This window comes from Psychrobacter sp. Arc29, from assembly GCF_041431175.1.
Classification (GTDB): Bacteria; Pseudomonadota; Gammaproteobacteria; order Pseudomonadales; family Moraxellaceae; genus Psychrobacter.
Genome location: NZ_JASMRR010000004.1, coordinates 78072 through 308757 on the forward strand (window position 1 = coordinate 78072; position 230686 = coordinate 308757).

Here is a 230686-nt window from a genome sequence, read left to right on the forward strand (position 1 = left end):
GCCTGAGCCAATTGCTGAGCCTGAGCCAATTGCTGAGCCTGAGCCAATTGCTGAGCCTGAGCCAATTGCTGAGCCTGAGCCAATTGCTGAGCCTGGTGAAAATGATTCTCAATCAATATCATCATTTGATGAAGACCCACGCACCTTACTGCGTTGTATGCCTCAAGAGCTGACGGGTGAGTGGAATTCAGAAAAATGGGATTACTGGTTACAAACTGCTCGTGAAGACAACGTACTGGCACAGGACGAGCTGGCTTTAGCACGGCAAGGTACAATGATAGGTCAATGCAATGGCAAAGCTACGTTTTTGACCAGTGTTGATAGTAAGCATTTGCAAGTCACTTTTCAGCAGTTAGCTGCTAAGCTACAGCAACAGTTCACAAGTGCAGAAATTGATTTGAAAATTGACAACAGTATTATGCAAAGTGATGATAAAACACCGGAGCGTCGCCAGCAAAAACGTTTGGAGCAAGCAAAAACGGTTGCTGAGACGAAGTTGCTACACACCCCAGTAATGCAATACTTGACTGAACGTGGTGAAGGAAAAATGGGTAAAGTACAATTATATTAAGTTTTAAAAAAAGCTGTTGTTAAAATTATTTAAAAATATAGATAGGTTTTAAACGTAGTTTTATATAAAATATCAAGGCGATATCACACTATCGCCTTGATATTTTTGTTTTTATTGCGGGTCAAATGGGCTTTCTCAAGCAAGAGAAAAATATTAAGTAACGATAATATAAATTAAAATTCGTTATAATGGGATAAGTTATATTAAAAACTGAAATGAAGTTTAGGTGAGAATATGTTGGATAATTTACGCGGTATGGCTGTGTTCGCCAGTGTGGTCGGACATGGTTCTTTTAGTGGCTCAGCTCGTGAGCTTGGTATTACAACGAGTGCAGTCAGTCAGCAAATTCGTTCACTAGAGAATGAGCTTGGCGTTGTGCTATTGCATCGTTCAACTCGTAAGCTAAGCTTGACAGAAGCTGGTGAGAGCTTTTATGAGTCTGCAAAAGATGTGGTCAGCGCGGCTGAGCAAGGTCGAATCAAAGTTAATCAATTGCGTGATGAGCTAGCAGGTAGTCTACGGGTGTCGACGACGCCTGAGCTTGGCGTAAACCATATATTGCCAGCGCTCTCTACGTGGATGGCTGCACATGATGATCTGAGTGTCACTTATCTCGCTGACAATCATTATATCGATATGATTGACGAGCGTATCGACATCGCGATTCGCATGAGTCCATCGATTAATGACGCAAGCTTGAGCAGCCATCCGCTCACAGATGTGCGCCAGTTACTTGTTGCCTCACCTCAGTACTTGCGTCAGCATCCTAAGCTGAAAACGCCTAAAGAATTGGCTGACCATCAGTTAATCTGTATTGAAATCATGAAAGATGCCAATCAGATTGACATGATTCAGACAGAGACAAATAAAAAAACGCGTGTAAAAATGAACTCACGTATCTATACCAACAATGTCTTTATGGCGACAACCTTAGCTAAAGAGGGTCATGGTCTGGTTAGAATGATGGAAATGGACATCAAAAAAGAGCTTGAGAGCGGAGAATTGGTAGAGGTATTGACTGGTTATCAGTTGCCGAGCTTTGTACTATATGCCGTTACTTTAAACCGTGACCAACAACCAGCTAAAATCACTCGTTGCCTAGAAGTACTGAAGAAATATTTTCATGCAAACTAAGTATTATTTAGACTAAATATTGGTTGTTTCAATAATCGGTCAGCAAAAAGCCTATGGATATCGTTATCCATAGGCTTTTTTATTACATGCTACATATTAAAGCAAACTTTAGAATGTTGGCTTTAATAAGTTGATCAAGCGTTCAGCGACTTGTGTGCTTTCATCGCGGCTCATATTGAGTGGCGGTAGCAAACGCACCACATGGCCACCTGTCACATTAATGATGAGTTTTTGCTCATCACGGGCACGATCTACCAATTGGCTACAATCCATGTCTTCTGGCAGTGCAATACCAATCATCATACCGGCACCGCGGCTACTTACACCATGTTGTCCTAGTGCATTGACGAGACTTTCTCGGATAAATAATCCTTCCGTCACCGCATTCTCCATGATGTCGCTATTTGCGAGTACATCGTACACGCTATGTACCACACGACTGGCTAACGGTGTACCACCGTAAGTAGAGCCATGGCTCCCTGCACCAAATAAACCAGTAGCACGGCCTCGTACCATACAAGCACCGACTGGAAAGCCATTACCTAAGCCTTTGGCGGTCGTCAATACATCAGGGCGCGCATTGCTATGCTGATAAGCAAAATATTTACCAGTACGACCATTACCTGTTTGCACCTCATCAAGCATAAATAGCCAGTTATGAGCATCACACTCTGCTTGTAGCTCTTCGAGATAAGTAAAGCCATTGGCCGCAGTATTAAGGCCACCTTCACCTTGGATCGGCTCTACAAAAATGGCGCAGATGTCCTCATGATCTAACGCCGCTTGCTTTACCGCCGCAATGTCGCCAAATGACACACGGATAAAGTCGTCATCTAGCGTATAAAACCCTTCTCGGGCTTTTGGGTTAGCAGTGGCCGATAGTGATAGCAATGTACGGCCGTGGAATGACTGCTCCATCACGATGACTTTTGGGCGTGCAAAGCCTTGTTGCGACGCATACAGGCGTGCAAGTTTTAATGCGGCTTCATTTGCTTCAGCGCCACTATTGGCAAAAAACACACTATCCATCTGGGCTGCCGTACATAGTATCTCTCCTGCACGCTCTTGCCAGTCAATACCGAATAGATTGCTGGTATGAACCAAGGTCGCTGCCTGCTGTTGAATAGCGTCGGTCACTTGTGGATGGCAATGTCCTAGTCCACATACCGCGATACCAGTTAAGGCATCTAAGTATGGCGTATCGTCTTTTGTATAGAGCCAACTGCCTGCACCGCGGGTAAAGCTGATAGGTTGACGATTATAAGTGGGCATTAGGTAAGTAGCAGACATGTAAAACATCCTTGGTATAATAAATTGAGTAAAGGGGTAGGTTATAGCTCGTCAGAGAAAGGTGTGGTTTCTGCGGGTAACGTGTAGTCTTCATTTGCCCAAGCACCTAAGTCAATCAGTTTACAGCGACTACCACAAAACGGCTTATATTTGTTGTCTTGCCAAGCGGTTTGAGTGCCACAACGTGGGCAAGGGTAGGTTTTGGGTGCAGTGTTGGTATTAGAGTTAGTCATAATAAAGGTGGATGTATCCTTGATGTTATTAGTATCATTTGCGCACGATAGTTATTTATTATCATATAAATTGTGATGAATTGAGGAGTACTAGTTATCGTTATATTACTATTCAATTAGATTGGCTATATAATAGCATGGGGCAGAATAATGACAAAAGACAAATGCTTTAAGGATAGTAGATGACAGACAATATCGAGTTCACGCATCAGCAAGCGCGTGCCTTTCAACCACAAAGACTCTCCGCACCGCGCGACTTTATTATTCCAAAAATCATCAGTGATAATAAAGACGAAAAGCCGTTAATCTTGGAGATTGGAGCAGGGAAGGGCAAGCACGCACTTAGCTTTGCCGTGCAAAATCCTGATAAGCATTTGATCGCCATTGAGCGCACACGCAATAAGTTTGATGCTTTCTCAAAGCTGGCTACACTGCAAGACTTACCGAACCTAGATGCGATCCACGCAGACGCGATTGCTTGGACTGTGCATGCGCTAAAACCCAATAGTGTGGCTAAAATATTTATTCTTTATCCAAACCCTGAACAGCATAATCCCAATCAGCAATGGCTAAATATGCCCTTTTTTGAGTTTCTATTATCTCGCTTGCAAGTAGGGGGAGAGATAATACTGGTCACCAATATCGAATCCTATATGGATAACGCAGAGCATCAAGCAGCTAAGCTCTGGTGCCTACCAAATACTCGCTACCGAGTGCCTGTCGACAGCCAGCGTACGCATTTTGAAGTGAAGTATCTAGCGCGGCAAGAGGTATGCTGGGAGTTAAGCATCCGTAAGCCGAAATGGTATAAAACAAGGTTTGATAATTGGCAAGCTTAATAATAGTCGAAAAAATAGCCTAAGCAGGAAATCTGAGTCAAGAAAAGCCGTCACTAAAGGACGGCCAAAATTTCGCATGGTTAAAAACTATAAATAAGGTTTTACCAAAGTGTTAGGGCTAGTATGTGCATCAAGCACTGTTAAAAAGGTATATGCGCCAATAAATTTGCGGCTAATAAACATGAACTCTTTTGGGGGAAGGTTAAATTCAAAAGATTGCATCGCACGAGTAGCTTTAGTGGATAAGCGTGAATGCAGTTTACTATTCGCCCAAATATAGCGATTTTGCTCATCCAAACAATCTGTAGGGATGTCATCGTTTTTCTCAGGATCACTGAACGGCTCGGTAGCCAATAGGAACAATGAGGCAATATCAGAGCGTACTTTATCACTCATACTATCGAAGAAATCATAACCCGTCATGGCTAGAGTCATCGCCTGATGGTTGTGGTGATATCCTGCCCTCAATAGTCCACGGGCAATCGTAAGCAAATTACTGTCAAATTGGCGAATAGCACCAAAATCTAGCAAAACAAGTTTATCAATATCGTCTGTGCTTTCACTAACTCGAACTAAATAGTTACCAAAATTAGGGTCTGTCTGCATTTCACCCCAGACAAAAATCTCTTGCATCATAATTTCGATGGCAGCTTGACCAATCGCACTGAGGCGCTCCTGAGGCAACAGCTGTAGTGCTTCAGACACGACAGTGATACCTGGCTCATATGACATACATAGCAGACGTTTTTTTGAGTAATTACGGTTAATTTTAGGTACGATGTAACGTGGATCATTGCTTAAACGATCGTAAAAACGCTCTGTCGTTGCTGCTTCCGCTTCATAATCGACTTCATGATGGAGGAGGTCACGTATTTCCTCAAACCAAGCATCGAGCGCGCGCGTTTGAGGGACGATGTTACTTACCTTTAGTAATCGCTTAAATAGGGCGAGATCAGAGTTGATGGCATCTGCCACTCCTGGATACTGAATCTTCAATACGACTTGTTCACCAGTTGCTAATACTGTCGCCCGATGGACTTGGGCAAGAGAAGCCGTTCCAATAGGAACAGGGTCAATATCAAGCTCATTCAGTTTTTCACCCAATAGCTGGCGCAATGTTTGCTCAATTGTCGGCCAGGTAAGCGTCGCCGTATCATCATTGAGCGTTTGCAAGGCACGCGTAATCTCTGGTGGCAATATATGTTCACCGTAGATGGCTAGCATTTGACCAATCTTGACAACTGAACCTTTCAATTTACCAAGCTCTGATGCCAGATAACTCGCTTGAGCTTCCATAAATGCTTGGTTACGTGCTGTCCGTGCTTCTTTATTTAAAAACATGCCAGACACACTATTACCCGCCCAACGACGACCAATATTTAAGGAGGTTTTGGCAATCGACATGCGGCGATCAAACCCTGAGGTTTTTAGACTATCGATTGATTGCTTATTGCTAGAAGGTTTAGACGTATCATTTGCCATAAATATAATCATTCATCCAGTTGGTATTGATTTGCGGGTTCGAGACCTACAATACAAGGGAGATGTGATGCACGGGTATAAAATTGTATCATATAAAGTGCATGGGTTTTATGAGCGCACACAGGCTGTTGATAGTTACTTTGTAAGTCAAAATAATTGCGTGATATTTTGCCGATTTAATGTTGAGAGTTGTGCTCATGTCTGGTCTGTCGTTAAGCCGACATCTCATCTTTTATGAGTATTTCATCAAAAATAGACACAAAAATGAATATCAAAAAATAAGACCTAGCATGCATGATGCTAGGTCAAATAATGTATAGCGTATCAGTCATATTTGCTTAATCAGACATATGGAGTGAAATATTCACATTATCTGACAAGCTTTAATTCATTAAGCATTTTCACGAGCAATGGCATGATGTCCGATATCACGACGATACTGCGCACCATCAAAGCTAATCGCAGCAGTGACTGCTAATGCTGCTTGCTGAGCTTCAGAAATATTATTTGCTAAAGCAGTCACGCACAATACACGACCACCATTAGTCACAACTTCGTTCTCATTGTCATTCGAGAATGCCGTACCAGCATGAAAGACTTTAACCGCATTATCGTCCGTAGTATTCAGCTCTGGCAAGCCAGCAATCACATCGCCTTTCGATGATGTTTCAGGATAGCCTTTCGATGCAACTACGATGCCTAGGGCAGGGCGGTTGTCCCATTTGGCTTCGCTAGGCAGTTGACCGTCTAATCCTTGTGCGACCAAGTCTACCATTGATGACTGTAAGCGCATTAAAATAGGCTGCGTCTCTGGATCACCAAAGCGGCAGTTGAATTCGATAACATAAGGGTCGCCTGCTTTATCAATCATAAGACCAGCATATAAAAATCCAGTATAAGGATGTCCTGCCTCTTTCATTGCATCAACCACTGGCTGGATGACTTGCTCTATGACTTTGTCATGAACGTCTTTGGTCACGACTGGCGCAGGTGAATAAGCACCCATACCGCCAGTGTTGGGCCCCGTATCTCCTTCAAAAGCACGTTTGTGATCTTGGCTGGTCGCCATTGGCAAGATATTGTCACCATCAATCATGCAAATGAAACTGGCTTCTTCACCTTGCAAGAACTGCTCGATAACCACACGACTACCAGCATCACCGAATTTGTTGTCTGCTAGCATATCGTCAATCGCTTCATGCGCTTGCTCGATAGTCTCAGCAACGATAACGCCTTTACCAGCAGCAAGCCCGTCAGCTTTGATAACAATAGGCGCGCCTTGCTCATCAACGTAAGCTTTGGCAGCAGCAGCGTCTGTAAATCCTTGATAAGCCGCCGTTGGAATATTGTTTTGTTCCATGAACTCTTTGGCAAAGGTTTTCGAACCTTCTAATTGAGCACAGTAGGATGTTGGACCCCATGCTTTGATACCAGTATCACGGCACGCATCAACGATACCAGTGACCAAAGGTGCTTCTGGCCCGACGATGACCATGTCGATGTCATTGCTTTGGCAAAATTCGATAACAGCGCTGTGCTCGCCGGCATCAGTAGACGTTAGGACGACGTTTTGGCATTTAGGTTCAAGGGCCGTGCCAGCATTACCAGGAGCGATATAGACATTTTTGACATTGTCATCTTTTGCACACTGCCATGCCAGCGCGTGTTCACGACCACCTGAACCAATCACCAAAATATTCATCATACCTCTTGCCCTTAGCATTAAAGTTAATAATGAGCTATTCGTACGCTCGTAGATATATCGGCATATTCTAACAAAAAAACAGTATTAATTACTATGAGTATCCGCTCGCCAGCACTTAATCTTGAATATTATGGCATTAAACATCATTGTCTCATTAGCAAAGGTTATCGACATGTCGCTGATTCATGAAATGATGTTGTACGCTTTAGCTCGCGTCGCAGGTGCGTTAAACTTCACTATATTGATGGTATTAAATCCTGATGGCTACATATTCATAAAAATAAGAGTAAAAAAAGGAGAAAATCTTTAGACGTCATAATAAAAGAATAAGTCGCGTGACTGGATATATTGCCATTGCATCACAAGTTATAAGCCCCATATGCAATGACGGTAATTAATACAAATTGATAAACATAAATAGATAAACCAAACCTATAAAAAGGACGAAGGACAATGCCAAACTCCCTCAGTATCGCAAAAGAGCGCATTAGCCAGATAAGCGATATTGCTACCAGTTATGTACAAAAAGACAAATCGCTATTTGATCATTTTATCCATAGCTACTATGAGCCGCTGCATCAAGAAACTGCAGAGGCGATTAGTAATGCTGACTTGGCGGGCATGGCGCTACATCACTTTACATTGCTCAAAGCCTACGATTGCAGCAAACCACAACTGGCAGTATTGAATCCCTTAGCAGAAGAGCAGCACTTTCATAGCTCACACACGGTCATTCAGATCGTGGCATATGATAGACCATTTTTAGTTGATACAATCTTGATGAGCCTTGAAGCTGAAGGTATTGATGTGCATCGTACTTACAATATCATCGTGAGTGTTAAACGCGATGAAGATGGCCAGATTACTTATGTTGAAGGCGCACATGAAAGTGCCACTTCTCATATGTCGTTGATTCATTGTGAAATTGCTTATCAAGATAATGAAAACTTGGAAGCATTGAAGCAAATGCTCATGTCTAAAATTGACACGCTTGATACCGTCGTTGGTGACTGGAAACAAATGCGTGCGCAGTTAAATGACATTAAGGCTGAGCTGTCTAACAAACCACTGCCAGAAGTGTTCTACTCACAACAAGAAATCCAAGCATTTTTAGATTGGATATTAGACGATCACTTTATCTTCTTAGGTTATCGCGAGTACCGTTTAGAAGGCGGTCACGAAATCGAAGTCACCGAACCTACTAATTTGGATTTATTTGCTATTGGTAATAGCGGTCTTGGTCTATTGCGCGGTTCAGAAGAAGACAAGCTGTCAGAAAGCTTCAATCAACTGCCTAAAGGGCTAAAACAATTATTGACTGAGCCACGCGTGTTGATGCTGTCTAAATCAAGCCGCGTCTCTCCGATACATCGCTCGGTATATATGGATTTTTTGGGCATCCATAAGTTCGATGATAATGGTAAATTGATTGGTGAATATCGTTTTATCGGCTTGCTGACATCCCAAGCATATCAGCTTACCGTACAGCAAATACCGCTATTACGCGAAAAGGCCAACAAGATTATGGCCATGGCAGAATTGCCACGTGATGGTCATGCTCATCATAAATTGATGCATGTGATTAATACATTGCCACGTGACGATCTGTTCCAAGCCAGCGTCGAAGAGCTATACCCAATTGTCTCAGGTATTAGCCAATTACAAGACAAAAAGAGCTTACGCTTATTTAGCCGTATCGACCATTACCAACGTTTTGTGTCGTGCTTAGTTTATATCCCACGTGATAAGTTCAACACTGAGCTACGCATCAAAGTACAAAACGTTCTAAAAGATGCTTACAACGGTATGTCTTCAGGTTTTACCACTGAATTCAACGAATCTGCGCACGCCCGCGTCCATGTCCATGTGCGCACAGTGCCAGGTCAGGTGAATGATGTTAATATCGCAACACTTGAAGCCAAGTTGTCGGCACTTATGCAGTCATGGGATGACAATTATCAAAAAATGCTGCTTGATAATGTGGGTGAGCAACAAGCCAACGCCTTAAACCGTCGCTTTTTAGACTATATTCCTGCTGCGTATCAAGAGCGTTTTGATGCTCGTACTGCAGTCGAAGATACGAAGCGCCTAGCTGGATTGACCGCAGAAAACCCAATGCTTTGGCATTTATACCAGTCGACAGGCGATGCACGTAACCAACTTCACCTAAAGCTATACGGTCGCGAGCAGCCTGTTATCCTATCAAAAGTACTACCAATACTTGAAAACTTTGGTGTATCGGTTATCTCAGCACAAACTTACGAGTTTGATTTGCCAGAGCAGCCTATCTGGATGCAAGAGTACGAATTAACGCTAGAGCATGTCGATACGGTCAATATGCAAGTCGTACGTGGTCAGTTTGAAGACAGCCTCAAGCAAATCTGGGCGGGCCGTGTTGAGAGCGATTCGTTCAATGAATTGGTACTAACGACCAAGCTCGACACTTACGATGTCGTCGTATTGCGTGCATTGTCTCGCTATATGCTACAAGCTCGTGCGCCATTCTCTAGTGCTTATATTCAGCAAACAGTCGTTAAAAACAGTGATATCAGTGTGGCATTGGGCAGCTTGTTTGATGCGCGCATGAATCCTGAATATAGTGATGAGACGCGCCAAGAAAAAACAACGAAAATTCAAGAGCAAATTACTGCTGCGTTAGCAGATGTCGATAGCCTAGACGAAGATCGTATCTTGCGCTGGTACTTGGATTTGATCAATGCAATGGTACGTACCAACTTCTATCAAGTGGATAGCGATGGTCAACGTAAAGATCGTTTGTCGTTTAAGTTCTTGGCAGCAGACATTCCAAACTTGCCTAAACCAAAGCCAATGTTTGAGATATTTGTGTATTCACCGCGCGTCGAAGCCGTACATTTACGTGGTGGCAAAGTCGCTCGTGGTGGTCTTCGCTGGTCAGACCGTATGGAAGATTTCCGTACCGAAGTACTCGGCCTTGTCAAAGCACAGATGGTCAAAAACGCAGTAATCGTTCCTGTTGGCTCTAAAGGTGGCTTTATTGTCAAAACCAAAAGCATGGCTGATGGTCGTGAAGCGTTCCAAGCAGAAGGCATTGCCTGCTATCAAACGTTCTTACGCGGTATGCTTGATGTCACAGACAACATTGTAGATGGCAACATCGTCCCGCCAGCCAACACGGTACGCCATGATGAAGATGATCCGTACTTGGTTGTCGCAGCGGACAAAGGCACAGCGACTTTCTCTGATATCGCCAACGCGCTAGCAGCAGAGTACAACTTCTGGCTGGATGATGCCTTTGCATCAGGTGGCTCAGTAGGGTATGACCATAAAGCAATGGGTATCACAGCGCGCGGTGGTTGGGAGTCGGTCAAACGTCACTTCCGTATGCGCGGTATGGATATCCAAAACCGTGACGACTTTACTGTGGTCGGTATTGGTGACATGAGTGGTGATGTATTTGGTAATGGTATGCTGCTCTCAACGCATACTAAGCTAGTTGCTGCCTTTAACCATTTGCATATCTTTATTGATCCTAATCCAGATACAGCGGCCTCGTACGCTGAGCGCGCACGCTTGTTTGAACTGCCACGCTCATCATGGGCAGATTATGAAGCGTCATTGATCAGTCAAGGTGGTGGTATATTCTCACGCCAAGACAAGACCATCGCTATCAGTCCTGAGATGAAATCGCTCTTTGATATCAGTGCAGACAGTCTTGCACCGAATGATTTGATTAGCGCATTGCTACGTGCACCTGTCGATCTCATCTGGAATGGTGGTATCGGTACTTATGTCAAAAGTGCGAACGAGACGCATGCCGATGTTGGCGATCGTGCAAATGATTCGCTACGTATCGATGGTAATGAGCTACGTGCAGCCGTCGTTGGTGAAGGTGGTAACTTAGGTCTAACCCAGCAAGGTCGTATCGAGTACGCTCAAACGGGCGGACGCATATATACAGATGCCATCGATAACTCAGGCGGTGTGAACTGCTCGGATCATGAAGTCAATATCAAAATCCTACTTGGCAAAGTGGTCGAGCAAGGCGATATGACGCTGAAGCAACGTAATGAATTGCTTGAGAGTATGACTGATACCGTAGCAGAATTGGTACTACGTCAGAACTACTTGCAACCACAAGCCATTGAGCTGAGCCATATTCGCGCCGCAGCCAATCTAAGCGATCATCAGCGCTTCATCCAAATGTTAGAGAGTGAAGGGCGTCTGGATCGTGCGATTGAGTATCTACCATCAGACGAAGAGATTACGAAGCGTCAAAAAGCAGATACCGGTCTGACCAATCCTGAGCTCGCAGTCGTCTTGGCTTATGGCAAAATGTGGGTTTATGACAATCTGTTATCATCTGATTTACCAGATGATCCGTACTTCATTAACGAGCTACGTAAATACTTCCCAGATGAGCTTGCGTCACGCTTCTTTGACGAGATGACTGAGCACCGCTTGCATCGTGAGATCATTAGCACTTACTTGACCAACAGTGTGGTCAACCGCTTAGGTATTGAAGCGCTATTCCGTCTCTTTGAGGAAACCGATCAATCACTAGCGACTATCGTGCGTGGTTATGCGATTAGCCGTGATGTATTCAACGTATCGCGCGCTTGGCAAGCATTGGAAGCATTGGATAATCAGGTCGAAGCAACACTACTGCTGAATCTTGAGCTACGTTTACGTGATGCGCTTGAGCGCGGTGTGGTCTGGTTTATCAATGCCTTTGGTCAAAACTTGCAAGTTGCTGATATGATTAGCCGCTTTAGTGAAAGTGTTGAAAAACTAACTAAGCCAAGTGGCTTTATTGAGCAGCAGTTTGCTCAATATTTGCAAGAAGATACCGAACGTTTGATGCAAAAAGATCTGTCTGACAACGATGCTACTTTATTTGCGATGCTACCGTACCATGTCGATGCGCTTGATGCTGCATTGCTGGCTGAGCAATATGAGCGTCCTGTTGATGAGATTGCAACCCTGTACTTTGAAGCCTATCAAGTGTTGCAATTAGATTGGATGATGGATAATATTGCCAATTTACCGCAGCAAGACTACTGGGATCGCCGTGCACGCCATGCGTTAGTGAACGAGCTGTCACGCAGCTTGCGCCTACTAATGGATGCGGTACTGTCTAAACCAGATGCCAAGCAAGCATTTAGTGAATGGAGAGCAAGACACGTCGATCAGCTGGCAGCAGTCACGACAGAGATGAATAAGTTAGATGAGCTGCATAGCAACGATGAAGAAGGTCAAATTGGTCTGTCAACGTTGTCAGTATTGATGAGTGAGCTGAGTGGTTTAGTCACTAAATAATAAGTTACTCAGTAAGAAATAAATATCTGTATGTTCAAAAAAACCACCGTTCTTAATGTTCGGTGGTTTTTATTGTCTAAACGAAATCGTTTAATCGAAAGTAGAGTAGAAAATAGCAAACTGACTAGCTTAAATTATGATGCTTTTTCACTGACAACTTTGTGACATCCTTGACCACTAATTCGGCTAAAACCGCCCGAGAGCTTTTCGACCTTAATTTGGGTTAAGATACGATCTTTTAGCGCCTGTACATGGGATATCACTCCGATTAATTTGCCTTCTTGCTGCAAATTGGTCAACGTATCAAGCGCAATATCTAAAGATTCTTCATCCAAGGTACCAAAGCCTTCATCTAAAAATAGCGAGTCCACGCGAATATTTTGGCTGGCCATCTGCGACAGTCCCAATGCCAAAGCCAGACTGATAATAAACCCTTCACCGCCTGAGAGATTTTTGGTACTACGAATCTCACCGCCCTGATAATTGTCAATGACATTGAGCTCAAGCGGGCTATTGTCATCACGAGCCAGCAGGTAGCGATCACTCATTTTTTGCAGCTGAGTATTTGCATGATTAACCATGAGATCAAAAGTGAGGCCTTGAGCAAAGGTACGATACTTTTTGCCATCAGACGAGCCAATCAGTTTATGTAGCTGTTGCCACACTTGTAACTTATCCTTTTGGGCAGTGATGGCATTAATCTGTGCCTGTTGCGTGCTTTTCTTATCCTCATTGTCTTTTAGACGCTGACTGATTGCACCAATAGATTCAATGCAGCTATTAAACTTCTCTTGGATTTGTGCTTGCTGCTGGATAAGCGTTTCTTTATCGTCTGTTGTCAACGGGTTGGCTTGCTTATCTTCTAATGCTTTCTCGGTTTCTTTCAATAAGGATTGCGCTTGCTTGAGTGCATAATCAATACGTTCTTGCTGCTGCTTGAGTGTATTGCGCTCATCCATAGGCAAGCGCGCCGCCAAAAATTCTGCTTCCGTATCAAAGCTGGAGGCGGCAAGTGCGTTATTAAATGCGGTATGTTGCGTCTCTAAGGTTTGCGTAGCTGCTTCGATACGATTGGCTAAGTTTTCTTGCTGCTTTATGAGCTGTTGCAAATTATACGTTTCTGTATCCAGTTGTCGTTGGGCAACACTGTGCGCCTCTTGCGCTTGATCTAGCGTGTCTCTAAGCGTACGTTCAGCTGCTTCTAGGTCGGTCGCCTCAAAAACCTCTGCGCGTTCGTCTTGAAACTGGGTTAGTGCAGCTGTCTGTTTATTCTTCACTTGTATTAGACTGTTAAGCGAATCGGTATCTTTTTTGAGCTGTGCTTCTTTATTCTCAATATATACTTTTATGCGTTCAAGGTCGGTCTGTATTGTCTGCTGTTTGTTCTTATCTTCAGCGAAAGCGTCTTTTAGCTGTACGAGGGCGCGGCGCTGCTGACGTAGTTCTTCAAGATAACTATCATACTCTGCATTGCTCAGAATTTTTTGTTGTGTAATGCTAGCCGATAACGGCTGTAAATTATCGGGTGCACTTTGCAAGGTGCTCAGCGCCTCTGTTGGATAGCTACTGGCAGCATAAGGGTTAATGCGCTGCAAAATGGTAGTAATGAGCGTTTGTAGTTCAGCAAAGTTCTCTGTAATCTTATTATCGATACCTGTTATATTATTTTCGGTAATGGTGATTTTGTATCTCTGCTCAATGATATCATTTGCTAGTACTTGCTGGTCTTGTGATGCCGTCTCTAGTGTCTCACGCATACGGGTTATGTCTTCACTGTAGCTTTCGTAGCGTTCTAAAGTATCTGCGATTTCTTTTTTATACTGATTTAACTTGTTTTTACTATCAGCAAGTGTTTGCGCGATGTCGTTATCACTGCCCATCGCAAGTAATGGTTGTAGTAACGTGGTAATAGTACTGTCAGCGTTGTCTTTATCATTCGTGTGCTGACTAATGACATGTAAAAGTTCCATTATGTCGGTATTGTGCTGCTGTATTTGCGCATTGAGTTCGGCTTGCTGATTTTTTTTACTCGCAAGCGTACTTTGTTTACTTGCCTGCTCAATCTGCTGGGCAGTGATGCTTTTATTCAGCTCGGTAATTTGTTCATCTAAAACACTAATATACTGCGCTAATTGGGAGTTTTCGTCATCGGGTAAAAGGTGCGGGTGATTTTGGGCGTAAGGGTGCTCAAGCGCGCCGCACAAAGGACAAGGTTTACCGTCTTGCAGATTGGCAATATAGTTTTCTAGCGCCGTGACCTTTTGTTGTAGTTGTAGCTGATTCGATTTGTCTTGGCGCTTTTCTTGCGTATTTTTGAGGCTTACTTTTTTTGTTGTAATCAACTCTTCATAGCCACTGATTTCACTCTCTAGCTGCTCGATGTGACTGATGATTTTTGTCACTTGTGCGTCAAGGTCACGGCGCTGCTGGTTATGAAAGCGCAGTTGATCGAGCTGCTGGCTAGTGCTGTCTATCTGCGTTTGCTTCGCGCGTATCTTTGTGACTGATTTTACTTGAACTAGCTCGCTTTGCTCTTCTTGTAGGGTAGCTAAATGGTCTTGGATGGTTTTATTTTTTTTGCTGTGATCTTCTTGTCGCTTCTGCCATGTTTCCAAGGCCGTTTTTTGTTCTTCTAATTCACGTGTTTGGCGTATCTTGTCTTGCGAAAGTACTGAATTTTGATGTATTACCGCTTTTAGGCGACTGCACTTTTCATCAAAAATGGCAATATCGCCGTCTAAATAGCTTAAATTATCCGTACCGGTAATTTTTTCGGTCAATTGCGCGTTTTGGTTTTCTTTTTCTATGGCAATGCTTTTTTGCGCAGCAATATTTTCAAGCAGTTGCTCGTTATCTGCTTTAAGTGTGTCATGTCTGACACTTGTATCGTTTAAAGCGCGACGCTGCTGGGCAATCTCGTTGTCGAGGTCACGTGCTTTCTGAATCTTCGGTCGTGCGATTTGCATTGCGTTTTCTGCATCTTGGCGCTGTGTTATTTGCTTCTCTAGCTGTGTGCGAGCGCTTTGTGTAAGTGCTTGCTGCTTAGGTAAGTCATACTCGAGCTGCGCTTTTTCTCGATTTAATTCGCCAACATGCTTGCGAGTAGATGATAACTCACCAAACTGACTATCAATCTCCAACGCCTTATTGGCAGCGGTTAAGCGCTTGGCATTAGGGATAAAATCTTGCTGCGATTGCTGCGCCTGTACCAAGTCGTTTTCATAAGCATTCAGCTTTTCTTTTGCTTCTATGACACTATCTAGCCACTTTATTTTTTCGGCCAAATCTTGAATGGTCTGCTGTTGCTCACTTTGGGTGCTTTGATGTGACTGCAAATCTGCTCTTAATTGACCTTCTTCTTCGGTATCTAAAAGTGCCAAGCCATCTAAACTGTATTGCAGTTTACTCAATATCTCTTCTTCAGTGCGCTTCTTATCATGAACCTGTGTGGAGATAGTTGCGTAAATATCAGTGCCTGTAATTTTCTCTAAAATATCGGCACGTTCATCAGCCTTTGCCTTTAGAAATGCTGAAAAGCTACCCTGAGCCAGCAATATAGAGCGAGTGAACTGCTGAAAATCCATCCGAGTTAGTTCAATGATTTTATTTTTGGTGTGTTTTAAAGTGCTTTCTAGTAGTTCATCTTCTTTCGATGGATCATCAACGTGTATTCTAACAATCTCATGAGTGGCATCTTGCAAATTTCCGTCCGCTTTATTATAAGCGCGGCGCTGTCCCCAACGGCAGCGGTACTGCTCACCATTCAGATCAATCACAACTTCAGCGAAGCATTCCGCTGTTTGCCGCGTCATTACCTCATTGCTGCTTTTGCTGATACTGTTGATCCTTGGTGTTTCACCATATAATGCCAAACATATGGCATCCAATATGGTGGTCTTGCCAGCGCCAGTCTGTCCTGTGATCGCAAAGATACCTTCATTGGTAAAGGCGGTGTCAGCAAAATCAATATGCCATTCACCTTTGAGAGAATTGAGGTTTTTGAGTCTGAGTTCGATTAGGCGCATGAATATATCTTATTATTAGTGATAGCAACAACTGCGAAAATTTAGAAAGATAGAAAATAGAAGTGCGATAATGATTTACCACTTATATTATTCTGCCTGTTTGTCCTCATGATGTAAGTGATAAAGTATCTGACCATAGGCATCACGCAACGAGTCTTTTTGAGAATCAGCCACATCATTTATCGTCAAGCAGCGCTCAAACACTTCCATCTCATTTAAGTCCTGCAAGTTCTCAGAGGTTTGCTGCTGATTGAGGACTTTGTTATAAGTACGAGTGTTTTTTATCTTAAGCACTTCATATGGCACCCCTTCCACCATTGCTTGCACTTGCTCACGCAAATCACTGACAATCTCATCCCCTGTATAGACAACCTCTAGCCAAATAGAGTCCGATTGCGTAAGCGCTCTAATGGTTTGCTCAATCGTAATTAGGTCACCAGATATTTGCGCCAGTTGTTGAAACTTTGGAATGGGCAGGGACATTACTTGCATTTGATTAGCGTCATCGCGATGCAGTATTTTATTGCTAGTCACGGCGTCAGTAGAAGTTTCTCGAATGCTTTTATATTGCTCAGGCTGAATAGGAGTATTTTCTATGACAGTGGATTTTTTAACTTCCTCATCTTCTAATGGCTCATCAAAGCCGAACAAGTCGTCCATGAAAGGCAGTGCCTGACTCACCACTGTTTTAGCAGTTTTTTCTGCTAATTTATCTACTGATTTTTTAACTTGGGCGACTTCAATAGTAGCGGCTATATTGATGGCATGAGGAATAATACTATCAGGTACGACATTCAGCTCTGAGATGTCATTATTAAAATGTTCTGCGGCACCAAACTGTACCAGCAATACTTGCTTTTGCTGTTTGGCCTCTCCAAAACCCATAGCGATGGGTGAGCCTGAGTAGCGAATACTCTCACGACCGCCAACACGCTGCGGCACGTGCAAATGCCCAAGGGCAACATAATCAAAACTCTCATCGAACATATCAGCGGAGATTTTTCCAAGTGAGCCGACATAGAGATCGCGCACGCCATCATCGTCGGTTGTTTTGCCGCCTGCTGCGAATAGATGACCTGTGGCAATGATAGGGATATGCCGTTGATGTACCTCGATTAATTTGGCCTGCTGTTCTCTCGCAATGCTTGCTACCTCATCATAGTGAGCGCGAATACCTTTGATAACATTGGCGTCTTTGCTATCCTCAGACTCGCCAGCGCTACTGCTACGCACATCACGGTCGCGCAGGTAGGGTACAGCGGCGATGATGCAATGAGGATTATTATCATCATCACCTAAGACCAATACTTCATCTTCTAAATCATCACAAGCAGTCCCAATCACATGGACGTTCAGAAATTTGAGCACATTGCTTGGCGCATCCAAAAAGGTGGGTGAGTCATGATTGCCTGCGACAATGACCACATGCTGACAGCAGGAACGTGAGACCTTACCCAAAAACTCATAATATAGCGCTTGGGCTTTATTGCTTGGGGTCATAGTATCAAAGACGTCACCTGCGACAATCAATATATCCACTTGCTGTGCGCTAATGGCGTCTTCTAACCACTGCAAAAACGCCTCAAACTCTTCATAACGAAGACGACCATAAAGCCTGCGCCCCAAGTGCCAATCGGACGTGTGCAATATTTTTAAAGGTTTAGTAGAGCGGTATTTAGGAGCAACAGATAGGGGCATAGTTTGGCTTATTATTAAACGTCAGAACATTAATTAGGTGGCTTTCATTCTAGCAAGAATCGTTGAAATTTTCTCTGTTGCCAAAAGAAAACCCTGCCAATCATCTATTGGCAGGGTCGCTTTGCGGTACAAGGAATAATAAAACACAGAGGATTAATCGACGATGAGCTGCTCTAGATCGTCCCCTGAATTTGTCGCAAGATTTGCAATCATCGATAGTGCGTGCGCTTGCTGGTCTATGGGTTGTTTTACTGCTTCACCTCTCGAGCCTTCACGTAACCAATTTTTAGCTATATCATCACTGTTTTGACTGTGCTGCTGATTTTGTAAATTATACCAAGCCAAGTCATTATGTAGACTGACCACATCTCCCATAATAAGTAGGGCAGGCGTCGGCAACTCGGCGTCCTCTTGTTTGGCAACAATCGTTGCAAGCGTACCTGTCAGTACTTGCTGATTGGGCATACTGGCATTAGAGACAATGGCAATTGGCGTATCAGCGCTACGACCAGCGTCAACCAAGCCTTCAGTCAAGCGCGCTAGCGAATGCAGACCCATATAAAATACCACCGTCTCATCGGTGTTCAAGAAATTTTTGAAGTTACTGTTAGGTGCGCCTGCTTTCAAAAATCCTGTCACAAAACGTACGGACTGTGAGTGGTCACGATGAGTAAGTGGAATCCCCGCATAGCTGGCAGCGGCATTGGCAGCGGTGATGCCCGGCACGACCTGATACGGCACATTATTTGCTCGTAAGCTTTCGATCTCCTCGCCACCGCGACCAAAGATAAATGGATCGCCACCTTTTAAGCGAACGACACGCCGACCTTCTTTGGCGCTATTGACCAATAATTCATTGATGCCAAGCTGCGCGACCGTATGGTTGCTGCGTTTTTTACCGACAAACACTTTGTCTGCATCACGGCGGCAAAGATCCAGCACTTGTGGCGATACCAAGGCATCATAGTAGACAATATCTGCTTGCTGCATTAAACGCAGCGCTTTGAAGGTCAAAAGCTCTGGATCACCAGGGCCTGCGCCAACGATATAGACTTCGCCTACGGGGGGTAATTTTGTTTCTGACTCGTCTGACAGAGTAGGCGTTGTATTTTCCGCAGCATCAGGATGGGCTGTCTTATGAATAGCAGCGGCAGTGTTATCTAAATCCGCTTGTAGCTTGGCAGCTGCTTCTGTTTCATTACCGGCAAACATCAGCTGGCTGACTTGACCTTCAAACGCACGCTCCCAAAACTGCCGCCGTCCAGTCAGCGTTGGTATTTTGGCTTTTACCTCAGTACGGAAATCCCCTGCCAACTTGGCTAGTTTACCATAGCCTTGCGGGATCAAGGTCTCAAGGCGTGCCCGTAATAGCCGTGCCAACACTGGGGCTTTACCATTTGATGAAATGCCGATGACAATGGGATTACGATCGATAATCGCTGGAAAGATAAAATCACACAATGGCGGCGTATCGACCACATTGACTGGGATGTTTAACTCAGTCGCATCTGCGTGAATCTCATTGTTAAGCGTTTCATCGTCAGTCGCGGCAATGATCACACGTGCACCTGACATATAGCGCTTATTATAATTCTCGTAGATAAACTGGTGTTTATCATCCGTTAGCAAGGCTTGTATCTCATGGCTGATGTCAGGCGCAAGAATCGTAATGCACGCGCCAGCACGGCTGAGCAAGTCAGCTTTACGCAGTGCCACTTCGCCGCCGCCCACGATGAGCACTTTACGGCCTTCTAATTTAAAAAATAGCGGGAAGGTGTTCATAGTGTCACCATATATTGAGTTATTTATTATAAAGGGTAGAAAAGGTATGAGAGATGCCGCCATTATGAGGTATCACAGACACACTCTCACCTAATGAATTGGCATTAACATATTCGTTTTTGAAATATTAATTGATATTTTCCTTGCCAATAGGAATAGATTAAATGACTTTCTTAAATCAATAAATTATCTAACACACGCTAACATATCCCAAAATTAGGCTGTGCTAGCATGTCTTAAGATAATTAATCGTGTATCAATAATTCACAATATTTAAAAAGAGTAAGCATACTATGAAATTACAAGACAGAGTGGCGATTATATTTGGTGGCACTTCAGGGTTGGGCGAGGCGACGGCTAAGGCATTTGCTAATGAAGGCGCTAAAGTCGTCGTCACAGGACGAGATGAGGAAGATGGCAATCGAATCGTTAAAGATATTACAGATAACAATCAAGATGCCATCTTTGTAAAAGCTGATGTAACTAAAAAGAGTGATATTCAAGCAGTGGTTGATAGCGCGTTAACGACTTATGATAAAATCGATATTTTGTACAACGGTGCTGGTATCCATGATGCTTATGACAATGCTGTTGAGCTAGAAGAAGATTTTTACGATAAATTGATGGCGATTAATGTCAAAGCGCCTTATCTGGCTTCAAAAATGGTGATTCCGCATTTTATCAAGCAAGGTGGCGGCACTGTTATTAATGTCGGCTCGCAAGCGACACAAATGGCAGGACCGGGCGGCTCAGCATATGTAACCTCCAAACATGCCATTTTGGGTTTCTCAAAACAACTGGCTTTTGATTTTGGTAGTCAAGGCATCAAAGTGAATACATTGTCGCCAGGTTTTATAGAAACACCAATGACTGAAGGTATTGACGATGAACGCCTGACGCGTATTCCGGCCGAGCGTGCTGGTAAGCCTGAAGAGATTGCTGCACTTGCTGTGTTCTTGGCATCTGATGACTCTAATTATATGCAAGGCGCTAACGTTTTGATGGATGGCGGTTGGGTGCTAGGTCGCAAATAGCTTTAGTAGTTGCCAACATGGTCGTCAACAGTAAAAAAGCCCTCTCTTAAATTAAAGAAAGGGCTTTTTTCATTCAGAAAACACTAAGATTACAGCTGAGTATGCAGACCACACTCACGGCTTTCTTCTACTTTAGTTGGATCAAAGTAGTCATGCTCGTTTGGCAAGTTGTGCTCATCTAAGTACACGTCTAGATCCGCATCTGTTTTTTCAAACAATGGCGCCACTTTCAATACACCGTCTTTTGATAAGCTCAGTACATCAAGACCTTGGCGGAATTCTGTTTGGTCTTTACGAATGGCATTGAACCATACATCAGGCTTTAGCTCGTCTAGTGCACGGCGGAATGGCTCAAGTTTCACTTGTTCAGTGAACTCGTCATGCTGAGGGTTATCGATACCAGGGATACCATTCATGGTTGCATCACGGTGTGCAGCCGTTTGTTTTGGGATATAAGTCACAACATTTAGATCAAGATCACGAATCAATTTGTTAGCAAACTGATAGGTCGCATCGGTGTTGTAACCTGAGTCTACCCACAATACAGTGATGTCAGGGCGCTGCTTGGCAACCAAATGCAAGATCGCTGATTCATAAGGACGGAAGTTGGTGGTGATGATTGGGTTTTTTGCTTGCGTCAGTGCCCACTCAACGATTTGCTCAGGTGATTTACCTTGCAAATCTTGGTTCGCTTGGTCGATATCTAGGTTTGGGTGTAATTGGCTCATAATACATTCCTTAATAATTGTTAATATAAAAATAGCGATTTGATAGTGAACAATAAAATTAGTTTTTTGAGAACATCGGTAATGCTGAAGCGTCTCGACCATCATAGCTGCTGGCTAGGGCAGTGAAGGCTTGGCTGATATTAGAGTTGACATCATGCTCATTGAGTACAAAGCTAGTAGCACCAGCGCGCAGCAAATAAGCGATTTGGTCACGACCAAACGCGCCTGCCATGCGAATATCACCTTCATAACCAAGCTGACGCAGGGTCTGTGCAAAACTAAAACCGCGACCGTCCACAAAACTTGGGACATGAATGACGATCAGATCTTGCGTCAATAAAAAGTCTTTTACATCGGGCAGGTCATCAGCATCAGTGTTGGACGTGATCCACACACCCAATCGGCTGCTGTGCTGCTTGAGGATATCCAATACTTGCTCTAGCAAACCGTTTGCCAGTTTGCCATCAGCATTTAACAAATCTGCTAATGGGATAAGCACATCGACTTTTTCTTGTTTGTGTAACAGCTCAAGTAAGGTCAGGTTTGATAATGCGATACCGTCAGGCAGCTGCGCTGTCGCTAGCGCTTGCCAAGTATCTTCGCCACTGATGTCTGCGCCATGGCTATCGAGCACATGATGATTAGCCATAGACCTTCTCCTTAAAGGGGGCGATACCAACGCGGTCAATCACGTCACCAAAACCCTCAACATCTTGTTCGTTAGTACCGCGTATATCGAGATACACATCTAAAATGGTTTGCAAGGTGCTGGCCACATCATCCGCTGGCACCGCTTTTCCTAAGATTTTTCCCAATTTGGCGTCATTACTAGAGTTACCGCCAAGGCTAATCTGATACCAATGCTCGCCTTTTTTGTCCACACCCAAGATACCGATATCACCTGTGTGATGATGGGCGCAGGCGTTCATACAGCCTGACATATTTAGGCGAATATCACCAAGATCATACAAGTAATCTAAATCATCAAACTGCTTTTCGATTTGCTCAGCGATATTGTGCGTAGTCGCATTGGCCAGTGAGCAATAATCCCAACCTGGGCAGACAATCATGTCGGTTAAGGTGTTGATATTGGCGCGTGCTAAATGCAAGTCTGACAACTGCTGCCACAATTCATAAAGCTCATTGGTTTGCACATCAGCGAATACCAGATTTTGCTGATACGTACCGCGCAACTCACCAAAGCTATAACGATCAGACAAATCGGCAAGCGCATCCATTTGCGCATCACTCAAGTCACCTGATGGCACATAACGACCTTCTACCAGTCCGGCTTTTAAAGAGATCACTACCGCACGGTAACCATCTACCTTATGTGCGACGGTATTCTGGTTATACCAATTGGCAAAGTCTTTATCAGCGTTTAGTTGTTGTTGTAACTCAGACTGTACTGCGAGCGCATCAAATGACTGATAATCAGGCATGCTGAAATAGCTGGCAGCGGTGTCAAAATTATCTTCAGTCAAGGTAAGCGGGCCATCTTTAGTATGTGCTTCCCACTCAGCCTCCACCAATTTGGCAAACTGATTGCCGCCTAAGCTATCGACCAAAATCTTAATACGGGCTTTGTACTTGTTATCACGGCGACCATGCAAGTTATAAACGCGCAAAATGGCATCGAGATAGCTGAGTAAATGCTCACGCGGTAAGAATTTGCGAATGGTTTTGCCAATAACGGGGGTGCGTCCTAAGCCACCACCAACGATAACTTCAAAGCCAAGCTCGCCTGCGTCATTGGTAATGACGTGCAGACCCACATCATGTACTTGCGTCGCAGCGCGATCCGCTTCGGTACCGATTACCGCAATTTTAAATTTACGCGGTAAAAAAGCAAACTCAGGGTGGAAGGTTGACCACTGACGAATGATTTCGCAATAAGGACGTGGATCAGCGATTTCTTCTTTATGGATACCAGCGTAAGGGTCCGTTGTGGTATTACGGATACAGTTGCCTGAGGTTTGGATGGCATGCATCTGTACCGTTGCCAATTCTGCCAAAATGTCTGGCACTTCTTCTAGTTTTGGCCAGTTCAGCTGAATATTGGTACGGGTAGTCATGTGCCCATAACCTTTATCGTACTTGCGGGTAATCTCTGCCAATTTGCGCAACTGATAGCTGGCAAGTAGTCCGTAAGGGATGGCGATACGGAGCATCGGCGCATAACGCTGAATATACAGACCGTTTTGCAATCGCAGTGGCAAATACTGCTCTTCTGGCAGCTCACCCGCTAGAAATCGCTCGGTTTGGTCGCGAAATTGGGCAACTCGTTCCTCTACCAACGTCTGGTCAGCGTAATTATATTGATACATGACGTAATCTCAGTTTTGTTTTTAGTCTTAAAAGCAGCGATGGAAGCAATCTAATATCTGTGCTCGTAGGTGATAGACTTTACCACAAATCGCAATTTAAACAATTCAGGGTCACATCATATAAGCTTCTATCTATAAACATAAATTCCTTTCAGACATATCCATATCCAAACACAGCATAAATTTTCATAACGAAAGTTAGGTAGCCTATGCTTATCAAATTTAACGCCTGATCGTTCTCGCTTTATTCTCATTATCAGCTATTCGTGGCTGGCTTATCAGCTGCTTACTTTGTTGATTGTTTTTATCGACCATTCTTTCTAATAAGAGGTTTTAATAACGATATGTCCCAGACCCAAAGCCAAACCCAATCAAAGCTGGTTCCGCCACATGGCAGTGCCGAGCTAAAGCCACTGTTATTAGAGGGCGAAGCACGCGAGCAAGCACTAGAGCTTGCCAGCACCTTGCCAACCATTACCTTAAGCTCACGCGAGCGTGGTGATCTGATCATGTTCGGTATTGGCGGCTTTACGCCATTGAACGGTTTTATGAATCAAGCCAACTGGCAAGGTGTGGTTGATAACATGCGCTTGCAAGGTGGGGATAACGAAGGTTTGTTTTGGCCAATTCCGATCACCTTGTCTGCGCCAAAGGCGACAGCGGATAGTCTGAGTCAAGGCGACAAAGTAGCCCTAGTTGCACAAGATAGCGAAGTCATGGGTATCTTGACGGTAGAAGAGACCTATACCATCGATAAAGAACATGAGTGTCAGCAAGTATTTACCACGACAGACCCAGAGCATCCAGGCGTTCAGCAAGTATTGGATCAAGATGATGTCAATATTGCAGGCAGTGTAGAAGTGCTGAGCGAGGGCGAGTTCCCAACGCGTTATCCTGGTATCTATAAAACGCCCGCGCAAACGCGTCAAATCTTTGAAGAGAAAAACTGGAAGACCGTGGCGGCGTTCCAAACGCGTAATCCGATGCACCGCTCACATGAGTATTTGGCCAAAATCGCCATTGAGATCTGCGATGGCGTTATGATTCATTCATTGCTAGGCGCACTAAAACCAGGTGACATTCCAGCAGAAGTACGTCAAGAAGCCATCAAAACCTTGATTGATAATTACTTCAAACAAGACACGGTCATTCAAGCAGGCTATCCACTAGATATGCGCTATGCTGGTCCACGTGAAGCATTATTGCATGCGTTATTCCGCCAAAACTATGGCTGTAGCCATCTGATCGTTGGTCGCGATCATGCTGGTGTAGGCGATTATTATGGTGCATTTGATGCCCAAACTATTTTTGAACAGGTTGGCAAAGACGATCTCATCACCCAGCCGCTAAAAATTGGTTGGACGTTCTGGTGTAATGCTTGTAACGCCATGGCATCTGACAAGACTTGCCCGCATGACGCGTCTGAACACGTTAAAGTATCAGGTACCAAGCTGCGTAAAGCGCTATCAGAAGACATGGAAGTACCAGAGAACTTTAGCCGTCCAGAAGTGCTTGAGATACTACGTAACTACTACGGCAGCATCGCTCGTGAAGAACGTGCTGAGATCAAACTCACTGGCGCATCTGCGGTATAAACTCGAGCGTGTCAGCATAAAAAAGTGCCAGCATAAAAAATCAGTGCTGCATCAAACCTAAAAAAGGTGTCGGACAATGAGTCTGGCACCTTTTTTTTATCATTTTTAGCATCTCTCACCTCAGTTAGCGTGAGCTATCAAATCGCTAAATCTTCTGTCAGTTTTTGATATTCTCCCGCAAGTGAGGCACCGCCTGAGCAAAAATAATTCAGCGCATACGTATCTGGGCTATCAATCGTCAGCATATTGTCTTTAAATTGAAAAAAGACGGTGCTGTCATTTGTCTGCGCCTGAAAAATCGTACCGTGTGCCGCGTCTTGCCCCATTAATGTCGCCTTACCATCAAACTGACAAGTCTGTTTTTTGATATCGCTGCGTGAGCGAATTTTTATATCGATTTGTTGGTCACTTTCTGCACGTACCATGACGCCAATCCAGTCATAGCCTTGTGCGCGTTTGTCATAATCTGCAGAAGCATAATCACCAGAAATATAGTCTTTCATAACATCCACTGGAATTGAATGAACCGCTACAGCACTGTGCGAAGAATTCTTCACCGCGGGCATCACGTTATGACAACCCGTTACGGCAGCTAGGGCAGAGGCCATCAATGTTAATGCTGCAACAGAATGAAAGCGATGGGACGAAAGAGTCATAAAAAGGCCTTTGGTCAAATAAGACGGTAAAATGGATATAGCATTGGCGCTTGGGGCACACTATATAAAATGATGGTGCAGCCTAGCTGAATTATAGTCTATTTAATAAGCCTGCCTGCAATGATTTACCTCTCGTTCTTCATAATTTCCTAAGAGCACATCCTAAGTGCTTATGCCAACATCAGGACTTGATAAGCGGATTCGTCACTAAGCGTTTGCTATTTATGCTGCTAGCATAGCTTTCATCATCCGAAAACCGAAATCAACAGAGTAAAAACCAAAAGAACCAAGCTCAAATGATCATAAGCCTTGTGATGATGGTCAAAATTTTGACAACACGCTTCTACCAACTTTATCGAGAGCATCATGCAAAAAAAACTCCAAAAATTCCGCATTGCTAGCATCCAGCCAACCAATAATAAACATATAAGAGCGCGGGCACTTACCACTAGCGGCATGCTCGCAGCAGCGATCATAATGACAGGCTGTAGTCCAACCGAAGGGGCGCAAAACGATGGAGGGAACAACGCTAATGGTGAGATGCAGGATGTCAATCTACTCAACGTTTCCTACGATGTATCTCGTGACTTTTATAAAGACTATAACGCGTTATTTAGTGCTGACTATCAAAAAGCCCATCCAAACAGCAAAGTAAATATCAATCAATCGCATGGCGGTTCAAGCAAGCAGGCATTATCTGTTGCCAATGGACTACAAGCAGATGTGGTCACCTTTAACCAAGAGAGCGATATGAACCTGTTGGTGGAGAAAGGTCTGGTGTCTGCCAACTGGCAGCAAGCACTACCAAATAATGCCGTGCCATACACCAGCACTATGGTACTACTGGTTCGTACTGGCAATCCAAAAAACATCAAAGACTGGTCGGATTTAGCCCGTAACGATATCGATGTGGTCACGCCCAATCCCAAGACCAGTGGTACAGCACGTTATGCTTTCTTAGGCGCCTACGGCTATGGCTTGCATCAATTTAAAGAAAACAGCAGTGACAACCCGGTTCAAACCAATGACTTTATCAAAAAGCTGTTGGCAAACGTGGTCACTTATGACAATGGCGCACGTGCTGCGACGACCAGTTTTACCCAGCGCGGCCTAGGCGATGTACTTATCACCACCGAAAACGAAGCGAATTTGGCCGCTCAGCAATTCGCTAAAGGTCAGGTCGATATTGTCTATCCAAGTTACTCGGTTGAGATTGCCAACCCAGTAGCAGTCGTCACGGCAGTGACTGATAAGGCGGGCAAGACCGAAGCGGCAAGTGCTTATCTAAAAGGCTTATGGGATAAACCTGCCCAAGAGCTCATGGCAAAAATGTATATGCGTCCGAGTGATGAGCAAATACTTGCCGCTCATAAAGATACTCTGCCTGATATTGAAACGTTTGAGCCTGTCGCCGTCTTTGGCCCATGGGCAGAGATTATGGATACTTTCTTTGTAGACGGTGGCCGTTTCGATCAGCTGGCAAGTGCTAAGTAGTCGTTAATTTCTGGCTTGTAGAATTATCTGTCTTGGCCGTTATCAGTGAAACACGGACAAGATAGATAAGACGTATCCAATGTTAAAATCAGAAAAAAGTTGGTTATGCGTATATAATTTTTTCATAAATTATTGATATGATTGGCTTTGCCTGCTTGTTATTCCCTTTTGGCAATAACATACGCATATTCATCATTAAACATAATAAGATGGCGCTGTTAGCATACTTGCATTACACAACAGACATCTTTGAGGTATTTATGACAGACGTAGCTCGTTATCAACAAAAGAGTAAAACCCTTAGTGCCTTAAGTATTGCTGGCGTTGCTTTGACATTGGGTTTGGCTGGCTGTAGCAACAGTGAGACTACTGAGGCAGCAGCTGATGGTTCAGCGACGACAGAAGGGCAAAATATCGAGCTACTCAACGTCTCATACGATGTGGCACGTGACTTCTATAAAGACTACAACCCTTTGTTTGTTGAGCATTATAAAGCGGAACACCCAGACAGCAAGATTCTAATCAAGCAGTCACATGGTGGCTCAAGCAAACAGGCATTGTCTGTGGCTAATGGTCTACAAGCGGATGTTGCCACTATGAACCAAGGCTCTGATATTGAGCTACTTGAGAAAAAAGGCTTGGTTGAGTCAGATTGGGAAAGCAAATTCCCTGACAACGCCGTTCCTTTTACCAGCACGATCGTATTTTTGGTACGTAAAGACAATCCAAAGAATATCAAAGATTGGGAAGATTTGACCAAAGATGGTGTTGAGATTGTGATGGCTAACCCAAAAGTGACGGGTAACGGCCGTTATGCATTCTTAGGCGCCTACGGTTATGGTCTACATGCTTTTAATCAAGATGAAACAAAAGCTAAAGGCTACGTCAAAGACATGCTAAAAAATGTCAAAGTTTATGAAAATGGCGGACGTGCAGCAACGACGACTTTCGTTCAGCGTGGTATCGGTGATGTTTTGGTGACGTTTGAAAACGAAGCCAACCTTGCAGCGACTGATTTTGGCGCAGGTCAAGTAGATATCGTTTATCCAAAATACTCAATCAAATCAGAAAGCCCTGTGGCAGTTGTGAAGGCAGTAACAGACAAGAAAGGTACTACCGACGCGGCCAAAGCGTATCTTGATTATTTATGGAGTGAGCCTGCTCAGCAACTAGCCGCCGATTTATACTTACGTCCTAGCGTTAAGAGCGTTCTTGACAAAAACAGTGACAAATTGCCACCTGTTGAGACTTTCCGCCCGAACGATGCCTTTGGCACATGGGATGAGATCATGAGCACCTACTTCAGTGATGGCGGTGTGTTTGATCAGTTGGCTGTTAATGCGCCGCAGTAATCGCCTGCTACGTATATAAGAGCTGCTAGTGCGCTAACCACTGAAACTGGTTGAAGCAGTTAATCGTACAGTCAGTCATGAAGCACCCCATAAAGGACATGGTCGTACGCACTATGTCCTTTATATTGTAAGCCGACCAATAATAATTTTAATAACAGTTGTGATAATAATGGTCTTACGGTGAGCACCCTCGCTAAGTACCATCAGTTAGGCAATAGGACATCACTATGAGTGCAACATCTTCTTCTGCCAGTAAACCCACCAACAAAAAAGGGTGGTTGACACGCTTGCGTCAGCGCAATGTGCTACCCGGGTTTGGTCTGAGCATGGGCATCACTGTCTTTAGCTTGTCATTATTGGTCGTACTACCGTTTGCCATGATGGCCTATACCACAACTCAGATGGGTTGGACGGGTTTTTGGGAAACCATTACCCAGCCGCAAGTCACTGCTGCAATTAAGCTCAGCTTATGGATGTCGTTTTTAGCGATGCTGACCAATATGGTCTTTGGTACACTGGTTGCGTGGGTGCTAGTGCGTTATGAGTTTTGGGGTAAGTCGTTAATTAATGCCTTGGTTGATTTGCCATTTGCACTACCAACAGCAGTGACGGGTATCTCGCTTGCGACACTGTACGCGCCTAATGGCTTGATTGGTCAATGGTTCGCTAAATTTGATATTCAGGTCGCCTTTACGCCGATAGGTATTTGGCTGGCATTGGTTGTGGTGAGCTTTCCCTTTATCGTCCGTGCAGTACAGCCTGTACTCGCTGAGCTATCGGTTGAGTTTGAAGAAGCCGCAGCCGTATTGGGCGCTAATCGCTTAACCACCTTTCGCAAAGTAATTTTACCAGAGCTGTTGCCTGCTTTACTGATGGGCGCAGGTATGATGTTTGCCCGTGCTACTGGCGAGTATGGCTCCGTTATTTTTATCGCGGGTAATATTCCGATGCAGTCTGAGATTTTACCACTCATCATCATCAGTAAACTTGAGCAGTTCGATGTTCAAGGTGCTTCTGCGGTTGCACTGTTTATGCTACTCATATCGTTTGTGATTTTATTGACCATCAATATCATGCAGTGGAAACTGTCGCGCCGCGTAGGAGCTCGCTAATATGCAAATATCTAATAGCTACGACTACCAAAGCAACGCTGCGACCAAAGACACGCCATGGATACGCCGCACCTTTATTGTGATCGCTGTGCTGTTTATGGTCTTAATGCTGGTGGTGCCTTTATTGGCTGTGTTTTATGAGGCTTTCAAAAACGGCTGGCAGTTATATCTTGCGTCATTGGTTGACCCTGAGGCATTACAAGCCATCAAACTGACATTGATCACAGCGGCGATTGTCTTGCCGATCAACATGGTCATGGGTATTGCGATTGCGTGGTTGGTCACACGCTATCAGTTCAAAGGTAAGCAGCTGGTGACGACGTTACTTGATTTGCCATTTTCTGTATCACCTGTCGTTGCCGGTTTGATGTTTGTGCTGCTATTCGGACTCAACTCTACGATCGGTGGCTGGCTTGAGAGCATGGGTTTTCAGGTAATATATGCAGTACCTGGTATTATTCTGGCGACGCTATTTGTGACCTTTCCATTTGTTGCACGTGAGCTCATTCCATTGATGCAGACACAAGGCGACTCTGAGGAACAAGCCGCATTAACCTTGGGCGCGACTGGCTGGCAAACCTTTTGGCATGTGACACTGCCTAATATTAAATGGGCACTGCTATATGGTTTGATTTTGACCAATGCACGTGCGATGGGCGAGTTCGGTGCGGTCAGTGTCGTATCTGGTCACATTCGCGGCGAGACCAATACCATGCCGCTATTGGTTGAGATTGCCTATAATGATTATAACTTTACCGCTGCATTTGCCTTATCGAGCTTACTTGCCGCACTTGCCTTAGTGACGCTACTGATTCAGCAAGTCATGACCAAAATGCAAGAGCGCAAATTTGCTAAGTCTGAACGTTTAGCGGCTGCCCCTGAGCTACCAGTGAGTGCCAATGCGACGACGTCAACGGCTGAGAGTGCTAGTAAGCTATAAGTTGTTTGGGTAAGTATTCAGGGTTGTTCAATCATATTGACACGGTCGTTAAGACATCAGTCTCAATACGACAAAAGATATTATAAGAGATACCATTATGAGCATTGAGATTCGCAACGTTAATAAAAAATTTGGTGACTTTACGGCTTTAGACAATATCAATATTACCGTTCCAACCGGCAAGCTGACGACGTTGCTAGGTCCATCAGGTTGTGGTAAGACCACATTGCTACGTATCATTGCGGGTCTGGAATATGCCGACTCTGGACAGGTACTGTTTGATGAGCTGGATGTCACCAATACGCCAGTACAGAAGCGTCATATTGGCTTTATGTTTCAGCACTATGCGTTGTTCCGTCATAAAAACATCGCAGACAATGTGGCGTTTGGATTGACACTACTGCCAAAAAATGAACGTCCCAGCAAAGCAGATATCAATAAGCGCGTGGCAGAGCTGTTAGATCTGGTACAGCTCCCACAAGTTGCCAACGCGTATCCGCACCAACTATCAGGTGGTCAGCGTCAGCGTATTGCGCTAGCACGGGCACTTGCGGTAAAGCCAAAGCTGTTATTGCTGGATGAGCCCTTTGGTGCGTTAGATGCCAAAGTACGTAAAGAGCTGCGCACTTGGCTAAAGAATATCCACCACGAGCTTGGTATCACAAGTATCATGGTGACCCATGATCAAGAAGAAGCCCGCGCCGTATCGGACGAGATCGTCGTCATGAACCAAGGTCGAGTAGAGCAGGTGGGGACGTCAGAGGAGCTGATACATCAGCCAGCCAATGCCTTTATCAGCGACTTCTTAGATTTGGCTTAGCGGCTTAGTGACTTAGCTTTTATCTCATTGTCATTCATAGCTGATGAGCCAAAAAAAATCCTACTTAGGTAGGATTTTTCTTTGGCTCATTGAATCGTACAGAGTGCAATGAACTACACTTGTCTAGTTATAATATTTAAGCAAGTCTCGATTCATCTTTATCTGAATCACTTGGAGAGAGTTGATCATAAGTGATATTCAAGATGTCTTGACACCATTCTGGTAAGTCATCAGCGACTTCATACCACATCCATGTACCGTCACGTACACAGCTTAAGATACCCAGTTTTTTTAAATGGTTCAAATGACGCGATATTGTTGGTTGCGGTTGAACAAGCATGTCTACCAAATCACCCACACAGCGTGCTTCTTTTTTAAAAAGAATTTGAAATATTTTTAGGCGTGTTGGATCAGATAAGACTTTAAACAAATCAATAGGTCGTATCGTAAAATTATTATCAGACATAGGAAAATTCCAATGGACTTCGTTTATAAGGGTTCAATATAACAGCAGTTATCTCGAAAATCGATTAAAAAATAAGCAAAATTACAGTTCATCGTTAATTTACTACCTTCTACAATATTCGGTTACATGGACGCTTATATCCACTTACATAAATGAATGGTGCGAAATATAACAGTACCATCACGACCAAAAAATGTTCCGAATGTTATTGAAAATGATAACAATTATCGTTATTATACTGCATGTAATCAGCGTGATGCTGAGCAAGTAGTCGCTATCAAATAGTGGTAATCAGAGGAGCCAATCCATGTACGTATGTATCTGTAATAACGTCAAAGAAAAGCAAATCAAAGCAGCCATTGCTTCTGGTGTAGATACCCTCGATGGTCTAAAAGACACCCTCGACGTTGCAACTTGCTGTGGATGCTGTGAGCCTATGGTTAATGACTACTTGGACGAGCATCATGCAGCACTCGATGTCTTAGCGTATGCAGTATAACTACTTTCAGCTTAGTCGATCTTATCTCTAATCTAACCAAATATATTCAATATCTTGCATCTATTCTTTCATTATACATAAGGAGTAGGTTGCAGGCGTCCATATAACCTCATTGATACGCCAACATCGCTGCTATCAATTTGTGTCAAGTATCGTGACTGACAACTGTAGCTAATTACAATTCTCAATTAGCATCTTATTCTTAGTTCACAACATTACATGCCACATGGCGACTGTATGCTACTATATCTGTCTAAGATTGTAAGACGTTTTATTGATTTGACCCTTTACTGATCAGTTTACCGATTCCGCTGTCTTTATATGTAAAAATGTGGATATATAACGGTCTGTAAAAAATAAATAGAGGAGTGTACATTATGATAGGCAGTCAAAAAGTCATTGATTATTTGAATTTCTTGTTAGGCGGCGAGCTGGCTGCACGTGACCAGTATTTTATCCACTCAGAGATGTATGCTGAATGGCATTATGGCAAATTGTACGATCGTATCCATCATGAAATGGAAGACGAAACACTACACGCACAAGCAATTATCCGTCGTATCTTGATGCTAAGTGGTACGCCAAAAATGACGGTTGATACGATCAATATCGGCAGCACTGTCCCTGAGATGTTGCAAATTGACCTTGATTTAGAATATAAAGTACAGAAACATCTAAAAGAAGGCATTGCGCTTTGTGAAGCAGAGCACGACTATGTCACACGTGAGATGCTCGTTGAGCAGCTAAAGGATACTGAAGAAGACCATGCGCATTGGCTTGAGCAACAGTTACGCCTAATTGACATGATTGGTCTGCCTAATTATTTACAAACCCAAATGGCTGAAGTCACTCCTAATCTTGTTTGATATCATCACAGATACGAATAAAAAATAGAGCGTTTAGTATAAATAGGAAAGGGAGAGAGATCATGAAAGGGGATAAAGAGGTCATCCGTGCATTAAACAAGGTGCTTGGCCAATCATTAATTGCGATTAACCAGTATTTCTTGCACGCACGTATTGCCCGTCATTGGGGCTTAGAAGCGCTTAACGACTCACTTTATAAGCAGTCTATCGCTGAGATGAAATGGTCAGATGATTTGATTGCGCGTATCTTGCTGTTAGGTGGTTTACCTAACTTACAGGAATTAGGTAAGGTACTGGTCGGTGAAGATGTGCCCGAAGTAATTGAGTGCAACTTGCGTTTAGAGAAACAAAAATTCAACATCATTACGGATGCAATCACCCTATGCGAGACAAAGTCTGACTATGTGTCTCGCCACCTACTAGTTACGCTAAAAGATGGCAATGAAGAATATCAAGATTGGCTAGAGACTCAAGAAGATTTGCTCGAAAGTATGGGGGTAGAGCGCTATATACAATCACAAATCAGTGATGATGACGCGCCATAAATCATTTGTCTTAATTAGTATTCGTCTCAGTTAGCAATGAAGCAAACTTGCCAGCGTGTGATTGGTTTTTCACCAAAACACACGCTGGCTTTTTTACGTTTAGAAACCACTAAAGACTTATACGAGGCAATCAACTTTTAAGTATTTACCGAGGTAGTTAATACAAACCACGCCCATCTTCTGGTTTTAACCGTAAAAAGCCCAATCCTGAGAGAATAGTAAAGCCGCCCAGTATCCAATAAGTGACCTGAAAAGCAAGTAGGGTATCAATTTGAAACCGCTCACGTAACAAGTTAAGCAGTGCGGCACCAAAGGCAATACCCAATCCGATTGCCATCTGCTGATTGACGGCCATCAAGCTGTTGCCACTACTAGTCTGTGCCCCTTGTAGATCGCCGATAGTGATGGTATTCATGGCACTGAACTGGATTGAGTTACAAACACCAATCACAATCAGCACCGGGATCATCCACGGCCACTGCGCCGCATCTGAGAACAGTCCTAATACAATGATCAGTAAACCCAAAATAAGGGTGTTGTATACCAATACCACGCGGTAGCTGTAACGCTGGATAAGCTTGCTGACAAAAGGTTTTATCCCAAGTGCACCAACTGCAATGGGTGCTAATAACCAGCCTGCCTGCGAGGGTGTGTATTCAAATACGACTTGTAATAGTAATGGTAATAAAAAAGGCACGGCACTGATACCAATTCTTGTCGAAAGATTACCAATAATACCGATTCGAAAGGTAGGCACATTAAAGAGTGTCAAAGAAAATAGCGGCGCAATGTGGCGTTTGGCATGCCATACATACGCCAGTAAAAAACCAATCGATGCGGCAGCTAGCAATAGCGCATTGTAACCGTGACCGACTTTTGAACCCATCTCAACCGCTAATGTCAACGCGCATGCACCCAATGCAAACAGCCCAAAACCCATCCAGTCTAGCGATTGTTTGTCGCCAAATAGTGCTGGTATTAGTTTTTTGCCAATCAAAAAACCCACCACCCCCATCGGAATATTGATCAAAAATATCCAATGCCAGCTGGCATATTGCACTAAATAACCGCCAAGCAAAGGCCCAACCAGTGGCGCGACCAAAGCAGGAATTACCGCAAAATTCATCACCGTCAGCAACTGGTTACGTGGGTAGGACTTGACCAAGATCAAGCGTCCAACCGGAGTCATCATGGCACCGCCAATGCCTTGTATCACTCGTGATACGACCAAAAAATTTAACGTAGAGGCCATAGCGCACAGTAGTGAGCCCACGCAAAATATCACAATGGCTGATAGGAAAACACGACGTGTACCATACTTATCTGCCAAAAACCCACTAATTGGGATAAAAATAGCTAAGGTCAGTGCATAACTAATGACAGCCCATTGCATTTTTAACGGTGATTCATCTAACGCTAATGCCATTTGTGGCAACGCGGTGTTCAAAATAGTGGCATCTAAAATCTGCATAAATAACGCTACCGCTAGGACATAGGGTAGGTATTTATTTTGGGTTGGGGTGAGCGTCAGCATGTCAATCCCATTGGATATCTTATTATAAAATCGAGAGGTTCGCGTCTTTACGGACAGATTGCGCGATATAAGTTGAGTAGTATAAGAAAGCTTAGAGGGTAATTAAAGTGCCTCAAGGTAACGAAGCATTATGGCCGGCTTGGGTCATTGAGTGGTATGTCATTCATCACAGCAAAATCGTAACATTGATTACAAGAGAAGACTTTAATATCAGCAGAGGTTATCGTTATAGTAAAGCCTAGCTAACAAATAGCATGGTAATTAATAGAGAAATTAGCATGGCTATCAACAAAAACAGTACTAAGATAAGTAAAAGCTAATATAACCAAAAATAATGGCAATAATAACTAAGGATATTTTATGAGTAATGCATCAACCAGTGACACACAAAACGATAAATATGTACCGCCTAAAGTTTGGACACAAGACAAAGACAACGGCGGTAAATTCGCAAGCATCAACCGCCCAACTTCTGGCGCTCGTTATGATAAAGAGCTACCAGTAGGCGATGCTCCACTACAGCTATACTCACTGAACACACCCAATGGCGTCAAGGTAAATATCTTATTAGAAGAGCTAGCAGAGCTTGGTATTAGCGGTGCTGAGTACGATGCTTATAAAATTGATATCTCGCAAGGTGAGCAGTTTGGCTCAGGGTTTGTAGCGATCAATCCCAACTCAAAAATCCCAGCGTTGGTCGATCATTCTGCTGATACCGCTGGCGAGCCGATTGCTCTTTTTGAGTCGGGCGCTATCTTGATGTATCTGGCAGAAAAGTTTGACAGATTCCTACCTTTGTCGCCAGGAAAAGCGCGAGCGGATTGTCTGTCGTGGATTATGTGGCAAATGGGTAGTGCGCCTTTCTTAGGTGGCGGCTTCGGACATTTTTATGCCTATGCACCAGAGCCGTTAGAGTATCCAATTAATCGTTATACGATGGAGACCAAACGTCAGCTTGATGTACTAGATACCCATCTAAAAGACAGTGAGTACCTATGCGGTAATGAGGAGACTGATTATAATATTGCCGATATGATCATTTGGGCATGGTATGGACAGTTGGTACTCGGTAAGCTATATGATGCGGCAGAATTTTTACAAGTACAAGACTATAAGCACATACAACGCTGGGCGAAAAAAATTGCTGAGAGACCTGCCGTCAAGCGTGCTATAGACCTAGAACTAAAACCAATCGATTAATTACTAGCGTGAGCATCATTTCATTATTTTCAATTATTACAGTTAGGCCGGTAAGTTACTCACTTATCGGCCTATTTTTATTATATTTGAAATAATGAATATATAATCGATGACCACTTCCTTTTGTATTTACATAATGGTACATTAGTACAACAGATAGAAACATTGGTGCGTTAAGATAACCGCTTATCACCGTGACAGACAGGTGTTTATACTTATTTGATTGATGAGTAATGGATTATGGAAAACAATAATAAAATGCGCTTACCTATGCTTGCAGCAGTTAGCATGGCTTTGTTCAGTACAGCAAGTATGGCGCACACCGAAACTGAGTTCACCAGCCAAGATTGGCAGGTGGTCTGTGATAATACCCGTACGTGTCGGCTGGCAGGATATCAAGCAGACAATAACAGTGAGTTCCCAGTATCTATCTTACTGACTCGCCGTGCAGGTGCAGATGCTGCCGTGGATGGTAAAGTAAAGCTTGGTGGCGCTAAAGACAGCTCTTCTAAAGCCTTAATGCAGTTGGGTAACCGTCACCGAATATCACTATTTATCAACGATCGAAATTATGGCGAAACCAAGCCGTATTCTACAGCCGCAGGCAGTGCTGAGCTAACCCAAGCACAGGTTACAGCACTCCTAAGCGCGCTTCAAAGATCAAGTAAGATTACGCTAGCACTGCGCAACTCACGCTGGCAGCTTTCAGATAAAGGCGCTAGTGCAGTGATGCTAAAAGCTGATGATGTCCAAGGGCGAGTAGGCACACCAAGCGCCTTTATAAATAGCAACGAGGCCATAAAATCTAACAGCAGTGTATTGCCACCCAAAGCTGTACCAGTACTGCGTTTTGTAGAGCCTAGTGGCAAGTCTGATACTAGTAATGATAAAAAGTTTGTCATGAGATCCTCTCAATTGGCCTCATTGATGAAAGGAACGATGAAAGATGCCGATGCTGACTGCCCAAACCTATCAGACAAGTCACCTTGGCGTGTCAGTCGCCTAAATGATTCACAGCTGCTCGCACAGCATGATTGTTGGACAGCTGCTTACAATGCAGGTAGTGGCGCGTGGGTGATCAATGATAGTAAGCCTTACAAGCCGACATTGGTCACAACTAGTGCCACCAATTACGATAAAGGTAAGCTTAGCTCAGTACAAAAAGGCCGCGGTATTGGCGATTGTATGAGTAAAGTCGATTGGGTGTGGACGGGCCGCGCATTTGAGAAAAGTCATGAAAGCACCACTGGACTGTGCCGTCTTATCGAAGCGGGCGGGGCGTGGCAGCTGCCGACTTATGTGACGGATGTTAAAGTAGTCAAATAATCACCGATTTTTTATTGAATGAGACGTTTAGTATGCTCAATAGAGGACTTAGTCGGGCTATTTACTCAGTAATTGAATAAATGGCTACACATAATTTTTTATTGTGCTATACTGCGTCGCCACGTTAGCTTAGGCTTTCGTGAATTATGAGATTGATAACATCGCCTGCGATTTTGGGTCTAGGATGACCATAAGTAATTGTTGCCGATGATTTTGTGTACTTAAATAACACCTTAAACATATCAGTTATTTTTGACTCATATCTTATCTACTGACCTATATATGGTCTAGATTGGTTGCTGTTTGCGATTATCTGCTTTGGACAAAGCATTGATGATGCGCGTATATCAAGCATGGATAAGACACTCGGCACTACCACCAAAATACGTCAGACAGCACGAACGCATTTATTATAAAGACGCTAAGCTCTATTGGCTTGGTTTCTGATTATCGACACTTTTATGTTGCTCGGTAACCTTTAATAAAAGCAGCGTGATGAACGGTTATCAGTGGTATGCATCAAGTTTGCTGAATTTACAGCAGCTTATACTTACCAAGGATTACTATGACTGACATCTTATCTGCAATCGCTGCTGAAAACGGCATCATCGAAAGCAACGACACTACTGCAAATACTGACACCAATACTCAAGCGGCTACTACTGACGCTGCTGAAGAAAACAAAGTCACCTTTACTGATCTTGGCATTGCTAAGCCAATTCTTACTGCGCTTGATCGCAGTGGCTATACCAATCCAACCCCTATTCAAGAACAAGCCATTCCTTTTGCTCTAGCCGGCCGTGACCTTTTATTGTCAGCGCAAACGGGTAGTGGTAAAACAGCGGCTTTCGTGATCCCAGTACTTGATCGTTTGAGCCGTGCGACTAGCTTTGACAAACTAACCAAAGCACTTATCCTAACGCCAACGCGTGAACTTGCTCAGCAAGTGCATGACAGCGTCCGTACGTATTCTAAAGACATGCGCGGTCTATTTTGTGTCCCACTCGTTGGCGGCGCACCATATAACGGTCAGATCACTGCTTTGAAAAAAGGCGTTCAAGTAATCGTTGCAACTCCTGGTCGTCTACTTGACCATATCAATGCGGGCCGTGTTGATCTATCAAACCTAGAAGTATTGGTACTTGACGAAGCTGACCGTATGCTAGACATGGGTTTTGCTGATGATATCAGTGATATCCTTCGTGCAGCACCAATCGATCGTCAAACGATCATGTGTTCAGCAACTTGGGATGGCCCAGTCGGTAAAATCGCTGCCAGCTTCACTAAGAACCCTGAGCGCGTATCAATCAAAGTAGAATCTGCACACATCGAAGAAAAAGTGTACTACTGTGATGATTTTGATCATAAAAACCGTTTACTTGACAAAATCGTTTGCCAGCAAGATATGGAACAGATCATTATCTTTGCTGCTACCAAACGTAGCACTGAAAAACTGGCTAAACAGCTACAAGAAGCAGGCCATAAAGCAAGCTTCCTACATGGTGATTTGCCACAGAGCAAGCGTAACCGTATCGTTCAAGACTTGCGTAATGGTAAGGTAAAAATCCTAGTAGCGACTGATGTTGCTGCTCGTGGTCTAGATATCCCAGCTATCTCGCACGTCATTAACTATGACTTGCCGCGTCAGACTGAAGATTACGTCCATCGTATCGGTCGTTGTGGCCGTGCTGGTCGTACTGGTGTTGCTATCAGTCTATGCAGCATGGATGATCGTCCACAGCTGAATGCTATCAACCGTTATTTAGATCGCAAAATGGAAGTATGTGTTATCGAAGGTATGGAGCCTAAGAAAACCTACGTACCGAGCGAAAACAAAGGTAATGGTCGTGGCCGTGGTCGCGGTCGTTCTAACGGCGGCGGTCAAGGTCGTGGTCGTTCAAGCGGTGGCTATGCTGGTAAATCTAGCGGAGGTCAAGGTCGTGGTCGTTCAAGCGATAGCGCACCAACTGGTCAACGCGCAAGCAACGACAGCGGTTATCAAGGTAAGCCACGTGACACGTCAGGCAAACCAAATGAGCGTTCAGGTGGCAAGCCGTATCAAGGCAAGCGCACTGGTGGCCCAAGCCGCGGTGATAGCAATGGCGTTCCACGTGGTGAGCGTGCTGCAACTGGTCGCGGTCGTCCAAGTGGCAGCCAAGGTCGCCCAGCAAGTCGTTCTGACAGCCGTGGTCAAGGTCGTCCAAACGGCGGCAACCGTGGTAAAAACTCATAATATCGCTATAACGAACGATTAAAGCTACTAATTCATTAATCGTCTAAAGATAGCAGCAAAAAGCCAGATACTTGTTATCTGGCTTTTTTATGTTTGATCTAGCCATCATGAACCTGAAAATAGATATCTCAAATGAATGACTACTGTTTATTGAAGTGATAAACCCATTGGTCATCAAACCAAGCATAATGTCTGCTTGCGCGAGTTTTTTAGCTTGTCTATACTGATTCACTTTTGCCAGCTGTCAGCCTTGGAGCGACTTGATGCCTACCAGTTCATCTTTAGCAATCGATAGCCTGCCATTAGCGTTTGGCATTATCATGGCCATCATCGGCTTGGTCTTTTATACCCAAGGCTTACCGGGTAAGTTTTGGCGACGATTTTATGCGGTATTGCCCGGTATTGTACTGTGCTGTTTTATACCCGCCACCCTAAACAGCTTAGGGGTGTTTGCTGACGGCGTTGGCGCGCAGATTTATGGTTTTACCGCCACGTATTTGCTGCCAGCAAGTTTGCTATTGATGACCTTATCCATGGATGTTCCCAAAATCCTTGGCTTGGGCTGGAAAGCTATTGCGATGTTCTTTGCTGCCAGTATCGCCATTATTATCAGTGGGCCTATTAGCTTAGGAATTGCCAAATGGGTGTCACCTGAGATGTTTGTCGACGATACGTTGTGGCGCGGTTTTTCTGCCGTTGCGGGCAGCTGGATCGGCGGTGCGGCGAACCAAGCAGCGATGAAGGAGCTGTTTGGGGTCAGTGATGATCTATTTGGCATGATGATCTTGGTGGATGCCACTAATGCCTCATTATGGTTATTGGCAATATTAGTAATGGCAAAACACAGCGCAAAGATCGATCGATTCTTGCGAGCGGATACCAGTAGCATTGATAAAGTTATCAAAGCCGTTGAGAGCTATGAGCGCGATCATGCCCGCCCAGCCACCATCAATGATTTGATGGTAATGTTTGGTTTGTGCTTTGCCATGGTTGGAGTGGCGCACTTTGTTGGTGGACAAATTGCTGACTTTTTTGCCCCATATAAATGGGCGGTGCAATATAGTTTTGCCAGTTCATTCTTTTGGATGGTGGTCATTATTACGCTGCTAGGTGTCATTTTTTCTTTTACTAAGATTCGTCGCCTTGACCATGTGGGCGCGTCCAAAATGGGTACCGTATTTATCTTCGTGCTGATTGCCGCGATTGGTATGCAGATTAATTTGGCGGGTATTGTCTCGCAGTGGCGGCTATTGCTTATCGGGTTTTTATGGATGAGTACACACGTGGTGATTATCTTTGCTGTTGCCAGACTTATCCGTGCGCCGTTTTTCTTTTTGGCGGTGGGCTCGAATGCCAATACAGGCGGCGCATCGTCGGCACCGATCGTCGCGACGGCTTTTCATCCATCGCTTGCGCCTGTTGGGGTATTTTTGGGTATTATGGGCTATGCGGTGGGTACGTTTGGCGGGTATATCAGTACCCAATTGATGCGCTTGGTAGTGGGTTAGTATTTAGGTTATCCATATTCTGATAGCATTTTTTCCTCAAAAAACCCGCAATGACTGTGGGTTTTTTTATTATAAGGTGACCAATGACTTAAGTTGTCGTTTTGTCTATCTATGCTATTGATACGTAAGCCTTGCCATAACCCTGCATGAGTACGTGTTAACCTTCTTGCTACTCAGATGAATAATAATAAATACATTAGCAATAAACAGCGACCCAATAGGAAAAATAGCGCCATGGCCGATCCAAAAAAATTAGAAGAAACAGCAAATAAGACAAGTGTCGTCAAGAGCGCTCTATACAACCCCAATCAAGAAAACATTCAGGTCAGAGGTGCGCGTGTACATAACTTAAAGAACGTTGATGTTGATTTACCTCGCAATGCATTAGTGGTCTTTACCGGTATCTCAGGCTCAGGGAAGTCCTCATTGGCATTTGGTACGTTGTTTGCCGAGTCACAACGCCGCTATCTTGATTCGGTGTCGCCTTATGCAAGAAGGCTCATCGATCAGGTTGATGAACCCGATGTCGATACTATAGAAGGATTGCCGCCAGCGGTTGCTCTACAGCAAAAGCGAGGTACGCCGTCAGTGCGCTCGTCTGTGGGTAGTGTGACGACTATTTCTAATGGTCTTCGTATGCTGTACTCACGAGCCGGAGAGTATCCCGCTGGCCAAGAGATACTGTATGCCGATGCATTCTCGCCTAATACGCCAGATGGTGCCTGTCCGACGTGTTCGGGTATTGGTCGTGTGTTTGAAGTGACCGAAGAGCTACTGGTACCAGACAATACCAAGAGTATTCGCGAGCGGGCGATTGCCGCGTGGCCACCAGCATGGCAAGGTCAAAACCTGAGCCGTATATTAACAACGCTGGGTTATGATATCGATAAGCCTTGGCACACCCTGCCAAAGAAGACCCGCGACTGGATTTTGTTTACCGATGAAACGCCAACGGTCCCTGTTTATCCTGAGTACGATATAGAGCAAACACGCGAGGCGATTGAGAAAGGGGAGAAGCCAAACTATATGGGCACGTTTACCAGTGCCAAGAACTTTATTTTGCACTCTTTTGCCACGACCCAAAGCCCGCGTACCAAGAAACGCGTCTCGCAATTTATGCAGATATCTGAGTGTCCAGAATGTCACGGCAAAAAACTCAAAAAAGAATCACTGTCGGTTAAATTTGCAGGACTCGATATCGGTGAGCTGTCGCAGCTCACACTGACGGATATGGCAATCAAACTTGAGAAAACAGCACACACCAAAGTAGCAGATGACACACCAAACCGCGAAAAAGCCATCGTTGCCCAGCGTATTGCTAGTGATATTCTCTCTCGTATTGAGGCACTAACAAGGCTTGGTCTGGGCTATCTGTCGCTTGAGCGTACCACACCAACGCTATCGCCTGGTGAGCTACAACGACTGCGATTAGCGACCCAGATTCGCTCGCAACTGTTTGGCGTGGTTTATGTCCTTGATGAGCCATCAGCAGGTCTGCATCCTGCTGACACGCAGGCGCTACTTGGTGCGCTAGATGAGTTGATCGCGTCTGGCAACTCGGTGTTTGTCGTTGAACACGATGTGAGTGTGATTAGACATGCTGATTGGGTGGTGGATGTCGGGCCAAAGGCTGGCACGCATGGCGGTGAGATTGTCTATAGTGGGCCTGTAGAAGGGCTACGTGAGGTTGCGCAGTCGCATACGGGTCAATATCTCTTTGCCAACGACACGGCGAATCTTCAGTCAAAATCTAACACGAGGCAACCGACAGCATGGCTCAAACTTGCAAATATCGAGCGTAACAATATAACAGGCTTAGACGTTGAGTTTCCACTTGGAGTGATGACCAGTGTCACGGGTGTCTCAGGGTCAGGTAAGTCGAGTCTTGTCAGCCAAGCATTGGTAGAGCTTATCAGTGAAGTATTGGGGCAAAAGACGGTTACTGAAGCGCCTGTAGGTGAGGCAGATTTGCTTGAGCAAGAGCTTGAGACAGTCACTGGTGGTGAAATTGTCGCTGGCATGGAGCAAGTCCGTCGTCTTATTAATATCAATCAAAAAGCGATTGGGCGGACACCGCGTTCCAACTTGGCAACCTATACAGGATTGTTCGATGATGTGCGTAAGCTATTTGCCGCAACTAAGCAAGCAAAAGCACATGGCTATGACGCTGGACGTTTCTCGTTTAACACCAAAAAAGGCCGCTGTCCAAATTGTGAAGGTTTGGGTTTTGTCAGTGTTGAGCTGCTGTTCTTACCAAGTGTTTATGCGCCTTGTCAGGTCTGTCATGGGCAACGCTATGACGAAGAAACGTTAGACATCACGTATCGAGACAAAAACATTGCTGAGGTATTAAATTTAACGGTTGAAGCGGCTCATGAGTTTTTTGCTGATGAAGCGCCTATCTTGCGCGCGTTAGATGCATTGCTGCAAGTGGGTCTTGGCTACTTACGTTTGGGGCAGCCAGCTACTGAGCTGTCAGGGGGTGAAGCACAGCGCATCAAGCTTGCCACTGAACTACAACGCACGCAACGAGGCGATACACTGTATATCTTAGATGAGCCAACCACAGGTCTACATCCTGCTGATGTATCCATGCTGATGGCGCAATTAAATGGTCTGGTCGATGCGGGGAACACGGTCATTATGGTTGAGCATGACATGCAAGTGGCCAGCAATAGCGACTGGGTGATTGATATTGGGCCAGGGGCAGGTGATGAGGGCGGGTTAATTGTCGCTCAAGGCACGCCAGAAGACGTGGCCCAATCAGAAGACAGTCGCACCGCACCATTTTTATTGGTGTGATTTTATTGATGTGACGACCAGTCTTCAAATTGGGTCTAAGGGTGAAAGGTCTATCCCCAATAGTTATCAGGGCATTTGGGCAATTCAACTAACGTGCGACGTAACGCATCTGACCATTTATGACGGATGGTATTAAAATATTCATCACGCTCATCAATACGGCGACCTTTGGGTAAGATTAAACTGTCATTTTCATAAAGTACAAAATCTATCGGCATACCGACTGATAGATTTGAGTGAATCGTGGAATCAAATGATAGCATCAAGGCACGTGCCGCGTGTCTTACATCCGTGTTATAGCTGACAGAACGATCCAAAATAGGTTTGCCGTATTTGCTTTCACCCAACTGAAAGAAAGGCGTATCTTCAGTGGCTTTGATGCAATTGCCTTCAGGATAAATTAGGTATAACTCAGGCGGATGTCCTTTAATCTGACCACCAAGCATAAATGAGCTAGTAAATGCCCCATCGCGACTAGAGTTAGCGACTGCTTTTGCATGATTCATAATATCACGCATACATTCGCCAACCATTTGCGCCGCATCAAATAATGTCGTCACTGTATTGAGGTTGCTCTCAAGACGCTGATCAATATCGTTTTGCAGTTTATTAAATACCGCTTGCGATGTCGCTAAGCTGCCAGCGGTTTGCAGCACCATAAAGCGCTCGCCTTCAATGCCATATTGATACAACTTTCTGAATGTCGATATGTGATCAACACCGGCATTGGTGCGCGTGTCACTGGCAAAGACCATACCGTCTTTTAGACGAATGGCAGCACAATAGGTCATAAGATACCCTTGATGAAAAAAGTAATAAAAAATAGCAAACGCTATGATAGCTTTTTGACTAATACCAAACTGTAAAGATTTTCGTAACCGCCGCCCATACGCACGCCGCGAACAGGTGCCGTATCTAGATAATCTCGCCCAATCGCCACATACACATGTGAGTTTGGGGTAAATGCCTGATTTGAGATATCAAAAGTATACCAGTAACCATCTAACCAAACCTCAGCCCATGCGTGACTGGCCATGTGATTTTCGGTATCGTCATACAGATAACCGGACACATAACGCGCTGGAATCTGTTGATCGCGCAAGATACTTAAAAATACATGTGTATGGTCTTGGCACACACCGGCACTTGTCGCAAACGCCTCAGCAGCGGTCGTGCCCACATGTGTGACGTCTTTAACAAAAGGCATTTTCATAATAAGGGCATTTGCCATCGCCTTTAGGCTGTCATGAGTGGGCGTTTTTAGATATGGCGCTGCAAATTCTCGCATCTCTTGTGAGCATTTGGTCAACGGGGTTTGTACGGTAAATAGCAGGTAGGGGACATGATCCATATCCTCTAGTCGTTCGGTTTCGGTATTGATCTCAACGACACCCGATGCCTGCATTTGTAAGTTGTTATGTGCCTCGTTACGACTGAGCGTGAGCCATGCATTACCAAAGCCGTCCTTTTGGTTGGTCGCCACTTTAGGGAGCATGACATCCCATTTATGAATGGTTTGGTGCGGCATTTGCATGGGGGTCATGCGTATGTACTGTACACTGCGCTGCGCCAGCTCATCGTAATAATAGTTGGTTTGGTGACTGATTTGAAGTTTCATAATATCTTCTCCTTTTTCTGTTTATTCCATATGTCTCATGAGCCATTATTATTGATTTTTGGCTAGACACCTTCTATACACCTTGACGCAATATGAGATTAAACTCTTTGCTAATCAGCGCAAAATCACTAAATTTCTTTGATCTGATCATCTGGTTGGTCAAGCGGATAAGCTCACGCCAGCGCGTATTTTCTGGCAACTCATTAATCCAGTGTCTGAATTCAAAACTGACCTCTGTTGAATCCTCTCCCAACAAGACGGCACGCTCAAGCTGCTCGAAGTGACGCCCTAATTGCCAAAAACAAGTCACTGTCGGATTTTCTTGTTTCATCGCAGCGTTACACGCATGTAGCTGCAAGGTGGCCGCTCGATACGTGCCAGCACTCGATAACCGCTTGATTAGGTTATACAGCTCAGCGGTATCTTTACCAATGACACCTTTGGCCTCTTGGACATTGTCCTCAATCGATTGCACGATATTGGGTATGATGTTTTGTTCCAAATCAGACATCATTTGCGCTTTCATGGTGGTAAGCGACGCTTCACCATCAACGGCAAACCCTAAATGACTGATTAAATGTTTGATCTGTGATTTTTTGAGATCGCCTTTGATAAGCTGTTTCATGACATCGTCATAGTAATACAGGCGCTCACTATATCGGCCTAGCCATATTAAGTGACTGGCGGTAGAGAGTAGCAGTATCATGGGCGCATCATCTAAACTCTCGTAACCGGTTTCTAAGGGCTGGACGCGATTATAGTAGTTCGCATGCCCTGAAGCGTTGCCTGCAGAATTGACCCCTACTGATGATGAAGGCGAGCACTTGTCGGCTTGCTGGCTGTCTAAATCACTGTCATCAATAACCCAAGTGTCTTTGATACCGCCACCTTGCGATGAATTGACGACCAACGAGCCTTCAACCATGGCCACTCGTGTCAGACCACCGGGTACGATATCTACCGTGCCATCACCATGACTGAGAATAAAGGGACGCAAGTCAATATGACGCGGTGCGATACCATCGCTCACGGCAGTGGGGTTGGTAGATAGTGAGATGGTTGGCTGAGCAATATAGCCGGCTGGATTTTCAAGCAGACGTACGCGATATTCTTCGATTTCTTCTTTGGTTGATGTCGGACCAATAAGCATCCCATAGCCGCCTGAGCCTTGCGTTTCTTTTACCACCAGCTTGTCCAGATTATCAAGCACATATTTGAGATCGTCGGGCTTACGGCACTGGTATGTCTCAATATTAGGTAGGATAGGCTCTTCATTTAAGTAGAACTTAATCATATCTGGTACAAAAGGATATAAACTCTTATCATCGGCCACGCCCGTACCTGGTGCGTTAACAATCACCACGTTGCCAGCGCGATACGCACTCATAAGACCCGATACGCCCAAGATAGAATCTGAGCGGAATGCTAAAGGATCAATATAAGGGTCATCAATGCGGCGGTAGATGACATCAACTTGTACTTTACCGCGAATACCTTGCATGTAGACTTTGCTGTCCTCAACGACCAAATCATAACCATGAACGAGTGGCACATTCATCTCATGTGCTAAAAAGGCATGCTCATAATAGGCACTATTAAAGCGACCTGGCGTTAAAATGACGACTTGCGGATCATATTTGGATGTTGAGCTGGCAAGACAGGCTTTGAGACGGTTGGGATAATCACTAATACCCATAATAGGCGTGTCAGCAAAGATATCAGCTAAGAGCGTTTCTGATATATTGCGGCTCTCAAGCATATATGAGACGCCTGACGGGGTACGCAAGTTATCCTCTAACACACAAAACTTGCCAGACTCATCACGGATTAGATCGATACCACTAATGTGAGAGTATATTGGTTTGTCGAGCTCAATGCCCATCATCCACGGCTCATAGCAACCACTGGCATACACATAGCTGGCAGGGACAATATCGGCCTTCATAATGGCTTGATCATGGTAGATATCATGCAAAAAAGCATTGAGAGCAGTGATACGCTGTTTACAGCCTGCTTCTATTTGTTGCCATTCGCTCGCTGCAATAATGCGTGGAATAATATCAAACGGAATCATACGCTCGATGTTTTTGGCATCGCTATAGACCGTAAAAGTAACCCCTTTGCGGTAAAAGATGTTTTCTGCTTGTTCGTTGAGATAATTGAGGGCATCCATGTTGATGTTATCAAGCCAATGACCAACGGCTTTTGCAACGGGACGATACTGACCTTTGCCTGTTTGGAGTTCATCAAAGCTTGGTGCGCGTGATGGGGGAGTATCTGTTGAGTTACTGTCTGCTGACTTATTTTGTGATTGACTCTGCGACTGGCTTTGCGATTGCCCTGAAGTGTTGTCCTTGTCTTTTACACTGGTTTCAGGGGTAGCCGTATCCTCATTTGTATTTTTATTCTGACTTTGGTCTTTGATTTGACCTATTGACTGCTCTTCTTGAGGTTGATTTTGGCTCTGACCCTGACTCTGGGATTGAGATGATTTTTTATTCATAAGTACCTCACGTATCCTTGGTAAAGTTACACTTTATGATGACTACACCCTCTATGCTAAGCAAGGGATCACTTGTATTTCGCCAAACAGGTAGTCTATCTCCTGTATGAACTATACAACGGTTACCGAGTAACATACAACAAGGGTTAAGTAATAGGTTTTTAGTAATATCAGCCTAATTCTGATAAATTTAACTCAATCTGTGTGAAAAAAGGAAAAGAATGGACATGAAGATACGAGGTAAGTTTTTGGTGCTGGCAAGTATGGGGTTGGTAGCGACTCTGAATATAACCGGCTGTGGTAGTGAGCCACAGCAAGATACCTTGCCAGCTGGTAGCACAGTGATTGCACTTGGTGACTCGCTGACTTACGGCTATGGCGCGAGTCTAGATGCAGCTTATCCTAAGGTACTTGCCGATTTGAGTCATTGGACCGTTATTAATGCAGGCGTCAATGGCGATACCTCCGCAGATGTGCTGGCTCGTGTCGATGATATCACTAAGCAAAACCCTGACTTGGTACTGCTTGGCGTGGGTGGTAATGATGTGTTGCAACGCGTTCAACCTGAGACTACACGTGCCAATATCACTGCTACTATCGACACCTTGAAATCTGCAAATATCGATGTGGTCCTTATTGCTGAACCTCACTTTAGTGCCAGCGCTCTGTTTGGACAGGTGAGTGACAACCCATTATACGAAGATATTGCTGATGCTAAAGAGGTGCCTTTATATTCAGGTGGTTGGTCTGAGATACTGTCGGATGACACGTTAAAGTCTGATCGCATCCACGCCAATGCTGCGGGTTATCGGCAGTTTGCAGAAGGGCTGCATGATTATTTACAAGAGGAAGGATTGGCACGATGAAAAATAGCTACTTACTGATGGCAATAAGCGCAGTGGTTTTTTTGTTTGTAGATTTTTTACACCGTAACGGACGCTTACTCAATGATAAAGGTGAGATGGTGATTAATAACACAGGTCTTGCTGCTTTGACCTTATTGGTCGCTGAGTCTGACCCGAATCAAAAAGAAACTTTGATCAAATTGATTATGAATATGTTGTCGATGGAGATTTTATTTTAAAAAATGCGTTGTTTCTTTTTCTTGTAAACCACATTTAATTGAGTTATTTTTCAGTATCGTTTACAGTTCTTTAACCAAGGAGAAACAGTTTGCATAATAGATTATCACCGCTCACGATTTCAGTTGTCGCTGCGCTGACACTACTTACAGGCTCACAAACATTTGCAGAGGCCCAATACGGTGATTATGGTAAAGAAACGGCGTTAACGCTCGCTCGCGACTATGCTGGTCGCTATACCGGATCTGACAAGGAAATTGAGGCTGCTAATTATATGCAGCAACGTATGACTATCGATGGCAGTAATAATCAAGTCGATCGTCAAACGTTTGATTTTGTCGCACCTCGCGGTTTATTTAGAGGTCAAACACTAACGAGTAATAATATTATCGTGACCCAAAAAGGTATTGCTGATACCAACAGAACGCTATTTGTTGGCGCACATTATGATTCTGCTGTCGCTTATCCAAATTATCAAAATCTAGAGGCATTGGACGATAATGCTTCTGGGTCTGGTGTTTTGACTGAGTTGACAAGAAACCTGAGTGGCATTGATACAGAACATGATATTCAGTTTGTGGCGTTTGGTGCAGAGGAGGGTGGCCTCAATGGTTCAAAGGCGTTTGTTGATCAGCTCACTGACGCAGAAAAATCGACAGCACTGGGTATGATTAACTTAGATAGCTTGATTACAGGCGATAAGATGTATGCCAATGCAGGACGAAATGCTTATGACGATGACGACAATGAAGTAGCTGCCAATGTAGGACTGCGTGAAAATGCGCTGCGTATTGCAAAAGAGCTTGGTATGACACTCGAAGTCAATCCAGCCATCATTGCACCTGGCGCGACAGAACCCTACGAGCCTTATGGTGTTGGCTGTTGTAGCGATCAAGAGTCTTTTGACAACGTAATGCCTGTAGTAGGATTTGAGGCGACCAACTGGGCTCTTGGACCTGATTATGATGGTTATACGCAAACGGAAAATCCGAATATCCCAGGTGGCTATACGTGGCACAATCCCAAATTAGACAATGAGGAAGTGCTTACTTCTGCATTCGGTGAAGAACGCATCGCACAAAGAATGCGTGACTATTCGCGTCTTATTAGTAGATTGATCGTTGAGCAAACCAATGCTGATATCATTGCCGCAAACAAAAGCGCGCTTAATCTTCAAAATAGAATGGGAACAGTATTAAAGCATAGTGCCACTGATGCGCACTCAGCGGTTCTTGAGCGTGCCAATGCTTTGGCTTTACCTGCTATTGATAAAAATAACACCTTTGATGCTTTGCGTACTCAGGTTTGGGTAGACGGCTCTCAAAGCTATGTCGATTCTGATAACGTCCAAGAAGGCACTCGCGCCAATATTGGCATCTATGGTGAATACGTTGTGCAACCTAGCTGGCGTGTTGGTGCAGGTCTCAAAGCCGCCAATCAAAACAATAAAACTGTAGAGAACGGTATCAAAAAAGACACCAGCTATGGCATTCAAGCTTACTCGCTATTGGGCGGTAAAGACACGGCTTGGTGGAATACGACCTCTGTAAGCTTATCTAAACATGATTTAGATGTTAATAGCACCGTTAAACTAGATGGCAATAATGGCATCAACATTATTAACAATAGCGAACGCGGTAATGCTGATGCCGATGTGTTTAGTGCTTATAATGAGCTTGGCTACAATTTTCTTATCAAGAAAAATATCGCTCATGGCGCTTTTTTAGGTTTGAACTACAGTGATACAGACATAGACGGCTACACAAGTGGCAATGCCAACTCTCGCACAGCCCTAAAAATTGAAAGCACGTCCAGCGAGGCATGGGATTCAGAGCTTGGTTACCAGTTGCAGTATGGGTTTGATTTAATGGGTACACCCGCCAAGCTTCAAAGCAAACTGGCTTACGTACATGTTATCGAAGATGGTTTAGTAGACCGTTTATCAACAACGTCTTTCGCTGATGGGCAAAACAGAGACATTAGTATCACCCAAACGAACAAAGATGATGACTACGGACGTTTTGAGCTGAGTGTTAGCAACAAGGTTTATAACAATGTCTATGCGTATCTGAATGGCGATACTACCTTTGCACGTGATGATAAAGACAGCTCAGTACAGTTAGGCTTACAGTATCAATTTTAAAACATAATGTATGGATGACAGTCTGCGCCGCTTAGTAATTTATTTATGAGCGGCGTTTTTTATACATTTTAATATAGTAATTATCATGGCGTGCTACTGGTTATCTCTATAGTATACGTAGAATGGCTGGCCTATATACTAAGAAGAATAGGGATAAAGTGTATGTTTGACATCATCAAAGACTGGCGCGAGCAGCGCATATTGGATAACAGCGAGTTCACGCATGAAGACTGGGCGCGGGCGGCTGAGCGTATCGTTATCCTTGATAGATTAAACGAGGAGGAGAGAGGTCGTTTATTTGACTTAGCGACTTTATTTTTGGATGATAAGTCTTTTACAGGCGCGCAAGGGTTTGAAATTACCGATGCGGTCAGACAATCCATTGCGCTACAGGCTTGCTTGCCCATTTTAAACCTCAGCCTTGAGTGGTATAGCGGCTGGTCGTCTATTATTATTTATCAAGGTTCGTACAAAAGTGAGAGTACAACGGTAGATGAGTTCGGCATCGTCCACGAAGGCAGTCAGCACCGTAGTGGGGAAGCATGGCAGCGGGGCCCTGTGATACTTTCATGGAAGGATGCCAAGCACTCAGGCGAGCGTGATGGTCATAATGTGGTGATTCATGAATTTGTGCATAAGCTCGATATGATGAATGGCCGCGCTAATGGCTTTCCGCCCATGCAGCCTGATATGGATCCTGCGCGATGGACTGATATTATGACTCGCGACTTTGAAGATTTTCAAACGCACCGCAAATCAGGCTTGGACCGTTATGGCGCCACCAATCCCGCCGAGTTTTTTGCGGTATTGAGTGAAGTATTTTTTGAGACGCCGCAAAAGCTGGTTGACGCATATCCAGATATTTATGAGATTATGGTGAAGTTCTTTAAGCAAAGTCCACTTCAGTCAAAACCATAAAGTCAATTATATATCAAAAATTGAATATAATTCAATATGATAAAGAGACAAAAAGGGCAGTGCTTCATATATGACGCATTGCCCTTTTTTAATACACTATATCTGACCATTTAGATGCTTACGTTTTTATTTAAACTGTCCATTGGTCGTTAATGATCGCCACGAGATAACGCTTGCCCTGATACTCATCAAACACTAGTCGCAGTACACGCCAGTCCATACCAGCGTATTCTTCAGTGCCTTTATAATAAAACTCTACAACGTCTGAGTTTTGGTATATGTCTTTGAAGTTATTGATTGAATTTCCATTATTGGTCAGTTTATTGACGCTGATATCCACATCATTGAATTTCTTGCCATCCACCCAAGTCTCCAAATACGTCGGCAGCGGTGTGATTAATAAATCACCAGTACCGTCTTTCTCGCCCCATGTGAAGCGAATATTGGACTGTTGCAAATATTGTGCATATTGCGCGCGGCTAAAGACTTTATCAGACTCAGGGCGTACGTAGGCATACATCGAAAAACGAACGCCACGTGTGGGATGAATATCATCAGTAATTCTAGCAAAATCTTTATTGGCGAGCGCCCGCTGTATACGCAACGCTTGCTGCTTTAGGGTTTGTTGACTGATATCAGTACTTATAGGCGTTGCTGAGGTGCTGGTAGGTTGAGAAACAATGGCTTCACTGGACTCAGAAGCGGACTGGCAACCAGTCGCGGTCAAAGTAAGCAATAAAAGGCCACTAGAAGCCAATGTTGCAGATTTTTCCTTAAAAAAGGTAGGTAGTATTATCATAAAAGCATCCTTACCACAGTTATTAGCAAAATAAACGTTACGATAAGCCACTAAAATTTGTCATCACAACAGATAAAAAAGAGCATAAAAGCGCTATGTAATCGGAATTTTGATGAGTGAACCTGAATGATACGATAATACAGCAGAGTCGTTATATGGCTATGATGTAATAGACCGTAACACTTATAAGATAAGATCTCGTAGAGAACGACATGCCAACATATAAATCGCTGATATTGCTATCAACCATAGCACTGACAACTGTCGGTACTGCCACAGCAAATGTGACAAAAGCATCTCAGAAACAAGCTGCTGTGGCTGATATGAAAATCACGACTATCACAAAAATGTACCAACAAGATATCGATGACCAAGGTATGAGTAATCCTGTGGTGCTACAGCAATATGCCAATGTTGACTTGCTAGCAGCCATGCAGCTAGAACAAGATTATTTTGATAAAACTCAAATGTCCTGCAACGTTGATTATGATGTGCTGTGGAATTCTCAAGATCCTGATTATACGCAAGACAAGAAGTTTTCGATGACTGATAAAGGATTGGTTCAAGTTAGCTTGGCGCAAGGTAGCAATATCTATTATGATTTGAGGTGCAATGATAAAGATTGCCAAATCGCAGATGTTAGCTTAAATGAAGACGGTGGAACTTTGAGTAAGCATTTGCTTGAAACTTGTCGTTAGTAGAAAACTGAATTGATATTTAAAATATCAGCGTTAAGCTATTTTAAATTTAAAAATACTCATTTAAATATAGAAATGATGTGACGCAGATTGATATTTACTCTTCTGCTGAAACCGCTGGTATGTTTTCGCATAATGTATATTATGTTAAATAAGGTCTATGTGGTAATAACTTCATGACACAGACTGCAGGTTTGTTCTACGTGTCATTCTTAATCGCCATAACAGCTGCCTAGCAAACCAAGCAAGCAGTCATCATGTGTTTCTTATGAGAATACTGTGAACTAACCTAGCGGACGTCAGTGTTGTTCACGACTAAATTTAATTTGCACATTGCCTTGCCCCAGTACATCAGCTAACTTATCAGGCTGGCTTACTCTACCAATACGCGTATAAGAATAGGATGAAGAGAAACTCTTATAAAACACCACTAACGTTGATGAGCCATACAACATGATGTCACCATTATGAATGGTATTTGCACGACTGGCATTCGTTGGCAGTGGATTTGGTAGCTGAGCGTGCTTCTCATTACTGTGCAAATCCTCCATATTTAACGTTAAGGGCAATTGTGCCGCAAAAGCATGCGCAGTCGCGCTGTCTTCAGCCATCACTTCAAAACGATTTCCATTAATTGTCATCCACATATTCACTTGCTCCTTTTCTGATATCGGTTGCTCTGTATTATTAGAGCTTGTTTTTTGCGTCAAACTTTCATGCACAATGGACGAGTTTGATGTGCCATTTTGATCGTCAGCACAAGCACTCAACGTTAGCAAGATACCAACAGCCATCATAATAATCATGTGATTATTCATAGTCATCTCTCAAACTCCCTTATAGTAGTTACTGCGCGGTCAAACGCGATGTTAAGAACGCGGAAATCACTAAAATAATAGCGCTAAAGACAAACGTTGCCTGATAACCGCTATGATCAAACAAAATACCACCCACTGTCGAACCTAATGCAATAGCCAGTTGCACCACAGCGACCATCAAGCTTCCCCCTACTTCAGCCTGTTCTGGCAATGTGCGAGCAAGCCAGCTCCACCAACCAACAGGGGCTGCTGTTGCTAAAAACCCCCAAAGACCAAGTAACACTGCCACAACCATGGTCGATGTACCAAAAAATATCAACGTCGCTGCAATTGCTGCCATAAGAATAGGAATTACAATCAAAGTTGTATAAAAACGCCGCTCTAAGAAAATGGTAATCACACACGTGCCAATAAAACCCATCACGCCAATGCCAAGCAAAACAAGTGACAAAGTAGAGATATTAACTTGAGTGATGGTTTCTAAAAATGGTCTTACATAAGTAAAAAGTGAGAACTGTCCCATAAAAAACAAGCTAACGGCCAACATACCAATCATGACGATAGGATTACGCAGCAATCCTAAGATAGAGGTAGCTTTGTTAGTTTTATCTGTAGTGACTTGCATAACAGGTAAACTGATCCACTGCCAAATAAGAGCCAATAGAGCCACAGGAACTAGACAAAAAAAGGCACCGCGCCAACCAATGATTGACCCAAGATAACTTCCTAAAGGTGCTGCAATGACCATTGCCAAGGCATTGCCACTGTTAAAAATCGCCATGGCCCGCGGCACATCTGAGGGTGGTACTAATCGCATCGCCATTGCTGCTGACATGGACCAAAATCCACCGATAACCACTCCAATCAGTGCCCTTCCAATCATATAAATCATATAATTTTGCGCCAGTGCCACAATGGTGCCTGATACCGCCATCAGGGCAGTCAAAAGCAACAATAGCGTTTTACGATTCATATTGCCTACCACACGAGAGATCGTCAAACTTGTGATAACCGCAAATGCACCTGAAATGGCAATACCTTGACCTACCATCCCTTCACTGATGCTGAGATCTACTGCTATCGGCGTGAGTAGACTCACAGGCATAAACTCTGAGGCAATTAATGCAAAAACGCACAATGTCATGGCAAAAACCCCACTCCAATAGGCGGGCTGTTCTACATTTTTTTCTTTTTCTTTGGTGTTCAACATACACACTCTCGATATTGTATTGAGAATCTATTAAAAAATGGGTTTTAAACTAAACGAAAAACCGGCCATCACGTAGCCGGTTGTTTTTATAACTCACTACTCTCTTTTTTTATTTCAAGTTTTTATTAAAAAAGTCTGTCAATTTGTCAAAAGGGATTTTATCCATGCGGTCGTATAAATCGACATGGTTCGTATTTGGTAAAATGAGCAGTTCTTTTGGTTGTTTGGCTTTTTGATAAGCATCTTTACTAAAATAAAGCGAGTGGGCATCCTCGCCAGCAATGATTAAGATAGGACGTGGAGATATCTCGTCAATATAGCTCAGCAGTGGCATATTCATGAATGATAAAGGCGTCGTCGCCGTCCATGCGCCGCTTGAGTTCACCGCATTTTTATGAAAACCCCGATCTGTGCGGTAGTAATCGAAAAACTCTTTTTGCACAGGGTTTGGATTACTATCTAACGTTTCGGGCAAAATACGATCTGTCGTGGTCACTTTGCCGTTATCGTCTACATAGAGATCATGATTGGCCGTCGCAGGCTGCCCTTTCTCTGCGTCTACCCAGCGTTGTTGATTGAGATGTTTTAATACTGCTTGACGATCGCCCGCATCATAGCGATCACCACCGTCACCTACCCCATGCCCCATCGCACGACTCATATCGTACATGCTGGTCGTGGCGACCGCTTTGATTCGCGTATCCATCGCAGCGGCATTCAAACCCATGCCGCCCCAACCACAGATACCAATAGCGCCAATACGATTTCTATCGACCTCAGGACGTAACCCTAAGTAATCTATCGCTGCACTAAAGTCTTCCGTATTGATATCTGGGGACGCGACATTTCTAGGCGTACCGCTGCTTTCACCCGTATAAGAAGGATCAAAAGCTATAGCGACAAAGCCCTTTTCTGCCATTTTTTGCGCATATAAGCCTGACGATTGTTCTTTTACAGCGCCAAAAGGCCCGCCAACAGCTAATGCTGCTAGCTTTTTGCCGTTATAGGATTTTGGTATATAAAGATCTGCAGCAAGCGTGATGCCATAACGGTTTTTGAATGTTACTTTTTGATGTGTGACGCTGTCACTTTTAGCAAACGTTTTATCCCATTTTTGTACGAGTGGGACGGTAGATGTGGCGGCTTGTGCCATATGATTCGCTCCAAGGATGGTTGAGCTGAGCAGTATTCCCAGGCTAAGCTTTTTGATCATTGATGGTAAGGTCATTGGTCGTCCTTTTTGATAGTAAATCATCACTTATCTGATGATTATTCATAATGTGTGAGTAGAAATAGCCGTGTTATAAACAAGACAAAATTGTTTATAATATATTCTCTAAAGTCATGAGATTATCTTATACTTCTACGATTATAGTGATAATACCCATTTTTTAACTTTTATTTATTCACTCAGGTTCTGAATATGCGACAACAAGAGAATTATAATGAGCTGCATGCTTTCTTATTGGTTGCTCAAGAGAGTAGTTTTACTAAGGCCGCTGTCAAACTTGGGATATCACAATCCGCACTGAGCCGCTCTATTAAGTTATTAGAGCAGCGCTTAGGTCTACAGTTATTCACGAGAACCACACGTAGCTTGTCTTTGACACATGCAGGCGAAGCGTTGTTTGTGACCGCTGAGCAGAGCTTTAGTTTATTAGATGAGAAGTTAGATGGACTCAAGCATTTGCGCGAAACGCCTGCGGGGTTGGTACGCATTAGTGCTGGTCAGTATGCTATTGATAAAGTGCTGTTACCAAAGCTGGCCAAATTCAAACAGCTATATCCTGATATTGAACTCGAGTTGATCAGCGATACTGCTTTGTCAGATATTATCAGCACACAATTTGATGCAGGGGTTCGCTTTGGTAGTTTGGTCACCGAAGGTATGATATCGGTACGTATCGACTATGATGAGGAGATTGCTGTGGTTGGCTCACCAGATTATTTCCTTGAGTTTGGCTTTCCCAAAACACCTGTAGAGTTGAACGATCACAACTGCTTGGGCTATCGATTCATGGGTGGCGGTATGTATCACTGGGACTTTATGATTGATGGGCAGCCTTACAAATTAAAGACGCAAGGACAATGGGTATTCTCGACTGATTACTCAGTGATTGATGCCGCAAAACGAGGACTGGGTATAGGTTATGTGCCCATCGATATGATTAAAGATGAGCTAAAAAACGGCAAGCTTATTCATATATTGAGAGAGTTCAGTCATACCTTTAGCGGCTTTCATTTATATTATCCGCATCACAATGTGTCACCTGCGCTACGAGCCGTCATTGATGCTTTGAAGCTCAAATAGTATTTACTTGGGTAGCAAAGCACCAAGAAAATTCTAAGAAAAAATGAGCCATTCAAGCTCATTAAGACGACCCCTAAAGTTATGACCATTTAAGGTATAATCATCTATAAATCAGAAACTAACGTTGATATTTATGGCTAAAGTGTCTTTAGATCGCCCCAGCCTTATTGCTTGCCCTATCGCTCACAACCTTTCGGTGTTTGGCGATCCTTGGTGCTTGCTGATTTTACGCGATGCTCATATGGGACTGACACGATTTGATGAATTTCATAATAGTCTAGGCATTGCACCGTCGGTGTTGACTAAACGTCTAACCACTCTAGTCGAAGAAGGTGTATTGACAAAACACCGCTACTCGACACAGCCGCCGCGCGAAGAGTATCTATTAACGGAGGCAGGTCAAGATATACTACCGATACTATTCATGTTAAGGGAATGGGGTCTTACTCACAGTCCTTGTTCAGACTATGATAAAAGGGTTGTTTTTGTAGATTCTGAGACAAGTGAGGAAATCCAACCTGTCGTCATTGACAAAGTGACTGGCGTTGAGATTGGTAAACGTGCCATTCAGAAAAAGTTTAAATAAGCGTTTTATATAGATTTTAAGCGTTATCACTTCTTGATGATTTTTCAATCCTTCTTTTGCACAATCAACTCTTTTACATAAGAAACTGCTTGTCCTCGTGTTATTAGCAAAAACAATCGTGCTCAACTCGCCTTTAAATCACCCATATGTTCTGTTGTATTAAAGAATTCTTTTAGCGATACGTACTTACCACCAGCTGCTATCATCATGCATATTGGCATAAATGGCCTCAAATTTTATGCTACTTGCCAGCACTTCTATTAGAAATAATGAAAGTACGATAATAAATATACATAGTAACTGTATTTTCAAGAGTTATTTTTGATAGTAACTATCTTTTTAGTAGTAACTATATTATCTTATATTACTCCTCTGCAAAGAAATCTGCGCGGCGTCTACAAGTTTCGCCAACCAAATAGAATGTATAAACAACCCATACACAAGGACTGTAAAATGGATGTTACGAAAACAGATATTAATAATACGCTAGCTAAATGGGAAGCTGATGATGTGCGTATACGCGCTACATTAGGCTCTATAGGAATAACCTCGCCTGCTCAACTGGCCAGCATGAGTGGCCAATCATTTTTTGATGCTATGTTTGCGGGAGAGTTGCCCTCACCACCGATTGGAGAAACGCTTGATTTTATTCCTATCCACATACAAGGCGGTAAATCCATCTTTCAAGGTCGACCCAGTCAGCAACATTACAATCCATTAGGTAGCGTACATGGCGGTTGGTTTTGTACCATCCTTGACTCTGCTGTCGGCTGCGCTATTCATTCTACCTTGCCCACCGGCAAAGGCTATACCACGCTCGAGATTAAAGTAAATATGATTCGAGCGTTGACTAAAGCCATTCCACTCGTACGTGCTGAGGCTAATATCATCCATGTCGGGAGACAAACCGCAACGGCTGAAGGTCGTATCGTTGGGCCTGATGGCAAACTATACGCCCATGCCACCACGACTTGCTTGATTTTTGATATGCAGTAGTGAAAATAATGACAACCTTTTTACTTAACATGGTTCTGATGATTAACGAAAAATAAGGCCAATACTATGCAAGCATTTGAACATACAATGACTCTAGATGGCAAAAAAGCGCGCTATTATGATCTATCACCTTTGGCTGGTAGTGATACAAATATACAGCTTTCGCCTGCACATTTTTATGGCGGCAATGGTTTTACAGCTGGTGTCTATCTACCACTACTGACCAAGCTCAGTGAGCAATTTACTATCACCAGTCTCGCCATGCGCGGCTATTGGTACGATCTACCATCCGTCAAAAAGCTGACTCGCGAGCAAGATGCTGATATATTGATTAACTTTTTAGAGAGGACACAGGATAAGCCTATTGTAGGTATTGGACATTCTCAAGGCGCGACTGCCACCGCCATTGCCGCGGCAAAACGTCCAGAGCTATTTTCACAACTGTATTTAATAGAGCCCGTTACTTTTACCAAATCGCAGATGCTTATGATGAACTCAGCACCTGACGATTTAAAGATAACTCAAGAGCCTTTTAAAAGCACACAAGCCAAGCAAGCACAGTGGGAAAGCATTGAGTCCTACTATGACTATCTACGGGCGCATCGTGCTTTTAAGCGTATTGATGATGACAATCTTTATGTCTTTGCAAAAAATAGTCTTGTCGAAAATAAGCAAGGACAACATAGTCTGCTTTTCGCTCCTGAGCAAGAATTGGCAAGCTACTTCGATACCCCTTTTGTCAATGACGCCTTAAAAGACCTTAATACTATTGGTTTGCCTTACACTATTATCGTTGGCAAACCTTCTATGTTTATCAGCGATGATGTGCGTAAAGTTTGGCAGCACCTTGTCCCTAGCGAGCGAATCATTGAGCTGTCGGACAATGGGCATCTGCTGCCAATGGAAGCGCCTGAACAATGTGCAAACATCATTATAAAAGCGTTTAATGATTGAAAGACATAGTATGAAAAACTCCGAAGATGAAAAACCGATGATTGATGATTGAGAATCGCCCTATCTTTGTGAGCTAAGCTTGCACCTAAAGAAAGTTAACTTTTATAGCTACTATTAGTATTATCTAAAAATAACGAAAGCCCTAATATCACGGAGTTATCCAATGCGACAGATCAAAAGACTACCTGCTATAGATGGTCAGCTTGGTTGGTTTGAGTCTGTACCTTTTATACGTCCTATGCCCGTGCAGCAAGCTGAAAAAAACGAGCACTTTGACGTTATTGTCATTGGTGCAGGATTCTCAGGTCTCGCGACCGCTGGCCGATTGGCTGAACTCCGTCCAGAGGCGCGCATTGCCCTTGTTGATGCGCTAGAAGTTGGTCAAGGAGCGTCTGGTCGTAATGCAGGATTTATTATTGATATACCTCACAACCTAGATCCTACAGAGCCTGATGCACAGGCAAACACAAAGGCTCGCGACTTGAACACCTTTGCTATTCAGCGATTACAGCGTATTCAGGAGCAGCAAGGATTAGAGGTTTGTTGGCATCAGGCTGGTAAGTATTTGGCCGCTCATGAGGAAAAGCACTTCTCTGGTTTGAGTGACTTTGTAAAAACGTTAGAGGCCATCGGAGAACCGTACGAGATATTAAATGGTGATGCCTTAGCAAAGAAATTGGGTACGCATTACTATAAGCGTGCAGTCTATACACCGGGTAACATATTGGTTAACCCAGCAGCTTTAGCGATCTCCGTCGCCAGTGGGCTACCACCTAATGTAACTTTGTTAGAGAATACGCCAGTCCAAGAAATAGACTTAGCCAATAAAGTCATCCAAACCCCAAAAGCGCGACTCAGTGCCAACACCATCGTCTTAGCCACAAATGCATTTACAGAAAAATTTGGTGTGGCTTCTAATCAAATAACGCCGATATTCACCTATGCCAGTTTGACTCGCCCGCTGAATGATAATGAAATGCAGTGTTTTAAAGACAAGGCTACTGAGAATAAGGCTACTGAAAATATAGCACCTTGGGGACTTACTTCTGCGCATCCAGCTGGCACGACGGTGAGATTTACATCAGATCGGCGAATATTTATCCGCAATACCTTAAATTATCAGCCTACCCTATCTAGCACTGGAACATCACTCGACAAGGTAAAAGTTAAGCATCGTCAGTCTTATTTAGCGCGTTTTCCGCAACTGCCAGACGTACCATTTGAGTACACATGGGGCGGTATGATCTGTGTCACGATGAATCATCAACCTGTCTTTACGGAGCATACGCCTAACGTATACGTCATTGCTGGCATGAATGGTGTTGGGGTAGCAAAAGGCACTTATTTAGGTCATTATATGGCGGAGTACATCTGCGGCAAACAAAGTCCAGAGCTGGATTTTATCCTTAATCATTCAGTGCCGAGCTGGATACCGCCTGATCCATTTCGTAGTGTCGGCGCGCATATTCGCCTCTCTTTTGAAGAGTATATGGCAAAAGGTGAAGTGTAATTGATATAGGAAAGCCGTAGGAGATTTGATACCGTCACTACTGGTCAATGCCTATGACGAGCTATTTCATTAAGCTCATACAAAGCTCATTATTCAACTTTAATGACTTCTGACCCGTTTGCGCGGTAACGATAACACCTTCACCAAATACAAATAGAGTATCAGACTGCTGCTGATCATGGTTAGCCCCTACCACCTTAAACTGTTCAAGTAACCATTTTCTCACTTCAATTTTGTGTTGCTTCGCGATTTGATGCGGTATAGATTCGGCAGCTGAATACTCTGCGCAAGCGTTAATAAACATACACCCATAAAAACCCTCTGATTAGGTCCAGTCTGTTAAGAAAGTTAGATAGCACGTTGCAACATCTGCTGCTGCTTTGATCTCAAATCTATAGTTAATTTCTAACTTTTACCTAATAATTTAGGCAGTTCAAAAAACTCATTATGCGCTAACTATTGCGATAGTTTCTAATAAAAATATTACTGATTGAAAGACAAAAAAGGTAAACTATAAACGTCAAATTTTTACCAACGAATGTTTTTAAAAATGATGAAAGACGACTATTAATTGAACGAATTTTACTGAGGATAAGTGATGAAGTGGACTGTATTGGTGTGTGCGTTACCGCTGTTGACCGCTTGTATAAGCATGAAAAATGTCAAAGAGTTACCAAGCGAGCTGATCTATCAGCCACCTGTGTCAGGGGAGAGCGCAACGATTATGGGTAAAATGGAGCCGCGACATACCAAGCTCGTTGGCGACCGTATCGCTTATATCATGGAGATTGATGGTAAGCGCGTACCTAAAGATAAAAAAGAGGCTTACAGCGACACTTGGGATAATGTCTACCCGATTACAACGGGTGAGCATACCTTGACAGTCACTTACCGTATGGCTGGACACTATACTCTGCCGACCAAGATTATGTTTGATGCCAAAGCAAACACTAACTACCAGTTAGACTTCGCTACTGATATTGGTACCGCATGGTTTAGTAAAGACAGCTATGTTGACTTTTGGATAAAAGATAAAGTAACAGAAAAGCCCGTGACTGAGGTAGTGCGAAGTGCGCCACCACCTGAGCCACGGGTTATCTCCTATCCGATCATCATTAATAATTGATTGAGATGTGTCTAGAAATAACTTTAATATAAATTCAAAATTATTTAGAAATTATTAAACATAAAATTATTATTTTAATTATTGAAAATTAATTAGATAAATAGACATCGAAAAACAATAGTTTTTCGATGCTTCTTTTTTACAAGAACTAAAATATTTCAGTCATAATTTCTAATAATACATTAATTCATTCTACAAGTTCTTTTAAAAATTACTTAAGCTATCCAAACTTTTTTTAATTCCAATATCGTTTGGATCTAAGGCTAATGCATCTGTATAGCATTTTTTTGCAGATGCAAACTCTCCTACTTCTATCATTAAAGCTCCTAGGTCAATATAAGCATCTACAAAATCTGGTTCTATATCGATTGCTTCTTGATAATTTTGAAAAGCTTGAACTAAATTTCCTTCAGCTAGAAACTCTGAGGCCCATAAATAAAAATCTCTAGATATTCTAAGGTTGCTATCTATTTCTATCGCTTGACCATAAAAATCAAAGGCATTACTGTGATTTCTTTTGTAGAATTCAGCATTGCCTTTGCATACTAAGATATTGGCGTCTGATAAATCTGAATTATTGAGCAAATTATAACCTGTATCAAAATCCATATTTTTAAAGACTTCAGTGATTTCTTTCATAATATTTTGACTTTTTCTAGTATTACTCATATATTTTCACTACATTAGGTTTAACAGATCTATCGATTGGAATTTTTTGTCGCGTCAGCCTCTGCCACTATTGCTAGCCTAGGTCCTAGTTTCATTCTAAGTATTACGAACTCCGTACAGCCTAGGGCATCTTAAATCTCTCTCTAGCAAAGAATTCGCTCGTTAATACGAAACTGCCATAAAATATTTTTAAAATATAATCACTAGTCATCACTTCCTAGGCCAATTACATGACCCCTATATACACTGCACTGGCTGTACTGGTTACCTTTATCTGGGGTGTAAACTTCACCTTTATTGCATGGGGATTAGAGAGCTTCCCGCCACTAATGCTCACGGCTCTACGTTTTTTCTTTACCGCCGTGCCCTTGGTTTTGTTTCTTAAGCCACCTACATTTAACCGTACCTTACTCATCTATGCTATCGGTACCTTCGTGATGCAATATGCCTTTGTATTTACAGCCCTGCATCTAGGTGCGTCACCGGGTTTGACGGCATTGTTGCTACAAATGCAAATTTTTATCACTGTATTGTTGGCGTACTTTATCTTGGGCGAAGCAGTCAGTCGCATGCAAATCATCGGTATGTTGGTCGGAGTATTAGGCCTTAGCGTGATTGCGCTAAACCTTGGCGGAGATATGCCTGTGGCTGGATTTGTCTGCATCTTGATTGCCGCAGTCGGTTGGAGCTTTGGTAACATTGCATCCAAGCAAGCCTCAGCACAAGCGACCTTAAAAGCAGCACAACGAAAAACAGACGTGGCTGCTATCGCACCTACCACTGGAAAAAACAAGACATCTGCTTTGTCTGCTCTCGCACTGGTAGCATGGGGCGGTCTCATTGCCTGCGTGATCTTAACTGTATCTTCTCTTATGTTTGAGACTGATGCATGGCAGCTGGCGACATTTACGGACGCATCGCTCAAATCTTGGCTATCACTTGGGTTTATCGTGTATATCTCAACCCTAGTGGGCTTCGGACTCTGGGCACATCTACTCAGTCAAAATACTACCTCCAAGGTTATGCCATTTGCTCTATTAGTGCCGGTATTCGGTATGACAACGTCCGTAGTGCTTACGGGCGAAGTTGTAACGTGGTGGAAACTGTTGGCAATGATATTGATATTGTCGGGGTTATTATTAGCAAATGTGAAATTTGGGATAAGGAAAAAACCTGCTCATAAGTACGGAGTCTAATAGTTCACTCTTAGATAAATGGATAAACGATGGTTAAAGACTCATTGCCTATACAATGAGTCTGGCTATTAATTAATATGACGTGAAGGCAAATAAAATAAGAGAGACGATCAATAGCCTATGGTTTCTCATGTTTATCGTTACGCATTTATCAAATCCAACCTTCTTCCAAAAGATGCTCAGTATTACTGATTTTAAACTCACTACATAAATCATAAAAGGTCATTGGATCTTCAACATTATCGAGCATCTCACGTTTATTGAGCGCCACAAATAACGCCAGTGCATAAGCTGCACTATGAATAGATTTTTTGGGATTAAAGGTAATATCGGTAAAGGCTTGATATTGCATCACTTCCTCATGTAGCTGAGGGTTTTGTTTTAGGGCATTCACATATAGCCAATCATAAAATACAGTCAACGGCTCCGTGCCCCACTCCATACCAAAATAATTGTAGCCGATGAGTTCACCCGAGGTCATTAATCGCTCGTCCTTTCTGGCTTGTCTTGGCGGTGCTGTCAGCAAATCAATGTAAGGGCCACCATCTTCAAAAACCATACTGGATTGAAAAGCATTTTCGACACTGTATTGATTGCCATCATGCTCATCAGTGATCTTTAAGCTGAACGGACTCAGCGGAAAACTCAGCTTATTGCCAGATTTACTGGATAATTCCAAAACATGGTTAAAGCCATACTTTTTGCGAATGACTTGATGCATATCATTGATAGATTTTTTCTTTTGTCTGGTCGCAAATCCCACATGCCGTTCAAATCTGACCATGTCTGTTTTTACTAGATTGTCACTGTTGACTCTAGGCATAAAGACAGGCCTGTGCTCTACAGCGTCTTGGCTTTTTTCCATAGAGTTGCTTCTTTGTTCCATAACGATGTGCCTTATATCAATAGTCTTTTATAAATTTTCTTTCACAGTTGATCTGGTCGCCAAATGGTAGCTGCTCACGCATTTTGACAGATACTGAACGCCATCAGCGCTTGCGAGGCAGTTTATCTTATTATGCATCATTTATCTGCCCTATTTTAAATTTGCCAATAGACTTGCTGAGTTTTGTTTTTATGAATACTTAGAAAATTAGCTTTTAGTCGTTTTACGTGCCTGCACTGATATTAGACCTTAAAACAGCACCTTCCAGATTTGCATAGAACAGTACTATGACCCTGATCTTTATATTCTGTGCGCGTACGCGACCGTGGTTTTTACGATAAATCCGCGCTATCGCTTACCAAATGGACGATTCGCTTTATCAATTTCTCTAATTATGTACCGAAATGATGAGTGAAAAACGATGCTTAACCCAATAAGCGCGTGTTCTACTCCTTATTTCCCCAATATGCTACAATTATCCCCAAGTGAGCCTTGGGAATAATTAGTCTATAAATCCTTTTATTTAAAAGGTATGTAATATTCTTATAATAAATATCGGTGTCCATACTAGTGTCCAAATACTCTTTGGCTTTTTACAGAAGGGTATTTTCATAAGTTATCAATCTTTCATAAACCCGCATTTGCCTCATAAACATTACGGATAAGAACATGGCTGTCGACAATATAAATGATATCAACAAACTTGAATGTCGAGATAAGGACTACTCGGTCAGCGTCTCAGGTATCACGGGTTTGAGTCTACGTGTCTATCCAAACGGTAAAAAAGAATACTACCTGCGCTACTCTCATCCACATTTCGATGGTAAGCGACCTAGAATGATGCTGGGCAAGGTCGAGGACATCAGTCTATATGAGGTCAAGTACAAAGCAGAGGTCATACTTAATACGGTCGCAAACGGCTCTGACCCCAAAGCCATACAGCAAAAAGAGCAAGTGAATAAGTATGCTCACTTAAAGAACGCCACGTTCGCTGACATTGCGCAAGCATGGCGAGATCACAAAACATCCAGTCGTCAGCAAAGCAAATCGAAAAAGCCTGCGTTTAGTGAGTCGACACTCAAATTTTGGGATTTGTGCTTAGGATACATGTGCCAAAACATTGGCGACTTAAGGATGAATGATATCACCAGTGAGATGATACTGAGTGTGTGCGAGTCGATTCAAAATAATGAAAATCAAGCGACCTTCGTTGGTGCCAGCACTCGGCTTTATACGGAAAAAGTATTTTCATTCGCCGTCGCACGAGGATTATGCGATAAAAATGTAGCGATTGACACCCGTGGCGAGCTGGCACCAGCTGGCTCAGGCAATCACTTGCCAGCCATTACCAAACCGGATCAGTTTGCGACGCTTTTACAGGATATGGCCGATTTCAAAGGGGCAAGCAAGCTCACATTAGAAGCCATGAATTTACTGCCTTATGTGTTTGTCCGTAGTATTGATTTACGCTCTATGCGTTGGCAGGATATTGACTGGGATAATAATACATGGGCGTTCTCCCCGACCAAAGGCGAAGGTCGCGACGATATGGTCTCGCACTTAGTCGTGCCATTAGCCACACAGGTGATTGCGCGATTACGAAACATTCAATCCATCACAGGCCATAAGGAGTACGTCTTTGCCTCAATGCGTGGTTCAAACAATGCTTATATTAGTAAAGCCACACTGGTACAGATATTTCATCGGCTTGGATACAAAGATGTGCAATGTGCGCATGGATTTCGAGCATCGGCTAAAACCTTGCTCATGGAACAGCCTGAGCTACGCTATTCTGACATCGTCACAGAGTTACAGCTAGGTCACAGGATAAAAGACACACATGGCGGGGCTTACAACAGACTCGATGAAATCGATACTAGAATCCAGATGATGCAAGATTGGGCAGATTATATAGATAAGCTGCGAGATTACGCTAAGACGTCAGCTAAATAATCTAGTACTAAGCATAAAGCATAGTTTGAAAATTTGAAAAATAGACGAGGCGTTAAATACACTATAGTATGACAAACATCGGTTGATAGAAAATTTCTTCGAGCGTCAAACATAATTACCCATTTATGTTAAATTGCAAAAAACGGTAGGGATATCTGTAGAGGCATAACGTCTAAGACAGCCCTACTACTATACTCGTTAATACTGTACTCACTCATTTGATAGGAAGGTTGAAGATGACACTAGATAACAACGTACTACGTAAACGCACCAGCTTGTTGGGTTCATTATTAGGTGATGCTATTTCTCGCCAATCTGGTGAGCAGACGCTAGATACGATTGAGACGCTGCGCAAAGGCTTTATTCAACAGCGCCGTGAGCCGAATGAGGCACATAAACAGCAGCTTATCGATTTTATTGCTTCTTTGGACAATCAAACCTTAAAAAATGTCATACGCGGCTTTTCTATCTATTTTTTCCTAGCCAATCTAAGCGAAGAGAATTACTTGCGTGAGCAGCGTCATGCACAGCGTATGCAGTCCGAGCAAAGCTGGGAAGGATCATTTCGTCGTACCTTACTTGAGTGTCGTGAACGCAATATCGAGCCTGCTCAAATGCAAGAGCTGATTGATCAGCTAAAGTTTACACCTGTATTTACGGCACATCCTACCGAAGCGCGTCGCCGTACTACGATGAATATCTTACAAAGTCTATTCACACATAGCGATGCTTTAAACAACGTGTCTGAAAACAGCTTTGCCTATGAACAAGCCAAAGAGCAAACGGCGCAAACGATTGATCTATTATGGTCGTCTGATGAAGTGCGCACCCGTAAGCCATTGGTATATGATGAAATTAACAATGGCCTACACTACTTTAATGCCAGTTTATTCAATGCCATTCCTAAAGTATATCGTAATATCAAAAAAGCCATTGTCGATATCTATCCGGAGCTTACAGACTATCCACTACCTGCATTTATGAGCTTTGGTTCATGGATTGGTGGTGATAGAGATGGCAATCCTTTTGTGACTTTTGAGACCACAGAACTTGCTGTATTGATGCATGCTGATACCGTGCTGCGTCACTATCAAGTGCTACTCAAAAAACTGCGCCGACAGCTGATTCATAGTGACACCATTGTTACCGTTTCACCTGACGTCTATTCCAAGATCAAAAGTTACGATGAGCTTGCCCAGCGTGTGTTTGATTATAACCTTGACGATTATGGCAACGAACCTTATCGTCGACTGCTTTCTTTAATTTTGACCAAAGTCAACGCTACCAATCGCCGTATTCAAAGCAAAGGCACTGATACTGAGGCTGAAAAAGACGCTTATGCCAGTCCTGAAGGGTTGTTAGAGGATTTGCGTCTCATACGCCAAAGTGTCACCACACATGATAAAGCGCATGCAGATGGGGCGCTGCTTGATATGATTCGCTTGGTCAAAACCTGCGGCTTTCACTTGGCAGCGCTCGATATCCGCCAAGAGTCGTCCTATCACGGCGAGGTTATCGCTGATATTTTTGATAGTGCCTCAAACCTACCCGATTATCAAACGCTTAACGAGATTGAACGCCAAGAATGGTTAACGCGCCTACTGCAAAAGCCAGGCACACCGCTCATCTATACCGATAACTTAAGCGACAAAACACGCGAGCAGTTGGCACTGATGAATTCCGTGGCGACTTTACGCAAACTCGTTGGCGCTGACACGTTTGGCAGTTATGTGATCTCAATGACCAATAACGCAAGCCAGCTACTAGAAGTACTGCTACTCATGCGCTTTGCTGGTCTATGTAGGGTTAACGATGCAGGCCAGCTATCGGCTGATTTGCCCGTGGCACCTTTGTTTGAGACCATCGAAGATCTCAAAAATATCGACAAGATACTACCTGCCGTCTTAGATAATCCACTGTATCGCGGCCTACTAGCGCACAGCGATAATACGCAAGAAATCATGCTCGGCTATTCAGATTCTTCAAAAGATGGCGGTATTATCACCTCTGCATGGCAGCTCTATAGCGCGCAGCAAACCATCAATAACATTGCTGAGCAATATGGCATAAAAACACGCTTGTTCCATGGTCGCGGCGGTTCTGTGAGCCGTGGTGGTGGATCAACGCACAAAGCCATTGCTGCACAGCCAGCTGGCACATTACATGGTCAGATTAAAGTAACTGAGCAAGGCGAAGTGCTCTATGCCAAGTACGCCAATACGGATACTGCCGTGTTTGAGCTAACTATGGCAATCACAGGCACACTCAAAGCCTGCTCTACAAGGTTTGTAGTACAACCGACTGAGTTGCCAGAGTATGAAGCGCTGTTTACACGCTTAGCAGATGCGGGTGAACAACGTTATCGAGAGCTGACCGATCATACCGAAGGGTTTTATAAGTTCTACTCCGAGGTCACTCCAGTACAAGAAATCTCTTTATTAAACATTGGCTCACGTCCAGCCCATCGTAAAAAAGGCCTACCAAGTAAGACCACCTTGCGAGCCATTCCTTGGGTGTTTGGCTGGTCATTGGCACGCTTTACCCTACCTGCTTGGTATGGCGTCGGTAGTGCGCTAGATAGCGTCAAAAAAGACGAAGCATTGATGAAAGAGATGAATAAGCACTGGCCATTTTTTAGCGTGTTTATCAGTAATATCGAAATGGCCTTTACCAAAGCCAATATGAATATTGCCGAGGCCTATAGCCAACTATGTGATGATGAGCCGTTACGCGAAAAAATCATGAGTGAGGTGCTCGATGAGCATGAGCTAACTTCTTCCGGTCTAAATTCTTTGCTAGATCAAGACACGCTTTTATCTGGTCAGCAAAATCTAGCTGCCTCTCTGCAGTGGCGCGATGCTTATTTGGACCCCATTAACTATATACAGATTGAGCTGTTGAAGCGTGCTAGACAACAAGATGACAATACGACAGATAACCATAAAGATGACAATCTCAATGTAGAAGACCCACTAATCCGTAGTATCAATGCACTGGCAGCGGGTTTGCGTAATACGGGGTAAAAGTAGATAAAATTGACAAGAAAACTATGATAGCTAGATGAATGTGCATTATTTAATGCACATTCATTGCATAGCCTACGAATAGTAATTTATAACTCAGCCTACATATCTTATCATTTCTGACATTAATCTATTGTCAGGATAATCTATTCAATCATATCTAACCTGACCCATTTTAAGAACTAAAATAATTTATCTCTACTTCCTTTATTTTTTACGATTGCTAACAACCAATTTTTCACTAATAAAAGCATAGACATGCATACATTTGTCGTGCGCTTGGAAAAAAGTTGTGCAATAATTAATTAGAAACTTTTGTTTGATTGTTTTTATAGATACTCTAAATAAATTACTTGGCTATTGACAGGTGATTGTAAGTTGATAGAGCATTATCCTACTTTGTATTGGAATGTGCTCAAAATATACTTTTGGAGAAATTACTATGCAATTGAAAAAACATTTAATGACCTCAGCACTTGTGGCTACTACTATCCTAGCAGGATTTTCTGCTGCTAACGCTGCGACAGCTGATGGCACCTTCGACGTCAAACTCACGATAACTTCTTTTTGCTCTGTAAACTCATCATCTGGTATTCAAGATATTAATTTTGGTAGCTATGCTGCAAATACAGGTCCCACGGGAATCGCTGAACAGTCTTCAGCCAGCAATATTTCAGTCACCTGTTCCAAAGACGCACCCTATGTTATAAATTTAACACCGTCCAACAATAGCCCATCAGGGGCGGGAGCGATGACAGGCCCAGGTAGCGATACAATTAGCTATCAGTTGTCCAAAACAACAGATGGTTCTGCTTGGGGTAATAATGGGATCTTAAGTGCGGAAGGTAATGGTGTCTCTGGTACAGGTGCTGGATTAAGCGCCGCCGCCGATACTTATACCGTATACGCCAAGGTAACTTCTACAACAGACGTTAAACCTGGTGACTATTCTGATACTGTCGCTGTTAGCGTGCTGTACTAATAGTGATGTTAAACGACTGTATAAGGCATACGGTGTATTATGGGCTTATTTCTGGACTGCTATTGTTTTCTGGTGCGGTAAGAGCAAGTGGATTGCAAGTATCCCCTATATCTCTAACGTTACAAGCCAGACAAAATGCCAGTGGGCTTACTCTTAGCAATTCTGGTAACAACGTGGTCAACGCGCAAGTGCGTGTGTATCACTGGTCACAGAATAATATGCGTGATGAACTTGAATCCTCACGTGGACTGTTAGCAAGCCCGCCTATGATTCGTTTAAATCCTGGTGAGCAGCAGCTGATTCGAATTATTAGAACTAAGACACAATCACAAGATGTGGCAGCAGTCGAGGACGCATTTCGACTGCTGATTAACGAGTTGCCTGTCAAATCTGATGATAAAAAAACTGGTCTGCAATTTGTATTAAGTTATTCATTACCCGTATTCGTTCAGCCTAAAGGCACAAAAAAAATTGGCCCCAAGTTACAGTGGAGCGCTCAGACACAACCTAATACCGATCAGATAAAGCTGAAAGTAAGTAATAGTGGGAATGGGCATGCTCAGCTAGCGGCCCTAAGTTTTGTGGACAGTAACAACAATCTCACCGAGATTAATAAAGGATTACTAGGTTACGTTTTACCAGGATCTACCATGCATTGGGTGCTAAAAATATCACCAGCTACGCTAAAAAAAGGTGGAAAATTTAAGGTGTTGATGAATGGAACTCAAACAATACCCGATATCACGCTGGAAAATTTTACTCACTAACCTAATCTTTCATATGATGACCATGTCTATAGGTCATGCTGTAAATGGGTTTAATCCTCTAGAGGTTGACCAAAAAAGATTGTCTCAACTTGAGTTGGACAACTATAGTGATAATCCAGATACCGAGCTTGATCTGTATTTGGAGGTCACATTGAATGGCAAAAACGTGGGTTTGGTTCATTTCATTTATGATGACAATCAATTGTGGGCGAGTACTGATGTATTACAACAGATGGGCTTTATATTACCATCTCATATCGTGACGCCAATCTCTCTCAACCGTATTCCTAATCTCAAAGTTGACTATAATCCTCGCCAGCAAACGGTAAGCATGATTGCATCAATTGACATGCTAAATTTAGATATGACAGTACATAGCACTCATCAACATAAACGTCTAACCACCAATACATCACCTGGCATATTATTAAACTATACGCTTTACGGTACACATGACCCAAACGATGACAGTAACCTCAGTGCTTACACAGAATTGCGAGCATTCAATAATTCTGGAGTGCTGAGCAGTACAGCATTAACAACCGCAAAAAATGATACTTGGGATAGGAGTGACTGGAGCGCTCATACCGTTCGATTGGATACCAGCTGGCGCAAATCATTCCCTGACAGCCTGATTACGATGCAGGCAGGAGACATACTTACAAGTGCATTATCATGGACACGCCCCACCCGTTTGGGCGGTCTACAAATAGGCAGTAATTTTAACTTGCAGCCTTATATGGTAACCACACCCCTACCTTCATTTTTTGGTACAGCAACCCTACCTTCAGCGGTAGATCTATATATAAATGGGCTTAAGCAATTTAGTACAGATGTCCCTGCAGGCCCGTTTGAATTTGATACCGTACCTAGTTTTAGTGGTGCTGGCAGAGCTCAATTAGTAGTGACTGATGCATTAGGTCAAAGTCAGACCCTCGACTTTTCTTTATATAATACACATCAATTATTACAATCAGGGCTTTCCGACTGGTCCTTTGAGATTGGAGCAGTACGTGAAGATTATGGTATTGAATCCTTCAATTATGCTGACGATATAGCCGCTAGTGGCACTTGGCGTTATGGCGTAAATGACCGTTTTACTGCAGAAACTCATGCGGAAGCAACCTCTGGTCTCCAGAACGCTGGGATTGGTGGTACATGGTTATTAGGGCGTACAGGTGGAGCGCTGTTTGCATCGCTGGCGGGCAGTGAGGGTCAAGGCAAAAGCGGCACACAATATAGTGCAAGCTACTCATGGAATAACCGTCGTTTTTATGTTGGACTCAATGCCATAGGCACTGATGGTAATTATCGAGACGTTGGTACGCAATATGGCTCGGCACCGGCCCATCGGAGTGAGCAGTTCTCAACAGGTTACAGTACTCGGTCTATAGGGAGCTTTGGCCTTAGCTATAACCAAGTAACTTATGACCAACAGGACGCCATACAACTTGCCAGCGCCTATTGGAGTAAAAACTTTGGTCGACGCTTGATGCTGAACGTTAACCTAACGCACGATTTTAATGACTCTGACAATAGTAGTGCAGTAATTGGGGCGTCTATGACACTGGGCCAGAACCGGTCAGCCAGTAGCAGCTTACAACAGCAAGCTAATGGCACTTTTTTTGTGGCAGATATATCGCAAGCCGAGCCTAACTCGGGCGGTGTAGGCTGGCGAGCACAAACCCGTAATAGCGCAGACCGTAACGACATGTCGGCAGAGTTGAGCTATCTTGGGCGCTATGGACAAGTAAAAGCAGGCATTACAACGAATGAAGATGACCTCTCTTTTTATGGTGGCAGTACAGGATCGTTAGTTATGATGGGTGGTGGCCTGTTTCCTTCACGAAGGCTTAATAGCAGCTTTGCGGTAGTCTCCACTAACGGTATCGCTAATGTTCCAATTCTTTTACAAAATAGTCCGATTGGCAGCACCAATAGTAAAGGGTTGCTACTAGTATCACCACTCAATGCTTATCAAGAAAATAAAATAGGTATCAACCCTATGGACTTGCCTGCCAATATGAGAATCGACAAAGTGAGCATTGATGCCACGCCAGCAGAGCAATCCGGTATGGTGGTGGCTTTAGATATCACACCAGTGAACGCGGCATCAGTTATTCTACAGGACGATAAAAATAAAATAATACCAGTCGGTAGTACAGTAGAGATGCTTTCAAAGAAAGGTGTACCAGCAGCTATGGTTGGTTTTGATGGTGAGGTATATTTAGATATGCTGGATGCACAAAATACTTTACAAGTAACCACGCCTGACAGTCAGGTTTGTCATGTTAGCTTTGAATATCACAGTGACCATAATGATATTCCCCTCATTGGTCCGCTTATCTGCGATGGGGTACAAAAATGAGGCAGCTGCAGCTATTACAATGGTGTTATGGTTCATTGCTTTTACTGGCTGGGACTTTGTTGCCCATGCAGCATGCTAATGCCATATTAACTGCTGATTGCAGCGCAAGTATGAGCCCTAGCATCATAAATATCAGCACAGCAATAACCCCTAGTAACGCTGATAGTGCCAATATCAATGCAACCCTGAACTATACTTGCAAAAATACTGACCTTCTTCTTAGCATGAAAGTATCGGTCTGTCTGTCAGCTGATGGCGGTGACTATAACCCCAGTATGGTATCTCCACGTTTTTTGAAAAACACGCTAAATAATTCCCGATTGGCCTTTAATATGACATTACCCGGAGATACAGTTTGGGGTACAACATCAGGCTCAGTTTATAAGTCTGTCGTACATACCATTGCCCCAAAGAACAGTGTCTCTGTCGATGTGCCAATAAAAATATCATTAATGCCCAATAATGATAATAAGCTTGCGACACTAGGCACCTATATCAATAATTTTAATACCAGCGGTACGGCGATCACTTATTCTGATACCCTAGCACTACTATCTACCCCCAACTGTGTGACAGATATAATAGAAGAAAAGAAGCCTCTGCTGTTTACTGTTCAAACAAAGGTCGTGCCCAGCTGTGTGATTAATGCTACCTCTGATATTAACTTAGGCAGCCATTCGGCAAATCAAACCAATATTGTGGGCAGTAATAACAATGCTATCAATGTAACCTGCACTAATGATTCTCCCTACCATATCGGGCTATCTCCCTCAAATGGCAATATAAACGGTGCAGGTTTGATGAGTGGCACTGGCAGCAATACCGATAAAGTACCGTATCAATTACGCAGTACCCCGGGCTCTGCTGGAACCATATGGGGTAATACGGCTACTTCTACGACTGTTGGGAATGGACTTGCTGATACTGGCACTGGCGTAGCTCAATCTCAAACCGTATACGTGACCGTACCAAGTGCTGATGTGACGCCTGATAATTATTCTGATACCGTGACCATTCGTGTGAATTATTGAGCGACAATTGCTTTCTGACGAAACGATATGTTTTGTGATTATCTATAAAACAAGTATCTTTGTGAGCAAGAGCTTGTAAAAAATTAATCGTTAGTCTCGCGATACAACGTGGTTTGTGACTCTTGCCTAAAGTCCTCATAGGTAATGGCAGCCTCACTCTGTGGAGCTCGAGAAGGTTCTATAGGCTCGACTTCAGCTGCGGGCACGTTTTGTTCGTTATTGTCTGCATTAATCGGTTGTGCTGACACTAACGGCTCCTCGACCGTATTGGCATCATTAGATAATTGGTTGTCATCACTATTCACTATAGGTTCGGCGCCGACCACTGGCGTGCTGGTCGTAGCTGCCGGCGCTGTCCCGTCTAAGTCGCTATCATTGCTAACAGTAGTGTCAGAAACAGAAGTCGATAAAAATCCCGTAAAAATAAGGGTAAGTACGACAATAGCAATGAGTAGTGAACCAAAAATCATACCAATAATGAGAGGTTTTTTACTACTTGCCACTTTCTTTTGTGGCGTTATGGCATCCCTATGATCTGGCTCCAATGGCATGGCTTTAGTATTTAAAGGGTCATCAATCGTTGTGTTAGATAAAGGCGTCGCTTGATCGAGATCGACAGAGGATGGCTTTTTTTCCTCATTATTCTTACTTAAGTCACTATTTAAGTCATGGTCAACACCAGCATAATTATCCATTCGCGTATCTGACACCTTGTTTTGTGTCGATGCATTTTGACCTGAAAAGTCAAAAGTAGCGTTTGTTGTGACGATATCGGCTAACTCTAATCTTGGCTCTTTATCGTTATTTTTATCTTCAAATAATTGCAGCTCTTCTACGCTTAGAGGCTCAAAAGCAGGTAACTTACTTGCCGTTTTTAATGACGTTGAATCATCATTATCGTTTTGGGTGTCATTTTCAGCGCTTTGAACTCGACTGATAAAACGTTCGTAAATATTATTTTTGGCACGCTTACGCGATTTTTTATGAACGAGTTGAGACAACTCTTCGTCAAAATCAGTACCGATGCCTTTTTTTTTGTCGTTCATAAAATAACACCAAGCCAGTTTATGCTACTGGCAGTAAATGACTGATAAAATGAAGTTGTGAATTTTATTGCTAAACTGTAACAGTATCGTTAGTCCCCAATATAGTTGCTCACACCCCTATCTTCAAGCACAATTTATTTGAGGCCGCTAACATTTGTAAGACTCATCTTAAATAATGCGATGAATTCTTATCAAAAGTAGCTCGTATAGAGACAACATATACCATAACAGGCTTAATAATATGGATTTAAAACAGCTCAATGCATTTATTGCTGTCGCGAATTTGCGCAGCTTTAGTGCAGCCGCAGCAAAAACAGGGCTGTCACAGCCAAGTTTGAGCCGCCTGCTTAAACAGCTCGAGACCGATATGGATGTCGTGCTTATCGATCGTTACCACAGGCCATTACATCTGACTGAAGCGGGCGAATTTTTTTACGATAAGATAAGCACCATACTGACAGAAATCGAGACCGTCACGAGCATGACCCAGCGCTTATCAGCGCCAAGTAGTGCGCTAAACATCGGCTTTGTGCCGTCAGTATTATATGGGTTACTTCCTGAAATCATCGCCATGCTCAAGCAGTCCAATCCTGATATAGATGTCAACCTCAAAGATATCAGCTCTTACCAACAAATGGAGGCACTCAAATCTGGTGAGATTGATATCGGTTTTGGGCGTTTTGCCCATCAAGATCCATGGATTCAACAAATATTACTGCGTCATGAGCGCTACGTGGTGGCCTTGCCAAAGTCGCATCCTCTTGCTCATGTAAAAGAGCAGCGATTAATAGACTTAGCAAATAATCGCTTGATTTTATACCATCAAACGCATTTACCGATAGCCACCACACTACCGACATCAGAGTCCATCAAAGCAAAGCAGGAAGCTAATACAAAAACCAGACGTGTTACCAATGAAAAATCTGCACTTAGTGAGCCGATTACGGAGCCGTTACTACATTTGTTTGCACAATACGGTATCTCACCCTTTATGACCACCACGGTGAGTGACTTGCAAGTAGCTCTAGGCTTAGTCGCTGCGGGCGAAGGTATCACGCTTGTACCTGCCAGCTTAACCACGGTACGTACAGAACAAATCAGCTACCAGCGTTTGGTACATGAAAACGTCACTTCTCCTATTTATCTGCATACTCTCAAAGATTTTGTGCATCCAAGTATCTCTGAGTTATTGAATGCGATCTATCAGGTCTATGAAGAACGAGGCATCACCTACCGGCGACAAAAATTTGTGTAACGTCCTTAAATGACCAGATATTGCGTGGATATTGTGTTATAAAGAAACGCCAAAAAATAATCTGCTCTAATACTTGATATTATCAGATTAATATGCTAACCAAAAAGAATGGCAATGCAAACAAATAGTAATAATAACTAGAATAATCATTCTCCTGAATCGTATTGGTGTGCTAAAGTCGATACAAGATTAATCGTTTTATAAAAAAGCATGTATAGAGCGGTTGTCTAATGATCACTGGCAAACTGACACAGGTAAGTGATGATTTGCCGTTTTAACCATTTCGAGGTATTCATGTCCACACAACCACTCAATAACCCAAGTACCACTGACGATATCGTTACTGAACAGCAAGAAGGCTTTAGTTGGCGTATCTTTGGCCCAGGTATTTTGATGGCGACCGCTGCAATCGGTGGCTCGCATCTGATTTCATCGACGCAGGCTGGTGCTATATATGGCTGGCAGTTGGCGATTATGATTGTTTTAGCCAACGTTTTTAAATATCCGTTTTTTCGCTTTGCAACCGATTATGTTTACGATACGGGCGAGAGTTTGATTGCAGGCTACGCCAAGCGCTCAAAGGTATATCTTTGGGTATATTTTATCCTCTCTATCTTATCAGCGGTCATTAGTACGGGTGCGGTCTCGCTGATTGCAGCGGTGATTTTGGGCTTTATGCTACCCGCCTCCCTTGAGCTATCGACGATGGTGCTGTCTATGATCATCGTGGCCGTCTCTTGGTTCTTTTTGATAGCTGGTCATTATAAATTGCTCGATGGTGTGACTAAGTGGATTATGATTGCCTTGACGGCAGCCACCGTTGCTGCGGTCGTGATTGCCGCTGGCAAGCCAACTGTGATGGCAGCAGATTTTATTGCTGTGTCCCCTTGGAACCTAGCGACACTCGGTTTCATCGTCGCATTGATGGGCTGGATGCCAGCACCGCTTGAGTTTGCCGCGATCACCTCTATGTGGACCTCTGCCAAAGTCAAAGCTGATCACACCACGCACAAGCAAGGCTTGCTCGACTTCAACGTCGGTTATGCCGTTTCAGCGATTCTAGCCTTGTTTTTCTTATCGCTGGGTGTGTTTGTCCAGTATGGTTCAGGGCAAGAGATTGAGCTGGTTGGCGGTGCTTATATTAATCAGCTAATCAATATGTATACGGCAACCATCGGTGAATGGTCACGATTGCTGGTCGCTTTTGTCGCTTTCATGTGTATGTTTGGCACGACAATTACCTGTGCTGATGGCTACGGCCGTGCCAATGCCGAGTGCTGGCGTTTGCTTAAAGGCGAAAGCGAAATCAATAAAAAGCAAATCGCTTTTTGGACGACATACGCTATCGGTGGCGGGCTTGTGATTATTACGTTCTTCACGGGACAATTGGGCGCGATGCTTAAGTTTGCGATGATATCGGCGTTTGTCTCTGCACCTATCTTTGGTTGGCTCAATTACTCATTGGTCAAGAAGCATAAGAAACTGTCCGCAGGTATGAATGCTCTGTCTATCGCAGGCTTGATATTCTTGGCAGGATTTGCCTTATTGTTCTTAGCCAATTTGGCAGGTTTATTTGCTTAAACTTAGTCTTTTTTAAGCTCATGATAAATGAAGCCCTAATAGCTTAGCTGTTAGGGCTTTTTGGTGGGAACAGGACAATCTATAGAGTAATACACCTATTATAATTGTAACTAAATGTAAAAATACGTCCTGTCAAAATTTGGCGATTTGAGTAATATGAATAATTATTCTAACTAAACGTTAAAAAGTAGATAATGCTATTTGTTTTATAAATATTATTAAATTAACTACAATCAATTATTATAAATAATAAACAGTTATATATAAGCTAACCTTTGCAGACGTGGATAATTGGGTATAATCAGTGACAACAACAAGATTATTTTCTCTCCATGCAAGATTATGAAAGGATACTCACATGACCTCACTCTCAGCAGGTGTACGCTTTCGCAGTGCGCTTAAACAAAAAAATGATAATAACCAGCCATTACAAATTGTAGGCGCGATTAATGCCTATACCGCGATGATGGCGACCCAAGTTGGCCATCAAGCGCTGTATCTCTCTGGTGGCGGTGTGGCAAATGCATCATTTGGTTTGCCTGATTTGGGCATGACCAGCCTTGATAACGTGCTAGAAGATGCTCGACGTATCACTGATGCCGTCGATACGCCATTATTGGTTGATATCGATACCGGCTTTGGCGGTGCGTTTAACATTGCCCAAACCATCAGAAAAATGGAAAAAGCAGGTGTGGCAGCGGTACATATCGAAGACCAAGTCGCGCAAAAGCGCTGTGGTCACCGTCCAAATAAAGAAATCGTCAGCATCTCAGAAATGGTAGATCGCCTAAAAGCAGCACTAGATGCCAAGACGGATCCTGATTTTGTGGTGATGGCTCGTACTGATGCGCTGTCCGTTGAAGGCTTAGACGCTGCTGTTGAACGTGCCGTTGCTTTTCAAGAGGCTGGCGCCGACATGATCTTTGCAGAAGCGCTCACCGATATCGAGATGTATCGTAAATTTACCGATGTACTCGACATTCCTGTCCTCGCCAACATGACCGAGTTTGGTCAGACCGATCTGTATACCACTGATCAGTTGTATGGCGTGGGCGTGGATATGGTGCTCTATCCACTATCAGCCTTCCGCGCCATGAACAAAGCGGCATTAAATGTCTATCAGCACTTGCTCGATGACGGTACACAAGAAAAAGTCGTCGATACCATGCAGACGCGCATGGAGCTTTATGATTTCTTAAACTATCACGAGTTTGAGCAAACCTTAGACAAGCTGTTTGCGGACAATAAATAATCATAATAAGCAGTATTTTCACTTAACAATATAAAAAGCTACCCACAAAAGGAATGTAGACATGGCAGCACAGAAAGAACTTTCAGGCGCAGGACTTCGCGGACAAGTTGCTGGTAAGACGGCATTATCGACCGTTGGCAAATCGGGCTCTGGTCTGACCTATCGCGGCTATGACGTATCAGAGCTGGCAGATAAGTGTATTTTTGAAGAAGTGGCGTATTTGCTGCTATATGGCAACTTACCTACTCAAAGCGAGCTTGATGCTTATCAAGCTAAGCTCAAAAGCCTTCGCGGCCTACCACAAGCATTAAAAGATGTGCTTGAGCGTATCCCAAGCGACGCGCATCCAATGGATGTGCTACGTACTGGTTGCTCAATGCTGGGCAATCTTGAGACCGAAACGGATTTCGCTGAGCAAAACGATAAAACCGATCGTATGCTGGCCGCCTTCCCATCGATCATTAACTATTGGTATCGCTTTAGCCATGACAATGTGCGTATCGAGACTGACACGGATGATGCCACCATTGGCGGTCATTTCTTGCACTTGCTCAAAGGCGAAAAGCCAAACGAGCTACACGAAAAAGTCATGAACGTATCACTTATCCTCTATGCAGAGCACGAATTTAACGCCTCGACCTTTACTGCGCGTGTGTGTGCATCCACTTTATCTGACATTCATTCTTGTATCACTGGTGCAATCGGTTCACTACGCGGCCCATTGCATGGCGGAGCGAATGAAGCGGCGATGGATATGATTGAAGGCTTTAGCTCACCTGATGAAGCTGAAGAAGAAATGATGGGTATGCTGGCTCGTAAAGACAAAATCATGGGCTTTGGTCATGCGATCTATAGCGAGTCAGATCCACGTAACGTCGTGATTAAAGGTTGGGCTGAGAAGCTAGCTGCGGACGTTGGTGATGATGTGCTATATCCAGTATCAGTACGCTGTGAAGAAGTCATGTGGCGTGAGAAAAAACTGTTCTGTAATGCTGACTTTTTCCATGCATCAGCCTATCACTTCATGGGTATCCCAACCAAACTGTTCACGCCAATATTTGTCTGTTCACGCTTAACTGGCTGGGCCGCTCATGTGTTTGAGCAACGTGCCAACAACCGTATCATTCGACCAAGTGCCGAATATACCGGTGAAGAGCTGCGTCCTGTACCAGATATGAGCGCGCGTTAAGTTGAATTTTTAAGTAGCTATTGTTACGTACTTACTATCAGCTAGTGGCAGTGCTAGCTGATACAGGTATGATGATTGAGCTTTGCTATGATCTCTGTAGGTTTAATTGTCATATGCTATCTTTTCTATACACCATACCCTTTTAGTTTTTAATATCGCTTCTTTAGCAAAGCCTATGATAACGAACGATGATTTTGCTAAAGGAATGACTTTTTACCTAATATCGATGTTTAACTACTTATTATAATTAGCCAACAGCCAAAGGTGACTTATGGACAACGCCCTAGTACAACCAATGAACGATGAATTCAAAAAGCCGCTACCAGATACTGACTTGTATTATTTTGACGCACGCGAAGCCATTGACAGCATTGAGGCTGGCGCGTATGACAAGCTACCATTCTGCTCAAAAGTATTGTGCGAAAACCTCGTGCGCCGTTGTCCACCTGAGGATTTGACCGCTGCTTTGAAACAACATATAGAAGGAAAGCAAGACCTTGATTTTCCATGGTATCCTGCCCGCGTGGTTTGTCATGATATCTTGGGTCAGACAGCCTTTGTTGATTTGGCAGGCTTGCGTGATGCTATCGCTGAGCAAGGCGGTGATCCGTCCAAAGTAAACCCTATCGTGCCAACTCAGCTCATTGTTGACCATTCATTGGCTGTTGAGCACGCAGGCTTTGAAGATGATGCCTTTGAGAAAAACCGCGCGATTGAAGAGCGCCGTAACGATGACCGTTTTCACTTTATCAACTGGTGCCAGTATGCCTTTGACAATGTCAACGTCGTACCACCAGGTAACGGAATCATGCATCAGATCAACCTAGAAAAAATGTCACCTGTCGTACAGGTCGTGCATAATAAAGAAGGTGAAGAAGTCGCGTTTGCTGACACCTTAGTTGGTACTGATAGCCATACGCCGATGGTCGATGCACTAGGTGTGATCTCAATCGGTGTGGGCGGTCTAGAAGCCGAAAGCGTCATGTTAGGTAACCCATCATATATGCGCTTGCCTGATTACGTTGGCGTAAAATTAACAGGCAAATTGCAAAAAGGCATCACTGGTACGGATCTCGTACTGGCGATGACTGAGTTCTTACGCGACGCAGGTGTGGTCTCTACCTATATCGAATTCTTCGGTGACGGCGCACGCCAGCTTACGGTTGGTGACCGTGCTTCTATCTCCAATATGACGCCTGAATATGGTGCCACTGCCGCGATGTTCTATATCGATGAGCAAACCATTGACTATCTGCGTTTGACTGGTCGTTCTGAGGAACAGATTAAATTGGTTGAGCAATACGCTAAGCAAACAGGCCTATGGGCTGATGGCATGGAAAAAGCCGAATACGCCCGTGTGCTTGAGTTTGATTTGTCGGCAGTCGGTCGTAACATGGCAGGCCCGTCGCGTCCACATGCGCGTGTATCTACCGATGATTTGGTGGCCAAAGGCATCGCCCACGCGCCCGATCAAAAGCTGCCTGAACCAAAAGATGGTCTGATGCCGGATGGCGCGGTTATTATCGCTGCTATTACCAGCTGTACCAATACATCAAACCCACGCAATATGGTGGCAGCAGGCCTCGTTGCCCGTAACGCCAATGCCAAAGGCTTATTACGTAAACCTTGGGTGAAGTCATCCTTAGCACCTGGCTCCAAAACCGTTAAAATGTACTTAGAAGAAGCAGGCCTGATGCCAGAATTGCAAGAGATCGGCTTTGATGTAGTCGGCTTCGCTTGTACGACCTGTAATGGTATGAGCGGTGCGCTAGATCCTGATATCGAGCAAGAAATTATCGATAATGATTTATTTACCACAGCAGTACTATCTGGTAATCGTAACTTTGATGGTCGTATCCATCCATATGCCAAGCAAGCATTTTTAGCATCGCCACCACTCGTTATCGCGTATGCCATTGCTGGTAACATTCGCTTTGATATCGAAAAAGACTCATTGGGTAAAGACCAAGACGGCAATGACGTCTATCTAAAAGACATCTGGTTTGATGATGAAGAAGTAGATGCCATTGTTGCGGCGGCTGTTAAGCCTGAGCAGTTCAATGCCGTATATATCCCAATGTTTGATGAAGCCAAAAAAGACACGGGCAAAGCGTTAAGCCCATTGTACGACTGGCGTGAAATGACCACGTATATTCGCCGTCCGCCGTATTGGGAAGGTCAAATGGCAGCGATGAACAAACTAAAAGGTATGCGTCCGCTTGCTGTATTAGGTGATAACATCACAACCGACCATATGTCACCATCGAATGCTATTCTTGGCTCATCAGCAGCTGGTGAGTATCTCGATACCATGGGCTTGCCTGCTGAGGACTATAATTCATATGCGACTCATCGCGGCGACCATTTAACCGCGCAACGTGCCACCTTTGCCAACCCTAAACTATTGAACGAAATGGTACGCGATGAAGATGGCGAAGTTGTCCAAGGCTCATTGGCGCGCGTTGAGCCAGAAGGTCAAGTCATGCGCATGTGGGAAGCGATTGAAACCTATATGAACCGTGAGCAACCGCTTATCATCATCGCAGGTGATGGCTATGGTCAAGGCTCAAGCCGTGACTGGGCTGCCAAAGGCGTGCGCCTCGCTGGTGTGGAAGCCGTCGTCGCTGAAGACTTTGAGCGTATTCATCGTCAAAATTTAGTGGGCATGGGCGCTCTACCTCTACAGTTTGAAGAAGGTACGACTCGTCATACGCTAAATATCGATGGCACGGAAACTTTTGATGTCACAGGTGAAGTCTCGGCTGGCGGGTTGATGACTCTAGTGATTCATCGTGCCGATGGCAGTACTGCTGAGACGCCTATTATCTGCCGCCTAGATACCGCGGATGAAGTCAAAATGTACAATGCTGGCGGTATGCTACAACGCTTTGCTAAAGAATTTATCGAAGGGACTTTAGATATTGTCTAAGAGTCTCTTGTAGGTTTTAGCATGATAAATAGAAAAGTATAGAAGTCGCCGATGTTGTATAACTTCATATGACATCGGCTTTTATTTGCTTTTGCGTTCTATACACTAAGTTTTGTGACTTACTCCTAAGTACTAGATAGCAGCTAAATATTGAGTTTACTTAATTAATAGCGTAACATGTACTATATATTGTACAATTCATAAAGCGTATTATGAAAGGAGCAAACCATGAGAGTCGTTAGTTTTTCAGAAGCCAGAAAGCACCTAAAATCCGTCCTAGATACGGTAAACGATGATGCCAATGCCACTATCGTAACCCGCCGTGACGCTGATGATGCCGTTGTGATGTCGCTTGATTATTACAATAGTCTGATGGAAACCGTCTATCTATTAAAATCTCCTGCCAATGCGGCGCACTTAGCGGACTCTATTGCCCAATATAAAGCTGGCAAGACCGTGACGCGTGAGTTAATTGATACGGCAGAAGATAATGATATCAACGCTGAGAATGTTTGAACTCAAAGGCTTCAATCAATCCAAAGGGTCTAATGATGAGTGAACAACTAGCATGGACAGATGCTGCGTGGAAAGACTATCTGTATTGGCAAACGCAAGATAAAAAAACACTCAAACGTATTAATAAACTCATCACCGAATGTAAGCGTAATCCGTTTGAAGGCATTGGCAAACCTGAACCCCTAAAAGAAAACCTATCTGGATTTTGGTCAAGACGTATCGACGACGCCAATCGGTTGGTATATGCCGTCGATGATAACTATCTTACGATTATCTCTTGTCGCTATCATTATTAATGAGCGTTCTTAGTCGTTCGTGTTTACTTGCTGATGACGCCATACCCAATCTTATAACAATATAAAAAGGATTTAATACAGTGGCCCAAACCAATACTAAATCAAAAACCCCTTTCGCCCCGCAACTATCTGTCCCCGCAACCTATATGCGCGGCGGTACCTCAAAAGGCACGTTCTTTAAACTATCTGATTTGCCTGAGCGTTGCCAAGTCGCTGGCGAGGCGCGGGATAACTTCTTATTGCGCGTCGTCGGCAGCCCAGATCCTTATGGCAAGCAAATCGATGGTCTCGGCAATGGCAGCTCCAGCACCTCAAAGACGGTTATTTTATCCGAATCAGATAGACCTGATCATGATGTGAATTATCTGTTCGGACAAGTTAATATCGCCAAGCCTATGATTGATTGGGCAGGTAACTGTGGCAACTTAACCGCGGCTGTTGGTGCTTGTGCCATAAATATGGGTCTGGTCAGTGCTGACAAGATTGCTAATAGCATCGATGACAATGCTGAAAGCGGTATTTGTGAAGTACGCATTTGGCAAGAGAATATCGGAAAAACTATCATTGCCCATGTGCCAGTCTATAAAGACGCAAATGATAAAGTACAGGTTCAAGAAACGGGCGACTTTGAATTAGACGGTGTGACCTTCCCTGCAGCCGAGGTTAAAATTGAGTTTATCGATCCTGTAGATGCTACCAGCGACATGTTCCCTACTGGCAATTTGGTTGATGACTTCGATGTGACGGGCTGTGGTCTAAATTCTGACAGCGTCAAAGCAACCTTTATTAGCGCAGGTATCCCAACTATCTTTATGAAAGCAGAAGATTTAGGCTTCACCGGTACTGAATTACAAGGTGACATCAATAGCAACAGCGAGCTACTTACCAAGCTTGAGAAAATCCGTGCCACAGGTGGCGTTGCGATGGGATTATTTAAAGACGTGAGCGAGGCGCAAACCAGCCAACACATTCCTAAAATTGCTTGGGTGGGTGCAGCAAAAAGCTATACCGCGTCGAGTGGTAAGTCAGTCGATGCAGGCGAGATTGATCTAGTCGTACGTGCCATGAGTATGGGGCAATTGCATCATGCCATGATGGGTACGGCAGCGGTCGCGATTGCTGCTGCCGCGACCACACAAGGTACACTTGTTAACGAGGCTGCCGGCGGTGGCGAGCTTAATGAGGTACGTTTTGGTCATCCATCAGGGACATTACTCGTCGGTGGTAAGACTGAACAGGTCGATGGACGCTGGCAAGCCAAAAAAGTATCGATGAGTCGCTCAGCAAGGCGTATCATGGTCGGTGAGGTTTTTGTGCCTGCGGATGCGTTTTAACTGATCGGGAAGCTTAATATGATTGAAGATATATATTTGAAGGAACAACTCAAAGAGTCATTCCTTATTATTGACTCTTGTTTAAAATCTTATTATGAAAATGAACCATATATGTATAAGCCTCTTGCAGGTCAATTACGGATTTTATTTTGTGATTCAAATAAAAGAAGGGATAACTCTCTGCTGCCAAGAGTTTTTCCAAATATAGAATTAAACGCTTTGGAGAATATAATCTGGGATGATAATGAAAGCTCTTCTGTACAAATAATTCAAAATCCTGACAATACTAGCAGAATTGCTACTATGCCTTTCGAGTTAATGCAATATAACAACGGATTGGTAATTCCAAATTTTATATTCGCTAAGCAGCAAAAAATGTTAGATATACCAACGTGGGTTGAACAGTATTTAACTCATCATCCTACGACTCTACAAGTCAGAGATGTTATTAAGAATATAGCTGATAAAGGTGGCGGTGCTCATGTAGACTCTAACCTTTCAGCCAAGCAACGATATATGAACAAGATGACACCTTTTGGTCGTCAATACGGAGAAATGTTTATCGTAGCGATGGCTAGACTAGCACAACGAATGGGGGAAGATATTTTTGATTATAGAGGCTTTAGACCTTCTGTTGAATTAAATCTTGAACCTTATATTTCATATAAGTCAGTAATAATGGCTCACAGTGATTACTCTAATGCCATTACGAATAATTTAAAAAAATAAATCAAATATAGCTTTAGTAGAGATTAATTTTTTATATTATCTAAGAATATGTAAGCCAATTATGCCAATATCTCCCCAGCTAAGCCGTGTACAACTAGACAAAAAACCTCCTGTCGAAAAGAAAGAACGGCGGGCGCTACTGTGGGATATTCTAAAAAAACTGGCGGTATTTGCCGCGCCTTACCGCCTATTGATCATTGCCACCTTAGCGCTGACTGCCCTAGGCTCCTTTACCGCGCAGGTCAATGCGTTTGTACTGCGCTATACGGTCGATACTTTAACTGAGATTGCCACGCTTGCCGAGCCTTGGGAAGCTGGCATACGTATGCTGATGATTATCAGTGCGGTGTTATTGACCAAAGAGATACTGTCGATATTTATCTCTTTTGGTCAGCGTTTTTTTGGTGAGAAGATTCGCATCAATCTGTCGCGTGATTTATCACAGCGCATCATTGAGCGTATTCTCACTTATCGGATGGCATTTTATACCAGTAGTGAAAACGACAGTGGCAAGCTGCAAACCCGTATTGATTATGGGGTTAGCAGTCTCACGAGCCTCGTACAAAACTTCTTTATCGATATGCTGCCACTATTTGCCAATGCGATTGTGGCGCTTATCATCATGTTTTCGACCAATTTTTGGGTCGGCATGGTTGGTCTTGTCATCATACCCATTTACTTTTTTATCAGCCAAAAACAAGCCAAGCGTCTGCAAGGATTTCGGCGGCAGATGCGCGGGTTTCGCGAGGCCAAAAGCGGTTTGGTGATCTCTTTGATCAATTCGATCAGCGTGGTGAAGTCCTTTGTTCGTGAATCTATCGAAGCTGAGAAGCACTTAACCATTCAAAAAGACATGACTGACAACCAGTTACGTATTCGCAGTATTGGTTTCGTTTATGATGCCATCAAAACCTTTATCGAGCAGATTGGTGTGGTGGTTATCATCTTGCTCACGGCTTATTTTGTCCTACAAGGTGAGATGACCATCGGTATGATTCTATTTCATGTCATGCTGTTTCAAAATGTCGCCGCCCCTATTCGACAGCTGCATCGTATCTATGATCAAATAAACAATGCATTGACCTATGCCGAAGGGTTTTTTGATATTTTAGAAGATGACAGTCAGGTTGAAAACATCGCTGGTATCAGTAGCGATAACCTAAAAGGTCATATTGAGCTTAAACATGTCGATTTTACCTATCCGAACGGCACGCAAGCGCTCAAAGACGTCAGCTTTACCATCAAGCCCAACCGTATCACGGCACTAGTCGGTCTCTCTGGAGCCGGTAAAAGCACGATTATAAATCTATTGGTCAAGTTCTATGCGCCAGACGCTGGTACGATCTGCCTAGATGGGCACGATTTGGCCGACTGTGATACCCACGAGCTGCGTCAGCGCATTGGGCTGGTACTACAAAGCAATCATATTTTTTCAGGTACGATCAGTGAAAATATCCGCTATGGCGATATGAATGCTAGCATTGATGACATCATTGTAGCGGCAAAAAAAGCTTCGATACATGAACAAATTGTCGCCTTGACAGACGGTTACGAGAGCACTGCTAAGTCATTATCAGGCGGTCAGCAGCAGCGTATCGCGCTGGCAAGGATGTTTTTAAAAGATCCGCCGATTGTGTTTTTGGATGAGCCGACCGCTAGCCTCGATGCTATTGCCAGTCAGCAGGTCAAAAAAAGCCTCGATCTGATCAAAAAAGACCGTACCGTCATTATGGTCTCGCACAATATTGCTCAAATCATTGATGCCGATGATCTGGTAGTGATAGAAAATGGCGAAGTGGTTGAGACAGGTACTCACGAGGCGCTTTATGCCCAGCGCGGCAAATACTTTGAGATATTCTCCGCCATGTCAGATAGCTTAAACTTAGACAAAATCAGCCAGACGCTAAACGGTTAGGAATGGTTAATGCCTGCCTAAATCGTTATAATGCCCCTATTTTACCGCCTATCGCCAGAAGCTAGACCATTATGAATTGTGAATTTTCTATCAAAACCTTTGACGAGCTGACCTCAGTTGACCTTTACCATATCCTAAAGGCGCGCTCGCAAGTGTTCGTTGTCGAACAAAACTGTGCTTATCAAGATATGGATGAGGTCGATTTTGATTGCTTGCACTTGATTGCTCATCAAAACGCAGCGTTAGTGGGCTATTGCCGCATTGTCCCGCCCGAATTCAATAAGCTAAAATCCAATCTGTCGGTCGCCGACCCTACGATCAAGACCAACCACACTGCCATGCCTGCCATCGGTAGAGTGCTTGTGCTATCAGAGCACAGAGGTGACGGCCTAGCACGCCAAATAATGACTCAGGCTATTGCTCATTGCCGCAAAAAATATGGTAAAAAGCGTCCGATTATTATCTCGGCACAGGCTTACCTGCTTAGTTTTTATGAGTCTTTGGGTTTTGTACCTGAAGGTGAGCATTATCTTGAAGACAATATCGAGCATGTGAAGATGGTGCTATACGTTGCTAAGAAAAACAAAGTAAGAAAAGAAAGTGTGGATACTGCGTCAACCACGACCAAAGTTTTAAGCTTCCTGCTTTTTATTATAGCAGCGCTGTTCATTTTAGGTCTGTTGTATTTGATGATTTAAATGGCCTACAAAGTTTTATTTCTTAACACAATTCAGTCTGGTTGTTCCATATTGAGTATGCTACTTTTGAATGATAACCGCTTTAAAAGGATGACTGCGAGCATGGGTCAAAAAAGCGAAAAGTTAGCTCACTCAAGGAAGAGGAAACAACCATGTCAAATACCAATTCAGATACAGCTCATTCAAATACGAATGAGGCAACGGTAGAGAGCAATATCCGTCCAGAATATGACGATGAAATCCAAAATATCGCCGATTATGTGCTCAATTATTCCATAGATAACGAGTCACCAAATCCCACTGATGCATGGAATACTGCGCGCCACTGTCTCATGGATACCATCGGCTGCGGACTACTGGCATTGCGCTTCCCTGAGTGTACCAAGCACTTAGGGCCTGATTGCCCTGATCAAATAACGCCGCATGGCGCTCGCGTCCCTGGCACATCCTATAGACTAGACCCCATCAAAGCCGCTTTTGACATCGGCTGTATGGTGCGCTGGCTTGACTATAATGATACGTGGCTCGCTGCTGAGTGGGGTCATCCGTCTGATAACTTGGGCGGCATCTTGGCGGTCGCCGACTATATCAGTCAAAAAAATATCAGCCAAGGGCAAGCACCTCTGACCATGAAGGCCGTGCTCGAGGCGATGATCATGGCTCATGAGATTCAAGGTGTGATGGCGCTTGAAAACTCATTTAACCGTGTGGGTCTTGATCATGTGTTTTTGGTCAAATTGGCATCAACTGCGGTGGTTGCCAAGTTGTATCAGCTACCCCGTGAGCGTATTATGGCAGCTATCTCACAAGCCATCGTTGATGGTCAGGCACTGCGCACCTATCGTCATGCACCCAATGCTGGCAGCCGCAAATCATGGGCGGCAGGTGATGCAACCAGTCGAGCGGTACGTCTAGTAGATATCACAGCACGTGGTGAAATGGGTATCCCTGGCGTATTAACTGCACCGCAGTGGGGATTCTATGATGTGCTGTTTAGCCATACCAATAAAGATCTCGCCACAAAGCCTGAAGACGATCGTCGTTTTAAATTCCAGCGAGATTTTGGTAGTTATGTGATGGAAAACATCTTATTTAAAATAAGCTTTCCCGCTGAGTTTCATGCCCAGACTGCCTGTGAAGCGGCCGTCATTTTGCACCCACATGTGAAAGGTCGAATTGATGATATTGAACAAATTGTCCTAACCACCCATGATTCAGCGATTCGCATCATCTCAAAAGAAGGCGCGCTTGCCAATCCCGCCGACCGCGATCACTGCTTACAATATATGGTGGCTGTTCCCTTATTGACAGGCGATCTGATGGCGGAGAACTATGAAGATGACTATCACGAAGAGCATTTATCAATCGATGAGCTACGCGAAAAAATGGTAGTAGAAGAAAACGCGCAGTATTCAAAAGACTACCATGACCCTAGTAAGCGCTCTATTGCCAATGCTATTCAGGTATTCTTTACAGATGGCAGTAGCACAGAAAAAGTCGCCATTGAATATCCTATCGGTCATAAACGCCGCCGCGCCGAAGGCATTCCCATACTTGAGGCAAAGTTCCGCGCCAGTCTGGCCACCCGCTTTATTGACAGTCGTTGTCAGCAGATCATTGAGCTGTGTGACGATCAAGAAAAATTGGAGCAAACGCCAGTGAACGAGTTTATGGACTTATTTATGGCTTACTAACGACTCAGTGACTAATGCTTCCTTCTGTTGACGTATTGACTACCAAGGTATCGACTCTCCTGCCCAATCGACAAAACTGCCTGATTGGGCAGCTGTCATCACTGATAGCACGTCCAATAAACACTCCGCGCTGTACGCTGGCGAGAATAGATGTCCTTCAGCGACATTACCTTGGAACGGTGCGGACAGTTGGGTATTCACGGTGCCTGGTTGCATGACGACTACGCATACCTCTTTGAGTGATCGGCCCCATTCGATACTCAGGTTTTTCATCCCCATATTGAGCGCCGCCTTGCTCATTCTATAGCTATACCAGCCGCCGAGTTGGTTGTCCGTGATACTACCGACACGAGCTGATATGGTCGCAAAAATCGCTGGATGTTCAGCGCTACGCTCAGCTTTGGCAAGCAACGGTTTGATATGCTTGGCTATCAGCAAACTTGTTAGTGCATTGATTTGCATGTTCTGTAAAAAAAACTCCGTTTCAATCTGCCTCAAGGCCTTTTCTGGTTGCGCAGTCTCTGTATGTAGTAATCCCACACAGTTGATCACCCAATCTACATGACCCACTGTCTGCTTGATGGTGTCGGCCGCTTTTTTGATGCTGTCCTCGTCACTGATATTCATGTGCAACCAGTGCAGGTTTTCTGCTTCAAAGTTCGGCTCACTACGATGATAAGTGGCGAATACTTGTGTACTATGACTTTTAGCAAATGCGCCGTCAGTTTGATCGGCAGCTGACTCTCGTACCAGTTGCTTGACCATAGCCTGACCAATACCGCCCGTTCCGCCGATGATAAGATAGGTTTTATTATTCATGTCGTTATTCATATGCCACCATCCCTTTTTTTTATAAGTGTTGGTTTGTTTATTCATTTTGGCTGATTTTACGAGCGTTTGCTATGATAAAAATAATAGACATTATTCTCATTCTATATACGCTACAATAATTTTTAGCGATTAAACCCACGTTTTTTGCTTTCCATTACTTATATTGACGTTCTTATACGGATATCAGCGCCTTATGCTATCACCCCAAGACCAACTGACCGAGCTGGTACGTGCCTTAGAGACCGATCAGCACGTCTTTGCCACTGACCCGTTATTAATCACGGAAAAGCTACAGAGTGAGGATGGCACGCCTATCCAAAAGCTGCATCGACGGGCCTCACGCATCGATAGCAATGGTGCACTTGCGCGTGTACTGGGCAAAATAGACGGTCGTATAAAAGGTATCATGATCGTCATGAGTGTGGTGTGGTGCATCTCGGGGTTTTTAGGGTTGTTTACCCTCTTACAGTCTAATGTGGTGAACTTCTTTTATGTATTGGTCTGCTTGCTTGGTTTTCATACTATTATGCTTGGCGGCTGGCTGGTTATGACACTTATCAATCGAGACCAGCAAGCGCCCAGTTGGTTTGCCAGCTTTGTCAGTCCAAGCTATCTCATACGCGGTAAAGACGATGTAACCAAGGCGGCGGTCGATCTGTATGAGCGACAATTACAGCACAGCGGTATGCGTTGGTATTTGGGCAGATTTAGCCATCAGTTATGGCTTGCGACGTTGACCGGTATGCTGCTTGCGATTATATTTTTATTGATCGTACGTCAGTATAGCTTTAGCTGGGAGTCGACCTTACTCTCTGATCAGGCATTAGTGAGCTTAACGCAAACACTCGGCTGGCTACCAAGCATGGTGGGATTTGATGTGCCGGATAGTACAGCGATTGCACAAAGCAGGCTGGTCACAGAAGCCATGCCATTGTCTGTGGCGCGGCAGTGGGCAGGATTGCTAGTCGGTAGCTTGCTGATGTACGGTATTGTCCCGCGTGCGATAGCATGGGTATTTTGTGCCTTGATGTTCCGCCGCAAAAAGATGCGGTTAGACATCAAACAACCGTATTACCAAAAGATAATAAATTTTTGGCATCGCCATGTGGTTGATACCGATGACTTTACGGAAGCGCCCGCACCTGTCGCGCCCAAAGCGGCGGTGAGTGCAGGCAAGAAACTGGTCGCCTTGCTTGAATATCCTTCAAATCGGGATAAATGGTGGCAGTCAGGGTTGAATGATGACCGTCATGATTTCTTAGAATCAAGTGAGATTGAGAATTTCGGTATTATCGATGATCGTGATGATATGGAACGACTCAAAAATTATTTAGATGCGCATCCGGTGCAAGTCTTGCTTGGCATCCATAGCAACGCACTGCCCGACCGCGGTACGCTACGCAAACTCGATCAAATCGCCGCTCATGCAAAAGATGGTCTTATTGTACAGCTGCTTAGTGATGCTGATTTAACACTTGAAGATGAACCAGTAGACAAGCAAACAGTCCGCTATCAGCAGTGGCAGACAGCGCTCTCTGCGCGAAAAATTGGCTTGGTGGATATCGATTCTTAAAGTTTTTGAATGCGATACTTAATAATAATTATTTTTATAAAAGGGACAAAATAAATCAGTAATATAGAAAAATAGTTATCTCTTGGATAATAAGGATGTTTTATAGTGGCTAGGAGCCAAATATGTCAACAGACAACACCCTCTTAACATCAGGTGAGTATGGTCCGATATTGGATGGTTACAAAGAGGCGTTAAACCAAAGTATCTTAACGGCTGCGCCAGAGTCATGGCAGCCAACGCTGGCAAGTATCTTACCTGCTCACTGGCAAGAATGGCTGTTGCCGTTAGCTGGTGGCCCATTTTTCTTGCTATTTTTAGCAGAGTGGTTTTATCAGTCTAAGCGTGGGAAAAATGAAAGCTTTAGCTGGCGCCGTGCGATGACCAATTTTAGCTTGGGCGGCTCTTATCTTGGGTTTGAATTGATTGTCCAAGCACTTATTGTGCTACCTATTTGCCTGTGGCTATATCGATACCGACTATTCACTATTGAGGTGACATGGCTGACAGCCATTCCCATATTTGTCGCGGTTGAGTTCAGCTATTACTGGTTTCACCGTGCCTCACACCGCATGAATTGGTTTTGGTCAGCGCATGTCGTGCACCATTCAGATAATAAGATGAATCTATCCACCGCCATGCGTCAAAGCCTGCTGTACTCGGTGACAGGCTGGTGGTTATTTTTCGTCCCGCTGATGATATTGGGTGTGCATCCTGTTTGGGTATTTTTCTTTTATGCCTTAGATTTGATTTATCAATTCTTTATTCATACCGAAACCGTTGGGAAATTTCCAAAGTGGGTTGAGTATATCTTTGACACCCCATCCAACCACCGCGCGCATCATGGTACCAATGGCGAATATATTGACCAAAATTATGGTGGCGTTCTTATTATTTTTGATCGCTGGTTTGGCACTTATGTTGAAGAAGACACTATCAATAATCCAGTCAAATATGGGGCTGTTGGTGAGACCAGTCACGATAATATTATTGGTCTGATATTTGGGGTGTTTTACCGAATGTGGCAGCGATTTTTTCGTGCTAAGGGTATTAAGAAAAAACTTAAGGTACTGCTGCGCCCACCTACGGCAATCTCATAGCGTATCATGAATACATAAAATACAGTTTACGATATGGACACTACGCATCCATAACCAACATGCCACCAGATTTGTTTTACAATAAATGGCTAAAGTTTGATCATCAATAACAATAAGACGCGACTATGAATAATGACAATAAAAAAGAAAATTACGAGCATCACAAGCCTGCAGGTCTTTTTGCAGATAAAGCGTTGCCTAGTGACTCAAATAATAACGCCAATACCTCGCAATCACCAGCCGCTCAGTCGGAAAAGACTCATGATAATCAATCTATATCAACTGAATCAGTACCACCAGCTGCAACCACAAAGGTGACAAAAAAAACCATTGCCAGTGGTGAGGCGCTAAAATTGGCAGTGGTAGGTCACACCAATACTGGTAAGACCTCCATATTGCGCACATTATTGCGTGATGTCTATTTTGGTGAGGTCAAAAACGAAGCGGCGACCACACGTCACGTCGAGCAAGCACAGCTGACAGACAGTCAAACAGGTGAAGTGTTAGTCGCATTATACGACACACCTGGCTTGGAAGACGCATCAGGGCTTATGGACTGGTTGGAGGACAACACCGCCAGTCGCCGTGATGGTATCGAGCGATTGCAGCAGTTTTTGGCGGCCGATGTTGCTCAAGGTGCAGATAGCGGTGTTCTAGACAGTTATGATTATAGCCAAGAAGCAAAAGTCATCCGTCAGCTACTGGCAAGCGACATGGCCATCTATGTAGTAGATGCTCGTGAGCCAGTATTGGGTAAGTATAAAGATGAGCTAGCGATTTTATCATGGGCTGCCATTCCGGTGATGCCTGTCTTTAACTTTACCGACAGTCAGAATGCCAATATTGATGACTGGCAAACCATGTTGGCAAGACGCAACCTACATATCTCCACACGCTTTGATTCTGTTGCTTTTGAATTTGAAGATGAGATGCATCTTTGGCAAAATCTAGCGACCATGCTCACTCATTCTGAGATGCTTGAGCAATTGATGCAGCGCCGGATTGAGGACTGGGCGCAGTTGTATGACGAAGCCAATATTATTATTGCTGACTTTTTATTGAATGTCGCTTCTTTTGTACGCGAGATTAATGAAGATGACGACCCGATGCCCGTATTAGAACAAATGCAAGAAGCGGTTAGACAAAGTGAGCGTGCGATGCAGCACAATTTACTCAATTTGTATAAATTCTATGATAATGCCGTCGCGGCAACCCCGCTTGAATTGCAAGCCTACCAGCAAGATCCATTCGATCCTGAACTCCTCAAGAGCTACGGTATCCGTACCACTTCTGGTGCAGCAGCGGGCGCGCTGTTAGGGTTGGGTATTGATGCAGCAGCGCTAGGTACGACATTGGGTTTGGGTGCAGCGATAGGTGGTATTGCAGGCGGGTTACTATCTAACACCAGTAGTATTGCCGATAGGATCACTGGGGTAAAACGCTTGTATATCGATCCTGCGACGTTGACATTGCTAGCAACGCGAGCGATCGACTTACTCACTGCCCTACGCCATCGAGGCCATGCTGCTACTGATGCCACCCAGCTATTATATAAAGGCGAGAAAAGCAGCCTTAATACATCGTCAAATGATGGCAGCTACCATAATAATAGCAATGACAATGCCGATGAAGATAACAATTTAATCACCGTATGGCCTGCGAATAAATTACCCAGTGAGCTAAAAAAAGCGCGTGGTAAACCGCAATGGTCATCGCTTAGCAGTGGTAAGTCTGAACAGGCGCAACTGCTGCGCGCAGATATGGCATGGTCGCTGTCGGTCAAATTACAGTCCTACAAGCGTGAGTCATGAGTTGCTATCATTTAACAACGCACTCAATGCCTCTGTGCCACGTACGTCTGTTTGCTGCAGATAAATCGGATACAGCGGATATTTAGAAAAATTCTTTTCGATATCCTGCATTAACTGCTGCTGGCGCTCAGCACGGCAGCGCCAAAACTCATCCGACTGAGAGGATGCTATCAACTGATTGATGACGATTGCTGCCGGTGTGAGCTTGCTCTCTTCTAGCTGCTCGATAGCTCTTGTGGTCTCAGCCAACGGCAACACATCAGCCGTCATAACCAACACAATCGCCGTTTGTGTACGATCATGCAGCAGCAGTCCTGCTTGGCGAAATAACTGCTTGCGCTTTTCTAGCACCGATACCGCTTGCTCCCAGCGATCAGACTTTTTTGCGGCAAACGGATTGGCGACATCGTTCTTTTGAGCGCTATCCGTTTGACTGCTTTTTTGATTATGACTGTCCAAATGTGTCGCTACTGAACGTAGCTTGGCTTGCCGTCGTTGCTGAGCAAGTAACCCATCTGTCCATGCACCCATCATCTCTGGTAATACTAGCAACCGTAGCGTATGCCCTGTCGGTGCCGTATCAAAGATAATATGCTCATAGCCCGCATCTGCCGCTTCGACCAAATGCTGACACATGGATTCGAGCATCGCCGCTTCTTGGGCGCCGGGTGCTGATTTTGAGAGTCGCAGGTGCTCACGAATTTTGGGCATCATATCTGGATTGGCATAGGATTTAATCGTACGCTCAACTTGAGCAAAATGCTCGTCAACGATCACATCAGGATTTAGCTCAATCGCATCTAAATAAGGTGAGATTGCTGTTTTTGCATTATTAAGCTGTGTATTTAACACATCACCTAAGCTATGAGCAGGATCGGTTGAGACAATCAGTGTCTTCTGCTGCTGACTTGCGTAATAGCTGGCAAGTGCAGCAGCAGTAGTGGTTTTCCCCACACCGCCCTTACCACCGATAAATATAATCGGTTGTGTTACGAGCTGTTCTACAAGTGCATGTAAAGGATGTAATGCCATATATTTATCTCATTTCTTATATTATTCTTATTTTTCCATCATAAACAAACGATTAGCAGCAGCCAACATGGTCAAATGGGCATCTATCCATACCCATGCGCGTGTGCCATTCGTGAAAATTTTCTAAAAATAATGGTTGCAACTCTAAGGTATAAAAGCTGGCAGGATTATCAATCCCTAAGCTCTCAGCAAACATAAGTAGCATAAAAAAATCTTCTTCATCACGAGCAGCACGTGCCATCGTTTGGCGATAAGGTGCATGATAAAACTCATTCAACCCAGCCACAAACCGTTGCCACCATGGTTGGGTGCTCTCTAATGGTTGAACGTTTTCTATATCAGTTGATGTACTTTTATTTTCCATAATTTACTCATCCCTCTTCCTGTTTTTCTTATCTATCATGCCTATATGATATAAAAAACGCCAGCAATTGCTGCCAGCGTTTTTGAGTTGATAAATATTTAGTATGGTTTAGCGTTTAAATGTCACCGCTTTTGCCTTTGTGTATCGACCATTCTTTGCGTAATACAGACAGACTCTCAAACGTCACCAAGATCGTTGCGATTAAGATAATGATATCCATAATGATAAGCAGCCAATTACCATCAGTGAAGAAAGTTTTGAGCTGAATAAGTAGTGCAAATACCGTCATGACCAGCAAGAATGACAATGGCGCTAAAGTGTACCAAACTGGTTTGCCTTTACGTAACAAGATAACCGTTACGATCATTAGTGTTAACGCCGCCATTAGCTGGTTAGTCGTACCAAATAGTGGCCAGATAATCATACCACCAGCACCATCAATACCGCCCGCGCCGAATGCTAATAGCAAGCAGCTGCCGACAGCAAGCAATGTTGCGACCACGCTTTTATTGAGGACTGGCAGGTTATAAAACTCACCGAACTCTTGGAAAATATAGCGTTGCAGGCGTACACCAGTATCCATGGTCGTACCTGCAAATAATGCAGCCATGACCGTAAGCATCGTCTGTGATAGTACCATGTCGATACCAACACCTGCGTTTAGTATGGTCGCACCACCGTCAATGAAGGCACCGATAGAACCGTCGCCAAATTTTTGATAGACCGCTTGCCAATCACCAAGAGTAGCAAAACCTGCGGTTGCCGCTAGAATCGCACCGAGTGCCAACATACCTTCGCCTAGCGCACCAAAATAACCAACGAAACGCGCGTCTTCTTCTTTATCAATCTGCTTAGACGTCGTCCCTGTCGCAACCAATCCGTGGAATCCTGATATCGCCCCACAAGCAATCGTCACAAACAACAGCGGCATCAGTGATGGCGTGCCAACTGGCAGTGCTGTGTTTATTGCTGGCGCGACAATATTTGGCGTGCCGATAAAGATAGCTGCGTACAATAAAATCAAACCGACAAATAACTGTAAACCATTAATATAATCGCGAGGTTGAAGCAGCATCCATACGGGCAACAACGAAGCAATCGCCGCATAGGCGAATAAAATAAGAATCCATACAGCGTTATCAGGTAAGCCCATTACGGTCTCAGGTAACACAATCGGGAACATAGGGCCAAGATAGATCAGCCCGTATAAAGCGCTTACCCCGATAATAGATACCCAAACCAAATTCATCTTGTAGCGATAAATACACTGACCGATGATAAAGGCAACCACTAAGGCGCCCCAAACAGGTAGTACAGCAGATGGCGTTTTGATCATCATATTAGCGATAGCCACACCAAATACAGCATTGACCATCAGTAGTAATAAGAAAATCACGACCATCATCAAGCTGCGGACACGTGTGCCCATGACCGTACCTGCAATAGAGCCAATTGACTGCCCCCTATTGCGCATACTTGCCCAAATGGCCGACATATCATGTACACCCGCCATAAAAATCGTACCGAGCACCACCCAAATGATGGCAGGTACCCAGCCCCAAATAACCGCAATTGCGGGACCAATAATCGGTGCAGCGCCTGCCACCGAGGTAAAATGGTGCCCCCATAGTACATATTTATTGGTAGGAACGTAATCGACCCCATCTTTCATCGTATGCGCTGGCGTGGGACGACTGTTATCCAATGCTAAAATTTTGGTAGCAATGAATTTTGAGTAAAACACGTAGCCACAGAGCATAGCAGCAACGCCGAATATCAGTACAATAGCACTATTCATCTTATCTCTCCCTAGACAAGTAGTAGGTAGTCTTATAAGTTCAAGCTTTTTAAATCAAAATATAAAAAATATGCTAAATTAGTGTGCAGCGAGTCATTCATATAACCCGACCCGTCACCGAATAAATTGTAAAAATTATGTGTGATGAATATTAGCCAACAAATTTTCGCATTACACAATGATGGTGCATCACTAAATAGCATATGGCGTGGTGAATCTTTGTTTAAAATTCTGGTTAAATGGTAACCGATTTCACGACAAATGTAACGCAAGTAAGACATGAAAAACAACAAATAAAGGAAGCATAATGGCACATTATTTTGGATTCGTACCTTCAGATAAATTAAAAGTATTAATCAGCGAGGCCGAACAAGTCGTTGCTTCAAATGAGCAAGTAGATTATTACCCTTACCGAGATGCGCTCACTCATCAGACAGCTCGTGATCTAACGGACAATTTGTTGGTTGGTTTGGTAGAGATTATTCCAAACCCTGAACGCCAAGCCGCGATGCGTAAAATCGTCACCATGATAGAGCGCTCAACCGATACCCTACTTAATATCTTACTTGGTAAAGAAAGTAACGAAGAAGTGCTTCCAAGCTTTCACTTTCTAAAAGACCAGGCAACTTTTATTGATAATGAAGGCGTAAAACGTATTGGCTTTAAATTGTCAGAAACAGATGCTAGAACTATCGTCGAAGGCTTTGCTGCTATCACACCAGAGCACGTAGATAGAGCCAAGTTTAAAACAGCGCTCGAAACCATGAATGACGCGACATTAACCCACTTCGTCAGCCGTTACGCTGAAACGTTAAAATTAGGTATGATCAAACGCAAATCAGTGCCAGTTGCCAAATCTGCGATTGATAAAGGGATGAATATGGCGCTTAACAAGCTACTACCTGATCTACCAAATGACTCGCTCAATCGTTTGGCGAATTATTACCGTCCATTTATCATTGAAAAACCAGAGTAATTGCTAAATTTTGACCAAATGGTCATATAACATTGGGAAAATTTACCAAAACTTGTTAAAATACTTGGCATTTTTCACCAAAGGTGCGCCCGATGACCCAAATCAGCAATCAAGAAATCGAAAAAACATTACGTAACTCAGAGTGCCTGATCAGCAGTATAGAAGTAGCGGCTGCTTATGAGCGTTTGGCTGCTCAGCTTAACCTACACTACGCTGGTCTGAACCCAATTGTGATGGTTGTTATGAACGGTGGATTAATTCCAGCTGGTCAACTATTGACGCATCTTACTTTCTACCATCGTATGCATTATATCCATGCGACACGCTATCGTGACAATGAAGGTACTAACGATCTTGATTGGAAATTCAAGCCTGATGTGAGTATCGAAGGTGAGCACGTCTTGTTGATTGATGATATTTTTGACGAAGGCATCACTCTAAAGGCTGTTGTCGAGGAGCTAAATAAAGAGAAACCATTATCTCTCGAATCTTGTGTGTTACTAAACAAGCAGCATGACCGCAAAGTTGCCGACTTTGATGTTGATTTCGTCGGTATTAATGTCGCAGATCGTTACGTCTATGGCTGCGGTATGGATTTCCATGGTTACTTGCGTCACCTGCCAGGTATCTATGCTATCAAAGAAGATAAGGTTTAAATCTTACCTCTAAATGACTAACAGTATTTAAGGTCAAAAAAAGCATCCAATTTGGATGCTTTTTTATGCTCAGAATGATAATCATAAGTACTCAAACTGTAGGGACAGACCGGTATGTCTTTCAGTCGGTGTTTGAACTGCCTTTTCAAAAGCGTGTTTTGTACTGTATATCGTTACCTGTTTTTTGGCGCGAGTCACTGCTGTATAAATAAGCTCCTTACTTAATAACCTTGCATGACTATCATCGAACGTAATCGCGACATGATCAAATTCAGATCCCTGCGACTTATGAATCGTCATAGCGTACGCAGTAGCGACTACCTCCTCGTTTAGTAGATTGACCGCAATCCCTTGTGTCTTATTTTCAAAAAACACTTCCAATCGACTTCTGTCATCTGATGTCTGTAAGCAAAAACCAATATCACCATTAAATAATCCTAATTCGTAGTTATTCTGCAAAATCATAATAGGGCGACCGTGGAACCATGTGTTTTGACCCAGTGGGAGCTTTAGTTCAGTGAGATGCCATTGGGTGAGATAATTATTAATGTAATGATCGCCCCACTCTCCATTATGGCCAGCAGTTAATACTCTGAATTCACTAAATATTTCCATCAATGATGCAATAGTGCTTTTTATTGACTCTGGCATAGATCTTTCTATCGGATTTCCCATCAGATTTTTTACTCTATTTATATATGGTCGGTAATTCTGCGCGATCCTTAGAGTATTCTTTTCTTTACTTAGGCTATTTTTTATTTGATTGCTTGATACAGATTCTATTTGCAACGTATCAACGTATTGGAAACTCAAGGCATCGTCATGTCTTAGTAATTGCCAAATAGTTTGAGGGTTTGTCTCTGCTCTATTGATTTGAGTAGCCAGCTTGCCAATACCTGAGTCCGCACCAAATCGACGGCTCTCAGTCAGCTCTGCATGAATGAGTTGTAGAGATGGTATACGGCATAAATCTGCCAATACTGCGCCTGCATCGACTGCTGCCAACTGATTAGCGTCTCCTAACAATATAAGTCTTGCCCCTGGTTTTACTGCACTCACCAAGTAATTAGCCAGCTCAACCCCTAGCATTGATGCTTCATCAACAATGATAATATCTTCGCCAAGTGGATTATCGGCATTGTAACGAGGTCTGCCCGTCCGCCCAATACCTAACAAACGGTGAATAGTTTTGGCTTCTTGCAGCTGCAAATCAATGCCCGCTGTATCCAAAGCAGCCTGCAAAGACTCTTGCATACGCTGTGTAGCCTTACCAGTCGGCGCTGCGAGTGCTAGACTCGCACTATCCGTACTAAATCTAATATTTTCAGAACCATCCCCTCTACTCTCTGTCGCTTGTTGCAGTGCAATAACTAATTGCGCAACGGTATATGTTTTACCTGTCCCTGGACCACCGGTAATGATACTAAACGCGTTGTTATTAGCGATATTAATCGCTTTTATTTGATTTTCGTGAAGACTTTCAGGTATGGCTATTGGTAAAGGACTTACTTTTTGATTCAAGATATTGTTAATATTTTTTGCCAAATTAAATTCGGCCTGCCATGCTCGATGTAGCCAAAAAGTAATGGAGTTTGTCGAATTTCTATTGTTAGTTACTTTGTAAATGATAGGTTGATTGTTATTACTTAGGCTATTTTCTTCATTGTTACTATTAGTGTTAGCCTTAACCTCAGCAAACAAATCATGCTTATTAACTAGGTTCATAAAAAAAGTAAAATCGGTATTTTTCAGTAGCTGAAATACCGTCGCAATCGTATAAAAACGCTTGGTTAGCATGTCCTTTTCATGATTACTTAGCGCCAACTGCATCCATAGCTGATCCCGCTTATCAAATAATGTGCTTAGCAATACAAATATCGACATTTCGGCGGTAGATTGATCCTCCTGTTGAGTATTTGATTTGGTATCTATGAGCGCAAAGATTGGCGTTGCTAGCATCTCTAATAACTGTTGCTGCCAAGCGTATAGTGTGACCGACTCATTATTGATTTCACCTTGCAATGGTACTTCATGCTTAGAGGACTCAATGGTCAATACGGTATGCCCCTCTTCCAAATGCGTCGCTAACATCATGAACAATGCGTTAAATAAATAACCGTCTTCTGTTTTATCGGCTTGTTTGCTCTCATTACTCGCCTTTAAATCCGTCGCGTCGTACGCTATACGCGTTTGCTCACGGCGTAGCAAAATATAATCACTGACATTACTAGCCCAGCTTTCTTGTAAGCCCATTACTGCACTGCTTTTATTATTATTGCTCATGATATATTTGTCTCTATTTTGACCTGTTTGATCTTTTTAGAATCTTTGATTAATAATAGTCGTTAAGTATGATCTACTAATCAGGTACACCAAACAGCCCATCTAAACCTTTGATAAAATCGATTGAAATATCCCACGTCACGAGTCCATAACGGCCGTTGTGTGGTGATTCGCTCGTTTTAATAGCCTCTTGTGATACGGTAGCAGCTGCTTGAGCGTTGGGGCTATATACCCCTCTTAGAAAGACATATTCTACCGCCCCTAAATACTTAGCCTCATTGCCTACATAATCAGCGATTCTCATTGAAAGGAATCGATGCAATGCTACTTGATAAATTGCTGCTTGTAGCCAATATCCTGCTTTGGACATGGCTTTTTTGAGTGTACCTTCATTGTAATCGCTTAGGCTATTTCCTAGAAAATTACTCTTATAATCGACCACATAGTACTTACCAGCATACTCATAAACCAAGTCGATTTCACCGCGCAAGTAACGATACAAGTGCGTTCTATTTTGCGGCACAAGATTGACATGTTTGTCTGTCTCATCCGGTAGATACTGTTGAAATAGCTTGCTGATATCTTCTGTTTTAAAGCGCTCTGACAACCCCATATTGAACTCTAATTCGGCAAATCGCTGTCCTGCATCCAGAGCATATAAGGGTTGATTGGAGGCCAATAGCGGAGTACGCAACACTTCTTCAATCCAAGCAATCAATGCCTCATGCTTTGCCGTATCTATTGAGTCAAGATGAAATAAGTCGCCCTCTCCTTCTCTCTTCCCCTGTGACCTACGGCTTTGATGCTCAGCACTACTATACACCAGCGGCAACTGATAACTACTCACTGCTCTATCGATCACCCCAGACCACTGCGATTTGTTTTTGAAGTCAATTTTTTCGAATATCTCATGCAAAAACGTACCTGCATTAGCACCTTTCACAAATGTAAAGCGAATATCCTCTTCTGACTTGAGACTTATCTCATCGACTTTTTCGAGAGACGTATCACTATCAAGGCTGCTATTAGGATAAGGCTCTAACGACACTGCAGCGTCTGCCATATCAATGTCTATCGCATCATCAATACGCTCATCAACAACCGCCATTGCTTGCGTTGATTCGTCTAGCTGGCGGGCCAAAGCGGTAAAGCTGGTCTTAGCCCAACCATAAAAATAGTTCGTTTTCATGACCTCAGCAAAAGGAACATACTCAATCGCTTCTGTCGTGGGTTCGATGGTAAGTTTGGTATCTGTTGACGTTACTGTTTTAGTATAGTGAATATCATAGAATTCGTTAATATTACGCCCTCTAAGCATGCCTATCGTGCCTTTTAGCCTATCAGGTAATTCAAATTTTGCTTCTGGAGAGTCAAACCAATAAAATGCTGGCTTCAACTCAAATCCTGTCTTATTACTAGGATCTCGCAACACCACATAAAGTTGTTCGCTAGCCCGCGTAAATGCCACATAACCAAGTCGGCGCAGCTCATCAAAGCCTTCTTTCGTTTCGATATCGGTATAATAATCCTCTACAGTAGCAGAGCCTTGCAATGGTGAGAAACGACGCTGATTACCTATCGATTGCCCTTGAGTAGATTGCTGTACTAACGCTGAAGGCGCTTGCTGAGCATTATATAGATACAGTCCATAGTCTTCTTTGTTGCCTGACTTCCTACTGGCATCTCCCATACCAAGTACATAGACGATGGGAAACTCAAGTCCTTTTGACTTATGAATAGTCATGAGCTGCACGCCAGACTCTGTGGGTAGCGGATACTGCTTGGCCCAATCGCTGTTGGGTGCGGCCTCTATGTGCTGTCTAAACCAAGCTAACAGCTCATGCTCACCCATGCCTAGGCCATACTGTGCCAATACATCCATCACATGGCGCAAATCCATGATATGTCGATCACCTTCTGGATGAGCGGCTAGTGCTTGCCAAACACCTTGTGACTGTATGGGGCTTTTATCTAGTAAGTAATGCAGTGCTGACAAAATACCAAAGTGCTGCCAACGCTGTGCGCCTTCTTTTAAATAAGTAATAAAATCCTGATAGCTCTTTTTATGTTCTATATTTTGAACATCGCTGCTATTTAGATTGATACTATTAAGTCTGTCGTCACTATCAACCACACCTGACTCATGATCCGTCATCATGGCTTTGATATCTTTGATACTCAGCCCATATAAATGACTGGTCAATACCCGATTGATCATGTCATGACGATACGGGTATAGCATGGCACTAAGTAGCGCTGCTACATCCTCTGCCATAATCGTTTCAAAGATGCTGACGTCACTGGTAGTTAGGGTTGGCATGCCCAGTTTGACTAGCTCATCTTCAACCTGTTTTAGGTCTTTTTTGGTACGGGCCAACACCCCAATGTCACTGGGCTGAATCGGCTGATCGTTTAATGTCTGACCACTACTGAGCAAAATAGCAATGTGACGAGCGGTGATTTCATACTCATCATAATCAAGCTCTGCCTCTTTACCATTAGGCAGGTGCAATACACTCACTGGCTGAGCAGAGAGAACGTCAGTCACCAAGCTACTATCTTTTGCGCCTGAATCTTTGAACCAAGACAATTTACTCTGCTCTTTTGCGGCTTTGCTGTGCTGATAATAAATACCACTGCCCAGCTGCGCCAGCTTGTTTTCAGCAGTTGTTGCTGTAGGTATACCAAACCAGCAGTTGAGTGCATTAATCAAGCTAAGGGTGGAGCGACGGTTGGTGTTGAGCGTCCAAATGGTACTTTTGTCAAACTGCGCTTTCATATAATTATAATTGGTCACATCACCGCCACGAAACCCATAGATCGCCTGCTTTGGGTCACCAACCAGTAGCAAAAACTCATGATTGGACTTTTTGGTGGTGGATTGCTTGTCATTATCCGACTGTTTGCGTTTACTCTTTGGCAAATAGATGCTTTCAATCATAATGGCTTGCTCGCCATTAATATCTTGCGACTCATCAATTAATGCAATTGGGTAATGGTGGCGTATATAACGCGCCAGCTTATCGCCTTGCCGACCCGTTAGTGCTTGGTTTAAGCGCACCATCTGTAGACTAAAGGTGGTCTCCCCTCGCTCCTCTAATATGACGGGCAGTCTGTTGCGTACGGCAAGAACGATATGACGGTTGAGATTGGCTAGAACCAATAAAATATGCTGATTTAACCCTTCGACCATATCTAAGAGCGCCATTAACTTATTGATGGTCTCTAACTCAAAAAGGGTCTGATGCTCTTTTTCTCTATCTTTATTGAAATTCTTAATTTTGCCATCTTCATTTGGATATCTGGCGTCTTGTAAAGCGGTCAGAATCTTATTGTCACGTTCATTCAAATGGCTGTTAAATGCTAGCTGATATTGCGCTATCTTTTGATGGACATCAACAAGTGCATCGAACTGTTTAAATAGATTGGAACGCCCATTAAATCCTTGAGATTTCCTATAATCGGGATTTAGATAGGGCTGAATATCTGCTAAATCTAACTGGGCAAACTCATGAATCAGCTTTTCATACGCATCAAAATCAAAACCTTGATCTAGTTTTATCTCATCAATCGGCGCAGAAATAAAATTCAGCGAGCGAGAAACGAATTTTTTATGATCACCTACTGCTGTCAGCTTACCTTGCTGATCCATAAGCGCATACAGTTTGGGCTGCTCGTGATATAAACGGCTTTGAAACTGACGCAGCTCATCATGAATAATACTATCGGTAACCTGCTCGATACTGCTGTCTTCGATAATCGCCATGCCTTGCTGATGACCGGTTTCACTACTGTATTCCTTCAGCCACTTTTGCGCCAAGCTATCGAGCGTCCCGACAAACAGTTTATCTAACGTGGTTAATACTAATGCGGTACGCCGGATCGCCTCCGCCATAGGATAGCTATACACATGATCAAGCAAATAACCGACCAAGTGCAGATTTATAGGGTCTTGCATGATGGTATCTAAGCGTGCGTGTTTGGCTTGCTCTTTTAACCATTTTTCACGCGCTTCTTTTATCTTTGCGCGCTTTTTTGTAGCTATCTGCTTATCATGCTCACGGTCTTGATTGAACTCATCAACGTCTGTCTGAGCATTTGAGTCAATACTTGAGTCATTAACTTCTGGTTTACCCTTGTTATTATTGTTATCGCCACTGTCAGGCAGTATCTGCAATAGGTTGGGATACAAGTTATCTTTATTACTGGTATCTGCACTCAGGTTATTGACCCACTGTAATAGCTGATAGAACTCTACCAGACGGTCGTGGATGCGCTGACGCATTTCGGCGGCGGCGGCTCGAGTGAAGGTGGTGGCAATGATTTGCTCTGGCGCACGCCGCGCTTCAATCAGTAGACGCAGCACAATGCCAGTCAGCGTCCAAGTCTTACCCGTACCTGCTGAGGCTTCGATAAGGTGCCGACCAGTTAAAGCAACAGCAACTGCTGGCGGCACCTCTTCTTTTGCCTTGGGCTCAGCTGTAGCATCTGAATGCTCATCAAATAAATTTGGTTGTGTAGAGATATCAACGGTGCTGGTTATGTCGGTAAAATCTGTCATATGGACGTATACTTTTAATTATTATCGATTAGATCAAAAGGATAAAAGAGACACTAAGGTCTAGCTATCCAATCCTTTTAGTGCCGCAAACATTGGCTCATACAGTGGTTGCGCCAAGGTGGTTAACGCCGCTGATAAGGCTCTAAAAGCATCTTGATCACGCAGTACATATTGCCAAATGGCATGCTGCGAGCAAGTGTCGTATACCATGTCTGAGTTATAATTAGGTCTTAGCCAGTCTGAGAAGTCTGCTCGTTTTGGCCAATAATTGCCACTTTCATTATCATCTGCTTGCGATTTTGAGCACTTAGCCAGATAATTGAGCGCATACTCAGGTAATAATGTGATGGGGGTTTGACCCGATAGGTTGCCAAAAATTGCCCATTTCATCAGTTCTATCACTGCATCTTCATAGACGATTGGGCTTAGTTTAAATGCGATGAAATTTTTGTAGGTATCTACTTTTGAGCTGGATTTATTAAAACGCCAAATACTCACGCCATCATCCAACGCCACTTGCTCAGCCGTGGTGCGTCTGGCTACTTGCCAGTATAGATGCGACAACCAAAACTTGAGTAGATGTTTTGGACTGGCAGAATTGGGCAGTATATTTAACCACTGCTTGGGTGACTGCTCAGCATAGCCACTTGTTTCTTGAGTATGGGTCTTTTCATTGTGAACATCCGATTGTGCCAATACTGGTGCTAATATTGGTACGGGGCCTTTTATCTTAATGGATTTAGGCAGGAGTTTAAGCCATGCGTCTATATCTATCTGACTGTTTGCATCGATATTTACACGATTAAGTACAGCTGACAGCTCTATCTGAACGGGGTGCTCTGCAGTGGGCGTCAGTAGATGCAAATCTGCCATACCCTCTGTTCTACCTATATTAGGTACAACACGCTCACCAAAACCATTAGCGATCAACTGCTCTTCAAATTCTAGACACTGCTGCTGTAATTGTTGTTGTTGATTGGGCAACGTGGTTTGGCGCGCCACCCCTGCTGGTATGATTTTCTGATACATCAACGTTGAGCTGTCTTGCTGAGCCGTATTATCAGTACGCTTATCGGCGGCCAACCCTTTAATTAAATGATCTTTAATCTGATAAGTTGTCAGGTGATCCAAAAACAATGGCTCTTGATGCGCCATCGCTTCCTCACCTTGTACCACATGCACTTTTTGAGACCGTAAAAACGCTTTGGCAGGGTGGCGCACTTGATACACCAACATACCTTCGACATCTATCTCCCCAATGTTAAATACGGTGTCACGCATCGCTTGGTTCATATCACTGACATCATTAGCAGTAACCAAAGTATCCAGTCCTAGCATATTGGCTAATGTAGACACGATTTGATGATCTATGTTCCCCAGTCTACCTAAGTTGTGACCCAGCATTTGAGCAATGGCTTCGTACTGTGTTTTTGTGGGCAAACCAATCAGTTGTGGATGACCGCTAGAGCTTCTTTTCTGTAGTGTCTCAAACACAGCTTGCCACAGCGGCGCCGGAGGGAATTGTTTTTTCTGAGCCAGTTTGGTTTTGCGCATGGCTTTATTTAGCAACCTATCTAGCTCATCGGCTGCAGTAGTATCAGGGTTACTATCCCTAACATCATCAGACGTATTGCTTGGATCAGCATTGACATCAGACATATCAGCTTTTCTTTCAGCAGCCCCTTCAATATCTGCTTCAAACAAGCTCTTGTGAAAAGGTAGTGCTGGATGCTCAGTGACCAGCCATTGCTTAATCAGCTTTGGTAAATAACGCTTAAGGCTTTCTGTCGTTGGATCAATACTTTCAGGCAGAGTATCAAGAGAGTTGACTTGCCACTGTACCTCACCTTGTAAGAACTGTAATAATTCACTTACTGGGTTAGCTGGCAGATGCTCGTGAGTGTCAGTCAGGCTTTGGCCATTGTAGAATATCCAACACGCACTACGCGCACATAGTAGCGCATCCAAAAATGCCCCATTATCATCATCCTCACTGACTCTATCACCGCGCCGTGAATTGGTCGCTTTCATCAAATCATATCGGTTGTCACGGTCACGCCCTGGGAATTCAGAGAGATCCATATTGAGCATAACCACCAGCTCAAAAGGGACGTTCCGTAGCGCACCAAATCGACCAAAAGTAATCACGCCCGTCGGCTCGGCACTGACTTGCTGGCTTTCAAGCTCAGCCTCGATACTATCGAGCATAAAGCTCAGCTTTAGCGGTAACTGCTCGACGCCTGCCAGCTTTTGCTCCACCTCTACTCTATTGCTATCACCACTGGAGTATTGTCTATAATGACGATTGGCACGTAAGCTCGATTTAAAACCATTCATGGCATTATAGATAGCGCGCATCGTACGCGTTTGATCGACATCGCCAAAGTATCGATGGATAACTTGGGTCTCAATCTGATCGAGCCAATCTTCCGCTTTCATTTTTTGTGTGTGGTCATCACGCCTTGCCACCAAACCCGTATAGATACGGCAAAGCGCTTCTACAATCATGGCATCATTTAGACTCACTTGCGCGAGTGGTAAGCTCATCTCAGGCACAGCCGTACTTGGCCATTCATCCTGAGCTAAAGGATATAAACAATCACTCAGACTCGCCTCTGGCATAACCAAACCTAGGGTCAATCTGTCTAACGCTTGTGCAAAGCTAAAGCGATAGTCATAGTCATTAACATCTAGGGTCTGCTTTAGATGCAGCTCGTCAAACCCGCGGATAAATCCAGCTTCCACCAACAAATCACAACCACGGCTCATTTGCTCATGGGTCAACCCAAAACTCTCAAATAAGGGCGGCAGCATCAGCCAGTCCAACACCTCAGCCGCTTCAAAACGAGCGCTATGACTGCCAAGCAGCTTATAAAACCCAATAATCGCTTCCCATAACTGGCGAATATCAGCATCGACAACACCAGTCACCTTAGCAGGCAAAGTCAGACCATCTTGTCCTCTGCCATTGACGAAAATAGAGCTAATTAGCGCATGATGACGCTCAACATCAGGTAACAACACCACAATGTCTGATATATGGCGTTTTTTCTCACCAGATTTGATGGGCTCATTGAGCCAGCGCCCAATCATAATGCGTAGTACTTCAAGCTGGCGCTGTAAATTATGACAAGAATGGACGCTTAGGCTATTGTCTTGAGAAGAGATAGCCCAAAAACGGTCTTTTTCAAAGCGCTTATTCTCTAGCACCTCATCGTCGTACCATGACGTTTCTTGCTCAAAATCCAATGCTATTTGGTTGCTGACGGCCTCTGAGACTTTTGCGGCTGTCGCTTGCTGGGTTGATTGCTCGTCAAGCATCAATACATCGTTTTGCAAACGGCGCAATAAACTTGGGCCGTTTTCTGCTGCTTGCAAACTAGCATCGTCATCACTATTACCGGTGCTGCCGTCAATGACGCTACCAGTTTCGCCGTCAAATTTATCACTAAAGTTATCTTGCCACTCCACCAGCGCCTCTTGGTATTGCTCATTACCTGATAAGTTGGCCAGCATGGCAAAAGTATCACGAGACTGTTTGCCTAAACGCGACAGTAAACTGTGCCCGTAATCACGTAAAAACACGCTTTGGGGATTAATGATCTGTTGGCGCTGTAGCCATGACTTATCGACAATATCTGCCCAAAATAACTTTGAGGGATTGTAGTGTAATAACGTGATGTTCATATATTTCGACAGGCGCTGCAAAAAGTCGAGCTCGGTCTGTGGCAACTGCTGAATGGTGAAAATACGTAATACTTTGGGCAACTGCTCACGTTCATTTGCTTTGTTATCTTTTAAGGCCGACCAAAAAGTATTCTCAATGGCCACACGGTGCTGATGTACATCCGCAAATAAATGCGACCATAAAAAGCGCTGTGCAATCTCTAACTCTACATAGTGCGCCACTAACCACTCGGGCGTACCGCGCGCATACTGATCAAAACGTAGGGACAACGCATCTTTATCTGCGATTAGCTTATCTACATCAAGTGGCTTGTTATCCGACCATAACGCCAGCCAATCCTCACGATGAGTCAAGTAACGGTTAAACACCCTTGCCAAGTCACTTGCCAGCTGCCAAATGCGCGCGTCTTGTTGCGCCTTATCTTGCTGTATCATATCTTGCCCCGCGCCTTCTTTTGGCTCATCGATCAAAGACGCCAATAACGGGTTCACAGGATGCGTGTCATCATTGACGATCAACGCTTGATAGTAGGTCAAGTATCCAAACAGTCGCCACTGCATCACCGTGGGCGACAGCACGGCAACTTCAGGCACGTTTAAGGTTGCTGCGTCAGGATTAACCTCTAATAAATAGGCATTATAGCGAGTTAGCACATCCTGCATAAGTGTCCACTGATACTGACCCCAAAATTTGGTACGCACCAATGTACTGATGCCAGCACGGCTAGCAATGGTTTTATCCAACCAATCGCCCAATACCATTGACGGTACAATAACAATAAAAGGTTCAAAAATATTCTGGCTCTTTGATTGATATTGCACCAGTAGCTGGTCAACGAGATTTTCGGTACGATGTGACTGAATGATAGTAAACATAGACAATAATCTGATTGGAATAAGCATGAGCGCTGAGGGCTACTGTGGTTACAGCTAACCTGTCAATCACTACGCTTGTAATAAAAGTGCCACAGAAAGTAGCAATGAAGCCCGAATTGATACTCATCAATACATCTTTGGCAGTCGTCACTATAATGCATTTCTGCTAGCATTATATGATGTACAATACGCTTTTATAAGCCACGTATATGCTCTGTCAGTGTGCCACTGATGTTCGATGTTTACCAGTATAGATGTCAGCATTATACTATCTTGCGACATCTAATGTCGCTTTGTAGCACTGCTCATCATTATGATAATAAAATATACATTGCCGCTCTTTTAAGTTATTTTCTATACCTTATTTCGACCTAACCTTCATTATCACGAGATGATTTAACATTATGCCTTTGCGTCCTATTGATGCCATTTTTGTTCATCCTAAACAACGTTTATACGTTGTTTACTATCGTGGTGAGCTATGGCAATTACCACGTATGAAAATCGATGATAAATCATGGCAAAACAGACGTCCTTATACTGACGACAGTGGTTCGCTTTATCTCAGCATCCACCAAGCCATTAGCGATCCTGTGTTGGCACAGAAACTACGTACATTAGATTTGCCTGTTGCAGTGCGTGGTAGTACTTTATCGCGTTTTGAAGCATGGTGGGAGGCACATGGGTTTAAATGGCTAAAAGACAAGCTTATGATCGGTCAGTCGCCATTGGCTGCACACCAAGCGACAGCCTATGCAAAAGCGATTGATAGCCAGCCTGCCTCGCTTAGTAATAACCGTACTGAGAATAAAACTCCAGCATCTACGCCTTCTTTTGTGAACACGGATATGTTTGCAGAGATGTTGACAGAGTTAACCAATGAAGTACTCGATCAAAAGCTTTGACTCAAGCCACATATCACCTATAGTGTCTTATGTAAATTTTGAACTGAATCCATTAATAAAAGAGCGGTAATATATGAAAGACTACAAGCTGCTACTGGCTGGGCTAATTTTATTGCTGCTAGCAATTTTTATCGCTCTGATTGCATGGTTGTGGACCCACAATCGTAAAAATATAGATCCGCTACCTATCATGGCAAGTGAGAATGAGTCTGCGACTGCCACAGGCGATGAGACTGTCAAAACTGTACCTGATAGTGTCCTATATGTCCGTGCAGCAGAAAGCCTGCAAGTGCCATTGGACGATATTATTGTCAGTTTTGAGTCTCGTTATCCTCATATTCAAGTGTTAGCAAGCTATGTGCCACCAAACACACTTTTGGCCTTATCAAATAATGATATCGCTGCTAACAACGACAGCGACGCCGCTTTTCATACAGACGTCATTATCGCAAATAATAGGCTATCGGCAGATCGTCTCGCGCCGTTACAAGCAGAGCTGACAGCGTCTCAACACCAAGATAACCAAAGTAAGGAAAACACCAATACAGTTATTACAGAGAATGAAACCGATAGCGGAAATACTGATAGTGAGCAGGCAACTACCGAGAACGATAATAAAGAGGCACGTACACTAACCTCCTTTAATTATGCCTTGAAAGATAAGCAGGAGCTCGAAGGCGTTGTTTTGACAGACCGTACTGTTGCCGTTAGTTTTCGCAATTTCTTACTCTCTAGTACGGGCCAAGGTATTTTAGAAAAATACGATTATTATAATATTAATGGTTATGAGAATAGCGTGAACGACTTGTTTCAACCAACATCACGGGCAAAAAAAGCATCAGGTGATAATCCAGTAGATGTCGCTGATGCTCTTAGCAATGGAGATAAATGACAAATTATCCCTATTTGTCTTTTGTTGATTGCTTTTATGGCGGCTTTTTCCTACAATGTCACTCCATAATGCGCCTATAGCTCAACAGGATAGAGCAGTTGCCTCCTAAGCGATCGATCCGAGTTCGAGTCTTGGTGGGCGCACCAACAATTATTATCATAAGTTATCATATAACCCCATAGCCTATACGCTGTGGGGTTTTTTGATGCCTTAACATATCACATCATAACCTTGCATAACGTAGCATACCTTTTCATAACACTATTTTAAAGGTATCCTAGCAGGTATCTGCAAATACCTTTAAACAGGATACCTTTAAAATGGCCAAAACCATTAAGGCCTTGACTGATACGCAAGTCAAGCAAGCGAAAACACAAGACAAGGCTTACAAGCTTGCAGATGGTGGCGGCATGTATTTGTATGTCACAAAGCTAGGTGCTAAATCTTGGCGAATGAATTATGTTAGGCCAATAACCAAGAAACATGCAACTATGACGCTGGGACTTTATCCTGATGTTACCTTGGCACAAGCGAGACAGCGACGATCAGAAGTACGCGCGCTATTGGCACAAGGCATCGATCCACAGCAGCAGAAAATCGATGATGAGCGCGAGCAAGAGCTATTATCTAACAATACATTCGCAGCGATAGCAGAAGATTACATGAGCCGTAAGCGCAACGTAAGCCCTGCTACTATCACAAATAACAATAGACAGCTTAAGCGGCTGAATAAGTACATTGGTGACATGGTTATTACCGACATCAAGCCGATTGACGTATTGAAAGCCTGTCGTAGCGCTGAAGCGCAAGGTTATTATGAGACAGCAATCAAGATGCGGACGATTGCGGGCCAAGTATTTAGGTATGGCGTTCAAACTGCTAGATGCGAGCGTGACGTAACTCAGGATTTGATAGGCGCATTACAGGCCCCAACGACAAAACATCATCCGACCATTACGGACCCAAAAGAATTGGGTGTGCTGCTAAATGCGATTGAGACCTACGAAGGTAGTTTTGAAGTATGCACAGCTATTAAGTTAATGCCTATGCTATTTGTGCGTAGCGGTGAATTGCGTTATGCACTGTGGAATGACTTCGACCTTGACGCAGGAACTTGGACCTTTACGCCACGCAAGACACAAAGGCGAACTGGCCTATCATTAATAGTGCCATTGCCAACACAAGCTATTGAGTTGATCCGCGAATTATCACTACATGCTCGCAGCAAGTACCTGTTCCCTGCCATTCATACGACTGTACAACCGATGAGCGAAAACACCATGAATCAGGCGTTAAAGCGATTAGGTTATGATGGGACCAAACAGACGATACATGGATTTAGAGCTACTGCCCGAACATTGATTGTTGAGAAATTGAAATATCCTGAAAACTTGGTTGAGATGCAGTTGGGCCACAATGTTCGTGACATGCATGGTCGTGCTTATAATCGAACCATCTTCCTTGATGAGCGACGCGAAATGATGCAAAAGTGGGCTGATTATCTTGATGAATTAAAATCAGCTGCCAATTAACTCTTGCTGAATTTTGTTATTCAGTGGAGATGGCGGGAGTTGAACCCGATTACATCACATTCTATCACACGCTATCAAAAACGTACTTAGTAATATCAATGACTTACGAAAAGCGAATGTGATTACATGTGATAGTATTTGATAGCAGGCTGTCAAAAATCATGTCACAGATTAATTATCTGATGCTGCAAAACGCAAATTGCCAGCTACTCTCCTCGCCCAACCTTTACCAAAACTAATCCATCCGCGTAAGCCAGTATAAAACTCAATACGCTCAGCATTAAATAAGAACACTACATCATTTTTATCCATCGCTGCAACTGCTGCCAGCGTCCGTGGACCAATCAAACCATCAGCACTTGCACCGACTGCTCGTTGTAGAAACTTAACAGATTGGCGATTGCCATGGTTATATGCTGCATCTGTTAACTGCCATGCAATTAACCGATCTAGCTCATCACCTTTAACCGCTTTATAGTATGACTGCTCTGTTATTTGCTTTGCAAGTGACTTTGGTAGCTTGCGCATATCTCCCCAATAGCCATGTGCGTTAGCGACACGCTTAGTCACACCATACATAGTTTCGCCGCCAGGGTCGTCTGGGTGATTGACATAACCGCCTTCATGATCCATCAATCTATCAAAAATCATATCGTAAATACTCATAGCCTGTACCTTATCTTAGACATTAAAAAAGCCTCAATATTGAGGCTGTGATTAATGTGGTTTATTATTTATCTATGTTTTCAACTACTTTTTCACCGATCTTTTCAGCAACTTGCGCTGCAAACTTCGGACTTACAATATCTAGTGCAACAAGCAAGTAACCAGAAAACGCACCTGCTGGAATTGATATTAAGCAAAGCGGTAGTAAGTAAGTCAGACCGAATTTCTTTTGCAGCACCTCAGCGATCGCGCTACCTGCTACAATCGCTGTGAAAATTAGAATTATCGATATTTTTACGTCGTAGCCCTTTTTGTTAATGCCATAAATACCGCCAACAAAGCCGCCAAACATGCCGAATATTACCTGTGGAGTGAATGAGGTGATAACTTCTGATGCCAAGCTCATTACGCCTCCTTAGTAGTGACTCGCTCTTTTAAAATCGCTCGCTTGATGATCTTGTTGCCTGTGAAAAACATCGCTGCTGCCCATATGCCAAAGATGACTGTAGCCGGTGTTATCAGGCCGTGTTGGGCGGCATAGTAAGCACCTGTGATCACACCCCACGCTAATGATGATGCTATCTGACAAAGTCCACTGGCTTTGACTGCTCTTAGTGATGGCACTAGCATTGCTATCACCTGTAGGACGCCTAAAACAAAAAATGCCACAAACCACCAAATAGATACTGAGTCAAAAACCCTATAGCTGGGCATTGCTAATCCACCCGTATCGAAAGCCTTGTTGCAGATAAAAACAAGGCTAAAGCTCAGTATAAATAGCGCATTGACAGCCTCAGCAAACGTAATGCTGATAGCCAAGTATCGTTTAAATTTAGCAAGTATTTTGCTTGTTTTTCTGGCAGATTCCGATTTACATAGCCATTTATTGAATAAAAACATCCTTAACAGTGTTTGTTTGATGTCCATAAGAACCCTCGAATTTTAGTCGTAAAAAAACCTGCTATTTAGCAGGTTCGGTCGTCCATTTGTCGTCCATCCAATACCATTGCTGGTCGTAGTCTGGCGGCGGGGTTAATACAAAGTCTTTGTCATTGCCCAAATTACTTAAAATAACGTCAATACTGCCAGTATCTTCATACAAAAATCTATTATCAAGCAAGCTGTAGATGTATAGCTTTATCATTTTTTCACTCCTGTTAACTGTAGTGTTACGCCGCTTACTTCTATGTACGCCTTCTCAGACCAAGGGTTGCTATTGCCCAAAACCCTAATCCATAGTGAGTAGACAACATCTGTGCCTATAACGCCTGCAACTGTCGGAAAGGTGACGTATTCAAGCTCGGTAACTAGATATGTATCACCGTTTATTACAGGCCGACTGGTAATTCGCCACCCCTTCCATGTTCGTAACACATCGTTATCAGCCCTTAACTCTATTCGTAGATCGCTACCTGTTTGCGCCTGAAAGCTCTTTACATAATCAAGACCAACCACCACGGCCACCATGCCCTCGGTTGTACCTAATGTAGCTTCCGCTATCTTAGTGTATTGGTCTTGAGCTGCTGGATAGTTAATACGAGGCACTGTGGGTATGTAGCGCAGAATAGGCACGGTGACAGCATTACCTGCAATCTGCAAAGTGTCCACGGCTAAATTAGCAATCTTACCGGTCGTCACTGCCAAGTTATCAATGTTGGCTGATTTAACTGCTAAATTATCAATTTTGGCGGTTGTAATTGCAGCATCGCCTATCTTAGCGGTAGTGATTGTACCGTTTGCAATATAGGCGTCTCTAATATATGTGCCAATTGGGACGATCACACCATTGATTGTCTGACTCGTAGTGTAATGCACAAAACCTAACGACTCGCTACCATCAGATGCGCCGATATAAAACTCATCTGCACGTACAGCAAACGTACCAGTTTTACCGTCGTTGTACGTACCTACGCCGACAACATGCCCGTTCACATCTAACACGGTGGTTGACTGAGCGCTCAGTCCGTCAGTTACCTGGTTGACAGTCTGTATGCTCGCTGTGTTATCACCGACCGTCGTTTGTAGCATCTCAACTGCGGACGCTGTAGCGCTGCTCTCGTCAGTGACGGCGGTTAGCTGAGTTTGTATCGTTGCGATGTTGCTCGTGGCAGTATTTGCTTTACTTAGTGCGTCATTAGCAGTCGATTGCGCAGCATTTGCTGCCGCCTGCGCATCAATAGCAGCTTTATCAGTGACGGCAACCCAAGCTGAGCCATCCCAACGCTTAGGTGTATTTTTTCCTCCTGTTGTATCAATCCATAAGTTTTGTGATAGTTGACGGGCAGCCGCTGGAGTCTGCCATTGATAAATGACCTCGCCTTTATTGCCTGCAAGTGTTGCCGCATTGGTAGCCGCCGCTTGAGCAGCATTAGCGACCGCCGTTGCTGCTGCCTCGGCGGCGTCTGCTTTGGCTTGCGCATCGACCTTAGCATCTGCCAGTGCCGCATCTGCTTTGTTTTTAGCATCAAGTGCCGCCGCTGCTTTGGCTGCACTCTCTGCCGCATTAGCCTTGTCAGTTGCATCGTTTGATGCCGCTGCTTGAGCTGCATCAGCTTTGGCTTGCGCTTGAGCATCAGCGTATGATTTAGCTGCTGCCTCTGCCGCATCTGCTTTAGCCTGTGCATCATTAATCGCTTGGTCGGCTGTACTTTGCGCTGTCGCTGTCGATGATTGCACGGTATCGATACGCTGGCTGATTGCACTGTCAGCGTTTGCGCGTGTCGTCGCCTCGGTTGTGATAGCGGCGGTATTGTTATTAGCTTTAGATTGTAACGTGCTAATATCAGACGCTAGAGCACTATCGGCATCGGTACGCGCCGTTGTCTCACTTACAATCGCAGCAGTATTATCGTTAGATTTGGACACAACAACATCAATACGATTAGATAAAGCCGTGTCAGCGCTCGTGCGTGCTGTAGACTCAGTCGTGATTGCTGCTGTGTTGCTATCAGTTTTGCTAACAAGTGTGTCGATCCGACCAGATAGAGCACTATCAGCCGTAGTGCGCGCCGTTGTCTCGCTTGTGATAGCTGCGGTGTTAGTGCCTGTAGTTGCTTGTAGTGCTGTAACTTCACTAGCAACGGCACTAATGGCTGTAGTGCGAGCATTGCGCTCAACTACTATCGCAGCGGCATTATCGCCAGTACTCACTTTTAGCGCTGTAACATCCGATGCAAGCGCCTCATCTTTAGTTGCCAGCGTTTCGAGAGTCTGTGTGATAGTCGCATTGCTATTAGCAACATCAGATTGCAGCACAGTGATGCGCTCATTGGCTGCATAGTTGTCGCGTGCGACAGTTTTCCAGTAAGTCCATTGTATTGATCGGCTTGCATCTGCATAGCGTGATGCGTCCGCATAACGGGGCTTGTAATCTGCTTTGATGACATTGATTTGCTCGACCTGAGCGCTGTCTGCATTGGTACGAGCAGTTGTTTCAGCAGTAATAGCGGCACTGTTATCATTTGTCTTAGCTGACACTGTATCAAGACGTGATGATAGGGCAGTATCTGCATTAGTGCGCGCCGTCTGCTCAGCTGTGATAGCAGCCGTATTGTCACCTGTTTTGGCGACCGCAGTATCAATGCGAGTTGATAAAGCGCTGTCTGCATTGGTACGAGCAGTTGTTTCATTAGCAATGGCTGCTGTGTTGTCTCCCGTTTTAGCGACAGCGGTATCAATGCGCGTCGATAGTGAGCTATCGGCATCTTTGAGCTGCTGCACATCAGTTGCAAAGCCCTCATCAAGCGCGGTTAGAGCGTCAATACGCGTCTTACGCTCGTTGTCTATCGCGTTGTTAGCAGCTAAAATATCATTAATGCGCTGTTGAGCCTCAGCACTGATCGCGGTTGCATTGTTGATAATAGCGGTATCAAGATTTGTAATATCGTCAATACGCTGCTGCGTCTCATTGCTGATAGCAGTCTCGTTTTGCTCGATTTTGTCAATCTTTGCGCCCAAATCTTGATATAACTGAGACTCAGTGATTTTGCCGTCCAGTAAATCCAAAACTTTATCAGCAGACGCATCAGTCGTGCCCGTCACCCAGTTCGACCAGTCAGATTTAAAACCTAGCTTATCAACCAGTCGCGCACGATATGACTGCGACAAGTTGCCTTGCAGTCCTGTCACTGTATGGCTGTTCGTTGGATAGCTGTATTGGCCTAATAGCTTGACGTTAGTGTTTGGGGCACTGCCAGTCTCGATCTCGGTGTAAGCCGCATCACTTGAGCCACTCGCAAAGCCCCATTTGATTTCCATGCCAAACAAGATGCCGGTTGCTGTCAAGCCAACGATGGTAGGTGGTAAACCAACCTTGCCTTGTATTTCTGTTAACACTGCTGTTGTTGGCTGTGATTGCACCTCAAACGCCGATACCGAGCGTACACGTGCTAGGTAGTTACCACTGTAAACGCCTTCGATTTCGACGGAGACATTGCCTGTACGCGGCACTTTCACCCAGCTGCCATCGTCTTTGCGCCATTCAACGTCATAAGCAACCGCGCCTGATACTTGCGCCCATGCAATAATGAGCGTCGCTATCGTCTGGCCCTGCACAACGCGGTGACGACTGGTGATCGTCACACTCGCTGGTGCATCGACCACATCAGGATTGACGATAGTGATATTGGTTGGCTTAACGTCGGTGCCAAAATCAATAGCAGGGAACTTTTGTGGCTCATGCTGAATCGCTGTGATTGCAAATGTCGTTTCATCATTTTTAGCAATCGACATGACGCGAAAGCGCATGAGCTTTAAATCTGCTGTCTCGATCGCCCAAACGTTCTCTTTCTCGGCGGCGGTAAATGCGGCGTTAAGCGTTATCTTGCGACCTGACACTGACTTAATAGTGCGACGCTCTGATTGACCGCCACCGCCATTGACGATGAGTACGTCACCAGCATTAGCGACCACATCTCGATCAAGGGTCACGACATACTGAGCATCGCTAACAGCAGACACACGGCCACCATTGGCACGACCGGCGAACAGCTCATCACTCACGTTAATAATGTTACCCACAGCAGGTATGAAGCCATCTAAGCCAACACCAAATGATACCTGGCGTGTCTCTAATTGCTCAGTTTTTAGCGCCCAAAGTCCAGCCCGTTGAGCCTGTGCTTGACTGGTACAACCAAACGCGGATAAATCCAGCACTTTAACGCCAAATTTCGCCATGGCTTTTTCGTCACGTACATACTCGTATTCTGTCTCAAAGCCATTAAGAGGATTGTCCCAAGCGACTTTTGCTAGTGTGTGCCGGTCACGCGCACGTGTGCCAGTATATTCAAAATTGCCGTCAATGACGTTGGCGCGTGAGAATGTATAAACGGGGTCCTGCGGTACGTCTGCATCAAGTACCACCTGCTCACCGTTCCAGTAGCTCATGGCGCGGAAAATACCGCCGATGTTTTGTAGTACCTGGTAAGCATCAACTTGCTTTTGCAAATAGACATTACACGTAAATCGTGGCTCTAACCCGCCTTTGCCGTCTGATACCATCTGATCACAGTATTGGCCAAGCGCATACAACGACCATTTATCAATCATTGTGATGTCTAAACGCTCGCCCAAGCCAAAGCGCCATTGAGTGCACAAGTAAAAATATGCCCATGCAGGGTTATTGCTATAGGCATCTTTAAACGTACCGTCCCAAATGCCAGTATAAACGCGAGTAACTGGGTCGTAATTGCTAGGCACACGCATAATTGACCCACGTACATGGGCTTCTAGTTTAGCGATACTGCTAAATGTTTCTCCGTTGTACTGTAAGCCGAGCAGTGCGGTATTTGGGTAGCGTAGCTTAACGTCAATAACTTCAGCGACTGCATCAATAAACATATCGTCTTGTATGTACTCGCTGTCACTGTTTGGTGTGATGCGTCTGACACGTATCTGCCAGCCAGTTGTTGATTTAGGTAAGTCGATACGGTGCGTGCGCTCATACCCTGCGCTAGTCTTGTCCTCAATTTTGGTATTAAGCACCTCAACGTAAGCACCGCCATTGGTCTGCAAGTCAATCGCGTATTGGATTTTATAACCTTTAACATCACCGTCATCTGAGTCAGTTTTCGACAATCGATTCCACTTGAAGCGCACTCGCACTGCGCTCAACTGCGTGTCAGTAAACGCTTTAATCCACGGAGTATCGCTGCGTAGCTCAACATTGATGGGTGTCTCATTCGATACATCAGGAAAGCCTTTGATGTACTCTTGCTCGTTTGTGCCATGTCTAAAATCCCATGTCACGCCATCAAAGTTGCTGTTACCTGCATCATCGAGTAATGGCGTACCGTCTAAGCGGATTGACTTACCGCCATCGACCAAGCCATAAATTTCACCCTCAGCTAAGCCATACAATAGTTTTGCGGTACTGGTACTTGCTACTGAGTCTTTAGCGATTGACGGCTTACGTGGCTTATCCTGTCCTGCTTTAGCGCCTTTAATTGCTGACATTATTGATTATCCTCTGTATAGATGCCTGCTGAGCAGATAAAGCCGCCTATGTAACGCTCGCCTATCAGAATAGGTACTGGATTGCCTTGCGCTACTGTAGTGACCGCACCGCCAAAACCGTAGTTTGCCCTGTTACCGTCCTCGTCTTGCTCACCAAGCTCAGGTGTTGGCATGAGTAGTGACGCTGCACCGCCAATCATCAAACCGACACCTGCGCTAATTAGAGCTGGGTTACCGCCCATAACCACACCAACACCAACCAACACATATCCAGCAACAACTTGCAGCCAGCCAAACGCATCGCCACCTGCGCCCATGATTTTTGGCACAATATGAATAACGCTGGCTGCTGTCATGTTATCGATGTCGTTTTCACCTAGATTGCCTTGTTCGTTTACTTCATCAGCAAAAACAGCAAAGCGCATACCTTCTTGATCAGCACGTAGCATAAACTTCTTAAATTCGGGTAATTGTGAGGCGATAGCGTGCGTCGCCTCGCGTGCGGACTGGATATCTAAGCGAAAAAACTCACCAAATTTGTCAGCAAGTACGCCGTGCAGGTGGATAGTTTTCATAAATTGCGCCCATAAAAAAGCCGCTAATTTAAGCGACTTGTGTTATTTGATTAGTGATTTATGTCTGATGATAATTGCAGCACGCCTTTGCCATTGCTCGCCGTATATTTCACGTATCGACTCACGGTTATAGGGGTGATGTAATACCAAGCTGTCACCGATAACCTTGTCTGTGCGCTCAGATTTGAGCTGACCGTCACCGATAAATACAAGGGCGTGGTTCACATGCTCAGTGCGCCCCAATCTGCACAGTATCAAATCGTGCTTTTGGATTGTATCAACCTCAACAAATCCTTCAGCTTTAAAGTTATTAAGGTATAAGGGCTTGCTGTCTGCTGATTCCCACCAAGCGTCTGAACGCTCGTAATCACTCAGCGTTATACCAAGCTCACGTTGATAGTAGTCTTTAACGAGTGTGTAGCAGTCCATTAAACCATGATGATATTCACGGCCCAACAAAGGCGCTTGGTAGCCGTCTGGCTTGTGTAGTTCAACGTCGATACCGTTGGTGAGTACCCAGGGCTTACCATGTAGATTCATTTGTACGCGATCAGGCATCGATGGCTGACAGCTGCCGTCTGGATGACTATGCACGTAGGCTTTGATTGCGCCTTCTTTTGATGCGCCAACCAAATCAATCGGACATATCTCAAACTGGGCATCATCAGCAGCTATATTGGTGCAGGGTATGTATTCTTTACCCACAATCACACCGCAAGCCTCACGCGGATAGTCAGCGATAGCATGAGCAATGATCGCTTTTTTAATCGATTTGGTTAACATGATTTATCCTGATATCAATGATGAGCTGGGGAAGCCGCCAAATGGTAAAGGGTTATTATCACCAAATCGCAATCGACAATCTGAGAGCCTACCGCCACATTTATCTTTTGATGGATCGTCGGTTGGTGTGCCGTCCTCTGTAAACATTGCCGTTCCCGTATAACCACACTCTTGACCGCGATAACGACCATGCACCGCCCAATGACAAAACGATGTGATATCACGGCTTGGTATACGAGCACCTTCAAAATCAACAGGGTTTGATAGCTCAAACGTGACTGCGCTGGCGTTCTCACTGGTTTTTTGCTCAACGTACCAAAGCTGCTTGCGATACTCATTAGCGGCTTGTGGATTGCCATCCGTAAAGTTTGTAGCGTCCAAATATTTAGCAAGCGTATTAATAACGGTCAACTTAGCCCCTGCAAAGTCATCAAATTGCAGACACATAGCACTAATCGCACCTTGTACACCGTCGATATTGTTAGCCAGTACAAGGCTTGGTGTTGATGCACGACCATCGCCGCGCATCTCAAGCCCGTCTGATTGGATTGGTATTGGATTGTAGACGTTACCTTGCCAGATCAAATCGCGCTTAACGATATCCTCGGTGCCGGTGTTGGTCACACGATATGAGCTATCTGTAAATTCAGACTTATTTGCAAACTTAAACAGATATTGCCAATCCTCAAAGCTCACATGACCGTGCCACCGCATGATGCCAGCGCCTAATTTAGTAGCATCTAATTCGTAGAGCGTAATAAGACCTGTGACTGACAGCTTTTGTAAGTCTGATTCGAGCATAATCAATCCTTAGTTAGATGTCACAGCATCAAGACGCTCAGTGAGAGTTGCAATAGCTTCAGCTTGCGATTTAATCATCTTGTCCTGCTTGATTGCAATCGCATGACTAAATGCCAGTAGCGCGTTAATATTGATACCTTCGGCAATTCGCTCGTCAAGCGGTTGCTCAGTGACGTTTCCTTCATCATCTGTGACAGTCTCAGTATCGCGCCACAGCGTAAACGCTGGATCAAACGCGCCCAAAGCTTCGGCACTGAATGAGTAATAATGATAATCAGGATTGTCAGCTTCAGCAGTTGATCGGTAGACAATAGGTGCAAGCTGCATAGCATTTCTGTACGCTTCGTCATCAAGCTCCAGATTGACAAGTATGTCTTTATAACGCTCTGAAGATGTAGAGCGCATGAGTTTGCCTGTACTGTCTACTACCACGTTTGCACCTGCTGCGGTAGTTGTGGCATACGTGTTGACATTAGTTGTAAATGCGTACCACGCACCCCATGATGTCGTAAATCTATTTCTTATGTAGCTGGGTGCGGCGCCGAAGCCAAACGCTATTTGAGTGCGTGCAGTATTTACGTAACTCTTGTAAGTGTGGACTTCCCATGACAAAGCAGGGTCAACGAATGGTGCGTTTTTACTATCTCCGCGCATAATTCGTCTTGAGCCAGCGGTAAGGTCATTAAAATCGAGACTTGCTGACACTGTTCTGTCATCTTCAATTGGGGTAATTTGCGAAAACGCAGCTTTGAACGCGAGCTTTGATGTCGGTATTTGCTCATCATCAGTGCCCACCAATCTACTAGCTGCATGATCCTGATTGCTAAAATTATCTTTAACTTTATTCCACAGCACAAACTCATTATCACCTGTGGTGCCGTTTCCTGTACCAGGGTTTGGAATTTGAATAGCCATAAATATCATCCATAAAAAAGCCCTCGATTAAGAGGGAGTTATAGTTAGTTAAGGTATAAATGCTTGTTTCAAGTTAAAGGATATTTGCCAGATTTTACCGCTTACATGAGATTTATTAATATTTCCCTCGGTTCGGTAGGTCTTAGTCACGCCATTGATTGTGAGATAAAAAGGCGTAACACCTTTATGCTCAATCAAAAAGTCGTAAATTGCGTCAACCTCAGCAAGATAAGCAGTCTTTGCAACTTGCCAAGCGGTACGCGCATTGTTGATGCCAAAACTTGATACTTGCTCGTAACCATCACCAAACTTAACACTGTTGGTCACGAGCTGAGTATCTTGCGTAGCGCCAGCGTCGACGCACCATGTAAATGTTTTAAATGCCATATGTTTCGCCCATAAAAAAACCACCCGTTAAGGTGGTTGGTGTTAGTATTAATCTGCCAAAATCAACTAACAGAAGGATTATACCATGACAGTAGCACCAAGATTGACACAAACTTACGTCCAATGGCCATACAGAGTAGACCTAGAAGATGGTCGCACAAACATTGGCGCAATCGATCTCACTAAAGAACCTGAGCGTATTGATGAAATCCATGAACTTAATGGTATGCCTATTCTCAAGGAGAGAATATCCTTGCTCAACTCTGAAAAAAACGGTGTTATGACTCTTGGAATGTTGTGTGGAATAAACCCAGAAAATAACTCTTGGTTTTCATACTTGGAATTCGGGTTCCGACCAGGTTACGATTATTCAGCTATCAACCTTACTGAGATTGACAGCCTGTTTTATAACTACCTTTCGTCTACTCACGGCGATGGATTTGCAAAAGCCTTGCAGCCTCACCTGATATGGGAGGGACAGAACGTAACACTCTACGGCAATAAGCCAAGTCACATGTATTCCGTGTTTCTTCAAGCCATTGAGCAAGAGCATGTTGAGCAAGCATTTTATCACCTGATTGACTGGCTTCGTGTTGAATTTGCTGTGTCATGAGCCATCTCTCCCCTTATAAAGAAGGCCGCCTTGACGGCCTTCTTTTCGTATTTGCTCAGCGACAACCTTTTTAATCGAGTCCGCCATTTCTCGGCTCGTCTCAGCACTGTTCTTCGCCTTACTCGCCTCAACACTTAAATTAAAACCAAATGCCTTTATATTTAACTTAGCCATACAATAAACCCCCTTGACGTTTTTCCTTGCGTATTGTGTCCATAACCACGGCCTTGATGCCGTTAGCCATATCACGACCCATTTTTGCATTATCACCTGATACACTAGCATTACCTTTTGCATCAACATTGACGTTAATATTTATATCACCGCCACTAACTGGCGCCTTACCACTCCGCATAGCATTAAGGTTATCAACACCGATACGCTTAGTGGCCTGAGCATCAAACACGTACTCTTGGCCGTGTACAGCACCAGCTATTTGATTCACGCCCATGTTGCCAGTGTAGCCACCAGCTTTAAAACCTTGTGGAGCCAGACCGCTAATAGCATTAGTAATGGCACTGGTTGATAGAACCACCTTTCCTGCAGCAAGTGCTTTAGTAAAGTAAGTACCAGGTGTATTGGCCCATGCATCCATGATGGCTTTTTTGCTGCTCAATACTGCACTAGATAGCGTATACATTTTTTGCATAGTATAGAGCGCACGGTAGATGCCTGATTGCTCACCCAAGAAGCCTTTAGCCATACCAGCAAGTCCGCCAAATATCGCCTCGCTTTGTGACAACATGAGTTGCTGCTTGGCATCCATATAAGACTGTTCGATAGCCAGACGTGCTTCTGTCTGAACACCGATCATGTCTGTATGCAGCTGCTCATACTTCTCAACTACCGCCATACGCGCATCATACTCAGCTTGTATCTTCCCAAGCGGTGTCTCAGCCTCAATACCTGATAACATGCCTTGCAGATTATCGCTAGATGATGCCTTGTCTTTACTGAATTGACTAAAGCGGCCTTTAATCAGATCGGTCGCATTGCTCCGCATCTTATCGCGCTCATCTTGCCATTTATCAAACCGCGCTTGCACCGCATTGGTTGCTTTTAACTGCGACTCTAGAGCTGATAGCGCTTTTTGTTGTCTAACATACTCATCAATACGAGACTGACTCGCACCTTTGAATTTGCCAATACCAATGTCATACATTAACGATGACAACTCGGTATTATCACCAAATAAAGCTATGCGTTTTTTAAGACCGTCGATACCATCCTCAACAGCCTTAATTGCCTGTCTAGCCATTAACTCGGCTTCGCTAACCACCCTTCTTGAGCCTTGCTTGATACCAATTGCCATACCATCAGCGGTATGCAAGCCTAACTTTTTAAATTCTCTTGATGGTGAGTGAATATCAAGTACGCTTTTGGCTTTTGTAATCGCACTGGATGCCATGTTGCCAATAGCAGTGGTAACCCCGCTTGCGCCTGACTTAATACCGTTGATTAAACCACTGACAATATCGCGGCCAACCTGTAGCATTTTAGCTGGCAGAGCTTTTAGTGTGGTTGATATCGCATTACCAATACTGATAAATGCTGTTCTAGTATTAACCACACCTCTATCCCATGCTGCTTGCATGGTTGCAACGGCCGTATTTACTGCACCACTGATTTTTCTATACTCAGCTAACAGGCCTTGCCTAATGTCAGCCCAGTTTTTCACGACCTGATATCCCATATAGGCTATACCAGCAATTGCCGCAACCACCAACGTAATAGGACTGGTTAATACCGCTAGCGCCGCGTTAAACGTCCAAGTTGCTGCTGCTGCCACACCTGCCGCTACTGACCATGCGGATGTTGCCACGGTCATCACACCTGCTTGCACTGCTGCAATTGCTGACAATGTTCTTAACGCTATCAGTGGTGCGTTTGCCGCAATTAATGCCACGGTTAATGCACTCACCGAAACCGCTAATGCCGTGAAAACACCCTGATTTTCGCTAACTACCTGCTTTATCTCATCCCAATTCTGATAAACAAGAACTCCAGCCGCCAGTAGCGCACCTAACGCGATAATAGTTAGTCCCATTGGGCTTGATAGTGCGGTATAAGCAAGTTTAAGTCCGTCGATAGTGCTCTTAGCTGCGGTAAATCCGTCAGCGAGCAATTTTAGACTCACGATAGAGCCTAGTACGGATGCACTTACCAGCGTTATCTGTCTGATTAGCTCGGGATTAGCTTGCGCCCACACTGTTATCTTGTCGATAACTGGTGCTAACTGCATGAGTAGGTCGTTTAACACTGGTAAGAATGCTTCACCAATAGTAGCTACTGCTGCGTCAACCCTGTTGTTAAACAGTGTGGTAGCATTGGCAGATGTTGCTGCCATTTTTTCAAACTCGGTCTGCATTGAGCCTATGTAAATCTTAGTGCTGTCCGCTGTTTCACCAACAAGGGCCATCTGAGTGTCAAGCAATCCCATGTTACCTGCAAGTGCCGCTACGTCATCACCAAACTCTCTGCCAATGATCGGCGCGATAACTCCGATTCTATCCTCTTGTGGTAGTTTATTGACTGCTTCTAAAAACTCATAGATAGCAGCCTTGCCATCTACCTTGACGCGCTGTGCAAATTCATCGATGTTAACGCCTAGCTTTTCAAACCCTATCAATTGGCTTTTACTGGCCATGTCCAATGTTGAGAATGTGATTAACATACTGTTTACAGCTGATGCTGCAATTTCCGCAGGTTTTCCCAGTGCAACAAATGTACTGGTCAATGCAGCTGTAGCATCTTCAGTAAGCCCAAACTGCTTAGCCAAACCACCAACACGACTCATTGCGTTGACAATCTCAGCAGCCTTGGCAGGACTATTGTTTGATAGCGTGTTAATCGCATCACCTAACTTGCTGATCTCACTAATTGGTATCTCAAACACGTTCGCTAACTTTGCCATGGCATCGCCAGCATCGTCTGCTGACATATCAAAAGCGATAGCCATTTTTGCAACTGTTTCAGTAAAAGACAGCAAGTCCTTTTCTGCCACACCCAACTGACCGCCTGATGCAGTGACCGCTGCCAACTCCTCAAAAGGCAAAGGGATAGTCTTAGACAGGTCTATCAATTCCATTTTTAGATTGGACAGACCGTCGCTTGATGCAAAATCAACCGTTTTATTAACCTCAGCCATTGCTGTTTCAAACTTTTGAGCCTGTTTGATACCAAGCCCAACTGCACCAGCTAAAGCAACACCTGCAAGTGCTGCGGCTTTTGCCATGTTATCTAGTGACTTACGCGCTTTATCATTAGCACGTCCTAAATCACCTGCATCATCACTAGCTCTACGTTGTCTGCGTCCTAAATCATCAGTGTTGTCACCTGTGTCATCCGATTGACGACCTAGTTCACGTAATTGCTTTTTAAGATCTTTTATGCGCTTTTCTGCATCGCCTGAGTCGATGACAATTTGTAGCCTTGATGTCTGTTCTGTCATACCGACCCCTTTATCTTAAGCATAAAAAAAGCCTCACAAATAAATGTAAGGCTTCTATCTGATTTAGACTGTTTCTTATAAATTAGTCACAAGCGCCAGCTGCCTTGGCGCCATACTCTGCTTGCTCTTTCGTGTATTTATCTCCTGCGTCAGCAGATAATTGATTTACCAAACCATCGCAAGAAAACCCTGTGATCGACAAATAGTTTGCAGCAGACTTTGCCGCTTGCTCGTTGTAATCAATATTTAAGCTATCAACCGCTACAGTAGCATCATTCACATCGTAGCCATCGCCCGCTTCAGACGACAACTGATTAATCAGACCATCTCTTGAGAAACCAGCAAACCCAATATAGTTTTTAGCTGACCTAACTGCATTTTTCTGCTGATTAGTCATACCGTTATCTTCTGCGACTACTTCGGTCTCAGTAATCATTGGATCAGCTACAGTACCATTCGATACCTCAGTTTGCGCGGTTGTATCTTTAACATCTTCACTGTTGCCGAATATGAGTCCGATAACAAACAATACCCCAACAATGATAGCTATCCACTTAAGTGCCTTTTTCATGTCTTTTGTCCAGTAAAGTAAACCGTCACTATAACCGATTGGAAACAATCAAACAATAATCAGGTAATAATTAGCTATCTTGTCTGGGTTTTAGGTGCTGGCTTAGCGCCAAATCATCAAGCGCAAAAATGATGTAGTCGAGAATACTACGAGGTATATTAATAGGATGGACTGTCACTACATCTGTTATGTCTCTAACAGTCAATGGCAATGGTTTTCCATCATGATAATTACGTGCCCTAGCAATCAATATAAAAGCCTGTACTACTTGCTGTGTTGTTACATCATAACTAGGCGGCTCAGGTAGTTTAACCCCAAGCCGCGCATAGCTAGCCAATCGCTTTGGAGTTAGCTCGCTGCTTTTTTGGTGCCACTGCCAGACCGCAATGGCTTTTTTTTAGTCTCACCTGCTTGTAGTGCAAACTCTTGCGATAACTCTTTGAAGGTGTCAAAAATATGAGTTGCAAACCCTAGACCATTATCACCCAAGGCAGCTACAAGCTTAGTAAAGTTATCACCATTAATCGGCGCTACCTCGCCATCAGGTAGCAATACATCCCATTCAGTGATTAGGTACTCACCCATTAAATACAACAGCGACTCGCCAAAAGACAACTCATTTTCGTCAAAACTAGCTTTTGACAGTTTATCTTTGGTGACTTTTTTATCACCTTGGCTTTCTTGGATTTTGACATATGCTGACTGGAATGCCTTATCGTCACCAACACGCATAGTTAGTTTGACCAGACCATCGTAGTCAATCTCACGCTCAACCGAACCAAGCTGTTTAGGTTTCAAATCTTGTAGAGTAATAGCCATTTTTTAATTATCCTATGCTGCAATACGTTTGATGATTGGCGATACATCGACCGCCATGTAAGTAACTTCTGCTGTGACAAGCTCATTGCCTGAAGGACTTGGAATGTCACCGCTGATTTGTGCTTTTGGCACTACGATTGTGTAGCCCGTGCCATCGCTAAATGTAATCGGCACCTCAATCGACATCGTACCGCCTGTGCGTTGCAGCTCTAAAATATCGTAAGCTGTCTCACTAAAGGCAATCGTCATTGAGCCATTAGCATTGGCAATCATGGCGTGGATATTACCGCCATACATATTCGAGCCTAAACACTTCTGAATCTCAGCCTGGTTGTCTAGCTCAAAAGTAAACGCTTCAACACAAACGTTAATAGGGCTACCGTCATGCAAAATATCACCAACACTCATACCGCTGGCTTTTAAGCCGTTGGTAGCTGGGATGGCGCCTAGTGCATAAGAAACCGTCTTTTGAGTCTCATAACCAAGCCCCATCAAGCCGAATGTCACCTTCACGATGCCATCTGTGGTTACTTCGATGGTCAATTTATTAACGTGTACGCCTTTAAAGGCATAAAACGCATTGATATCAGTGAAGTCTTTGGTGATTGCCATAAACTTGCGCGTATCACCAATAGTCAGCTGTGACGGATCGGTATCAGCAGCCGTCCAGTCATTCCAGAAGGCAGCTGCTAATAAGTCATCATAGGTGCCATAGAGAAGTTCTGCTGATAGGTCGCCTGAGATTTCGCCACTTGTGACCATTCCGCTAGTCTTTACGCGACTACCATTCAGCATTTCGCTGTCAGTAAGCGTAGTGGCGTTATTAAGGCCGTTAGTGATGTTAGGTAGCACCTTGAATGTCGCTGGTGCTGGCAAAGTATCTTTGTCTGTCTGCATCGCATAAGCGGTTCTTACTTTAGCGCCTGATGACATATCTTTCTCCATAAAAAAGCCCTCAAAAATGAGGGCAGATAGTGATTATTTGATTAGTTGAATCTAAAAGGGATTCGCACATTTATTTGATAGCCGTCCTCGCGCTGCGGCACATTAATAGCTGATGGCGTCATTAGCTTGAGCTTATCAACTGAATGGTATTTGAAGTGATTGCCCAAACTGTCAGCCAACCTTTTAACCGACTCAGTTCGTTTGTTGTTTGGATAAAATATTTGTATGACCACTGCGCCAAGCTCAGCAGTACATGGCTCGTTAGCCATACCCGCCATAAAGTTGATACCATGCTGCACTGTCAATCTGTACCACATACCGTCGCTGGGTGTCTCAAAGTTCACATTGTCAGTTGCATAACGCTGAGCAACAAAGCCACTCCACGCCTTCATATGAGCTTGTATCAAGCTGTCAATTAGTGCGTTATTCATCGTCAGCCTCATCAAAATATTTATCGTAAATAGCATCAGCTATGACAACCACTGCAATCAATAACCATTTCATATCAACACCTCATTAAGTGTAGGCTGCAACTGCTGCCTCATATGCGAGAGAATAAACGCCTTGTGGTGCTTGCTTTGACCAGCCATTTTCTATGCGTTCTGCGTATGGGAGATTGTTTTGTATGTAGACCATTGGCAGCTCTGTCGATGACATACTTTGTATTGCGTTAAATGCAACTGACATACCGTCTTTGTTCTCAGTATATCGATAATCAGGACTACCAAAACTTACGATGTGATTAGCTCTGTAGCGCCCCTCGTCGACCGGCGATAGTATCTGCAAATTGTTGAGCACAGTAATTGCTATGCCTCGCTGCAGCTTATGAGCATCTTCCATAATATCGTCAGCGAATAGAAACGGCGCTCTATCCCAATTAGTCATCCCAGCCCTCACGGATTTGCATTACACCGTTTTTATCAATACCACCGTTTATGATAGCGACTGGCTCACCATTAGATCGAATCACATGATAGCCGTTATTATCCCAATCACGCGATGAATCAACCTGCTCGTGGTAGGGTTTGCCATCTGCCAAAGTTTGAATACCAATAGCACCATTAACGGCTAGTACTTGTTTTATACTTAATTTCATTACCTGAACCATATCACACCTGCCTTAACTGAATCTCGTATGCTACGCCCGCTGGGTCTTTGTCCACACGTACCACGCTATAGCCGTTTATCTTGTCATCAGCGATTGGCTCAGCTGTGATCTCATTCGCCAAGCAAATCAATTTAACGTCTGTCACGTTGATAATGTCGCTCTCAAGCTCATAGGTTGAGTAGTCAGCGAATACGCCACGCCCTGAGTAGGTCAATGTACTTGCTGATGGTCCCCCTGGTGGATTCATCCAGTCGTCAACACCATCATCAGTGTCGCTCGCTACTGTTCTTGTACCTATGAACGCTGTCACAGCATCCGCAAGCTCGTCATCGAACGCCTCAGCTAGGTCGGCCTGAATGTCGTCACGTAAACCCATCAGAACCTCCCTAGCTCTACAATTAGCGGTGGCGCGGTCTTGAATGGTGCAATCAATGCCAACGCCATACTCTCACCTGCGCTTAATGCCTGACCATCCGCACCAGCGGCATAAGTCTTGCTCGATGTCACTGGTCCAGCTTTAACGCTCTTTGATACAACAATGCCGTCTTTACGGCCTTGGTACATGTTGCCAGCAATCACTTCTTTTGCGATATAGGCACCTGCATGTAATATCGAGTCAGGTACCACATCATCATATAGGGGCAAACGCTTCTCATTGAGCCAAGCGTTTGCTAATAGTACGGCTGTGTTGCCGTCACCACTGGTCGCCCAATCAGCGCCTAGCACGTCCGTGACGGTATCAATGGTGACGTAGTTCATAGCTTATTGGCCTTTAAATGCATTGTAGATTTCAGTGATTTTGGCATCACCTAAACGCCCATCAAAATCATGACCAGCTTCAGTCATTTCAGCTTTCATTTCGTCGATAGTTGGCGTGTCGTCAGATGGCTGTACTGGGTAGAGGTTATGCTCATCATACAAAGCACGTAACGTTACTTCGTCTGCATCGTCATCGTAGGCCACACCAGCATCAGTCAGCGCTTTTTTAACAGCGTCCACGGTTGCAGGTTCGGGCATTTTTGGTGCTTTGTCTTTTTTGGTGCTGGCTTTCATGCTGTGGTTTGGTAAGTGCTTATAACCATTTGGCACATCACCAGTCACCGCATCGCATGTTTCAATGAAATCATCAGGATTGTAGGCACGAGTATCACGCATGATCACACCCGCATCTTTGGCCTTGGCGATATTCTCGGGGCTAAAATCATCGGTAAAATATAATACTTTTGGCATCTTATGCTCCTAGTTCTTGGGCTAAGTCTTCAATGCGCTCATTAAGCACATCATGGTAAGCATCCATATGCTCTTTTTGTCGTTTGAGTAGCTGCCATTGTTTCTCGCTAATAAATGGCGGTTTGCTACCTGCAAGTAAGGCTTTTAAAGCTTTAAGACGCTCTAAAATCTCCATCCCTTCAATCAACATACGATCAAGTGGCGTTTCTGCTGGATGATACGACTTATCAAAAACATCTTTAGGCGACCATGAAATATAGCCTTGATGGTCTTTATGGTTAGGCTTGCCGCCGTCCGTATATTCGACTAAGTAGCCTTCGGTATTGGGGTCTTCGTCTTTAGGCAAATCCCATCCGCGATAATCGTTATACGCGCCTAACGCCATAGCAGCTGCAAGCAACTGTTTTGTACCTGTGTACTTTTTCATTTGTAACCTCGTATGAGTTGGCTATAAGCACCTACACTTATAGCCGTTTAGCTATTACTGAGTTTTAAGCAGTACGCCAGCGGTGTTTTTCAGTGACTCAGCGTGTTGCTTCCAGTTGGTACTGGTGCCAAGTGCTGCACTGGTTGGATTGTCGCCACCTGCTGCCATATCCCAGCCATAGCCTTTGACAGACGCAGCGTAGGACCATTCAGCCTGATACGTGGTCGTGATGTTTTCTTTACCCGTCTCAGTCGTAGTGGCTGCATAGAAGTCATCTTGACCATTAACCACGATACCGCCCTCGGTCAGACCAAGTGTGTTATAGCGGATGCCAGTATCGGTATATACCAAGTCGGGCGCATCAGTGACAACAAACATGCGGCCAAACTGATCACGATAGACAGCGATATTGTCGAACTCAAACAAGCGCTCATTGTTATTAAGCGCTTTTAAATACAAGTCAGTCAACGCGCCTGAGTGCATCACCCATGCGCGGATAGCCTGAGCACGGTCACCAAATTTCTGAGCAGCCCTGGTCATTGCTGCAAAATCAATCTTAGCTGCGGTGCTGTCTTGCACTGCTGCAGTATTACTACTGATAGCACCAACGGCACAGTGGATGCCTTGGTTGAGCATGTCAGCAATCTGAGCCTCACCCAACTGCTGACCAATCACGATGGCCGCTTGCTCTGGGTTCTGTTGCACCCATGCAAACTGAGCACGTTCCCAAATCAGCTCAGGTGTACCGGCTGCGATCTTAACTTGAGCATTGGTGTGCTGCTCTAGTCGTTTGCTAGCAATGGTATTTTGACCATTCTTGACGTCACGACGACGCACCATGCCATTAATGCGCTTAAATGACGCCTCAATATCAAAGTCACCTTCAAAAGGCTTAGGGGTTAACTGAATAACACCTTGCGACTTTTCATTGAACAAGTCAGTCTGCTGTGCAATGGTTTCAACCATCACTGCATGCGTCTGGCGGTTAAAAATCTCTAAATCAAACATAATTTATCCTTTATGAATTTGCTGCAAGCCATGCGCTTTTTTGCTCCATGGTCTTACAATCTGATAATCGTTTTGGTACACCGTTTCCACCAGCTCCGCTGTTTGCACCATTCGCCCCGCTACCTGATGCGCCACCTGCAGCAATCAAAGGCTTAAACGCCTCGTTTGCTCTAAACTCTTGTTTCAAGTCGTCCAATGTCATGGCTGTCTTATTGCCATTAGCATCTAACACGCGAATTTTCTGAGTACCGTCCTCGCTTTGCTCAAGCGACAGTCGATTTTGAATGTGAGGAAGCAAAGCAATAGCTGAGCCCTTAATCGATAGCTCATTGGCTAGGTTGGTCGCTGCCTGCCCTACTGTTAGATCATAAATCTGTTTCTCGAGCGCAGAGACTTTACCGCCATTATCTTCATTGAGCTTTTGAATCTGCTCTTGATATGACTTTTCTAGGCTCTCAACATCGCCTTTAGCCTTAGCATTATCATGAAGTGCCTTTTGTTGTGCATCTTCTAGCGCTTTGGCTCTATCCTCTGCTGCCTTGCGCAACTCCCGTTCTCGCTTAGTCTCGCCAAGCAGCTCATCAGCCTTGGCTTTTAGGCCGTCTGTGTCTGGAATATCCGCATCTAAGCGATAATTGCCGTCATCTTGTTTGACGTACAGGCCTTGCAGCGTGGTATCAAGGCTACCGTGTTTGTCTGCGTCTAGTGTTAATGCTAATGTCATTGGCTCTGCCTCTGATTGTGACTCTCTGAGTCGTTGTTAAATTTTGGGTATAAAAAAACCACTCGAATGAGTGGCTTAATTTTTAAGCAATCATATTAATTCTCTGCTTACTCTATGTTTAGCTTTGACTCTTTTATTTGACCTGCTATCTCAGCAATTAGAATGCTGTTAGCTGCAATCTGTTCGGGAGTTGCATCCGCATAACTTAGAGTAACTTCAACTCTTGAATTAACATCGCCTATATACACTTCTTTAATAAAAGTAATCATAACCCCGCCTTTTTAAACGCCATTGGTTCACGCTCTCGCATTTCTGCAAGTGTGAGTGGCTTAAAGTTTTTATCTAATTGAAGTTGGGCGAACTTGTCAGCGCTTAGACCGCCTGATCGTAATAGTTTGCCTCTAGTTGGTCCCAATATATCGTCTTGAAACTCAACCGGCTGTTTTTTCATCCAACCATAGTAAGTATCGTTATCTACTGGACCATCTTTGCTCGCTCGTTTGTCAACGTTGCCACGACCTGCGTATTTATCCATAAGAACAAATAAATACGTTGTCCTGCAATTGTAGTGCAGCGGAAACCTTGGGCCCTTACCTAACTCAAATATCTGTTGATCAAGTGCTCTACACCTTGGGCTTGTTTTACCGTCCAATGTAGCTAAAACCTGTTCTTTCTCGATGATATCCGAATTATCACGGGCAAACTCAGCCTTGCCCTGCATGGCTGCATGCTGCACCGTTGTGCGTACAATAGTCTTAGCCTGACGCGCTGTGACTTCCATCAGACCGTCTTTATAGCCGTTCTTTTTGGTCCCGCGTATCATCCGGACTATTTGCCCGTTAGTCTTGCCTTCATACCTGGCTAAGCGGATATGATTAATATATTTATTTGACTCATTGTTAGCGAGCTCATCAAACAAGTCAGTGATCGTCTTGCCTTCACTGCCGGCAACAGCCAGTGGCGTTTTGGTGACCAGTTTTTCGAGTACCTTGGCTTTCTCAGCTACCTTGATGCCTGATGCCAGTTTAAAGCCATCAAATGCGCTGTCTATGCTCTTAGCCTCAAAGGCATAGCTGTCTGCTGCTACATCGACTAACGTGACCTTGACCGTGTCTGTATACCCGATAAGCTCAGCTTGTACGCCCTGCTTAATCTCAGCCACTACACCGTTAAACGACTTGATAGTAAGCTCGGTCAGCTCATCATCAAGCAATTTTTCTTTGATTAGTTTGTCGATTGCTTTGATATGAGGAGCAAGCCTATCTATCTCAGATTGCTTTAGGCTCTCAAGATAGATAAGCCGTCTGATTGTTTGATTGAGATATTGCTCATTCATCACCAAAAGCCTTAGCCACTGGACTTGGCAACTCGCTATCAATTAAATCGTCAATCTCATCGTCTTTAAGCTCAGGATCAATCAGATTGTATTTGCGCTGATAGTTGTAGGCCATTAACTTAGGCGCTAAACCACCCTGCACCCATGTCGCGATGTTGGTCATAATAGCTGCATCAGGCGCTGCCATCGTAAAGTCTTGCTTGGCCTTAAACAGATACTCACCATCAGCAATAACAGCATCAATACCCATGTACTCATAGGCCATCAGTAATGCGTCTTGCATCGCTTCATTGAGATTAGCGATACACATACTTGCTGTACTGTTCTGCACACCTGACTCATGATTTGATTGAGTAGCGGTCTTCTGGACTGTTTGCGCCTCGCTCAGCTTGGCACCCAATGCTTGCATGATGAGGTATTTTTTATCCATGGCTTCACCAGCAAGGCCGTTTGGCTCCGCTTGGGCAAAACCAAACTTGCCGTTTTCCTCAAGCATGATCATAGCGCCTGAGCCAATGCGTATTTTTTGCTCTTGTAGCGATTTCATTCGATGATCAGAAACACCACTCATCCATGGCTGAACTTGCCCACAGATAAAGGCGCTTTGCTCATAGTCAGCACTGTTACGATAGTGCGCCAGGTTCATCTTAGCCAATGACTCAAGCGGTATGTTTTGCTCACACCAATCATTAGCATCTGAACCACCGATGACGAATGGTATTCTGTCCCACTTCTCACTTTTACTGCGTGTTGGATAGATGCGGTTTTGATGAAGTACAAAATCCTCTTTGTTGTCAGCTATGGTACCGTCATTCTTGCGCCACACTTCAACAAAATAGCCTGTCTTATCCAAACCAAGGTAGCGCCACTGTTCAATAGCTTCAGTAGTAAAGATATCGTCAGCATCAGTCTCATACACCGTCTCATGCAGCACGATGAGCGTAGTAACAGTCTGACCACCAACGACTGTGGTACGCCAGTTAATAATGCTCTCGGGACTGTAGTAGTTAATCGTTGGACGCAATGCTTTAGCCTCAACATCCGCCTGACTGACCTCACCATCCGTAGCAGGATAATCCACAAAAAAGCCAAAGCGCCCACGTTCTAACTGTGCCTCAAACGCTTTCTGTGCTATTTGATAGATAGACAGACCTGCACCGTTGGCATCACGCTTCATGTAATCCAGTTGCGGATCGACATTAAGCACTGGATCATCTTTGAAGGCCTGACCTGTGTACTTATCTAACGTGTCCTTTGTGACCTCAACGAATACAGACCGGTCTTTGTAGTTTTCATAACGCGCCATTGCTTCAGGCGTGCGAATGTCCTTATTAGGCATTGGTAAATAACGCTCACCAGCCTTTTTAATTGCATCCTCACCATTGCACACGTCTGTCATGCGACGCCAGCGCGGGGCAAGCTCGTCATACTGTGGATGTGTCGTGTTAATTGGCATATTAGAAACTCATTATGATATTAGAAGTCGTTGGCGATTTAACAACTGGATATTTTTGATTAATGAAATAACCAACCGCATCATTTAGATGGTCAGTACCTTTCGTCTTATCAGGCATGCCATGCTTGTCATATATCTGCTGTTCTAGCCCATCAGTCATGTCAGGACATAGGTGCGTATTAACCAAGAACCGTCTCTCACCTTTGCTGTTTAAGATCATGCCATTGACCGCGTTAAGGCGTGATTTGATAGCAGGGTTTGTGTTATCAACGTAAACATCAAAGCCTGCCTGACGCAAAATAGTATGATCTGATACGTTACTGTCTTTCGACGATGTATTAGCGCCAGACGCGTCGGGATAAATAACAATGCTATGGTTATCGGCATACTTATCGGTTAGCAGTTTTGCCATCGTTGGCGTGTCTCTGACCTCTGTGTGTTCACCCACTGCTATAGGCAAGCCATCACGAATGACAAACAAAGCTGCTGCCATTTTAAGTACGTTAAAATCCATACCCACATGCAGTATTTCACCATCTTGCAAAACAGCGTCAGTGTGGTTAAGTCGTCTATCAAACTCAGGATAGACGGCACCACTTGCCAAGTTGACAAACTGGCCGTTTAGATACGCTTCAATCAATTGTTTTGGGTATGACTCGCGTAGTGACTCGATATAATCATCAGGCAAGTTAAGCTCATTGTCATACGTTGAGGCTTGAATTAGTCCGTATAGCTTGGCCTTAGCAGCGCTTGAGTTGGCCTCTTTTACAAACTGCTCATACGTAAATTTGAAGCCCTCAGGCGTGGTTGTGACTGCAATACCGTTCTTTAATCCTTTAACCTTGTAGCGCATACGAGCGATAATCTTGCGCCATGCTTGCCGCGCTTTCTCAGTGTGCATCACGTCAATTTCATCGACTAGCGCGTGGCCAATCTTAAAACCAACGATGGACGCTGGGTTGTCCATGGATCGGCAAATGGTTGTGCCGCGGTACTGCCTACCACTGTAAAAATGGACCTCTTTATTAGATTCCTTTATCTCAACACGTAAGCCCCAATCAAAAGCGCACTCTTCAATCGTTGGGTAGAAAATATCTCTAATCTGTGGGTAAGTTGGAGCAAAGTAGCCTGTGGTTATTCGTGGGTTTTCATAATGATGCTTACATGTATCGCCACAACCCGCCCAGGTCTTACCACTTCCAAAGCCGCCAACGTAGCCCCTAAATTTATTTGGCATCTTGATAAATCTAGCTTGAGGTATCGTCAGACTCGGGTTTACGCCCATCTTTCACCTCAATAACGACACTGACTGGTGTTGGTACATCGTCATCTTCGTCTTTTTGTTCGTTAAACATACCCAAATGACGAGCGACGTTATCCAAAGCCTTCATTTTGTCGGCCATGTTAATTTTTAGCCCAAATTTTGTTTGTTCAACACCTTGATAGAGCAGCTTTGCCTGTGGGCTGAGCTGTGTAGTATCAGCAAAATAGATATCTTCCGTACCATCGCCGCCACATTCAGGGCAATCCGGATGCGGTGGGCGTTTGCGGTCATAAAACGAACCACCTAAATTGTACGGCTCAGGTTGATCGTCTTTTTGTGCATCTATGCAAGCGCGCTCATACTGTTTAGGTGTCCATTGATACTCATGGTTATCGCCCCAGCAATAGCGGCAGTTAAACCTTCTAAGCTGTGTCAATTCGTTTGGGTCAGCATTAGCAATCTGCCACCATTGGAATAGGACCGTGTCAGCGTCAATTCTAAGCCGTTTACGCCTATCCGCTATCGCTTCGTTAATTGCGTTTTGAACCATAACATTTGATAACAGGCGACTTGACTGTTCTTGGGCTGTTTTCTTGCTGTAACCTGCACGAATAGCGGCTTGCGTACCGTTCAGGTCAATAATGTATTCATCGACAAACAAACGCTGTTTTGTGGTGAGCGTTCTAGCTTTTGCCATGCTCACCTCCAATTAGCGTGCATAAAAAAAGCTCACCGAAGTGAGCCAAGCATTGTTATCAACTAGCATCCTCATCACATGCAAATAAGATGGTGATTGATAACTCATCGTATGTCGCAGTTGCCATCTGCTAGCGGTTGTCTCGTTGGCATGTGCTACCAGTGGCTAAATCTGATAGGCAGTACGTGAGTGCTTGAATTTAGGCGCATGTCAAAGCCTTTGCTTCTCTACATTTTGACCTCTGCAATTGGCGACAGTGTGTCTCACTGCCAGTCTTAATTAAAAAATGCCTCGTCCAATCAAGGGAGGCAAAAGGGTTAATTACATAACTCAATCTTATCTACAAAACCTTGAGCGCCTTCGACGCCCCTATTCGCTCTGTCTCGTAGAAACTGTAGCCAATAAGCTTTGGCGCACGACTCTGTGACCTCATGATAATAATCATAGGCTTTTTGATTGGTTAGTTCGCACATAGCATCCCTGCTAAATTTTGGACGTAAAAAAGCCCGTTGCGGGAATATCCGTAACGGGCAAAAAGGTTAGCTATCAACTCGCATTGTCATCACATGCAAATCTAATACGCTTTGATAGCTCATCATGTTTAGCAGTCGTCATCTGCAAGTGTGTCACTGTGGCATGTGCTAGTCGGTGACTAAATGGACTAGGTAGTGGGCTGCGCCTTACTAAGTTATCTACCCGCTCTGGCTTTGGATGGCTGCTTCCTAATTAAAGGCTCATCATAGATATTCGGGCACAAAAAAAGCCTTATCAGTTAGATAAGGCCTATTGCTACAACTCTATTTCTATTTTCTTGAACTCTGAATCTTTCAAGAATAAATCGATAGCTGTATTATATTTTATCGCAGCTATTACCAGTGAGCGTTTTTGCTTGTGGTAACCGTAGCTTTCGACATAGGTAGGATCTGCGGACATCTTCTCGTTGCTTTCTTCCTGCAATCGAGTGATTAATCCAAGTTGTTTCAAACAATATCGCTCAACTATGCGCCTTATCATCGAAACACCTTAAATTTGGTTGGCATTCGCCATACTACGAAATATAGCATCAACTGTTAGCAAGGGTCAAGTTATGCCGATAATTATCTACGTCTTGATTAATAAACCCTATCAGGTAGTCAATATCATGTAGCATTTTCTCTTGATATTTGGACCATATCTGACTGTATGAACTCGCTGACATATCGATACCGCTAAAGAGTAAGCGACCCTCGACTGAATATAGCGGCCAAAGGTTGTATAGCTCAAAGTGCAACGTCATGCGTGCCATCTTGTATGCCAGCTCATTAAGCGTGTACTTGCTCTTTGGTGCGCCTCTGTCGTCCTCTAGACAGTATTTAATCATGTTAGCTGCTAAGTGATTGACCACGTCATTAAACGACTCTGACCAGTCATACAGCTCATTGTCACCCCATACTAAAAGAGAGGCTAGTGCCTTGCCTGTTTTGCTCTTGATTAATCCAATAGCGGCTGCCTTATCTTCCCAGTTAACCTCAGGAGGCAAACCACCGCTACCAATATCAAACTTAACCGTCTTAGCACCCATACCCTGCTTTAACCAATCGCCATGCTGCAATTCTAAACGCGGGCTTGTGGCAAATCGCTGACTCAATATTTTATTCATGCATTACACTCCAATGTAAATTGTTCTAAAAACTCATATTTAAATAACGGCTTGATAAAACCGTCTTGCTGGTAATGCACGTAGTGATCATCAACTCGTAGCACTAAGACGCGCTGCCCTGTCTCATTGTTGATATAGATTCGGTCTTTGCTAATCATGGCTGCACCTATACTTTTCTATACGTTAGAAATCTCGAGCGTCCCAACCACCGCCGTTCCTTTTGGTCTGCTTCATGATTGCAATGAACTTAAACGGGAACTTATCAGCAGCGACTTTGATCTTCACCAAAGCGTCATCAGTCCACTGGCCTTTCACTTCATGTATCTCCAATTGACCATCTGAGCGCATCACTAAGAAATCAGGTTTGTAGAATGTGTTATCTGCTAGCCGTAGGTTGATACCGTCAAAAGAGTAATAAGAGATCTCACCTGCTCGCCGCTGCATCTCCAAATGATGGGCATAGGCTTTCTCAGTGTTGTTCATCTTCCCTGTTTTCATGCGACCTAGTGCTTGTATGTTTTTGTTCATCACTCACCATCCTTTAAATTAATATCACCATATTCATGATCAATTGCGTTGCCCTGTTCGTCCCAATTGGCGTAGTCGTCATGGAACGGATCCCCAGAAACCACTCTTAACTTCCCCGTCCATCCCTGATAAGTGCCCGTTTTTGGGTGATACGCTTTTTGCAGATAAATGACTTTGATGTCGTTTGTGGTTTTCATAAGTCCTGAAACTCCTCGAACTTACCTTTAATTAATCGATAGCCACGGGGATTACAACTATCACGCTCCAAATACCCTAAATCCACCAATTCATTTAATGCGCGCTGATGGGTACGACTATGGCCTATCATGTACTGCGACAGCTCATTACGACCCACCCAGCATGGGTAACGTCCTGCTACATGGCGTAAAACATTCAAACGTGATTCGAAAGTATTTTTGTTGCTTATGATTCCATTCATACTGTCATCAGCCATACGATTAAAGTAAATACCGGTAGCGCCAAAACATAGGTACTTGCTGCCTTGTGGTACCACTTGACCTTAAACACATACCCCTTGCGTCTGTTGTGAGCCATGCGACCTATTGGATAAGCTAAGAGCAGTGAGCTGATAAAGTAGGCAGCCATTAGCGCTATTACTAAGTGGTTAACGCTCATATCAATTCCTAATTAAACTGAACAAAGCCATCGACTGCGGCAAATTCAAAAGTTTGGATTAAGTCAGTAAGCAAGCCTTGATTCCACTCGTTCAACTCGCTGCTGTTTTTTGATATTGCGTGCAAGTCATTCAATATCTTGCGCGTGGTCTTGGTCCCAATCTCGCCTTCATTGTCTGCAAAATAAATAAGCTCTGACAAAATACCGCGCTTGCCTTTCTCCCAGTTGTCACAGACACGGGCTGCATAAATACCGCGATATTTACTACCAGCAATCAATGGCTCATAGCCTGCGATGCGTGCTAGCTCGTTGCGCAAATTGCCATAAGTAGAGTAAGAGCTGCTGTAAACACTAATCACATCGCTAAACTCGTAAACCTGACCTGCTTCCAAGTCGTCGCCCTGCTCCCACTCCGAATTACCAATGCTGATATAAACTTGATTAGCCCACACTTCTGGATGGTTGGTATCGCCCATATTTGGTTTTTCAATCAACTTGGTGCCCTTGTACGCTGTAATATCTAATCCCATTTTATTTCCCACCCTTCTTAGTTTTTCGATTATTACGCGGCTTATGCGGTATATAGTCCTGACCTTTGAAATCATTTGGATTACATATGCCATGAGTCTGCTGCTTCAGCATTGCTATAATTCTGTGGCTATCTTTTAATTTGCTCATACCGACTCCTTTAAAAAACATATCCAGTGAGTGTTTGAGCGCTTACCGCTACGATGACCGACCACTGGTTTTTGGTCTGTCAGTGCCAAGATATCTTTTACTGGAATTTGGTCTTCGTTCCATTTAAATATCAGCGTGCCATTGGGCTTTAGCACTCGAAAACATTCTGCAAAACCATCACGAATCATAGTTGGCCAAGTTTCATCCAGCTTGCCGTACTTGAGCGCCATCCACGAATCTTTACCAGCTTTACGCAGATGAGGCGGGTCAAACACGACCATGTAGAATTGCTCGTCATCAAACTGCAAATTGGTAAAATCCATTACCATGTCCGGCTCAATGATCAATTCACGTCCGTCGCATAGCGTGTGCTGCTCACTGCGTTTATCTGTAAACATTGCTCTATCATCCTTTTTATCAAACCAAAACATACGGCTGCCACAGCACGGATCAAGTATTAGCTTCATACCGCCACCTTCATAATCTCTGACAACTTCTCAGTGATCTTCTTGTCCGCTTCACTACCAGGCTTTACCACAGTGCGCTCGTACTCAACTTGGTGTGACTGAGGAATAACAAACGTGGCTCCGTTTCTGTGCTCGCTAATCACTTGCTCATAGACACTGGCAAACGTCTTCAGGAAGTAATTGTCAGCGTTTTTGAGCTTTCCCCATCCAAGACGGTTGGCGGTTTCTAAAACCACTGCATGAGCCCATTTGCGCTTAACATACCTATCTTCAATCAGTCCGCATTGGCAACAGGCGTTATCAAAAGCTGCTTGTGCTGATGGGTATTCATTTGTCTTCTGCGTACGTACCAAGGCTAGAAATTCTTTTGCATTGCTTGGCATCCAGTCTTGATCAAAAGATAATTCGCTCGCTCTACTGAATTCAGACTGTGTGATCTCTTTTTTGGTTAGGTATCGAGCCCAAACTAAAACCATGTCAAAAGACCAGTCAAAATCATCATTTTTCGTTTTCATCTTATTTTTGAACCATGCCTTCCACTGCTTAAAAAGCGCTCTCAGGGCTTCCGTAAGCTGTTTGCTCGGCGATGGCTGCTTGCTCTGCATAGTAGGCGTCTGCATCTGCGTCAAGCTGGGCTGCATAGCCTGATGTGGTGCTGGTGTCGAATTGCTGATGTTGGCTGTTAGCTGGTTGACTGTGTGCATCTGTGTTCCCCTGATTAGCTGATTGATTTTTAACCGCTGTAGCTTTGATTAATTTTTTCTCAAATTGCTCAGTAGATCTAATTGCAATCTCGATGGTGTTATGGCCTTCGTCTATGTGCCATTTGTCTGTGGCTACAAAGGTCATCACATCTGCTATCTGTTCGGCTGTAAAACCATCATCTAATCTTGCGTTGATATGACTCATTCGTTTTTCTAACGGCTTGATCTTCTGTCCTGATGCTTCTAACCAAACATCAAACAAACTTTCCACCAGTAACTCTCTTTCTGTTTTATTAGTTAATGGTTCTTGGTTATTGGTTATTGGTTCTTGGTTAGGGTTTAATTTGCTTTCCAACTGGTTGCCAGTGGAAACCGACTGGGTTTTTTTGGGTTTATTTTTAGGAGGTCTACCACCTTTTTTGCCATTCTCGCGATTCTTTTCAGCATTGGCGTGGTATTTACCTATCTCATCATCAATACGTCTGTGATAAAAACCGTCTTCACGCTCTTCAAAAAAGTCATTTAAGACGTCAAGAAGCATCTTTTCGTGGTCGTGGGTTTCCAAACTTAACCAACGCATAACCGAATGGGTTTTGAGTGGTATTGGGGTTTCATTTAAGTAATAGAGATCAATCAATGAACGATAGATGTAGTGCTCCATCGGTTTAAGATGGGCGGTGTCCTTCTTATAATCTGCGATGTTGAAACTGTAGTAATGCATCATGCCGCCCCTTATACTTCTAGTTTTAGCTGCATCTTTCTCAAAATGCCGTCTATCGTCGTTGTGTTTAAATGCTTGGTCTTTTTGCGCTCTGCCAAGCCTTTGCCGTGTAGTGAACCAATAGACTTATCGAAATTCTCTTTGGCGCACCACTTGTTAAGCTCGTTCTGCAATGACACAACTTGATGCTCCAAATCTAGCCATCGCCTAATGACCGCGTTTCTTAGCTTAGTGCTGTATCCAGTGACCAAGGTGAAGGTTAGCTCTTGATCCAAAAGGTATTCAGTTTGCTGGCGGTTTAATGCATCTAAATAGATGTGAGCAGATTTGCTCACATCTATTTGAAGGTCATCGAACATAACCCTGATGTCTCTGCTGACATCTGCATGTCTCTTGCCTGTCAGATCTGCAATCTCTCTGCTTGTCATCTGAGCCATGCTGCCAACGTTCCAATTTGTGGTTTGCGTTAGTTCTTTCATGTTGCTATACTCCAATTACAGGTTAAGTTTTTGTTGAAGACCCTAATCAGGTGCAACTGATTAGGGTTTTTTATTGCCTTGATTTTTCCGCAAGTGCGGATTGTCCCTAGCGTGCTTACGCTTGACGTGGTTCTTGAGCGATTGCAGCGACGACATAGCTTTCTGTATTTTCGGAAGCAAACTATCAAGCTCATTGCAGCTTATGCGACCATCCTCCAATGCTTTATGCATTTCAGTCATCACATCGCCTTGGCAAGCAGATGCTGACAATGCCGTCATGATCAATTCGTCTTTGGTCGCTTCCCCTATCACTTCGCAGTAAACACCACCTAATCGGCTAGCCATTGCTTGAATGATGCTATGGTCGCCAGTAAATTCCATAATGGTCAGGGCCTCATCCAAGCGCAGATGGTGGGTATCACAGTTGGCATTAACTTTGTTGTTCAAAACAGCAACCGACATTCCCATTCGCGTTGCTAGCGCTGCCGATCCGCCATGTGCAGGGTTGTGCACTGCCTTGTGTGCTGCATCTATTACGTCCATCGTATTTTTCCTATCTATTTACACGTTTTTTTGAATAGCCAAATTTTGTAATATTAATTACAGGGATTAGGGCTCTTTAGGTCATTGCTCTAATGAGGATAGATCTGCTTTGAGTTTATTTTTGGTTCTAATCTGGATGACCGCCTGTTGCTCAGGAGGAATTCCATTTGCATTCCATAAACTCAAAGTCCCTTTTGATTTACCTACAAGGCCTGTCAAAGCTTGAAGAGTCTTGACCTTGTAGTGCTTTTTTAGCTGTTCAACATTCATAGTTAAATACCTTACACTTTTAGTTTAATATATTAAACCATCAGTTTAAGACATTGTCAACAAATTGGTTTAGTCTGTTAAACAAATAGACATGAGACAAATAATGAAAAATCTAATTTCTTATGGCGAGCGTCTTGGATGGGCTATATCTAAGCGCAATACATCTCCTGCTGAAGTTAGTAAGCAGACTAAAATCAGTAAATCTTCTATAAGTCAGTACATTAATGGCTCTACTGGTGCACCAAGGAATATCAGCTCAGCTAAACTGGCGAATTTTTTGAAGGTTAATCAGTATTGGCTCGATACAGGCAAGGGAGAGTGGGATGCAGAAGATAGTACGCAAGCAAGCGATGGTCAGCAGAATATCGAAGCATCTTTATTAGCATCTAGTAGCCCTAGTGTTATTGATTTAATGAATAACTTAAGAGAAATGGAAAAAGCCAATCAACTCACTCCAGAGCTTGTCAGCTTGTTGAACGCTACAGTTGATACCTTTAAGCAAATGAATAGACCACAAGCTTCGCAAATTGATATTGATCACTTAATAGAAGTAGCTGAGGAAAGGATTGATGAGTAACGTCATTCAGTTGTTAAAACCCAATGAATACCGTAATTTCAAGGGCTGGATAACAGATGTCAACAACATCAATCCTGTATTTGTAGCGAGTTTTAAGCATCCACTGGAAAACAAGCCTATTGATATGTACGCTAAGATCTACTCTTTAAGTGGTACAGATAGATCTATTTTTAATGAAATACTGGGCTATTTGATGTCGCACGCACTAGGTTTGCCTCAACCTAAACATGCTTGTATTGCGTTGATACCTACTGGCAATCTGCGCCAAAACATATCAGGTGGAGTGCTTGATCGGGTTTTAGAGAAAGAGGTTTTCCAACGCGAGATGTTTCCAGTTTTTTGCACCTCAAAAATTGATAAGTCAGAAACTGCTTTTCAATATAGCGAGCGTACCGATGCCATGGTTTCAGAGCTGGCAAAATGGCCCGATATAGGTAAGGCGATAGCGGTAGACAATACTATTGCTAATATAGATAGGCATACACACAATTTACTTAGGACAGGCTTGAATAAGTATCATCTTATTGATAATGGTAGTTTGGTTGATGGACAAGGATGGGAGCCGTCAGACTTACTGCCTAATAAGAATTTTTGCAATGCTTTACTGGATCTGTCTGAAGAGTATATGAGTCATGCGCAATCTTCAAAAATAAGAGGTCATGCAATCATGGCATGCGATCAACATCCTAACGCATTAACTGATATAAGCACTGAATTAAGGTACTGGATAGACACTCTTTACATGCAAACGCAGAGTGACTATAACGATTTTATAGAATTCATCGACTATAGAGTTAACAATGCTCATGGTCTTCTGACATCAAGGTTACAGCTGATCACATGAATACATCTTGGTATAGTCTTGTTGGCGATACAGCGGGAAACTCTGATCACTTAGTATCGGGCGAATGGTTTACTGTGCGCTTTATTCCTGACCATATTGCAGGTGAAATATTTAATATTGGTGTTGTTTTTATAGATGAATATAGAAATGCTCATTATCGCTTGCTTGATAATGCAGATGCTTTTTCTTGTTTGTTTGGTGACAAGGGGAAGGCTAATATTAGCTTTCTATTGCAGGTGGTTGAGGATGTATTAAAAGATAATCATTACGTTGTAACTCCTTCGCCTCATATCATGTATTCACCTCGTCAAACTGCTCAAGGTGATAGTATTGAAGAGATATTAGACGACTTATTTGGTTCAATGATATCTTTAGTGTGTCGTAGAGAGCTGCAATTATCATCATTAAATTCTCTGACTGAGTATTCAACTTTTGAAATGATAGTGCCCGAAACAACAAAGAAACTTAGTACTAACAAGTTGCGTAAAGCTGTTTTTGGGAGAATGAGGTATGATAATGAGTTCTTATACGAAAAAATTTACAATAAAGAACCTTACGAGATAACCAATCCCTATAGTAAGAAAAAAATGCTAATTGATATGCCTATCCGTGGCTATTCAGGGCTGGAGGATCAAAAGCGACAAGATTATTATGGTTCAGTAGTTTCAGCGGCTTATATAAGCGAGGTACACCGTATCCATCAAATAAACTATGTTGGCGCTACTAATGTTATGAACTGTTGTGAGCAGTTAGGTAAAAGCGTAAGAACTGCTCTTATTATTTATTTGCCTCCTTCTGACAATCATACGTTCACTAAGTCTATCCGCACACAAGCAGAGAATGAATTGGATCGGTGCTTGTACGCATTACATCAAATGTCGAAAGAAGGTTATCAAATAAAAATAGAAATTAAAGACACTCCTGAAGAATGCCTAAACGAGGTGCTTGAGTTTGTGCATTAAGTAATGCTTACAACGATATACCTCGTATAAAAAACACCTATTATCAACCCTACCATACTAAGTAGGGTTTTTTATTGTCTAAAAATTACTGTTATGCCCGCTATCTAGCGGGTTTTTTTACGACTTGAGTTTAAAAATAGTTAATTTCAATTGCCAAAAGTTCAATTAGTTAAACTTATTTGTTGACAATAAAGTTTAGGATGTTAAACTTAATCATATCAGCTAGCAACTACCTAGCCGAAATTATCCAGCAGTACCAAATTTTAGGCAATAAAAAGCCCTGATATCCGACCAAAGACGCAGGGCTTTTAACTCAACAAGGAGTGAAAGGATTATGGCACAACATCTCGCCCTACTCAACCAAATAAAGTCAGGCGGTGCACATATCGCCGCGGGACTCGCATCAGGTATGGCACTCGTGATAGTCGGTAACATCACTGGCTGCAATAGCTTTCTAGCCACACAGGCCGAGCAAGACGTGGCTACATCAACGTTTGAGCCACGTATTAACTCAATCGATAGCTCTGAGCTCATAGAGTTTAGAAGGCAAAACGCTTACGCCAATCAAAAGCTCGCTGAAATGCGCTTATACGCTGCAGGAGGCAACCAATGAACTTACATGTCAAATTAAATCTTAGCTCGGTGCGTAAATTTCCTGATGGTACGTTTGGCGCTCAAGTGATCACATCAGATGCTGATGGAAACCAAGCGTTCTATGCATGCAAAGTTAAGCGCACTGCTCCATTTGAAGTAGAGCTTGATCGCAGTAATGTTCATGAGTTCATCGCTGGCCGCTGGCAGACTGCCACCGTCAATGATGCACTGGCCAAGCAGCTGACAGGCTCGATGCGCAAATTCGTATCATCATACGCTCGCTTATTCACCAAAGACGTTTCTAAAGCTAGAGACGGAAAGCAGTTTGGTATGTACACAGATGCAGTTGTTGCTATCGCCGATAGTGGCGGCAAACATAAATTGAAAGTAGACGACAAAATCTTTGAATCTAAAGACGCTATCTCTCTTTTGAGCAGCGGTCAGAACGTCATTGAGTACCGCTTGATTGGAGACTCATTACGCATTCTCAGTCTTAACTTGGCTGACAACCCTTACATACTAAAGCGTCTCCAGAAGCAGTTCGATGTCGCTAAAGAAAAGTATGAGCGTGTTAGAAACAGCAGGCCAATCGGTGGCATGTCATGGGCAGCGAATCAAAATGATCGTAAAACGTTCGGTAAGTCTCGTTACAACCATCGCGAACTGCAAAGGAGCCGAGCATGAGCAAGCCAACTCCCGTACAAAGATGCAGCCCAGTGCAAATGCGTGAAAATTTAATGATGGTCGAATTTCTTAAAGCATCTGGTATTAGCTTTATACCAATACCCGTCAAAGATGATAAGCATCGTGCTGCACTGGTGCTCAAAGCTCATGAAATCATAGGTGAGTTATTGGCTCAGGCTGAAGCAGCTGAAGCAGCTGAAGCTAGCGGGGTTAAGCCATGAGCTATCAAAATCAAGCTGGTTGGGAATGGATAGCTCAAGAACAAGAACGCTGGGAGCTTGAACAGCAAGCACTTATCGAGACACACCAAACAAGTCCAACGAAGCAGCAGCAAGTGAATGAAAGAATGCTAGCCGACTTTGACAGCATATTTATGAATGAAGGGGAATAACTGATGTCACGTTTCACTAAAGCAGAACGTAAGAAAGCAAAACTAAGACTCGCGCTTACTGGTATATCAGGTTGTGGCAAGACTTACAGCGCTTTACGTATAGCAACAGGTATGGGTGGAAGTATAGCGGTTATTGATACCGAGCATGACTCTTCTAGTCTGTACGCTACTGAGTTTGAATTCAGCTCAAGCAATCTTGATAACCATAGCCCAGAAAGCTACATCAAGGCTATTGATGATGCTGAAAAGGAAGGTTTTGACATCGTGATCATCGACAGTCTCAGCCATGTATGGACTTACTGTAAAAACGAAGTTGATGTCGTCGCTGCTAAGTCCTTCAAGGGTAACTCTTGGGCTGCATGGAGCAGAGTGACACCACGTTATGATGCGCTTATCCAGCGCATGATACAAAGCAGTATTCACGTCATTGTTACTATGCGAGCTAAGACCGAAACGGCTCAGATTGAAGAAAATGGCCGTAAGAAAGTCATCAAGCTTGGCATGAAAACAGAAATGCGTGACGGTATTGAGTATGAGTTCACAACGGTGATTGATATTGATCATAGCACCAATGGCGCTGCGGTCAGTAAAGACAGAACGCACGTATTTAAAGGTAAAGAGAATTTACCACTAGACGAGACTATTGGCCAAGAGCTCATGGATTGGCTACTGGGCGGTATTGATGAGCCACTTGTTGACGATAATCAATTAAAGGCCCTAAACAACATGCTGGCTTCCATAACTCATGAAGGCGCATCGAACAAAGTTAAAGCAACCTACCCTGATTTTGCAAAAATCAAAGCAAAAGATTATGAGTATGTCGCAGACAAACTTCATAGCCTTATCGAGTGGCAGCAGTCACAGCCAAATCAATCACAAGGCGCTAATCAAGAACAGATGAATCAAGGAGCCTGATTGTGACGACTGCCAATAACTCAAACAACTCTGAAATGATAGCTATCCCTGCGGTAGCTATTGATTTTGAGACCACTTGTGCAACCAGTGAGGCTCAAGCGACTGAGCTTGGGCTCTGCCCTATCATCTTTTCAGCAAACGGTATATTAAATCCGCGCATAGATGCTGTAGCTATCAGATGCAAGCCAGAACGTGATATTAGCTTTGGTTCAATGGCTGTAACAGGTATATGCCCTGAAGATATAGCGAACGAACCTAGTCACAGGTCGGCTTTGTTACCTTGGCTACCGAAAGGTCCTGCTTATATAGTCGGCCACAACGTCGACTATGACATCCAAGTGGCTAAAAACGCTGGCATCGATGTCAGTGAGTACAAAGCTATCTGTACTTTAGCGATAGCGCGTGAGTTGTATCCGGATGCTCAACACAGCCTTGGCGCTTTGCTTTATATGCTGGACTATGACTACGCCCGTCAGCATGCGCAAAACGCTCACAGTGCTGCACATGATGTCCGTTTCTGTATTCGTCTGCTACGTATATTCTGCCGTGAGACTGGTATTACTGATATGCAGTCATTGTACGAGTACAGCGAACAGGCGCGTATTCCCAAAGTCTTACCCATGGGCAAGCATAAGGGCAAGTTAATCAAAGATATGGCGAATCAACCTAAAGACCGTGAATATCTCGAATGGGTGATCGGGAATGTGGACAACGCTTATTTGGTTAAAGCATGCCAACAGGCGCTTAGTTAAGGAGCAGCACATGTTAAGACTAAATAACAGCTCGGTAGTAAGAGAGTCGATCAATGGCATCGATACGGTCCAAATGTCCGCTGTGTTCGATGATGTAACGAAAACTGGCCGTACCAGGCGCAAATACGCACAGCGTTTTGCTATCAAAGACAACTTACTGGTCCTAAATGGTAAAAGTCATCAACTGTGCGAACCGATTGATCTAAATGCTAAACCTGAAGAATTGATTCAATATTTTGAAGCACGGTTTGGAAGCGTTCAGCCAGATATATTTTTACAGCCTCCAACGTCAAGAAATGGCCTTCAATTACCTAAATCTATCAAGGAGGTACGCTGGGAATATCCTGATAAACCATGGCGTGCAATCGATAAAAGTGGTGCAGTTGCGTACTTTGAACGTAGACCAATGCTAGACAACGCAGGCTACTGGGTATCAGCAATCGAAGGCATTGTGGCTAGATACGGTAAGTCGCTATGCATAGCTGATAACTATCAATGCAGCTTACGAAATATTAATGATCAAGGATAAATATCATGCCAAAACTTAAAAACCGTGACAAGCGCAAAGCTGCCAAAGTTAAAAAACGCAATCAGGCGAAACAGCAAAAACGTGAAGCTGGTGAGTTTGTCAAAGAATTTACTGGCTACATGCAACTGTCGTTCAAGGGAGAAACAGACGATGAAACGATACGTAAGAACGTGATTCGCTGTGGCGATTGGTTAAAGAATAGCTATCAGATATTTAAGCATGATCGTTATTACTTGGTCGAAGTACTGTTACGTAAGTCTGATGAAAATGTAGAACCAGCCGAGCTTGGTTGGGCAACCAAAGATAAATTATTTCGTGAAGACATTGTTGAAGTGGCTAGACAGATGGCTGAAGAGTTAGCTGAAGGCGAAGACGATGTTGATTTCGATAACTCTTATATACGCATATCAGCGTGAGGAATGGATATGGAATCCTTATTACCACATGAACTAATAATAGATAACTTTGCTGGCGGTGGCGGTACCAGCACTGGCCTTGAAGCAGCTTTCGGTCGTCCGGTTGACATTGCTATCAACCATGACCCAGAAGCAATCGCCATGCACCGCATCAACCATCCCCACACCAAACATCTTTGTGAGTCTGTGTGGGATATCGACCCGATAGACGTAACTGGTAATCAGCCAGTGGGTTTGGTTTGGTTGTCACCAGATTGTAAGCATTTTTCCAAAGCCAAAGGCAGTGTGCCAGTAGACAAACGTATCCGTGGTCTTGCTTGGGTAGCTTCTCGATGGGCTGCAAAGTGTCGCCCTCGTATCATCATGCTTGAGAATGTCGAAGAGTTTAAAACGTGGGGACCGCTTAATGCTGATGGCAAACCCTGCAAAGACCGTAAAGGTAAAACGTTTAAATCTTTTCTAAGAAAGCTGCATAAAGAGGGTTACAAAGTTGAGTATCGCGAACTCAAAGCTAGTGATTACGGAGTACCAACCATTCGCAATCGTTTTTTCTTGGTGGCTCGTCGTGATGGCCTACCAATTCACTGGCCTAAACCGACACACGGTAATCCGAAGTCAGTAGCAGTCAAAAAAGGCAAACTATTGCCTTGGCATACTGCTGCAGAATGTATCGATTGGTCAATTCCAACACCGTCTATATTCGATACGGCTGCACAGATTAAAGCTGATCACGGTGTTCGCGCTAAGCGTCCATTAGCAGATAATACTTTAAAGCGGATAGCGGTTGGCATGATGCGCTACGTTGTCGATAATTCAGATCCTTTTATCGTCAAATCTAATCATACCGCCAGTTACTACAATTGTTTTCGTGGTCAAGAGCTTAATGAGCCCCTACAAACAGTGACGCAGATACCAGGTTTCGCATTAACTATTCCTTATATCGCTAAGCTAAGAAAAGGCAATGTAGGCCATGGCCTTGATGAGCCACTGCATACAATGACAGCCGGTGGCAAACATTTTGGTGTCGTTGCGCCCATCTTGACAGAGTGTGCGAATGCTTCTTCTCCACGTTGTATGCCAGCCAATGAACCTTTGCGTACAATCTGCGCGCAGATTAAAGGTGGACATCATGCCTTAATCGCGCCATTCATTGCCAAAAATTACACTGGCGTTGTAGGTAGCGATATAAATGAGCCGCTGCACACCGTTACATCTATTGATCATAACAGTCTAGTGATACCTCACCTATCTACTTGCACGTCCGACAAAAGCGATTTGGTCGCTGCATTTTTATCTGTCTATTACGGCAACGAAAAGGATGGTCAAAGCCTAAATGATCCTGCACGGACTGTCACTAGCAAGGCTAAATTTGGCTTAGTGACAGTCAAAGGTGTCGATTACAAGATAGTCGATATCGGCTTTCGTATGCTTCAGCCACGCGAATTGTTCCGCGCTCAGGGTTTTGATGATGATTACATCATCGACAAGGGTATTGATGAGCATGGCAAAACCATAAAACTCACCAAGACCGCACAAACGAGAATGGTCGGCAATTCGGTTTGCCCTCCCCTTGCCCAAGCATTAGTAGAAGCTAATTTTAAACACGAATTTGCATACAAGGAAAAAATAGCATGACAACACATACAGAAGAAGAAATGGAAGCCCTAGCCGCTGAGCTGCTAGAAGTTGATTTAGAATTGCCGAGCGTGTGTGAGATGTGCGGCGCTGAATTGGAGAGATCAAAATGACAGGAATTTATTACACAACTAGCGATATTAAAGCGATATTTGGCTGGGAGTCAACTATGACGTTACATCGCAGACGTGCATCAGGATTTCTTCCTGAGCCAGACTTACCAGGCAGACCAAATAAGTGGCTAAAATCAAAAATTGATGCTATGGTTTCTAATGATTCGAATCCAGAAGCAGGAGTCGAACCGCCCAACTAATAGCCACTACTTTGATTAATAAAGGTATCGGTCAAGGTATTAGCCACTGGCAAATTAAATAAACATATAAAAATCAGTGGCTTAAATTATCAGTTTGGAATCTGGTGGGCGCACCAATCATGGTATTTTTAGCTTATTTTAAAGCCCTGCAGCCTCTTGGTTATGGGGCTTTTTTATTTCTTATCGCATCATAACATTGCATAACTTACGATGTATTTTCATCTAGCATATCGTCAAAGCACAAAATATCCGGCATCGCTTATTAGCCCAATCAACTCATGCTGTTAAGATGTCCAAACTTATTGAAAGCATGAGAATAACTCTCCATCTCTGAAACACGAAAAAGCCTTTCAAGCTATTAAGTATAAAGCTTGAAAGGCTTTTTCGATCATATATTTTTATCTGGGTAAGAGGGTTAATATCGGGGTTTGCCTACAGCTGCTCTTACTCTATATTCAACATTGATTTCGCCACAGCTTCAGCCACTTTAATGCCATCAATCCCTGCTGATAATATACCGCCTGCATAGCCTGCGCCTTCGCCTGCAGGAAATAATCCTTTGGTATTAATGCTTTGAAAGTCTTTATTGCGTTTAATACTTATCGGTGACGATGTTCTGGTTTCTACGCCAGTGAGTAAACCGTCATCAGATGAAAATCCTTGGATTTTTTTATTAAACGCTGGAATGGCTTCACGTATGGCATCCACGGCAAAATCAGGTAATGCTTTGCTTAAGTCAGTTAAAGTAATACCCGGTGTGTAGGAGGGTTTTACATCACCTAGTTCTGAATTTGGTTTACCTTTTAAGAAATCGCCAATGGTTTGCGCTGGTGCACTGTAGTCTTTGCCGCCTAATTCAAACGCTAAAGTCTCTAGTTGTCTTTGCAAATCGATACCGGCAAGAGGGTGACTTGGGTAATCTCGCTCTGGGTCGATACCTACAACAATAGCACTGTTGGCGTTGCGCTCGTTTCTTGAATATTGGCTCATGCCGTTAGTGACAACACGGCCCTCTTCTGATGCTGCGGCAACAACCGTTCCACCTGGACACATGCAGAAGCTATAAACAGAACGACCGTTTTTGCAGTGATGAACCAATTTATAATCCGCAGCGCCAAGTATTTCGTTTCCAGCATTGTCGCCAAAGCGTGCTTTATCTATGGTTGACTGCTTGTGTTCAATCCTAAAGCCAATCGAGAAAGGTTTTGCTTCAACATACACGCCTTTATCATGGATCATTTGGAAGGTATCACGGGCGCTATGACCAATAGCAAGAACAACATGGCTAGTTTTCAAGGTTTCGCCATTATTAAGCGTCACGCCAGTTACTTTTGAGTCAGTTATATGCAAGTCGTCTACGCGAGTAGCAAAACGGATTTCACCACCAAGTGCTATGATCTCGGCACGCATTTTTTCTACCATACTGACTAATTTATAAGTACCTATGTGCGGTTTACTAACAAACAAAATCTCCTCTGGTGCGCCTGCTTTTACAAATTCTGTCATTACTTTACGGCCATAATGATTTGGATCTTTCACTTGGCTATATAGTTTGCCGTCGGAGAAGGTACCCGCTCCGCCTTCACCAAATTGTACGTTTGACTCCGTGTTTAATTTACGCTGACGCCAAAAGCCAAAGGTGTCTTTGGTGCGTTGTCTTACTTCATTACCACGTTCAATGATAATAGGTTTAAAACCCATTTGGGCAAGAGTAAGTCCTGCTAATAAACCACAAGGTCCAAAACCAATAACAACAGGGCGCTCAGTTAAGTTCTCTGGTGCTTCACCTACATATTTGTAGCTGGTATCTGGTGTTGGTTTAACATGGTTGTCTGACTCAAATTGCACCAGTAAATCATTGGCCAAATCTGAGTCGGTCAGTATGATGTCTAGCGTATAAATTAATTGGATATTTCTTTTATTACGAGCATCATAACCACGTTTAAACATCACAAATGACGCCATTTGCTCAGCAGAGATTTTAAGTTTTGTCGTTATAGCAGTCGTTAGATCTTTAGGTGCATGATTTAATGGCAATTTAATTTCAGTTAAACGTATCATTGGTTACTCATAAACTCGTGTAGAAAACAGTCTCGCATTTTACTGGTACTGATACAAATAAGCGAATAAATATTTTAATTAAGCAGCCTGATGGTAAAAGTCAGACCACATCTTTTTTGGCAACTTATAGCTCAAACCCTTTTGAATGCTCGTTTCACTGTGGCACAGCTCTTGTCTTACGGCGCTGTAAAGCAGTGTTCTCAAAACCCAAAAAGCCTATCAAGACTTGTATTTCATCGCTTGACAGGCTTTATTGATGTTATAGGTATTGTCTAAAAACTATGATATTTCTGGCTCATTGCAAATTAGATAATAAAGCCTTTACAGAATGTCGATCAAAGAGAAACATCAAACTCTATAATTTCCTCGATAAATTTGGCTTCAATAGCGGATAAAGCGCGATGCTTGTGCCAAAAAATATATATAGGGATGTCAGCAATCCCATCACTTGGGGGCAAACGTCTAAGTTTAGATGCTAGATGAGTCGCAGCAACGAATTGATCTGGCAAAGCGCCTATGCTATATCCTGTGTAAATCAGTCGAACCAGCTCGTCTAAATTATTTGTATAGGCACTGACGTGACCAGTAAAATCATGAGCTTCTTTAAATAACGTTATTGGCGAGAGAACATCACCAATCGCTTCGCTATTAAATGCAATAAAATTTTCTTGTAATATATTACTAAAACTCAGTTCCTTTACCGAAAATAAAGGATGATGATATCCGCAATATAGGTAATAACGTTGATTAAAAAGCATCTTTTGATTGAGTGTATCGGATGTATGCTTTGCTAAACAAATACCAATAGCGGTTTTTTTTTGCTTTAAATCATTTAAAATATCCATACTTGATTTGACCGTCAAATCTAACGTAATGTTTGGATACTTCTTTTCGAAATAGACTAAAAAATCATTATATTTAGGATTATGAAGGCGACTAGCGACTAATAGTTTAATGTTACCTTTTAAAAGGTGTAGATTACTGCCTCTCATTGCTTCAATAGACGTAATCTCTGTAAATATTGTTTGCGCAACTTGAAGGCAATAGCGACCAATCGGTGTAAGCTCCAGCTGAGTTTACTTCATTTGCTTAAAAACGCTACTATTTAAACATGCTAAGAATTGAGATTAATAGAATATTCATCTCAACAAGCTAAATTTAGTTATTTATTTTCACTAAACAGTATGAATTAATATCAGCAATCGTTTTAGCGCCCGTCAAGGTCATCGCAACGCGCATCTCTTTATCTATCAAATCTAGCAAGTTACTTACCCCTGCACCACCACTTGCCGCTAAGGCATATATAAATGCACGCCCTAGCATACAAACATCAGCCCCTGAAGCTAACATGCGCACAATGTCTAAGCCACTACGGATGCCAGAGTCTGCTAAAATTTTAATCTCTCCTTTCACTGCATCGGCAATAGGAGGTAGAGCACGCGCGCTTGATAAAACACCGTCCAACTGTCGCCCACCATGGTTAGACACCACTATACCGTCTGCCCCAAAACGTACTGCGTCTTTAGCATCTTCTGGATCCAAAATACCTTTGATGACCATCGGCCCATCCCAGTATTCACGAATCCAATCTAAATCTTTCCAAGAGATAGAAGGATCAAAATTATTACCCAGCCAGCCTATATAATCTTCCAGCCCTGTAGGCTTACCTAAATAAGTAGAAATATTGCCCAGATCATGCGGACGGCCATGCAGTCCTACGTCCCATGCCCATTGGGGATGCGTCATAGACTGTAAATAACGGCGCATCACTGCATTTTTACCACTCATACCAGAGTGTGCATCGCGGTAGCGTGCTCCTGGTACTGGCATATCTACTGTGAAGACCAGTGTCGAACACCCTGCAGCTTTGGCACGCTCTAGGGCATTTTTCATAAAGCCTCGGTCTTTCAACACATAAAGCTGAAACCACATCGGGCGGTTGATTTTAGGCGCCACTTCCTCAATCGGACAAACAGAAACCGTCGACATTGTAAACGGAATGCCTTTTTGATCAGCTGCCATAGCAGCCTGTACTTCTCCGCGGCGCGCATACATGCCTGTCAGACCCACGGGTGATAGTGCTACTGGCATAGACAGCGTTTCATTAAATAGCTGCGTCTCTAAGCTCAGTTCTGACATGTCATTCAGTACACGTTGCCTAAGGGCAATCTGTGATAAATCTTCAATATTACGTTTTAAAGTATATTCATCATAAGCACCGCCATCTATATAATGAAACAAAAATGGGGGCAGTCGGCGCTTGGCAGCAGCTCTGTAGTCATTTGCAGATGAGATAATCATACGTTTGCCCTTTTTATTTTGTTAGATAACTAGGTAATATTTTTGGATGTCTAATTGTGCATAGCTCAGTACTAAACGATGGATACAACTGACTTATTTTTGAAGCAGAAAGTTTAGCCCACACTTGCTATTACAAACAGCACGAGCAATTACGTTTGATTTTCGACATTTTACCGACACCTGGATTAAAGGTGTTGGTTGGGTCTAAGCCTTTATAGAAGTTTTGCAAATCAGGCTCCGCTTCGTACAAGTGACCGACATTATGCTCAGCAGGATATTTTGCGCCGCGCGCGCCCAATAACTCTAACATCATTTTTTTGACATGCTTAATATCACTGCCTTTCTTCAGAATATAATCTTGATGAAATACATAACAAAAGAAGTGTCCGTAATAGAGCTTCTTTTCTAAGTGTTGTGTGATTTCTTCAGGTAGCACTTCAAGCCACTCTAACTCGTTACGTGGTATGGCAAAATCCAATGCCAATATATCGCCTACTTCTTTTTCATGTATAACTCCATACCTTAATGCAGCACCTGCAGCAGCAAAACGATGCAAAAAGGCACTTTCTGACTCTTCCTGACTACATTCAAAATAGTTACCCGTGTCTGAAGAATCAAAAAATATCTTTAGAAAATCTTGTGCTTCCTCTATTCCCTCATCACTCATTTTTAATATTAGGTGATGCTGATATTGGTCGCGATACTCCAGCATTCGCTTCGGTAAATGCTTTGGAAATATGTTGGCGACAAACTGCATAACTTTGTCAGTAAAATGCTTGGGCATCCATGGCCATTTATGGAATTTTGCGTCTATAGCGCCTTTGATAGAAAACAGTCTAGGTAAAGCATTCGTACCGAGATGCTTAATACTTAGAAACGTGTCTTTACCGTATTTAGCAGATACATCAAATATATCGCGATGCATATATTCACCAACTTCAGGAATATTATCGAAGCTCGATAATATCTGCCGTCGCAACTGTGCAAGCTCACTCACACTATTACTGCCTATATAAAAGGTTTTCTCTCTTGTAGCGGTTGGATAAGTATCAAGGCGTACGGCAAATACCGCAAGCTTGCCAGCACATCCACTGGCCTCATATAGTCGTCGCTTGTCAGCATTAAAACGACTCGGCGTACTTGCGTTAACGTCTTTTACTCTGGCAATGTACTCTTTGTCAGATGCCATTTTGCTAGTGTCAGGTAGCTTTCTTTTATCAAAATTACCTGTTTGTAAATTAGTGAGTATTTCTTCAGGGGTATTTCCTAACTCTACATCTAGGTGATTAACCAACACCAGCTGACCGTGTTTATTTATTTGTGCAAACAACGCAAGCTCGGTGTAAGCAGGGCCTCTTTTAACCAGTGCTCCTCCTGAGTTATTAGAGACCCCGCCAATAATCGACGCACCTAATGTTGATGAACCTATGACTGAATGAGGTGCTCGATTGACTGCGTTCAGCTGACTTTGCAATTGGTGTAGCGTCGCCCCAGGCAAGCTAATTACTTGTTTATTATCATTCACTAAGTACAGCTGGTCTATAGCAAGGGTATTGATAACAACCACGGGTCTATCGTAGTCATTACCGCTTGGCGTTGAGCCTTCAGTCAGTCCTGTTTTTGCCGCTTGCATGATAATAATGCAGTCGCCTTCAACACACACTTCTAGGCTACGCCAAATGTCTACTAACGTTTGTGGAAACAAAACTGCTAATGCATTTCCGCCACCAGAGCGCCATCCCATTCTATAATGCTCGTTTTTCTCTGGGTCTGCTTGTACATTACTGGCTCCTAATAAAGTGGTGAGTTTGTCTAACACGTGGTCAGGACTCATTATGTCTTGAGAAGCTCGATTTGACGAAGAGATATGATGCTCCTTATCTTGTAATGGTGTATCACTCATGATGCTAAAGGGCCTTGAAAATCGAAAATATAAATTGCGGCCATGACGATTATTCCACAGAGCAATACATAATATAGAGTGGGTAAAATAGTACGTCTCAATGTGGCGCCCTCCATACCAAGCAAACCCACTGTTGCTGATGCAGCCACCACGTTATGTATGGCGATCATATTACCAGCTGCTGCACCAACTGCTTGTGCCGCGATGATTAAAGAAGGTGAGATCCGTAAGCTCATGGCGGCTTCATATTGGAATTGGCTAAACATCATGTTAGATACGGTATTAGAGCCCGCGATAAACGCACCTAAGGCACCGATGGTTGCACTAATTAAGGGGAAGGTATTGCCAAAAGTACCCGCAAACAACTCTGCACTTGCAACTGGCATACTCGCCACATCTGATAAATTTACGCCCGAATTGATAAAAATTCTAACCATTGGAATCGTAAAGATAAGTACGAAACCCGCTCCCAATACGGTTTTACTTGATTCTTTAAAGGCATTATTTAGTGCGCTGACGGGTTTTCTAGTTTGAAGAATGGCGGCAACCAAGGCGCTGATGACTAACAGGCCACCTGGTAAGTACAAAGGACTAAAGCTGGCACTAATATCTGCCTCACTTAAAATTGAGGTTAGGTCTACCGTTACACTGTTAAGTAAAGACTGAAAGCCTGTAAATACTCTTGAAAACACTAGTAAGAGAGCCACTAGTAAATAAGGAAACCACGCCATAAAAGTGGACATATTTTTATCACTCAAAGCCGGTGTAATATCTTCTTTACTGATCACCAACTTACCAAGCCATTCACTTGGCCAGCTTTTTTGCGGCTCAAAATCCCATGTAGTTTTTGGTACTAAAAACCCTCTTTTAGCAGCATTAACAACGATGGTCATGCTGACCAGACCACCTACCAGTGACGGAAACTCTGGTCCTAAAAAAACGCCCGTCAATGTATAAGGAATCGTAAATGCCAGGCCTGCAAAAATAGCAAATGGCCAAATAGCGAAGCCTTCCCTCCAACTTTTGTTTTTACCAAAAAAGCGAGTGAGCATCATCACCATGAAAAGTGGCATAAACGTACCAATAGCGCCATGAATCATAGCAACTTGGCTGGTAATCAGTTGTAAGAAGCTGTCCCACTGCAAGCCTTGTTGTGCAAGTTGCGCGCTTATAGCGACTGTATCCAACCCCTTATTTACCCCAATAACGATAGGCGTACCGACCGCACCAAATGATACAGGTGTACTTTGTATCATCATCCCCATCAACACCGCACCCAGCGCTGGGAATCCTATTGCTACCAGCAAAGGTGCGGCAATAGCGGCAGCTGTACCAAAACCAGAAGCACCCTCAAGAAAGCAGCCAAAGCACCATGCAATAATAATAGCTTGCACACGCCTATCTGGCGATACATTGGTAAATCCAGCACGGATAACAGCGATTGCACCAGTATGTTTCAATGTATTTAGTAAAAAAATAGCACCAAAGACAATCCACAACACTGAGATAGTTATCACCAAACCCTGAATAATAGATGATGACACTCGATTAAGCGTCATATCCCATATAAAAATGGCAAGCGCAGCGGTAACAACTAAAATAATTGGCATTGTTTTTTTGGCCGACCATTGCAAGCCTATAAGAAAAATACCACAGAGAACAATTGGCAGTAATGCCAGTAGACCATATATTGTTTGATTCAAAACCATATCCTTTTTTGTCGCTTAATCTTCCTTGAATCAAGTCATTGAAGCCTTTATCTTGACGGCTGAATAATGACTAAGTTGTGTTAAACACTCACGAACACAGACTGCTAATTTAACCTAGCTGTCTTTCAGACAAAGCTAAATACAGCTCCAACTAGTCTATGATCTAATGTTCAAAACATCCTAAAATAGTCTACGCCTTGTTAATAGGTTGATATATTGCATCAAAGGAAAATATTATTTTCTTTTTTTGCTATAATCCAAACCGCATTGTATCAATTGGAGCACAAATATGATTAAAGCTGACGATATGGTTCTATTCGTCCAAGTTGTTGAGGAAGGGTCATTTTCTAAGGTCGCTGAAAAACTGTCATTAACGAATTCAGTTGTTAGCAAGCGCATTGTTAGATTAGAAGAAAACTTAAATACTCAATTACTTTATAGAACCACCAGAAAGTTGAGCTTAACTGATGCAGGTATGGTGCTTTATGAAAAAGCTAAAATTGCTCGATCTGCCTTTCAAGAAGCCGAAAATGCCGTAACGGGTTATGGTGAAAATATGAAAGGCAACATACGTATAACTATGCCAGCGGTCTCTGCCAAATTAATACTGAGCGAATCGATTGCCGAATTCTGTAAGCAACACCCTGACATTTCCGTAGACTTACACATTACCAATCGATTGGTTGATCTGATAGAAGAAGGATTTGATTTAGCAGTAAGAACTGCTGAGCTTGAAGACTCTTCGCTCATTGCAAAGCGCCTGATAGATAGCCAATGGGTGATATGTGCGACTCCAGACTATGTGAAGCAATATGGTATGCCTCAAACCCCTGAAGAATTAGAGAATCATGAGTGCCTGATTTATAAGTTTGATAACAACTCTAATAATGTATGGCCATTACATATAGACGGCACAAAGCAGTTAATGCCTGTCTATGGTCGATTTCATAGCAATCATCTTAGTGCGATTAAACAAGCTACGCTTAGCGATTTAGGTATCGCTTTTTTACCGCAAGCGCTAGTTTATGAAGAGATGCAGCAAAATATGCTCACGCAAATTTTGCAAAGCTTTACGCGAAAGAAACTGGGTATGTATGCGATTTACCCTAGAGCAAGGCAGCCTGATCAAAAACTCAAACTACTTATTGCCCATTTGCAAGAGTCATTACATCAAAAACAAGATTATTATTGCTAAGTAACAAGCCTGTTTTTGATTTATGTAAAAATGGATAAATCAAAAAGCTAGCAATATATTTTGGGGCTGTAGTAGATAAGCACTGTGCTAGACTCCTTTTATTGAGATAATTCTTTGTAAAATAATTAAAAAATATAGCGTTAGAGTTTTTCATGGCTGAAGTAGCCGTTAAAACAGTAGCATATTTGCTAGATATCCAGCCTAATATTGCTGCGCTTTTTTATTAAAAAATCAAAATTATTAGATATCGTCAAGCTGCTTAACTAAAATCTCCTAAGTTTATTTCTACGGATTTGACGGCAGGGGTCACTCAATTATTAAGTGAAGGAGCCAAAAACAACCACCCCTCCACATAGCCTCAATTCAGTCCATTATTCCTAAAATAAGATGACATAATGGATGAATCGCTTGTTTTCATAAGATCTGACAAGCCTCATCAAAGTCTAATCTTGGCAGACGGCTGTATAACTGGTCCTCTTGACCATAACCTATATTGATGAGCAGGTTTGAAGTCCAATTACTGTCTTTAAGAAAAGTTTTATCTACCAGTTCATTATTAAATCCAGACATAGGGCCGGTGTCTAAACCCAAGGCTCTACAAGCCAAGATTAGATAAGCCGCTTGCATAGAACTGTTTCTAAACGCCGTTTCTTTTATCAGTTCAGGACTAGAGTTAAACCATGATCGGGCATCCGTATGTGGAAATAATTTAGGAAGCTCTTCATAAAACTCATTATCATAAGCAACAATAACGGTGATAGGTGCTGTCATTGTTTTTTCGATATTACCTGAAGATAGTGCTGGTTCTAAGCGCGCTTTAGCATCATCAGATTTGAGAAATACAAACCGTGCAGGTGAACAGTTGGCCGAGGTAGGTGCCATTTTAACCAAGTGATAGATCTCTTCGAGTAGTGCATCTGGCACGTCTTTTTTTTGCCAAGCGTTAAAAGATCTGGCCTTACCAAACAACTGATCAAGATTAGCTGAAGATAACGATAGGGAATCAGTCATAATACTTCCTTATTGATATTAGATTTTGGATAAGAATTGAAGGATTTTGCTATTGGTTGAGCAGGTCTCTGTGATTGTACTGGCATGTCCACCCGTCACCATTAACTCAAACTGGGCGTTTTGCATACTATCGGCTAGCGCCAGACCGCGTTGCCATGGCACCAAAACATCATCAAGATTGCTTAAAACTAAAGTTTCGTTTTTGATATGCTTAGCATTCATCAGGGGTTGGTAAGACTGTAAGGCTTTTAATCTCGTTAAGACGTTCTTAACGGGAGCAAAATTAGCAATAGCTTTATCCTCTTTTTGCGTGAGTGCTTCTATGTTGTTTGATATCCATGTAGGCGGGTATAAAAATATCGCTTGGGCGCGTACAAATGCTTCTATACCTGTATCTTGTAGCAAACTGGTTCGCATGCTAAAACATTTAATCGTGTGAGGATCGAGGCTTTCCCAACCATTTAAGATGACCAGTTTATCTAACAGTTCTGGTGCTTTATAAGCGACTTCCATACCAATGAATCCGCCCAGTGCGTGACCGACGAAATGACAATTAGACAGTCCTTCTCGTTTTAAAATTTCAATTAATTGTTCTGCTAAATCTTGCATAGAATAGTCATCGGGTAAGAGGTCACTATCAGGTGATACGCCCTCTTGTTCATAGCAAATCACATTGTAATGCTCGGTAAAATACTCAATTTGAGGTAACCAAAAATCAGCATGCCCGCCTAAACCTGAACTAAATACGATCGTTTCTGATGTGTCGTTCTTACAAGGATATTTTTTAACTAACATAGAGTTTCATCCAATTTCAGTAAAATTCAAATTGCGGTAAAAGTATCTAATAGCTTGTAAAATCAAGTTGAGTTCAATCAACTAAATCAATTCAACGGTACGCTCATCGCTTTCATCATATTCGTACGCTAGGGTTTCTTCGAAATTTTCGACTTTGCTTTCACCTTTATTTTCGACAGCATCTTGAGATTTAATATATTTAATTAACGCGTCTATAGTGCCGACCTTTAGGTTATGAATATCAGCGAATTTCATCAGATCGTCTCTACGAGCCATTTCACCATCTTGGTTGATAATTTCTACAATAACCGCGGCAGGCTCTAAGCCAGCCAGTCTCGTTAGATCGCAACCTGCCTCAGTATGCCCAGCGCGTTCTAGAACACCACCCTCTTTAGCCACTAATGGAAAAATATGACCTGGGGTTACGACATCATCAAAAGTAACGTCTTGAGACACGGCAGTTCTAATGGTCTGAGCTCTGTCTGCCGTTGATATTCCGGTACTTACGCCTTGTGCTGCATCAATGGAAACAGTGAAATTTGTACTGTAAGGTGCTTGGTTGTCTTTGCACATGAGAGGCAGTTTTAATTTTTTACAACGCTCGGAGGTCAAGGTCAAACAAACCAAACCTCTGGCATGTGTAATCATAAAGTTAATATCATCAGGTTTGGCTAAAGTGGCTGCCATGATCAGGTCACCTTCATTTTCCCGATCCTCATCATCCATGATTATGACCATCTTGCCTGCTTTAATATCTTCAATGATTTCTGGTATTGTATTGATATTCATAAAATCCACCATTTGCATTTATATTTGCTTTTGTATGTTGTTATGTAGAGCCTGTTGTCAATTAATCACACGTTCTACATAACGTCCTACGTTTGATACGGCCGTATAGCTACTTCATAGAAATAGTGGTATTTACGCCTTCACTAGCATCCTCATCAAACCAGCGTGATATCACCGTTTTCGTCTGCGTATAAAACTGTACCGCTTGCTTACCATAAGGACCTAAGTCACCGAGCTTACTGGCTCTAGACCCTGTAAACGAAAACATCGGTAGCGGTACTGGAATTGGTAAGTTAATACCGACTTGTCCAACATCGATATCTTGTTGGAACTTATGCGCATTTGCGCCAGACTGGGTGAAAATGGCGGTGCCATTACCATTTGGATTGGTATTGATAATCTTAATGGCTTCCTCAAGCGTGTCGGCATACATAATGCATAGAACAGGGCCAAAGATCTCTTCGGTATAGCAGCTCATATCAGCTGTTACATTGTCCAAGATAGTTGGACCAACAAAGTTGCCATCTTCATAACCTGCTACCTGACAACCACGACCATCTAATCTGAGAGTTGCCCCTTCGTCTATGCCCGCTTGGATTAAGCGCTCGACACGGGTTTTGGCTTGCTTAGATATTAGAGGTCCTAAGTCTTTGTCATCTTTGCCAGCGGCAACGACTAGCTGTGCTGATTTTTCTACAATTTCATCAACCCACTGTTTAGACTCTCCAACCAATACCACGACAGACAGTGCCATGCATCGCTGCCCTGCTGCGCCAAATGCTGCGCCTGCTAACTGATTTAAGCTTTGCTCTTTATTGGCGTCAGGCATGATAACGGCATGGTTTTTTGCACCCATCATACATTGCACACGTTTGCCAGCCTGACTGGCTCGATCATAGACATGCTTACCCACTGCTGTTGAGCCAACAAAAGATATCGCTTTTATATCTGGATGATCGCACAGTGCATCCACCGTATCTTTACCACCATGAACCACATTCAATACCCCTTTTGGTATACCTGCCTCAAGCGCCAACTCAACCAATCTCATGGTAACGATTGGATTTTGTTCAGAAGGCTTTAAGATAAACGTGTTACCTGTGGCGATGGCCATTGGAAACATCCATAGCGGTATCATGGCAGGGAAATTAAAGGGAGTAATACCTGCACAGACGCCTATTGGCTGCTGAACGGTATACATATCCACACTACTAGCGACGTTTTCAATGTAGCCCCCTTGTTGCAAGTTACCGATACCTGATGCGTGTTCTACGACCTCAAGACCTCTAAACACATCACCTCTAGCGTCTGCCAGCGTTTTACCTTGTTCTTCAGTCAATAGCACTGCCAGCTCATCCATATGCTCACGTATCAGTTGTTGATACTTTAGGAAAACGCGGGCTCGTTTGCTGATGGGTGTGACACGCCAACTCTGAAAGGCCTCAGATGCTGTTTTGATGGCTTGATCAATTTCCTCAGGTATTGACTGTGGTACCTTGGCGATCACTTCTTGCGTGGCTGGATTGGTGATATCAATCCATTCCGTGGTCGTTGATTCGGTAAATTCGCCATTGATCAATTGTTGTACGCTGCGTGGTTCTGTATTCATGACACGATTCCTTAAGGTAAGATCAAATAGGGTTTTAAATTTATGGATTGAGTTTTAAGAGTGGCTCTGATGTAGCGATTTCTCTCTCAGTGGTCACGCTCACCTCTTTTTGTTTGTTTTTAAAATTGAAAGCGAGGTTCATAAGAATGGCTAAAAACGTAGCGGTACCGATGCCGCCCAAATCAAAACCTGCAATGTTTAGTGAATAGTTGCCAGTGCCTAGGATCACTGGAACGGCGGCTACCAACATATTGCCATTCTTGCTGAAATCAATTTTTGCATTCATCCAGATACGCGCACCAGCAATTGTGATTAAACCAAAGACAACGATTGAAGCACCGGTCAAGATAGGCACAGGGATGGTGCTTACCAACGTTCCAAACTTAGGAGATAAACCCAATAAGATTGCAAAAACACCTGCTATTACAAAGACGACTGTAGAGTAGATTTTGGTCGCTGCCATCACGCCGATGTTTTCTGCATAAGTCGTCATACCTGTGCCGCCTACCGAGGCTGAAAGCGTGGTACAGAGGCCGTCAGCGAAGAACGCTCTACCCATATAAGGCGAGATGCTTTTGCCAGTCATCGCTTCTACTGCTTTAAAATGTCCAAGGTTTTCCGCGATTAAGATGATAAAGACAGGTGCAATGACTAATATGGCACTGGTCTCAAAGACAGGAGAGTAAAGGGTTGGAATACCGAACCAAGCGGCATTCGCAATTGGACTAAAATCAATAGGCGTGCCCATACCCAAAACATTCGTTAATAGGAAATAAATAAAATAGGCAGCGACCAGACCTATTAACAGTAACAAGCGTCTGATCATGCCTTTAGTAAATACGGCGACTGAACAAATACATAACACGGTGACCAACGCCATCCAAGAATCAAAGCTACTGCCAATGACGCTTTGTATGGTGACAGGCGCTAAGTTCAACCCGATAATCATCACAATGGACCCAGTGACCACAGGTGGCATCAAGTTCTCAATCCACCCTGCACCTGTTTTCATTACCAGCAGACCCATCAATGCGTATAAGACCCCGCAGACCAGTGTGCCCCCAAGCGCAATGCCAATATTTGGATTGATACCAGTGCCGCTATAGCCTGTTACTGCTGCTACCGCCCCAATAAAAGCAAAGCTAGAGCCCAAGTAACTTGGTACGTGACCGCCCGTGATAAGAAAGAAAAGTATCGTGCCTATACCAGTGATAAGCATCGTTAAGCTAGGATCGAATCCCATCAGTAAGGGGGCTAAGATTGTCGCACCGAACATGGCGAATGAGTGCTGTGCGCCTAACACCACGCTTTTACCCATTGGTAAGTATTCATTGATACCTACCGGTGTCTTTTCTAGGTTCCCAGTGTAGGGACGCCATTTAACAAACCATTTATCCATTTTAAATATCCTTAAAAAGTAGAGGGGTGATACTTAGTTCGTGCACTTACTCAATTGATGGTAGCCTCGATTGAAATAGATGAGACTTTCACAATCAGGTTTGTGTTTGATATCCAATACTTCACAAATAAGAATATCGTGAGTTCCTACCGAGCTAATAAGCTTAATCTTGCAATCAAAAGAGATACTGGCATCCTCTAATACAGGCGATCCTGTTGACAGCGTGGACCAGTTGCCTTGCTCAAATCTTTCTTCTAATGCCTTTTTTCCGCCGAAGACACCGCTTAAATCTTGGTGTTCAAGACCAAGTGTGTTGACGCATAGCACCATATTTTCTTTAAAAAATTTGTATACAGACGCACTTCTGTTTAGACACACTAATAGGGTTGGCGGTTCGTCAGTGACACTGCACACCGCTGAGGCGGTAAATCCTGCTCGCCCTGCTGGACCTTCAGTGGTAATAATGTTCACGGCAGCCGCAAGCTTGCTCATCGCATCTCTAAAAGACTGCTGCATATCGGTTAAGTTTCCTGCCGTAGAGGTGAATGATTCTTTAGACTTATGTTTCATTAATGAGGATTGCGTTACTTGGCTTTCTTTAATTACTGTATTCATCTGTCATTTCCTTTTAAACAATATTCCGCCACATGTGTAGTCAACTAAAGCGCCCTACTACAGTCAAATGCAATGCTAGAGGGTTCGATGTCAGGTAACTTTAAATTCACTAACTGCAGTTATTTTTAAGCAGGTTTTCATCCAATGTGCGCTATGGACGCGATTTCAACTAAAGCGTCTGGTTTTACCAATCCGCATTGAATACAAAATCTTGCTGGCTTTTCATTGGGGAAGAACTCTGCATAGACTTGATTGACCGCGTCATAATCTGCCCAATCTTTGACAAAGATTGAATTAAACGTCACATCATCCATATCGCCACCAGCGGTTTGAATAACGTTTTGAATCGTTGTTAATACATGGCGAGTTTGCGCGGCGGCATCACCCACATGTACGACATCGTTGTTTTCATCAAAGGGCAAAGTGCCTGAGACATAAACGACGTTATCGGCCTTAGTCGCTGGGACATAGGGTGCCAATGGCTTGCTGGTACCTTCAGGTATAATCACTTGTTTAGACATATCTACATTCCTATTTAAGTTAAGTATGAAGCGCTTGGTTTAGGCTCCTAAAAAAGCCAGATATCGAAAAGATTAAGTATCCAAAAAGCACTGCTGCATGCTGGCAACATCAGACACCCAACCAAAAAAGGTTTTTACGTTATAGAGAGTGGCGTCATGAGCTTCTACTGGTCCTGCCTGATAACAAGCGTCATCTAATAAAACTCCAAAATACTCAAGAAAAAACCCATCTCGAAGCGTTGATTCAACACAGACGTTGGTCGCGATACCAGTGAACAATAGATTGCGTATGCCCCGTGACCGCAATACGCTATCGAAGTTGGTATTGGCAAAGCCGCTATATCGAGGTTTGTCTATGATGATGTCTTGAGGCGCAGGGCTAAGCTCGTCGACCAACTCATAATCCCAGCCCCCTTTTGCTAATAAAGTTCCCTCAAGTTCAGGGTTTTTACGCATGGTTTTTAAGGCGTTTGATTTGTGGTAATTGGGCGACCCACTACCACCAGCCTCTACATACTTATTGTCCCAGCCATTTCTAAAATAGATGACTTGTATGCCAGATTGATGTGCAATATCTACGGCTTGCTTGATTTTGTCGATGACAGGTTTGGTTGACGTCACATCAAACCCGGCTAAATCCAGATAACCACCTTGACTGGCATAAGCGTTTTGCATATCCACGACGATCAATGCAGTTTGGGATGGATCTAACTTGATAGGTTCAGGCAATGACTCTAAAACGGGAGAGGATTGTTTGGTAAAGTCTGCACAAATAGTATTAACCGAATTCATATCTGCTCCTTTTATTAGACTTCGCTCATGGCTTGGCTGGCCACTGGGGTATCAACATTGATACGGCTTTTCATCAAAGGTTGAATTTTGCTGCCAAAATCTTCTACGCCTTGCACGAAATCATCAAAGGTCAATAAGACGCCATCCGTACCTTGTACTTCAGCGATTTCGTCTAACATGCTGGCAACATTTTCAAAGGAACCGACCAGCGTACCCATATTGATATTGACTGGTGAAACGCTTGAGGCCATATGGCGAATGTTGGTATCTTTGCCTGAGGTTTTGTCCTTACCACCTTGCGACTGCAACCAATCAATGGCTTCAAAATCCGCGCCGTCATTGTATGATTGCCATTTTGCTTGCGCTTTTTCATCGGTCTCATCTGCAATGACCATAAAGAGTACATAGGTAGGAACATTGCGACCCGTCTGATCTGTATGTACTTTTAAGCGGTCATTAATACCAGCGTAGGCAGTTGGCGTGTTTAGCCCTTTACCAAAGACAAAGTTATAGTCAGCGTGTTTTGCAGAGAACGCCAAGCCTGTATCTGATTGACCCGCACAGATAATCTTCATATCCGCTTGTGGAATAGGCTTCACCTGACAATCATTCATCTGAAAGAACTCACCTTTCAAATCAGATTGGCCTGTCGCCCACAGATCTCTTAAAACTTGTACATATTCAGATAAGTAGTCATAGCGCTTACCAAAATAATCGTCGCCTGGCCACATGCCCATCTGTCCGTATTCTGCTTCTTGCCAGCCAGTCACGACATTCAATCCAAAACGCCCGTTTGAGATACTGTCTAGCGTCGACGCCATTCTCGCTACGATTGCGGGCGGCATGACTAACGTTGCTGACGTGGCATAGATTTTTATTTTGGACGTGACTGCTGCGAGTCCTGCCATCAAAGTAAAGCTTTCGAGGTTATAATCCCAAAACTCAGTCTCACCGCCGAAACCGCGCAGCTTGATCATTGAGAGCGCAAAATCAAAACCGTAATGCTCAGCACGTTGCACAATTTGCTTATTTAGCTCAAATGTTGGTTTGTACTGAGGCGCGTTTTTTGAGATTAACCAACCGTTGTTACCAATCGGACAAAAAATTCCTATTTCCATGAGGTCACCTATAGATTTTGAGAAGAGAAGAAGAAAGCTATAAAAGAAATGAAAATTCTTTTACGTTTTTATCAAAGCAAAACCCATGCCATATTTTTTTATTTATATTTATCAATAACTTATATAATTTTTACCCTAATTTTTTTAGACCATATGGTTTAAAAAAATGCATAACAATAGTGCGGACTGTTATAAAACGGTGCGGTTTGTTATAAAATAGTGCAGAAACACTTGAAAAAGGAATTTTGGTGGTAATCTGGACAGAATGAGTTAGATTAGTAGCAAAAAGGACGTTAGTGAGGGCTATCGCTGCGATTAGTGATCCATAGACTAATAGGGTGTTGATCGCTGCTGAGCGAGCGATATTGGTCAATAAATGGCGCTTGTAATTGATTGCTTTGGCCATTTTTAAATTGAATCAACCATCATCTAAAATTAGGTTTACACGACTTTATAATGAAGGACATGACAGTGAAAGACAGCGTGCTCAAAGAAGAGGCAGAAACGAGTTCAAAAGTACTAAAGAAAAAAGCACATATCATCAACGCGGCATTGATCGTCTTTTCACAAGAAGGATTGAATGGGGCACGAATGGAGAGAATTGCGGAAGAGGCTAATATTTCTAAATCGAATATATTTTATTACTTCGACAGTAAAGAGGTTCTGTATATTGCTGCTTTGGAAGCGGTGCTCAGTGAGTGGTTGTCCCCTTTGAGCAATATTAACGTCAACCAAGATCCAAGAAATGCGCTCAAAACTTATATCGAAGAAAAATACAAGATTTCAAAGAAATCACCTGCAGCATCGAGACTATATGCATTAGAGATTATGCAAGGAGCGCCCCACTTAATGGGGGTGCTGAAGGGGCCTTTAAGATATTTGGTGCGAGAAAAGGTGGCAGTGATTGACGGGTGGATTGCGGACAATAAGATTAAGTCCGTTTCTGCGATCCATTTAATTTTCCATATTTGGGCAGTCACTCAGCACTACTCTGACTTTTCTACGCAAACTGAAGCTATTTGTAATCATAGTTTAAGAAATAAGAAATTCGCTAATGATGCATTAAATACTAGCATTCAACTGCTTGTAGATAGTTTGATTATATAATTTGATATTGGTATCGATGTCTTGCATCTCTATACTGCCTTTGCTTACATAGTTATTGAGTCCTGTTTGTAACGCAGAGTCAGTCTTGGTAATTGCTCCGCCTATGAATATGGTTTTGCCGCCAGCGGTAAGATCAAAGCCATCATAGCCTGTGAAGATACCTGACTTTTCGCCGACTGCTTGATAGTCTGCATTTAAGTCAGTTTTACCACCATTGACCGAAAGACTAGAGCGTGCGCCACCGCCTACTATGTCGATATCAGCATTAAAGCCCATGTTCTTCTGTTTGCTGTCGTAGGTAGCGGTGTCTTAGTTTGAGATACTAAAAAAGCTACGATACATAACGCATCGTAGCTTTTGATTACTATTCAGAACTTTAGATCCTCACTTTAAAAAATTTTGATTAATCTCTTCTCCTGTGATGACATCATCTGTTTCTTCATAGTCTTCAGGTTTATCATAATCATATTCAATTTCAAATTTCAAATTTCAAATTTCCCATCAGGATAGAGGGTAAACGTTAATCCCCATATTCTGTCACCCGTAAGATTATAGATATATTCTTTTAGATACATTGCAGCATCGTGTTCTGATAGTAAAATACCATTTGACAATTCTCTATATTCTTCAACAACCTTTTCGCTAGAATAGATGGTTTTTTCAGAACGTGACATTTTGTTAAAAATCTTAGTATTTAACACTAGTTTGTCCCACATGTCGTCGCCAGCATGTTCTAAAAGTGCTTTCGCTAAGATATGGTATGCCTCATCTTCATTAGATATAATCATTTAAAGACTCCTTCACTGCTCACAAATATAAGGTGATTTTGCCTTTCCATCTACTTTAATATTAACGATGAGTTTGCTTGGTCTACTTGAACTAGAGTTAGCATAGTCTACATCCATCTTCATTGATACAGATTTACCTGCTTTTAATTGATCCCTTACTTCATTTTCCATTCCCTTCCAACTACCTCTATTCAAGGTTCTTGGCCATTCATACCAATCCTTCAAATAAAAATGAAAATCATTTGCATTTTTGAGTGATTTTTATTTAGAATGCTTCATTTACTTTAGACGGCTCAGTATGATGCACATGAACAATTTGGGCGTGACACAAGGTCAGCTTCGTCATATAGATAATGTCTCAAACACCATACAAAAACAGATTTTACATTCCATATTTTGGGTAAGCGCGACGATGCGTACTCACCCTGATGTTAGTCAACAAGTAGCCGTTATATGAAAGCAATGTCTCTCTCCATCCGTCTGTTTGGGACAGCATGCTTAGGCTTAGTGTTAAGTAGTTGTCACTCATCTGATGCCACCTCGTCCGCACCTGCCCTAGAGACGCAAAACACCTTAACGCAGCCTCTGTCGGTACAATCTCCTTCTAAGGTAATGACACCAGATTGGGGCATTGCTGCAACGTTAACTGCCATGGGCTACCCGCCAGTGGCAATAGGTGATAAGCCTTTTTATAAAGAATGGGTTGGCAAACCTATTATCCCTGCTACCACATACGACGTGGGTACCCGTTATCAGCCCAATCCCGAAATGTTCTCTCAGCTCGATCTAGATGTGGTGATAGACACCGGATTTTATGAGCATTTGCGTCCTATGTATGGCGACCTGCCCATTCACTCTATTGAGCTGAGCAGTCTAAATAGAGTTGCCAAATGGGAAGACTTTATAGAGCCCACGTTAGAATTGGGTCGCTCTATTCGTCAGCCTCAAGCGGCACAACACTATCTTGACCAGAGTAAAAATCAAATAACACAAGCAGGTCATACGTTTCATACGCGCTACCCTCATATCAAAAAACTGGCGGTAGTCCAATTTGCTGATACCAATAATTTACGTATGTTTTCATACAACAGCTTGTTTCAGCCGGCACTAAACGCCATGGGGTTAGAACTGGTGGCTTTCGCAGATGGCAACCAATGGGGCTTTGCACCCATTATGCTAGGGGATTTGGCACAGCTCGATGACGATACTTGCTTGGTGGTCGTAGAACCTATCGGTGATCTACTTAAGCTGGAGCTAGAATCCAGCTTGGTATGGCAACGCTTGGGATACTCGTTTGAAGATGATCCAAAATCTGTCGATAAAGGTCGCTGTCTAACCCTACTACCGGCCACTTGGAACAATAGTGGCGTGGCTTCTATGAATGTCTTGGCCGATCGATTAATGAATGCCACGCTTGTAGGCAATACCGACTTATGATGAAAAACAATGTTTTGTCTATTAACCGCCTTTATTTGATGGTTGCTTTTTTGATCGTGATGGCAGTAGTCAGCAGTTATGCTGTCATACATCAGTTATGGAATCTACCATTTATAGAGCTATTCACTCCGTCATTTGACTTGTCGCTTTCGGATATGAGTATCCAACTGCAAATCGTGCCGACCATGATCGTGGCATCAACTGCAGGTGGCCTTCTAGGCTTAGTTAGTGTCTTGCTGCAACAGTTGGTAAAAAACACGCTGGCGTCAGACACAACATTGGCGGTGGGCAGTGGCGCAAATATGTCACTGCTACTTGTGACATTATTTTTCCCTAGTTTCAATCTAGGAGGCAGCTTTTGGGTCGCCTTTATTGGGGCCATTAGCAGCATGGCAATTGTATTCATCCTTGCCGCACCAAGTCGCATGAATCCTCTGGTACTGGTATTGGGAGGCTTGGTCACTAATATCTTATTGGGTGCTATCGCCGCCTTATTGATGATTTATTATGCCGAAGAATCCTTAAATGTCATGGTATGGGCAGCTGGCAGCCTCACGCAAAACAATTGGCAAGTGTCTATTGTTTTAGCCATTGCTAGTGTGGTCGCCTTCATCAGCTTAATGCCCTTATTAAAGCCGCTAGAAATCATGAGCCTAGACGATAGGCAGGCAAAAATTTTGGGCATACCTATCAATCTTATTCGAGGACTGGTAGTGGGATTGGTGGCGATATTAACGGCCCTTGTCGTGAGCCGTGTAGGACCTATTGGTTTTATCGGACTGGGTGCCGCTACCCTCGTCAACGTATTTTCTGTCAGACATATCGGTTACCGTCTACTCTTGGGCTATGGATTTGGGGCACTTCTGCTGTGGGTGACCAGCAATGTCACCACGATACTACAGCATTACCTAAACTTAAACATTCCTGCTGATGCGATGACTGCCTTACTTGGTGCGCCATTGGTCATATGGCTAATCGTAACCCAAAGCCGGCCGCATAAAGATGAGATTAGCCCAACGCTTATTTCAGAACGCCGCGAACCGCATTTACTTCTCTGGAGTGTCGCCTTAGTTCTGCTAATTGTCGGCATACTTGTTTTCACTGCCACAGCAAATGGTTGGCGATTGAATGCCGTATGGAGTTTGATTGTTGATTTTAGACTGCCTCGTACCCTGAGCGCGGCGGCCACTGGCGTGATGCTAGCGACTGCGGGCGTACTGCTGCAAACCTTAACGCGCAACCCTATGGCCAGTCCTGAAGTGCTGGGCATCAGCTCAGGTTCTGCAATCGGCGTGATATTGGCCTTTGTGTTCTTGCCCAGTTTTGGTTACGCAGGCATTGTGCTGTCAGGATTATTGGGCGCAGCGATTGTGCTCAGCTTGATATTATGGCTGGCTCGTAGAATAAATCCTGCCTATTTGCTGTTGGTTGGCGTGGCAATTGCCGCCCTGATGGGTGGTTTGTTAAGTCTGGTCAAAATATCTGGAGATCAGCGCTTGCAAGCGGTTCTCAGTTGGTTATCGGGCTCCACTTATCTGGCCAGCCCTGAGACTGCATGGCTACTTGTGATATTCGCCCTATTGCTTTTTTTGTTGAGTTTTATGCTGATAAAACCACTAGAGATATTGAGCTTAGGCAGCGGGATAGCGCGTGAGCTTGGTGTCTCTTTGAGGCTGTTTCAAAGCTTGATATTAATCCTAGTGGCAGCGCTTAGTACCATATCCACATTGGCAGTCGGACCGCTTAGTTTTATTGGTTTAATGATTCCACATCTTGCCACGACGCTCGGCGCGGTTCAGCTCAAGTGCCAATTGCCACTGGCGGCTATTTTAGGTGCCGCATTAATGGTGCTGGCGGATTGGCTTGGGCGTTATATCATATTTCCTTACGAGATACCGGCTGGCACCATTGCCGCTATTATTGGTGGTGCGTACTTCTTATACCTGATGCGCCGTATCAAAGCGTGATTCACACCACTACTTATAATACTACTCTATAAAGAGGTGTCTATTTAACGTCATTCACGCTTCTATGAGTGTTGATGAGGCATTGGTTCATCATGGCTTTATCATACTATGCGTTGATATTGTTGCATGCTCATTCCTTTTTTCATCGAATAGGTCAGCTCGCGCCCTATTCATTCATGCAATTTTATCAAATACTCAAGCTCACCGATCAGACACGTAGGCAAATGTGTCAAAAATATCTCTATATTGTATTGCTAATAATTCTCATTATCATTATCATGTACGCAATTGATCGTGACATGTTAAGCCCATTAAACAGCCTGTCACTGACAAAACCGTATATTGATTACGCATTCAATGCTACATCAAGAGAATGTTAAGCCAACTAACCCAATACTTTTATCGAGATACCATCTGATGTTTATCATTACAAAAGGCACCAAGCGACATAAACCCAGCTCCTTGAGTTGGTTCATCAAACAAACGATGCATCTGTCAGCCATTGCTTCATTGGCAGTCAGCTCATCTATCATTCATGCTGAAACCACCGACCGATCCGCAACTGGTGATAGTATCGCCATCAATGATGCTGACAAAAAAGCCGAACCCAGTACCACGCTAGAGACTATCGTGGTCACGGCAGATATAGACGCACAGATTACTGAAAATACCGACCGCTATACTATTCCTACCGCCAGTAGCGCCACTGGACTGGCACTTTCTGCAAAAGAAACCCCGCAGGCCACCAGTGTAGTGACCAATCAGCAAATCAAAGATCAAAACTCAACCAATCTAACAGAGGTGCTTAAACGCGCGCCTGGTATTCAAGTGGGCAGTATCGATGGCGCGCGCAGTGGGTTCTCAGCGAGAGGATTTGGCATTACTGGCTTTCAAATCGATGGCTTGAATACAGATTTTGTTCAGCAAGCGGCGATGGGTGAATATTCAGCCAATACTGCTATGTTTGATCATGTTGAAATCGTACGTGGTGCGACAGGTTTGATGAGTGGCTCAGGCGACCCTTCTGCCAACGTCAATCTCATTCGCAAACGTGCCGACAGCACAGTGCCCGCCACTGAACTCTCTGCCAACGTTGATCGTTATGGCAATTATGGTGTGAGCATCGATCGTAGTCAGCCATTGACCAAAGATGGCGCGGTACGTGGCCGAGTCGTGGCAAGCTATCAAGATGGCGACACCTTTATCGATCGCCAAGAGCTGGGGCAAAACCTAATCTATGCCACAGTGGATGCTGATGTGAGTGACAACACTACCGTCAGTGTGGGCGCAAGCCGTCAGCACAATAAATCAAAATCGACCATGTGGGGCGGTTTGCCAAGTTATTTAAGTGATGGCTCAAAAGCCGAGTGGGACACCAGTAAAAACGGTAGTGCTGACTGGTCAAACTGGGACTCTGACAATGTTTACTACTTCGCTGACATCGATCATGATTTTAATGAAGACTGGAACCTAACCACCAATGCCAGTTATAACGAGAGCGATAGTAGCCCAAAACTCCTTTATATCTATGCCAATGGCAGTCAAGTTATTGATCCTAATGTGGGGCTGGTCTACAACTTAAACCCATTCCATGCCGATACTGAACGCAAGCAAATCAATGTAAAAACCGAGCTGACTGGTAATTTTGATGCACTAGGCAGAACGCATCAAGTCATCGTCGGTGGCTCTTACAATAAAAGCGATCTTGATACCTTTACCTATACAGCGCCGCCTGATGGACTTTTACCAATATCTGACTTCGATAACTGGGATGGCAGCTATGCTGAGCCAGCATGGGGCGCCAAAACCCAAAGCTCTGATGTCACGACTAAGGAAAAAGCCATCTTTGCCGCCACTCAGCTTAAGCTAACGGATCCCTTGTCAGTGATTTTAGGATCGCGTGTGTCTGAATATGAGCGCTCGGGTTTTCAGTATGGAACTAAAATGAATACTGAATCCGAGCATATTTGGGCGCCTTATGCGGGCATTACTTATGATATTAATAACAATCATAGTATCTATAGCAGCTATAGTACTATTTTTAAACCTCAGTCAGAGCGCGATATCAATGGTACTTATCTCGATCCTGTCGAAGGAAAAAACTACGAGATTGGTCTAAAAAGTGAGTCAGATAATGGCGCACTACAAAGCCAAGTCAGCATTTTTAGAATCGAGCAAAATGATCTTGCTCAAGATAGTGGTCAAATAATACCAGGTGCCGGTCTTGAGAGAGCCTACTTTGGTGTAGATGCTGTAAGTCAAGGCGTTGAAGTCGAAGTTACTGGTCAGCTTAGCGACAAGCTAAAGGCCGCTATTGGCTACACGCATTTTAATGCTGAGGGTCGAGATGGTAAACCCGTTAACACAGGCTACGCCGACACCACGCTGAATTTGTTTGCCACCTATGATATGAACGATATCGTTCCTAATTTGACAGTTGGTGGCGGTATCGATTGGTCAAACGGCTACTATGGTGTGGTCACCAACCCTGTGACTGGTCAATCTGAAAAATATGGTCAAGACAACGTGACACTAGCAAGTATCATGGCCAAATATGCCATCAATGACAACCTAGAAGCACAGCTTAACGTCAACAATTTATTCAACCAAAAGTATCTTGCTGGCGAAAACTTCTTTGGATTAACGTATGGCGAGCCTTTAAACGTAGTCGGTAGAGTGACTTATCGCTTTTAGTCTAAATATTAGGGCGTGTTGAGCTTGAAAGTTAACATCTAACAAATTGACATTCAGGGTCGGCTTATAATACCATTGATAATTACTTTCATTCATCTCAACGATGATCCTATAATAACTTTTTGGAGTAATCCTATGCAGTGGACTAAACCCGCTTTTCAAGACATTCGTATCGGTTTCGAAATCACTATGTATTTTGAAGCACGCTAAAAACTCATAGACCTGAATACATTAAAAGCCCTAGATGATTAGGGCTTTTACTTTTTTTGACATTTGGAAATATTGATCTATGTATATTCACGTTTTAGGCTCAGCAGCGGGCGGCGGTTTTCCGCAGTGGAACTGTAACTGCGAAAACTGCCACGGCGTACGCCAAGGCACCATTAAAGCAAAGACCCGTACCCAGTCTTCGATCGCCATATCAGAAAATGGCGTTGACTGGATTTTGTTTAACGCTTCACCAGACATTCGCCAGCAGCTATTTGACTTTAAAGCCGCGCAGCCAGCCCGTCATCTAAGAGACACAGGCATCACCGATGTGGTATTGATGGACAGTCAGCTTGACCACACCACAGGCCTATTGACCTTACGTGAAGGCTGCCCCATCTCTGTTTGGTGTACCGACATGGTGCATGACGACCTCAGCACAGGATTTCCACTGTTTAATATGTTACAGCACTGGAACGGCGGTCTACAATATAATCAAATCGACCCAAAACAAAGCTTTCAAATTGACGGTTACAGCAATTTAGAGCTAACGCCTTTAGTCATCAGAAGCTCAGCGCCGCCGTATTCGCCGCACCGTAACGACCCTCATGATGGCGACAATATTGCGCTGATTGTGAAAGATTTAAAAACACAAAAGCAGCTGTTCTATGCGCCAGGCTTGGGCAAAATTGACGATGAAGTCATGCAAATTATGAAAGCGTCTGATTGCGTGATGATTGACGGCACGCTATGGACAGACAACGAGATGCAAGAACGCGGCGTTGGCACTAAAACGGGCCAAGACATGGGGCATTTGCATATCAGTGGTGACGATGGCTCGCTGCATTATTTAGATCAGCTCGATAACGCTCGTAAGGTGCTCATTCATATCAATAATACCAACCCGATATTGAACGAGCAATCTGAACAAGCGGCGACACTAAAACAGCACGGTGTTGAAGTGGCCTTTGATGGTATGCAGATAGAGCTTTAAGACAAACGGTAAGATAAAGACAGCAATCGCAAGGTAAAAATAATGCAAGAACAAACCGTAGCACTCACCCCAGAAGCGTTTGAACAAGCGATTATGGCTAAAGGTCAGTATTATCATATCCACCATCCGTTTCACGTCATGATGCACGAAGGACGCGCGACGCAGCAGCAAATCCAAGCGTGGGTCGCCAACCGATTCTACTATCAAATCAATATCCCGCTAAAAGACGCAGCAATCATGGCAAACTGTCCTGATCAGCGCGTGCGTCAAGAGTGGATTCAGCGCATGATCGATCAAGACGGCGTTTATCCTGATGGCGGCGGGCGCGAAGCGTGGCTTGGTCTGGCGGAAGCAGTTGGCTTGACGCGTGAGCAAGTGATTTCGGAAGAATTGGTCTTACCGGGTGTGCGTTTTGCTGTTGATGCTTATGTGAACTTTGCCCGCCGTACCTCATGGCGTGAGGCGGCGAGCAGCTCATTGACCGAGCTGTTTGCGCCGCAGATTCACCAATCGCGCTTAGAGTCTTGGCCCAAGCACTACCCTTGGATCAAAGAAGAAGGCTATACCTATTTCCGCTCGCGCTTGAGTCAAGCTCGCCGCGATGTTGAGCATGGTCTGACCATCACTCTTGACTCATTCAAGACGGCTCAAGAGCAAGAACGCATGCTTGAGATATTACAATTTAAACTCGATATTTTGTGGACGATTTTGGATGCCTTGAGCCTTGCCTATGTGCATGACCAAGCGCCTTACCAAAGTGTCACCACAGATCATGTCTGGCATAAAGGATTGTTCAAATGAGTATCCCTACTAGTTTACCTGAACTGGATCAATCGCTGGTTCCCACATGGCGTCATGGCTATCGCTTTCAGTTTGAGCCGGCGCAAGACGCTTATGTCTTGCTCTATCCTGAAGGGATGATCACACTCAATGATAGCGCCAGTATCATTGGACAACATATTGATGGCACCGTATCGGTTGCTGATATTATCCAAAAGGTCAAAGCGATGTTTGGCGATGTCCCTGAAATCGAGCAAGACATCATTGAATATATGCTGGTTGCCCAGCGTGAACATTGGATTGATTTAGTATGACTGCGCCCGTCGGACTGCCGCTATGGTTACTCGCTGAGTTAACCTATCGCTGCCCCTTACAATGCCCGTACTGCTCCAACCCGATTGATTATGCTCAGTATAAAGAAGAGCTGACGACAAAGGAGTGGTTTGATGTGTTTGATCAAGCGCGGCAAATGGGCGCGGTGCAGTTGGGCTTTTCTGGTGGTGAGCCGCTGGTGCGTCAAGACCTAGAAGAACTGGTCGCTTATGCGCACCAGCAAGGTTTTTATACTAATCTCATCACCTCAGGTATGGGACTGACTGAAGCACGCATTGCCAGTTTAAAAGACGCAGGATTGCAGCATATTCAGATCAGTTTCCAAGCCAGTGACCCGACAGTAAATAACCTCTTAGCAGGTTCCAAACATGCTTTTGAGCAAAAGTATGAGATGTCACGTCTGGTCAAGCAGTACGATTATCCAATGGTACTTAACTTTGTGATTCATCGGCAAAACATCGATCAGATTGACCAGATTATTGAGCTATGTTTAGAGTTAGAGGCTGATACGGTTGAATTGGCTATTTGCCAGTTTTATGGTTGGGCATTTGAAAACATCGAAGGCCTACTACCCACCAAAGAACAAGTGGTCAGAGCCGAACGCATTACCAACGAATATCGCCAAAAAATCGAAGCACGTGGTATCAAATGCAAACTCATTTTTGTGGTACCTGATTACTACGAAGAGCGACCAAAAGCCTGTATGGATGGCTGGGGTAAGATTTTCTTGACCGTCGCGCCTGACGGCACTGCCCTACCGTGTCATGCTGCCAGACAGCTGCCACTAGAATTTCCCAATGTTAGGCAGACGCCATTAAAAGAAATCTGGTATGACTCAGACAGCTTCAATCACTTTCGCGGTGATGAGTGGATGCCTGATATGTGCCAAAGCTGCCCTGATAAAGAGCACGATTATGGCGGCTGCCGTTGCCAAGCGTTTATGCTAACCGGCGATGCAAAAAACGCCGATCCTGTATGCGGCAAATCGCCTTATCACTACCTGATTGAGGAAGCGCGTGTTAATAGCGAAATGCCAACTCCGTTTGAAGAGCTGCGCTTTAGGAACCCTAAAAATTCTAAACTATTAAGTATGAGTCAAGAGCAACTGATTCCCACGCGTACGGTCACGGATTAATGATGAATAACCAGCCCATAATTTTTGATGGTCATAACGATCTATTAACTCGCCTATGGCTAAGCTCGGCTGACGATCCCGTACATGATTTTATTTATGGCACACTGCCAGGGCATTTGGATCTAGCTCGCTGCCGACAAGTAGGTTGGATGGGCGGCTTATTTTCTATATTTTTGCCACCCTACGCTTATGTAAAAAACAACCATCCTGATAAATTAGCGAATCCGTCAAACTCAGACTTCACTCCGCAAGAAATCGTTGATACTTGCTGCGCGCAATTAGAATTTGCCCAGCAATTGCAAGCGCGATCCGATGGTCAGATTCAGATCTGTACGTCTGTTGCACAAATAAAAGCCTGTCAGCAGAACCAGCAACTGGCCATTGTTCTGCATCTTGAAGGCGCTGAATTTTTAGCCATTGAGCCTGAGTTGCTGGATGTGTTTTATGACGCAGGGCTTAGAAGTATTGGCCCACTCTGGAATAGAAAAAGTCTGTTCGGTGATGGCTTAAATGCCTCTTTTCCGCACTCTCCAAATACAGGCTCTGGTCTGACTCACGAAGGCAAAGGTCTTATCTTGGCGTGTCGTGACAAGCATATGCTCATCGATGTGTCGCATATGAATGAGCGCGCGTTTTGGGATACGTTAGAGATTGCAGATCAGCCGATTGTCGCAACCCACTCTAATGCACACGCCTTATGTCCGCAAGCAAGAAACCTAACCGATCGACAGTTGGCTGCCATTAAACAAAATGGTGGTCTAGTTGGGGTGAACTTCGATGTGGCCTTTTTGCGTGCGGATGGGCAGCAAGATACGCAGACCTCCCTTGATGTGATTGTCGATCATCTTGCTTATCTGATTGACCATCTAGGCGAAGATCACGTTGGTTTTGGCTCTGATTTTGATGGTTGCCTATTGCCTGATGAATTGTCTGATATTAGTCAAATCGCCAAGCTGATTGAGCGGATGCAACAACGCCACTTCTCTGATGCGCTGATTGAAAAAATCACGTCAAAAAATTGGTTTGGGGTGCTGGGTGAGATATGGCAGTGATGGTTCGTATATTCTTCTATAAGTTATATAATGAAAGGCCTAGTGAAGACATAAACACTTATTGTGCAGACTCATTCAAATAATTACCTTTTATAGCTAAATTAATAGGCTATAAAGTATTCCAGCAATGAATAGGAGAAATGAAATCTTATCACCCCATATTATTAATCTATGCCAAATATTATTTCTATTAAAATTAGAAATATACTGATAATGACTAATAAAATCATCGTCACTTATAGCGTATTTTTTTCGTGAAAATACCTTTTGATTAAGATTTACAGGTATGACAACTTGTTTTAGCACTGATAAGCATAACGCTAGCCCTGTTAAAATAGATGGTATATCTTTTGCCACAAGAGAGTCTATTAGCCAATAAAAACTAATAATTAGAATAAAAATAAACGTTTTTCGATAACTGCCCTTTTGGTAGCTCGATACTGCTTTACGCATTCAAATTCCTATTGATTGATATAACTTGACTCTCTTTTAAAAATATCTATCTATTGCATGTTACGAATCAATATTTATTGGCAAACTACTAATCAAGTAAGAGAGCCAAAATATCAGCACGCAATAAAGAACATATGTTTAAAAAATATGAATATTAATGCTAATGAGAATTATTATCAATAAATATATTAATACTCAAACCCAAAAAAACCACCCTAGCAATGCAAGCAAGAGTGGCTTTCTATTTTGATTTTAAGATTATACTTTCTAGAACTATAAGCCCTACGCAGGCCAACCTTCTAATACAATCTTGCCATGTGCTTGCTGGTTTTCTAGCATTTGGTGCGCACTGCGTACATGCTCAGCCGTGATAGTGCCAAGATGATAGGCAACGGTGGTTTTGATCTCGCCTGCATCAATCATATTGGCAACGTCCGTCAATAAACGATGCTGTTCAATCATATCTGGCGTATGGAACATAGATCGCGTGAACATAAATTCCCAATGTAGGCTTAGGCATTTAGTTTTAAGCAGCTTGGCGTCTAATGACTCAGGATCATCAATGAGCCCCAATTTACCTTGTGGCTTTAAGCATTTGATGATTTCTTCATAATGCTCTTCGGTGTTATTGAGACTGATGGCGTAATCTACCTCAGTGATACCTGTCTTCTGTAGCTCATCAAACAATGGGTTACGATGATTAATCACATGATCTGCGCCTAGATCCTTTAACCACTGTACGCTCTCATCTCTTGACGCGGTGCCAATAATCGTCGCAGACGTTCGTGTTTTCAATAGCTGCGTTAAGATAGAACCAACCCCGCCTGCCGCGCCAATAACTAATACCGAGACATCGTTATCACGCTCATCACCACCATTTTTATCTGCCGCGCTATTAGTAACAGGTACTTGCAAACGCTCAAACAACATCTCCCAAGCCGTGATCGTGGTGAGTGGCAGTGCCACCGCTTCAGCAAATGATAGCGATGCTGGCATACGCCCAACAATACGCTCATCAACCAGCTGATACTCAGCGTTACTGCCTGAACGGGTTAGATCCCCTGCGTAATAGACCTTATCCCCGACTGAGAACAGGCTGACTTCGTCGCCGACAGCCGTCACGATGCCCGCTGCATCCCAACCAATCACTGCATACTCACCTTCTAGTGCAGGACGCGATTGACGGATCTTATAATCCACTGGATTTACGGATATGGCTTTGACCTCTACCAGAATATCGTGACCTGTCGCAGTTGGCTTATCAAGGGTAATATCTTGTAGTGCTTGTTCATTATCAATGGCTAGGTTATCTTGATAGCCAATGGCTTTTATTGTCTGATTTTGCATTGTTTTTATTCCTAATAATGAATAGATTGAGCAGAGCTCTCATGTGAGCAGTACCGAAATACATAGCGCTTAACAGGAGTTAATATACTTTTAATACAACGACTGTAACACCTGCTGTGTTTGGCGTTCTAGCTCTGCAATGGCTTCTTTGTCTAACGCATCGGCATGCGGTTGACCAAATTCGCCCCTAGCATCACCATGTGCACCATCTTTGATATCGTTATCAAAGTATTTAGCCGTGTCGTCCGCGAACTCATCCGAGACAGCCAATGCTGTTAGGATATTTGCGCCTTTGTCTGCTGATGACCAGTGATGACCATACGCTTCGTCAACCATCTTGGTGTTCAATAATGATCCTGGATTGACAGCGATCACGTTAATATCATGGCTAGCAACTGTATCAGCTAAACCCATGCTCCACATTGTTAGTGCCAGCTTACTTTGCGCATAGGCAGCTTTGTCATCGAGACGCTCTTGCCCTACAAATGCCTTATATGATATTGGTGCTTGAGCAGCCGAGCTCAGATTCACAATACGTGCTTTACTAGATTGCTTGAGTAACGGTAATAGCGCATTGGTCAACTCGTAAGGTGCTAGGTAATTGACCACAAAACGTACATCTAGACCCTCTTTGGTCATCGCTGATGCCGTGGTATAAATGCCTGCGTTGTTTATGAGGACGTCAAGCCTTGGTAGCTTTTCATTGACATCTGCGGCCATCTTGAGCACATCTGTTAAGTCAGAAAAATCAGCGACAAACCCATCAATTTGATCTACGGCATCGCCTGTTGCCACGGCTTGAACTTCTGAGATGACGCTGGCCAGTTTTTCAGCATCGCGGCCATGCAGGTACACCTGATGACCCGCTTCTGTTAACTTTAAAGCCGCCAACTTACCAATACCATCCGTGCTACCCGTGATTAAAATTGTTTTAGTTTTACTCATGATTGCAACCATCCTTATTATTTGATTATTTAACTTATGGTTATATTATTAGGTACACGCTACATTTTATCCGCCGTCATGGTATCCATTGTTATGAAAATGTTGTACTTCATACAGTCACGATTGACCATTTTTCAGTATTATTTTAAAAGTAGCGAACGCTTTATATAATTGTTTACTATATGAAAATCATAAAGACACCCCATTGTGACTGCCTATCTGCTGGTATCTATACACATAAAGATCTGATAAATAAAAAACGCTAGCAAGTGAGTACTTACTAGCGTTTGAATAACGACTGTCTATCTAAATCTTCAGTTAGCATCAATTAACGCAGATCATCAACGACGGCTAGCATGGCGATAAGCGATGCTTCCCCTAACTGAATAGAACGCTCTGGTGACCAGCCCATTTCTGCATCAGGTAGGTTATCGTTGTCTTTAAATGGCATCTCTAGCGTATTGGCAAGACAATCAAAACGTTCAGCCACCCAATGGGTTGCCAGTGTCATGTTCGCCTTACCTGGCGCATCAATCTCATAGCCGACCTCGGTCTGAAAGTCAGCACTGGCTAATTTCAATACGTCTGAGAACCGATCACGTAGATGTGCAAGGCGCTCGTTATAACTCGGCGTGCCTTGAGAGCCAGCAAGGAATGCAAAAGGCAATGCTTCATCGCCATGCACATCATAAAACAGATCAACGCCCGTCTCTTCCATCTTTTTAATCACATGAAACACTTCAGGGCTTTTTTCCAAACTTGGACTTGCCCACTCACGGTTTAGGTTCGTACCTGCGGCGTTCGTACGTAGATGTCCGCGTACACTGCCATCAGGATTCATATTGGGCACAATATAGAAGTTGGCTTTCTCTAACAGCAACCGACTATTGGCATTATCGTTATCTAACAAGCTATAAAGCAGACCCTCAATCAGCCATTCAGCCATCGTCTCACCCGGATGCTGACGCGCAGTGATCCAAATATTGCGCTTACTAGCATCTCCATCACCGATTTTTACTAACGTTAGGTCGCGCTTATCGAGGGTGTCACCTAAATGCTCTAGCGTCACTAGCGGATGCGTCTGTACAGCGGCTAATAAATCCTGATGACGCTCATAGCTATAAGGGGCAAAATAAGCAATTTGGATGGTTTCGCACGCCAGCTCTGCCACGATGGTTAATTTGCCATCTTGATAAGTGGTCGGTAGACGGAACCAATGCTGACGATCGTAGGAAGCGACTGCTTGATAATTCTCCCACCCTTCTAGATAGGAAGCCTCCCCTGCATTCATAATATGAAGAACGTACTCCTCTCCAATCTCACCAGAGAGACGGAAGTTAAACCATTGGAAAAATTCTTCGCCAACGTCTGGACGAATGGCGAGTTGAATATTATTTTTATCTTCTATGTTAAGTACGTCAATATTACCTGCGTCAAAATTGGCAGTGATACGCATGATCGCTCCTTGATGAGTTGTGATGAGTGGATTTGATAAGCTCGATTGAGGCATAAAGACATATGATAGTCTGTTTTATGCTAGATATGCGCCAATCTAATACAGTAGCGTATTATTTTATTGGTCATCACGCCCTCTTTTTCAAGTGATCAGCTGAATGGCGGTATCTACTTGGACTTTATCCAAACTGAAAAGCAGATAACTGCGTTTTTAGCACTTGCTCAGAGTAAATTTTATGACCCTTATCATTACCTGCTGCGCCTACCGCTACCATAAGCGGTAGCAAATGCTCCTCTGCCCCTAATGGATGCGACGCTGTTGCATAAGGCGCTTTTGACCAGTTAGCCAGCGCTGACCATCGCGTCTCCGAATCCGCTGCAACAGTATCGGTTAGCCATTCGTCAAAAACTTCAGACGGTGCGGTGAAATTTGCATCACCATAGCCACGCATATTATGAAAGCTCATACCGCTTCCGATGATTAACACTCCCTCTTTGCGTAATGATTGCAGGGCTTGACCTGCTGCCAGATGCACTTCTGGGTCTAAATCATTACGTAGTGACATCTGTACTACAGGAATATCTGCCTCAGGGAACATTACCTTTAACGGTATAAATACTCCGTGATCAAAACCGCGTGACGCATCTTGCTTATTCGGTATACTTGCTTCTATCAGCAGTTTACTGACTCGCTCAGACAATACTGGCGCACCAGATGCTGGGTACGTCAAGTGATAGGTATGCTCAGGAAACCCATAATAATCGTAAATCAAATCAGGTTTTGCGCCAGCAGTAATACCAAACTCAGGCGTCTGCCAATGACCGCTAATGATAAAAATCGCTTTTGGACGCTCAGGTAATCGAGTGGCGATGCTCGCTAAAAAACTTGCCATCCCATCCCACATATCTGCAGGTTGCCAATCCATAAAGAAGCAAGGTCCCGCGCCATGCGGGATAAATAGCACAGGTTGAGTAACTGACTCGTTAGATGCGTGTACGCTCATCACTTGCTCCTCGTCACTTCTATGAAATGGTGTTATTAATTGATATGACGTTATCAACGTGAGTCATTACTGTTATTAGGATGACGCCTCTTTAGCGTTACTGACAGCCATTAGAGGGAGCTATGACACACGCCCTAGCTTTTCTGATATTGCCTTATCCATGCTTATAGCACCGCCACCTTGTACTGCTAAAGCAATCAAAGCCACCATCAAGGTCAATGCGTATTCGTAACCACCATCAGCGGCAAATAGGCCATTGCTGATATGGACAGAGAAAATAGCGACTAGCATCGTAAAAGCGGCGACCAATGCAGCAGGTCGAGTCAGCAATCCTAATACTAAGGCAAGACCACCAAAGAACTCAGCACCGCCTGCTAAGATGGCCATCAGGTAGCCAGGTTCCATGCCCATACTGCTCATCCACCCAGCCGTACCTGCCAGCCCATTGCCACCAAACCAGCCAAATAGCTTCTGCGCACCATGTGCCATTAAAATCAGTCCCACAGGCACACGAAGGATTAAGGCAGCAACGCCAGCTTTCGACGTTAAAACTCTATTTAATAATGATGATTGCATTGATGAGTACTCCATAACGTATTAGTAAAATAAGGTGTTTAAATATTGGTATAAACATACTTTACTATCATCGTTACCGAAGAGTAAGCCAAGTTATATTGAATAATTATCAACGTAATGTTGTTAATTGATTGGATATAAAACTCAATCAGTATGGAAAAGACACAGACAAAATGCCATCGCAGTATGACTCATTAATGTATTATTACATCCAAAATAGGTTGACCATATTCCACACCGATCCCATCCTCAACCACTATATCGCTAACAATACCGTCATGCTCACTCACGACAGGGAGCAGGCGCGTTAGCTCTTCGATAAAGCAAACGGTTTGGCCTTTTTCAATACGATCACCTTTTTTCACGAGGTTATCCGTCACGGCGTCTGCGCTTAAATGCACGATACCCACATGCGGGGCACGCACTTGCGCAGACTTATTGCTGTCATCTTCAGCGAGTTTCTCACCGTTGTCTGCTTCAAATGGTAGACGATGGCGCTGCGAATAAATAGCATTGACCACTTTGATTGACTGACCACCCTCTACGATCGTCATTTCCTGTAATTGGCTTTGCTCGACGAGTTTGACCACTCGCTCGACTTGTTCGATATCCATCATATTCTCCTTATATTATATTTTTTAGTCGATACTGTTTTTAGCCCAGTCCAATTTTTAGCTTAGTCCAAGGTATTTGGCAATGGTCATGATACTGAGCACACTCATCGCAATGGCGATTAGCCAACCAAAGGCCGCAATCCAAATAGGATGCTTGTAGTTACCAACGATGTTTTTTCGATAAGCGGCAATCAGTACAATAATCATCGCAATAGGCAAGACCAAGCCATTCAATGTACCGACCAGTACCAGCACTTGAGCGGGCTTACCAATGGTGGCAAAAACAAGCGTTGAGATGACGATAAAACCGATAATAAAATAGCGCTTATAGGTTTCGATAAAGGGATGGAAATTGGTCATAAATGACACTGAGGTGTAAGCCGCGCCAATCACCGAGGTCACAGATGCCGCCCAAATGACGATGCCAAAGATCACTTTACCCACGTTACCTAAGATATGCTCAAAAGGCGACATCGCAGGGTTTGACGGATCTAAAGTTAGGCCTTGTGACACCACGCCCAGAACAGCAAGGAATAAAAACACCCGAATCACTGAGGCGACCAAAATGCCCGTGACTGAGCTTTTGGTCACTGAGCCTAGATTTTCCTCACCCGTCACGCCAGCCTCTAGCAAGCGGTGCGCTCCAGAAAAGGTAATATATCCGCCGACCGTACCACCGACCAAGGTCACGATGGCTATCGCATCAATTTTATCAGGCATAATGGTTTTGGTCGCTGCTTCTGCCAAAGGTGGGTCTGATTTGAATACCACATAAATGATTAAGACAATTAAGATAAAGCCCATGAGCTGAGCAAATTTATCCATTAAAGGCCCTGTCTCTCGACCCAAAAATATTGCGACGGCAATCACACCACTGATTAATGCGCCCGTGATCGGCGAGATGTTAAACATCGACTGCATGCCAAGGCCAGCACCGCCGATATTACCAATATTAAAGGCAAGCCCGCCTGCAATAATCAAAAAAGCGAGCAGATAACCAACTCCAGGAAACACCAAGTTGGCGATTTCCTGCGCGCGTTTTTTGGATACGGCTACCACGCGCCAGACATTGAGCTGAACGCCGATATCCATAATGATTGATATTAAAATAACAAAGCCAAAGCTTGCCATTAAACTTTCGGTAAAAGTAGCGGTTTGGGTTAAGAATCCCGGCCCAACCGCTGAAGTGGCCATCAAAAAGGCCGCGCCCAAAATGGCGGTATTGTGCTTTTTTAAGGTACTCATAAACATCCTTGTATAAAACGAGACAACAAATTTGAGTCATTAACGTTCAAACAGTTATCCGTCAAATGATTATTATGCGGATATCGTAATACCCTTTCGTTCTAATTGTTCTTTGATCTCCTCAGCAAATAAAATGGCGTGCGCGCCATCGCCATGCAGACAGATACTCTCTGCCTCAACAGGCACGACCTCACCGCAGATACTAGTCACTGTCCCTTGGGTAATCATCTGCAACACATGGTCAATGGCCGCTTGGGTATCGGTGATTAGTGCGTTATCTTTACTACGTGAGACCAGTGAGCCGTCTTTTTCATAGTTCCTATCGGCAAATACCTCGGATATCGACACAAGTCCCTGACGCTTGGCCGCTGCAACCAGATGACCACCTGACAGCCCCATGACTTTTAAATTGGGATCAAAGCGTTTGATCTCACTGACCAAAATATCAGCGAGCGACTCATCAATAGCTGCTTGGTTGTATAAAGCACCATGCGGTTTGACATACTCCAAAGACACACCGACCAAATCACACAGCGCTTTGGTTGCACCAAGCTGATAGGCCATCAATGCCCGATATTTCTCTTCGCCCAAAGACTGATTGGTTCGACCAAAGTTTTCTCTATCGTCAAGCCCTGGGTGTGCTCCAACTCTAACATTGTTTTGTTTTGCCAATTGCAAGGTCGCGACCATCTCTGCATAAGAGCCTGCATGCAGCCCGCAGCAAACATTGGCAGAGCTGACAATGGTAAGCAGTTTATCGTCTTGCCCGCAGCCTTCAGCAACGTCTGCATTCAAATCAATGTTCATAACCATACTCCTGTATCTGATCGATATAATTTTGTCGGTTTTGGCGCGCGCGGTGGGTCTGCCTGCGATCTACGAGGGTAAATTGACAAGTTTTACCAAATCTTATTTGTGCCATTAATCCGATATCGGCATCGATAACGGTAGCAATCTTGGGATAGCCGCCCGTGGTTTGCCCGTCTGCCATGAGTACAATCGGCTGACCCTGCGGCGGCACTTGAATCATACCCATATCGACACCGTGCGAACTCATCTCTTTGGGCTCTGTGAGTTCAAGTGCTGACGCGCCTGCTAAGCGATAACCCATACGGTTACTACTGGTCTGTAGCTGCCACGGCTGGGAGACAAAAGCCGTCTGCGCCGCTGGTGTAAAGCAATCATATTCGCTACTTTTGAGCACTCTGATGCTATTGATGGGTGCAAGAGGAGCCACACCGATGATGGGCAAGCTTGACGGTGCTTTTACCTTTAACCTGTCATCCGCTTGCAAGTACCTACCGTTAAAGCCACCGAAACCAGCTTTTAAATTGGTACTACCCGATTGCAATATAGACGCAATATCAAATCCACCGTGCACGCAAAGATACGCATACATGCCCTCTATCGGACGTAGTAGCTTTAGGGTTTGCCCCGCTTTCGCATTGATGCGCCAATAACTGGGTATACGCTTGTTATCCAAATACACCTCATAAAGCGCGCCTGTCAGACAAAAGCTGACGTCTGCCTCAAACTGTATGGTCAACTCACCCATCGCCAGCTCAATTGCCGGCTCGTCACGCTCATTTTTTAGCAAAGCATTACCTGCTTGCAGCGCCCAGTGATCCATTGCGCCACTTCTGCCCACGCCCATACTGCGATAACCAAAACGCCCCAGGTCCTGAATACTGGCCATACCATTGGTCGTTAAAATCTTCATTGATGCCACCTATTGACTCATTTTTTACAGGGTCTTGTTTTATTCATGGATATCTATTGCGGTAAAGCACAAAGTATCACCTGCACTCAGCAAGGTTGGCGAATCTTTGGTCAAGTCAAATAAATCGGTGTCTGTCTGACCCAACAACTGCCATCCGCCTGGGGAGGCAAAAGGATAAATGCCTGTTTGCTCGCCACCAATACCGACTGACCCTGCAGGCACGTGCGTCCTTGGGGTGGTATGCCTTGGGAAATGTAGCGACTCAGAGAGACCGCCAAGATAAGGAAAGCCGGGCTGAAAACCAATAAAATAAACGGTGTAAATAGCGCTAGTGTGCAGATCGACCACAGCATCAATAGACATCTCAAGCGACGCTGCCATCGCTGCTAAATCAGGGCCATATTTGCCGCCATAATGTACGGGTATCTCTATATGCTTGCCGTCGATGGTTTTCTCAGGTATCTCCTCAAGCAGCGCGGTCAGTTTGTTTTGTAGCGCTTTAAACTCTTCCCTTGCTAGCGGGTAACTAAACACACTAAGTGTATTCATACCGATAATGACTTCTAACACCTCAGGCATGGTTTCAATAATTTCCGCCAGTGCCCAGCATTTTTTTTGTTTGTCTAGGCTGATAGGCTTGGGGAAAAACAACACAAGGTTGGTTTCACTGCCGATTTGCCATTGTAGGGTCATCCTTGTACGCTCCATTATTTTTATACGATGTACTCGTTATCGTCATCTTGATAACGTGTTATGAACAGCTGTTTTATATATTTTCTTTGATCCATTTTTCTAAATAATGAATACTCATTTGACCGTCACAAAACCCTTTATCGGCAAACAAACGCTGATGCAACCCAATATTGGTATCAATACCCGTAATCTGCGCTTCTGACAATGCCCCTTGCATCTTGGTGATAGCGTGCGCTCTGGACTCATCTTGTACACATATTTTGGCAATCAAACTGTCATAAGTGGGCGGTACGGTGTAGTTGGACTCGATATGACTGTCCACTCTGACGCCAAAGCCTGCAGGCAAATGACAATAGTTGATGTGGCCTGCATTGGGTAAAAAGGTCTTTGGGTTTTCAGCATTAATGCGGCATTCAAAGGCATGACCACTGATGGTGATGTCTTGCTGCTGGTACGCGAGCGGCAGCCCTGCGGCAATGCGTATTTGCTCACGGACGATATCAACGCCTGTCACCATCTCAGTGATGGTGTGCTCCACTTGCACGCGCGTATTCATCTCAATAAAGAAAAATTCGCCGTTTTCGTACAAAAACTCAAACGTCCCCGCCCCTCTATAACCCATCTGCTGGCAAGCCGTGGCACACGCCTCGCCTATCTGCTGCCGTTGCTCGTCGGTAATCCCAGGTGCAGGTGCTTCTTCAATGACCTTTTGATGGCGGCGCTGCATCGAGCAGTCACGCTCGCCCAGATAGATGGCATGACCATGCGTATCAGACAGCACTTGTATTTCGATATGACGCGGATGTTGTAAGTATTTTTCGAGATAGACCACAGCGCTGCCAAAGTTGGCTTTGGCTTCGCTCTGGGTCAAGGAGATGGCGGATAACAGATCGGCTTCTTTTTCAACGACACGCATACCGCGACCACCGCCACCGCTCGCGGCTTTGATAATGACAGGATAGCCCACATTATTGGCAATCTGCATTACCGCATCAGAGTCTGTTGGCAGCGCGCCCTCAGAACCGGGCACACAAGGCACGCCAGCCGCAACCATTTGCACTTTGGCCGCGACCTTGTCGCCCATGGTGCTTATATTTTCAGCAGTTGGGCCTATAAACTGAATGCCTGATGCTTCCACCAATGCCGCAAAGTCTGCATTTTCTGACAAAAACCCATAGCCGGGGTGAATGGCTTCCGCCTGTGTCATTTTGGCCGCAGAAACAATCGCCCTTTGGTTCAGGTAGCTTTTTGCCGCATTAGCAGGGCCGATGCAGACCTTTTCATCCGCCAAACGTACTGGCAAGGAGTCTTTATCTGCTTCTGAATACACGATGACTGACCTAATACCTAACTGCTTGCAAGCTCGAATGATACGTAATGCAATCTCGCCACGGTTAGCGATTAATATTTTGGAGAACATATATTTTCCTAAAAAAGAGAGATCAGATGTTTATTAAACCACTGCTAGTTAGTTTCTAGGCTGGCTTGCAGGTTCAGTGACGAATAAAGCCTGACCGTATTCGACGATATCCCCTTCCTCAATCAGAATGTCTTTGATGATGCACGCCGTCTCTGCTCTGACTTCATGCATCATTTTCATTGCTTCAATGATGCAAAGCGTCTGCCCGACTTCGACCTGATCGCCTATGCTGACAAACTCATCGGCGTCAGGCTCAGAACGCCGATAAAACGTGCCCAACATTGGCGCTGATATGTCATTTTTGTGCGATGTGCTTGCTATCTCTTCAGTCTCATTTGCCCTATCACTGGTATTATTTTCATATTTATTATTATCACTAGATGCAAGCGTGGCCTGTTGTTTATTGGTTGCGCTGCTGACAGTACTGGTAGATGATTGGCCCATATGTTGCTCAGCAGAGTGACACACAATAGCGATGCGCGCGTCACCGTCGGTCACCTCTAGCGATTGTATATCAGCGTTTTCTGCGATTTTTATCAGCTTCTCTAAATCATCAAAATTGATATTCATATTGGACACTATTCCTTTAGTTTTTATAAAAATTTGGTTTGAAACAACTGGCGTAAAATCAAAACAAGTATGATGATTTATAAGACTGCTAAGTCTTCATCTCTGGGGTCGCAAATAAACATATATCCCGGTGCATGAGTAATCATCAGCTCAGGACGGCTGGTCATGGCGATGCTCTGCGGCGTCACACCACATGCCCAAAATACAGGCACTTCGCCTGCTTTTATGGTTGATGGGTCGCCAAAGTCTGGTGTATCAATGTCAGTGATACCGATGAGTCTAGGATCACCGATATGAATGGGTGCGCCATGTACTTGCGGAAAACGTGAGGTGGCTTGCACCGCTTTTGTGATTAACGGATAAGGTATGGGTCTCATACTGACCACCATTTTTCCGTGAAATTTTCCAGCAGGCTCTGTTTCTATATTAGTGATGTACATCGGTATATTGTGGTTGTCTTCAATGTGTCTTATGGGGATGGAGGCACTCAACATCGCCGTCTCAAAAGAGAAGCTACAGCCTAAAAGAAAGCAGACCAAATCGTCGCGCCAATAGTCTGTTAAGTCTGATACTTCATCGACCAGCTCACCATGTTGGTATATTCGGTATCTGGATAGATCAGTTCTGAGATCAGCCCCTTTTGCCATTAGCTTTGGCTCAGCACTGCCAATATCGGTGACGTCTAACACAGGGCAAGGCTTGGGATTTCTTTGTGCAAATAACAAAAAATCATAAGCCAAATCTTTGGGCACGATGACCAAGTTGGCTTGTATGTGACCTTTGCACATACCAGAGGTGGGTTTGTCTATTTTGTTATTTCTGATCAGTGCCCTGACTTCTTGTGGTGACAAGTTCCCTATGTCTGGCATGATTGTTCCTTTTTATGCGTCATGCTAAAAAATAGTAAGCTATTGTCTGATAAAAGCATCCTAACAAATATAAATTGATGTGATTGATTTGGCTTCAAACTGTTACAAAAAATACCACGCTTTATATCGTACTGAGTCATACGTTAACCACTACAATATTAGTGACCGCTTAATAATGACAGCGTGCGATATATGACAGCCATTATATGAAAGCCATCTCATATATATCGGCGACCTTTAGGAGCATGACCATGTTTGACTCTCATAAGCACTTATTATCTACAAAAATGAAATCGCTATTGTTTTCTGCCTGTCTGGTAGGTGGCGTATCACTACTCACCAGCTGTGACTCACAATCCTCAACTACTGATGACAATACAGCGCAAATGGATAAGAATACAGCAGCCTCGCAAACGGATACATCCGCACCCGTTACTACTGATAATAATGAAATCGCAATAGACAAAGAGCCTATCACTACCGAGACAAGCCCGCCTGATGACCAAATGGTGGGTCCATCAGGCTATCAAAAACTAAGCTTTGGACAAGTGGTTACCCCCGCGCTGCTGGCGGATTTAGGGCTGACCAAACAAGAGAGTGACAATGAGCAATGCTACTATGTGAGCGATCCAAAACAGTATTACATGGATCAAGCTTACGGCAAACGTGCTTCTGTCCTGTATCAAGTGATAGATGGCAAAGTAGCACTGATTACGATTCGAGATCCAAAAACGCCGTTTTATACGGGCGTTCATGTCGGTGATGCGGTAACAGCGGTGATGAGCGCGCATGATGACAGTCTTACTTACGAGGTTGATAAATATGCGGTGGATGGTGACTTTTATAATCTGATTGCAAACGTCAACTTTATCGTGACTGGCGACGCAGATGCGGGCACACTCTTAAAAAAAGATGATATTAAGCTCAATAATGCCAATGATACTTTACCCATTCAAGTTGAATATCATATCAAAGGTGGTCAAAAGCTCAGTAATAACACCATTAGCGAGACTGAATGGACGGTAGAAAATAAGCGCGCATTACAAGGTGAGGTAGAGAGTATCGATATCGGTATTCCAGAAGCCATTTATTTGGTCGAGGGCTGCTCTTAATTATTGTTAAACGCTTCTAAATCGATATGATAAAGACCCTAAGCGACAAAGACGCTAGATAAACCCTAGAGTCTTTGTCCACTGCCCTGATGTTTTGGGTGTCACTGCTGCGTAGCATCATGCTGATGCCCTATCATTCATATCAATGACTCATTTTATCATTGACCAACAGCACTTTCTAAAATCGTATACGCGGCTTTGACTCGTTCTGTATTCGGATAGTTCTTGTTGGCTAAAATGACGATGCCTGTTTTTTTCGCGGGTACATACGCAATATAAGCCCCGAACCCATTCGTTGACCCTGTTTTGTTGACCCACATATCATTCAGCACAGGCGTTGGTGGCTCATTCACTTGGATAGCTTGAGGGTTTAAAATAACCTCTGTTGAATTGCCATCTAACAACATCTGCAACGTCGTCGGTAACGAATACATCTCCCAAGCCAGCCCTTGCGTAAAGTATTTTGTTTGATAGTAGCCTTTTCTATTGTTCTCAAGTGCTTGCTGCATTTGACTATCTACCGTTACCAGCCCCATATTCGCCGCCATGAAGCGTGTCATATCGGCACTGGTTGATTTGATACCGTACGCTTCTGCATCTAGCATACCGGGGTTGACTCTGATTGGCTCGCCTGCCTTGTTATAACCAAAGGCATAATCCTTCATTTTATCCGAAGGGACATTGACAAAGGTATTGTTCATCTTAAGCGATGGCAACACAGTGTTTTCTATGAGCTTGGTATAGTCATCACTCATACTCAGGGCAGAGAGATGGCCGAACAGTCCGATACTGGCATTGGAATACAGACGGGTTGAGTCGATAGGAAACTTAGGTTGCCAAGATTTGTAATATTGCAGCAGCTCCTTATTATTCTCAATATCTTCAGGCACCTGTAATGGCAATCCGCCTGCGCTATACGTACCCAAGCTGATGAGCTTTGTATTGCCAATGGCACTGTTTTTTAGGTAGGGAACGTATTTGTCCGCGGTATCATCGAGTGACAATGTGCCATTTAATTCTGAATAACTGGCTAAAGTGGCTGCAAAGGTCTTGCTCACAGAACCCAGCTCAAAAATTGTGTGCTCTGATACAGGCTGGTTGCGCTGCTTGTCAGACAAGCCATAGTTATAAAAATGTGATTTACCATCGATGATGATTCCAAATGCCATACCGGAGATCTGATATTGGCTCATTAACTGTTTGGCCTGCTTATCCACTTCTTGCTCTAAGCGAGCATTAGCACTGGCGGCTTGCGCCGTTTCAGATATCAGTAATGTCGATAGCAATACGCTCAGCGTTAGGCCAAGGAGCGGTTTTTTCATAGATGGTTTTTGCGCGGTCAGGGTTGATGTAAGTGCGTTCATAAGTAATTTATTAATGCCGTCTGTTTAAGTGTGAAAGGGCTGGCTACTAAAGGTAGCAGCTTTTACGGTCATTTATCACGTTGTTTTTTACACTTTATGTTTTTAGCGCCAATGTCCTGTTAGTACTTATTAGCACTTACGCAAAAACAGTAATAAATGGCGCAAAACGCTCAAATAACGACACACCGTAAAGAAAATCAGACAGCAATGAGCGTGTGGTCTGCTACAGTATCAGCCGATTATTCAGACTAGGCGTTATCAACCACGTCATCTATAGTCTCGATCCCTGTATCCACCCAACCGACATAGTAGACACGATGATAAGCGCATTATTCAATGCCATATCAGCCACGATAAAGGAATAAGCTATCCATGATTGCGCTCATTGAACAACACCCTCAGCTCATCAGCTTAGGCATGGTGCTTATTTTGACGATAGCGCTGTTATGGCTGATACAGCGCCTCATGATTCGCTATGGTAAGCGGATATTGGGATTAATTTCTCGTATCGATTTTTGGTTGCGCGAACATATCGCACGCCTACCGCTGATGGTACGTCTACAGCAAAAATACCCAGCAATGTTTGGATTGATCACCAAGCGCTTTGCTCGTGGTCATTTTTCTGGTCTGATTCTCACCATTTTGACACTTTTAAATATATATATCTTGGCGCTGTTTGCAGGCTTGGTCGAAGATGTGGTGAACGCGGACTCTATTGTGACCACCGATCTGTTTGTGTCGCAGCATATGAGCGTGTTACAAGATTCGAGCATCGTGCCTGCGTTTGTTTTTATCACCAGCTTAGGCTCTACACCGATTACTTGCTTGATCATTCTACTGACAGCTATCCTCTGCGCGGTCGTGCGCCAGCCTTATATTTTGGTCGGTCTGCTAATCTCAACCATAGGCAGTACCGCTTTTACATTTTTGAGCAAGATGGCTTTTCAGCGGTCGCGACCGATCGATATTTTGCTGATGGAACACACCTACTCTTTTCCCAGTGGTCATGCGACTATTAGTATTGCGCTGTATGGGTTTCTCGCTTATATGGCGATTCGCTTTAGCCAAAGCTTTATTCACCAAGTGCGGATATTATCGCTTGCACTTTTATTATGTCTGCTTATAGGATTGAGCCGAATCGTGTTAAACGAGCACTATCTGAGTGATGTGCTGGGCGGGTTTTTGGTGGGGTCGCTGTGGCTGATCATTGCGATCAGTGTGACGGAATGGCTGACCGCACGGGGCAAAATCAATTGGCGTGTGTCGTGGTCGAAAGGGTCGGTGTATATGCTATGGTTTAGTGTTGTGAGTATTTTGGTCGCTATCTTTGTGTATGCCAATGTTTATCAGTTTCCGCTGCTTTGATAGTGGTGGAAACTGGAATGATCAAGGCTCGATTTGGGGGCTTATCATTCGACTTTGATTTGGGTAAGGCTAAAGGGCGTAATAATAAACAGATTAGTTTGTTTAAACTTGACATTAATATTCATCCTAACGCGCTGTAACTCGTCCAAATCATGGAGCACCTTTGTGCAAAACCCTATGTGACGTATTGCATGAAATAATGCAACAATATATTTCTGCTCTAATAGATGGTAGTAGCCCAAACAAGGAGTTCTCTGAAGTAAGTACTGAATGCTGCACCAGCTATCAACGTGATTATCCATATAATTCCAGCGGCTAGCTGTCTTGTTCGCTTTCCAGTATTGGCTTGTTCTACTAGCTCCTTACGAAGCGCCTCTTCCATTTCAATTCGAAAAGCATCAAAAGCCTCTTTGTTTGTATCCGCTAATGTTTGATATCGATCAGCTAGCTTCTTTTTCTCATCAATAGTTTCTAAAAGCGTATTCAACTTTTTATCTTGTGTCTCAAGATCTTCTTGCATATCATGGATTATTGCTGATGCTGCTTCAATATGGTTGCGAGCAGAGTCAGCCCTATCTCTAGAGAGTCTTTCATCTCTAGTCTCGGGGAAAAACTCTTTGAGGTATTTGCCTGTAGCACCTTTAGTTATCGATTTTATTTGATCATCCGTATAAAGAGACCCTGTAATTGCTCGTGTCAACTCAGCTATTATCTCTATGTAGAGACTCATATTTCCTCAATTTTTTCACCTAAAATCTTATTTTGTATTATTTTGATGGTTTATGATACTCCAAAACATCTCATATTTTCACTAAAAAATATATAATCAAAGTACTCAAGCACATTCGTTAAATGCACTGATTATGATTAGCATCCATAAATTTATCATCTAACCTTGACACAGCAAGCGCTTGAACCAACACATCAAAGATATGCCTATCGGTGGCTTGAGAAATATCAAAAGGCTGAATATTGACCGTCCAGCAATGAATGTCAAAAAATAATTACGAGAATATCACTGAAGCTAAAGCGGCTATCGATGATGATAGCTGCGACTATTATCATCGCATGAGCACACTGGGCGTCAATGACGATTTGCCATAATTATAATTATATAAGGATAAAAACATGCCACTAGTACGAATAGACGTGACTGAAGGTCGCAGCGACGACGAGCTTAAAATGCTAATGAATACAGTGCAAGACTGTGTCGTGAGCGCGTTTGAAGTGCCTGAGCGAGACCGATATCAAATCGTCACTGAGCATAAGCCCGGACGTATGATTTTGCTCGATACAGGTTTGGGGTTTGAGCGCACAGAAGCCGCCATCGTTATTCAAGTATTTACCAGTCCGCGCGCAACAGTAATGAAAAAGAAATTTTGTGAGTTGATGGCAGACAAGCTCCAGACGCATTGCGCGCTCGACCCAAAAGATTTGTTTATCTCTTTTATGACCAATACTGATGTGGATTGGAGTTTTGGCTATGGTGAAATCCAATATCTGAACGGTAAATTGTAGAGCCGATTTCGATTTTGTCATCACAGTATATACAGTCAAAAATCCATAAAAAAGCGCCATTCTAATAAGATGGCGCTTTTTTCTTATCATTGGCTATCACTTTACAAAGCCAATTTTAATCAAACATATCCCTTATAAATTTGGATTCACGATGATTTTTACCGCAGATTCATTGTTGTGAATCAGCGTTTCAAATCCTTCTGAAATCAAATCATCTAATTTGATGCGCTGAGTAATAAACGGCTCAAGATCGACAAGTCCGTCTTCGACCAGTTTGATGGTGTCTTCGTGATTGTTCACATATCCAATAGTACCGCGAATATCCAGCTCTTTCATCACCACGCTATGCACGCTGATTTCTGCAGGATGGCTCCAGATAGAGACAATCACCACCACGCCAGCAGGTTTGGTCAGCTCGACGAGTGAGTCGAGCACCGCATTGACACTGGTACATTCAAACGCCACGTCCACGCCGCGATCATCAGTGATTTTCATCACCTCTTCTTTAAGATCCACTTCAGTCGGGTCTAAGACATATTCAGCCACGCCGCTGTTTTTGGCTTTTTCTTTACGCTTGGCACTCAGCTCGGTCAGAATCACCGTCAGACCTTTGGCTTTTAAAACTGACGACAATAACAGACCGATGGGGCCACCGCCGCCGACCAATGCCACATCGCCTTCTTTTGCGCCGCTACGGACAAAAGCGTGATAGCCCACCGATAAAGGCTCAATCAACGCTGCTTGGTCTAGTGGAATATCGTTTGAGATAGGATGTACCCAGCGGCGCTTGACCGCGATTTTCTCTGACAAACCGCCACCGCGTCCACCCAGACCAATGAAGTTCATATTTTCTGATAAATGATAGTTCTCCCCTTCAGCGGTAGAGACGTCATCGGCGATGATATACGGCTCAACCACCACGTGCTGACCGACCTCAATATCATCGACACCCTCGCCGACTTCGTAGACCACGCCCGAGAACTCATGCCCCATGGTGATGGGTGCGGACTCGCCTGAGATGGGATGCGGGTGACCACATGGCGGAATAAAAATAGGCCCTTCCATAAACTCATGCAAGTCCGTGCCGCAAATACCGCACCATGCTACGTCGATACCGACTGTACCCGCCTCAACAGTAGGCTCTGGGATGTCTTCAATACGGATATCACCTTTGTCATAAAAACGTGCCGCTTTCATATCATGCTCCTTTGATAAGTCTAGTCGTGGTTAATATGCTGCAATGAGGGTTACTCGCTACCATCATGCCCAGATTAAAGTTGGGCTGTCAACGATGGCCACGTATGTAGTTGTTAAGCGAAAGTAACGCTACTGCGTACGCCCAGCCAAGCTATTGATATCGTTAGGAACGGACGTTAAAGCAATGAGATCAACTCGTCTTTTATAAAAAATATCGACAGTTGCTTATTTTTTAACAGCCATTACAACTTGGCGAAATCCTCCAAATCAATCACTTGATGACAGTAATGGCGCATGATGTGGTGATCGTGACTGACCATCACCAGCGTGCACTGCTGCGCTTGGCACTGCGCCACCAGTAAATCCAGCGTTTCTTTTTGAGTAATGGGATCGAGTCTAGAGGTGACCTCATCGGCGAACAGCAACACAGGGTTGAAAAGTAGTGCACGCAAAATCGCCACGCGTTGCAATTCCCCACCCGAGACATTCAGCGCATTGCGAGTGAGAATCTGCTTATCTAGCTTTAGCTTCTCCAATAATTCAGGTACGCGGCTGGCATCTAAGCGATGCTTGCGGATGACATCATTTAGCAGAGTTTGCAGTGGTACATGCGAAGCAAAAGCAGCAGGCGGATCTTGATACAGTTTGAGCACTTGATGGCGCTTGGGTTTGGTCTGCCATGTGATCGCGCCGCCAGCTGGTTTAAGCAGGCCGCAGAGCGCGTCCCCTAATGAACTTTTACCGATACCACTACCGCCAATCACCCCAAGGACTTCAGCGCGCTTTAGACGAAAACTCAAACCCTCAAACAATACTCGTGTACCACGCGCTAAACTCACATCTTTTGCGGTCAGTAAGGGTTGCTCTTCAATGATTGCGCTATTTTTTGCTGGCCAATTATCAGGCGCGGCAGCGATGAGTTGTTTGGCGTAGTCTGACACGGGTTGATTCAATACCTGCTCGCCTTTACCTTGCTCTAGCAGTTTGCCTTTTTTCATTACCATGATGCGATCATCAGCACCCAGGCTCAGCGCTCTTGCCACATCAATATCATGGGTGATGGTCAGTAGTGTGCCGCCATCGCGGGCAACGTTTTTGAGCAGATTAATCACCGCTTGTTTGTTGATCTCATCTAGACCTTTGGTCGGCTCATCAGCGATGACAATGTACGCGCCGCCCGAGGTGGCAATCGCAAAGGAGGCTCGCTGCGCCATGCCACCTGACAGCTCATGCGGATAGTACGCCGAAAATTTGCCCAGCCCTAGCTTCTCTATCTTCTCTTGTGCCAATTGCTTACTGACCTTGTTGTCTTGTTTGGCGACAAAATATAGGCTCTCCCACACTTGACTGAGTACATCCATCGTGGGATTCAGCGAACGGCTTGGCTCTTGCGGCAGCATCGCCATACGGCGTCCCCAGTAGGCACGCAGCTGCGGCTTGGTCAACGCTTGGTTTTCGATCAAAATATCGCCGCGGCTCACCAGCTCATCAGGCAGCGCGCCCATGATGGCTTGCGCTAGCAAACTTTTACCCGACCCTGTTTCACCCAAAATGGTCAGATTTTGGCCTTTATATAACGTAACGCTGATGGGCTCAACCAAACCCAGACCCGACTTGGTAAACACTGCCAAGTTGTCCGTTTTTACCAAGACATTTGTGGCGGCCTTGTCAGTATTGTCTCCTGCTGTATGCGCGATCATTTCATTTTTCCTGAGAGTAATTGTAGGCTTAATACCAGAATAAAGACGGCAATAATGGGCTGGAGAAACACAAACGGCGCTTGATAATAATACGGAAACAGCTCCGTCATCATCAGCCCCAGCTCGGCGGTCGGTGGACGCAAACCAACATTGATAAAGCCTAGCGTGGCAAGCGCGAGCACCGCATTACCTGCCGCAAAAGCACTTAGAGTGGCAACAACGGGCAAAATCTTGGGTAAAAAATGTCGTTTAAAACAATAGAAAAAGTCCATACCCATCAAACGCGACGCTTCGATCTCGCGACTACTGGCGATCGTTTGGGTCATGGCACGCACCATGCGAAAGAACTCAACCCAAAGCACCAAAGAAATACCCAGATACAGCGACCAAAAGGTGTTAGGCGCAATCGCTGCAAACAATAAGACGAACAGCAGCCCCGGTAGCGCCATGATAATGTCACACAAAAACGTGCATATCTTATCCACCCAGCCGCCAAAATAGCCGCTGAGCACACCCATCAATAGTCCAAAAAATAGGGCAAAGCCTACCGATAGGACAATCAGTAAAAACGATAAACGAATGGCAGACGCGACGCGTGCCAGCATATCTCGACCAAAGTGATCGGTGCCAAACCAATGGCTGACACTGGACGATTGCAGCATATTACCAAGGTCTTGTATGTCGGCATCTATCGGATAGTACAGCGGCTGCAAAAACGCAAAAACTAATAATAAAATGAGTAGTAGTCCGCCAAATTTTTGTACTGGTTGTAGGGCATGAACCCCGCTAAAAATAGTCATAAAATCATAATTCCTCATGTGGCTTCAGTTTGTGGCTTTAATTTATGGCTTGGGTTTGTAGTTGTCATTCTGTGATAAAGCGTTTTGACAATAGCTTTGGCAGTAATGATTAACGTGCCAAATCAATACGCGGATCAATCAACCCACTGAGCAAATCCACCACCATATTGAGCACCACAAACATACCGCCCATAATCAACGCGGTGCCTTGTATCATCGGCACATCACGCGCGACGATGGCATGCACCAACGCATGACCACTACCAGGCCAAGCAAACAAACTCTCCACAATCACCACACCTTCTACCAAATACACGAGCTGTACTGAGTGATAAGCCAAAATCGGAATGGTCACGTTACGTAAACCATGCCGACAAAACGCCGTCCATTTATTCAGTCCTTTAAGCTTGGCAAAATCATAATATTCAGACGTTTGTACCTGTACCATCGCATGGCGACTCACGCGAACCGACACCGCAGACAAACCAATCGCTAGCGTCAAAGCAGGCAAAATATAATGCTGCGGCGTGCCATAACCTGCAGCGGGCAGCCATTTTATCTGGACGGCGAGTAGCGTGATGAGCGCGATACCAATAATAAAGATAGGCACAGAACGCAGTACGGTACTCGCCACCAACGTCAGACGATCAAACCAGCCATTGGGTTTTTGTGCGGCAAGCAGGCCAAGCGGCGGCCCGATAAAAATCGATATCACCAATGCCGCCAATGCTAAAGACAACGTGTGCCCAAACTGATGTGCAATCTCAGCCCATACTGACTCGCCACTGACCAAGGAGTGACCAAGGAGTGACCAAGATTGAACTGAACCAAATCAAGCAACCAATCAAAGTAGCTCTGCCACCATGGTTGATCCAAACCAAGCTCTGAGCGCACCAGTGCGGCGGCGGCGGCATCGGTTTGGTCATAACCGTAGCGACTAGCCGCGATGCGGTACGCCATATCACCGGGCAAGCTGCGAGTCAGTACAAAAGTCAATGTACCGACCGACCAAATAACCAAGAGCAGTTGCAGCACTCGATGAGCAATATATTTAAACATAGTTATCCATTACAATTTTTTAGTGTTATAAAGAATTGGCGTTACAAATCAAATGACAGTAAACACGACTTACCAAGACAACTTGTTTAAATAAAAGTTTCGCTCCAAACCATCGATTTCTAAGCCCTTTAATGACTTATGCGCGGCGGCGTTTTGTTGGTAGTACACCACAGGCACGATAGGACGCTCATCAAAGATGATTTGCGAGACTCTCTGTTTTGTCGCGACATCATTGCCCTTGGTCGTCTCAAGCGTCAATAAACGCTTGGTCAGCTCTGGATTTTGCCAATTCATCACGCCCCAATCGCTACCTTGTGGGTCAAAATCCTCTACCAGCGAGCCGACTGGATCAGGCGTCATGCCGTAGTTACGTGCATATAACCCCATCTCCAGCGTGCCGTCTTGATGGCCTGATGGAATCTCTGAAAAATTACCCACGGACACGTCCACATCTACCCCGATTTTTTTCCACTGTGCTTGTAAGGCGGTGGCAATAATGGGTAATTCAGGACGATCTGAAAATGTGCGTAAAGTAAATTTAAAGGGCTTGCCGTCTTTTTGGAGCATGCCATCACTATCTTCAGTAAAGCCTGCGTCTAATAGGCGCTGCTTAATAGCTTGAGGGTCAGGCTTCTGATTTGGGGTATTGATTTGCCAGTCTTTAAAAATCGGCGGCAAAATTTGCGCGGCGGCGGCATTGTCAGCATGCATCACAGATTGAGCAATGGCTTGTCTGTCGATGGCATCACTAAGCGCTTGACGAACACGCACATCGCTAAAAAACGAATTGTCCGCATTGACTTTATATTCGATAGTACGCGCCAATGACTTTGACTGAACTTGTAGATTGGGGTCTTGCTTTAGGCGGGTTAGACTCGCTGAATCTAAGGTAAATACCAAATAATTGGGCTTGCTCTGCGCCAGCAGGGTGCGCGTTTCGCTGCGACTATTGGCTAAATAAGTGACGTCCTGAATCTTGGCTTTCTCACCCCAGTAATCGGCAAAGGCTTTTTGCTCGATTTTTTGTGGTGGCTCAAATTTGGTGACATAGTATGGCCCTGTACCGATCAGCTGAGTGACTTCGTTATTCTCGTTAAACGATGAGGTCGCCAAAATGATACTGGTCGCATGCGCCAAATAAGCGGGGAAAGACATCAGTGGTCGCTCTAGGCTGATCTCAACCGTTTCGCTGTCAATGGCTTTGATGTCTGAGATTGCAGCCGACTCTAGAGCGGTGGGTTTGCTGAGCGCGACCTGCAGGCTTTTTACCACAGCATCCGCTGTCAGTGGCGAGCCGTCATGGAATTTCACGCCATCACGTAGCACAAACGTCCACACATCCCCTTTCTCATTGGCAGACCAACTTTGTGCCAGCATGGGCTGTAGCTCTGCATTTTGTTTGGCATCTACCAGCGTTTCAGCAATCTGCAAACGCTGAAAAATAAACCCTGACTTACTAGGATCAGCGGAGGTTAGCTCCCACGGCGTCACCACGATCAAATCCTGCTGACTGTCATCGTTTGCCGCTGTATTCGTCGCGTTATTGCCCGCTGTTTGCGCACCAGCAATGACATACCACGCCAGCCCTGCTAGCACCACCAATACCGAAATCAAGCCAATTTTCTTCACATACTTTCCGTTATATTATAACATTTCAAAAAAAAACGTTATGTTATAACGAAAGGTATTAAAGGTAAACCTTTTTCCGTATGGCTATGTGATAGACCCTAACCTGCCTTGTGATTTAAAGATATTGCTGATATGCACGTTAAATCACACTCTATATTGGCTTCAATTATTCTAAATAGTTGTCTGTTAACGGGGCTGATTTGTTTTTCTATTAAAAGAGCATACTTCTGGTGCGGCGACATACTTTACTATCAGTCAAGCAACAGCGTAAGATGAATGACAAGAGAATATTGATAACCGCTGGAAGGAAGACCTAAATAATGGATAGAATTGATGCGATACGGGCGTTTGTATCGGTGGTGATTGAGGGCAGTTTTAGCAATGCCGCCACAGCCATGCAACTGTCGCCGCAGTTGGTGAGTAAATATGTGTCAAAGTTAGAAGATCGACTGGGCATACGTTTATTGAACCGCACTACTCGTAAAGTCAGTCTGACGGAGGCAGGTACTCACTACTTCGAGCATGCACAGCAATTGTTGCTCAGTATCGACGATATGGAGTCCAAATTAGGTGGGTTTCAACAAAACCCAAAAGGCATGTTAAGAATAAGCGCGCCTGTGTCCTTTGCGCTAAAACACATGGCAAAATTGGTCACAGATTTTCAGGCACTTTATCCTTCGGTCAATGTCGATTTGCAGCTGAACGATCGCAAAGTAGATATCGTTGAAGAGGGATTTGATGTGGCGCTTCGTATCGGTCAGCTTAAAAGCTCGTCACTGATTGCCAAGCAAGTTGCGCCTGTCCGCGTCATCTTGTGTGCCTCCCCTGACTATCTCAAAAAGCATGGCGTGCCTAGCAAGCCTGAAGATCTGAAAAACCATCGGTATTTGCATTATAGTTATATGGAAAAATACGGCAAAGAAGATATTTATCAGTGGCTAGATACCACCAATCAGCCAAACTCAGAGCTAACCAGTAATAACGGGGATTTGCTTGTCAATGCTGCAGTGGCTGGGGCTGGAATAGCACTGCAGCCCACATTTATTGCGAGTGAAGCACTGAGTAAAGGGGAGCTTATGATGGTGTTACCTGATTACGAACCCGAGACGCTAGGATTGTATGCGGTGTATGCCCATAAAAAACTGTTGCCGCACAAAATCAGGTGCTTTATTGACTTTATCGAAGGGTATTACGGTTCACCGCCCTATTGGGACGAACCGATACAGCATTTATAAATATTTCACAAAGACCAATTTTTGTCTCTTTGATACCACCAAGCGAGTTCAGTAACAATACATTGCCGCCAAGCTCCAGCGACATTTTTTGACCGTATCAGCACACTGCTCCATCTTAGCTTGTGAATTTAACTCTATGCTTCTTAGTCGATATTCTCTAATGCTGCAATGGCTTTTTTTTGCGTCTCATCGATCGGTTTTTTTTGTCCACTCAACTTATCGAGATAGACCAAAACCGACTCGCCTATCGCAACGACTGCCTCAAGCACCGTACTATAATAGGTATATTCATGAATCAAACTTGAGTTTCCGATTTTCTTGACCTTGACGCCAATCCATAACTCATCAGGATAAGCAACTGATTTGAGATATCGGCATGACGAGGCTGCCATCACCGAAAACGTTTTTTCGTTAAATAAACCAAGCCGTCTGTTGTAGTAAATACGAGCGTTTTGAGAATATTCATAATAAACCACATTATTGACATGACCAAAGGTATCCATATCGCCCCATTCCACTTGCTGAGGATAGATCACCGTAAAGCCATGTAACGGGTGATTGTCATCGCTTATGACAATCTCTTGTATTTCTGGGAATGTAGGAACCGCTTCCATAGCTTGTCTCTTTTTATTAGGCAGGTTTTGTTATACAGATGATGCGTGTGACTCAGGGTGCTCATGAAACACACCTCCCCCATCCCTAGCATTTATGCAGACACTAGGGTTTATACAAATTTTCTCTATTATCAAAGTCACCGTGATGGTGATAGGTTTGTTTGGTTAGATTAAATTTTCTGAGTACATCGAACGCATGCGTTTTTTATCGAGTTTACCGACGCTGGTTTTTGGCATTTCTGACAAAAACCTCACTTCACTTGGCACGCCATATTTTGGCAAATGACCTTTCTCAACCGCTTGATGACCCAGTGCCAAAATATCTGTCGATGTTGTATCGATATAATCTGGCTTTAGTACAATCAAGGCGAGAGGACGCTCGCCCCAGCGCTCATCTGGAACACCAATCACCGCGATATCAGCCACGCTCGGATGAAAGGATAAAATAGTCTCAACCTCAAGCGAGGATACCCACTCACCGCCTGACTTGATGACGTCCTTTAGCCTATCGGTAATGCTGAGCGTGCCATCAGCTGTCATACAAGCGATATCCTGCGTATGCATCCAGCCACCTTTCCACAGCTCATTACCTGCATCGGGGTTTTTAAAATAGCTTTGGGTCAGCCACGGCGCTCGTATCACAAGCTCGCCCGTCGACTCACCATCCATGGGTTGTGGTTTACCATTTTCATCCCAAATTTCCATCGACACTAACATAATGGGTGAACCTGACAGACAACGATAATTGAGCTGTTCTTCTATGGACATTGCAGTTGTTTTATCATTGAATACTGCTCTAGCTAATACTGGACAGGATTCTGACATTCCAAAACCAGGCATAAACTCTACACCCATATCAATAGCATTCTTAGCCAAGCCTTTATTTATTTTAGAACCACCTACCATCAGCTTAAGACCATTAAATTTGCGTCCTCGGGCTGCGATCTCCTTGAGTAACATTTGTAAAATTGTTGGAACGCCATGTGATAATGTAACTTTATGATTTTCAATCAGGTCAACCAGTGCCCCTGGATTGTATCGCCCTGGATAAATTTGCTTGAGTCCTATCATGGTGGCACCATATGGCCAGCACCATGCATGAACATGGAATAACGGCGTCATTGGCATATAGACATCGTTATAGCGAACACCTTGACCTTCAGCATTGAGCGCTGTTGATAGCGTACTTGCCAAAGTTTGCAACACAATCTGTCGATGGGTAAAGAAAACTCCTTTTGGATCGCCTGTCGTACCACTGGTATAGAATGTGGTGGCGATAGTGTTTTCATCAAAATCTGGAAAATCAAACTCATCACTAGCGGCGGCCAATAGCGACTCGTACTCACCATCGACATAATCAGGCAGCTCTGTTTTCTCACTACCTGCTTTCTCACCACCTGCCTTGTCATCCTCTGCATCATCCGCCCACATCATATGCTCAATAGACGGCACATCGTCACGATAGTCTTTAATCATTGGTGCGAATTCAGCATTTAACAGCAATGCTTTTGGCGCAGCATGATTGATGGTGTACAGCACTTTATCTTCTGATAAGCGCACATTGACCGTTTGTAAAATCATGCCAGACATTGGCACGGCAAAGTATGCCTCAAGGTAACGATGACTGTCCCAGTCCATGACCGCGACCACATCACCTGCCTGCAAACCCATGTTTTTTAGGACATTGGCCAAGCGATTGATACGCTTAAAAAATTCAGCATAGGTATAAGTAACTTTGTCCGCATAGCTAATGGTTTGGTTGGTGGAAGCCATTTTGGCACGATTGAGTAGCTGCTTAATAATCAGTGGAAACCCATACGCTTCTTCGGCTTGATGGTAGTTGTCATGTTGATTGAGTATGGTTGTCATAGTGTCATCCTTGATAATAAACTGTCCTTGATAATCAGTAATGTAGTAAGCGTGCTTTTAATATCAGACGTGCTCTATCACCATAGCAAGTCCTTGCCCGATGCCAATACACAAGCTGACCACTGCGTATTTGCCGCCCGTACGCTGCAACTCTCGCGCCGTACTCAAAGCGATTCTGGCACCAGATGCGCCAAGCGGATGCCCGACCGCGATGGCGCCGCCATTGGGATTGACACGCTTATCATCAAAATCAATATCCAACCCTTTTAGACAACCCAGTACCTGTGAGGCAAAGGCTTCATTGATCTCAATAACAGACATATCATCAAGGGTCAAATCCGCACGCTTTAGTGCCAGCTTAATCGCTTCAACAGGCCCGACACCCATGATGTTAGGCTCAACCCCCATCGCACCTGATGACAAAATTTTGGCGATCGGCTTAAAACCTAGCTTTTTTTCTGCTTGTTTTGAGCCAATAATGAGCGCGACAGCGCCATCATTGATACCGGATGCATTACCTGCGGTGACTATGCCATTTTCATTTAAAGGTTTAAGCTTTTGTAGCGCTGCAATATCGGAGCTGGCGCGAGGATGCTCATCATCTTTAATGACTTTTTCAGGCAACTTCTTACCTTGTGAGACGGTGATAAGCGTTATCTCATCGTCAAAAAATCCTGCTTGTTTGGCAGCTTGATACTTGGATTGCGATGCGGCGGCAAACTTATCCGCTTCCTCGCGCGTAATGCCATATTTATGAGCAACGTTGTCACCCGTCTGCGGCATGGTATCGCTACCGAACTGCTCAATAATCTTTGGGTTAGGAAAACGGCTACCGATGGTCGTGTCAAATACTTTAAAGTCACGGCTAAACGGCTTTTCTGTCTTGGCAAAGACAAAAGGCGCACGCGTCATCGACTCCACACCACCCGCCAAAATAATATCCCCTTCATGACACGTGATACTGTGCGCAGCATCGACCACAGTAGACAGACCTGACGCACACAGGCGATTGACGGTCTGACCTGGCGTGGTGACATCCAGCCCTGCCAACAGAGCAGCGTTACGCGCGATGTTACGAGAGTCCTCGCCCGCTTGGTTGGCACTGCCTAGCAGCACTTCATCAAACACATCACTTGGCAATTGATGTTTCTCGACCAACGCTTTTATCACGGTGGCGACCAGATCATCAGGACGCACCGTTGCCAATGCACCGACATAGCGACCAAAAGGGCTTCTTAATCCATCATAAATATAGGCATCTAACATAACGTTTCCTTGTTGTATTTTTTAACTTTGAATAATGGTTTGATAACCATATTTTGCTGTTTGTATTAATAAATAGTCTGCTGAGTGAACAATGACACATCCAGTTTGGCGCGGCGCTGTAACCAAGGACTTGGGCGATAGCGTGGATCGCCGGTTAGTCCGTAGATACGCTCTAAAATGAGCAGCACACGCGAGGCCCCAAGGTGATCGCCCCAAGAGATAGGGCCGTATGGATACCCTAGCCCAAGCTTGACAGCATTATCGATATCCTCTGGCGTGGCAATTTTTTGCATTGCGATGTCACAGCCAAGATTGATTACCATGGCGACCACCCGCTGTGCCACAAAGCCTGTACTTTCGGTAATCAAGGTAGCACTGCACGTTTCTTGCGTATTTGCTTCACGACTATCTGAGCCTTTATTACCTGTGCTGCTGCTAAATAGTGCGTAGGCTTGCGCCACAAATCGCGCTTGTGTAATAAGACTTGGCATCAACGTACGATGCTTGTTGAGTTCGGTGAGCATATCAATCGCAACCGCTTGCTTGGGATCGATGTGATAACGAATCGCGGCATTGGTCGTATCCTCGCCATAGATGGCGAGCAGCACCAAACTATCAGGGTGTGGTGTGTCGTTATTATCAATAGTGACGTCATGAGCATTTAAGTAATCAATCAGCTGCGTTTTATCTTCTGCCAGATCAGCGCCAACCCAAACTGAGGTAATAACGGCATCAGATACAAGCGCTTTGGACGATTGATTTTGAGCGCCGTCCATTGGCAATTTCTGACCTTTTTCGTATTGATAAAAACCTTCACCAACCTTACGGCCGAGCTTTTTGCCTACCAGCATCTGACGGGTTAATGGATGCGGACGATAGCGCGCTTCATGATAGAACTGGTTATAAATTGACTCCATCACAGGATGAGACACATCAACGCCCGTAAGATCCATTAGCTCGAATGGCCCCATACGAAACCCTGCACCATCACGCAAAATGCGATCGATTTGCTCAAAACTTGCAACGCCTTCACCCAATATTTTTAATGCTTCGGTACCATAGGCTCTGCCACCATGGTTGACGATAAATCCGGGTGTGTCTTTTGCCACTACGCCCAGATGACCCATTCGTTTGGCCAAATCAGTGAGCGCGTCAACGACTGATTGCTGAGTAGAAAGGCCCGGAATAATCTCGACGATTTTCATCAGTGGTACGGGGTTAAAAAAGTGAAACCCTGCCACGCGCTCTGGATGATCGCAGTCAGCAGCGATGGCGGTGACTGATAATGAGGAGGTATTGGTCGCCAAAATAGTATCGGGGGTGACAACCTCTTCTAACTGAGCAAAAAGCTGTTTTTTAATATCTAGATTTTCGATAATGGCTTCAACCACGATCTCAGCAGTAGCAATCTGGCCTAACTCTTGGACGACGGTTAAGTTGCTTAACATCGACTGTAGCTCGTCATCGCTGAATTTGCCTTTAGCGGTGAGCTTTTCGAGCATGGCTTGCAAGGAGTGTCGCCCTTGCTCAGCCGCGCCTGCTTTGGCGTCATATAAAAGGACTTGGATATCAGCTTGGGCAGCAATTTGGGCAATACCCATACCCATAATACCAGTGCCTACAATGGCAAGTGTTTTCACGGTCATAATGATTCTCTACATAATTTGCGATAGGATTTGGTCGGCGTGGACCTCAAAAGATATAAGCGTCGTCTGCCCCTTAATAGCCTTTATACTCTGCAGGGCGTTTTTCTAAAAAGGCTTTGGCGCCTTCTTTTTGATCATGCGTATCGAACAGAATCTGAAAGGCTTTACGCTCGAGTGCTAGCGCGCCCTCTAAGGACATATCAACACCCAGATTCGCCACTTCTTTGATTTGCGCTAAGGCAATAGGAGAATACTTTGACAGCTGCTCAGCGATCTCAATGGCGCGAGTGATGGTGAACTGATCTTCGACGACTTCGGATACCAATCCCATGGTATCCGCCTCATCAGCACTGATCATATCGCCCGTGAGTACCATCTTCATGGCCTTGTGTTTGCCAATGGCACGAAACAAACGCTGCGTCCCGCCAGCCCCTGGCATCAGTCCTATTTTGATCTCGGGCTGCCCAAATTTGGCAGACTTGCCTGCGACGATAATGTCAGCATGCATTGCCAGCTCACATCCGCCGCCAAGCGCATAGCCATTGACGGCAGCAATAATGGGCTTGCGGCAGTTGGTAATGGCTTCCCAATATCGTTCACTGCGGCGCAAATATACATCCGACGTTTTTGCAGTTAAGAAATCATTAATATCGGCACCAGCAGCAAACACCTTGTCACCACCCGTCAGCACGATCGCTTTGGTTTGTGAATCCTCATTTAATTGAATGAACAGATCCGCCATTTGCTGGCGTAATTCACCGTTCAATGCATTGCGCACTTTAGGACGATTGAGTGTAATGACACTCACGCCGTCTCCTTGTTTTTCACAAATAAGGATTTGCTCTTCCATGATCCACTCCTTAAACATCATTCCGATATAAAGTACAAATACACAATAAAGTACAAATACGTATTAAAACGATTATTTTTGAAATAAAAATATCGCTATGCGGTATTTAATATCAATATATACTGTTTATTTTCGTTTGTGAAGGGAAAAAATTGGTTAAATGAGAAAAATTATAGAGAATAATTATCATATTTATAATAAAAATACCGCATTGCGGTATTTTAAACCAAAACTATTGTAATTTAATAATCCATGGATTATGCTGTTTAGCAAGCTCACCAAATTACTTAGTATCGCATTACTAACACCATCAAAAAGCCGTTATGACTATCAGGCATTAATCAAACAAGGAAGATTCACATGATTAGAGATAAAGAGACCCTCGACCACATTACCCAGACCATTCGCAACTTTGTTAACGATGAACTGATTCCTATGGAGCATTGGGTCGCAGAAAACGACCGTCTACCAGAAGACATCATTGAACAGATGCGCGAGCTTGGGCTATTTGGGCTGACTATCCCTGAAGAGTACGGCGGACTGGGTGTCACAATGGAAGAAGAAGTGACGTTGGCATTTGAGCTAGGACGCACCTCCCCCGCGTTTCGTTCATTAATAGGGACAAATAATGGTATTGGCTCATCTGGTCTTGTGATTGATGGGACGGAAGCGCAAAAGCAGAAGTATCTGCCTCGCCTCGCCAGTGGGGAGATCATTGGTTCATTCTGTTTGACCGAGCCGGAGTCAGGCTCAGATGCAGCCTCATTAAAAACAACCGCTGTTAGAGATGGTGATACTTATATCATTAATGGTACCAAACGCTATATCACCAACGCCCCGCAAGCTGGCGTCTTCACTGTCATGGCACGCACCGATCCGCAAAACAAACGCTCTGGCGGTATTTCGGCATTTATTGTGGAGAGTGACACGCCGGGTATTACCTTGGGCAAGATTGATAAAAAAATGGGGCAAAAAGGCGCACATACCTGTGATGTCATCTTTGATAACTGTGTCGTGCCAGCTGATGCACTCATTGGCGGTGTCGAGGGCGTGGGTTTTAAAACGGCGATGAAAGTCTTAGACAAAGGACGCTTGCATATTGCAGCAGCCAGTACTGGCGCCGCGACCCGCATGCTAAATGACGCGCTCAACTATGCGGTCGAGCGTAAGCAATTTGGTCAACCCATTGCCAGTTTTCAGCTCATTCAAGGTATGCTCGCTGACTCAAAAGCTGAGATTTATGCTGCCAAATCCATGGTACTAGATGCGGCGCGTCTACGTGATGAAGGCAAAGATGTCGTGACCGAATCCTCATGCGCCAAAATGTTTGCAACCGAAATGTGTGGCCGCGTAGCTGATAGAGCGGTACAGATCCATGGCGGCGCAGGCTATATCGCAGACTATGGTATTGAGCGTTTTTATCGTGATGTCCGTCTCTATCGTCTGTATGAAGGTACCACGCAAATTCAGCAAGTCATCATTGCCCGTAACATGATCAAAGAAGCCAGCGAGTAATCACGCAACTGATTCACCCATCAAAACACAAGGCGGTATTTGCTAGGATGCGGATGCCGTTCCCTCTATCTCTACCACCACGCCTCAAATTAGTCTTTCATTCTCACAACGATAAGGATGTACATTGTGAAAAGTGTCGCTATAACGTCCAACCCAAATGTAAGCGCTGCCCAAAAGCAACCTTGGAAGCTCGCCTTTGTTTTTTGTTTCTTGGTTTTATTATGTGATGGAGCCGATGTCGGTATCCTTGCATTTACTCTTTCTAGTTTAAAGCTAGAGTTTGGATTGACTAATGTACAAGCTGGTGCTTTGGGTAGCTGGTCATTAATCGGCATGGGAATTGGTGGTTTTTTCGGTGGTTGGGCCTGTGATCGCTTTGGACGGGTGCGTGTTATGGTGACTGCTACAGCCCTGTTTGCATTATTGTCTGGCTGTGTTGGATTTGCTCAAACTTATGAGCAGTTCATAATTCTACGAGTGGGCGCTTGCGTAGGTCTTGGTAGCTTATATGTTGCTGCTAATACTTTAATGTCAGAAATGGTACCTACCCAGCATCGAACCACTGTGCTCGCAACAATAATGACAGGTTACACTTTAGGGTCTTTAGTTATCAGCAGTCTTTCAGCTTGGATCATTCCTGATTACGGTTGGCGTACGATTTATTTCATCTCATTTATACCAATTATTTTATCAGTCTTAATGCATTTTACATTATCTGAACCACAGTCTTGGAAAGAGTCTCGTGCCCTCAAACTCAAAGGTTTGAATAATACTATTGAAAAACGTAAAAACTCTTATAGAGCCATATTTGAAAGTCCTAGACATCGCATCATGTTTATTTTGTGGACTATGAGCTCAACTCTTTTATTATTTGGTTATTTTGGTGTCAGTAACTGGCTACCTACTTACTTAGAAACCGAATTAGGTATCAATTTTAAAGAAATGGCTATCTATATGGCAGGTACTTACCTAACGATGATGTTTGCAAAAGTAATAGCAGGTCTACTAGCCGATAAGATTGGACGCAAAATAGTATTTGCCTTTGGTACGATGGGCACAGCCTTATTTATTCCAGTATTAATCTATATGCACACTCCAGAAAATATTGGCTGGTTAATGATTACCTTTGGTTTTTTATACGGTATTCCTTATGCTATAAACGCTACCTATTTGACCGAAAGTTTCCCGACAGCTATTAGAGGTACCGCAATGGGTGGATCATACAATATTGGACGTATAGGATCAGCTCTTGCCCCTCTTACGATTGGTTATATGGCCATGCATAACTCTATCGGTGCAGGTCTACTGCTAATGGCAGGCGCATACTTCTTATGTGGTCTGATCCCAACTTTATTTATCAAAGAAAAGCAGTATGACCCACAAGAGGGATAATAATGCCTCTTATGACAACTATCACTACCGTTCATACCGCATAGCGAAATAAACCTTCCGCATCATGCTATGCTAAGACTGTAAATATACATTAATATAGTATAATTAAAGGGATAGACTACCATTAGCATATGACGATAAGAGCAGTACCGAAAGTGGATACTGGCTAATAGGACGCCCTGAGTAGTCACTTTTTATAATACTTGTATGGACTTAATTGGGGATAATAGACCACCTATGACGAATGATACCCTTGCTAATGACAACGCTAATAGTGAGATGCATATGGAGCTTTTAGAGCCCATTGCAGAAATGCGGGACAAAAACGATAGACAGTTTGTCACTGCATTGGCTCGCGGTCTTGAGCTGCTGCGCTGTTTTACCCCGCAGCGCCCTTATTTGGGCAATCAAGACCTCAGTCAGCTAACAGGGATTCCTAAAGGTACCATCACTCGTCTGACATACACTTTGGTAAAATTAGGCTATCTAAAACAGTCGACCAATAGCAGCAAGTATCAGCTCTCAACAGGCGTGCTTGGGTTTGGCTACACGATGATGACCAACATCTCTATCAATAATCTCGCGACCCCTTATATGGAAGAGCTGGCAGATTATGCCAATAGTGCGGTGGCTATGGCGACTCGCGATCGGTTAATGATGGTCTATCTCAATGTGGTACAGGGCGCTGGTAGCACGACCATGCAGCGCAATATCGGCTCATACCTCCCCATTCATTTAAGCTCGATGGGACGAGCTTGCCTCGCCAGCATGCCGCCTGCTGAGCAAGAATTTATCCTAAATGCGATTCGCAATAAGTATAAAGATGATTGGCTAAAGATCAGACGAGGGCTAGACAAAGCCTTTCAAGATTATGAAGATTACGGCTACTGTTTTTCTATCAGCGAATGGCAAAAGGATGTCAATGCGGTTGCCATTGCGCTAATGCACCCGACGGAAGGCCTGCTGACTTTTAACTGCGGCGCGCCAAGTTTTATCCTGAGTCGCACCAAGCTAGAAGAAGACATCGCCCCTCGCCTGCTACATATGAAAAACATGATTGAGAGTAATTTATATATTAGCTAGCATCATTTAAATGTACCCTATAAAAATAACGGTTCATCCCCACCAACTATTCAAGCGATAATCGTATAAGTCATATAAGTCACTCATATCGCTTTTGCATTGTATTTACGTGCTTTTAGGCACGTTTTTAAGGATTCATTATGAGCCAGCTTTTTTCGCCTTTGACAATTGGGCAACTCACACTAGACAACCGCATCATCATCGCCCCCATGTGCCAGTACTCTGCCAATGACGGCGCGGCAAGCGATTGGCATACGATTCATTTAGGCCAAATGAGCTTGAGTGGCGCAGGACTACTTATTTTAGAAGCGACGGCAGTCAACCCGCAAGGACGCATCAGCTATGCTGATTTGGGATTATGGGATGACAGGACGCAAGCGGCACTGGATAAAACGCTAACGGCAATCAGGCAGTACAGCCCGATGCCGATAGGCGTCCAACTTGCCCATGCTGGGCGTAAAGCGTCAACCGAAAAACCATGGGACGGCGGCGGTTCGATTGCCCCTGATGAGGTAAATGGCTGGCAAACGGTGGCACCGTCGGCGCTTGCGTATGACGAAAATTCCACTGTACCCACAGCAATGGATCAAAATGACATTGATACGCTCATCAGCGATTTTTTCCATGCAGCAAAACGCGCAGACGCGCTGGGCCTTGACTTAATTGAACTTCATGGGGCGCACGGTTATCTATTGCATCAGTTTTTATCGCCACTTTCTAATCAACGTGATGATCAATACGGCGGCAGTCTTGAGAATAGAATGCGCTTGTTACTTGATGTATTTACAGCGGTTCGGGCTGAGTTTTCAAGTGAAAAGCCCATGGGTGTGCGTGTGTCTGCAACCGATTGGGTTGAGGGCGGCTGGGACCTCACCCAAACGATTGAGCTGGCTAAAGCATTAGAGGCGTTAGGCTGTGATTATATCCATGTGAGCACCGCAGGACTGAGCCCACAGCAGCAAATCCCTGTGAAGGCGAACTATCAAGTGCCTTTTGCCGCCGCGATAAAAGAAGCAGTCAATATACCTGTCATCGCCGTGGGCTTAATCACCGAAGCCGAGCAAGCGCAAAGCATTATTGTTGAGCAGCAAGCGGATGCGGTTGCATTGGCACGCGGCATGCTTTACGACCCGCACTGGCCTTGGCACGCGGCGGCCGAGCTTGGCGCAAAAGTCAAAGCGCCCAAACAGTACCTGCGCTCAAGCCCGCATGGCAAGCCGTCTCCGATAGAGTAACTGTATAGGCAATACTGGCTCAATTGGTTATTACCGATTGAGCTTTGCTTCAAATGCTTGTTATATCTATTTTTTGACTAACTCTACTTGTGTGTTCAATATATTTCGCATCATTATTAGCGAAAACTTCTAAAAACATAACACCCCATTAAGCAAACAAAAACTATTGATAATGTGTAGCGAAGCAAAACTGATCCAACTACTCTATTTCCGTTTAAATTGCTTGTTATGTGAATGTACTAATCATCGATCTTCGGGTTTTGTGTATTTAACTTTTGCTGAGAACTCTTTAAGTTCTTCTATACTATATTTGGTATGTACTCTTTCAATCGAAGGAGGCTGATGGTTGATACTTAAACCTGCACGTCTAGCCATTTTAGGTCGAATAGGTCGAAGGACAAAACCACCGCCACAATTTGGGCATACATTTTCTAATATTTCATTTACACATGTGACGCAAAAAGTGCATTCGTATGTGCAAATCATTGCTTCGGTAGAATCTGGTACTAAATCTTTATCACAACATTCACAATTAGGTCTAATTTCCAACATATATCAACTCCGTTTTGATTCATTTAGCGCTTGGTTCTTTGGCTTTAGAACGCAAATCGTATTGCAGCCCATAGCAACCACTGGTTATATTTTGGTGCCTACCAATTAATGATTAATGGTAAAACTGATCGTAAGTCTTTAGATGATCCACTACGCTCATTATCAAGCGTAAGTGTTACCATGTGCTCACTACTAAGCTCAACTTCAAGTCTATTAGCCGATTGTAATGTAGGCAGCGTATCTAACATGTTCCCTAGTGGAACAGATACTTGAACGTTACTAATAAACTTAAATATTCCTATCTTTCAAACTCTGCTAACTTTACCAACAAAAGGCACGTAAATACACAAAGGCTCTTCTGATATCTCAGATCAGACAATCAGAAAATTTAGCTAGCATCAGTTAATCACAAAATTCTTACTTAGGCTATTTTACTCACTTCTTTTCTTTTATCTTTTCAACCAAAAAATCCACCGCCGCCTTTACTTTTGGCACTAGATAACGCTGTTTTTGATACAGCAAATAGATCGCCATATCCGCATGCTGAGTGACGGCCAACTCATGCTCAAACGTCAGCTCTTGCAACGCGCCCGACTCAAGATAGGACGCCAACGCCCATCGCGTGGACATTAAGATACCTTCGCCATTGCTGGCTTTTTGTGCCAACCATGGGCCGTTATTTGACATCGCGACCACAGGCCCTGAGACATCGTGCCATTGCTCATCCACATAACACAGCCAAGGAGTTGGCCCTGCTGGCGCTTTGAAATAAAGGCCTCTATGCTCTTTTAACTCCATGACATGCTCAGGTACGCCATACTTTTCCAAATAACTAGGAGATGCAACTGGAATAAATTCGTTATCCATCAGTCTTATCGCCAGCACCCGCTCGTTTGGTGCGTAGCCACCACGAATCGCAATATCGACATCATCACGCCCAAGGGCAGATAGCTCATCACTCAAACTGACATCGAGTACAATCTGAGGGTATAACTCGCTAAACTCCTCTAACAACGGCAGTAATATCTTTTCACCGAATCCCACCATCGAGCTGATACGCAGACGCCCCATTGGCGTTGTTTGGTAACTTCGAACCGTTTCTTTGCTTTGCTCGAGTTGATTCAATATCTGCTGTACATCGTTGTAGTAAACACGCCCTACTTCCGTCAGTTTGACAATTCGGGTTGAGCGCTGTAATAGTGTCGCACCCAAGCTCTTCTCCAAGTCGGACACGCGTCTCGACAATGAGGATGGCGGTACACCGAACGCCTTTGCCGCTTTGGTAAAGCTACCTGTCTCCACAACTTTACTGAAATATCGTATTGCACGTAGTTGATCCAACCAATTTCTCCATTGAATAAATACCTAAGTATAAGTAGCGAAACCTTTTTATAAATAGTAAAACATTTTTGTCTTATTATTGTCTTAAAAGCAATAGTGATTGACGTTTTACCCTATATATAACCACATTAAAACCAGTAATAATGTGTTTAACTTAATTAGCTCAAACAAAAATAACTTTTACGTCAATAAAGGAAGACGAATTTATGATTACTTTGCACGGTTTTGCCGCAAGCAACTATTACAACATCGTAAAACATACGCTCTTATATAAAGAAGTACCTTTCCAAGAAAACTTAATCTTCGCTGGTAGCGACGAATTACTAAAAGTCAGTCCCGTTGGCAAAGTACCTGCTATCACAACGGCTGAAGGTTTTAATTTGTCAGAAGCCAATGTCATTTGCGACTTTATCGAAGAGACTTATCCTGATACGCCGCTATACCCTACCGATGCCAGCGAACGTGCAGCCGTGCGCCAAATCATGAAAATAGCAGAGCTGTATCTTGAATTACCAAGCCGCCGACTGATTCCTTATGTATTTTCAGGTACACAGGCGCCCGATACCGTCAAAGAAGAAGTGCGTCAAGTGCTCACCCGTGGTATTGGTGCGTTAAATCAGGTGTGTCAGTTTTCACCTTGGATTGCCGGTAAAGAGCTGACGATGGCTGACATCTATATGCACTATGTAAACGTTGTCGTCAAAGCCTGCGCGCAAGCCCAGCTTGACTGGGATGTGCTAGCAGAGATACCCGGTATGAAAGAATGGAACAAGACCATGAGTCAATCTGACATTGCCCAAAAAATAGAGGCCGATCGCGTCGCCAATATGCCTGAGTTTATGCAGCATGTGCAAGCTCAGATACAAGCTGCCAATGCTAAGTAGCACTTGACGGTTAAATGGCCTTTTAAGCTACATCGCATTGGATAGAACTGAGTAATAAACATTACCAATATTAAAATTATTCTTTTAATTGAACGACAAACAATCTCTCATCAATACACTAACATGAGTGATGCTACTCATATAACTACTTGCAGGAGCAAACCCTATGAGCAATAAAAACA

General features: G+C 43.9%; 208 protein-coding genes, 1 tRNA gene and 4 pseudogenes (1 of these 213 running past the window's edge). 93 read left to right on the forward strand and 120 right to left on the reverse strand.

All coding sequences use genetic code 11. The annotated features are described in order from the left end of the window. Window positions 1–571, forward strand: a pseudogene (locus QO189_RS06855) (DNA polymerase III subunit gamma/tau); the annotation flags it as partial. A 234-nt stretch (window positions 572–805) separates the two neighbouring features. Then, the gene (locus QO189_RS06860) at window positions 806–1705 is read left to right on the forward strand and encodes a LysR family transcriptional regulator (RefSeq protein ID WP_371532105.1); all 900 of its coding nucleotides are present in this window, start codon (window positions 806–808) and stop codon (window positions 1703–1705) included. A 108-nt stretch (window positions 1706–1813) separates the two neighbouring features. Here the strand turns inward: QO189_RS06860 and QO189_RS06865 are convergent, their stop codons facing one another. Together QO189_RS06865 and QO189_RS06870 are read right to left on the reverse strand one after the other, a co-directional pair. Then, window positions 1814–2995, reverse strand: a complete 1182-nt coding sequence (locus tag QO189_RS06865; RefSeq protein WP_371532106.1) for an aspartate aminotransferase family protein — start codon at window positions 2993–2995, stop codon at window positions 1814–1816. A 41-nt stretch (window positions 2996–3036) separates the two neighbouring features. Then, window positions 3037–3228, reverse strand: a complete 192-nt coding sequence (locus QO189_RS06870) for a DNA gyrase inhibitor YacG (protein WP_371532107.1) — start codon at window positions 3226–3228, stop codon at window positions 3037–3039. 182 nt (window positions 3229–3410) lie between these two features. On the opposite strand from QO189_RS06870, the gene QO189_RS06875 reads away from it, so the two are divergent. Next, entirely contained in the window at window positions 3411–4067 is a 657-nt protein-coding gene (locus tag QO189_RS06875; protein ID WP_371532108.1) for an SAM-dependent methyltransferase, read from the forward strand. 87 nt (window positions 4068–4154) lie between these two features. Here QO189_RS06875 and QO189_RS06880 read toward each other — a convergent pair whose 3' ends face one another. Further along, window positions 4155–5549 (reverse strand): ABC1 kinase family protein, encoded by a 1395-nt coding sequence (locus QO189_RS06880; RefSeq protein WP_371532109.1) that lies wholly within the window; start codon window positions 5547–5549, stop codon window positions 4155–4157. A 391-nt stretch (window positions 5550–5940) separates the two neighbouring features. After that, entirely contained in the window at window positions 5941–7251 is a 1311-nt protein-coding gene (purD, locus tag QO189_RS06885) for a phosphoribosylamine--glycine ligase (protein ID WP_371532323.1), read from the reverse strand. Window positions 7252–7707: 456 nt separating this feature from the next. On the opposite strand from purD, the gene QO189_RS06890 reads away from it, so the two are divergent. Next, window positions 7708–12552, forward strand: a complete 4845-nt coding sequence (locus tag QO189_RS06890) for an NAD-glutamate dehydrogenase (RefSeq protein ID WP_371532110.1) — start codon at window positions 7708–7710, stop codon at window positions 12550–12552. 134 nt (window positions 12553–12686) lie between these two features. Here the strand turns inward: QO189_RS06890 and QO189_RS06895 are convergent, their stop codons facing one another. The 3 genes from QO189_RS06895 to cysG all read right to left on the reverse strand — a co-directional run bounded on the left by QO189_RS06895 (window position 12687) and on the right by cysG (window position 20057). After that, window positions 12687–16577, reverse strand: a complete 3891-nt coding sequence (locus tag QO189_RS06895) for an AAA family ATPase (protein ID WP_371532111.1) — start codon at window positions 16575–16577, stop codon at window positions 12687–12689. A gap of 87 nt (window positions 16578–16664) precedes the next feature. Beyond that, the gene (locus QO189_RS06900; protein ID WP_371532112.1) at window positions 16665–18275 is read right to left on the reverse strand and encodes an exonuclease SbcCD subunit D C-terminal domain-containing protein; all 1611 of its coding nucleotides are present in this window, start codon (window positions 18273–18275) and stop codon (window positions 16665–16667) included. A gap of 153 nt (window positions 18276–18428) precedes the next feature. Then, window positions 18429–20057, reverse strand: coding sequence for a siroheme synthase CysG (gene cysG, locus QO189_RS06905; RefSeq protein ID WP_371532113.1), 1629 nt, complete (start codon window positions 20055–20057; stop codon window positions 18429–18431). Between the two features lie 293 nt (window positions 20058–20350). On the opposite strand from cysG, the gene QO189_RS06910 reads away from it, so the two are divergent. Further along, a complete protein-coding gene (locus QO189_RS06910) occupies window positions 20351–21091 on the forward strand; it encodes an SDR family NAD(P)-dependent oxidoreductase (RefSeq protein WP_371532114.1) in 741 nt (246 codons plus the stop codon). Window positions 21092–21180: 89 nt separating this feature from the next. Here QO189_RS06910 and QO189_RS06915 read toward each other — a convergent pair whose 3' ends face one another. Genes QO189_RS06915 through QO189_RS06925 form a run of 3 tightly spaced genes read right to left on the reverse strand, consistent with a single transcriptional unit; the run spans window position 21181 to window position 24146 of the window. Next, entirely contained in the window at window positions 21181–21819 is a 639-nt protein-coding gene (locus QO189_RS06915; protein ID WP_201601048.1) for a phosphoadenosine phosphosulfate reductase family protein, read from the reverse strand. 58 nt (window positions 21820–21877) lie between these two features. Continuing rightward, the gene (locus QO189_RS06920) at window positions 21878–22468 is read right to left on the reverse strand and encodes a DUF934 domain-containing protein (protein WP_371532115.1); all 591 of its coding nucleotides are present in this window, start codon (window positions 22466–22468) and stop codon (window positions 21878–21880) included. Next, window positions 22461–24146 carry a nitrite/sulfite reductase gene (locus tag QO189_RS06925; protein WP_371532116.1) on the reverse strand — a complete coding sequence of 562 codons (1686 nt, stop codon included), beginning with the start codon at window positions 24144–24146 and terminating at the stop codon, window positions 22461–22463. The genes QO189_RS06920 and QO189_RS06925 overlap by 8 nt, the downstream gene beginning before the upstream one ends. A 344-nt stretch (window positions 24147–24490) precedes the next feature. Between QO189_RS06925 and sat the strand changes: the two genes are divergently transcribed. Further along, window positions 24491–25741: a sulfate adenylyltransferase gene (sat, locus tag QO189_RS06930; RefSeq protein ID WP_371532117.1), complete on the forward strand. Its 1251-nt coding sequence runs from the start codon at window positions 24491–24493 to the stop codon at window positions 25739–25741. Window positions 25742–25878: 137 nt separating this feature from the next. On the opposite strand, the gene QO189_RS06935 is transcribed toward sat, so the two are convergent. Continuing rightward, complete coding sequence (locus tag QO189_RS06935; protein WP_371532118.1) at window positions 25879–26397, reverse strand: hypothetical protein; 519 nt, start codon at window positions 26395–26397, stop codon at window positions 25879–25881. Window positions 26398–26763: 366 nt separating this feature from the next. Here QO189_RS06935 and QO189_RS06940 point away from each other — a divergent pair, with 366 nt between their 5' ends. From QO189_RS06940 to QO189_RS06960, 5 genes and pseudogenes are all read left to right on the forward strand, one after another. Next, window positions 26764–27891 carry a sulfate ABC transporter substrate-binding protein gene (locus QO189_RS06940; RefSeq protein WP_371532119.1) on the forward strand — a complete coding sequence of 376 codons (1128 nt, stop codon included), beginning with the start codon at window positions 26764–26766 and terminating at the stop codon, window positions 27889–27891. Window positions 27892–28151: 260 nt separating this feature from the next. Further along, window positions 28152–29243 (forward strand): sulfate ABC transporter substrate-binding protein, encoded by a 1092-nt coding sequence (locus tag QO189_RS06945; protein WP_371532120.1) that lies wholly within the window; start codon window positions 28152–28154, stop codon window positions 29241–29243. A gap of 227 nt (window positions 29244–29470) precedes the next feature. After that, window positions 29471–30355 (forward strand): sulfate ABC transporter permease subunit CysT, encoded by an 885-nt coding sequence (cysT, locus tag QO189_RS06950; protein WP_071001578.1) that lies wholly within the window; start codon window positions 29471–29473, stop codon window positions 30353–30355. Between the two features lies 1 nt (window position 30356). Then, a complete protein-coding gene (gene cysW, locus QO189_RS06955) occupies window positions 30357–31295 on the forward strand; it encodes a sulfate ABC transporter permease subunit CysW (RefSeq protein WP_238038280.1) in 939 nt (312 codons plus the stop codon). A gap of 97 nt (window positions 31296–31392) precedes the next feature. Continuing rightward, a pseudogene (locus QO189_RS06960) lies at window positions 31393–32112 on the forward strand (sulfate/molybdate ABC transporter ATP-binding protein); the annotation flags it as partial. 139 nt (window positions 32113–32251) lie between these two features. Here QO189_RS06960 and QO189_RS06965 read toward each other — a convergent pair. After that, window positions 32252–32581 (reverse strand): ArsR/SmtB family transcription factor, encoded by a 330-nt coding sequence (locus QO189_RS06965; protein ID WP_371532121.1) that lies wholly within the window; start codon window positions 32579–32581, stop codon window positions 32252–32254. Window positions 32582–32888: 307 nt separating this feature from the next. Between QO189_RS06965 and QO189_RS06970 the strand changes: the two genes are divergently transcribed. The 3 genes from QO189_RS06970 (at window position 32889) to bfr (QO189_RS06980) (ending at window position 34491) form a co-directional block, all read left to right on the forward strand. After that, the gene (locus tag QO189_RS06970) at window positions 32889–33080 is read left to right on the forward strand and encodes a bacterioferritin-associated ferredoxin (RefSeq protein ID WP_075107600.1); all 192 of its coding nucleotides are present in this window, start codon (window positions 32889–32891) and stop codon (window positions 33078–33080) included. Window positions 33081–33457: 377 nt separating this feature from the next. Further along, window positions 33458–33946 (forward strand): bacterioferritin, encoded by a 489-nt coding sequence (gene bfr / locus QO189_RS06975; RefSeq protein ID WP_075107601.1) that lies wholly within the window; start codon window positions 33458–33460, stop codon window positions 33944–33946. A gap of 62 nt (window positions 33947–34008) precedes the next feature. Further along, window positions 34009–34491: a bacterioferritin gene (gene bfr / locus QO189_RS06980; RefSeq protein WP_371532122.1), complete on the forward strand. Its 483-nt coding sequence runs from the start codon at window positions 34009–34011 to the stop codon at window positions 34489–34491. A gap of 157 nt (window positions 34492–34648) precedes the next feature. Here bfr (QO189_RS06980) and QO189_RS06985 read toward each other — a convergent pair whose 3' ends face one another. Next, window positions 34649–36025: a DHA2 family efflux MFS transporter permease subunit gene (locus QO189_RS06985; RefSeq protein WP_371532123.1), complete on the reverse strand. Its 1377-nt coding sequence runs from the start codon at window positions 36023–36025 to the stop codon at window positions 34649–34651. Between the two features lie 360 nt (window positions 36026–36385). Here QO189_RS06985 and yghU point away from each other — a divergent pair, with 360 nt between their 5' ends. The 5 genes from yghU to uvrA all read left to right on the forward strand — a co-directional run bounded on the left by yghU (window position 36386) and on the right by uvrA (window position 45094). Further along, window positions 36386–37225: a glutathione-dependent disulfide-bond oxidoreductase gene (gene yghU / locus QO189_RS06990; RefSeq protein ID WP_371532124.1), complete on the forward strand. Its 840-nt coding sequence runs from the start codon at window positions 36386–36388 to the stop codon at window positions 37223–37225. Between the two features lie 240 nt (window positions 37226–37465). Continuing rightward, entirely contained in the window at window positions 37466–38551 is a 1086-nt protein-coding gene (locus QO189_RS06995) for a DUF1176 domain-containing protein (protein WP_371532125.1), read from the forward strand. A 565-nt stretch (window positions 38552–39116) separates the two neighbouring features. Next, window positions 39117–40784 carry a DEAD/DEAH box helicase gene (locus QO189_RS07000; protein WP_371532126.1) on the forward strand — a complete coding sequence of 556 codons (1668 nt, stop codon included), beginning with the start codon at window positions 39117–39119 and terminating at the stop codon, window positions 40782–40784. 263 nt (window positions 40785–41047) lie between these two features. Next, window positions 41048–42292, forward strand: a complete 1245-nt coding sequence (locus QO189_RS07005; RefSeq protein ID WP_371532127.1) for a DUF819 domain-containing protein — start codon at window positions 41048–41050, stop codon at window positions 42290–42292. Between the two features lie 234 nt (window positions 42293–42526). Continuing rightward, window positions 42527–45094 carry an excinuclease ABC subunit UvrA gene (gene uvrA / locus QO189_RS07010; protein WP_371532128.1) on the forward strand — a complete coding sequence of 856 codons (2568 nt, stop codon included), beginning with the start codon at window positions 42527–42529 and terminating at the stop codon, window positions 45092–45094. A gap of 50 nt (window positions 45095–45144) precedes the next feature. Here uvrA and QO189_RS07015 read toward each other — a convergent pair whose 3' ends face one another. The 3 genes and pseudogenes from QO189_RS07015 to QO189_RS07025 form a co-directional block, all read right to left on the reverse strand. Then, window positions 45145–45885 carry a peptidase gene (locus QO189_RS07015; protein WP_201601096.1) on the reverse strand — a complete coding sequence of 247 codons (741 nt, stop codon included), beginning with the start codon at window positions 45883–45885 and terminating at the stop codon, window positions 45145–45147. Between the two features lie 41 nt (window positions 45886–45926). Continuing rightward, on the reverse strand, window positions 45927–46712 hold the full coding sequence (locus tag QO189_RS07020) for a transglutaminase domain-containing protein (RefSeq protein WP_371532129.1): 786 nt from the start codon (window positions 46710–46712) through the stop codon (window positions 45927–45929). A gap of 853 nt (window positions 46713–47565) precedes the next feature. Beyond that, a pseudogene (locus tag QO189_RS07025) lies at window positions 47566–49137 on the reverse strand (circularly permuted type 2 ATP-grasp protein); the annotation flags it as partial. Window positions 49138–49436: 299 nt separating this feature from the next. Here QO189_RS07025 and QO189_RS07030 point away from each other — a divergent pair. From QO189_RS07030 to QO189_RS07045, 4 genes are all read left to right on the forward strand, one after another. Continuing rightward, window positions 49437–50081: a GDSL-type esterase/lipase family protein gene (locus QO189_RS07030; protein ID WP_371532130.1), complete on the forward strand. Its 645-nt coding sequence runs from the start codon at window positions 49437–49439 to the stop codon at window positions 50079–50081. Next, on the forward strand, window positions 50078–50299 hold the full coding sequence (locus QO189_RS07035) for a hypothetical protein (RefSeq protein WP_371532131.1): 222 nt from the start codon (window positions 50078–50080) through the stop codon (window positions 50297–50299). Before QO189_RS07030 ends, QO189_RS07035 begins: the two co-directional genes overlap by 4 nt. 89 nt (window positions 50300–50388) lie before the next feature. Continuing rightward, complete coding sequence (locus QO189_RS07040; protein WP_371532132.1) at window positions 50389–52440, forward strand: autotransporter domain-containing protein; 2052 nt, start codon at window positions 50389–50391, stop codon at window positions 52438–52440. A 162-nt stretch (window positions 52441–52602) separates the two neighbouring features. Continuing rightward, window positions 52603–53358, forward strand: coding sequence for a zinc-dependent peptidase (locus QO189_RS07045; protein WP_371532133.1), 756 nt, complete (start codon window positions 52603–52605; stop codon window positions 53356–53358). Window positions 53359–53488: 130 nt separating this feature from the next. Here QO189_RS07045 and QO189_RS07050 read toward each other — a convergent pair whose 3' ends face one another. Beyond that, on the reverse strand, window positions 53489–54157 hold the full coding sequence (locus tag QO189_RS07050) for a hypothetical protein (RefSeq protein ID WP_371532134.1): 669 nt from the start codon (window positions 54155–54157) through the stop codon (window positions 53489–53491). A 212-nt stretch (window positions 54158–54369) separates the two neighbouring features. On the opposite strand from QO189_RS07050, the gene QO189_RS07055 reads away from it, so the two are divergent. Then, entirely contained in the window at window positions 54370–54855 is a 486-nt protein-coding gene (locus QO189_RS07055) for a hypothetical protein (RefSeq protein WP_371532135.1), read from the forward strand. Between the two features lie 299 nt (window positions 54856–55154). Here the strand turns inward: QO189_RS07055 and QO189_RS07060 are convergent, their stop codons facing one another. From QO189_RS07060 to QO189_RS07070, 3 genes are all read right to left on the reverse strand, one after another. After that, window positions 55155–55679, reverse strand: coding sequence for a cyclophilin-like fold protein (locus QO189_RS07060; RefSeq protein WP_371532136.1), 525 nt, complete (start codon window positions 55677–55679; stop codon window positions 55155–55157). A gap of 22 nt (window positions 55680–55701) precedes the next feature. Next, window positions 55702–56883 (reverse strand): MFS transporter, encoded by a 1182-nt coding sequence (locus tag QO189_RS07065; protein WP_371532137.1) that lies wholly within the window; start codon window positions 56881–56883, stop codon window positions 55702–55704. Window positions 56884–56992: 109 nt separating this feature from the next. Further along, window positions 56993–58111, reverse strand: a complete 1119-nt coding sequence (locus QO189_RS07070; protein WP_371532138.1) for an alpha/beta hydrolase — start codon at window positions 58109–58111, stop codon at window positions 56993–56995. Window positions 58112–58306: 195 nt separating this feature from the next. On the opposite strand from QO189_RS07070, the gene QO189_RS07075 reads away from it, so the two are divergent. The 5 genes from QO189_RS07075 (at window position 58307) to QO189_RS07095 (ending at window position 63240) form a co-directional block, all read left to right on the forward strand. Then, the gene (locus QO189_RS07075) at window positions 58307–59194 is read left to right on the forward strand and encodes a LysR family transcriptional regulator (protein ID WP_371532139.1); all 888 of its coding nucleotides are present in this window, start codon (window positions 58307–58309) and stop codon (window positions 59192–59194) included. A 133-nt stretch (window positions 59195–59327) separates the two neighbouring features. Continuing rightward, entirely contained in the window at window positions 59328–59780 is a 453-nt protein-coding gene (locus tag QO189_RS07080; RefSeq protein WP_371532140.1) for a winged helix-turn-helix transcriptional regulator, read from the forward strand. Between the two features lie 453 nt (window positions 59781–60233). Continuing rightward, complete coding sequence (locus tag QO189_RS07085) at window positions 60234–60776, forward strand: PaaI family thioesterase (RefSeq protein WP_371532141.1); 543 nt, start codon at window positions 60234–60236, stop codon at window positions 60774–60776. A 66-nt stretch (window positions 60777–60842) separates the two neighbouring features. After that, the gene (locus QO189_RS07090) at window positions 60843–61730 is read left to right on the forward strand and encodes an alpha/beta fold hydrolase (protein WP_371532142.1); all 888 of its coding nucleotides are present in this window, start codon (window positions 60843–60845) and stop codon (window positions 61728–61730) included. 163 nt (window positions 61731–61893) lie between these two features. Then, window positions 61894–63240, forward strand: a complete 1347-nt coding sequence (locus tag QO189_RS07095; RefSeq protein ID WP_371532143.1) for an NAD(P)/FAD-dependent oxidoreductase — start codon at window positions 61894–61896, stop codon at window positions 63238–63240. A 61-nt stretch (window positions 63241–63301) separates the two neighbouring features. Here QO189_RS07095 and QO189_RS07100 read toward each other — a convergent pair whose 3' ends face one another. Continuing rightward, window positions 63302–63544: a hypothetical protein gene (locus QO189_RS07100; protein ID WP_371532144.1), complete on the reverse strand. Its 243-nt coding sequence runs from the start codon at window positions 63542–63544 to the stop codon at window positions 63302–63304. 294 nt (window positions 63545–63838) lie between these two features. Here QO189_RS07100 and QO189_RS07105 point away from each other — a divergent pair, with 294 nt between their 5' ends. Continuing rightward, entirely contained in the window at window positions 63839–64366 is a 528-nt protein-coding gene (locus QO189_RS07105) for a hypothetical protein (protein WP_371532145.1), read from the forward strand. A gap of 204 nt (window positions 64367–64570) precedes the next feature. Here QO189_RS07105 and QO189_RS07110 read toward each other — a convergent pair whose 3' ends face one another. After that, window positions 64571–65035 (reverse strand): tetratricopeptide repeat protein, encoded by a 465-nt coding sequence (locus tag QO189_RS07110; protein WP_371532146.1) that lies wholly within the window; start codon window positions 65033–65035, stop codon window positions 64571–64573. Window positions 65036–65265: 230 nt separating this feature from the next. Here QO189_RS07110 and QO189_RS07115 point away from each other — a divergent pair, with 230 nt between their 5' ends. After that, window positions 65266–66231, forward strand: coding sequence for an EamA family transporter (locus QO189_RS07115; protein ID WP_371532147.1), 966 nt, complete (start codon window positions 65266–65268; stop codon window positions 66229–66231). Window positions 66232–66382: 151 nt separating this feature from the next. Here the strand turns inward: QO189_RS07115 and QO189_RS07120 are convergent, their stop codons facing one another. Continuing rightward, complete coding sequence (locus QO189_RS07120) at window positions 66383–67096, reverse strand: hypothetical protein (RefSeq protein WP_201599385.1); 714 nt, start codon at window positions 67094–67096, stop codon at window positions 66383–66385. A gap of 690 nt (window positions 67097–67786) precedes the next feature. Between QO189_RS07120 and QO189_RS07125 the strand changes: the two genes are divergently transcribed. The 6 genes from QO189_RS07125 (at window position 67787) to QO189_RS07150 (ending at window position 77241) form a co-directional block, all read left to right on the forward strand. After that, a complete protein-coding gene (locus QO189_RS07125) occupies window positions 67787–69070 on the forward strand; it encodes a tyrosine-type recombinase/integrase (protein ID WP_371532148.1) in 1284 nt (427 codons plus the stop codon). Between the two features lie 236 nt (window positions 69071–69306). After that, on the forward strand, window positions 69307–72093 hold the full coding sequence (gene ppc, locus QO189_RS07130; protein ID WP_371532149.1) for a phosphoenolpyruvate carboxylase: 2787 nt from the start codon (window positions 69307–69309) through the stop codon (window positions 72091–72093). 442 nt (window positions 72094–72535) lie between these two features. Next, the gene (locus QO189_RS07135; protein WP_371532150.1) at window positions 72536–73075 is read left to right on the forward strand and encodes a spore coat U domain-containing protein; all 540 of its coding nucleotides are present in this window, start codon (window positions 72536–72538) and stop codon (window positions 73073–73075) included. A 32-nt stretch (window positions 73076–73107) separates the two neighbouring features. Further along, window positions 73108–73842 (forward strand): molecular chaperone, encoded by a 735-nt coding sequence (locus tag QO189_RS07140; RefSeq protein ID WP_371532151.1) that lies wholly within the window; start codon window positions 73108–73110, stop codon window positions 73840–73842. Then, complete coding sequence (locus QO189_RS07145; RefSeq protein ID WP_371532152.1) at window positions 73793–76210, forward strand: fimbria/pilus outer membrane usher protein; 2418 nt, start codon at window positions 73793–73795, stop codon at window positions 76208–76210. The genes QO189_RS07140 and QO189_RS07145 overlap by 50 nt, the downstream gene beginning before the upstream one ends. Before the next feature lie 65 nt (window positions 76211–76275). Continuing rightward, a complete protein-coding gene (locus tag QO189_RS07150) occupies window positions 76276–77241 on the forward strand; it encodes a spore coat U domain-containing protein (protein WP_371532153.1) in 966 nt (321 codons plus the stop codon). A gap of 83 nt (window positions 77242–77324) precedes the next feature. Here the strand turns inward: QO189_RS07150 and QO189_RS07155 are convergent, their stop codons facing one another. Beyond that, window positions 77325–78287: a hypothetical protein gene (locus QO189_RS07155; RefSeq protein WP_371532154.1), complete on the reverse strand. Its 963-nt coding sequence runs from the start codon at window positions 78285–78287 to the stop codon at window positions 77325–77327. A 241-nt stretch (window positions 78288–78528) separates the two neighbouring features. Here QO189_RS07155 and QO189_RS07160 point away from each other — a divergent pair, with 241 nt between their 5' ends. From QO189_RS07160 to QO189_RS07215, 12 genes are all read left to right on the forward strand, one after another. After that, the gene (locus QO189_RS07160) at window positions 78529–79542 is read left to right on the forward strand and encodes a LysR family transcriptional regulator (RefSeq protein WP_371532155.1); all 1014 of its coding nucleotides are present in this window, start codon (window positions 78529–78531) and stop codon (window positions 79540–79542) included. Between the two features lie 294 nt (window positions 79543–79836). Beyond that, complete coding sequence (locus QO189_RS07165) at window positions 79837–81123, forward strand: NRAMP family divalent metal transporter (RefSeq protein WP_371532156.1); 1287 nt, start codon at window positions 79837–79839, stop codon at window positions 81121–81123. 358 nt (window positions 81124–81481) lie between these two features. Then, window positions 81482–82375, forward strand: coding sequence for a methylisocitrate lyase (gene prpB / locus QO189_RS07170; RefSeq protein ID WP_371532157.1), 894 nt, complete (start codon window positions 81482–81484; stop codon window positions 82373–82375). Window positions 82376–82436: 61 nt separating this feature from the next. After that, window positions 82437–83564, forward strand: coding sequence for a 2-methylcitrate synthase (gene prpC, locus QO189_RS07175; RefSeq protein ID WP_371532158.1), 1128 nt, complete (start codon window positions 82437–82439; stop codon window positions 83562–83564). 295 nt (window positions 83565–83859) lie between these two features. Next, window positions 83860–86493, forward strand: coding sequence for a Fe/S-dependent 2-methylisocitrate dehydratase AcnD (gene acnD / locus QO189_RS07180; RefSeq protein WP_371532324.1), 2634 nt, complete (start codon window positions 83860–83862; stop codon window positions 86491–86493). Between the two features lie 228 nt (window positions 86494–86721). Next, the gene (locus QO189_RS07185) at window positions 86722–87009 is read left to right on the forward strand and encodes a type II toxin-antitoxin system Phd/YefM family antitoxin (protein ID WP_371532159.1); all 288 of its coding nucleotides are present in this window, start codon (window positions 86722–86724) and stop codon (window positions 87007–87009) included. Between the two features lie 32 nt (window positions 87010–87041). Next, window positions 87042–87305: a Txe/YoeB family addiction module toxin gene (locus tag QO189_RS07190; RefSeq protein WP_025652708.1), complete on the forward strand. Its 264-nt coding sequence runs from the start codon at window positions 87042–87044 to the stop codon at window positions 87303–87305. An 80-nt stretch (window positions 87306–87385) separates the two neighbouring features. After that, the gene (prpF, locus tag QO189_RS07195) at window positions 87386–88639 is read left to right on the forward strand and encodes a 2-methylaconitate cis-trans isomerase PrpF (RefSeq protein WP_371532160.1); all 1254 of its coding nucleotides are present in this window, start codon (window positions 87386–87388) and stop codon (window positions 88637–88639) included. Window positions 88640–88657: 18 nt separating this feature from the next. After that, the gene (locus QO189_RS07200) at window positions 88658–89368 is read left to right on the forward strand and encodes a hypothetical protein (RefSeq protein ID WP_371532161.1); all 711 of its coding nucleotides are present in this window, start codon (window positions 88658–88660) and stop codon (window positions 89366–89368) included. 61 nt (window positions 89369–89429) lie between these two features. Further along, on the forward strand, window positions 89430–91283 hold the full coding sequence (locus tag QO189_RS07205; protein ID WP_371532162.1) for an ABC transporter ATP-binding protein: 1854 nt from the start codon (window positions 89430–89432) through the stop codon (window positions 91281–91283). Window positions 91284–91354: 71 nt separating this feature from the next. Further along, window positions 91355–91981, forward strand: a complete 627-nt coding sequence (locus tag QO189_RS07210; protein ID WP_071001550.1) for a GNAT family N-acetyltransferase — start codon at window positions 91355–91357, stop codon at window positions 91979–91981. A gap of 152 nt (window positions 91982–92133) precedes the next feature. Next, complete coding sequence (locus QO189_RS07215; RefSeq protein WP_371532163.1) at window positions 92134–93675, forward strand: bifunctional 2-methylcitrate dehydratase/aconitate hydratase; 1542 nt, start codon at window positions 92134–92136, stop codon at window positions 93673–93675. A 39-nt stretch (window positions 93676–93714) separates the two neighbouring features. On the opposite strand, the gene QO189_RS07220 is transcribed toward QO189_RS07215, so the two are convergent. Next, entirely contained in the window at window positions 93715–94506 is a 792-nt protein-coding gene (locus tag QO189_RS07220) for an SDR family oxidoreductase (RefSeq protein WP_371532164.1), read from the reverse strand. Window positions 94507–94699: 193 nt separating this feature from the next. Here QO189_RS07220 and QO189_RS07225 point away from each other — a divergent pair, with 193 nt between their 5' ends. From QO189_RS07225 to QO189_RS07235, 3 genes are all read left to right on the forward strand, one after another. Continuing rightward, window positions 94700–96079 (forward strand): DUF2868 domain-containing protein, encoded by a 1380-nt coding sequence (locus QO189_RS07225; RefSeq protein WP_371532165.1) that lies wholly within the window; start codon window positions 94700–94702, stop codon window positions 96077–96079. Window positions 96080–96201: 122 nt separating this feature from the next. Continuing rightward, window positions 96202–97176 (forward strand): sterol desaturase family protein, encoded by a 975-nt coding sequence (locus QO189_RS07230; RefSeq protein WP_371532166.1) that lies wholly within the window; start codon window positions 96202–96204, stop codon window positions 97174–97176. 125 nt (window positions 97177–97301) lie between these two features. Continuing rightward, complete coding sequence (locus QO189_RS07235) at window positions 97302–98987, forward strand: DUF3482 domain-containing protein (protein WP_371532167.1); 1686 nt, start codon at window positions 97302–97304, stop codon at window positions 98985–98987. Here QO189_RS07235 and QO189_RS07240 read toward each other — a convergent pair. The 3 genes from QO189_RS07240 to QO189_RS07250 all read right to left on the reverse strand — a co-directional run bounded on the left by QO189_RS07240 (window position 98982) and on the right by QO189_RS07250 (window position 102181). Beyond that, window positions 98982–100019 carry an ArsA family ATPase gene (locus tag QO189_RS07240; RefSeq protein ID WP_371532168.1) on the reverse strand — a complete coding sequence of 346 codons (1038 nt, stop codon included), beginning with the start codon at window positions 100017–100019 and terminating at the stop codon, window positions 98982–98984. The genes QO189_RS07235 and QO189_RS07240 overlap by 6 nt on opposite strands. 52 nt (window positions 100020–100071) lie before the next feature. After that, on the reverse strand, window positions 100072–100383 hold the full coding sequence (locus QO189_RS07245; RefSeq protein WP_371532169.1) for a cory-CC-star protein: 312 nt from the start codon (window positions 100381–100383) through the stop codon (window positions 100072–100074). 115 nt (window positions 100384–100498) lie between these two features. Continuing rightward, window positions 100499–102181: a carbon starvation protein A gene (locus QO189_RS07250; protein ID WP_371532170.1), complete on the reverse strand. Its 1683-nt coding sequence runs from the start codon at window positions 102179–102181 to the stop codon at window positions 100499–100501. Between the two features lie 307 nt (window positions 102182–102488). Between QO189_RS07250 and QO189_RS07255 the strand changes: the two genes are divergently transcribed. Together QO189_RS07255 and QO189_RS07260 are read left to right on the forward strand one after the other, a co-directional pair. Next, on the forward strand, window positions 102489–103157 hold the full coding sequence (locus QO189_RS07255; protein WP_371532171.1) for a hypothetical protein: 669 nt from the start codon (window positions 102489–102491) through the stop codon (window positions 103155–103157). Between the two features lie 92 nt (window positions 103158–103249). Next, window positions 103250–103813 carry a hypoxanthine-guanine phosphoribosyltransferase gene (locus tag QO189_RS07260; RefSeq protein WP_290176904.1) on the forward strand — a complete coding sequence of 188 codons (564 nt, stop codon included), beginning with the start codon at window positions 103250–103252 and terminating at the stop codon, window positions 103811–103813. A gap of 81 nt (window positions 103814–103894) precedes the next feature. Here the strand turns inward: QO189_RS07260 and recD are convergent, their stop codons facing one another. From recD to QO189_RS07275, 3 genes are all read right to left on the reverse strand, one after another. Beyond that, entirely contained in the window at window positions 103895–106099 is a 2205-nt protein-coding gene (gene recD / locus QO189_RS07265) for an exodeoxyribonuclease V subunit alpha (protein ID WP_371532325.1), read from the reverse strand. A 73-nt stretch (window positions 106100–106172) separates the two neighbouring features. After that, complete coding sequence (locus QO189_RS07270; RefSeq protein WP_371532172.1) at window positions 106173–110657, reverse strand: UvrD-helicase domain-containing protein; 4485 nt, start codon at window positions 110655–110657, stop codon at window positions 106173–106175. A 60-nt stretch (window positions 110658–110717) separates the two neighbouring features. Further along, on the reverse strand, window positions 110718–115220 hold the full coding sequence (locus QO189_RS07275) for an exodeoxyribonuclease V subunit gamma (protein WP_371532173.1): 4503 nt from the start codon (window positions 115218–115220) through the stop codon (window positions 110718–110720). Between the two features lie 404 nt (window positions 115221–115624). On the opposite strand from QO189_RS07275, the gene QO189_RS07280 reads away from it, so the two are divergent. The 4 genes from QO189_RS07280 (at window position 115625) to QO189_RS07295 (ending at window position 118549) form a co-directional block, all read left to right on the forward strand. Further along, a complete protein-coding gene (locus QO189_RS07280; protein ID WP_371532174.1) occupies window positions 115625–116125 on the forward strand; it encodes a hypothetical protein in 501 nt (166 codons plus the stop codon). Window positions 116126–116198: 73 nt separating this feature from the next. After that, complete coding sequence (locus QO189_RS07285; RefSeq protein WP_371532175.1) at window positions 116199–117017, forward strand: hypothetical protein; 819 nt, start codon at window positions 116199–116201, stop codon at window positions 117015–117017. Between the two features lie 70 nt (window positions 117018–117087). Then, window positions 117088–117163: transfer RNA gene (locus QO189_RS07290), tRNA-Arg, on the forward strand. A 174-nt stretch (window positions 117164–117337) separates the two neighbouring features. Further along, complete coding sequence (locus QO189_RS07295) at window positions 117338–118549, forward strand: tyrosine-type recombinase/integrase (protein ID WP_371532176.1); 1212 nt, start codon at window positions 117338–117340, stop codon at window positions 118547–118549. Between the two features lie 171 nt (window positions 118550–118720). On the opposite strand, the gene QO189_RS07300 is transcribed toward QO189_RS07295, so the two are convergent. The 10 genes from QO189_RS07300 to QO189_RS07345 form a co-directional block, all read right to left on the reverse strand. Continuing rightward, the gene (locus QO189_RS07300) at window positions 118721–119215 is read right to left on the reverse strand and encodes a glycoside hydrolase family 108 protein (protein ID WP_371532177.1); all 495 of its coding nucleotides are present in this window, start codon (window positions 119213–119215) and stop codon (window positions 118721–118723) included. A 64-nt stretch (window positions 119216–119279) separates the two neighbouring features. Beyond that, on the reverse strand, window positions 119280–119621 hold the full coding sequence (locus tag QO189_RS07305; RefSeq protein ID WP_371532178.1) for a hypothetical protein: 342 nt from the start codon (window positions 119619–119621) through the stop codon (window positions 119280–119282). Beyond that, a complete protein-coding gene (locus QO189_RS07310; protein ID WP_371532179.1) occupies window positions 119621–120142 on the reverse strand; it encodes a hypothetical protein in 522 nt (173 codons plus the stop codon). The genes QO189_RS07305 and QO189_RS07310 overlap by 1 nt, the downstream gene beginning before the upstream one ends. A 34-nt stretch (window positions 120143–120176) precedes the next feature. Further along, window positions 120177–120359 (reverse strand): hypothetical protein, encoded by a 183-nt coding sequence (locus QO189_RS07315; protein WP_371532180.1) that lies wholly within the window; start codon window positions 120357–120359, stop codon window positions 120177–120179. Further along, on the reverse strand, window positions 120356–125668 hold the full coding sequence (locus QO189_RS07320) for a phage tail protein (RefSeq protein WP_371532181.1): 5313 nt from the start codon (window positions 125666–125668) through the stop codon (window positions 120356–120358). Before QO189_RS07320 ends, QO189_RS07315 begins: the two co-directional genes overlap by 4 nt. After that, complete coding sequence (locus QO189_RS07325; protein ID WP_371532182.1) at window positions 125668–126243, reverse strand: tail assembly protein; 576 nt, start codon at window positions 126241–126243, stop codon at window positions 125668–125670. Before QO189_RS07325 ends, QO189_RS07320 begins: the two co-directional genes overlap by 1 nt. Before the next feature lie 42 nt (window positions 126244–126285). Continuing rightward, entirely contained in the window at window positions 126286–127029 is a 744-nt protein-coding gene (locus QO189_RS07330; protein ID WP_371532326.1) for a C40 family peptidase, read from the reverse strand. Then, the gene (locus QO189_RS07335) at window positions 127030–127830 is read right to left on the reverse strand and encodes a phage minor tail protein L (RefSeq protein ID WP_371532327.1); all 801 of its coding nucleotides are present in this window, start codon (window positions 127828–127830) and stop codon (window positions 127030–127032) included. Between the two features lie 6 nt (window positions 127831–127836). Further along, the gene (locus QO189_RS07340; protein WP_371532183.1) at window positions 127837–128742 is read right to left on the reverse strand and encodes a pyocin knob domain-containing protein; all 906 of its coding nucleotides are present in this window, start codon (window positions 128740–128742) and stop codon (window positions 127837–127839) included. A 48-nt stretch (window positions 128743–128790) separates the two neighbouring features. Next, complete coding sequence (locus QO189_RS07345) at window positions 128791–129129, reverse strand: phage tail protein (protein WP_371532184.1); 339 nt, start codon at window positions 129127–129129, stop codon at window positions 128791–128793. Between the two features lie 85 nt (window positions 129130–129214). Between QO189_RS07345 and QO189_RS07350 the strand changes: the two genes are divergently transcribed. Continuing rightward, window positions 129215–129742 carry a hypothetical protein gene (locus tag QO189_RS07350; protein WP_371532185.1) on the forward strand — a complete coding sequence of 176 codons (528 nt, stop codon included), beginning with the start codon at window positions 129215–129217 and terminating at the stop codon, window positions 129740–129742. Here the strand turns inward: QO189_RS07350 and QO189_RS07355 are convergent. The 33 genes from QO189_RS07355 to QO189_RS07515 all read right to left on the reverse strand — a co-directional run bounded on the left by QO189_RS07355 (window position 129737) and on the right by QO189_RS07515 (window position 151443). After that, a complete protein-coding gene (locus tag QO189_RS07355) occupies window positions 129737–129916 on the reverse strand; it encodes a hypothetical protein (RefSeq protein ID WP_371532186.1) in 180 nt (59 codons plus the stop codon). The genes QO189_RS07350 and QO189_RS07355 overlap by 6 nt on opposite strands. Further along, a complete protein-coding gene (locus QO189_RS07360) occupies window positions 129909–133193 on the reverse strand; it encodes a phage tail tape measure protein (RefSeq protein ID WP_371532187.1) in 3285 nt (1094 codons plus the stop codon). The genes QO189_RS07355 and QO189_RS07360 overlap by 8 nt, the downstream gene beginning before the upstream one ends. 82 nt (window positions 133194–133275) lie before the next feature. Beyond that, complete coding sequence (locus QO189_RS07365; RefSeq protein ID WP_371532188.1) at window positions 133276–133764, reverse strand: Ltp family lipoprotein; 489 nt, start codon at window positions 133762–133764, stop codon at window positions 133276–133278. Between the two features lie 348 nt (window positions 133765–134112). Then, window positions 134113–134583 (reverse strand): hypothetical protein, encoded by a 471-nt coding sequence (locus tag QO189_RS07370; protein ID WP_371532189.1) that lies wholly within the window; start codon window positions 134581–134583, stop codon window positions 134113–134115. Between the two features lie 12 nt (window positions 134584–134595). Then, window positions 134596–135516: a phage tail tube protein gene (locus tag QO189_RS07375; protein WP_371532190.1), complete on the reverse strand. Its 921-nt coding sequence runs from the start codon at window positions 135514–135516 to the stop codon at window positions 134596–134598. A 53-nt stretch (window positions 135517–135569) separates the two neighbouring features. Further along, a complete protein-coding gene (locus tag QO189_RS07380; protein ID WP_371532191.1) occupies window positions 135570–135959 on the reverse strand; it encodes a phage tail terminator-like protein in 390 nt (129 codons plus the stop codon). Window positions 135960–136044: 85 nt separating this feature from the next. Further along, window positions 136045–136413 (reverse strand): HK97 gp10 family phage protein, encoded by a 369-nt coding sequence (locus tag QO189_RS07385; RefSeq protein ID WP_371532192.1) that lies wholly within the window; start codon window positions 136411–136413, stop codon window positions 136045–136047. Next, window positions 136406–136624: a hypothetical protein gene (locus QO189_RS07390; protein ID WP_371532193.1), complete on the reverse strand. Its 219-nt coding sequence runs from the start codon at window positions 136622–136624 to the stop codon at window positions 136406–136408. Before QO189_RS07390 ends, QO189_RS07385 begins: the two co-directional genes overlap by 8 nt. Before the next feature lie 13 nt (window positions 136625–136637). Further along, window positions 136638–137012, reverse strand: coding sequence for a glutamate 5-kinase (locus tag QO189_RS07395; RefSeq protein WP_371532194.1), 375 nt, complete (start codon window positions 137010–137012; stop codon window positions 136638–136640). Beyond that, entirely contained in the window at window positions 137012–137395 is a 384-nt protein-coding gene (locus QO189_RS07400; RefSeq protein ID WP_371532195.1) for a hypothetical protein, read from the reverse strand. The genes QO189_RS07395 and QO189_RS07400 overlap by 1 nt, the downstream gene beginning before the upstream one ends. Before the next feature lie 3 nt (window positions 137396–137398). Beyond that, the gene (locus QO189_RS07405; protein ID WP_371532196.1) at window positions 137399–137866 is read right to left on the reverse strand and encodes a hypothetical protein; all 468 of its coding nucleotides are present in this window, start codon (window positions 137864–137866) and stop codon (window positions 137399–137401) included. Window position 137867: 1 nt separating this feature from the next. Further along, window positions 137868–138293 (reverse strand): hypothetical protein, encoded by a 426-nt coding sequence (locus QO189_RS07410; RefSeq protein WP_371532197.1) that lies wholly within the window; start codon window positions 138291–138293, stop codon window positions 137868–137870. A gap of 54 nt (window positions 138294–138347) precedes the next feature. Then, entirely contained in the window at window positions 138348–139301 is a 954-nt protein-coding gene (locus QO189_RS07415; protein WP_371532198.1) for a major capsid protein, read from the reverse strand. A 10-nt stretch (window positions 139302–139311) separates the two neighbouring features. Next, a complete protein-coding gene (locus QO189_RS07420) occupies window positions 139312–140025 on the reverse strand; it encodes a hypothetical protein (protein ID WP_371532199.1) in 714 nt (237 codons plus the stop codon). Between the two features lie 107 nt (window positions 140026–140132). Then, complete coding sequence (locus QO189_RS07425) at window positions 140133–140294, reverse strand: hypothetical protein (protein ID WP_371532200.1); 162 nt, start codon at window positions 140292–140294, stop codon at window positions 140133–140135. Beyond that, window positions 140291–141361: a hypothetical protein gene (locus QO189_RS07430; RefSeq protein ID WP_371532201.1), complete on the reverse strand. Its 1071-nt coding sequence runs from the start codon at window positions 141359–141361 to the stop codon at window positions 140291–140293. The genes QO189_RS07425 and QO189_RS07430 overlap by 4 nt, the downstream gene beginning before the upstream one ends. Further along, a complete protein-coding gene (locus QO189_RS07435; protein WP_371532202.1) occupies window positions 141354–142817 on the reverse strand; it encodes a DUF4055 domain-containing protein in 1464 nt (487 codons plus the stop codon). The genes QO189_RS07430 and QO189_RS07435 overlap by 8 nt, the downstream gene beginning before the upstream one ends. A 1-nt stretch (window position 142818) precedes the next feature. Continuing rightward, window positions 142819–144054 (reverse strand): phage terminase large subunit, encoded by a 1236-nt coding sequence (locus tag QO189_RS07440; RefSeq protein ID WP_371532203.1) that lies wholly within the window; start codon window positions 144052–144054, stop codon window positions 142819–142821. Between the two features lie 10 nt (window positions 144055–144064). After that, window positions 144065–144778 (reverse strand): terminase small subunit, encoded by a 714-nt coding sequence (locus QO189_RS07445; RefSeq protein ID WP_371532204.1) that lies wholly within the window; start codon window positions 144776–144778, stop codon window positions 144065–144067. 317 nt (window positions 144779–145095) lie between these two features. After that, window positions 145096–145251 (reverse strand): hypothetical protein, encoded by a 156-nt coding sequence (locus QO189_RS07450; RefSeq protein WP_371532205.1) that lies wholly within the window; start codon window positions 145249–145251, stop codon window positions 145096–145098. Window positions 145252–145841: 590 nt separating this feature from the next. Continuing rightward, entirely contained in the window at window positions 145842–146417 is a 576-nt protein-coding gene (locus QO189_RS07455; RefSeq protein WP_371532206.1) for a hypothetical protein, read from the reverse strand. Next, a complete protein-coding gene (locus QO189_RS07460) occupies window positions 146414–146575 on the reverse strand; it encodes a hypothetical protein (protein ID WP_371532207.1) in 162 nt (53 codons plus the stop codon). Before QO189_RS07460 ends, QO189_RS07455 begins: the two co-directional genes overlap by 4 nt. Window positions 146576–146600: 25 nt before the next feature. Continuing rightward, complete coding sequence (locus tag QO189_RS07465; RefSeq protein WP_371532208.1) at window positions 146601–146945, reverse strand: DUF1064 domain-containing protein; 345 nt, start codon at window positions 146943–146945, stop codon at window positions 146601–146603. Continuing rightward, window positions 146945–147142, reverse strand: coding sequence for a hypothetical protein (locus QO189_RS07470; RefSeq protein ID WP_371532209.1), 198 nt, complete (start codon window positions 147140–147142; stop codon window positions 146945–146947). Before QO189_RS07470 ends, QO189_RS07465 begins: the two co-directional genes overlap by 1 nt. Beyond that, window positions 147139–147384 (reverse strand): hypothetical protein, encoded by a 246-nt coding sequence (locus QO189_RS07475; RefSeq protein ID WP_371532210.1) that lies wholly within the window; start codon window positions 147382–147384, stop codon window positions 147139–147141. Before QO189_RS07475 ends, QO189_RS07470 begins: the two co-directional genes overlap by 4 nt. A 205-nt stretch (window positions 147385–147589) precedes the next feature. Next, window positions 147590–148111 carry a hypothetical protein gene (locus QO189_RS07480; protein ID WP_371532211.1) on the reverse strand — a complete coding sequence of 174 codons (522 nt, stop codon included), beginning with the start codon at window positions 148109–148111 and terminating at the stop codon, window positions 147590–147592. A gap of 1 nt (window position 148112) precedes the next feature. After that, on the reverse strand, window positions 148113–148259 hold the full coding sequence (locus tag QO189_RS07485) for a hypothetical protein (RefSeq protein WP_371532212.1): 147 nt from the start codon (window positions 148257–148259) through the stop codon (window positions 148113–148115). Continuing rightward, window positions 148256–148726 carry a class I SAM-dependent methyltransferase gene (locus QO189_RS07490; protein WP_371532213.1) on the reverse strand — a complete coding sequence of 157 codons (471 nt, stop codon included), beginning with the start codon at window positions 148724–148726 and terminating at the stop codon, window positions 148256–148258. Before QO189_RS07490 ends, QO189_RS07485 begins: the two co-directional genes overlap by 4 nt. Continuing rightward, on the reverse strand, window positions 148723–149202 hold the full coding sequence (locus QO189_RS07495; RefSeq protein WP_371532214.1) for a hypothetical protein: 480 nt from the start codon (window positions 149200–149202) through the stop codon (window positions 148723–148725). The genes QO189_RS07490 and QO189_RS07495 overlap by 4 nt, the downstream gene beginning before the upstream one ends. Window positions 149203–149269: 67 nt before the next feature. Then, on the reverse strand, window positions 149270–150154 hold the full coding sequence (locus QO189_RS07500) for a YdaU family protein (RefSeq protein ID WP_371532215.1): 885 nt from the start codon (window positions 150152–150154) through the stop codon (window positions 149270–149272). An 8-nt stretch (window positions 150155–150162) separates the two neighbouring features. Beyond that, window positions 150163–150630: a Rha family transcriptional regulator gene (locus QO189_RS07505; protein WP_371532216.1), complete on the reverse strand. Its 468-nt coding sequence runs from the start codon at window positions 150628–150630 to the stop codon at window positions 150163–150165. A gap of 60 nt (window positions 150631–150690) precedes the next feature. Continuing rightward, the gene (locus QO189_RS07510) at window positions 150691–151173 is read right to left on the reverse strand and encodes a phage regulatory CII family protein (RefSeq protein WP_371532217.1); all 483 of its coding nucleotides are present in this window, start codon (window positions 151171–151173) and stop codon (window positions 150691–150693) included. An 81-nt stretch (window positions 151174–151254) separates the two neighbouring features. Further along, window positions 151255–151443, reverse strand: coding sequence for a hypothetical protein (locus QO189_RS07515; RefSeq protein WP_371532218.1), 189 nt, complete (start codon window positions 151441–151443; stop codon window positions 151255–151257). Window positions 151444–151546: 103 nt separating this feature from the next. Here QO189_RS07515 and QO189_RS07520 point away from each other — a divergent pair, with 103 nt between their 5' ends. The 13 genes from QO189_RS07520 (at window position 151547) to QO189_RS07580 (ending at window position 160055) form a co-directional block, all read left to right on the forward strand. Then, window positions 151547–152020: a helix-turn-helix transcriptional regulator gene (locus tag QO189_RS07520; RefSeq protein WP_371532219.1), complete on the forward strand. Its 474-nt coding sequence runs from the start codon at window positions 151547–151549 to the stop codon at window positions 152018–152020. Further along, window positions 152013–152864, forward strand: coding sequence for a hypothetical protein (locus QO189_RS07525; protein ID WP_371532220.1), 852 nt, complete (start codon window positions 152013–152015; stop codon window positions 152862–152864). The genes QO189_RS07520 and QO189_RS07525 overlap by 8 nt, the downstream gene beginning before the upstream one ends. Then, a complete protein-coding gene (locus QO189_RS07530) occupies window positions 152861–153826 on the forward strand; it encodes a DUF3037 domain-containing protein (RefSeq protein ID WP_371532221.1) in 966 nt (321 codons plus the stop codon). The genes QO189_RS07525 and QO189_RS07530 overlap by 4 nt, the downstream gene beginning before the upstream one ends. 334 nt (window positions 153827–154160) lie before the next feature. Beyond that, window positions 154161–154439, forward strand: a complete 279-nt coding sequence (locus QO189_RS07535; RefSeq protein ID WP_371532222.1) for a hypothetical protein — start codon at window positions 154161–154163, stop codon at window positions 154437–154439. Next, window positions 154436–155104 (forward strand): hypothetical protein, encoded by a 669-nt coding sequence (locus QO189_RS07540; protein WP_371532223.1) that lies wholly within the window; start codon window positions 154436–154438, stop codon window positions 155102–155104. The genes QO189_RS07535 and QO189_RS07540 overlap by 4 nt, the downstream gene beginning before the upstream one ends. Further along, entirely contained in the window at window positions 155101–155325 is a 225-nt protein-coding gene (locus tag QO189_RS07545; RefSeq protein WP_371532224.1) for a hypothetical protein, read from the forward strand. The genes QO189_RS07540 and QO189_RS07545 overlap by 4 nt, the downstream gene beginning before the upstream one ends. Further along, window positions 155322–155495 (forward strand): hypothetical protein, encoded by a 174-nt coding sequence (locus QO189_RS07550; RefSeq protein WP_371532225.1) that lies wholly within the window; start codon window positions 155322–155324, stop codon window positions 155493–155495. Before QO189_RS07545 ends, QO189_RS07550 begins: the two co-directional genes overlap by 4 nt. Window positions 155496–155498: 3 nt before the next feature. Beyond that, window positions 155499–156410 (forward strand): ATP-binding protein, encoded by a 912-nt coding sequence (locus tag QO189_RS07555; RefSeq protein WP_371532226.1) that lies wholly within the window; start codon window positions 155499–155501, stop codon window positions 156408–156410. Window positions 156411–156412: 2 nt separating this feature from the next. Beyond that, complete coding sequence (locus tag QO189_RS07560) at window positions 156413–157162, forward strand: exonuclease domain-containing protein (RefSeq protein ID WP_371532227.1); 750 nt, start codon at window positions 156413–156415, stop codon at window positions 157160–157162. A gap of 10 nt (window positions 157163–157172) precedes the next feature. Then, window positions 157173–157691 carry a hypothetical protein gene (locus QO189_RS07565; RefSeq protein WP_371532228.1) on the forward strand — a complete coding sequence of 173 codons (519 nt, stop codon included), beginning with the start codon at window positions 157173–157175 and terminating at the stop codon, window positions 157689–157691. 5 nt (window positions 157692–157696) lie between these two features. Then, window positions 157697–158107, forward strand: a complete 411-nt coding sequence (locus QO189_RS07570) for a hypothetical protein (protein WP_371532229.1) — start codon at window positions 157697–157699, stop codon at window positions 158105–158107. Between the two features lie 9 nt (window positions 158108–158116). Then, the gene (locus tag QO189_RS07575; RefSeq protein WP_371532230.1) at window positions 158117–159742 is read left to right on the forward strand and encodes a DNA cytosine methyltransferase; all 1626 of its coding nucleotides are present in this window, start codon (window positions 158117–158119) and stop codon (window positions 159740–159742) included. Between the two features lie 169 nt (window positions 159743–159911). Then, window positions 159912–160055: a hypothetical protein gene (locus QO189_RS07580; RefSeq protein ID WP_371532231.1), complete on the forward strand. Its 144-nt coding sequence runs from the start codon at window positions 159912–159914 to the stop codon at window positions 160053–160055. 444 nt (window positions 160056–160499) lie between these two features. Here QO189_RS07580 and QO189_RS07585 read toward each other — a convergent pair whose 3' ends face one another. The 5 genes from QO189_RS07585 to QO189_RS07605 all read right to left on the reverse strand — a co-directional run bounded on the left by QO189_RS07585 (window position 160500) and on the right by QO189_RS07605 (window position 168029). Then, window positions 160500–162116, reverse strand: coding sequence for an NAD(P)/FAD-dependent oxidoreductase (locus QO189_RS07585; protein WP_371532232.1), 1617 nt, complete (start codon window positions 162114–162116; stop codon window positions 160500–160502). A 335-nt stretch (window positions 162117–162451) separates the two neighbouring features. Then, window positions 162452–163108, reverse strand: coding sequence for a LysR family transcriptional regulator substrate-binding protein (locus tag QO189_RS07590; protein WP_371532233.1), 657 nt, complete (start codon window positions 163106–163108; stop codon window positions 162452–162454). A gap of 166 nt (window positions 163109–163274) precedes the next feature. Next, window positions 163275–164417, reverse strand: coding sequence for an FMN-dependent L-lactate dehydrogenase LldD (gene lldD / locus QO189_RS07595; RefSeq protein ID WP_371532234.1), 1143 nt, complete (start codon window positions 164415–164417; stop codon window positions 163275–163277). A gap of 130 nt (window positions 164418–164547) precedes the next feature. Next, complete coding sequence (dld, locus tag QO189_RS07600; RefSeq protein WP_371532328.1) at window positions 164548–166251, reverse strand: D-lactate dehydrogenase; 1704 nt, start codon at window positions 166249–166251, stop codon at window positions 164548–164550. A gap of 65 nt (window positions 166252–166316) precedes the next feature. Further along, entirely contained in the window at window positions 166317–168029 is a 1713-nt protein-coding gene (locus tag QO189_RS07605; protein WP_371532235.1) for an L-lactate permease, read from the reverse strand. A gap of 289 nt (window positions 168030–168318) precedes the next feature. Here QO189_RS07605 and QO189_RS07610 point away from each other — a divergent pair, with 289 nt between their 5' ends. Then, window positions 168319–169224: a LysR family transcriptional regulator gene (locus QO189_RS07610; protein WP_371532236.1), complete on the forward strand. Its 906-nt coding sequence runs from the start codon at window positions 168319–168321 to the stop codon at window positions 169222–169224. A gap of 414 nt (window positions 169225–169638) precedes the next feature. Here the strand turns inward: QO189_RS07610 and QO189_RS07615 are convergent, their stop codons facing one another. From QO189_RS07615 to rutA, 9 genes and pseudogenes are all read right to left on the reverse strand, one after another. Beyond that, window positions 169639–170235 carry a malonic semialdehyde reductase gene (locus QO189_RS07615; protein WP_371532237.1) on the reverse strand — a complete coding sequence of 199 codons (597 nt, stop codon included), beginning with the start codon at window positions 170233–170235 and terminating at the stop codon, window positions 169639–169641. A gap of 18 nt (window positions 170236–170253) precedes the next feature. After that, window positions 170254–171030, reverse strand: coding sequence for a pyrimidine utilization protein D (gene rutD, locus QO189_RS07620; protein ID WP_371532238.1), 777 nt, complete (start codon window positions 171028–171030; stop codon window positions 170254–170256). A gap of 147 nt (window positions 171031–171177) precedes the next feature. Beyond that, window positions 171178–171819: pseudogene (gene ribB, locus QO189_RS07625) on the reverse strand (3,4-dihydroxy-2-butanone-4-phosphate synthase); the annotation flags it as partial. A gap of 109 nt (window positions 171820–171928) precedes the next feature. Then, window positions 171929–173428: a CoA-acylating methylmalonate-semialdehyde dehydrogenase gene (locus QO189_RS07630; RefSeq protein WP_371532239.1), complete on the reverse strand. Its 1500-nt coding sequence runs from the start codon at window positions 173426–173428 to the stop codon at window positions 171929–171931. A 40-nt stretch (window positions 173429–173468) separates the two neighbouring features. Continuing rightward, entirely contained in the window at window positions 173469–174827 is a 1359-nt protein-coding gene (locus QO189_RS07635; protein WP_371532240.1) for a solute carrier family 23 protein, read from the reverse strand. A 33-nt stretch (window positions 174828–174860) separates the two neighbouring features. Next, complete coding sequence (gene rutF, locus QO189_RS07640; RefSeq protein WP_201599295.1) at window positions 174861–175442, reverse strand: NADH-dependent FMN reductase RutF; 582 nt, start codon at window positions 175440–175442, stop codon at window positions 174861–174863. A 137-nt stretch (window positions 175443–175579) separates the two neighbouring features. Further along, the gene (gene rutC / locus QO189_RS07645; protein WP_371532241.1) at window positions 175580–175963 is read right to left on the reverse strand and encodes a pyrimidine utilization protein C; all 384 of its coding nucleotides are present in this window, start codon (window positions 175961–175963) and stop codon (window positions 175580–175582) included. 72 nt (window positions 175964–176035) lie between these two features. Continuing rightward, a complete protein-coding gene (rutB, locus tag QO189_RS07650; RefSeq protein ID WP_371532242.1) occupies window positions 176036–176755 on the reverse strand; it encodes a pyrimidine utilization protein B in 720 nt (239 codons plus the stop codon). 14 nt (window positions 176756–176769) lie between these two features. Further along, window positions 176770–177873 (reverse strand): pyrimidine utilization protein A, encoded by a 1104-nt coding sequence (gene rutA, locus QO189_RS07655; RefSeq protein ID WP_371532243.1) that lies wholly within the window; start codon window positions 177871–177873, stop codon window positions 176770–176772. Between the two features lie 471 nt (window positions 177874–178344). Here rutA and QO189_RS07660 point away from each other — a divergent pair, with 471 nt between their 5' ends. Next, window positions 178345–178980, forward strand: coding sequence for a TetR family transcriptional regulator C-terminal domain-containing protein (locus QO189_RS07660; protein ID WP_371532244.1), 636 nt, complete (start codon window positions 178345–178347; stop codon window positions 178978–178980). On the opposite strand, the gene QO189_RS07665 is transcribed toward QO189_RS07660, so the two are convergent. The 3 genes from QO189_RS07665 to QO189_RS07675 all read right to left on the reverse strand — a co-directional run bounded on the left by QO189_RS07665 (window position 178936) and on the right by QO189_RS07675 (window position 179993). Further along, the gene (locus QO189_RS07665; RefSeq protein ID WP_371532245.1) at window positions 178936–179256 is read right to left on the reverse strand and encodes a hypothetical protein; all 321 of its coding nucleotides are present in this window, start codon (window positions 179254–179256) and stop codon (window positions 178936–178938) included. The genes QO189_RS07660 and QO189_RS07665 overlap by 45 nt on opposite strands. Before the next feature lie 206 nt (window positions 179257–179462). Continuing rightward, window positions 179463–179768, reverse strand: a complete 306-nt coding sequence (locus QO189_RS07670; RefSeq protein ID WP_371532246.1) for a hypothetical protein — start codon at window positions 179766–179768, stop codon at window positions 179463–179465. Between the two features lie 12 nt (window positions 179769–179780). After that, window positions 179781–179993, reverse strand: coding sequence for a DNA/RNA non-specific endonuclease (locus QO189_RS07675; protein WP_371532247.1), 213 nt, complete (start codon window positions 179991–179993; stop codon window positions 179781–179783). 228 nt (window positions 179994–180221) lie between these two features. On the opposite strand from QO189_RS07675, the gene QO189_RS07680 reads away from it, so the two are divergent. The 9 genes from QO189_RS07680 (at window position 180222) to QO189_RS07720 (ending at window position 190367) form a co-directional block, all read left to right on the forward strand. Continuing rightward, complete coding sequence (locus QO189_RS07680) at window positions 180222–181205, forward strand: ABC transporter substrate-binding protein (protein WP_371532248.1); 984 nt, start codon at window positions 180222–180224, stop codon at window positions 181203–181205. Next, window positions 181202–183172, forward strand: a complete 1971-nt coding sequence (gene fhuB, locus QO189_RS07685; RefSeq protein WP_371532249.1) for a Fe(3+)-hydroxamate ABC transporter permease FhuB — start codon at window positions 181202–181204, stop codon at window positions 183170–183172. The genes QO189_RS07680 and fhuB overlap by 4 nt, the downstream gene beginning before the upstream one ends. A 417-nt stretch (window positions 183173–183589) precedes the next feature. Further along, window positions 183590–185866 (forward strand): TonB-dependent siderophore receptor, encoded by a 2277-nt coding sequence (locus QO189_RS07690; RefSeq protein WP_371532250.1) that lies wholly within the window; start codon window positions 183590–183592, stop codon window positions 185864–185866. Window positions 185867–186001: 135 nt separating this feature from the next. Then, window positions 186002–186076, forward strand: coding sequence for a pyrroloquinoline quinone precursor peptide PqqA (gene pqqA, locus QO189_RS07695; RefSeq protein WP_075107140.1), 75 nt, complete (start codon window positions 186002–186004; stop codon window positions 186074–186076). A gap of 79 nt (window positions 186077–186155) precedes the next feature. Then, window positions 186156–187067 carry a pyrroloquinoline quinone biosynthesis protein PqqB gene (gene pqqB / locus QO189_RS07700; RefSeq protein ID WP_371532251.1) on the forward strand — a complete coding sequence of 304 codons (912 nt, stop codon included), beginning with the start codon at window positions 186156–186158 and terminating at the stop codon, window positions 187065–187067. A 42-nt stretch (window positions 187068–187109) separates the two neighbouring features. Next, window positions 187110–187868, forward strand: coding sequence for a pyrroloquinoline-quinone synthase PqqC (pqqC, locus tag QO189_RS07705; RefSeq protein WP_371532252.1), 759 nt, complete (start codon window positions 187110–187112; stop codon window positions 187866–187868). Continuing rightward, entirely contained in the window at window positions 187865–188161 is a 297-nt protein-coding gene (gene pqqD / locus QO189_RS07710; protein ID WP_371532253.1) for a pyrroloquinoline quinone biosynthesis peptide chaperone PqqD, read from the forward strand. The genes pqqC and pqqD overlap by 4 nt, the downstream gene beginning before the upstream one ends. Continuing rightward, complete coding sequence (pqqE, locus tag QO189_RS07715) at window positions 188158–189315, forward strand: pyrroloquinoline quinone biosynthesis protein PqqE (protein ID WP_371532254.1); 1158 nt, start codon at window positions 188158–188160, stop codon at window positions 189313–189315. Before pqqD ends, pqqE begins: the two co-directional genes overlap by 4 nt. 2 nt (window positions 189316–189317) lie before the next feature. Then, on the forward strand, window positions 189318–190367 hold the full coding sequence (locus QO189_RS07720; RefSeq protein WP_371532255.1) for a dipeptidase: 1050 nt from the start codon (window positions 189318–189320) through the stop codon (window positions 190365–190367). A gap of 96 nt (window positions 190368–190463) precedes the next feature. Here the strand turns inward: QO189_RS07720 and QO189_RS07725 are convergent, their stop codons facing one another. From QO189_RS07725 to QO189_RS07790, 14 genes are all read right to left on the reverse strand, one after another. After that, on the reverse strand, window positions 190464–190820 hold the full coding sequence (locus QO189_RS07725) for a hypothetical protein (RefSeq protein ID WP_371532256.1): 357 nt from the start codon (window positions 190818–190820) through the stop codon (window positions 190464–190466). 282 nt (window positions 190821–191102) lie between these two features. Continuing rightward, window positions 191103–192152: a zinc-binding alcohol dehydrogenase family protein gene (locus tag QO189_RS07730; RefSeq protein WP_371532329.1), complete on the reverse strand. Its 1050-nt coding sequence runs from the start codon at window positions 192150–192152 to the stop codon at window positions 191103–191105. Between the two features lie 105 nt (window positions 192153–192257). Next, the gene (locus QO189_RS07735; protein WP_371532257.1) at window positions 192258–193112 is read right to left on the reverse strand and encodes an SDR family NAD(P)-dependent oxidoreductase; all 855 of its coding nucleotides are present in this window, start codon (window positions 193110–193112) and stop codon (window positions 192258–192260) included. A gap of 328 nt (window positions 193113–193440) precedes the next feature. Further along, the gene (locus tag QO189_RS07740) at window positions 193441–194568 is read right to left on the reverse strand and encodes a M14-type cytosolic carboxypeptidase (protein ID WP_371532258.1); all 1128 of its coding nucleotides are present in this window, start codon (window positions 194566–194568) and stop codon (window positions 193441–193443) included. A gap of 178 nt (window positions 194569–194746) precedes the next feature. After that, on the reverse strand, window positions 194747–195571 hold the full coding sequence (locus tag QO189_RS07745) for a class III extradiol ring-cleavage dioxygenase (protein WP_371532259.1): 825 nt from the start codon (window positions 195569–195571) through the stop codon (window positions 194747–194749). Window positions 195572–195691: 120 nt separating this feature from the next. Continuing rightward, window positions 195692–196147, reverse strand: coding sequence for a DoxX family protein (locus tag QO189_RS07750; RefSeq protein ID WP_371532260.1), 456 nt, complete (start codon window positions 196145–196147; stop codon window positions 195692–195694). 194 nt (window positions 196148–196341) lie between these two features. Continuing rightward, window positions 196342–196761 carry an acetyl-CoA carboxylase biotin carboxyl carrier protein subunit gene (locus QO189_RS07755; RefSeq protein WP_371532261.1) on the reverse strand — a complete coding sequence of 140 codons (420 nt, stop codon included), beginning with the start codon at window positions 196759–196761 and terminating at the stop codon, window positions 196342–196344. A gap of 57 nt (window positions 196762–196818) precedes the next feature. After that, on the reverse strand, window positions 196819–198006 hold the full coding sequence (locus QO189_RS07760) for an NRAMP family divalent metal transporter (protein ID WP_371532262.1): 1188 nt from the start codon (window positions 198004–198006) through the stop codon (window positions 196819–196821). A 72-nt stretch (window positions 198007–198078) separates the two neighbouring features. Beyond that, on the reverse strand, window positions 198079–198813 hold the full coding sequence (gene pxpA, locus QO189_RS07765) for a 5-oxoprolinase subunit PxpA (RefSeq protein ID WP_371532263.1): 735 nt from the start codon (window positions 198811–198813) through the stop codon (window positions 198079–198081). Then, window positions 198803–199726 (reverse strand): biotin-dependent carboxyltransferase family protein, encoded by a 924-nt coding sequence (locus QO189_RS07770; protein ID WP_371532264.1) that lies wholly within the window; start codon window positions 199724–199726, stop codon window positions 198803–198805. Before QO189_RS07770 ends, pxpA begins: the two co-directional genes overlap by 11 nt. A 39-nt stretch (window positions 199727–199765) precedes the next feature. Further along, entirely contained in the window at window positions 199766–200419 is a 654-nt protein-coding gene (gene pxpB / locus QO189_RS07775; RefSeq protein WP_371532265.1) for a 5-oxoprolinase subunit PxpB, read from the reverse strand. A 73-nt stretch (window positions 200420–200492) separates the two neighbouring features. After that, window positions 200493–201839, reverse strand: a complete 1347-nt coding sequence (gene accC, locus QO189_RS07780) for an acetyl-CoA carboxylase biotin carboxylase subunit (protein ID WP_371532266.1) — start codon at window positions 201837–201839, stop codon at window positions 200493–200495. Window positions 201840–201887: 48 nt separating this feature from the next. Further along, the gene (accB, locus tag QO189_RS07785; protein ID WP_371532267.1) at window positions 201888–202409 is read right to left on the reverse strand and encodes an acetyl-CoA carboxylase biotin carboxyl carrier protein; all 522 of its coding nucleotides are present in this window, start codon (window positions 202407–202409) and stop codon (window positions 201888–201890) included. Between the two features lie 77 nt (window positions 202410–202486). After that, window positions 202487–203278: a putative hydro-lyase gene (locus QO189_RS07790; protein WP_371532268.1), complete on the reverse strand. Its 792-nt coding sequence runs from the start codon at window positions 203276–203278 to the stop codon at window positions 202487–202489. A gap of 251 nt (window positions 203279–203529) precedes the next feature. Between QO189_RS07790 and QO189_RS07795 the strand changes: the two genes are divergently transcribed. After that, window positions 203530–204390 carry a hypothetical protein gene (locus tag QO189_RS07795; protein WP_371532269.1) on the forward strand — a complete coding sequence of 287 codons (861 nt, stop codon included), beginning with the start codon at window positions 203530–203532 and terminating at the stop codon, window positions 204388–204390. 158 nt (window positions 204391–204548) lie between these two features. Here QO189_RS07795 and ampC read toward each other — a convergent pair whose 3' ends face one another. Continuing rightward, window positions 204549–205754 (reverse strand): class C beta-lactamase, encoded by a 1206-nt coding sequence (gene ampC / locus QO189_RS07800; protein ID WP_371532270.1) that lies wholly within the window; start codon window positions 205752–205754, stop codon window positions 204549–204551. Window positions 205755–206126: 372 nt separating this feature from the next. On the opposite strand from ampC, the gene QO189_RS07805 reads away from it, so the two are divergent. Continuing rightward, a complete protein-coding gene (locus tag QO189_RS07805; protein ID WP_371532271.1) occupies window positions 206127–207119 on the forward strand; it encodes a phosphatase PAP2 family protein in 993 nt (330 codons plus the stop codon). Between the two features lie 220 nt (window positions 207120–207339). Here QO189_RS07805 and QO189_RS07810 read toward each other — a convergent pair whose 3' ends face one another. Further along, window positions 207340–207849, reverse strand: a complete 510-nt coding sequence (locus QO189_RS07810; RefSeq protein ID WP_371532272.1) for a hypothetical protein — start codon at window positions 207847–207849, stop codon at window positions 207340–207342. Between the two features lie 398 nt (window positions 207850–208247). On the opposite strand from QO189_RS07810, the gene QO189_RS07815 reads away from it, so the two are divergent. After that, a complete protein-coding gene (locus QO189_RS07815; protein ID WP_371532273.1) occupies window positions 208248–208637 on the forward strand; it encodes a tautomerase family protein in 390 nt (129 codons plus the stop codon). Between the two features lie 132 nt (window positions 208638–208769). On the opposite strand, the gene QO189_RS07820 is transcribed toward QO189_RS07815, so the two are convergent. From QO189_RS07820 to QO189_RS07845, 6 genes are all read right to left on the reverse strand, one after another. Further along, the gene (locus QO189_RS07820; protein ID WP_371532274.1) at window positions 208770–209834 is read right to left on the reverse strand and encodes a 2,3-butanediol dehydrogenase; all 1065 of its coding nucleotides are present in this window, start codon (window positions 209832–209834) and stop codon (window positions 208770–208772) included. Window positions 209835–210076: 242 nt separating this feature from the next. Beyond that, window positions 210077–211534 carry an ABC transporter ATP-binding protein gene (locus tag QO189_RS07825; protein WP_371532275.1) on the reverse strand — a complete coding sequence of 486 codons (1458 nt, stop codon included), beginning with the start codon at window positions 211532–211534 and terminating at the stop codon, window positions 210077–210079. After that, window positions 211531–212334: an ABC transporter permease gene (locus QO189_RS07830; protein ID WP_371532276.1), complete on the reverse strand. Its 804-nt coding sequence runs from the start codon at window positions 212332–212334 to the stop codon at window positions 211531–211533. Before QO189_RS07830 ends, QO189_RS07825 begins: the two co-directional genes overlap by 4 nt. 109 nt (window positions 212335–212443) lie before the next feature. Further along, window positions 212444–213127 (reverse strand): ABC transporter permease, encoded by a 684-nt coding sequence (locus tag QO189_RS07835; RefSeq protein ID WP_371532277.1) that lies wholly within the window; start codon window positions 213125–213127, stop codon window positions 212444–212446. Continuing rightward, a complete protein-coding gene (locus QO189_RS07840; protein ID WP_371532278.1) occupies window positions 213064–213393 on the reverse strand; it encodes a hypothetical protein in 330 nt (109 codons plus the stop codon). Before QO189_RS07840 ends, QO189_RS07835 begins: the two co-directional genes overlap by 64 nt. Window positions 213394–213462: 69 nt before the next feature. Further along, window positions 213463–215022 carry an ABC transporter substrate-binding protein gene (locus QO189_RS07845; RefSeq protein ID WP_371532279.1) on the reverse strand — a complete coding sequence of 520 codons (1560 nt, stop codon included), beginning with the start codon at window positions 215020–215022 and terminating at the stop codon, window positions 213463–213465. A gap of 320 nt (window positions 215023–215342) precedes the next feature. Here QO189_RS07845 and QO189_RS07850 point away from each other — a divergent pair, with 320 nt between their 5' ends. Beyond that, on the forward strand, window positions 215343–216257 hold the full coding sequence (locus tag QO189_RS07850; protein WP_371532280.1) for a LysR family transcriptional regulator: 915 nt from the start codon (window positions 215343–215345) through the stop codon (window positions 216255–216257). A gap of 143 nt (window positions 216258–216400) precedes the next feature. On the opposite strand, the gene QO189_RS07855 is transcribed toward QO189_RS07850, so the two are convergent. The 5 genes from QO189_RS07855 to QO189_RS07875 all read right to left on the reverse strand — a co-directional run bounded on the left by QO189_RS07855 (window position 216401) and on the right by QO189_RS07875 (window position 222502). Beyond that, a complete protein-coding gene (locus tag QO189_RS07855; RefSeq protein ID WP_371532281.1) occupies window positions 216401–216871 on the reverse strand; it encodes an acyl-CoA thioesterase in 471 nt (156 codons plus the stop codon). Window positions 216872–217036: 165 nt separating this feature from the next. Then, window positions 217037–218740, reverse strand: a complete 1704-nt coding sequence (locus QO189_RS07860) for a fatty acid--CoA ligase (RefSeq protein ID WP_371532282.1) — start codon at window positions 218738–218740, stop codon at window positions 217037–217039. Between the two features lie 63 nt (window positions 218741–218803). Then, window positions 218804–220006, reverse strand: a complete 1203-nt coding sequence (locus QO189_RS07865) for a 3-oxoadipyl-CoA thiolase (RefSeq protein ID WP_371532283.1) — start codon at window positions 220004–220006, stop codon at window positions 218804–218806. A 65-nt stretch (window positions 220007–220071) separates the two neighbouring features. Then, window positions 220072–221652, reverse strand: coding sequence for a 3-hydroxyacyl-CoA dehydrogenase (locus tag QO189_RS07870; RefSeq protein WP_371532284.1), 1581 nt, complete (start codon window positions 221650–221652; stop codon window positions 220072–220074). A 73-nt stretch (window positions 221653–221725) separates the two neighbouring features. Beyond that, the gene (locus tag QO189_RS07875; protein ID WP_371532285.1) at window positions 221726–222502 is read right to left on the reverse strand and encodes an enoyl-CoA hydratase; all 777 of its coding nucleotides are present in this window, start codon (window positions 222500–222502) and stop codon (window positions 221726–221728) included. Between the two features lie 360 nt (window positions 222503–222862). Between QO189_RS07875 and QO189_RS07880 the strand changes: the two genes are divergently transcribed. The 4 genes from QO189_RS07880 (at window position 222863) to QO189_RS07895 (ending at window position 227727) form a co-directional block, all read left to right on the forward strand. After that, window positions 222863–224017, forward strand: a complete 1155-nt coding sequence (locus QO189_RS07880; RefSeq protein ID WP_371532286.1) for an acyl-CoA dehydrogenase family protein — start codon at window positions 222863–222865, stop codon at window positions 224015–224017. 126 nt (window positions 224018–224143) lie between these two features. Next, on the forward strand, window positions 224144–225409 hold the full coding sequence (locus QO189_RS07885; RefSeq protein ID WP_371532287.1) for an MFS transporter: 1266 nt from the start codon (window positions 224144–224146) through the stop codon (window positions 225407–225409). A gap of 237 nt (window positions 225410–225646) precedes the next feature. Next, window positions 225647–226492: an IclR family transcriptional regulator gene (locus QO189_RS07890; RefSeq protein ID WP_198332320.1), complete on the forward strand. Its 846-nt coding sequence runs from the start codon at window positions 225647–225649 to the stop codon at window positions 226490–226492. Window positions 226493–226632: 140 nt separating this feature from the next. Beyond that, on the forward strand, window positions 226633–227727 hold the full coding sequence (locus QO189_RS07895) for an NADH:flavin oxidoreductase/NADH oxidase (protein ID WP_371532288.1): 1095 nt from the start codon (window positions 226633–226635) through the stop codon (window positions 227725–227727). Window positions 227728–227970: 243 nt separating this feature from the next. On the opposite strand, the gene QO189_RS07900 is transcribed toward QO189_RS07895, so the two are convergent. Together QO189_RS07900 and QO189_RS07905 are read right to left on the reverse strand one after the other, a co-directional pair. After that, entirely contained in the window at window positions 227971–228279 is a 309-nt protein-coding gene (locus QO189_RS07900; protein ID WP_371532289.1) for a DUF1272 domain-containing protein, read from the reverse strand. Between the two features lie 435 nt (window positions 228280–228714). Continuing rightward, entirely contained in the window at window positions 228715–229620 is a 906-nt protein-coding gene (locus QO189_RS07905) for a LysR family transcriptional regulator (RefSeq protein ID WP_371532290.1), read from the reverse strand. 206 nt (window positions 229621–229826) lie between these two features. Between QO189_RS07905 and QO189_RS07910 the strand changes: the two genes are divergently transcribed. Continuing rightward, entirely contained in the window at window positions 229827–230504 is a 678-nt protein-coding gene (locus QO189_RS07910; protein ID WP_371532291.1) for a glutathione S-transferase family protein, read from the forward strand. A gap of 166 nt (window positions 230505–230670) precedes the next feature. Beyond that, a protein-coding gene (locus QO189_RS07915; protein WP_371532292.1) for a zinc-binding dehydrogenase crosses the window boundary here: on the forward strand, window positions 230671–230686 show its 5' portion. It continues 1112 nt past the right edge of the window; 16 of the gene's 1128 nt are visible here — the first part of the coding sequence; the start codon lies at window positions 230671–230673; its stop codon lies off the right edge, out of view.

Bases quoted from the DNA above. Each gene is read 5' to 3' on its own strand.
- QO189_RS06860 (WP_371532105.1), top strand. From the start codon at position 806: ATGTTGGATAATTTACGCGGTATGGCTGTGTTCGCCAGTGTGGTCGGA.
- QO189_RS06865 (WP_371532106.1), bottom strand. From the start codon at position 2,995: ATGTCTGCTACTTACCTAATGCCCACTTATAATCGTCAACCTATCAGC.
- QO189_RS06870 (WP_371532107.1), bottom strand. From the start codon at position 3,228: ATGACTAACTCTAATACCAACACTGCACCCAAAACCTACCCTTGCCCA.
- QO189_RS06875 (WP_371532108.1), top strand. From the start codon at position 3,411: ATGACAGACAATATCGAGTTCACGCATCAGCAAGCGCGTGCCTTTCAA.
- QO189_RS06880 (WP_371532109.1), bottom strand. From the start codon at position 5,549: ATGGCAAATGATACGTCTAAACCTTCTAGCAATAAGCAATCAATCGAT.
- purD (WP_371532323.1), bottom strand. From the start codon at position 7,251: ATGAATATTTTGGTGATTGGTTCAGGTGGTCGTGAACACGCGCTGGCA.
- QO189_RS06890 (WP_371532110.1), top strand. From the start codon at position 7,708: ATGCCAAACTCCCTCAGTATCGCAAAAGAGCGCATTAGCCAGATAAGC.
- QO189_RS06895 (WP_371532111.1), bottom strand. From the start codon at position 16,577: ATGCGCCTAATCGAACTCAGACTCAAAAACCTCAATTCTCTCAAAGGT.
- QO189_RS06900 (WP_371532112.1), bottom strand. From the start codon at position 18,275: ATGCCCCTATCTGTTGCTCCTAAATACCGCTCTACTAAACCTTTAAAA.
- cysG (WP_371532113.1), bottom strand. From the start codon at position 20,057: ATGAACACCTTCCCGCTATTTTTTAAATTAGAAGGCCGTAAAGTGCTC.
- QO189_RS06910 (WP_371532114.1), top strand. From the start codon at position 20,351: ATGAAATTACAAGACAGAGTGGCGATTATATTTGGTGGCACTTCAGGG.
- QO189_RS06915 (WP_201601048.1), bottom strand. From the start codon at position 21,819: ATGAGCCAATTACACCCAAACCTAGATATCGACCAAGCGAACCAAGAT.
- QO189_RS06920 (WP_371532115.1), bottom strand. From the start codon at position 22,468: ATGGCTAATCATCATGTGCTCGATAGCCATGGCGCAGACATCAGTGGC.
- QO189_RS06925 (WP_371532116.1), bottom strand. From the start codon at position 24,146: ATGTATCAATATAATTACGCTGACCAGACGTTGGTAGAGGAACGAGTT.
- sat (WP_371532117.1), top strand. From the start codon at position 24,491: ATGTCCCAGACCCAAAGCCAAACCCAATCAAAGCTGGTTCCGCCACAT.
- QO189_RS06935 (WP_371532118.1), bottom strand. From the start codon at position 26,397: ATGACTCTTTCGTCCCATCGCTTTCATTCTGTTGCAGCATTAACATTG.
- QO189_RS06940 (WP_371532119.1), top strand. From the start codon at position 26,764: ATGCAAAAAAAACTCCAAAAATTCCGCATTGCTAGCATCCAGCCAACC.
- QO189_RS06945 (WP_371532120.1), top strand. From the start codon at position 28,152: ATGACAGACGTAGCTCGTTATCAACAAAAGAGTAAAACCCTTAGTGCC.
- cysT (WP_071001578.1), top strand. From the start codon at position 29,471: ATGAGTGCAACATCTTCTTCTGCCAGTAAACCCACCAACAAAAAAGGG.
- cysW (WP_238038280.1), top strand. From the start codon at position 30,357: ATGCAAATATCTAATAGCTACGACTACCAAAGCAACGCTGCGACCAAA.
- QO189_RS06965 (WP_371532121.1), bottom strand. From the start codon at position 32,581: ATGTCTGATAATAATTTTACGATACGACCTATTGATTTGTTTAAAGTC.
- QO189_RS06970 (WP_075107600.1), top strand. From the start codon at position 32,889: ATGTACGTATGTATCTGTAATAACGTCAAAGAAAAGCAAATCAAAGCA.
- bfr (WP_075107601.1), top strand. From the start codon at position 33,458: ATGATAGGCAGTCAAAAAGTCATTGATTATTTGAATTTCTTGTTAGGC.
- bfr (WP_371532122.1), top strand. From the start codon at position 34,009: ATGAAAGGGGATAAAGAGGTCATCCGTGCATTAAACAAGGTGCTTGGC.
- QO189_RS06985 (WP_371532123.1), bottom strand. From the start codon at position 36,025: ATGCTGACGCTCACCCCAACCCAAAATAAATACCTACCCTATGTCCTA.
- yghU (WP_371532124.1), top strand. From the start codon at position 36,386: ATGAGTAATGCATCAACCAGTGACACACAAAACGATAAATATGTACCG.
- QO189_RS06995 (WP_371532125.1), top strand. From the start codon at position 37,466: ATGGAAAACAATAATAAAATGCGCTTACCTATGCTTGCAGCAGTTAGC.
- QO189_RS07000 (WP_371532126.1), top strand. From the start codon at position 39,117: ATGACTGACATCTTATCTGCAATCGCTGCTGAAAACGGCATCATCGAA.
- QO189_RS07005 (WP_371532127.1), top strand. From the start codon at position 41,048: ATGCCTACCAGTTCATCTTTAGCAATCGATAGCCTGCCATTAGCGTTT.
- uvrA (WP_371532128.1), top strand. From the start codon at position 42,527: ATGGCCGATCCAAAAAAATTAGAAGAAACAGCAAATAAGACAAGTGTC.
- QO189_RS07015 (WP_201601096.1), bottom strand. From the start codon at position 45,885: ATGACCTATTGTGCTGCCATTCGTCTAAAAGACGGTATGGTCTTTGCC.
- QO189_RS07020 (WP_371532129.1), bottom strand. From the start codon at position 46,712: ATGAAACTTCAAATCAGTCACCAAACCAACTATTATTACGATGAGCTG.
- QO189_RS07030 (WP_371532130.1), top strand. From the start codon at position 49,437: ATGGACATGAAGATACGAGGTAAGTTTTTGGTGCTGGCAAGTATGGGG.
- QO189_RS07035 (WP_371532131.1), top strand. From the start codon at position 50,078: ATGAAAAATAGCTACTTACTGATGGCAATAAGCGCAGTGGTTTTTTTG.
- QO189_RS07045 (WP_371532133.1), top strand. From the start codon at position 52,603: ATGTTTGACATCATCAAAGACTGGCGCGAGCAGCGCATATTGGATAAC.
- QO189_RS07050 (WP_371532134.1), bottom strand. From the start codon at position 54,157: ATGATAATACTACCTACCTTTTTTAAGGAAAAATCTGCAACATTGGCT.
- QO189_RS07055 (WP_371532135.1), top strand. From the start codon at position 54,370: ATGCCAACATATAAATCGCTGATATTGCTATCAACCATAGCACTGACA.
- QO189_RS07060 (WP_371532136.1), bottom strand. From the start codon at position 55,679: ATGACTATGAATAATCACATGATTATTATGATGGCTGTTGGTATCTTG.
- QO189_RS07065 (WP_371532137.1), bottom strand. From the start codon at position 56,883: ATGTTGAACACCAAAGAAAAAGAAAAAAATGTAGAACAGCCCGCCTAT.
- QO189_RS07070 (WP_371532138.1), bottom strand. From the start codon at position 58,111: ATGACCTTACCATCAATGATCAAAAAGCTTAGCCTGGGAATACTGCTC.
- QO189_RS07075 (WP_371532139.1), top strand. From the start codon at position 58,307: ATGCGACAACAAGAGAATTATAATGAGCTGCATGCTTTCTTATTGGTT.
- QO189_RS07080 (WP_371532140.1), top strand. From the start codon at position 59,328: ATGGCTAAAGTGTCTTTAGATCGCCCCAGCCTTATTGCTTGCCCTATC.
- QO189_RS07085 (WP_371532141.1), top strand. From the start codon at position 60,234: ATGGATGTTACGAAAACAGATATTAATAATACGCTAGCTAAATGGGAA.
- QO189_RS07090 (WP_371532142.1), top strand. From the start codon at position 60,843: ATGCAAGCATTTGAACATACAATGACTCTAGATGGCAAAAAAGCGCGC.
- QO189_RS07095 (WP_371532143.1), top strand. From the start codon at position 61,894: ATGCGACAGATCAAAAGACTACCTGCTATAGATGGTCAGCTTGGTTGG.
- QO189_RS07100 (WP_371532144.1), bottom strand. From the start codon at position 63,544: ATGTTTATTAACGCTTGCGCAGAGTATTCAGCTGCCGAATCTATACCG.
- QO189_RS07105 (WP_371532145.1), top strand. From the start codon at position 63,839: ATGAAGTGGACTGTATTGGTGTGTGCGTTACCGCTGTTGACCGCTTGT.
- QO189_RS07110 (WP_371532146.1), bottom strand. From the start codon at position 65,035: ATGAGTAATACTAGAAAAAGTCAAAATATTATGAAAGAAATCACTGAA.
- QO189_RS07115 (WP_371532147.1), top strand. From the start codon at position 65,266: ATGACCCCTATATACACTGCACTGGCTGTACTGGTTACCTTTATCTGG.
- QO189_RS07120 (WP_201599385.1), bottom strand. From the start codon at position 67,096: ATGGAAAAAAGCCAAGACGCTGTAGAGCACAGGCCTGTCTTTATGCCT.
- QO189_RS07125 (WP_371532148.1), top strand. From the start codon at position 67,787: ATGGCTGTCGACAATATAAATGATATCAACAAACTTGAATGTCGAGAT.
- ppc (WP_371532149.1), top strand. From the start codon at position 69,307: ATGACACTAGATAACAACGTACTACGTAAACGCACCAGCTTGTTGGGT.
- QO189_RS07135 (WP_371532150.1), top strand. From the start codon at position 72,536: ATGCAATTGAAAAAACATTTAATGACCTCAGCACTTGTGGCTACTACT.
- QO189_RS07145 (WP_371532152.1), top strand. From the start codon at position 73,793: ATGGAACTCAAACAATACCCGATATCACGCTGGAAAATTTTACTCACT.
- QO189_RS07150 (WP_371532153.1), top strand. From the start codon at position 76,276: ATGCAGCATGCTAATGCCATATTAACTGCTGATTGCAGCGCAAGTATG.
- QO189_RS07155 (WP_371532154.1), bottom strand. From the start codon at position 78,287: ATGAACGACAAAAAAAAAGGCATCGGTACTGATTTTGACGAAGAGTTG.
- QO189_RS07160 (WP_371532155.1), top strand. From the start codon at position 78,529: ATGGATTTAAAACAGCTCAATGCATTTATTGCTGTCGCGAATTTGCGC.
- QO189_RS07165 (WP_371532156.1), top strand. From the start codon at position 79,837: ATGTCCACACAACCACTCAATAACCCAAGTACCACTGACGATATCGTT.
- prpB (WP_371532157.1), top strand. From the start codon at position 81,482: ATGACCTCACTCTCAGCAGGTGTACGCTTTCGCAGTGCGCTTAAACAA.
- prpC (WP_371532158.1), top strand. From the start codon at position 82,437: ATGGCAGCACAGAAAGAACTTTCAGGCGCAGGACTTCGCGGACAAGTT.
- acnD (WP_371532324.1), top strand. From the start codon at position 83,860: ATGAACGATGAATTCAAAAAGCCGCTACCAGATACTGACTTGTATTAT.
- QO189_RS07185 (WP_371532159.1), top strand. From the start codon at position 86,722: ATGAGAGTCGTTAGTTTTTCAGAAGCCAGAAAGCACCTAAAATCCGTC.
- QO189_RS07190 (WP_025652708.1), top strand. From the start codon at position 87,042: ATGATGAGTGAACAACTAGCATGGACAGATGCTGCGTGGAAAGACTAT.
- QO189_RS07200 (WP_371532161.1), top strand. From the start codon at position 88,658: ATGATTGAAGATATATATTTGAAGGAACAACTCAAAGAGTCATTCCTT.
- QO189_RS07205 (WP_371532162.1), top strand. From the start codon at position 89,430: ATGCCAATATCTCCCCAGCTAAGCCGTGTACAACTAGACAAAAAACCT.
- QO189_RS07210 (WP_071001550.1), top strand. From the start codon at position 91,355: ATGAATTGTGAATTTTCTATCAAAACCTTTGACGAGCTGACCTCAGTT.
- QO189_RS07215 (WP_371532163.1), top strand. From the start codon at position 92,134: ATGTCAAATACCAATTCAGATACAGCTCATTCAAATACGAATGAGGCA.
- QO189_RS07220 (WP_371532164.1), bottom strand. From the start codon at position 94,506: ATGAATAACGACATGAATAATAAAACCTATCTTATCATCGGCGGAACG.
- QO189_RS07225 (WP_371532165.1), top strand. From the start codon at position 94,700: ATGCTATCACCCCAAGACCAACTGACCGAGCTGGTACGTGCCTTAGAG.
- QO189_RS07230 (WP_371532166.1), top strand. From the start codon at position 96,202: ATGTCAACAGACAACACCCTCTTAACATCAGGTGAGTATGGTCCGATA.
- QO189_RS07235 (WP_371532167.1), top strand. From the start codon at position 97,302: ATGAATAATGACAATAAAAAAGAAAATTACGAGCATCACAAGCCTGCA.
- QO189_RS07240 (WP_371532168.1), bottom strand. From the start codon at position 100,019: ATGGCATTACATCCTTTACATGCACTTGTAGAACAGCTCGTAACACAA.
- QO189_RS07245 (WP_371532169.1), bottom strand. From the start codon at position 100,383: ATGGAAAATAAAAGTACATCAACTGATATAGAAAACGTTCAACCATTA.
- QO189_RS07250 (WP_371532170.1), bottom strand. From the start codon at position 102,181: ATGAATAGTGCTATTGTACTGATATTCGGCGTTGCTGCTATGCTCTGT.
- QO189_RS07255 (WP_371532171.1), top strand. From the start codon at position 102,489: ATGGCACATTATTTTGGATTCGTACCTTCAGATAAATTAAAAGTATTA.
- QO189_RS07260 (WP_290176904.1), top strand. From the start codon at position 103,250: ATGACCCAAATCAGCAATCAAGAAATCGAAAAAACATTACGTAACTCA.
- QO189_RS07270 (WP_371532172.1), bottom strand. From the start codon at position 110,657: ATGACAGATTTTACCGACATAACCAGCACCGTTGATATCTCTACACAA.
- QO189_RS07275 (WP_371532173.1), bottom strand. From the start codon at position 115,220: ATGTTTACTATCATTCAGTCACATCGTACCGAAAATCTCGTTGACCAG.
- QO189_RS07280 (WP_371532174.1), top strand. From the start codon at position 115,625: ATGCCTTTGCGTCCTATTGATGCCATTTTTGTTCATCCTAAACAACGT.
- QO189_RS07285 (WP_371532175.1), top strand. From the start codon at position 116,199: ATGAAAGACTACAAGCTGCTACTGGCTGGGCTAATTTTATTGCTGCTA.
- QO189_RS07295 (WP_371532176.1), top strand. From the start codon at position 117,338: ATGGCCAAAACCATTAAGGCCTTGACTGATACGCAAGTCAAGCAAGCG.
- QO189_RS07300 (WP_371532177.1), bottom strand. From the start codon at position 119,215: ATGAGTATTTACGATATGATTTTTGATAGATTGATGGATCATGAAGGC.
- QO189_RS07305 (WP_371532178.1), bottom strand. From the start codon at position 119,621: ATGAGCTTGGCATCAGAAGTTATCACCTCATTCACTCCACAGGTAATA.
- QO189_RS07310 (WP_371532179.1), bottom strand. From the start codon at position 120,142: ATGGACATCAAACAAACACTGTTAAGGATGTTTTTATTCAATAAATGG.
- QO189_RS07315 (WP_371532180.1), bottom strand. From the start codon at position 120,359: ATGATAAAGCTATACATCTACAGCTTGCTTGATAATAGATTTTTGTAT.
- QO189_RS07320 (WP_371532181.1), bottom strand. From the start codon at position 125,668: ATGTCAGCAATTAAAGGCGCTAAAGCAGGACAGGATAAGCCACGTAAG.
- QO189_RS07325 (WP_371532182.1), bottom strand. From the start codon at position 126,243: ATGAAAACTATCCACCTGCACGGCGTACTTGCTGACAAATTTGGTGAG.
- QO189_RS07340 (WP_371532183.1), bottom strand. From the start codon at position 128,742: ATGGCTATTCAAATTCCAAACCCTGGTACAGGAAACGGCACCACAGGT.
- QO189_RS07345 (WP_371532184.1), bottom strand. From the start codon at position 129,129: ATGGCATTTAAAACATTTACATGGTGCGTCGACGCTGGCGCTACGCAA.
- QO189_RS07350 (WP_371532185.1), top strand. From the start codon at position 129,215: ATGACAGTAGCACCAAGATTGACACAAACTTACGTCCAATGGCCATAC.
- QO189_RS07355 (WP_371532186.1), bottom strand. From the start codon at position 129,916: ATGGCTAAGTTAAATATAAAGGCATTTGGTTTTAATTTAAGTGTTGAG.
- QO189_RS07360 (WP_371532187.1), bottom strand. From the start codon at position 133,193: ATGACAGAACAGACATCAAGGCTACAAATTGTCATCGACTCAGGCGAT.
- QO189_RS07365 (WP_371532188.1), bottom strand. From the start codon at position 133,764: ATGAAAAAGGCACTTAAGTGGATAGCTATCATTGTTGGGGTATTGTTT.
- QO189_RS07370 (WP_371532189.1), bottom strand. From the start codon at position 134,583: ATGGCTATTACTCTACAAGATTTGAAACCTAAACAGCTTGGTTCGGTT.
- QO189_RS07375 (WP_371532190.1), bottom strand. From the start codon at position 135,516: ATGTCATCAGGCGCTAAAGTAAGAACCGCTTATGCGATGCAGACAGAC.
- QO189_RS07380 (WP_371532191.1), bottom strand. From the start codon at position 135,959: ATGAATAACGCACTAATTGACAGCTTGATACAAGCTCATATGAAGGCG.
- QO189_RS07385 (WP_371532192.1), bottom strand. From the start codon at position 136,413: ATGACTAATTGGGATAGAGCGCCGTTTCTATTCGCTGACGATATTATG.
- QO189_RS07390 (WP_371532193.1), bottom strand. From the start codon at position 136,624: ATGAAATTAAGTATAAAACAAGTACTAGCCGTTAATGGTGCTATTGGT.
- QO189_RS07395 (WP_371532194.1), bottom strand. From the start codon at position 137,012: ATGGGTTTACGTGACGACATTCAGGCCGACCTAGCTGAGGCGTTCGAT.
- QO189_RS07400 (WP_371532195.1), bottom strand. From the start codon at position 137,395: ATGAACTACGTCACCATTGATACCGTCACGGACGTGCTAGGCGCTGAT.
- QO189_RS07405 (WP_371532196.1), bottom strand. From the start codon at position 137,866: ATGCCAAAAGTATTATATTTTACCGATGATTTTAGCCCCGAGAATATC.
- QO189_RS07410 (WP_371532197.1), bottom strand. From the start codon at position 138,293: ATGAAAAAGTACACAGGTACAAAACAGTTGCTTGCAGCTGCTATGGCG.
- QO189_RS07415 (WP_371532198.1), bottom strand. From the start codon at position 139,301: ATGTTTGATTTAGAGATTTTTAACCGCCAGACGCATGCAGTGATGGTT.
- QO189_RS07420 (WP_371532199.1), bottom strand. From the start codon at position 140,025: ATGACATTAGCATTAACACTAGACGCAGACAAACACGGTAGCCTTGAT.
- QO189_RS07425 (WP_371532200.1), bottom strand. From the start codon at position 140,294: ATGATTACTTTTATTAAAGAAGTGTATATAGGCGATGTTAATTCAAGA.
- QO189_RS07430 (WP_371532201.1), bottom strand. From the start codon at position 141,361: ATGAATGAGCAATATCTCAATCAAACAATCAGACGGCTTATCTATCTT.
- QO189_RS07435 (WP_371532202.1), bottom strand. From the start codon at position 142,817: ATGCCAATTAACACGACACATCCACAGTATGACGAGCTTGCCCCGCGC.
- QO189_RS07440 (WP_371532203.1), bottom strand. From the start codon at position 144,054: ATGCCAAATAAATTTAGGGGCTACGTTGGCGGCTTTGGAAGTGGTAAG.
- QO189_RS07445 (WP_371532204.1), bottom strand. From the start codon at position 144,778: ATGGCAAAAGCTAGAACGCTCACCACAAAACAGCGTTTGTTTGTCGAT.
- QO189_RS07450 (WP_371532205.1), bottom strand. From the start codon at position 145,251: ATGTGCGAACTAACCAATCAAAAAGCCTATGATTATTATCATGAGGTC.
- QO189_RS07455 (WP_371532206.1), bottom strand. From the start codon at position 146,417: ATGAATAAAATATTGAGTCAGCGATTTGCCACAAGCCCGCGTTTAGAA.
- QO189_RS07460 (WP_371532207.1), bottom strand. From the start codon at position 146,575: ATGATTAGCAAAGACCGAATCTATATCAACAATGAGACAGGGCAGCGC.
- QO189_RS07465 (WP_371532208.1), bottom strand. From the start codon at position 146,945: ATGAACAAAAACATACAAGCACTAGGTCGCATGAAAACAGGGAAGATG.
- QO189_RS07470 (WP_371532209.1), bottom strand. From the start codon at position 147,142: ATGAAAACCACAAACGACATCAAAGTCATTTATCTGCAAAAAGCGTAT.
- QO189_RS07475 (WP_371532210.1), bottom strand. From the start codon at position 147,384: ATGAATGGAATCATAAGCAACAAAAATACTTTCGAATCACGTTTGAAT.
- QO189_RS07480 (WP_371532211.1), bottom strand. From the start codon at position 148,111: ATGGGATTAGATATTACAGCGTACAAGGGCACCAAGTTGATTGAAAAA.
- QO189_RS07485 (WP_371532212.1), bottom strand. From the start codon at position 148,259: ATGAGCAAATTAAAAGATAGCCACAGAATTATAGCAATGCTGAAGCAG.
- QO189_RS07490 (WP_371532213.1), bottom strand. From the start codon at position 148,726: ATGAAGCTAATACTTGATCCGTGCTGTGGCAGCCGTATGTTTTGGTTT.
- QO189_RS07495 (WP_371532214.1), bottom strand. From the start codon at position 149,202: ATGGTTTTAGTTTGGGCTCGATACCTAACCAAAAAAGAGATCACACAG.
- QO189_RS07500 (WP_371532215.1), bottom strand. From the start codon at position 150,154: ATGATGCATTACTACAGTTTCAACATCGCAGATTATAAGAAGGACACC.
- QO189_RS07505 (WP_371532216.1), bottom strand. From the start codon at position 150,630: ATGAAAGAACTAACGCAAACCACAAATTGGAACGTTGGCAGCATGGCT.
- QO189_RS07510 (WP_371532217.1), bottom strand. From the start codon at position 151,173: ATGGACGTAATAGATGCAGCACACAAGGCAGTGCACAACCCTGCACAT.
- QO189_RS07515 (WP_371532218.1), bottom strand. From the start codon at position 151,443: ATGAATGTTGAACAGCTAAAAAAGCACTACAAGGTCAAGACTCTTCAA.
- QO189_RS07520 (WP_371532219.1), top strand. From the start codon at position 151,547: ATGAAAAATCTAATTTCTTATGGCGAGCGTCTTGGATGGGCTATATCT.
- QO189_RS07525 (WP_371532220.1), top strand. From the start codon at position 152,013: ATGAGTAACGTCATTCAGTTGTTAAAACCCAATGAATACCGTAATTTC.
- QO189_RS07530 (WP_371532221.1), top strand. From the start codon at position 152,861: ATGAATACATCTTGGTATAGTCTTGTTGGCGATACAGCGGGAAACTCT.
- QO189_RS07535 (WP_371532222.1), top strand. From the start codon at position 154,161: ATGGCACAACATCTCGCCCTACTCAACCAAATAAAGTCAGGCGGTGCA.
- QO189_RS07540 (WP_371532223.1), top strand. From the start codon at position 154,436: ATGAACTTACATGTCAAATTAAATCTTAGCTCGGTGCGTAAATTTCCT.
- QO189_RS07545 (WP_371532224.1), top strand. From the start codon at position 155,101: ATGAGCAAGCCAACTCCCGTACAAAGATGCAGCCCAGTGCAAATGCGT.
- QO189_RS07550 (WP_371532225.1), top strand. From the start codon at position 155,322: ATGAGCTATCAAAATCAAGCTGGTTGGGAATGGATAGCTCAAGAACAA.
- QO189_RS07555 (WP_371532226.1), top strand. From the start codon at position 155,499: ATGTCACGTTTCACTAAAGCAGAACGTAAGAAAGCAAAACTAAGACTC.
- QO189_RS07565 (WP_371532228.1), top strand. From the start codon at position 157,173: ATGTTAAGACTAAATAACAGCTCGGTAGTAAGAGAGTCGATCAATGGC.
- QO189_RS07570 (WP_371532229.1), top strand. From the start codon at position 157,697: ATGCCAAAACTTAAAAACCGTGACAAGCGCAAAGCTGCCAAAGTTAAA.
- QO189_RS07575 (WP_371532230.1), top strand. From the start codon at position 158,117: ATGGAATCCTTATTACCACATGAACTAATAATAGATAACTTTGCTGGC.
- QO189_RS07580 (WP_371532231.1), top strand. From the start codon at position 159,912: ATGACGTTACATCGCAGACGTGCATCAGGATTTCTTCCTGAGCCAGAC.
- QO189_RS07585 (WP_371532232.1), bottom strand. From the start codon at position 162,116: ATGATACGTTTAACTGAAATTAAATTGCCATTAAATCATGCACCTAAA.
- QO189_RS07590 (WP_371532233.1), bottom strand. From the start codon at position 163,108: ATGAGAGGCAGTAATCTACACCTTTTAAAAGGTAACATTAAACTATTA.
- lldD (WP_371532234.1), bottom strand. From the start codon at position 164,417: ATGATTATCTCATCTGCAAATGACTACAGAGCTGCTGCCAAGCGCCGA.
- dld (WP_371532328.1), bottom strand. From the start codon at position 166,251: ATGAGTCCTGACCACGTGTTAGACAAACTCACCACTTTATTAGGAGCC.
- QO189_RS07605 (WP_371532235.1), bottom strand. From the start codon at position 168,029: ATGGTTTTGAATCAAACAATATATGGTCTACTGGCATTACTGCCAATT.
- QO189_RS07610 (WP_371532236.1), top strand. From the start codon at position 168,319: ATGATTAAAGCTGACGATATGGTTCTATTCGTCCAAGTTGTTGAGGAA.
- QO189_RS07615 (WP_371532237.1), bottom strand. From the start codon at position 170,235: ATGACTGATTCCCTATCGTTATCTTCAGCTAATCTTGATCAGTTGTTT.
- rutD (WP_371532238.1), bottom strand. From the start codon at position 171,030: ATGTTAGTTAAAAAATATCCTTGTAAGAACGACACATCAGAAACGATC.
- QO189_RS07630 (WP_371532239.1), bottom strand. From the start codon at position 173,428: ATGAATACAGAACCACGCAGCGTACAACAATTGATCAATGGCGAATTT.
- QO189_RS07635 (WP_371532240.1), bottom strand. From the start codon at position 174,827: ATGGATAAATGGTTTGTTAAATGGCGTCCCTACACTGGGAACCTAGAA.
- rutF (WP_201599295.1), bottom strand. From the start codon at position 175,442: ATGAATACAGTAATTAAAGAAAGCCAAGTAACGCAATCCTCATTAATG.
- rutC (WP_371532241.1), bottom strand. From the start codon at position 175,963: ATGTCTAAACAAGTGATTATACCTGAAGGTACCAGCAAGCCATTGGCA.
- rutB (WP_371532242.1), bottom strand. From the start codon at position 176,755: ATGAATTCGGTTAATACTATTTGTGCAGACTTTACCAAACAATCCTCT.
- rutA (WP_371532243.1), bottom strand. From the start codon at position 177,873: ATGGAAATAGGAATTTTTTGTCCGATTGGTAACAACGGTTGGTTAATC.
- QO189_RS07665 (WP_371532245.1), bottom strand. From the start codon at position 179,256: ATGGGCTTTAATGCTGATATCGACATAGTAGGCGGTGGCGCACGCTCT.
- QO189_RS07670 (WP_371532246.1), bottom strand. From the start codon at position 179,768: ATGATTATATCTAATGAAGATGAGGCATACCATATCTTAGCGAAAGCA.
- QO189_RS07680 (WP_371532248.1), top strand. From the start codon at position 180,222: ATGAAAGCAATGTCTCTCTCCATCCGTCTGTTTGGGACAGCATGCTTA.
- fhuB (WP_371532249.1), top strand. From the start codon at position 181,202: ATGATGAAAAACAATGTTTTGTCTATTAACCGCCTTTATTTGATGGTT.
- QO189_RS07690 (WP_371532250.1), top strand. From the start codon at position 183,590: ATGTTTATCATTACAAAAGGCACCAAGCGACATAAACCCAGCTCCTTG.
- pqqB (WP_371532251.1), top strand. From the start codon at position 186,156: ATGTATATTCACGTTTTAGGCTCAGCAGCGGGCGGCGGTTTTCCGCAG.
- pqqC (WP_371532252.1), top strand. From the start codon at position 187,110: ATGCAAGAACAAACCGTAGCACTCACCCCAGAAGCGTTTGAACAAGCG.
- pqqD (WP_371532253.1), top strand. From the start codon at position 187,865: ATGAGTATCCCTACTAGTTTACCTGAACTGGATCAATCGCTGGTTCCC.
- pqqE (WP_371532254.1), top strand. From the start codon at position 188,158: ATGACTGCGCCCGTCGGACTGCCGCTATGGTTACTCGCTGAGTTAACC.
- QO189_RS07720 (WP_371532255.1), top strand. From the start codon at position 189,318: ATGAATAACCAGCCCATAATTTTTGATGGTCATAACGATCTATTAACT.
- QO189_RS07725 (WP_371532256.1), bottom strand. From the start codon at position 190,820: ATGCGTAAAGCAGTATCGAGCTACCAAAAGGGCAGTTATCGAAAAACG.
- QO189_RS07735 (WP_371532257.1), bottom strand. From the start codon at position 193,112: ATGAGTAAAACTAAAACAATTTTAATCACGGGTAGCACGGATGGTATT.
- QO189_RS07740 (WP_371532258.1), bottom strand. From the start codon at position 194,568: ATGCGTATCACTGCCAATTTTGACGCAGGTAATATTGACGTACTTAAC.
- QO189_RS07745 (WP_371532259.1), bottom strand. From the start codon at position 195,571: ATGAGCGTACACGCATCTAACGAGTCAGTTACTCAACCTGTGCTATTT.
- QO189_RS07750 (WP_371532260.1), bottom strand. From the start codon at position 196,147: ATGCAATCATCATTATTAAATAGAGTTTTAACGTCGAAAGCTGGCGTT.
- QO189_RS07755 (WP_371532261.1), bottom strand. From the start codon at position 196,761: ATGGATATCGAACAAGTCGAGCGAGTGGTCAAACTCGTCGAGCAAAGC.
- QO189_RS07760 (WP_371532262.1), bottom strand. From the start codon at position 198,006: ATGAGTACCTTAAAAAAGCACAATACCGCCATTTTGGGCGCGGCCTTT.
- pxpA (WP_371532263.1), bottom strand. From the start codon at position 198,813: ATGAACATTGATTTGAATGCAGACGTTGCTGAAGGCTGCGGGCAAGAC.
- QO189_RS07770 (WP_371532264.1), bottom strand. From the start codon at position 199,726: ATGAAGATTTTAACGACCAATGGTATGGCCAGTATTCAGGACCTGGGG.
- pxpB (WP_371532265.1), bottom strand. From the start codon at position 200,419: ATGACCCTACAATGGCAAATCGGCAGTGAAACCAACCTTGTGTTGTTT.
- accC (WP_371532266.1), bottom strand. From the start codon at position 201,839: ATGTTCTCCAAAATATTAATCGCTAACCGTGGCGAGATTGCATTACGT.
- accB (WP_371532267.1), bottom strand. From the start codon at position 202,409: ATGAATATCAATTTTGATGATTTAGAGAAGCTGATAAAAATCGCAGAA.
- QO189_RS07790 (WP_371532268.1), bottom strand. From the start codon at position 203,278: ATGCCAGACATAGGGAACTTGTCACCACAAGAAGTCAGGGCACTGATC.
- QO189_RS07795 (WP_371532269.1), top strand. From the start codon at position 203,530: ATGTTTGACTCTCATAAGCACTTATTATCTACAAAAATGAAATCGCTA.
- ampC (WP_371532270.1), bottom strand. From the start codon at position 205,754: ATGAACGCACTTACATCAACCCTGACCGCGCAAAAACCATCTATGAAA.
- QO189_RS07805 (WP_371532271.1), top strand. From the start codon at position 206,127: ATGATTGCGCTCATTGAACAACACCCTCAGCTCATCAGCTTAGGCATG.
- QO189_RS07810 (WP_371532272.1), bottom strand. From the start codon at position 207,849: ATGAGTCTCTACATAGAGATAATAGCTGAGTTGACACGAGCAATTACA.
- QO189_RS07815 (WP_371532273.1), top strand. From the start codon at position 208,248: ATGCCACTAGTACGAATAGACGTGACTGAAGGTCGCAGCGACGACGAG.
- QO189_RS07820 (WP_371532274.1), bottom strand. From the start codon at position 209,834: ATGAAAGCGGCACGTTTTTATGACAAAGGTGATATCCGTATTGAAGAC.
- QO189_RS07825 (WP_371532275.1), bottom strand. From the start codon at position 211,534: ATGATCGCGCATACAGCAGGAGACAATACTGACAAGGCCGCCACAAAT.
- QO189_RS07830 (WP_371532276.1), bottom strand. From the start codon at position 212,334: ATGACTATTTTTAGCGGGGTTCATGCCCTACAACCAGTACAAAAATTT.
- QO189_RS07840 (WP_371532278.1), bottom strand. From the start codon at position 213,393: ATGTTTAAATATATTGCTCATCGAGTGCTGCAACTGCTCTTGGTTATT.
- QO189_RS07850 (WP_371532280.1), top strand. From the start codon at position 215,343: ATGGATAGAATTGATGCGATACGGGCGTTTGTATCGGTGGTGATTGAG.
- QO189_RS07855 (WP_371532281.1), bottom strand. From the start codon at position 216,871: ATGGAAGCGGTTCCTACATTCCCAGAAATACAAGAGATTGTCATAAGC.
- QO189_RS07860 (WP_371532282.1), bottom strand. From the start codon at position 218,740: ATGACAACCATACTCAATCAACATGACAACTACCATCAAGCCGAAGAA.
- QO189_RS07865 (WP_371532283.1), bottom strand. From the start codon at position 220,006: ATGTTAGATGCCTATATTTATGATGGATTAAGAAGCCCTTTTGGTCGC.
- QO189_RS07870 (WP_371532284.1), bottom strand. From the start codon at position 221,652: ATGACCGTGAAAACACTTGCCATTGTAGGCACTGGTATTATGGGTATG.
- QO189_RS07875 (WP_371532285.1), bottom strand. From the start codon at position 222,502: ATGGAAGAGCAAATCCTTATTTGTGAAAAACAAGGAGACGGCGTGAGT.
- QO189_RS07880 (WP_371532286.1), top strand. From the start codon at position 222,863: ATGATTAGAGATAAAGAGACCCTCGACCACATTACCCAGACCATTCGC.
- QO189_RS07890 (WP_198332320.1), top strand. From the start codon at position 225,647: ATGACGAATGATACCCTTGCTAATGACAACGCTAATAGTGAGATGCAT.
- QO189_RS07895 (WP_371532288.1), top strand. From the start codon at position 226,633: ATGAGCCAGCTTTTTTCGCCTTTGACAATTGGGCAACTCACACTAGAC.
- QO189_RS07900 (WP_371532289.1), bottom strand. From the start codon at position 228,279: ATGTTGGAAATTAGACCTAATTGTGAATGTTGTGATAAAGATTTAGTA.
- QO189_RS07910 (WP_371532291.1), top strand. From the start codon at position 229,827: ATGATTACTTTGCACGGTTTTGCCGCAAGCAACTATTACAACATCGTA.